General features: G+C 70.9%; 153 protein-coding genes and 1 pseudogene (1 of these 154 running past the window's edge). 77 read left to right on the top strand and 77 right to left on the bottom strand.

The genetic code is table 11. The annotated features are described in order from the left end of the window. A partial coding sequence (locus CBQ26_RS08120) for a helix-turn-helix domain-containing protein (RefSeq protein ID WP_143342019.1) occupies positions 1-408 on the top strand: 408 nt, incomplete at its 5' end. A 53-nt stretch (positions 409-461) separates the two neighbouring features. After that, on the top strand, positions 462-1,028 hold the full coding sequence (locus tag CBQ26_RS08115; RefSeq protein ID WP_143342017.1) for an IS630 family transposase: 567 nt from the start codon (positions 462-464) through the stop codon (positions 1,026-1,028). Positions 1,029-1,226: 198 nt separating this feature from the next. On the opposite strand, the gene CBQ26_RS21820 is transcribed toward CBQ26_RS08115, so the two are convergent. After that, on the bottom strand, positions 1,227-3,278 hold the full coding sequence (locus CBQ26_RS21820; RefSeq protein WP_172417987.1) for a putative bifunctional diguanylate cyclase/phosphodiesterase: 2,052 nt from the start codon (positions 3,276-3,278) through the stop codon (positions 1,227-1,229). Between the two features lie 123 nt (positions 3,279-3,401). Here CBQ26_RS21820 and CBQ26_RS21815 point away from each other — a divergent pair, with 123 nt between their 5' ends. Then, on the top strand, positions 3,402-3,626 hold the full coding sequence (locus CBQ26_RS21815) for a hypothetical protein (protein WP_172417986.1): 225 nt from the start codon (positions 3,402-3,404) through the stop codon (positions 3,624-3,626). A gap of 1,156 nt (positions 3,627-4,782) precedes the next feature. Here CBQ26_RS21815 and CBQ26_RS08105 read toward each other — a convergent pair. The 6 genes from CBQ26_RS08105 to CBQ26_RS08080 all read right to left on the bottom strand — a co-directional run bounded on the left by CBQ26_RS08105 (position 4,783) and on the right by CBQ26_RS08080 (position 13,454). Then, the gene (locus tag CBQ26_RS08105; RefSeq protein ID WP_088248133.1) at positions 4,783-5,157 is read right to left on the bottom strand and encodes a hypothetical protein; all 375 of its coding nucleotides are present in this window, start codon (positions 5,155-5,157) and stop codon (positions 4,783-4,785) included. A gap of 290 nt (positions 5,158-5,447) precedes the next feature. Next, complete coding sequence (locus CBQ26_RS08100; protein ID WP_088248132.1) at positions 5,448-8,870, bottom strand: efflux RND transporter permease subunit; 3,423 nt, start codon at positions 8,868-8,870, stop codon at positions 5,448-5,450. After that, on the bottom strand, positions 8,867-10,141 hold the full coding sequence (locus tag CBQ26_RS08095; protein WP_229844204.1) for an efflux RND transporter periplasmic adaptor subunit: 1,275 nt from the start codon (positions 10,139-10,141) through the stop codon (positions 8,867-8,869). The genes CBQ26_RS08100 and CBQ26_RS08095 overlap by 4 nt, the downstream gene beginning before the upstream one ends. A 2-nt stretch (positions 10,142-10,143) precedes the next feature. Next, a complete protein-coding gene (locus CBQ26_RS08090; RefSeq protein WP_088248131.1) occupies positions 10,144-11,187 on the bottom strand; it encodes a TolC family protein in 1,044 nt (347 codons plus the stop codon). Beyond that, positions 11,184-12,668, bottom strand: a complete 1,485-nt coding sequence (locus tag CBQ26_RS08085; RefSeq protein WP_229844206.1) for a TolC family protein — start codon at positions 12,666-12,668, stop codon at positions 11,184-11,186. Before CBQ26_RS08085 ends, CBQ26_RS08090 begins: the two co-directional genes overlap by 4 nt. 192 nt (positions 12,669-12,860) lie before the next feature. After that, complete coding sequence (locus CBQ26_RS08080) at positions 12,861-13,454, bottom strand: TetR/AcrR family transcriptional regulator (protein WP_088248130.1); 594 nt, start codon at positions 13,452-13,454, stop codon at positions 12,861-12,863. A 186-nt stretch (positions 13,455-13,640) separates the two neighbouring features. Here CBQ26_RS08080 and CBQ26_RS08075 point away from each other — a divergent pair, with 186 nt between their 5' ends. Beyond that, complete coding sequence (locus CBQ26_RS08075) at positions 13,641-13,928, top strand: PAAR domain-containing protein (protein WP_088248129.1); 288 nt, start codon at positions 13,641-13,643, stop codon at positions 13,926-13,928. A 48-nt stretch (positions 13,929-13,976) separates the two neighbouring features. On the opposite strand, the gene CBQ26_RS08070 is transcribed toward CBQ26_RS08075, so the two are convergent. From CBQ26_RS08070 to CBQ26_RS08025, 11 genes are all read right to left on the bottom strand, one after another. Beyond that, the gene (locus CBQ26_RS08070) at positions 13,977-16,055 is read right to left on the bottom strand and encodes a beta-galactosidase (protein ID WP_088248128.1); all 2,079 of its coding nucleotides are present in this window, start codon (positions 16,053-16,055) and stop codon (positions 13,977-13,979) included. A gap of 126 nt (positions 16,056-16,181) precedes the next feature. Beyond that, entirely contained in the window at positions 16,182-16,931 is a 750-nt protein-coding gene (locus CBQ26_RS08065; RefSeq protein ID WP_229844207.1) for an urease accessory protein UreD, read from the bottom strand. A 47-nt stretch (positions 16,932-16,978) separates the two neighbouring features. Next, a complete protein-coding gene (gene ureG, locus CBQ26_RS08060; RefSeq protein ID WP_088248126.1) occupies positions 16,979-17,653 on the bottom strand; it encodes an urease accessory protein UreG in 675 nt (224 codons plus the stop codon). A gap of 15 nt (positions 17,654-17,668) precedes the next feature. After that, positions 17,669-18,313 (bottom strand): urease accessory protein UreF, encoded by a 645-nt coding sequence (locus CBQ26_RS08055; protein ID WP_229844208.1) that lies wholly within the window; start codon positions 18,311-18,313, stop codon positions 17,669-17,671. Further along, complete coding sequence (gene ureE / locus CBQ26_RS08050) at positions 18,310-18,765, bottom strand: urease accessory protein UreE (RefSeq protein WP_088248125.1); 456 nt, start codon at positions 18,763-18,765, stop codon at positions 18,310-18,312. The genes CBQ26_RS08055 and ureE overlap by 4 nt, the downstream gene beginning before the upstream one ends. Then, a complete protein-coding gene (gene hypB / locus CBQ26_RS08045) occupies positions 18,762-19,424 on the bottom strand; it encodes a hydrogenase nickel incorporation protein HypB (protein ID WP_088248124.1) in 663 nt (220 codons plus the stop codon). Before hypB ends, ureE begins: the two co-directional genes overlap by 4 nt. Further along, the gene (locus CBQ26_RS08040) at positions 19,421-19,783 is read right to left on the bottom strand and encodes a hydrogenase maturation nickel metallochaperone HypA/HybF (protein WP_088248123.1); all 363 of its coding nucleotides are present in this window, start codon (positions 19,781-19,783) and stop codon (positions 19,421-19,423) included. The genes hypB and CBQ26_RS08040 overlap by 4 nt, the downstream gene beginning before the upstream one ends. 6 nt (positions 19,784-19,789) lie before the next feature. Further along, positions 19,790-19,990 (bottom strand): hypothetical protein, encoded by a 201-nt coding sequence (locus CBQ26_RS08035; protein ID WP_088248122.1) that lies wholly within the window; start codon positions 19,988-19,990, stop codon positions 19,790-19,792. A gap of 34 nt (positions 19,991-20,024) precedes the next feature. Further along, the gene (locus tag CBQ26_RS21275) at positions 20,025-20,579 is read right to left on the bottom strand and encodes a hypothetical protein (RefSeq protein WP_143342015.1); all 555 of its coding nucleotides are present in this window, start codon (positions 20,577-20,579) and stop codon (positions 20,025-20,027) included. A gap of 11 nt (positions 20,580-20,590) precedes the next feature. Further along, entirely contained in the window at positions 20,591-22,312 is a 1,722-nt protein-coding gene (ureC, locus tag CBQ26_RS08030; RefSeq protein ID WP_088248121.1) for an urease subunit alpha, read from the bottom strand. A gap of 154 nt (positions 22,313-22,466) precedes the next feature. Then, positions 22,467-23,153 carry an urease subunit beta gene (locus CBQ26_RS08025; RefSeq protein WP_088248120.1) on the bottom strand — a complete coding sequence of 229 codons (687 nt, stop codon included), beginning with the start codon at positions 23,151-23,153 and terminating at the stop codon, positions 22,467-22,469. A gap of 245 nt (positions 23,154-23,398) precedes the next feature. Here CBQ26_RS08025 and urtA point away from each other — a divergent pair, with 245 nt between their 5' ends. From urtA to CBQ26_RS07985, 8 genes are all read left to right on the top strand, one after another. Then, entirely contained in the window at positions 23,399-24,583 is a 1,185-nt protein-coding gene (gene urtA, locus CBQ26_RS08020) for an urea ABC transporter substrate-binding protein (protein ID WP_088248119.1), read from the top strand. Between the two features lie 77 nt (positions 24,584-24,660). Next, positions 24,661-25,563, top strand: a complete 903-nt coding sequence (urtB, locus tag CBQ26_RS08015; protein WP_088248118.1) for an urea ABC transporter permease subunit UrtB — start codon at positions 24,661-24,663, stop codon at positions 25,561-25,563. After that, positions 25,563-26,633 (top strand): urea ABC transporter permease subunit UrtC, encoded by a 1,071-nt coding sequence (gene urtC / locus CBQ26_RS08010; RefSeq protein WP_088248117.1) that lies wholly within the window; start codon positions 25,563-25,565, stop codon positions 26,631-26,633. Before urtB ends, urtC begins: the two co-directional genes overlap by 1 nt. After that, positions 26,623-27,393 carry an urea ABC transporter ATP-binding protein UrtD gene (gene urtD, locus CBQ26_RS08005; protein WP_088248116.1) on the top strand — a complete coding sequence of 257 codons (771 nt, stop codon included), beginning with the start codon at positions 26,623-26,625 and terminating at the stop codon, positions 27,391-27,393. The genes urtC and urtD overlap by 11 nt, the downstream gene beginning before the upstream one ends. Before the next feature lie 75 nt (positions 27,394-27,468). Next, complete coding sequence (gene urtE / locus CBQ26_RS08000; protein WP_088248115.1) at positions 27,469-28,173, top strand: urea ABC transporter ATP-binding subunit UrtE; 705 nt, start codon at positions 27,469-27,471, stop codon at positions 28,171-28,173. 16 nt (positions 28,174-28,189) lie between these two features. Further along, the gene (locus CBQ26_RS07995; RefSeq protein WP_088248114.1) at positions 28,190-29,197 is read left to right on the top strand and encodes an ABC transporter substrate-binding protein; all 1,008 of its coding nucleotides are present in this window, start codon (positions 28,190-28,192) and stop codon (positions 29,195-29,197) included. Further along, positions 29,194-30,045, top strand: a complete 852-nt coding sequence (locus CBQ26_RS07990; protein WP_244898004.1) for an ABC transporter ATP-binding protein — start codon at positions 29,194-29,196, stop codon at positions 30,043-30,045. Before CBQ26_RS07995 ends, CBQ26_RS07990 begins: the two co-directional genes overlap by 4 nt. A gap of 10 nt (positions 30,046-30,055) precedes the next feature. Beyond that, positions 30,056-30,880, top strand: a complete 825-nt coding sequence (locus CBQ26_RS07985) for an ABC transporter permease (protein WP_216360344.1) — start codon at positions 30,056-30,058, stop codon at positions 30,878-30,880. A 239-nt stretch (positions 30,881-31,119) separates the two neighbouring features. Here the strand turns inward: CBQ26_RS07985 and CBQ26_RS07980 are convergent, their stop codons facing one another. After that, complete coding sequence (locus CBQ26_RS07980; protein WP_088248113.1) at positions 31,120-31,929, bottom strand: HD-GYP domain-containing protein; 810 nt, start codon at positions 31,927-31,929, stop codon at positions 31,120-31,122. 155 nt (positions 31,930-32,084) lie between these two features. On the opposite strand from CBQ26_RS07980, the gene CBQ26_RS07975 reads away from it, so the two are divergent. Genes CBQ26_RS07975 through CBQ26_RS07965 form a run of 3 tightly spaced genes read left to right on the top strand, consistent with a single transcriptional unit; the run spans position 32,085 to position 35,875 of the window. Beyond that, the gene (locus CBQ26_RS07975) at positions 32,085-32,600 is read left to right on the top strand and encodes a putative pterin-binding protein (RefSeq protein ID WP_088248112.1); all 516 of its coding nucleotides are present in this window, start codon (positions 32,085-32,087) and stop codon (positions 32,598-32,600) included. Between the two features lie 3 nt (positions 32,601-32,603). Further along, a complete protein-coding gene (locus CBQ26_RS07970; RefSeq protein ID WP_088248111.1) occupies positions 32,604-35,507 on the top strand; it encodes a PAS domain S-box protein in 2,904 nt (967 codons plus the stop codon). Next, positions 35,504-35,875, top strand: a complete 372-nt coding sequence (locus CBQ26_RS07965) for a response regulator transcription factor (protein WP_088248110.1) — start codon at positions 35,504-35,506, stop codon at positions 35,873-35,875. The genes CBQ26_RS07970 and CBQ26_RS07965 overlap by 4 nt, the downstream gene beginning before the upstream one ends. 12 nt (positions 35,876-35,887) lie before the next feature. On the opposite strand, the gene CBQ26_RS07960 is transcribed toward CBQ26_RS07965, so the two are convergent. From CBQ26_RS07960 to CBQ26_RS07945, 4 genes are read right to left on the bottom strand one after another with little or no spacing between them, the layout of a single operon-like run. Continuing rightward, positions 35,888-37,813: an ATP-binding protein gene (locus CBQ26_RS07960; RefSeq protein WP_088248109.1), complete on the bottom strand. Its 1,926-nt coding sequence runs from the start codon at positions 37,811-37,813 to the stop codon at positions 35,888-35,890. After that, complete coding sequence (locus tag CBQ26_RS07955) at positions 37,810-38,238, bottom strand: response regulator (RefSeq protein ID WP_088248108.1); 429 nt, start codon at positions 38,236-38,238, stop codon at positions 37,810-37,812. The genes CBQ26_RS07960 and CBQ26_RS07955 overlap by 4 nt, the downstream gene beginning before the upstream one ends. Before the next feature lies 1 nt (position 38,239). Continuing rightward, the gene (locus tag CBQ26_RS07950; protein ID WP_216360343.1) at positions 38,240-40,558 is read right to left on the bottom strand and encodes an ATP-binding protein; all 2,319 of its coding nucleotides are present in this window, start codon (positions 40,556-40,558) and stop codon (positions 38,240-38,242) included. After that, positions 40,555-41,169, bottom strand: a complete 615-nt coding sequence (locus tag CBQ26_RS07945; RefSeq protein WP_088248107.1) for a biliverdin-producing heme oxygenase — start codon at positions 41,167-41,169, stop codon at positions 40,555-40,557. Before CBQ26_RS07945 ends, CBQ26_RS07950 begins: the two co-directional genes overlap by 4 nt. 110 nt (positions 41,170-41,279) lie before the next feature. Here CBQ26_RS07945 and CBQ26_RS07940 point away from each other — a divergent pair, with 110 nt between their 5' ends. After that, positions 41,280-43,841, top strand: coding sequence for an ATP-binding protein (locus CBQ26_RS07940; RefSeq protein WP_088248106.1), 2,562 nt, complete (start codon positions 41,280-41,282; stop codon positions 43,839-43,841). Between the two features lie 215 nt (positions 43,842-44,056). On the opposite strand, the gene CBQ26_RS07935 is transcribed toward CBQ26_RS07940, so the two are convergent. Then, on the bottom strand, positions 44,057-45,292 hold the full coding sequence (locus CBQ26_RS07935) for a trans-sulfuration enzyme family protein (RefSeq protein WP_088248105.1): 1,236 nt from the start codon (positions 45,290-45,292) through the stop codon (positions 44,057-44,059). 132 nt (positions 45,293-45,424) lie between these two features. Between CBQ26_RS07935 and CBQ26_RS07930 the strand changes: the two genes are divergently transcribed. Then, positions 45,425-46,819 (top strand): MATE family efflux transporter, encoded by a 1,395-nt coding sequence (locus CBQ26_RS07930; RefSeq protein WP_088248104.1) that lies wholly within the window; start codon positions 45,425-45,427, stop codon positions 46,817-46,819. Positions 46,820-46,979: 160 nt separating this feature from the next. Here the strand turns inward: CBQ26_RS07930 and CBQ26_RS07925 are convergent, their stop codons facing one another. The 4 genes from CBQ26_RS07925 to CBQ26_RS07910 all read right to left on the bottom strand — a co-directional run bounded on the left by CBQ26_RS07925 (position 46,980) and on the right by CBQ26_RS07910 (position 52,573). Beyond that, positions 46,980-48,089: a GGDEF domain-containing protein gene (locus tag CBQ26_RS07925; RefSeq protein ID WP_088248103.1), complete on the bottom strand. Its 1,110-nt coding sequence runs from the start codon at positions 48,087-48,089 to the stop codon at positions 46,980-46,982. 175 nt (positions 48,090-48,264) lie between these two features. Beyond that, positions 48,265-49,833 (bottom strand): glycerol-3-phosphate dehydrogenase/oxidase, encoded by a 1,569-nt coding sequence (locus tag CBQ26_RS07920; RefSeq protein WP_088248102.1) that lies wholly within the window; start codon positions 49,831-49,833, stop codon positions 48,265-48,267. Positions 49,834-50,174: 341 nt separating this feature from the next. After that, the gene (glpK, locus tag CBQ26_RS07915) at positions 50,175-51,674 is read right to left on the bottom strand and encodes a glycerol kinase GlpK (RefSeq protein WP_088248101.1); all 1,500 of its coding nucleotides are present in this window, start codon (positions 51,672-51,674) and stop codon (positions 50,175-50,177) included. A gap of 68 nt (positions 51,675-51,742) precedes the next feature. Further along, complete coding sequence (locus CBQ26_RS07910; RefSeq protein WP_088248100.1) at positions 51,743-52,573, bottom strand: MIP/aquaporin family protein; 831 nt, start codon at positions 52,571-52,573, stop codon at positions 51,743-51,745. Between the two features lie 412 nt (positions 52,574-52,985). Here CBQ26_RS07910 and CBQ26_RS07905 point away from each other — a divergent pair, with 412 nt between their 5' ends. Together CBQ26_RS07905 and CBQ26_RS07900 are read left to right on the top strand one after the other, a co-directional pair. Beyond that, complete coding sequence (locus CBQ26_RS07905; RefSeq protein WP_229844216.1) at positions 52,986-53,951, top strand: sugar-binding transcriptional regulator; 966 nt, start codon at positions 52,986-52,988, stop codon at positions 53,949-53,951. 107 nt (positions 53,952-54,058) lie between these two features. After that, positions 54,059-55,186 carry an HD-GYP domain-containing protein gene (locus CBQ26_RS07900; protein WP_229844217.1) on the top strand — a complete coding sequence of 376 codons (1,128 nt, stop codon included), beginning with the start codon at positions 54,059-54,061 and terminating at the stop codon, positions 55,184-55,186. Positions 55,187-55,226: 40 nt separating this feature from the next. Here the strand turns inward: CBQ26_RS07900 and CBQ26_RS07895 are convergent, their stop codons facing one another. Continuing rightward, positions 55,227-56,111 carry an N-acetylglucosamine kinase gene (locus tag CBQ26_RS07895; RefSeq protein WP_088248097.1) on the bottom strand — a complete coding sequence of 295 codons (885 nt, stop codon included), beginning with the start codon at positions 56,109-56,111 and terminating at the stop codon, positions 55,227-55,229. Between the two features lie 112 nt (positions 56,112-56,223). Between CBQ26_RS07895 and CBQ26_RS07890 the strand changes: the two genes are divergently transcribed. Next, entirely contained in the window at positions 56,224-57,474 is a 1,251-nt protein-coding gene (locus tag CBQ26_RS07890) for an MFS transporter (protein ID WP_244898003.1), read from the top strand. A gap of 145 nt (positions 57,475-57,619) precedes the next feature. Here the strand turns inward: CBQ26_RS07890 and CBQ26_RS07885 are convergent, their stop codons facing one another. The 8 genes from CBQ26_RS07885 to pelF all read right to left on the bottom strand — a co-directional run bounded on the left by CBQ26_RS07885 (position 57,620) and on the right by pelF (position 67,161). Beyond that, positions 57,620-58,540, bottom strand: a complete 921-nt coding sequence (locus tag CBQ26_RS07885; protein ID WP_244898002.1) for an MJ1477/TM1410 family putative glycoside hydrolase — start codon at positions 58,538-58,540, stop codon at positions 57,620-57,622. Continuing rightward, the gene (locus CBQ26_RS07880) at positions 58,525-59,316 is read right to left on the bottom strand and encodes an endo alpha-1,4 polygalactosaminidase (protein ID WP_244898001.1); all 792 of its coding nucleotides are present in this window, start codon (positions 59,314-59,316) and stop codon (positions 58,525-58,527) included. Before CBQ26_RS07880 ends, CBQ26_RS07885 begins: the two co-directional genes overlap by 16 nt. Before the next feature lie 2 nt (positions 59,317-59,318). After that, positions 59,319-61,460: an Agd3-related carbohydrate-binding protein gene (locus tag CBQ26_RS07875; RefSeq protein ID WP_088248096.1), complete on the bottom strand. Its 2,142-nt coding sequence runs from the start codon at positions 61,458-61,460 to the stop codon at positions 59,319-59,321. A gap of 35 nt (positions 61,461-61,495) precedes the next feature. Continuing rightward, a complete protein-coding gene (locus CBQ26_RS07870; protein WP_088248095.1) occupies positions 61,496-62,386 on the bottom strand; it encodes an NAD-dependent epimerase/dehydratase family protein in 891 nt (296 codons plus the stop codon). Continuing rightward, positions 62,386-63,120: a nucleotidyltransferase family protein gene (locus CBQ26_RS07865; RefSeq protein ID WP_172417985.1), complete on the bottom strand. Its 735-nt coding sequence runs from the start codon at positions 63,118-63,120 to the stop codon at positions 62,386-62,388. The genes CBQ26_RS07870 and CBQ26_RS07865 overlap by 1 nt, the downstream gene beginning before the upstream one ends. Positions 63,121-63,188: 68 nt before the next feature. Then, positions 63,189-64,223 (bottom strand): SDR family NAD(P)-dependent oxidoreductase, encoded by a 1,035-nt coding sequence (locus CBQ26_RS07860; RefSeq protein WP_088248093.1) that lies wholly within the window; start codon positions 64,221-64,223, stop codon positions 63,189-63,191. Further along, a complete protein-coding gene (locus tag CBQ26_RS07855) occupies positions 64,220-65,701 on the bottom strand; it encodes a hypothetical protein (RefSeq protein WP_244898000.1) in 1,482 nt (493 codons plus the stop codon). Before CBQ26_RS07855 ends, CBQ26_RS07860 begins: the two co-directional genes overlap by 4 nt. Next, a complete protein-coding gene (pelF, locus tag CBQ26_RS07850) occupies positions 65,698-67,161 on the bottom strand; it encodes a GT4 family glycosyltransferase PelF (RefSeq protein WP_088248092.1) in 1,464 nt (487 codons plus the stop codon). Before pelF ends, CBQ26_RS07855 begins: the two co-directional genes overlap by 4 nt. A 197-nt stretch (positions 67,162-67,358) precedes the next feature. Here pelF and CBQ26_RS22800 point away from each other — a divergent pair, with 197 nt between their 5' ends. Next, positions 67,359-69,824: a UvrD-helicase domain-containing protein gene (locus CBQ26_RS22800; RefSeq protein WP_088248091.1), complete on the top strand. Its 2,466-nt coding sequence runs from the start codon at positions 67,359-67,361 to the stop codon at positions 69,822-69,824. A gap of 109 nt (positions 69,825-69,933) precedes the next feature. Here the strand turns inward: CBQ26_RS22800 and CBQ26_RS07840 are convergent, their stop codons facing one another. Continuing rightward, complete coding sequence (locus CBQ26_RS07840) at positions 69,934-71,277, bottom strand: RNA-guided endonuclease InsQ/TnpB family protein (protein WP_088248090.1); 1,344 nt, start codon at positions 71,275-71,277, stop codon at positions 69,934-69,936. A gap of 1,083 nt (positions 71,278-72,360) precedes the next feature. Between CBQ26_RS07840 and CBQ26_RS07835 the strand changes: the two genes are divergently transcribed. Together CBQ26_RS07835 and CBQ26_RS07830 are read left to right on the top strand one after the other, a co-directional pair. After that, positions 72,361-72,879, top strand: a complete 519-nt coding sequence (locus tag CBQ26_RS07835; RefSeq protein WP_088248089.1) for a MarR family winged helix-turn-helix transcriptional regulator — start codon at positions 72,361-72,363, stop codon at positions 72,877-72,879. Next, positions 72,876-74,798, top strand: a complete 1,923-nt coding sequence (locus CBQ26_RS07830) for an MDR family MFS transporter (RefSeq protein WP_088248088.1) — start codon at positions 72,876-72,878, stop codon at positions 74,796-74,798. Before CBQ26_RS07835 ends, CBQ26_RS07830 begins: the two co-directional genes overlap by 4 nt. 69 nt (positions 74,799-74,867) lie before the next feature. Here the strand turns inward: CBQ26_RS07830 and CBQ26_RS07825 are convergent, their stop codons facing one another. Next, a complete protein-coding gene (locus CBQ26_RS07825; protein WP_229844390.1) occupies positions 74,868-75,773 on the bottom strand; it encodes a DMT family transporter in 906 nt (301 codons plus the stop codon). 103 nt (positions 75,774-75,876) lie between these two features. On the opposite strand from CBQ26_RS07825, the gene CBQ26_RS07820 reads away from it, so the two are divergent. The 3 genes from CBQ26_RS07820 to CBQ26_RS07810 are packed head-to-tail and all read left to right on the top strand — an operon-like array spanning position 75,877 to position 80,375. Further along, positions 75,877-77,559 (top strand): DNA repair helicase XPB, encoded by a 1,683-nt coding sequence (locus CBQ26_RS07820; protein ID WP_172417984.1) that lies wholly within the window; start codon positions 75,877-75,879, stop codon positions 77,557-77,559. 54 nt (positions 77,560-77,613) lie between these two features. Next, the gene (locus CBQ26_RS07815) at positions 77,614-77,967 is read left to right on the top strand and encodes a hypothetical protein (protein WP_143342013.1); all 354 of its coding nucleotides are present in this window, start codon (positions 77,614-77,616) and stop codon (positions 77,965-77,967) included. Continuing rightward, positions 77,964-80,375 (top strand): helicase-associated domain-containing protein, encoded by a 2,412-nt coding sequence (locus tag CBQ26_RS07810; protein ID WP_088248085.1) that lies wholly within the window; start codon positions 77,964-77,966, stop codon positions 80,373-80,375. Before CBQ26_RS07815 ends, CBQ26_RS07810 begins: the two co-directional genes overlap by 4 nt. A gap of 269 nt (positions 80,376-80,644) precedes the next feature. Here CBQ26_RS07810 and CBQ26_RS07805 read toward each other — a convergent pair whose 3' ends face one another. Continuing rightward, positions 80,645-81,907 carry a S8 family peptidase gene (locus CBQ26_RS07805; protein WP_088248084.1) on the bottom strand — a complete coding sequence of 421 codons (1,263 nt, stop codon included), beginning with the start codon at positions 81,905-81,907 and terminating at the stop codon, positions 80,645-80,647. A gap of 383 nt (positions 81,908-82,290) precedes the next feature. Then, positions 82,291-83,700 (bottom strand): phosphohexomutase domain-containing protein, encoded by a 1,410-nt coding sequence (locus tag CBQ26_RS07800; RefSeq protein WP_088248083.1) that lies wholly within the window; start codon positions 83,698-83,700, stop codon positions 82,291-82,293. Positions 83,701-83,813: 113 nt separating this feature from the next. Between CBQ26_RS07800 and CBQ26_RS07795 the strand changes: the two genes are divergently transcribed. Continuing rightward, complete coding sequence (locus CBQ26_RS07795) at positions 83,814-84,878, top strand: mannose-1-phosphate guanylyltransferase (protein WP_088248082.1); 1,065 nt, start codon at positions 83,814-83,816, stop codon at positions 84,876-84,878. A gap of 10 nt (positions 84,879-84,888) precedes the next feature. Here CBQ26_RS07795 and CBQ26_RS07790 read toward each other — a convergent pair whose 3' ends face one another. From CBQ26_RS07790 to pucL, 5 genes are all read right to left on the bottom strand, one after another. Beyond that, positions 84,889-88,002 (bottom strand): GAF domain-containing protein, encoded by a 3,114-nt coding sequence (locus CBQ26_RS07790; protein WP_088248081.1) that lies wholly within the window; start codon positions 88,000-88,002, stop codon positions 84,889-84,891. Positions 88,003-88,104: 102 nt separating this feature from the next. Continuing rightward, positions 88,105-88,497, bottom strand: coding sequence for an ArsR/SmtB family transcription factor (locus tag CBQ26_RS07785; RefSeq protein WP_088248080.1), 393 nt, complete (start codon positions 88,495-88,497; stop codon positions 88,105-88,107). Then, the gene (locus tag CBQ26_RS07780; RefSeq protein WP_088248079.1) at positions 88,494-90,680 is read right to left on the bottom strand and encodes a heavy metal translocating P-type ATPase; all 2,187 of its coding nucleotides are present in this window, start codon (positions 90,678-90,680) and stop codon (positions 88,494-88,496) included. Before CBQ26_RS07780 ends, CBQ26_RS07785 begins: the two co-directional genes overlap by 4 nt. Positions 90,681-90,936: 256 nt before the next feature. Then, positions 90,937-91,302 (bottom strand): hydroxyisourate hydrolase, encoded by a 366-nt coding sequence (gene uraH / locus CBQ26_RS07775; RefSeq protein WP_088248078.1) that lies wholly within the window; start codon positions 91,300-91,302, stop codon positions 90,937-90,939. Further along, positions 91,299-92,735, bottom strand: coding sequence for a factor-independent urate hydroxylase (gene pucL / locus CBQ26_RS07770; protein ID WP_088248077.1), 1,437 nt, complete (start codon positions 92,733-92,735; stop codon positions 91,299-91,301). Before pucL ends, uraH begins: the two co-directional genes overlap by 4 nt. A 473-nt stretch (positions 92,736-93,208) precedes the next feature. Here pucL and CBQ26_RS07765 point away from each other — a divergent pair, with 473 nt between their 5' ends. Beyond that, the gene (locus CBQ26_RS07765) at positions 93,209-94,246 is read left to right on the top strand and encodes a GGDEF domain-containing protein (RefSeq protein WP_143342011.1); all 1,038 of its coding nucleotides are present in this window, start codon (positions 93,209-93,211) and stop codon (positions 94,244-94,246) included. Positions 94,247-94,385: 139 nt separating this feature from the next. Further along, complete coding sequence (locus tag CBQ26_RS07760) at positions 94,386-94,817, top strand: response regulator (RefSeq protein WP_244897999.1); 432 nt, start codon at positions 94,386-94,388, stop codon at positions 94,815-94,817. Between the two features lie 162 nt (positions 94,818-94,979). Here the strand turns inward: CBQ26_RS07760 and CBQ26_RS07755 are convergent, their stop codons facing one another. Beyond that, positions 94,980-95,261 (bottom strand): OsmC family protein, encoded by a 282-nt coding sequence (locus CBQ26_RS07755; RefSeq protein ID WP_088248074.1) that lies wholly within the window; start codon positions 95,259-95,261, stop codon positions 94,980-94,982. Between CBQ26_RS07755 and CBQ26_RS21270 the strand changes: the two genes are divergently transcribed. Both CBQ26_RS21270 and CBQ26_RS22795 read left to right on the top strand, forming a co-directional pair. Beyond that, positions 95,260-95,487, top strand: a complete 228-nt coding sequence (locus CBQ26_RS21270; RefSeq protein ID WP_143342009.1) for a hypothetical protein — start codon at positions 95,260-95,262, stop codon at positions 95,485-95,487. The genes CBQ26_RS07755 and CBQ26_RS21270 overlap by 2 nt on opposite strands. 67 nt (positions 95,488-95,554) lie before the next feature. Further along, positions 95,555-95,677 (top strand): hypothetical protein, encoded by a 123-nt coding sequence (locus tag CBQ26_RS22795; RefSeq protein ID WP_280522577.1) that lies wholly within the window; start codon positions 95,555-95,557, stop codon positions 95,675-95,677. Positions 95,678-95,724: 47 nt separating this feature from the next. Here CBQ26_RS22795 and CBQ26_RS07750 read toward each other — a convergent pair whose 3' ends face one another. Further along, positions 95,725-96,582 carry a DNA repair protein gene (locus tag CBQ26_RS07750; protein WP_088248073.1) on the bottom strand — a complete coding sequence of 286 codons (858 nt, stop codon included), beginning with the start codon at positions 96,580-96,582 and terminating at the stop codon, positions 95,725-95,727. 326 nt (positions 96,583-96,908) lie between these two features. Beyond that, positions 96,909-99,803, bottom strand: coding sequence for an EAL domain-containing protein (locus CBQ26_RS07745; RefSeq protein ID WP_088248072.1), 2,895 nt, complete (start codon positions 99,801-99,803; stop codon positions 96,909-96,911). 89 nt (positions 99,804-99,892) lie between these two features. On the opposite strand from CBQ26_RS07745, the gene CBQ26_RS07740 reads away from it, so the two are divergent. After that, a complete protein-coding gene (locus tag CBQ26_RS07740; protein ID WP_088248071.1) occupies positions 99,893-102,850 on the top strand; it encodes an EAL domain-containing protein in 2,958 nt (985 codons plus the stop codon). 38 nt (positions 102,851-102,888) lie between these two features. On the opposite strand, the gene CBQ26_RS07735 is transcribed toward CBQ26_RS07740, so the two are convergent. Further along, entirely contained in the window at positions 102,889-103,740 is an 852-nt protein-coding gene (locus CBQ26_RS07735; RefSeq protein ID WP_088248070.1) for a MurR/RpiR family transcriptional regulator, read from the bottom strand. Between the two features lie 460 nt (positions 103,741-104,200). On the opposite strand from CBQ26_RS07735, the gene ptsG reads away from it, so the two are divergent. From ptsG to CBQ26_RS07695, 8 genes are all read left to right on the top strand, one after another. Further along, a complete protein-coding gene (gene ptsG / locus CBQ26_RS07730; RefSeq protein ID WP_088248069.1) occupies positions 104,201-106,333 on the top strand; it encodes a glucose-specific PTS transporter subunit IIBC in 2,133 nt (710 codons plus the stop codon). A gap of 76 nt (positions 106,334-106,409) precedes the next feature. Further along, complete coding sequence (locus CBQ26_RS07725) at positions 106,410-106,679, top strand: HPr family phosphocarrier protein (protein ID WP_088248068.1); 270 nt, start codon at positions 106,410-106,412, stop codon at positions 106,677-106,679. 19 nt (positions 106,680-106,698) lie between these two features. Further along, the gene (ptsP, locus tag CBQ26_RS07720) at positions 106,699-108,465 is read left to right on the top strand and encodes a phosphoenolpyruvate--protein phosphotransferase (RefSeq protein ID WP_088248067.1); all 1,767 of its coding nucleotides are present in this window, start codon (positions 106,699-106,701) and stop codon (positions 108,463-108,465) included. Continuing rightward, on the top strand, positions 108,458-109,636 hold the full coding sequence (gene nagA, locus CBQ26_RS07715) for an N-acetylglucosamine-6-phosphate deacetylase (RefSeq protein WP_088248066.1): 1,179 nt from the start codon (positions 108,458-108,460) through the stop codon (positions 109,634-109,636). The genes ptsP and nagA overlap by 8 nt, the downstream gene beginning before the upstream one ends. Next, on the top strand, positions 109,633-110,658 hold the full coding sequence (locus CBQ26_RS07710; RefSeq protein ID WP_088248065.1) for an SIS domain-containing protein: 1,026 nt from the start codon (positions 109,633-109,635) through the stop codon (positions 110,656-110,658). Before nagA ends, CBQ26_RS07710 begins: the two co-directional genes overlap by 4 nt. 884 nt (positions 110,659-111,542) lie before the next feature. Continuing rightward, a complete protein-coding gene (locus CBQ26_RS07705) occupies positions 111,543-112,274 on the top strand; it encodes a phospholipase A2 (RefSeq protein WP_088248064.1) in 732 nt (243 codons plus the stop codon). Between the two features lie 538 nt (positions 112,275-112,812). After that, positions 112,813-113,976 carry a sensor histidine kinase gene (locus CBQ26_RS07700; RefSeq protein ID WP_172417983.1) on the top strand — a complete coding sequence of 388 codons (1,164 nt, stop codon included), beginning with the start codon at positions 112,813-112,815 and terminating at the stop codon, positions 113,974-113,976. Next, positions 113,973-114,599 (top strand): response regulator transcription factor, encoded by a 627-nt coding sequence (locus CBQ26_RS07695; protein ID WP_088248062.1) that lies wholly within the window; start codon positions 113,973-113,975, stop codon positions 114,597-114,599. Before CBQ26_RS07700 ends, CBQ26_RS07695 begins: the two co-directional genes overlap by 4 nt. A gap of 43 nt (positions 114,600-114,642) precedes the next feature. Here CBQ26_RS07695 and CBQ26_RS07690 read toward each other — a convergent pair whose 3' ends face one another. The 3 genes from CBQ26_RS07690 to CBQ26_RS07680 form a co-directional block, all read right to left on the bottom strand. Further along, positions 114,643-115,101 carry a response regulator gene (locus tag CBQ26_RS07690; RefSeq protein WP_088248144.1) on the bottom strand — a complete coding sequence of 153 codons (459 nt, stop codon included), beginning with the start codon at positions 115,099-115,101 and terminating at the stop codon, positions 114,643-114,645. Between the two features lie 159 nt (positions 115,102-115,260). Next, positions 115,261-115,686 (bottom strand): response regulator, encoded by a 426-nt coding sequence (locus CBQ26_RS07685; protein WP_088248061.1) that lies wholly within the window; start codon positions 115,684-115,686, stop codon positions 115,261-115,263. A 75-nt stretch (positions 115,687-115,761) separates the two neighbouring features. Next, positions 115,762-116,205, bottom strand: coding sequence for a response regulator (locus CBQ26_RS07680; protein WP_088248060.1), 444 nt, complete (start codon positions 116,203-116,205; stop codon positions 115,762-115,764). Positions 116,206-116,465: 260 nt separating this feature from the next. Between CBQ26_RS07680 and CBQ26_RS07675 the strand changes: the two genes are divergently transcribed. Then, the gene (locus tag CBQ26_RS07675; RefSeq protein WP_088248059.1) at positions 116,466-117,578 is read left to right on the top strand and encodes a transposase; all 1,113 of its coding nucleotides are present in this window, start codon (positions 116,466-116,468) and stop codon (positions 117,576-117,578) included. 516 nt (positions 117,579-118,094) lie between these two features. On the opposite strand, the gene CBQ26_RS07670 is transcribed toward CBQ26_RS07675, so the two are convergent. After that, a complete protein-coding gene (locus CBQ26_RS07670; RefSeq protein WP_088248058.1) occupies positions 118,095-119,990 on the bottom strand; it encodes an ATP-binding protein in 1,896 nt (631 codons plus the stop codon). Positions 119,991-120,075: 85 nt separating this feature from the next. Here CBQ26_RS07670 and CBQ26_RS07665 point away from each other — a divergent pair, with 85 nt between their 5' ends. After that, a complete protein-coding gene (locus CBQ26_RS07665; RefSeq protein WP_088248057.1) occupies positions 120,076-122,913 on the top strand; it encodes a sensor domain-containing protein in 2,838 nt (945 codons plus the stop codon). Positions 122,914-122,958: 45 nt separating this feature from the next. Here the strand turns inward: CBQ26_RS07665 and CBQ26_RS07660 are convergent, their stop codons facing one another. The 3 genes from CBQ26_RS07660 to CBQ26_RS21810 all read right to left on the bottom strand — a co-directional run bounded on the left by CBQ26_RS07660 (position 122,959) and on the right by CBQ26_RS21810 (position 126,487). Next, entirely contained in the window at positions 122,959-125,910 is a 2,952-nt protein-coding gene (locus tag CBQ26_RS07660; RefSeq protein WP_088248056.1) for an AfsR/SARP family transcriptional regulator, read from the bottom strand. Between the two features lie 124 nt (positions 125,911-126,034). After that, positions 126,035-126,328: a hypothetical protein gene (locus CBQ26_RS07655; protein WP_088248055.1), complete on the bottom strand. Its 294-nt coding sequence runs from the start codon at positions 126,326-126,328 to the stop codon at positions 126,035-126,037. Positions 126,329-126,331: 3 nt separating this feature from the next. Next, a complete protein-coding gene (locus CBQ26_RS21810; protein ID WP_172417982.1) occupies positions 126,332-126,487 on the bottom strand; it encodes a hypothetical protein in 156 nt (51 codons plus the stop codon). Positions 126,488-126,683: 196 nt separating this feature from the next. Between CBQ26_RS21810 and CBQ26_RS07650 the strand changes: the two genes are divergently transcribed. From CBQ26_RS07650 to CBQ26_RS07635, 4 genes are all read left to right on the top strand, one after another. Beyond that, positions 126,684-129,677, top strand: coding sequence for an AfsR/SARP family transcriptional regulator (locus CBQ26_RS07650; RefSeq protein ID WP_088248054.1), 2,994 nt, complete (start codon positions 126,684-126,686; stop codon positions 129,675-129,677). Positions 129,678-129,785: 108 nt separating this feature from the next. Then, a complete protein-coding gene (locus CBQ26_RS07645) occupies positions 129,786-130,301 on the top strand; it encodes a (2Fe-2S)-binding protein (protein ID WP_088248143.1) in 516 nt (171 codons plus the stop codon). After that, the gene (locus tag CBQ26_RS07640) at positions 130,298-131,317 is read left to right on the top strand and encodes an FAD binding domain-containing protein (RefSeq protein ID WP_088248053.1); all 1,020 of its coding nucleotides are present in this window, start codon (positions 130,298-130,300) and stop codon (positions 131,315-131,317) included. The genes CBQ26_RS07645 and CBQ26_RS07640 overlap by 4 nt, the downstream gene beginning before the upstream one ends. Continuing rightward, positions 131,314-133,590, top strand: coding sequence for a xanthine dehydrogenase family protein molybdopterin-binding subunit (locus tag CBQ26_RS07635; RefSeq protein ID WP_088248052.1), 2,277 nt, complete (start codon positions 131,314-131,316; stop codon positions 133,588-133,590). Before CBQ26_RS07640 ends, CBQ26_RS07635 begins: the two co-directional genes overlap by 4 nt. Before the next feature lie 214 nt (positions 133,591-133,804). On the opposite strand, the gene CBQ26_RS07630 is transcribed toward CBQ26_RS07635, so the two are convergent. Beyond that, positions 133,805-135,040 (bottom strand): MFS transporter, encoded by a 1,236-nt coding sequence (locus tag CBQ26_RS07630; RefSeq protein WP_088248051.1) that lies wholly within the window; start codon positions 135,038-135,040, stop codon positions 133,805-133,807. Positions 135,041-135,505: 465 nt separating this feature from the next. On the opposite strand from CBQ26_RS07630, the gene CBQ26_RS21805 reads away from it, so the two are divergent. From CBQ26_RS21805 to CBQ26_RS07595, 12 genes are all read left to right on the top strand, one after another. Beyond that, complete coding sequence (locus CBQ26_RS21805) at positions 135,506-135,670, top strand: hypothetical protein (RefSeq protein ID WP_172417981.1); 165 nt, start codon at positions 135,506-135,508, stop codon at positions 135,668-135,670. A 55-nt stretch (positions 135,671-135,725) separates the two neighbouring features. Then, the gene (locus CBQ26_RS21800; protein ID WP_172417980.1) at positions 135,726-135,887 is read left to right on the top strand and encodes a thiopeptide-type bacteriocin; all 162 of its coding nucleotides are present in this window, start codon (positions 135,726-135,728) and stop codon (positions 135,885-135,887) included. Positions 135,888-135,933: 46 nt separating this feature from the next. After that, on the top strand, positions 135,934-136,098 hold the full coding sequence (locus CBQ26_RS21795) for a hypothetical protein (RefSeq protein WP_172417979.1): 165 nt from the start codon (positions 135,934-135,936) through the stop codon (positions 136,096-136,098). Positions 136,099-136,165: 67 nt separating this feature from the next. Next, positions 136,166-136,330, top strand: coding sequence for a thiopeptide-type bacteriocin (locus CBQ26_RS21790; RefSeq protein WP_172417978.1), 165 nt, complete (start codon positions 136,166-136,168; stop codon positions 136,328-136,330). Positions 136,331-136,385: 55 nt separating this feature from the next. Beyond that, complete coding sequence (locus CBQ26_RS21785; RefSeq protein ID WP_172417977.1) at positions 136,386-136,547, top strand: thiopeptide-type bacteriocin; 162 nt, start codon at positions 136,386-136,388, stop codon at positions 136,545-136,547. Positions 136,548-136,620: 73 nt separating this feature from the next. Further along, positions 136,621-138,135: a YcaO-like family protein gene (locus tag CBQ26_RS07625; RefSeq protein ID WP_088248050.1), complete on the top strand. Its 1,515-nt coding sequence runs from the start codon at positions 136,621-136,623 to the stop codon at positions 138,133-138,135. Positions 138,136-138,162: 27 nt separating this feature from the next. After that, the gene (locus CBQ26_RS07620; RefSeq protein ID WP_143342008.1) at positions 138,163-140,694 is read left to right on the top strand and encodes a lantibiotic dehydratase; all 2,532 of its coding nucleotides are present in this window, start codon (positions 138,163-138,165) and stop codon (positions 140,692-140,694) included. After that, positions 140,684-141,808: a lantibiotic dehydratase C-terminal domain-containing protein gene (locus tag CBQ26_RS07615; protein ID WP_088248048.1), complete on the top strand. Its 1,125-nt coding sequence runs from the start codon at positions 140,684-140,686 to the stop codon at positions 141,806-141,808. Before CBQ26_RS07620 ends, CBQ26_RS07615 begins: the two co-directional genes overlap by 11 nt. Continuing rightward, positions 141,805-143,331 (top strand): thiopeptide-type bacteriocin biosynthesis protein, encoded by a 1,527-nt coding sequence (locus CBQ26_RS07610; protein ID WP_172417976.1) that lies wholly within the window; start codon positions 141,805-141,807, stop codon positions 143,329-143,331. Before CBQ26_RS07615 ends, CBQ26_RS07610 begins: the two co-directional genes overlap by 4 nt. A 99-nt stretch (positions 143,332-143,430) precedes the next feature. Further along, a complete protein-coding gene (locus tag CBQ26_RS07605) occupies positions 143,431-144,993 on the top strand; it encodes a hypothetical protein (RefSeq protein ID WP_088248046.1) in 1,563 nt (520 codons plus the stop codon). Beyond that, the gene (locus CBQ26_RS07600; protein WP_088248045.1) at positions 144,990-146,492 is read left to right on the top strand and encodes a YcaO-like family protein; all 1,503 of its coding nucleotides are present in this window, start codon (positions 144,990-144,992) and stop codon (positions 146,490-146,492) included. Before CBQ26_RS07605 ends, CBQ26_RS07600 begins: the two co-directional genes overlap by 4 nt. Before the next feature lie 35 nt (positions 146,493-146,527). After that, positions 146,528-147,817 (top strand): nitroreductase family protein, encoded by a 1,290-nt coding sequence (locus CBQ26_RS07595; protein ID WP_088248044.1) that lies wholly within the window; start codon positions 146,528-146,530, stop codon positions 147,815-147,817. A 34-nt stretch (positions 147,818-147,851) separates the two neighbouring features. Here the strand turns inward: CBQ26_RS07595 and CBQ26_RS07590 are convergent, their stop codons facing one another. Further along, positions 147,852-148,526, bottom strand: a complete 675-nt coding sequence (locus CBQ26_RS07590) for a response regulator (protein ID WP_172417975.1) — start codon at positions 148,524-148,526, stop codon at positions 147,852-147,854. Beyond that, complete coding sequence (locus CBQ26_RS07585; RefSeq protein ID WP_088248043.1) at positions 148,519-150,045, bottom strand: sensor histidine kinase; 1,527 nt, start codon at positions 150,043-150,045, stop codon at positions 148,519-148,521. Before CBQ26_RS07585 ends, CBQ26_RS07590 begins: the two co-directional genes overlap by 8 nt. Before the next feature lie 244 nt (positions 150,046-150,289). Between CBQ26_RS07585 and kdpB the strand changes: the two genes are divergently transcribed. The 5 genes from kdpB to CBQ26_RS07560 all read left to right on the top strand — a co-directional run bounded on the left by kdpB (position 150,290) and on the right by CBQ26_RS07560 (position 155,998). Continuing rightward, the gene (gene kdpB, locus CBQ26_RS07580) at positions 150,290-152,296 is read left to right on the top strand and encodes a potassium-transporting ATPase subunit KdpB (protein ID WP_088248141.1); all 2,007 of its coding nucleotides are present in this window, start codon (positions 150,290-150,292) and stop codon (positions 152,294-152,296) included. A gap of 112 nt (positions 152,297-152,408) precedes the next feature. Beyond that, complete coding sequence (gene kdpF, locus CBQ26_RS23135; protein ID WP_425319425.1) at positions 152,409-152,489, top strand: K(+)-transporting ATPase subunit F; 81 nt, start codon at positions 152,409-152,411, stop codon at positions 152,487-152,489. Further along, entirely contained in the window at positions 152,489-154,213 is a 1,725-nt protein-coding gene (gene kdpA, locus CBQ26_RS07570; RefSeq protein ID WP_088248041.1) for a potassium-transporting ATPase subunit KdpA, read from the top strand. The genes kdpF and kdpA overlap by 1 nt, the downstream gene beginning before the upstream one ends. After that, positions 154,210-154,890, top strand: a complete 681-nt coding sequence (gene kdpC, locus CBQ26_RS07565; protein WP_088248040.1) for a potassium-transporting ATPase subunit KdpC — start codon at positions 154,210-154,212, stop codon at positions 154,888-154,890. Before kdpA ends, kdpC begins: the two co-directional genes overlap by 4 nt. Positions 154,891-154,906: 16 nt before the next feature. Beyond that, positions 154,907-155,998 carry a universal stress protein gene (locus tag CBQ26_RS07560; protein ID WP_088248039.1) on the top strand — a complete coding sequence of 364 codons (1,092 nt, stop codon included), beginning with the start codon at positions 154,907-154,909 and terminating at the stop codon, positions 155,996-155,998. 20 nt (positions 155,999-156,018) lie between these two features. Here the strand turns inward: CBQ26_RS07560 and CBQ26_RS07555 are convergent, their stop codons facing one another. After that, positions 156,019-156,498 (bottom strand): helix-turn-helix domain-containing protein, encoded by a 480-nt coding sequence (locus CBQ26_RS07555; RefSeq protein WP_088248038.1) that lies wholly within the window; start codon positions 156,496-156,498, stop codon positions 156,019-156,021. Positions 156,499-156,507: 9 nt separating this feature from the next. After that, positions 156,508-157,029: a hypothetical protein gene (locus CBQ26_RS21265; protein WP_172417973.1), complete on the bottom strand. Its 522-nt coding sequence runs from the start codon at positions 157,027-157,029 to the stop codon at positions 156,508-156,510. A gap of 348 nt (positions 157,030-157,377) precedes the next feature. Between CBQ26_RS21265 and CBQ26_RS07545 the strand changes: the two genes are divergently transcribed. After that, the gene (locus tag CBQ26_RS07545) at positions 157,378-157,596 is read left to right on the top strand and encodes a hypothetical protein (RefSeq protein WP_088248036.1); all 219 of its coding nucleotides are present in this window, start codon (positions 157,378-157,380) and stop codon (positions 157,594-157,596) included. Positions 157,597-158,734: 1,138 nt separating this feature from the next. Here CBQ26_RS07545 and CBQ26_RS22445 read toward each other — a convergent pair. Both CBQ26_RS22445 and tnpA read right to left on the bottom strand, forming a co-directional pair. After that, positions 158,735-159,130, bottom strand: a complete 396-nt coding sequence (locus tag CBQ26_RS22445; protein WP_244897996.1) for a helix-turn-helix domain-containing protein — start codon at positions 159,128-159,130, stop codon at positions 158,735-158,737. Further along, a pseudogene (gene tnpA / locus CBQ26_RS07535) lies at positions 159,131-159,517 on the bottom strand (IS200/IS605 family transposase). A gap of 566 nt (positions 159,518-160,083) precedes the next feature. Between tnpA and CBQ26_RS07530 the strand changes: the two are divergent. Next, the gene (locus CBQ26_RS07530) at positions 160,084-160,359 is read left to right on the top strand and encodes a hypothetical protein (RefSeq protein WP_088248035.1); all 276 of its coding nucleotides are present in this window, start codon (positions 160,084-160,086) and stop codon (positions 160,357-160,359) included. 11 nt (positions 160,360-160,370) lie between these two features. Here CBQ26_RS07530 and CBQ26_RS07525 read toward each other — a convergent pair whose 3' ends face one another. From CBQ26_RS07525 to CBQ26_RS07510, 4 genes are all read right to left on the bottom strand, one after another. Beyond that, positions 160,371-162,890 carry a DUF7933 domain-containing protein gene (locus CBQ26_RS07525; RefSeq protein ID WP_088248034.1) on the bottom strand — a complete coding sequence of 840 codons (2,520 nt, stop codon included), beginning with the start codon at positions 162,888-162,890 and terminating at the stop codon, positions 160,371-160,373. Then, positions 162,890-167,833: a DUF11 domain-containing protein gene (locus CBQ26_RS07520; protein ID WP_088248033.1), complete on the bottom strand. Its 4,944-nt coding sequence runs from the start codon at positions 167,831-167,833 to the stop codon at positions 162,890-162,892. Before CBQ26_RS07520 ends, CBQ26_RS07525 begins: the two co-directional genes overlap by 1 nt. Next, positions 167,830-170,580 (bottom strand): DUF11 domain-containing protein, encoded by a 2,751-nt coding sequence (locus tag CBQ26_RS07515; RefSeq protein ID WP_088248032.1) that lies wholly within the window; start codon positions 170,578-170,580, stop codon positions 167,830-167,832. The genes CBQ26_RS07520 and CBQ26_RS07515 overlap by 4 nt, the downstream gene beginning before the upstream one ends. A gap of 315 nt (positions 170,581-170,895) precedes the next feature. Then, positions 170,896-173,703, bottom strand: a complete 2,808-nt coding sequence (locus CBQ26_RS07510) for a beta strand repeat-containing protein (protein ID WP_088248031.1) — start codon at positions 173,701-173,703, stop codon at positions 170,896-170,898. Positions 173,704-174,113: 410 nt separating this feature from the next. Here CBQ26_RS07510 and CBQ26_RS07505 point away from each other — a divergent pair, with 410 nt between their 5' ends. From CBQ26_RS07505 to CBQ26_RS07495, 3 genes are read left to right on the top strand one after another with little or no spacing between them, the layout of a single operon-like run. Further along, a complete protein-coding gene (locus CBQ26_RS07505; RefSeq protein WP_088248030.1) occupies positions 174,114-174,740 on the top strand; it encodes a 2Fe-2S iron-sulfur cluster-binding protein in 627 nt (208 codons plus the stop codon). Next, complete coding sequence (locus tag CBQ26_RS07500; RefSeq protein ID WP_088248029.1) at positions 174,737-175,711, top strand: FAD binding domain-containing protein; 975 nt, start codon at positions 174,737-174,739, stop codon at positions 175,709-175,711. The genes CBQ26_RS07505 and CBQ26_RS07500 overlap by 4 nt, the downstream gene beginning before the upstream one ends. Continuing rightward, the gene (locus CBQ26_RS07495) at positions 175,708-177,915 is read left to right on the top strand and encodes a xanthine dehydrogenase family protein molybdopterin-binding subunit (RefSeq protein ID WP_088248028.1); all 2,208 of its coding nucleotides are present in this window, start codon (positions 175,708-175,710) and stop codon (positions 177,913-177,915) included. The genes CBQ26_RS07500 and CBQ26_RS07495 overlap by 4 nt, the downstream gene beginning before the upstream one ends. Before the next feature lie 236 nt (positions 177,916-178,151). On the opposite strand, the gene CBQ26_RS07490 is transcribed toward CBQ26_RS07495, so the two are convergent. Next, positions 178,152-178,625 carry a MerR family transcriptional regulator gene (locus tag CBQ26_RS07490; protein ID WP_088248027.1) on the bottom strand — a complete coding sequence of 158 codons (474 nt, stop codon included), beginning with the start codon at positions 178,623-178,625 and terminating at the stop codon, positions 178,152-178,154. Next, positions 178,622-179,596, bottom strand: a complete 975-nt coding sequence (locus tag CBQ26_RS07485; protein WP_088248026.1) for an NADPH:quinone oxidoreductase family protein — start codon at positions 179,594-179,596, stop codon at positions 178,622-178,624. The genes CBQ26_RS07490 and CBQ26_RS07485 overlap by 4 nt, the downstream gene beginning before the upstream one ends. 210 nt (positions 179,597-179,806) lie before the next feature. Between CBQ26_RS07485 and CBQ26_RS07480 the strand changes: the two genes are divergently transcribed. Both CBQ26_RS07480 and CBQ26_RS07475 read left to right on the top strand, forming a co-directional pair. Next, a complete protein-coding gene (locus tag CBQ26_RS07480; RefSeq protein WP_088248025.1) occupies positions 179,807-181,603 on the top strand; it encodes an acyl-CoA dehydrogenase in 1,797 nt (598 codons plus the stop codon). Between the two features lie 155 nt (positions 181,604-181,758). Further along, positions 181,759-181,953: a hypothetical protein gene (locus CBQ26_RS07475; protein WP_088248024.1), complete on the top strand. Its 195-nt coding sequence runs from the start codon at positions 181,759-181,761 to the stop codon at positions 181,951-181,953. Positions 181,954-182,454: 501 nt separating this feature from the next. Here the strand turns inward: CBQ26_RS07475 and CBQ26_RS07470 are convergent. From CBQ26_RS07470 to CBQ26_RS07445, 7 genes are all read right to left on the bottom strand, one after another. Then, on the bottom strand, positions 182,455-183,903 hold the full coding sequence (locus CBQ26_RS07470) for an NAD-dependent succinate-semialdehyde dehydrogenase (protein ID WP_088248023.1): 1,449 nt from the start codon (positions 183,901-183,903) through the stop codon (positions 182,455-182,457). A gap of 237 nt (positions 183,904-184,140) precedes the next feature. After that, a complete protein-coding gene (locus tag CBQ26_RS21780) occupies positions 184,141-184,647 on the bottom strand; it encodes a spore coat protein U domain-containing protein (protein ID WP_172417972.1) in 507 nt (168 codons plus the stop codon). Then, the gene (locus tag CBQ26_RS21775; protein ID WP_172417971.1) at positions 184,638-186,872 is read right to left on the bottom strand and encodes a hypothetical protein; all 2,235 of its coding nucleotides are present in this window, start codon (positions 186,870-186,872) and stop codon (positions 184,638-184,640) included. The genes CBQ26_RS21780 and CBQ26_RS21775 overlap by 10 nt, the downstream gene beginning before the upstream one ends. Further along, positions 186,869-187,594, bottom strand: a complete 726-nt coding sequence (locus tag CBQ26_RS07460; protein WP_088248021.1) for a fimbrial biogenesis chaperone — start codon at positions 187,592-187,594, stop codon at positions 186,869-186,871. The genes CBQ26_RS21775 and CBQ26_RS07460 overlap by 4 nt, the downstream gene beginning before the upstream one ends. Positions 187,595-187,599: 5 nt before the next feature. Further along, entirely contained in the window at positions 187,600-188,040 is a 441-nt protein-coding gene (locus tag CBQ26_RS07455; protein WP_172417970.1) for a spore coat protein U domain-containing protein, read from the bottom strand. Positions 188,041-188,347: 307 nt separating this feature from the next. Beyond that, positions 188,348-189,076, bottom strand: coding sequence for an ABC transporter ATP-binding protein (locus CBQ26_RS07450; RefSeq protein ID WP_088248019.1), 729 nt, complete (start codon positions 189,074-189,076; stop codon positions 188,348-188,350). A 61-nt stretch (positions 189,077-189,137) separates the two neighbouring features. Further along, complete coding sequence (locus CBQ26_RS07445) at positions 189,138-190,214, bottom strand: ABC transporter permease (protein ID WP_088248018.1); 1,077 nt, start codon at positions 190,212-190,214, stop codon at positions 189,138-189,140. 217 nt (positions 190,215-190,431) lie between these two features. Here CBQ26_RS07445 and CBQ26_RS07440 point away from each other — a divergent pair, with 217 nt between their 5' ends. The 7 genes in view from CBQ26_RS07440 to CBQ26_RS07410 are tightly spaced (at most 25 nt apart) and all read left to right on the top strand, a layout consistent with a single transcriptional unit that may run on beyond the window. Continuing rightward, positions 190,432-191,208 carry an SDR family oxidoreductase gene (locus CBQ26_RS07440; RefSeq protein ID WP_078305103.1) on the top strand — a complete coding sequence of 259 codons (777 nt, stop codon included), beginning with the start codon at positions 190,432-190,434 and terminating at the stop codon, positions 191,206-191,208. Beyond that, complete coding sequence (locus tag CBQ26_RS07435; RefSeq protein ID WP_088248017.1) at positions 191,205-191,672, top strand: MaoC family dehydratase; 468 nt, start codon at positions 191,205-191,207, stop codon at positions 191,670-191,672. The genes CBQ26_RS07440 and CBQ26_RS07435 overlap by 4 nt, the downstream gene beginning before the upstream one ends. Further along, complete coding sequence (locus CBQ26_RS07430) at positions 191,669-192,094, top strand: PaaI family thioesterase (RefSeq protein ID WP_216360342.1); 426 nt, start codon at positions 191,669-191,671, stop codon at positions 192,092-192,094. The genes CBQ26_RS07435 and CBQ26_RS07430 overlap by 4 nt, the downstream gene beginning before the upstream one ends. Then, positions 192,091-192,435, top strand: coding sequence for a hypothetical protein (locus CBQ26_RS07425; RefSeq protein WP_088248016.1), 345 nt, complete (start codon positions 192,091-192,093; stop codon positions 192,433-192,435). Before CBQ26_RS07430 ends, CBQ26_RS07425 begins: the two co-directional genes overlap by 4 nt. Continuing rightward, positions 192,432-193,664, top strand: a complete 1,233-nt coding sequence (locus CBQ26_RS07420) for an acyl-CoA dehydrogenase family protein (protein ID WP_088248015.1) — start codon at positions 192,432-192,434, stop codon at positions 193,662-193,664. The genes CBQ26_RS07425 and CBQ26_RS07420 overlap by 4 nt, the downstream gene beginning before the upstream one ends. Positions 193,665-193,689: 25 nt before the next feature. Beyond that, the gene (locus CBQ26_RS07415; RefSeq protein WP_088248014.1) at positions 193,690-193,905 is read left to right on the top strand and encodes an AbrB/MazE/SpoVT family DNA-binding domain-containing protein; all 216 of its coding nucleotides are present in this window, start codon (positions 193,690-193,692) and stop codon (positions 193,903-193,905) included. Next, on the top strand, positions 193,902-194,104 hold the 5' portion of the coding sequence (locus CBQ26_RS07410) for a type II toxin-antitoxin system death-on-curing family toxin (protein ID WP_088248013.1). It continues 196 nt past the right edge of the window; only the first 203 of its 399 coding nucleotides appear in the window; it begins with the start codon at positions 193,902-193,904; its stop codon lies beyond the right edge, outside the window. The genes CBQ26_RS07415 and CBQ26_RS07410 overlap by 4 nt, the downstream gene beginning before the upstream one ends.

Below are 194,104 nucleotides of genomic sequence, written 5' to 3'. Positions count from 1 at the left end.
CATGACGCTGACACCTTCTGGCATCTCTACCGGGCCAGCACCTGTGCCGTCGAACGCCGCAGAGCCCAACTCTTCGCCCTCCTCGCAGAAGGACGCCCCGTACCTGAGATCCTTCAGGTGACCCGGTACAACCGGGTCACCGTCTACGGACTGGTCAAGCGCTACCGCGAACAGGGGCTCGCTGGCCTCCGTGACGCGCGTCACGTCAACCAGGGCGCTCCCCGCCTCCTGACCGCCGAGCAACAACAGACCCTGGCCGCCCGACTGCACGCTGACTTCGAGCAGGGCATCGTCTGGTCCGGTAAAGACGTTCAAGACTGGCTTCAGCAGCAGTACGGAATGTCCGTCCATCTCGGGCGCACCTATGAATTCCTACGGGCGGCGGGCTTCACGCCTCAACGCCCTTGACCCCGGCACGTTGGCGGCGATGAGGCCGCAAAGGAAGCGTTCAAAACAAAGTCCTGACCGAGACGCTCCGCCTGGCGGAGCGTCTCGTACCGCGTGTTTCTCTGTGGTGCATGGACGAACATCGAATCGGGCTCAAACCGATCCGGCGTTCCATGTGGGCGCCGACGGGGCAGCCGTTGACCTGCCCAGTTGCGCCTGGATACGAGTGGTTGTATGTGTACGCGTTTGTCAATCCGGAGAGTGGGGAGAGCTTGTTCTGGTTGATCCCGGTGGTGAACAAGCAGGCGTATGCGGCCGTCATGGCGGCGTTTGCGCAGAAGGTCGGCGCGGGCGCCGACCATCGGGTGTTGGTCGTTCAGGATGGGGCTGGTTTTCATGTGCCACCGGATGACGGGCATCCTGAGGGGATTCAGACGGTGACATTGCCGCCGTACTCGCCGGAATTGCAGCCGGCGGAACGGCTCTGGGAGTTGACGGATGTGCCGATTGCGAATAGAGCGTTCAAGAGCATCAAGGAGGTGGAGGCAGCCCTCTCGGATCGCTGCGTCTGGTTGGAAGGTCAACCTGATCTGGTCACTCGGCACACGCTCTTCCACTGGTGGCCTCTGTTGGCTAATTAATCGGAGTCTGTATGATACGGACTGCCGTTTGTTTCGCCAACAATCCGGAACTTCACCGGATTGCCGGCCCTACGTCCGGAACCCGTGTCTCTCCTTCTCGCATCCGCTCGGATGGAACGGGCTTTGCAGCCCATTCAATGAGTCCGTATGATCCGGACTCGGGGCGAATGGTTTATCCCATCCATTCGCCCCGAGTCCTTAAACGTTCCGGCTGTTGCGCGCGAGCGGCCGGGCGACCGGGGCGAGGGTCAGGCCGTGCGGTCCGGCGCTGAGGCCAGTCGCCGGGACCGGTCGGCTCACCTGATACCCCTGCACGAACTGAACGCCGAGGGTATCGAGCACCTGCCGTTCGACGGCCGTCTCGACGCCCTCGACGATCACCTGCACGCCCAGTTCCTCACCCATGCGCAGCATGGCGCTCAGCAGGGAGCGGCGGCGCGGGGTCGCGTCAACGTTCTGCACGAACGACCGGTCGATCTTCACCGAGTCGACCGGCAGCTGCTCGAGCATGCTGAGGCTGGAGTGGCCGGTCCCGAAATCGTCGAGCGCAATCCGGACGCCCAGTGCCTGCAGGGCGTTCAGCTGCCGCAACACAGGTTGCACGTCCCCCACCGCTTCGGATTCGGTGAGTTCCGTGATCAGCTGCGCCGGCTCGCAGCCGGTCTCCCGCAGAATCCGCGAGACGCGCCGGGCGAAGTCCGGGTTTTTCATCTCGCCGCCGCTGACGTTCACGTGTACGCGGACCGGGTGCCCGGTGACCTGACTCCAGTCGTGCACCTGGGTGAGCGCGGCGCGCAGGACCTGTTCGCCCAGCAGGGTCATCAGGCCGGCCTCCTCGGCAACGGGAATGAATTCGGTCGGTGAGACGCAGCCCAGTTCGGCGTCCTCCCAGCGGGCGAGCGCCTCGACGTCCAGCCAGCCCGGTTGTCCCTGGCGTTCGATGGGTTGGTACTCCACGGTCAGTCCACCCGACTGAAGGGTGAGCCGCAATCGTTCCTCGATCGCCACGCGCCGCGCGTGCTGCCGCTCAAGGACGTCCGTGTACTCGCTCCAGCGGCTGCGGCCCTGCTGCTTGGCGTCGTGCAGGGCCAGGTCGGCCCCCTTGAACCACGCGTCGGCCTCCCAGTCGGGGTCGGTGGTGGCGCACAGGCCGATGGAGACCTGCGGGTGCAGGGTCACGCCGCGCAGTGAGACCGGCTGTTCGAGCAGCGGCAGCAGGTGGGAAACGAGTTCACGCGCGGCCTGCGCCGTCACGCCGGGCAGGACTACACCGAATTCGTCTCCGGCGAGGCGGCTGCACAGCCCGTCCTGAACCTGATGCTGGAGGCGGCGGGCGATGACCTGTAGCAGGGCGTCCCCGATGTGGTGGCCGTACGTGTCGTTGACCAGCTTGAAGCGGTCCAGATCCAGCAGGAGCACGGCGCCTCCCTCCCGGCGGGTGGTGAGTGCCTGCACCGCCTGATTGAACATCCGGCGGTTGGGCAGACCGGTCAGTTCGTCCTGCTGCGCCTGCAGTTCCAGTTGCTGGCGCAGCAGGTGCGGTTCGGTCACGTCCTTCACGGAGACAATCACGCCGCGCCGCCCGTCGTCGTGCTGCCAGGGCACGGCGTTCATGGACATCCATTGCACGCTGCCTGGCAGGTGCCGCCGGACCAGGACGTCCCGGACCGCCTGCCCGGTCTGCAGGGCTGTGAACGCCGGGTACTGCGAGGGTTCCAGCCGGCGGCCGTCCGGGTCGTGCAGGTGCCAGCCCGGATCGAAGATGTTGGGTAGATCCTCGACTTGCTCGAGTCCGGCGAGTTGCAGGGCCGGGCCGTTCGCCTGCCGGATGGTGCCGTCCTCGGTGCACAGGGCCAGCGCCTCATCCAGTGCGTTGATGATGTGGCGGCCCTGCTCTTCCCGCCGTTGCAGCGTCCAGGCCAGCAGCGCCCTCTGTGCACCTTGCCCCAGGGAAGGCTGAATCCACCGCAGGTGATCGCGGACCTCCGGGCACAGCGGAGCGGCCGCGCCGGCAATCAGCAGCAGCACGTGAAAGCCCGCGTCGGTGCGCAGCGGTAGCGCGAGAATGCTGCCAGGTGCCGGAAGTGCAGCCCCGTCCCTCTGTGCAAAGTGGTCCGGACAGAGGGTGCCGTCCGCCGCGATCCAGGTGGGCACGCCAGCCTCGAGCGCGTTCCACAGGGTTGCGGCGTCTCCAGGGAAGGAAGTGTCCCGCAGTTCGCCTGGGCGGTCCTGCGTCTGGTGCGCCAGCACATGAACCGTGTGATCGTGGCCTGCCAAGCGCACAACCTGCGCCGCCCGTCCCTGGCAGGCAGCGCGTGCGGCGTGCAGAACGGCATGCAGCAGTTCCTGAGGCTCCGCTGCTGATCCCAACTGTTGGAGTACCTGCTGGATGATGCTCTGACGGCGTTCCATCTGCCGGCGCGCCGTGACGTCCGCCAGGGTGCCTACCCAGGAAAGCAGGTTGCCTCGCGGCCCGTACACTGGTACCGCCTGAACCTGGCGGTACACGCGCTCGCCGTCCTCACTTGTGACTGGAAGGTCGAAGCTGAAAGGGCAGGCCTGTTGCTGCTCCGTCCCTTTCAGTTTCAGGTGCCGTGACCGCATCTCTGAGGCCAGATGACGCAGGAGTCCGGGGGCGTTCCGGTCATCCGGGAATGTTTCCATCGGGGTTTGCCTCTGAGCCAGAGGGCCGCATGATTGAAAATCGGCGTCGGCCTCCCAGACGAGTTCATGGGTGGTATTGAGCAGCAGGTGCGCACGCTCCCCGGCTGCACGCAACCGCTCAAACAGTCGTGCGCGTGTCAGGGCCACTGCGCCGGATGAGGCAAGCAGGTGCAGACCAGCCCAGCATGTCAGGTCGGTGATCAGTGCCGACGAGGTGAGGTCGAGCAGGAGGACGCCCAGCGCCTGCTTGCCGTCCCATATGGGCAGAGCGAGCAGCTCTCGTGTTGCTGGCAGCGCCTCCAGGAACGGGGGGAACTCGAGGGTCGACGGGCGCGACAGTCGCACGGCGTCTCCAGTGCGGAACGCGCCGGCCACGGGATGGTCGGCGTTCACCGCGACGGACGGGGCAGGGTTCTGCAGCGCCGCGGTGTCCACATTCATGTTCAAGGCGCCCCCCAGCGGATGGGGCAGGAACAACCGTGTGCGGGCAACACCGGCGGCGCTCAGGCCGGTCAACAGGGCGCTACTTACCTCATCCACGGTCGTGGCGGCGGCCAGGGCATGCTGCGCGGCGAGAAGTTGAGCTGGCAGGTTCACCGGTTCCGGACCGATCTCCCAGAGCCTCAGGTGTAGCGTTTCGCCCTGCGCCTCCAGGTGGCCTATGAACTGCGTTTCCGCCAGCGTGACCGGGCGGGGCGGCCGGTCGGGGAGTCGTCCGGCCGCACAATCCACGGGAATCCAGTGCCGGGCCGCCGGGAACAGCTCCGTGAAACTCTGACCGGTCACCAGGGACTGTCCTGCCAGCTGGGCTGCTGCAGGCTCGGTGCTCAGGATCACGCCGCCCGGGTCCAGCCTGAGCGTCAGGTCGGGCGACCGGGAGGCGGGAAGCGCCCAGGTGAGGGTGGTCAGGTCAGGGTGCATGGGCGTCGTGTCTCCAGAAGTTGATCCGTGAGGGGCGAGCATCTGAGGGGGTGCGGTCGACGGAGGGCGTGACGTGGGCGCGACGGGCGGCGGGTGTGAACTGTTCCGCGCGGTCCAGCCCGACCCTGAGCATGACAGGAATGGCCGGGGTAGTCGGTCGCCCGCCCCCTCAACGGTCCTCTTCAGCGGTGAGGGGTTCCGGCACAGGGCCGCCTGCCGGACCGGTCAGGAGGCGCAGGTCGTGCAGGTGGGTGACGCGCACCACCAGGGGCACTCCGCACGGCCGCATCAGTCTCGCCTTCATTCCCAGCCGATCCGGTTGACCGACGTGCTGCGCGGCCGAACGGTTCTGGTCGAGCGCCTGCCGCGCCCTGCGCTGCGCTTTGAGCCTCCGGCGCTGCCACGCCCTTCCTTCCCGTTCAGTCAAAAAAATGACCTCCGAGCCGCTCAGCAGCTGCGGCGACCCGACTAACCGGTAGTCCGCCCCGGCGCCCTCGCCGGGCGGCAGCCGGGTGGCATCTGGATTGCTGAAGGCGATGGGCATGCGTCATGCTAGGGCTCTGGGGGCCATGGGACGCTCCATCAACGCTTCATGCTCGGGGGCGGCCCTCCTGATCTGCACAGTTGCTCGTCACGTGACGAGCAGCTGTGATGGGGGCGTGGGAAGCGGCCCGGTGCCTTTGCGCCCTTCCCGCACTGCAACGACCCTGCCTCACCTGATCAGGATTGCTCGTCACGTGACGAGCAGATCCGCTTCCCCTGACGGTCGGCGCTGGCGACAGCAGAACCGGGCCACCACGTCACCTGTGGAGGCCCGGCCATGGGACAGGGTGTTCAGTCGCCAGCAGATAGTGACGGACCGGCGACCGGTGCCAGGGTCGGCTTCTGCCGGCGGCGCTCGAACTGCCAGAACACACTGGGCACCACGTAGAAGGTCAGCAGGGTCGAGGTGACCACGCCGCCCAGAATCACGATCCCGAGGCCCCGGCGGAACTCGGCGCCGTCCCCCTGGCCCAGGATCAGCGGGATGCTGATCACCAGAACGGTCAGGGTGGTCATCAGGATCGGCCGGAATCGCAGCTCGGCGGCCTCGACCAGCGCCTCGCGCAGCGGCAGGGTACGGGCACGCTCGGTCACGAACTCCAGATAGAGGATCGAGTTCTTGGTGGACAGACCCAGCAGGATCACCATGCCCAGCACCGTGATCACGTCCAGGTCCACGCCGAACAGGCTCAGGCTCCACAGTGCCCCGACGACCGCCAGCGGAATGGGCAGCAGCAGATAGATCGGGTAGCGGAACGAGTTGAACTGACTGCCCAGCACCAGATACGTCAGCAGGATCGCCACGACCATCAGCACCGGCCCGTAGAACACGAGGTCGCCCGTCAGTCCGGCGCTGCCGAAGGCACTGGCGTTCCCGAGGGTCACGCCGTCGCGCAGGATGCCGGCCTTCTCGGCGGCCTTGACGATCTCACCCTGGTACGCGAAGGCGTTCGGACCGCCCGGCACCAGGTTCAGGTCGATGGTCGCGGTGTACGCCTTGTTCAGGCGGCTGAGGGTGGCCGGGGCCTGCGCCACGCTGAACGATCCCAGTTGCGACAGAGGCACGTTGGCGTTCAGGCCCGGCGAGAACACGGTCTGCGACAGCAGGCTCTGCTCGTCCTGAATCAGGGCGGGGTCGAGACGCACGACGATATCCACGCTGCGGTCGCCGTCGCGGACGCTGCCGGCGGTGCTGCCGTCGTTGTAGGTGCGCAGCGCCTGGGCCACGTCGCTGGCGCTCAGGCCAGTGCCGGCCAGTTTGGTGGTGTCGGGCAGGAAGGTCCGCTCCTGGCGGGTGGCGTTCAGGCTGCTGTCCACGGTCCGCAGGTTCGGGTCCTGCGACAGCAGACGCACCAGTTCACGGTTGCGTTCCAGCAGCAGCGCCTGATTCGGCGCGGTGAGGGCCAGGGTGATGTCGGCGCTGCCGCCCGGTCCGTTCTGCTGCGTGGCGACACTGACGGTGCTGCCGGGCACACTGGCCGCGATGGGCTGCAACTCCTGACCGAACTCCTCGATGAGCGCGTCGATGCCCGGACGCTCCTCCTTGCTGACCAGGGTGACGGCCAGGGCGCTCTCGTTGGCGTTGTTCCCGCCCGTGGCGCGGCCGGCACCGACACTCGTCTCGACCAGACGCACCTCGGGCCGGGCGAGCAGCAGGTCCTCGACCTGCCGGGTGAGGCGGTTGGTGGTGTCCAGGTCCGTGCCGGTCGGCAGGGTCACGGACACGTTCAGGCTGCCGCTGTCGGTCTTGGGCGTGAAGGCGAACCCCACGCCGCGCAGGGCCAGCGGCGCGCTGATCAGGAACGCACCCGCGATCAGCATAACCAGCCAGGGACGGTTCAGGGTGCCGTTGAGGCTGCGGGCGTAGCGGCGGGCCACGCCCTGCACCGCGCCGTTCGTCAGGCTGTGCAGGGTGCCGGTGAGGGCCTCCAGCACCGCCAGCAGCGAGCTGATCAGGTAACGCACGGCGGCCAGCACGACCGGCGCGAGCAGCGCGGCGATTCCCACGGCGACCGGCAGGGCGAGTCCAGTACGGGACAGGGCGACGGAACCCAGCGCGCCGGCCAGGGCCAGCCACAGCAGGCCGCCGGGCGTCTTCACACCGCTCAGCGCGCCCAGCAGCAGGGCCGGGAAGCGTCCCAGCACGGCCGGCACCTGTCCCCACCCGATGGGTTCGGGGTCACGGGTGTAGGCCATGCGGACCGTCAGGAACAGCAGACTCTCCAGCCACGACAGCACGATGGCGGCCGCGATGCCCAGCCCGAACTGACTGAAGAACTGCCCCAGAATGCCCGGCATCAGGCTCAGGGGAATCAGCACCGCCAGCAGCGCGAGGCTCGCGGCGGTCACGGCCGAGAAGACCTCACTGCCGCCCAGCAGCACGCTGCGGATCGGGGAGTACCCCATGTCGCGGTAGCGCTGCACGTTCTCACCCACCACGATCGAGTCGTCCACGACGATGCCGATGGCGACGATGATCGCCAGCAGCGAGATGATGTTGAACGTGAAGCCCAGCAGTCCGAACAGCAGCGGCGCGGCGCTGATCGAGATCGGAATGGCCAGCACCACCGACAGCACGGTGTTCAGGCGGCCCAGGAACAGCAGGCAGATCACGCCCACCGCCAGGATCGCAATCAGGAACTCCTTGAAGGTGTCGCTGACCGTCGCGCGGGTCTCGCGGGTGGTGTCGCTCGCCAGACTCAGGCTGTAACCGGCGGGCAGCCGCTGGGCCTCCATCGCGGCGCGCACGCTGTCAGTCACGGCGACCGAGTTGGTGCCGCTGCCCTTACGGACGCTAAGCAGCACCGCCGGCTGACCGTTCACGCGCGCCAGGCTGGCCGCGCTGACCGCGCCGTCGCGGACGGTGGCGACGTCGGACACCTGCAGGCCGGTGCTGGCGTCCACCGTGATGCGCGCCACGTCCTGCGCGCTGCGGGGCGTGTTACGGGTCGAGAACTGCGTCTCCACGCCGCCGCGCTCGACCGTCCCGGCCGGGAGGTCCAGGGCGCTGGCGCTGATTGCCTGCGTCACGCGGGCCGGCGTGAGGTTGTACGACTGCAGCCGCGCCGGGTCGAGCAGCACCTGCACCTGCCGTTCCGGGCCGCCGCTGACCGTCACGTCCGCCACGCCCTCGACGCGTTCCAGGCGCGGAACGAGCACGTCCTCGGCGTAGGTGGTGACCTCGTCCGGGGGGTTGCTGCCGCCCAGCAGCGCGAGGCTGAGGATCGGCGTGGCGTTCGGATCGAACTTCTGCACGACCGGCGCCTCGCTGCCGTCGGGCAGGATGCCCCGGATCGCGGCGACCGCCTGCGACACCGAGTTCGCGGCCGAGTCGATGTTGGTGTCGTCACTGAAGGTGATGATGACCGCCGACTGGTTGCTGACCGAGGTGGTGTTGATGTCCACCACGCCGGCCAGGGTGCTGACGGCGTCCTCGACGCGGCGGCTGACCTCCCGGTCCACCTGATCGGGATTCGCGCCGGGGTAGGAGGTACTGACCGCCAGGATCGGCACCTCGAAGTTCGGTAGCAGTTCCACGCCCAGCCGCAGCGTGGTGACCAGTCCGGCCAGTACGATCATCACGAAGATGCCGATCGAGAACACGTAGTTCTTGACGCTGAAGCGCACCAGCGGATGTACCGGCGGTTCCGGCGTGCCGTCCGGCAGGGTCGCGCCGGGTTTCGAGAGGAAGTCTTCCGGGTCGTGCGTGCTCACTGGTCGCCGCCCTTGACGCGGATCTTCGCGCCGTCCTGCAGGCTGGCGGGGACCGGCACGATCACCTGCTGCCCGGCCGTGACGCCGTTCAGGGCGACCTGGCCGCCGCTCTCGGCGATCACCGTGACGGGCGTGCGCTCGGCCACGCCGCCGTTCGCGACGTACACCGCGTTCTGGCCGCCACCGACCTGCACGGCCGAACTGGGAATCAGGACGCCCTGCCCCAGCGTGTTGCGGTAGCGGGCCTGGGCGGTCGCGCCCACCGGGAGGTCACCGCCGCCCTGCACGCGAGCCGTGACCGGCACCAGCCGGTTGTCACCCGCGATGCCCGGCGTGCCGGTCACAGTGGCGACGTAGTTCACGCCGCCGTACGTGAGGTTCAGATCCGTACCGTCGCGCAGGGCGGCGGCGTCGGCGCTGGGCACGCTGAACTTCACGCGGATGCTGCCCGGATCGACGAGCCGCGCGACCGGACTGCCCTGCTGCACGAATTCTCCCACCTCGGCGTTCAGGCTGGCGACCGTGCCGCTGAATGGCGCGCGCACGGCGGTCCGGGCAAGATTCTCCTGCGCCTGCGCGACTCCCGCCTGGGCGCTTTCCAAGTTGGCCTGCTGGAGCGGCACGCTGCTGGCGGCGCTGCGGCCGTTCTGCGCGAGGTTGTTGCGGGCCTGTGCCAGCGCGCTCTGCGCCTGCGCCAGCTGCGCGCGGGCCGCCTGCAGGTCCGCGAGGCTCACGCCGCCCAGCCCGTACAGCGTCTCCGCACTCTGGGCGGCGCTCTGCGCCTGCGCCAGCGACGCCTGCGCGGACGTGACGGCGGCCTGCAGCGCGCCGGTGGCCTGCCCGGCCGACGTGCGGGTCTGGTCGAGGGTGATGCGGGCCTGCTGCACCTGCAACTGCGCGTTCTGAAGCGCCTGCCGCTGCGCCGTATCGTCGAGCTGCACGAGCACGTCGCCCCGCGCGACCCGGTCTCCCTCACGAACCAGGACGGTGCGGACGTTCCCGCCGCTCTGCGCGGCGACCTGACTGTCGCGCTGCGCTTCGATGGTCGCGGACGCGCTGCGCTGCACGCTGAGGGTGCCGGTGGTGGCCCGGACGGTCGCGACGTCCAGGATGGTGGTCTTGGCAGGCGCGGCGTCCAGGTTGTTCCCGGTGGCCTTCTCGCCCTCGGCGGCGCCCGGCGCGGCGCAGGCGGCCAGGGCGGCGCTGAGCAGCGCGGCGGCTCCCAGCTGCCGCAGGCGGAGGGACGGCCGGACGGTCATGGAACGGGTCACGGTCACTTCACCAGTCCCGTGACGTCCAGCCCGGCGGCGCTGCCGAGCGCGGCGAGGGCCTTCCAGACGTTGCCGCTCGCCTGCGTGACGTTCAGCGCTGCCTGCTGCGCCTGCACCTGCGCCTGCTGCACGTCCACGGCGGCGGCCGTGCCGGCCTTCAGGCGCGCCTGCGCCTGCGTCAGGCTGGTCTGGGTGTTCGCGAGGCTCTCACGGGCCAGCGCGACGCGCTCCTGGGCGTCCTGCACGGTGCGGTAGGCGTCGCGGACCTGCGTGGCGGCGCTGCGGGTGGCGTCGTCCAGGCTGCGCTGCGCGTTCTGCGCCGAGACGCGCGCGTCCTCCAGCGTGCGGGCGGGCGTGTAGTCGTTGTCCGCGAGTTTCACCTGCAACGCCGCGAAGACCGAGCCGTTCGCCGCCTGCACCAGCGCCGGGAGGCGTTTGTCCAGTCCGGCCTGCAACGCCGCGAGCGTCACGCTCAGCTTGGGCGGCGCGGGCGGGGCGCTCAGGGTCAGGTCCGTGCCGGCCGGCAGGTTCAGGCTGCGGGCCAGCTGCGCTTCCAGGACCGGCAGCTGCTCGCGGGCACTCTGGAGGTCCTGACGGTCGCCGTTCAGGGCGTTCTGGGCGCGGCTGACGTCCAGCGTCGTGGCGACCCGCGCGGCCAGGCGGGCCTGCGCGATCTTCAGCTGCCGTTCGCTCAGCGCGACCTGCGCGGCCGCCACGCTCAGGCGCTCCGCGGTATCGGAGGCGCCCAGGTACTGCGTGATCACGGTCTGCGCGGTGGCCAGCTTCGTGGCGGCCAGCGTGGCGGCCTGCCCGGCGACGTCCTGCTCGGCCTGCGTGAGGGTGGTGACGGGCGTGGTCGGGTCGGCCCGCACGGCGCGCAGGTTTGCCTGCGCCTTCTGCAGGTTCGCGCGGGCGGTCGTGACGTCCGCGCCGCTCTCGAGCGCGCGGGTCACGGCGCCCTGCAGGGTCAGGCGGCCGGTCTGGGCGGAGGCGAGGCCGGTCACGGCCAGCATCAGGGCGGTCAGGTGGATCAGGGTACGGTTCATCGGGGTCCTCCGGTGGCGAGCAGCGGGTCGAGGTCGGTGGTGGCCTGCGCGAGGGCCAGGGCGGCCAGCGCGGCGGCGTTCTGCTGCGCGGTCAGGTTCAGGGCGCTCTGCCGGACGGTCAGTTCCGCCTGTTGCAGGTCGAGGGTGGTGATCAGCCCGGCGTCCAGGCGGGCGCGGGCGCTGCCCAGCGCGGTGCGGGCCTGCTCGTCGTTCAGTCGGGCGGCGTTCAGGGCGGCCCGCTCGTCCGTCCAGGTGTCGAACCGGGAACGCACGTCGAGTTCCACGCTCTGCAGCGCGCTGTCCAGCGCCAGTTGCGCCTGCGCGGCGCCGAGTTCCGCCTGCGTGACGGCCAGCCCGCGCCCGCTGCCCAGCAGCGGCAGCGAGGCGCTCAGGGACAGCGCCACGCCGTTCGGAGCGGCCGAGGTGTCGCGCAGCGGCAGGCTGACCTGCGCGCCCAGCGTTCCAGCCTTCAGGTTCAGGCTGCCGCTCACGGTGCGCCCCGCGTTGCCCTGCGCGTCCACCAGCTGCCCGGCGCGGACACCGGCCGTCAGGTCCGGCAGGCGCGCGTCGAGCTGCGCGGCGCTCAGGCCGGCCTGGGCGTCCCCCAGGCCGGCGCGGGCGCGGGCCACCTCGGGCCGACGCTGCTGCGCGCGGGCGATCAGGATGCTCAGGTCGTCCGTGACCGTCACCTGCGGCGGCGGCGCGAACCCGGCGGCCTGCGCGGGCAGCGTGACCGGCTGGCCCAGCAGGCGGGTCAGGGCGCGGGTGGCCTGCGCGGCGGCGCGGCCCGCGCGTCCCTGCGCGGCCCGCGCATTTTCCAGCGCGGCCTGCTGGCCCAGGACCGCCTCGGCCGGCAGGAGGCCCTGGGTGCGCTGCGCCTGCGCCACTTCCAGTTGCCGGGTCGCGAGCGCCAGTTGCGCGTCGGCCAGTTCCTGGGCGGCGGCGGCGCTGCGGGCCGTCTCGTACGCCTGCGCGGCCTGGAGGGTCAGGGCGGCGCGGGTCGCGCGCAGTTCCACGGCGGCGCTGTCCAGGGCGCGCTGCGCGCCGCGCACACCCTCAAGCGCCGCCGACCAGGGCAGGACACTCAGGCCGGCCGTGACGGTCAGGGTGGTCGCGCCGGTCCAGCTGCCGCCCTCCCAGGGAAAGCGTGTCAGCGAGGCGTCCGCGCCGGCGGTCAGGTTCAGGCCCGCGCGGGTGCGGGCGCTGTCGAGCGTCAGCTGCGCAGAACGGAACTTCAGGTCGGCGGCCCGCCAGTCGGGCGAGCGGCGCAGCGCCGCCAGCAACTCCGCGAATTCCGGAGCGACCGTGACGGCGGACAGGGGAGAGGCGGCCGGCAGGGGAGAGGCAGGGGTCGCCAGTGGCGCGGGCGTGGTGGGAGTCTGCTGCGCCTGGGCCGCCGCGAGTAGGCTGAGGCCCAGCAGCAGCGTCCGGCGGCGCAGGCGACCGGCCGGCTGGGGCGGTGGAAACTTGGACTGGGGCATTGGGGGAACCTCGGGGAACTCGGGGGCGGAGGGGGACGGCGGGGAAGCCCGGCTACATGCGGGCGGGACAGGAGGGCGCATGATCACGGTAGGCGGGCGCGGTGATCGGTACGTCACCCATTCGTCGGACCCCGCACCCGGACCGGCAGATTAAAAAGTGAACACTTACTTACAAACCCGTCACCCGTCACTTCAGGGCTCCAGGCCGGGCCACATGACGTCCAGCAGGCCACGCACGAAGCGCGCCGGATCGACGACCTCCCGCCCCAGCGCGGGCAGCATCTGCTCCCGGTGGATGTAGTGAGTGACGGCGCCCATCAGGGCCAGCGAGGTCACGGCGGCGTCCATCGGACGCACCCGTCCCAGCTGCGCCTCGGCCTGGAGGTACCCGGCCAGCGTGTCCGCGTCCGAACGCACCGGGTCGTCCAGCCGCTGCAACAGCGGGTTGTGACTGGGGTCGTGCCCGCGCGAGAACATGACCATCAGCTTCGGCAGCAGCAGCGTGGCCTCCTGCAACAGGGACATCAGGGCGCGTTCCAGGTTGCGGTGAACCTCGCCCTGCCCGACGCTGGCCAGCAGCTGCGAGCGCCACTGGCCGTAGTTTCTGAGGCCGATGGCCGCGACGAACAGGTCTTCCTTGGACTGGAAACGGTTGAACAGCGTGCCTTCCGAGACCCCCGCCCGCCGCGCGACGGCAGCGGTGGTGGCCGAGAATCCCTGCTCCAGGAACACCTCGTGCGCGGCCTCGACAATCTGTTCATCGGTGATGGAACGGGGTCTGGCCATACCTGAGTGTTTACTCTAATAACGGTGGCAGACAGTGTAGGCTGTCTCACAACCCCCCCCGAACCCACCCTCGAAGGCGTGTCGAACCGTCCGTCTCAACGCTCTCCGAATCCTGCCGGGCCGGGCCACCACGCAGGTCGCCGATGTGCGCTTCCGGCATACCCCGCCCTGCCGTACAGTACGGTCATGCCGCAGGCCGCCCGTTCCGGAGACCATCACACCTGCCCGCTGTATAGCGGCTGGACCCCGCACGTCGGCGGGCCTGTCGCGGCCGGCAGTCCCAACGTCCTGATCGGCCGGCAACCCGCCGCCCGCGCCGGGGACACATGCGTGTGCCAGGGGCCGCCGGACTCCATCGTGCGCGGCAGCGCCACCGTATTCATCAACGGCCGCCCCGCCGCCCGCGTGGGCGACAGCACCGCGCACGGCGGGGTCATCAGCGCCGGGGCGCCCACCGTGAACATCGGCGGCTGACGTACGCGGCCCACTCCGGAGCGGGCCGCGTGCCGGGCAGATTCCCGGTCAGGCGCCGGGGGGCACGCGGGTCGCTGCCGCGCCGCCGACCTTCACGCCGCTCACGTCCACCGGGCCGGGGTAGTGGATCAGGGTGACGCTGAACGGCGCGAGGTCCACCTGCGTGCCGACCTCGTCACCTCCGGGCCGGGCGGGGAAGAAGTGGCCGCCGACCGGGACCTGCACCCGCTGCGTGACCTGCGGGTCGGCGCTGAGCAGGTGCAGGATCTGCGAACCGTCCGGCAGCTGCGAGACGCTCAGGTCCAGCGTGACCGGCAGGTCCGTGTGCGGCACGCCCGCACCGTCCAGCACGCCGCGCAGCACGTTCCGCAGGGTATCGGCGGGCAGTTCGGTGCCCACGTACCACGCCTGCCCCTGCCCGGTGGCGTGGCGGGTCACGGCGGCCTGACCGGCGTAGAAGCGTTCCCCGTACGTCGCGACGGCTTCGGCGCCATCCAGGTGCAGCACGTCGCACCAGTCGGTGACGGTCACGGTCTGATCGCCTATGGTGACGGTGTTCGTCTGCCCGTGCAGCAGCACGTCCCATTCCTCGACCCACAGGCCCAGTACGTCGCGCAGCGGCCCGCCGTACCCGCCCAGGTGAACGTGTTCCTGGCCGTCCACGACGCCCGTGAAGTACCCGGCGATCAGGTGCCCGCCGCGCTGCGTGAAGGCCCGCAGGTCCGCGCCGGTCGCCCCGTCCATCAGGTACAGGTTCGGCAGGACGACCACGTCGTACGCGCCGAGGTCGCCGCCCGGCGCGACGAAATCCACGTTCTGTCCAAGCGAGCGCAGCGCGGCGTACCAGCGGCCGAGCAGCGGCAGCAGCGGCAGCACGCCGGGTTTGCTGTCGATGTTCAGCGCCCACCAGTTATGCCAGTCGAACATCACCGCGACCCGCGCGGGCACGCGGGCGTCCAGCAGGGGCGTCAGCCCGCGCAGTTCCGCGCCGAAGTCCGTCACCTCCCGCCACACCCGCGACTGCTGCGGCCCGACGTGCTGCACGAGGCCGCTGTGGAACTTCTCCGCGCCCGCCTTCGACGCCCGCCACTGGAAGAACATGATCCCGCTCGCTCCCTTCGCCAGCGCGAGGTGGTTGAGCATCCGCATCTGCCCCGGCGCCTTGGGCGCGTTGCGGGTGCGCCAGTTCACGGCGCTCGTCGCCTGCTCCATCAGGATCCAGCGGTTCCCGCCGCCCAGCGAACGGGTCAGGTCGAACACCATGCCCGCCTCCAGGTGCGAGTCCGGCAGGCCGGGGTCCGGGTAGGCGTCCAGGGACACCACGTCCTCCTCCTGCGCCCAGCGGAAGTAATCCAGGCCCGGCAGGAATCCCAGGAAGTTCGTGGTGGCCGGCACGTCCGGCGTCACCTCGGTCAGGATGCCGCGCTCCAGGGTGTGCAGTTCCAGGATGTTGTCGCTGGAAAAGCGCCGCCAGTCGAGCTGCTGCGTGGGGTTGGCGTAGGTGGGCGCCCGGCGCGGCGGCTGGATCTCGGCCCAGTCCGTATATCGCTGACTCCAGAAGGCGGTGCCCCACGCTTCGTTCAGCGCCTCGACGGTCACGTACCGGGCTTCCAGCCACGCCCGGAAGCGGCGGGCGCAGTGCTCGCAGAAACACTGGTCGATGTGGCAGCCGTACTCGTTGTTGATGTGCCACAGCTTCAGCGCCGGGTGCCCGGCGTAGCGGGTCGCCACGGCGCGCGTCAGGCGGGCCACGCCCTCCCGCAGCGCCGGGTGGCTCGGGCAGTACCCCTGCCGCCCACCGACCTCCAGCCGCACGCCGTCCACCGTCACCGGGCGGGAGTCCGGGTACTTCAGCGAGAACCACGGGGGCGGCGAGGCCGTCGCGGTCGCCAGGTTCACGTCCACGCCGCCCGCGTGCAGCAGGTCCATCACCTCGTCCAGCCACCCGAAGTCGAAGTCGCCCTCGGCGCGTTCCAGCTGCGCCCACGAGAAGATGCCCAGCGACACCAGATTCACGCCAGCCTCGCTCATCAGGCGCACGTCCTCGGCCCAGACTTCACGCGGCCACTGCTCCGGGTTGTAATCCGCTCCGTAGATCACGCCGCCGAACCGACGAATATCGAACATTCCGTCCCTCCCCCTCACGGCCCTGGCGACGCTGCGCGGCAGGCCCCTGCTGTCACGCACCGGACTGTAGCGCGCCCCGTGCAGGAGAGGGCCACGTGCAGGAGAGAGCCGGACGGGGCGCGGGCTTCAGCGCCGCACCTGCACCGGCGGCGCGTTCCACAACTGCCGCCGCAGGGACTCACGCGCGCCCAGCAACGCCCGGTCCAGGTCCGGTCCCCTGGCCGCCACGCCACGCAGCCACACCGCGCCGCCCGCCGACACGCCGGAGGCCAGGACGCCCGGCGTTCCCGGCAGATCCACCGGGACCGGGCCGCCCACGAACACGCCGGACGCCTGATAGTCCTGCCCGCCCCACACGCCTGGCGCGCGGGTCAGCGGGCCCGGCACGAGGCGCTGCCGGTCGAGATACACCCGCCGCCCCGCGACACTGACCTGCACGCCACTCTCGTAAGACGCGAAGGCCAGCCGCTCGCCGGTCTGCACCCGGCCCGAGGCGAGCGTCTCGGTCAGTGCGAACTGCGCCCCGCTCTCCAACTCGGCGGTCAGGGTCTGTGCGAACGCGCTGCCGGCGAAGGGAATCGTGCGTTCCGGGTGGAATTCCAGCCGCGCGCCTGCCGCCACCTGAAACCGGATGTCCTGCGTGGCGGGCCGCCCGTCCGGCGACGGCTGAACGCGCGTGGCGGACTGCGTGAGGATCAGCACCCGCGCGCCGCCCTCCACCGTCACGCGGATCTCGGCGTGATCGCCGCCCAGCACGCCTCCGGTCGGGTTCACGATGAAGACCATCAGCGTCCCGCACGGCAGCTCGAAGGGCCGGATGACCATCAACGGCGCCTTCTGCGTGTCGCGCAGCAGCGCGGTGCGCCCGCCCCGCACGCCGAAGTGCAGGTGCAGGACACCGGTGCGGGTGCGGGCGAGCAGGCTCAGGGGGACGCTCCCTGCCAGCCCAGCCGGGGCGGCGGCACGTCCCGGAACAGCAGGTCATGCTCGATCCACGCGATCACGTCCGCCAGCCCCTCACCGCTTTTCAGGTTCGTGAACACGAAGGGCCGCACCTCGCCTCCCACCGTGCGCCCGGCCCGCGCGTCGGCGTCCATCACGCGCAGGTCCGCCCCGACCAGCGGCGCGAGGTCCGTCTTGTTGATCACCAGCAGGTCGCTCGCACGGACACCGGGCCCGCCCTTGCGCGGCACCTTCTCGCCGCCGGACACGTCCAGCACGAACATCCACGCGTCCACCAGCTCCGGCGAGAAGCTGGATGCGAGGTTGTCCCCGCCCGACTCGATGAACAGCAGCTCCAGGCCCGGGTACCCGGCGGTCAGCGCCTCGGCCGCCTCCTGATTCAGCGAGGTGTCCTCGCGGATTGCGGTGTGCGGGCAGCCGCCCGTCTGCACGCCCCGGATGCGGTCGGCGGGCAGCGCGGCCGCCGCCGTCAGGATCCGCTGGTCCTCGAAGGTGTAGATGTCGTTCGTGATGACGGCCAGCTCGTAGCGGTCCCGCAGCGCGCGGCACAGCGCCTCCAGTAGCGCCGTCTTGCCGCTGCCAACCGGGCCGCCCACGCCGATCCGCAGGGGAGAGGAAGGATTGGGATGGGTCATGGTGTCTCCTTGGATTCAGGTCTGGAACAGCCGCGCGTTCAGGCCGGGCTGCTCACTGGCGGCGACGTCCAGGTGCGGGGTAAAGGTGCAGAGGTCATCCGGCGTGGCGTGCAGGGCCGCGTGGACGCAGGCCTGCGCGGCGTGTCCGCAGTGGGCGGCGCAGCGCTGGGCGTCCAGCCCACCGAGTTTCATCAGGCGCGTGGCGGAGGTGGCGCGGCCCAGCAGCCAGCCGCTCACGAACGCCGTGACGGTGTCCGCGCGCGGGGCACCGAGCGCGTGCCCCAGCAGGGCGAAGGTGGTGGCGTGGTGCCGGGTGGCGGGCAGGTCGCCCACGACGTCCGGCCAGAGGTGCGTGGCGGCGCGGCGCAGGTTCGCCCCGACCCGCGTGCTCGCCGCGCGCGGCCCCGGCACGAGCTTCAGGTCGTCCAGTAGCTCGTCCAGTTCCGCCAGCGTGGCGGGATCGGCGCCCCATGCCAGCGCACAGGCAGGCGCGTCCTGGGCGCCCCACCCGTGCGTCAGCTGCCCCGCCAGGAACGCCGTCAGGTCGCCGGGCGTGTGGACCTCGCCGCGCGTCGTCAGCGTCTCCAGCCCGTCACTGAACGCATACGCCCCGGTGGGGAACGCCGAATCCGACAGTTGCAGCAGGCGCAGCAGTGTCACGACTCGTGCTCCCAGGACGGGCGACCATGAAACGCCCGCTCCTCGCGCGTGAACGGCACGCCCAGCCGCGTCAGCAGCAGCTCCAGCGGCGCGTCCCACAGTGCCAGGAACGCCCCCCCGTCCGGCACGAGGTCACGGTGCAGGTTGCCCACCGCGTGCCCCAGCGCCGCCGCCTCAGCCAGCGTGCGCGGCGTGACGACTGCCACGTCCTCTGGGGCGGCGGCCACGACGTAAGTCACGCCGCCCCGCACCTCCAGCGGCGTGCCCGGCGTGAGGACCGTCCCGGTCGGCAGCGCCAGCAGCAGCTCCACGCCGTCCGGGGCGCGCAGGCGGCGGCGCACCCGGCGGCGATCGGCGGCCGTCATGGGGACGCGGACCACATCGCCCGCCACCTCGCCTGCCGCCGTGACCGTGCCCAGGACCGGGCGGCGCAGCCCGGACAGACGGGTCACGCCCCTTCGCCCCGCACGAACGCGAACCACGTGTCCAGGCCCACACCGCTGCGGCTGCTCAGCTCGATGACCGGCACGCCGGGCCGCGCCCGATCAATGTTCTCCCGGCACAGGTCCCGGTCGAAGCCCACCGCGTCCGCGAGGTCCATCTTCGTGATCACCACGACGTCCGCCGTGTTGAACATCGTCGGGTACTTCAGCGGCTTGTCCTCGCCCTCGGTCGTGCTGATCAGCACCGCGCGGGCCGCCTCGCCCAGATCGTACGAACTGGGGCACACCAGATTCCCCACGTTCTCCAGGAACAGCACCTCCAGCCCCGCCAGATCGAAACGCGGCAGCACCGCCTGCACCATCGCCGCGTCCAGATGGCAGATGGTCCCCGTGACGATCTGCTCGGCCTGCGCGCCGTGCTGCCGCAGCCGCGCCGCGTCGTTCTCGGTCGCGAGGTCCCCCACCGCGACCGCCATGCTCACCTGCCCCGCCAGATCCCGCAGCGTGCGTTCCAGCAGCGCCGTCTTGCCCGCACCGGGACTGCTCGCCAGATTGATCGCCCGCACGCCCGCCGCCGCGAAGGTGGCGCGATTCTCGGCTGCCGTGTGGTCGTTCGCCTTCAGGATGTTCTGCCGCACCGTCACGATGCGCGGGTTCGTTGCCGTCATAGGTCCTCCAGATCAGGTTCAGCCAGTTCGATCTCGTCCAGCTCCAGTTCGTCACCCGCCAGCAGCGTGGGCGTCGGCGCGCCGCACTCAGGGCAGCGCAGGCCCTGTCTCACGTCCAGCGTCACCGGCCCGTGGGTCGGGCACTCGCCCACGCCCGGCACCGTCACGACGCTCAGGCGCGCGCCCTCCAAGGGCGTCCCCGCCGCGCAGGCCGGAAAAGCCGCCGTCAGCGCCTCCGGCACCACGCTCGACCACGCGCCCACCCGTACCGTCAGTGCCGACGCCCGCGCCGCGCCGTTCTCACGCAGCACCTCGGACGCCACGTCGATCAGCGACAGGGCAATGGACGCCTCATGCACTTGGGCTCACGGTCCTTTCTTCCCCTTCTCGCCCAAGCGGTGAACGCTCGTCACCTCACGTACCATGGGTGTCTGAGCCGCGCCCCACATGGCACGCAGGCGGAACACCTCCATGAAGCGCTCCTCCGGCGTGCGGGTCAGCCAGTACTCACGCTCACGGGGTTCCTCGCCCAGACGGTACTTTTGAACGGTCATCTTGCGGGTCATGTCGGCATCTCCTGAATAATTGTTTGGAAGTTCGTCAATTCTGCTCAGTAATGAGTTGGAGAAGTCGGGCGTAATCGTCTCTGGCCTCACTCAGAGCTGTATCTGGATTGACACGTCGGTACTCTTTCAGGAAGCCCAGCAGATCGCGCTGCCAGAGCCGCTCGATAAGTGGCCGGGTGGTGATCTTTGGCTGTGGAAGCTCCACGTAGATGAATTCCGGATGCCAACTGCCCCAATCCAGAGTCTTGAGAGGTCGTCCCCAGATCTCGGCATCCTCACCACACCTGAAACCATAGACACTCAGGTAGGTCAGAAAACGGCAGGTCGTGCATTTTTCCGGCACATCGACACGAGAGGTAATAAACTGATTCTCGTATCGCACTGGTTGTGTAGAGCCGTTAACCCGACATGGGCCATAGTCGAGCGACAGGAATCGGCCCAACTGCGACATGGCCCGCTGGCAACTGCCCTCGAACTCCAATTCACAGGTGCTGCACTTCTGCGGGATCGCCCCACCGATATATCCGTGAGGTACGGCGGGCAGGATCGGCCCATGAACAGGACAGGGAGGAAATGCATCGGTATGCATATCTCAGCCTCTCAGAACAGGAAGTACCGCTGGGCGAGCGGCAGTTCGTCGAGGGGTTCGCACGTCACGACCTCGCCGTTCACGCGCACCTCGTAGGTTTCGGGGTTGACGTGGATGTCGGGCGTCTCGGCATTCAGGATCATGTCCCGCTTGCCGATGTCGCGGGTGTGCTGCACGGCGCTGTAGCGGCGGCCGACGTCGGGCAGGTTGCCTTCTTCCAGGCTGGCCTGCGAGACGAAGTGCAGGCAGGTGGCGTCCGGCCCGCCCCCGTGCGCGGCGAACATGGGGCGCGGGTACACGGGTTGCGGCGTGGGGATACTGGCGTTCGCATCGCCCATCTGCGCGGCGACGACGAACCCGCCCTTGATAACAAGCGCGGTCTTCGCGCCGAAGAAGGCGGGTTTCCACAGCACCAGATCGGCGAGTTTGCCGACCTCAATGCTGCCGACCTCGTGCGCGATGCCGTGCGCGACGGCCGGGTTGATGGTGTACTTGGCGACGTACCGCCGGGCGCGCAGGTTGTCCGCGCGGTTGTCGGCGCCCAGGCCGGGAATGCCCAGCGGGCCGCGCTGGAGTTTCATCTTGTGTGCCGCCTGCCACGTGCGGGTGATGACCTCACCCACGCGGCCCATCGCCTGCGAGTCGCTGCTCATCATGCTGAACACGCCCAGGTCATGCAGGACGTCCTCGGCGGCGATCGTCTCGGGGCGGATGCGGCTCTCGGCGAAGGACACGTCCTCGGGAATGCGCGGGCTGAGGTGGTGGCAGACCATCAGCATGTCGAGGTGCTCGTGGATGGTGTTCACCGTGAACGGCATGGTCGGGTTGGTGGAGCTGGGCAGCACGTTCGGGAGGCCCGCCACCTTGATGATGTCCGGCGCGTGCCCGCCCCCGGCGCCCTCGGTGTGGAAGGTATGGATGGTGCGCCCCGCGAACGCCCGGATGGAGTCCTCGACGAATCCCGACTCGTTCAGCGTGTCGGTGTGAATTGCGACCTGGATGTCGAAGTCCTCGGCGACGCTCAGCGCGGCGTGGATGGCGGCGGGCGTGGTGCCCCAGTCCTCGTGCAGTTTCAGGCCCAGCGCCCCGGCGCGGATCTGCTCCGCCAGCGGCGACTGCGTGCTGGCGTTGCCCTTGCCGAGCAGCCCGAAGTTCAGCGGCAGGTCCGCCAGGGATTCCAGCATGCGGTGAATGTGCCACTCGCCCGGCGTGCAGGTCGTCGCCGACGTGCCGGCCGTGGGGCCGGTGCCGCCGCCGATCATGGTCGTCACGCCGGATTCCAGCGCCGTCCAGCACTGCTGCGGCGCGATGAAGTGAATGTGCGTGTCCACGCCGCCCGCCGTGAGGATGTGTCCCTCGCCCGCCACGATCTCGGTGCTCGCCCCGATGGTCAGGCCCCGCGTCACGCCGTCCTGCGTGCCGGGATTCCCGGCCTTCCCGATGGCCGTGATCCGTCCGTTCTTCACGCCCACATCTGCCTTCACGACGCCCCAGTGGTCGAGGATCAGCGCGTTCGTGATCACCAGATCCGGCACGTTCGCATCCTCGCGGGTGGCCGTGCTGCTCTGGCCCAGCCCGTCGCGGATGACCTTCCCGCCGCCGAACTTCACCTCCTCACCGTACGTCGTGAAGTCCTGTTCGACCTCGATCAACAGGCCCGTGTCGCCCAGACGCACGCGGTCCCCCACCGTCGGACCGTACAGGTCGGCGTACTGCCGGCGCGTGACTTTCATATGGCCTCCGTGATGGTGAAGGGGCTGCTCTTGCCCGCTGAAACCCTCCGCCCCTGCGGGGCACCTCCCCTCAAGGGGAGGCAAGTTCTCTTTGGCTCCCCTTGAGGGGAGGTGGCCGCGAAGCGGACTGAGGGGTTCGCACGCAGCCCCGACCTCATTCCGTCCCCCCGAATCCCTGTTCGCGCGCCCGTGTCAGCGCGGCGTCCTTCATTCCGGCGCTGTCCAGTTCGCCGCTGATCAGCGCGTTCATGCCGTGGACTTCGCGGGTGCCGCCGAGGGGCACGAGTTCCACGTCGCGTTCCTCGCCGGGTTCGAAGCGGACGGCGGTGCCGGCGGGAATGTTCAGGCGCTGGCCGTAGGCGGCCGCGCGGTCGAAGTGCAGTCCGGCGTTCACCTCGAAGAAGTGGAAGTGGCTGCCGATCTGGATGGGCCGGTCGGCGCGGTTGGCGACGGTGAGGGGCGTGACGGGTCGTCCGGCGTTCAGTTCGATGTGGCCGTCTTCCAGCAGGTACTCGCCGGGCACGACGCGGCTGGCGGCGCCGCGGATGGGGTCGTGGATGGTCACCAGTTTGGTCCCGTCGGGGAAGGTGCCCTCGATCTGGATGTCGTGGATGAGTTCGGGCACGCCGTCCATGACGTCGTCCGGGGTCAGGATGGTGGCGCCCCAGCCCATCAGGTCCTCAACGCGCCGGCCGTCGCGGATGCCTTCGAGGACGGCGGCGGTGATCAGGGCGACGGCTTCCGGGTGGTTGAGTTTCAGGCCGCGTGCGCGGCGATTCTGGGCGACCTGGGCGGCGGCGTGGATCAGGAGTTTGTCGCGTTCGCGTTCCGTGAGTTGCATCCCTGGCGGACCTCCTGGGTGGGTGTGAGCGGTGGTGACGGCCTGTCAGGGTTCAGCGTATCCGCCTCGCTGCCCCGAAACGCTCGTTTTTCTAAACAACCTGCATGCCGCGCTGCGGGTTGGCTTCTATAGTCCGCCCATCTGCGCAATCTGTTAACAAAAAATTGAACAAATCGCAGAAAAAGCTTAGGATTCACCTTAAGGCAGCGCCGGTGCGTGCAACGCGCACCCAAAAGGAGACCCTCATGAGCAAGCTCCGTTCCGTCTGCACCGCCACCCTCAGCCTCGTCCTCCTTGCCGCCAGCAGCGCCAGCGCCCAGGGCACCGTGAAAGTCGGCGTGCTGCACTCGCTGACCGGCACCATGGCCATCAGCGAGATCACGGTCGCCAACGCCGCGCAACTCGCCATCGACGAGATCAACGCGGCGGGCGGCGTCATGGGCCGCAAGATCGTGGTCGTCAAGGAGGACGGCGCCAGCGACTGGCCCACCTTTGCCACCAAGGCCGAGAAACTCCTGACCCAGGACAGGGTCGCCACTGTGTTCGGCGGATGGACGAGCGCCAGCCGTAAATCCATGCTCCCGGTATTCGAGAAAAATGGCGGGCTGCTGTTCTACCCCGTGCAGTTCGAGGGCAACGAGTGCTCCCCCAACATCATCTACACCGGCGCTCAACCCAATCAGCAGGCGCTGCCCGCCCTGGAATGGGCGCTGAGCAAGGGCTACAAGAAGATCTTCCTGCTCGGCAGCGACTACGTGTACCCCCGCACCGCTAACCTCATCCTGAAAAAGCACATCGCCGCGAAGAAAGCCACCCTGTCCGGCGAGGAGTACGTCGCGCTGGGCGGCACCGAATTCAGCTCCGTCATCAACAAGATCAAGGCCGCCAAACCCGACGTGATCATCAACACCCTGAACGGCGACTCCAACGTGTCGTTCTTCAAGCAGTACCAGGCCGCCGGGTACAAGGCCAGCACCCTGCCCGTGATCTCGTTCTCCATCGCCGAGCAGGAAGCGCAGGCCATCGGCACGGGGCTCCTGAACGGCCAGTACGCCACCTGGAATTACTTCCAGAGTCTCCCGAACCCCGCCAACAAAAAGTTCGTCGCCGCGTACCAGAAGAAATACGGCGCCGGCGCCGCCATCACCGACCCCATGGCGCACGCGTACATGGACGTGTACCTCTGGAAGGCCGCCGTCGAGAAGGCCAAGTCCTTCGAGCCCATGGCGGTACGCAAGGCCATCGTGGGCATCAGCATGGACAGCCCGCTCGGCAGGATCACCGTCGCCCCCAACGGCAGCCTCACGCAGGCCGTGTACACCGGCGTATCCGGCGCGGGCGGGCAGTTCAGGGTCGTCGCGCAGAGCAAGGGCGTGGTGAAGCCCGAACCGTACGACAAGCTCGCCTTCCCCGGCAAGACCTGCCCGTAAGCCGCCCCGGCTGAGTGGGACGCGGGAGGCAGCTTCACGCTCCTTCTGCGTCCCGCTCACCCTTTCGAGGAGGGAAGATGGACTTCACGTTTATTTCCGGGCAGCTGTTCACGGGCCTGTCGGTGGGCAGCATCCTGCTGCTGGCCGCGCTGGGCCTCGCGCTGAGCTTCGGGCTGATGCGCGTGATCAACATGGCGCACGGCGAATTCCTGATGGTCGGCGGGTACCTGACGTACCTCGCGGCGCAGTGGGCCGGGCCGACCCTGGGCGACGCGTACCTGTGGGTGGCCTTTCCGCTCGCGTTCCTGGGCGCCGCGCTGCTGGGCGCCGTCATGGAGTTCACGGTCATCCGCCGCCTGTACGGCCGGCCGCTGGACACGCTGCTCGCGACATTCGGGATCAGCCTGATCCTGCAACAGGCCGCGCGGCAACTGTTCGGCAGTACCGGCGTGCCCGTCACCGCCCCCGCTTGGCTGGGCGGCGCGCTGCAACTGGGCGACGTGACCCTGCCGTTCGTGCGGCTGTTCGTGATCGCGCTGGCGCTGATCGTGCTGGGCGGCATGTGGTGGCTGCTGAATCGCAGCCGCTTCGGCATGCACGTGCGCGCCGTGAACCAGAACCGCGAGATGGCCGCAGCACTCGGCGTGAACACCCGCTCGCTGGACCTGCTGGTGTTCGCGCTGGGCGCGGGCGTGGCGGGCGCGGCGGGCGTGGGCCTCGCCCTGATCGCCCCGGTGAACCCCACGGTGGGCGCGGCGTACATCGTGAACGCCTTCCTGGTGGTCGTGGTGGGCGGCGTGGGCAGCGTGCTGGGCGGCGCGGTCGCGGCCGTGCTGCTGGGCTTCGTGACCGCCCTGGCCGAGGGCTTCACGAGCGTCAGTCTCGCGCAGGCGATCCTGCTGGTCCTCGTCGTGGCGTTCCTGCAGTGGAAACCGCGCGGCCTGATCCCCACGAAATCGCGGGCCCTGGAGGAAGCGTGATGAAGCTGTCCACCTCCACCATGGCCGTGATCGCCGTGCTGATCGCCCTGGCGTTCGCGCCGCTGTACCTGGGCGCGTACCCGCTCACGCTGCTGGGGCGGGTGCTGGCGCTGTCCATCGCGGCGGTCGGCGTCATGGTCGTGTGGGGCCGCGCGGGCATCCTGAGCCTGGGGCAGGGACTGTTCTTCGGGCTGGGCGGGTACGCGCTCGCCATGCACCTGAAACTCGTGGCGACCCCCAGGGGCGAACTGCCGGACTTCATGCTGTACAACGGCGTGGAGGCGTTGCCGTGGTTCTGGGCGCCGTTCGCGAGCGCGCCGTTCGCGCTGGCGATGGTGCTGATCCTCCCGGCAGCGGCGGCCGGACTGGTCGCGTGGTTGATGTTCCGCCGCCGGATCACCGGTGTGTACGTGAGCATCATCACGCAGGCGCTGCTGCTGGCGTTCGTGACGTGGCTGAACGGCTCGCAGGGCCTGACGAGCGGCACGAACGGCGTCACGGACTTCCAGACGTTCCTGGGCGTGAACCTGCGCGGCCCGAACGTGGCGAACGGCCTGTACTGGGTGACACTGCTGTTCGTGGCGCTCGCGCTGTGCGGCACGGCCCTGCTGCTGCGCACGCCGTTCGGGGCGATTCTGACCGCCATCCGCGACAACGAGAACCGCACGCGCTTCCTGGGCTTCAACCCGGCGGCGTTCAAGATCGCGGCGTTCATGCTGGGCGGCCTGCTCGCGGGCGTGTCCGGCGCGCTGTACACGCTGCACCTGGGCACCATCTCTCCAGCCATGATCGGCACGGCGTTCAGCATCGAACTCGTCGTGTGGGTCGCGCTGGGCGGCCGCGCCAGTCTGATCGGCGCGGCGGCCGGGCTGGTACTGGGGCAACTCGTGAAAGACCGGATCTCCAGCGCCGCGCCGGACGCGTGGCTGTACGTCATGGGGTCGCTGTTTGTGCTGGTGGTGCTGGTGATGCCGCAGGGCGTGGCCGGGCTGCTCCAGGGCCGCCGCCGCCCTGCCCCCCTCCCCACGCCACCCAGTCCCCTGACCCGCGAGGTGAGCGATGCCGTCTGACACCCATGAAGCGCTGCTGGACGTGCGGGACATCACGGTGTCCTTCGACGGCTTCAAGGCCATCACAAACCTCAGCCTGTCCGTCCCGAAAGGCAGCCTGCGCGTCCTGATCGGGCCGAACGGCGCGGGCAAGAGCACCCTGCTCGACACGATCATCGGCAAGGTGCGGCCCGACACCGGCGAGGTGCGCTTCGACGGGCAGGTCATCTCGACGCTGCCGGAACACCGCATCGCGGGCCTGGGCATCTGCCGCAAATTCCAGGCGCCCGGCGTGCTGGAGGGCCTGAGCGTCCGCGAGAACCTGCTGCTCACCGCCCGCCGCGACAAGGGCGTGCTGGGCATCCTCAAATCCCCCACCCGCGCTGAGCAGGACCGCGCCGACGAACTGCTGCACCTGACCGGCCTGACCGGACGGGCCGACGTGCCCGCCGCCTTGCTAGCTCACGGCGAGAAGCAGTGGCTGGAGATCGGCATGGTCGTCGCCGCCGACCCGCAACTCCTGCTGCTCGACGAACCCACCGCCGGCATGACCGCGCAGGAGACCGCGCAGACCGCCGCCCTGATCCACACCCTGGCCGGGCGACACACCGTGCTCGTGATCGACCACGACATGCACTTCGTGGAACTCCTGAACGCCCCCATCACGGTGCTGCACCAGGGACAGGTGTTCCGCGAGGGCGACCTGCACACCCTGCGCGCCGACCCGGACGTCATGGAGATCTACCTGGGCCGACCCAGGGAACTGGTGGCCCATGACTGAACGCGCAGGGCTCCTCCCGCCCCTGTCGGCCCTCTGCCATCCGCCTGCTGTCATCTGCCCTTCAAAGGAGCCCCCATGCTGAAACTGGAAGGCGTCACCGCCGCGTACGGGCAGAGCCCGGTGCTGTTCGGCATCGACCTGGAAATCGCGGACGCCGAGGCCGTCACCCTGATCGGCCGCAACGGCGTGGGCAAGACCACCCTGCTGCGCGCCATCACCGGCCTGCACCCGGTCACGGGCGGCGGTGTGCGCCTGAACGGCGCGCAGGTCGAGCGGGAAGCTGCGTTCATCCGCGCCCGCAGCGGGCTGGCGTACGTGCCGCAGGGGCGCGGGCTGTTCGGGCACCTGACCGTCGAGGAGAACCTCCTGATGGGCCTCCCGGCACTGTCGGGCCGCGCCACCGCGAAACGCGAGATTCCGGACCTCGTGTACGACCTCTTTCCCATCTGCCGCGACATGGCCGGCCGCCGCGCCGGAAACCTGTCCGGTGGGCAGCAGCAGCAGGTCGCCATCGGCCGCGCCCTGGTCACGCAACCGCGCTACCTGCTGCTCGACGAACCCACCGAGGGCATCCAGCCCAGCGTCGTGCAGGAGATCGAAGTCGCCCTGACCCGCATCCGCACGGAACTGCGCGTCGCCGTGCTGCTCGTCGAGCAGTACCTGGATTTCGCGTGGTCGTTCGCCGACCGCTACTACGTCATGCAGAAGGGCCGCGTCGTCGAGACCGGCCACACCGCCGACACACCCACCCACGCCGTCCAGCGCTACCTGGGCGTCTGAACTCACAAGGAATTCCATGACCCACAAGATTCTGACCGCCACCCTGACCCTCACTCTCTCTTCTCTGGCTGCCGCGCAGGGCACGAATGTGCGCTTCACGCTCGACTGGGCGTTCGAGGGGCCGGGCTCCCCGTACCTGCTCGCGGCCGACCGTGGGTACTTCGCGAAGCAGGGCCTGAACGTCACCATCGACCGGGGCTTCGGCTCCGGGGACGCCGTCACGAAGATCGCGAGCGGCACGTACGACATGGGCTTCGGCGACATCAACGCCATGATGGAATTCAACGCCCGCAACCCCGCGCAGCGGCTGGTCGCGGTGTACATGGTGTACAACGCGCCCCCGCACTCGATCCTGGTTCTCAAAAGCAGCGGCATCAAAACCCCAAAGGATCTGGAAGGCAGGACGCTGGCTGCCCCCGTCGGGGACGCGTCGCGCCGCCTGTTCCCGGCGTTCGCGGAGGCGAACGGCATCGACGCCAGCAAGGTGAAGTGGGTCAGCGTGGATGGCGGCCTGCGCGAGCCGATGCTGGCCCGCAAGCAGGCGGACGGCATCTCGGGCTTCACGTTCACGTCCCTGCTGAGTCTGGGGCAGCTGGGCGTGAAGGCCGACGAGGTCACGGTCTTCCCGTACGCGCAGAGCATCAGCGGTCTGTACGGCAACGCGATCATCGTGCGCGCCGACTGGGCGAAGAAGAACCCGGCGGTCGTGAAAGGAATGCTGGTGGCCATCAACCAGGGCCTCAAGGACGCGATCAAGGATCCGGCGGCCGCCATCGCCTCGTTGCTGAAGAAGAATGCGCTGATCAACCCGGCGCTGGAGACCGAGCGCCTGAAACTCGCGCTGAGCGGCAGCGTCCTGACGAAGGACACGCGCGCGCTGGGTCTGGGGCTCGTTCGCCCGGACCGCCTGAAAAGCAGCATCACGGTCGTGCAGAACGCCTTCGACCTGCCGAAGGGACTCACGCCCACGAACGTGTTCGACACGTCTTACCTGCCGCCTGCCGCCGACCGGAAGGTGAAGTGAGCGCCGCGCCCACCACGGCCGCGCCCAACACGGAGCCGCTGGCCATCGACCTGCGCGGCGTACACATGCGCTACGGAGGCCCCGGCGGCACGCTGGCCGCGCAGGACGTGAACCTGACGGTCAGGACGGGCGAGTTCGTCGCCATCGTCGGCCCGTCCGGTTGCGGCAAGAGCACGCTGCTGCGCCTCGTGGCGGGGCTGATGCCGGCGGCGTCCGGCACGGCTCTGATCAGCGGCGCCCCCCCGAAAGCGACCGGGAACACCGGGATCGCCTTCCAGAATCCCAGCCTGCTGCTGTGGCGCACGGTGTTGCAGAACGTGCTGCTGCCGCTGGAAGTCTCCCCGAAACACAAGGCCGCGTACCGCCGCGACCGCGCGCCCTACGTGGCCCGCGCGCGGCGGCTGCTGTCGGCGGTGGGCCTGGGCGACTTCGTGGACAGGCACCCGTGGGAACTGTCGGGCGGGATGCAGCAGCGCGTGAACCTCGTGCGGTCGCTGATCCACGCGCCGGACTTCCTGCTGCTGGACGAGCCGTTCAGCGCGCTGGACGCCTTCACCCGCGAGGAACTGTGGCTGGCCCTGCAGGCACTGTGGATGGGCGCGCGGCCCACCGTGATCCTGGTCACGCACGACCTGCGCGAGGCGGCGCTGCTGGCCGACACCGTGTACGTCATGAGCGCCCGGCCCGGTACCTTCACCGCGCAGCATGAGGTGCCGTTCGCGCGGCCCCGCGCGCTGAACCTGACCTTCACGCCCGAGTTCACGGACGTGATCCACGACCTGCGCGCCCGCGTGGGCGGCCTGCGCTCGCCCATCCGCGCCGAGGAACTCATGGAGGCTGTCTCGTGAAGGTACTGCCGTGAGTCTGGAAACCGGAACGCCCGGCGTGGCCCCGGTGCCGCGCGCCCTGCCGCCCGCCACCCTGGCCAGACTGCGCCCGCTTGTGCCGCCCACCCTGGCGATCCTGGCGTTCTTCGCCGTTTGGGAACTGGCGTGCCAACTGTTCAGCATCCCGCCGTTCATCCTGCCCACGCCCAGCGCGTCGGTCGCGTCCATCTTCCAGTTTGCGCCGGCCGTGGCGGGGCACGCCGGGCAGACGCTGACGACCACCCTGATCGGCTTCGCGCTCAGCGTCGTGCTGGGCGTGGCGCTGGGCGCCCTGGTGGGCCTGAACCGCACGGCGTATCAGGCGCTGTACCCGCTGCTGATCGGCTTCAACGCCGTGCCCAAGGCGGCGCTGGTGCCGGTCCTGGTCATCTGGTTCGGCGTGGGACCCGTCCCGGCCGTGCTGACCGCGTTCCTGATCTCGTTCTTCCCGGTGGTCGTGAACGTCGCCACCGGCCTCGCCACGGTAGAGCCCGAACCGCGCGAACTGCTGCGGGCGCTGGGCGCTTCACCCTGGGAGGTCTTTTCCAAGGTGAGCCTGCCGCGCGCCCTGCCGTACTTCTTCGCGTCCCTGAAAGTCGCGGTCACGCTGGCGTTCGTGGGCAGCATCATCAGCGAACTGGCCGCCAGCAACAAGGGGATCGGCGTGATGATGAACCAGGCCGCCAGCTCCTTCCAGGTGCCGCTGGTGTTCGGCGGCGTGCTGCTGGTCAGCGCCATGGGCGTGCTGCTGTACGCGGTCTTTGCGCTGATCGAATCCCGCCTGACCGGCTGGGCCTACCGGGGAAACCAGGGCTGATACCGCTTCGGCCCGTTTCTCTCCTGCTCTGCGGGGTAGCTCTACGGGTCGCATCCGGTCGGACCCAGCGGGCTTTGCAGGCCCGTTCAACCGGTGTCCGTGCCATACGGGTTCCGTTTGTTTCGCCAACAATCCGGAACGTCACCGGATTGCCGGCTCCACGTCCGGAACCCGTTTCTCTCCTTCTCGCATCCGCTCGGGTTGAATGGGCTTTGCAGCCCGTTCAATCCGAGTCCGTTTCAGTCGTGGCTGGAACCGTCTGTGGTGTCGGGGCGGTACAGGTCCAGCGCGCCGGAGTCGAGGAACGCTTCGATCATGTCCGGGTCGAACTGGTGGTCGCGGCCGCGCAGCAGTTCCTGCGTGACCTGATTGACACTCAACGCCTGCCGGTAGGGACGGTCGGTCAGCATGGCGTCCACTGCGTCCACGACGGCCAGCAGGCGACCCTGCACGGGAATGTCCGTTCCGGCGAGGCGGTCGGGGTAGCCGCGTCCATCCCAGCGTTCGTGGTGGTGCAGGACGAATGGGCGGGCGATGGTCAGCGCGGGAAAACCGGCGATCATGTGCGCGCCGATGACGGGATGCTGCGTGATCGACTGGAACTCCGCGTCGGTCAGACGGCCGGGTTTGCGCAGGATGGTGTCTGACACTGAAGTCTTACCGATGTCGTGCAGCAGGGCGCCGAGGCGCACGTCTTCTAGCTTCGTGCTGTCCCAGCCGAGCGTGTGGGCCAGGGTCAGGGCGCTGGCCTGTACGCGCTGGGTGTGACGGCGCGTGTAAGGGTCGTGCGCGCCGAGCGCCACCACGAACGCGTGGACGACGGCGCGGGTTGCGGTTTCCAGTTCTGCCGTCTGCTGGCGGTACTTCAGGTACAGCGTGCCGAACTCGGCGGCGTACCGTTCAAGTTGCGCGGTGTACAGCGCGTCGTGTTCGGGCGTGACCGGTGCCGGGCTGTCCTGACCGGCCTGCGGAACCTCCGCGCTGGTACCGACCGGAGCGTCCGTCACGGCGTCCGTTCCGGTGGGTGGGGTCGGGTCGCGCGGGGTCATGCCGTCAGCGTACGCGCGGGACTCGTGCAGGAGTCTTTCAACCGGCGTCCCAGGAATCTGGCACCGGCCGGAAGCCTGCAAGAAAAGCGTAGGAGTCCGGCTGTCACGATGGCCGGAACACGCCCCGCGCGGGTGTGTGGGGAGGTTTCAGGATCATGAATGCCATCCGCATGTTCCCCCTGCTGCTGCTATGCGCCTGCCAGTCCGGGCCGGCGCCCTACGTGAAGGTCGGCCCGGATCCGGAACTGTCAGCGGCCGGGCCGGTGGTCCTGACGGTCACGCCCGCATCCGGGAAGGCCGTGACGTTCACCCGGGCGCAATTGGCGGCGCTGGGACTGGTGAGTTTCACGACGCCCGATCCGTCCCGCAAGAACGAAGTGCATGAGTACACGGGACCGCTTCTGAGCAGCGTGCTGGACGCGGCCGGTATCGCGCCGGACGCGACGCTGCACCTGACGGCGCACGACCGGTACGCCACCGACCTGAAGCTGGGGCCGCTGCGGGACGTGCCGGTGATCGTGGCACTCAAATCTGGAGGGGAACTGCTGGAACTCCGGAATTACGGGCCGGTGTACCTGACCTTCCCGTATCACGCCTTCAAGCTCGACCCGACCGTCTACAACGCCGCGTGGGTGTGGCAGATGATGGGCATCACGGAACGCACGGATTGAGCGGTGCGGGGCCTGCTGAACCGGAAGGCAGGGCGGGGCGGGTGGGCCGCGCCGCTCAGTCTGCTGCTGGCGGCGGTGGTCGTGCTGACCGCCGGGAGTTTCGCATTCACGTTCGTGCACCTCAACCGCGTGGCGCAACTGTCCGGAGCGTCCATCACCGGGTGGTCGTTCTCGGAGTTCGTGCGGCAGACGGCCGAGGTGCAGGTCCTGGTCGCGCGCGGAGCTACAGCCGCGCAACTGGAGGTGCCACTTGCCATTCTGCAGTCCAAGGGGCAGGTCGTGGCGGACGAGCGGCTCGTGGATCAGTTGTCTGCAGTGGAGCGCGACGCCCTGCAGCGCACGGTGGAAACTGTGCAGGCGTTCACGCCGGCGCGCCTGAGTAGGGCCGGCGGTGTCGAGCAGATGGAGGCCGTGATGGGTGTAGCGTTACGGACGTACACGGCGGCCCTGCAGGCACTGGATCGTCAGCGCAGCGGCATTGCCGCGAACCTTCGCGCGGCAGAACGGACCCTGACGGGCCTGGGGGCGTTGCTGGTGATCCTCAGCGTTTTCACCGTGTCGTCACTGCTGCGCAATGCCGCGCGGGCGCTGGCGACAGAGGTCAGACGGACCCGTGAAGCTGAGCGGGCGCGGGCGGAACTGGAGCGGGGCGCCGAAGCGTTACGGGCCGCTCAGGCCGAAGCGCAGCGCGAACGGGATTTCGCGGTGCAGCTCACGGAAACCATGGGGGAGGGCCTGATCGTGACCGACGCGGACGGGCAGTTCTCGTACGTGAACCCGGCCTTCGCGGCGCTGGTGGAACGGGCGCAGGCGGAACTGCTGGGTGAGCCGGTCGACCGCGTGCTGCCGGATCTGAATCCCTGGCCGGCGGACGGAACTGGCCGGCGCGTGGCGGAGGTCGTGCTGCGCCGTCCGGACGGGCAGGAGCGGCAGGTACTCGTGACAGCCGTGGCCCGCACGACCGGCGGGCAGATTGCCGTTCTGACGGACCTGACGGACCTGAAGCGTGCCCAGGCGCGCCTGCGGGCGCTGTATGACGTGGTGGCCGCGCCGGGCCCCGGTGCAGGCAGCGGCCCGGGTGACGCGGAACTGAACTGGACGCTGACGCGGCTGCTCCAGCTCGGCCGGGACGCATTCGGTGGCGTGGGTGCGTACGCCGTGCCGGACGGCACCTCATGGCGGTTGACGCTGCTGGTCGGACCGGTGGATCCGGAGGACCTGCAAGTTCGGGCAGGCCTGCTCGACTGCGCCGCACGGTCCGGGCCAGACGGACGACACTGCGGGAACGGGCAGGTATGCACGGTGCCGGTCCGGGTCGGCGGCGAAACGCGCGGCGTGCTGATCTTCCAGCGTGATTCTCTGGACTTACCGTTCAGCGCGGCCGACGAGGATTACCTACGCCTGATCGGACAGTGGGCCGAGACGCACGCCGAACGGGAGCAGGCGGGCACCCTCCTGCGCTCCAGCGAGGCCCGCCTGAAGGCGATCGTCGGCGCGTCGCTGGACGCCATCATCACCAGTGACGAGCGGGGCGTCATCACGGAATTCAACCCGGCGGCCGAGCAGATCTTCGCCCTTCCGCAGGCCAGCGCGATCGGTCAGCCCATGGCGCAGCTGATCGTGCCGCCCGGTATGCGACAGGCGCATACGCTCGGCATGGAACGCGTGAGAGGCGGCGGACCGGACCGCATGCTCGGGCAGCGGCTGGAACTGTTCGCCTGCCGCGCGGACGGGCAGGAATTCCCGGTGGAGTTGAGCGTCGTGCGCCTCCCGACCGTCCCACCCGTGTACGCCGGGTTCCTGCGGGACATCACGGAGCGCCGCGCAGCGGAGGCGCAACTGCGGGATCGGACCGTGCAGCTCGACTCGGTGTTCAAGGTCAGTCCGGACGGGTTCGTGACCTTCGGCCCGGACGGCCGGATCACCGAGTCCAATCCCGCCTTCGAGCGGCTGACCGGCCTGAGCGCCGCCGAACTGGCGGGCCTGGACGAGGCGGAACTGGAAGCGCTGCTGGTCGCGCGCAGCGAGGCCGTGCCGCTGGCGGGCCTGGGTGGGGACGCCGTGCAGGTCGCCTGCCCGGCCCGGCGCGTGCTGAAACGCGCCACGCGCGTCATGAAAGGCCGCGACGGAGAAGCGCTGGGCCGCGTCATGTACTTCCGGGACATCACGCCGGAAGCGGAGATCAGCCTCATGAAGAGCGAGTTCCTGTCCACGGCTGCCCATGAACTGCGCACGCCGATGACCAGCATCTACGGGTTCACGGAACTGCTCCTGACCCGCTCGCTGGACGCGGACACCACCCGCGACCTGCTGGACACCATCTACCGCCAGGCGGGCCGTCTGATCGTCCTGCTGGGCGAACTGCTGGACCTCGCGCGGATCGAGGCGCGCGACCGGCAGGACTTCGAGTTTCTGGAGCAGCCGCTCGCGCCGCTGGTGCGCGGCGCGGCGCGGGCCTTCACGCCCCCCGGCGACACGGAGCGCCTGCACCTGAGCGTCCCGGACGACCTGAACGTCCGGGTGGACGCCGCGAAGTTCCAGCAGGCGCTTGGGAACGTCCTCTCGAACGCTTTCAAGTACTCCCCCGGCGGCGGGGACGTCCACGTTCAGGTGGCGGCCGCGCCGGGCGCAGCGGTGACGGTCCGCGTGACCGACCGGGGCGTCGGCATGACTGCCGATCAGGCCCGCCGCGCCTTCGAACGTTTCTACCGGGCCGACACGTCCGGCCGCATTCCGGGCACCGGTCTGGGGCTCAGTCTGGTGCAGGAGATCATGCGCTGTCATGGGGGCGAGGCGACCCTGACGAGCGTTCCGGGGCAGGGGACCGCCGTTACTCTCTCGTTTCCTGCCGCGGCGCCTGCCGGGGGCGCGGCAGGTTCAGTCCCGGCACAGGCAGGCCACCCATGAACCGAACCATCTTGATTGCCGACGACCACGCGGACCTCCGCAAACTGATCCGCATGACCCTGCTGGGCGGCCCGTTCACGGTCATCGAGGCCGAGGACGGCGTGCAGGCGCTCGCCGGGGCGCGCCGTCACCGGCCGGACCTGATCATCCTGGACGTGATGATGCCTGGTGAACTCGACGGGTATCAGGTGTGCGCGGCGGTGAAGGCCGACCCGGCGCTGCGGCACGTGCCGGTGATCCTGGTCACGGCCCGCGCGCAGCGTGCCGACCTGCAGGCCGGGCAGGAGGCTGGCGCGGACGCCTACCTGATCAAGCCGTTCAGTCCGATGGAACTGCTGGAACGGGTCACGGCGACGCTGGGCACCTGATCCGTCCTGCGCTCAGGGCGCTGTGTCGCCCGACTGGAAGGGAACCGTGAAATGCACGTCCGTGCCGCCCTGTGCGTTACCGGCCAGCCAGATGGTGCCGCCACGTCCCTCGACGATCTTGCGGCACAGGGCCAGGCCGATGCCGTTGCCCTGGTAGTGGTCGCGGGTGTGCAAACGCTGGAAAATCACGAACACCCGTTCGAAGTACGCCGGGTCGATGCCGATGCCGTTGTCGCTGACCGTGAACTGCCAGCCGTCCGGGTGCGGCCGGGCACTCAGGTGGACCCGCGGGGGCGTGCCTTCGCGGCGGAATTTCAGCGCGTTGCCGATCAGATGCTGAAGTAACTGCGTAAACTGGGTGGGGTCCACCATCAGCCGTGGCAGCGGCCCCACCTGAATCTGAGCGCCGGTCTGGTGGATCAGAGGCTCCCACTGAGCGGTGACGTTCGCGGTTATGGCATTCAGGTCACTGAGGGTCGGCACGCTCGGCTGGGTGTTCAGGCGGCTGACAGCCAGAACGTCCTCAATGAGGGTGGACATCCGCTGGGCTCCCGCTACCGTAATGTCGATGTAGCGCCGGGCCCGCTCGTCGAGTTGAGGTCCGTAGCGGCTCTGCAACAGTTGCGTGAAGGAACTGATTGTCCGTAACGGTTCTTTCAGGTCGTGACTGGCGACGTACGCGAACTGCTCGAGTTCGCGGTTGCTGCGCTCCAGCGCGGCCGTGCGGGCCTGCACCCGCTCCTCCAGGTATTCACGGTGCTCACGGTCCGCTTCGACCAGCGCCGAGCGTGTCAGGGCGTCAGAGAGGAGTTGTCCCAGCGTCAGAAGCAACGTTTCCCTATCGCGGTCCAGTGGATCGCCTGGGTTGAGAATGGCCAGCACGCCCAGCAGGACCCCTGGGTAACCTGTTCCATCCGTGTCGCGCACGAGTGGAAGCGCCGTCCAATAGCCATCCCGGACGACGTCAGTCACGTCCGGCGTCACTGCCATCATCAGACGCCGCAGATCGTCGGAAGCCGGATCGGTCAGGCCACTGAACTGCCACGCACCCAATACATCACCGGGAACGGCCAGCACGATCTGATCCGTGCCGAGCAGGTCGCGGCTGATCTGCAGGGCTGCGTTCAGGACGTCCTGACGTTCCCGGACGGTGTTCAGGGTAACGGCCGCGTCGTACAACTGCTGGAGCTGCTCTGACTGCCTGTTCGCCCGTTGCTCGGCCTGGCGGCGGTCAGTGACGTCATACAGATAGGCAGTCAGGCCGGCGTCCGAGGGATACAGCCGCGCGTGCAGCCAGCGGTGGGTGCTGTCCACGGGCACTTCAGCTGTGGTGAATTCGCCACTGTCCTGCGCGCGTCGCATGGCACTTGCGAAGGCGCCGCTGCTGTCCCACGCGAACGGCGGACCGGGCATGGGTAACTGAGTTCCGAGCAGTTCAGCTGCGGCGCTGTTCAGTTCTTCCAGCTGACCATCCGGTCCGAAGCTCAGGAACCCGTCCGTGATGGATCCCAGGATCGTGGCTGTGCGCTCCTGCGACCGGCGTAACTCACGTTCCAGCAGATGGGTGTTCAGCGCCCGGTTCAGGGATTGCCTCAGTTGTTCGGCCGTCAGGCGCCCTTTGACAAGGTAATCCTGAGCGCCAAGCTGTATGGCCTGCACCGCCACCTGTTCGTCCCCGACGCCGGTCAGGACGATGACAGCGCAATCAGGCTCGGCGTCCTGCAGGAATTCCAGACCGGTCATGTCCGGCAACCGGTAGTCGAGCAGTAGTGCGTCGGGTGCCCACTCACTCAGGGCCTTCATGGCGTCTTCTCCGAGAGCTTCGACGCGGGTTCTGATCTCGAAGGCATCCCAGCCTCGCAGGTGGTGGCCGTACATGGCCGCGTCTTCCGGGCTGTCCTCGACGATCAGGAGGCGCAACGGCGCCCGGGCGGTCACATGCGCCCCGGCGGTTCAGGCAGGCGCGCCAGACCCAACCAGAAATCCAGTGTGACGCGCAACTGCTCGGTGAACTGATCGAAGTTCACGGGTTTGATCAGGTAAGCGTTCACGCCGAGATCGTAACAGGCGTTGACGTCTTCCTCATTGGCGGATGTGGACAGCACCACCACCGGGAGTGAACGCAGGTAGGGTTCGTGACGGATAAAGGACAGCACCTCACGTCCATCGGTGCCAGGGAGGTTCAGGTCCAGCAATACCAGTTGTGGCCAGGGACGCGTGCGGTCCTGCAGGCGTTCTATCGCCTGATCACCGTCCTGACAGCGTTCCAGAAGGTCGGTGCGTTCCAGGCGGCGCATGGCCCAGCCGATCGCCTCGAAATCCTCGTCGCTGTCTTCAACGATCAGGATCGGGTGCGGGTGCATATCAGGTTTCCAGCGTGAAATAGAACACGCTGCCCTGGCCGTACTCGCTGTTCACCCAGATCTGTCCGCCGTGCCGTTCGACGATCTTGCGGACGATGGTAAGGCCCGCACCGGTGCCGCCGCCGAACTGGTCGCGGGCGTGCAGGCGTTTGAAGATCCGGAAGATGTTCTCGAAGTGCTTCTCGCGGATGCCGATGCCGTTGTCACTCACGAACAGGATGGTCGCGTGGTCCGGCACGCCGGCCGGCACGGGTAGATCGGCCCGCTCTTCCGGGCGCAGCGTGCCGATCTGCACGGCCGGCTGGGGTTTATCGTTGTACTTCATGGCGTTCGTGATCAGGTTGCTGAAGATTTCGCCGGTCCGCACGCGGTCCACCGTCAGTGTGGGCAGGTCCGGCGCCACCTGCACGTTCACCCGTAACTGCTCGAGTCGGGGTGAGAGGACGTCCAGTACCTCTCGCATCAGCTCGTTGAGGTCAGTCGCCCGGAAACTCAGGTCCATGCGCCCTACACGCGAGTACAGGAGCAGCGAGTCGATCAGCGCGTCCATGCGCTGCGTGAGGCGCACCAGCGTCCGCAGTTTCGCCGCGCCGTCCTCGTCAAGCTGATGCTCGTACGCCTCCAGCAGGAACACCGAGTAGTTGTGCAGGCCACGCAGCGGCTCCTTCAGATCATGGCTGGCGATGTACGCGAAAGCGTCCAGGTCGGCGTTGCTGCGCTCCAGGTCGGCGTTACTGCGTTCCAGGTGATCGTTCAATGCGCCCAGCTCGTCCATGCGGCGCAGCACGACCGACATGATCGCCCGCCGCAGCGCCCGCGCCGCCGCGAGTTCCTCCGGCAACCAGGGACGGGAGCGGCCGCGCACGGTCTCCATCCACGCCTCGAAGGATCGGCGGGGCGTGAGCCGTTCGGAGCCGTCCGGGGCAACCTCGACCGGTTTGTTCGGGTCGCCGCCCCAGGTGACGGTCTGCAACTCCTCCGGGCGGAACCACATCACGTAGTCGTGCCGGGACTGCGAGAGCCGCACGGCCAGCAGCCCGCTCGCCTGCGCGGTGAACGCCGCGGCCGGCGGGTACTCCTGCGAGAGCGCGGCAGTGTGCAGCACGTCCCCGTCCGCGTGGACGTCCAACCACATCTGAAGCGCCTGAATCTGCTCCCGCGGCGGCGTGACGCCCAGCAACACCGTCTCGCCGTTCAGGATCACGGCCGCGCCGGGCGTGTGAATCAGCTGCAGCAGGTTCGTGTCGCTGCCGACCAGCGCCTCGAGCAGGTCGCGTTCCTCGGCCATGCGTTCGACCAGCTGCGTCTGCGCGGCCTTCAGGTTCAGACGGTACGACTGGTCCAATTGCTCCTGCCGGGCACTGACCTGCACGCTCGCCACCTGTCCCAGCAGCTCGCAGGCGGAGCGCAGGTCGTACGGCAGGTGCCGGGGCGTCTGGTGATGGCAGGCGATCAGGCCCCACAGCTCCTTCCCATGCACCAGGCTGACGCTCATGGACGCACCGACGCCCATGTTCTTCAGGTACTGGATGTGAACAGGGGAGACGCTGCGCAGCACGCAGTAACTCATGTCGAGCGGTTCGCTCCCGGTCTCCCGGCTGAACATCGGCGCTGGCTCGTACGAGACGTCCGCGATGATCCGCAGCGGGTTCTGCACGTACAACGCCCGCGCCTGGCGGGGAATGTCCGACGCGGGGTACCGCAGACCGAGGAACGGCGTGAGGTCGTCGCGGCGCTCCTCGGCGATCACGGTGCCCGTGCCGTCCTCACCGAACTGGTACACCATCACCCGGTCGAACCCCGTCAGTTGCTGCACTTCGCGCGCCAGCACCGACGTGAACTCCGCCAGACCCGAGGTGCTGTTCAGGCGGTTCAGGGCGCGCTTGACCTCGGCGTAGGCGTCAACGCGGGGGCGCCCGGTATTCACCGCCTCGAATTCCAGGATCGTCAGCCCCGCCCGGCGGTGCGCGATCAGGTCGAACAGCCCCCGCCCGCCAGCGGGAGCACTCAGCAGGAACAGGGGATTGTCGTCCAGCGGCTCGCTGCGCAGCGACGCCCGCACCCGCTCGAGAACCTCGGGTTCCAGCAGCCGCTCCAGTCCGCCGTCAAGGACCTCCGCGACCTCCAGCCCGAAGTGCTGCGCGGTGTTGCCGCTGACCTGCACCGCCTGATCGTCCCGCAGCACCAGCATCACGCCGTGCGGCTGCGCCGCACCGGGAATGTGGATGGGTTCCCGGTCGCAGTTCGTCAGGTCGACCGGCTCGCCCAGCCGGGCGGTGCGGATCTCGCCGGGCGCGCGTTCCTCGCCCCCGCCGGTCACGTCAGGCTCCGCGTGACCGGTGGCGCCTGACGAACGGCCGGGGCGGCCGGCGGCACGAACAGCCCGAACGTGCGGCGCGCCGCGTCCGTGGCGCGTTCCGTGAAGGCCGCCCGGTCCGGGTCGCGGGCCACGCGCGCTTCCAGCGCCTCCCCGAACACCCGCCAGCGCGGCCCGGTCAGCGGGCCGTACCCGCCGTGGAAGGCCGTCCCGGCGCCCTCCAGGCCCAGCCGCGCCGCGACATGACGGCGGATCAACTGCCCGCCCAGCGTGGCACCCTCCAGCACGTACGCCGCGCCCCAGGCGTGCGCCTCGTCACGCAGGAACGCCTCGACGGCCCCGGCGTCCAGATCGGCGGCGGGCGTCACGTTCAGGTCGCGCATGTCACGGTCCAGCAGCGGCACCTTCAGGCGTGCCGGCCAGTCGAGCGCCGCCCTGCCTGCCCTGCCCAGCCCGGCCCCGACGCGCGGTTCCAGCGCGCCGTACAGGCTGCGCATGTCCCGCAGGACATCCCCGTAGCGTTGCCGGTCCAACGCCGGATCCATCAGATTCAGGTGAGCTTCAGCCCGCTCGTGCTGCTCGCGGGTACTGGACTTCAGGTGCGGCAGGATCACGCCTCCAGTTGTAGCAGAAAACGCGCGCGCCGCCCCCCCCTCGCCATAAAGAAAACCCTACGGTGAACCGCTCGGCGTCGACGGCATCGCGGCGCTATGCTGAGCCAGATATGACCGCGCCCGCCTCCTCGCTGCTGCCCCGCTGGCAGGAGGTCACCAGCGCCCTCTCTGCCGCCACCACCCTCACGCAGATAAGGGACGCCCTGCGTGGCTTCGGAGCTGACGTTGACCTCACCCACCCGGATGACCCACCGGCACCATGTGCGGACACTCCGCCGGACACCACGACAGTCGACCTGCAGTTCAGCGGCGCGGCCGGTCCTCTGACAGCCTGCCTGCGCTTCCCTCCCGGCGTCGGACTCAGTTCAGTGGACCACGCTTTGCTGGACGCCGTGCCGTCCCTGATCAACGCGGCGCTCGCACGAACGGCCCTGCCTGACGGAGGCCGCATCAAGGACAGGGAGGCGGCGCTTCGGGCCTTCATGCTGCTCACCGAAGAGCTTGGGGACGCGTCGGATCCCGACGCCCTGATCCGTATCGCTGACCGCGGCGTCCGTCAGCTGCTCCCCGGCGTCTCGCTGGCATTCATGGATCGCGCCGGGAGCGGCTGGTACGTCCGGTTCATGTCAGGCAACAGTGAACTGGACCTGACTCGGTCAGCGGCCAGTCACTCCCTGTCGAACATTCCCTCCCTGGACAGCGCGGTTCGCTCGGGTCAGCCCATCTTCGTCAACCACTGGAATGCCGACGCTGAGGGCCTCCCACATACCGCCCGATACCGCGCCGCTGCCCTGCAGGCCTTCTACCGCGACGGACAGGTCAGTGGCCTGCTGGCTGTCGGCACGACTGACCATGACACCTGGACAGAACTGGAAAAGGGCGTATTCGCTGCCGCCTGCCGCAGCCTGAACCTCGCGTTGAGCCGCGCATGGCACGTGCAGCAACTCGCAGAAGAACGCGCCGCTCTGGCCGCGTTCGTCAGTTTCGAAGAGCAGGTCCTGCACACCACCGACCTGCTGGACCTGTCGACCCGCGCCGCTGAGGTGCTGCGCGCCACTCTGGGCGATGTTGACGTCACGTACCTCGAAGCGCGAGCCGGAATCTGGACACCGGTCATGTCCGGCCACGAACTGACGCCAGACGTGACGGACCTGCTCCTGCCGCTGACCGCTCCTGAGAGCGTGGTGCCGCCGCAGGCTGGGCGCACACTGTTCTGCCCCTTCGATCACGCCACCCACGCGGTTGCTGTTCATGTCACTCCGCGCGGCGAGCAGACCGCCGGCCTGCTGGTCATGACCAACCATGCCAGCCGTGACTGGACCGAACGGGAACGCAGCGTGTTCCGCTCGGTCGGCCGCTCCCTGGGGATGGCGCTGGACCGCGCCGCGAAAGACGAACTGCTGCGCACACAAAACGCCTCCTTGCAGGCCCAGACCCGCTCGCTGGAAGCCTTCGCGCAGCTCAGCGCCGATCTGGGCGCCCAGGAAGACCGTTACGCCCTGATCCGCCGCGCCCAGGAAGTCGCGTTGTCGCTGCTACCCACAGGCTTCGCCGTGTACTACGAACCCGAAACCACTCCTGACGGCGCTCGACTGTGGCGCCTGAAATCCCAGGTGGGCGACATGGGCAACCCGGAACTCCAGCGAATCGTGGACGCCGGACTGGACTTCGGCCGCACCCTGAACCTGATCACGCCCTGGCAGACCGGTGAGCCGCTGTACCAGGACTCCTACGCACAGGACACCGACGGCCTGACGCAGGCCAAAGGGGTCGGCGCGACCGCCTGCCTGCCGCTGCTCGAGAATGGCGCGCCGGCCGGCGTGTTCTGCATCGTGCAGAGCGACGCCCGCACCTGGACACCCGCCGACCGGTCCCTGCTCAGCAGCGTCACGCGCAGCCTCGCCCTGGCGCTGGACCGCGCGCGGAGCGTCACGGAACTGCGGCGTTACTCGGCGGAACTCGAACGCAGCAACGCCGCCATGCACGGCGCCAACGAGGAACTCGAGGCGTTCGCCTACTCAGTCAGCCACGACCTGCGCGCCCCCGTGCGCCACATCGCGGGCTTCGCGGACCTGCTGCGCAAGGCGCTCAGCAGCGAATTGGACGCCAACCCCAAGGCGACCCGCGCCCTGAACATCATCACGGACTCCACCGCCCACATGAACGAACTGATCGACGCGATGCTGAACCTCTCGCGCACCGCGCGGCAGGAACTGCACGTCGGTCCCGTCGACCTGAATGACCTCGTGCGCGGCGTGCAGACCGACCTGGGACCCGACCTCCGGGGCCGCTCCGTGCAGTGGCGCGTGTCGGACCTGCCGGCCGTGCAGGGCGACGCAGCGCTGCTGCGGCAGGTCCTGTCGAACCTGATGGGCAACGCCGTGAAGTACACCGCCCGCCGCCCCGAGGCCCTGATCGAGATCTGGGCTGAGGCGCACCCGCACCAATGGACCGTGCACGTCCGCGACAACGGCGTCGGATTCGACAGCCGCTACGCGCACAAGCTGTTCGGCGTGTTCCAGCGGTTGCACCGCCCCGAGGACTTCGGCGGGACTGGCGTGGGACTCGCGAACGTGCGCCGCATCCTGGCCCGGCACGGGGGCAGCTGGGCCGCGCAGGGCGCGCTGGACCAGGGCGCGACCTTCTCGTTCTCCCTGCCGCGCGCCGACTGATACGGACTGCCGTCTGTTTCGCCAACAATCCGGAACGTCACCGTTCCTGCCGGCTCCACGTCCGGCAGCCCGCTGTTGCTCCAACTCGCTGCGCTCGGACCCAGCGGGCTTTGCAGCTTATTCAATCGGAGTCCGTATGAGGCGGTGCCTGACCGTCGCTGACTCCGCCCATTCCGCGTTTCCCGACTCCCGCTGCGTCCTGCCGTCCCGCGCGTTCAGGCCGGGCGCAGGTCCGGGCCGGTTCTCTCCGGATCGGGCGCAGCGACGTGCTTCAGGGCGCCCAGCACGTCGTCGATCAGGTCGGCGGGGTCCTCGATGCCCACGCTCAGGCGCACCAGGCCCGGTGTCACGCCCTGGCGGCGCAGGGCCTCGTCGCCAAGCAGGTGGTGGGTGGTGCTGCCGGGATGGCACGACAGGCTTTCCACGTCGCCCAGGCTGACCGCCTGCGTGAACAGCGTGAGGCTGTTCAGGAACGCGAACGCGGCGGCCTGACTGCCCAGGTCGAGGCTCAGCAGGCCCCCGAAGGCCCGCATCTGGCGGCGGGCGACCTCGTGGCCCGCGTGGCGGCTCAGGCCGGGGTAGTGCAGGGCGTGCAGGGCCGGGTGGCCGTCCAGGGCGGTGGCCAGCTCGGCGGCCCCGGCGCAGTGGGCGTCCATGCGCAGCGGCAGCGTCTTGAGGCCGCGCAGGAACAGGTACGCCTCGAAAGGTCCCAGGGACGCGCCCACGTGGCGCAGGCCCACGCCGCGCACCTCGGCCAGCAGGTCCGCCGGGCCGGCCAGGACGCCGCCGATGGCGTCGCCGTGCCCGCCGAGGTACTTGGTGGCGCTGTGCATCACGAGGTCGATGCCGTGCTCGGCCGGGCGGGTCAGGTAGGGACTGCTGAAGGTGTTGTCCGCGACGCTCAGGGCGCCGCAGGCGCGGGCCATGCGGGAGACCCGCGCCAGGTCCACGATGTTCAGGGCGGGATTGGTGGGCGTCTCGACCCAGATCAGGCGGGTCCTGGTGCCGCACAGGGCCTCGGCGGCGGTCTCGTCGGCGGCCTCATGGACGGTCACGCCGAATTTCGCGGCAACCTCGGTCAGGAAGCCAGTGGTGCCGCCGTACAGCGGCGCGATGAACACGATCTCGTCGCCGGGTTTCAGCAGCGTCAGGCACGCGGCGGACACGGCGCCCATGCCACTGGCGAAGGCCACGGCGTCCGGCAGGTCCTCCAGGCTGGCGATCTTCTCCTCGAAGGCGCGGACGGTGGGGTTGGTCAGGCGCGAGTAGAAGTACCCCTGTTCCTCGCCCGCGAACAGGCGCGCGCCGCGTTCGGCGCTGCCGTATCCGAAGGTGCTGGTGGCGTAGATGGGCGTGGCGTGCGCCCCGGTGGCCGGGTCGAGGCCGTGTCCGGCGTGGACGGCGCGGGTGCGGAAGCCCCGCGGGCGGGACGGGTCTGGATTGTGGGTCATGCCCCACTGTACCGGACAGCCCTAACGAACGTTCGTTGAAATCCGGGCACAAGGAACGGGTGTCCGGCAGGACGGATCGCCTGCCCGCACCACCCGCCGGTCCCGAGCGGACGCGGCCCGTACACTGGCCGGATGCCGACCGATCTCCCTGCCTCCCCCCCCGCGCCGGCACCTGACCGTCCCCCCGGCGAGGGCGGCACGCTGCTGCGTCTCGCCGTGCCGGTCATCGTCTCGCAGTTCAGCGTGAACGCCCTGGCCCTGATCAGCACCGCCGTGATCGGCCGCCTCGGGCCGGCCGAACTGGCCGCCGTCGCCTACGGGAACGCCGCGTACTACCTGGGGTTCATCGTGCTGCTGGGCGTCATGCTGTCGGTCGCGCCGCGCGTGGCCGCCGCGCACGGCGCGGGCGACCCGGCCGGCGTGGCCCGCGCCGTGCGCGCCGGCCTGCTGCTGGCCGCGCTGCTGTCCGCCGCGTTCCTGCCCCTGGCCTTCCTGGCCGCGCACCTGATGCAGACCCACGCGCCCGACGGCCTGCGCGGCGACCTCGCCGGCCTGTACCTGCGCCTGTACGCGCTCGGCATGCCCGCCACGCTGGCCTTCAGCGCCCTGCGCGGCGCCCTGGAAGGCACCGGTCAGCCGCGCCCCGTCACCCTGACCGCGCTCGGCGGCGCCCTGAGTGCCGCCGCCCTGAGTCCCGCCCTGACCTTCGGCTGGGGCCCGCTGCCCGCCCTGGGCGTGGCGGGCGCCGCCCTGACCACCGTGATCGTGTACTGGGCCAGCGCGCTGATCCTGGCGTTCCTGGCCCGCTCGCGCCTCGCCGTCCCGAAGGCCGCGCCTGCGCCGGCCGGCACGGTCCGCGCGGAACTGCGCGTCCTGGCCCGCCTGGGCTGGCCCATCGGCCTGACCCTGGGCGCCGAGGGCGGCCTGTTCACCGTCACCTCCCTGCTGATGGCCCGCTTCGGCCCGGACGCCCTGGCCGCGCACAACGTGGCCCTGCAGGTCATCACGGCCGTGTTCATGATCCCGCTCGGACTGGCGACCGCCACCGGCATCCGCGTCGCGCACCACCACGGCGCCGGGAACCTGCGCGCCGCGCGCCGCGTGGGCCTGCTCGGCGCGGGCGCCGCCGTCCTGATCATGCTGCTCGTCAGCGTGTCGTACGTCCTGACGCCCGGCGCGGTCACGGGCGTGTTCGTGAACGTCCGCGACCCCGCCAACGCCGCCCTGGTCGCGCAGGCCGCCTCATTCCTGCTGATCGCCACGCTGTTCCAGGCCGCCGACGGCCTGCAGGTCACCGCGAACGCCGCGCTGCGCGGCCTGCAGGACACCCGCGTCCCCATGCTGATCTCGCTGGTCACGTACTGGATCGTGGGTCTGGGCAGCGGCGCCCTGCTGGCCTTCGGGCTGGGCCTGGGACCACGCGGCCTGTGGTTCGGGCTGTGCGCCGGCCTGATGTGCACGGCCGCGCTGCTGCTGGCCCGCTTCCTGCGCCGCACCGATACCCGCCGACCCCGGCAGCCCGCCTGACAGCGCCGGTCCTCCCGGCGGGGTTATACGGACTCCGATTGAATGGGCTGCAAAGCCCGTTCAATCCGAGCGGATGCGAGAAGGAGAGAAACGGGTTCCGGACGTGGAGCCAGCAATCCGGTGACATTCCGGATTGTTGGCGAAACAAACGGAATCCGTATTACACGCGCTCCGCCTGTTCCGTCCGTGACGCCGGACCCGGCGGGAGCGGTGCGGGCGCCGGGCTGTGCCCGGCCGGGCCGAGCTGCACGCGGTCCCGTCCGGCACCCTTGGCATCGTACAGGCGGCGGTCCGCGATGCGCAGCACGTCCCCCACCGAGACGCCCTCGTCGGAGGTCGCCACGCCCACGCTGGTCGTGACCGGAGGCAGGCCCGCCACGGCCGCCGTGCGGACCGCGTGCCAGACCTGCCCGGCCACGGCGCGCACCACCGGCGGGTCGCTGGTGTGCAGCAGGATCAGGAATTCCTCGCCGCCCCAGCGGGCCACGCTGCCCTGGTCGCCCAGCTGGCGTTGCAGGACGGCCGCCACGCGCCGCAGCACCTGATCGCCCACGTCGTGCCCGAAAGTGTCGTTCACGCGCTTGAAATGATCAATGTCGGCCAGCAGGACCGTGAACCCCCCGTTCCCGCCGCCATCCTCGTCCAGACTGCGCGTAAATGCCCGCTGGATGCGTTCGTACATGCCGCGCCGGTTGTCCAGGCCGGTCAGGACGTCGGTGCGCGACAGCCGGAACTGCTCGTCCGAGCGGGCGCGTTCCGCACTCACCTGCCGCCCGAAGTACGACAGGTGCGCGATCAGCAGGGCCGCCAGCGCCAGCTGACCCAGCAGCACCACGTCGCTGCCCGTGACGACCGACAGGCCCGCGAAGATGGCCAGCAGCGTCACGGTGTACGCCAGGGCCGGACGGACCGGCAGTACGCTGAACGCCGCGATCACCAGGAACACGCCGGGAAAGTAACTGCGGACCGGAATGGCCTGCTGAAGGCGCAGCAGCTCCAGCAACTGCGTCACCACGATGCCGGACGCGCCCAGCAGCACGGTGTAGTCCACCAGCAGCCACGGCACGCGCGAGAAGCGCAGCAGCGCCGCCACACCCAGACACAGCGCCAGTCCAGCCACGACACTGGTCTCCATCTGACCGCGCCGCAGGTCGGCCAGCAGGACCACCAGCAGCGCCCCGGCCGCGAGCAGGCACACGGCCACGTACACCCGCCGCCGGAGCGGTTCCTGCGCGCGGGACGGGGGCTGATGCGGGGTATGCGGAAGCATGAATACCGCAGCATAACCAAATGCCGGGCCAGGGGCTGCCTCGTCTGCGCGGCGGGTCAGCTGCCCACGCCGGGGTCACGGCCGCCACGAAGCAGCGGCGGACTCTGCCGGAATCCGCCGCTGTGCTGCCGTGTGCTACCCAGGCGCAACCATGAATTCGCTGTGAGGCTGGCGGTCAGTTCAGGACATACCCGCCGGCCAGTTCCGTGTACGTCTGCACCTGCGCGGCCTCCCAGGCGGCGTCCCGTCCGAGTTCCTCGGCCAGGATGGCGACCACGCGCGGCGCGGCCTCGATGCTGGCCCGCGCGTTCAACAGCAGCGCACGCAGGCGGCGCGACAGCACGTCCTCAGCGGTGCGGGCCTGCTCGGCGCGGGCGGCCCAGCGGACTTCGGCCTCGGTGTACGGCAACTCCGGGTGCAGCGGCGTGTCCGCGCCGGGCAGCGCCCGGATGTGCGCGGCGTCCGTGCCGTACACCTGCCAGTGATCCGCGAGATGCGTGTCGGGCGCGGCCGCCCCGTGCAGTTTCAGGCCCGCCGTGAGGCTCAGGCGCTGCGGCAGTCCGGCCTGTGCGGCGGCGCGGTTCACGGTGTCCTCGCCCATCCGGCGGTACGTGGTCCACTTGCCGCCGGTCAGGGTGATCAGGCCGCCGTCGCTGATGCGGATCACGTGATCACGCGACAGGCTCTTGGTGTCGGTGCCCTCGGCGGCCTTCACCAGCGGACGCAGCCCGGCGTACACGCTGCGCACGTCCGCGCGGGTGGGGGCCGGGTCCAGGTACTGCGCGGCCGTCTTCAGGATGAACTCGACCTCCTCGGGCAGCGCGCGGGGTTCCACGTTCGTCTCGGGCAGGGGCGTGTCGGTCGTGCCGATCACCACGTGGTCGTGCCAGGGAACGGCGAACAGCACGCGGCCGTCGTCGGTGCGGGGCACCATGACGGCGCTGTCGCCCGGCAGGAAGCGGCGGTCCACGACCACATGCACGCCCTGACTGGGCGAGAGCATGGGCTTGACGGCCGGGTTCTCCATGCGGCGCACGTCGTCCACGAACACGCCCGTGGCGTTCACGACGGCCCGCGCGCGCACCGCGTGCTCCTGCCCGGTCTCCAGGTCACGGAAGCGGGCGCCCGTGACCCTGCCGCCGTCCTTGATCAGGCCCACGACCGGCGCGTGGTTCAGGGCCACGCCGCCGTGATCCTCCAGCGTGCGCAGCAGCGTGATGGCCAGCCGCGCGTCGTCGAACTGCCCGTCGAAGTACAGGATGCCGCCCTTGAGGGCCGCCTTCTTCAGCGTGGGCGTGCGTTCCAGCGCCTGCGCCCGGTTCACGTAGCGGCTGGCTTTCAGGTTCAGTTTCCCGGCCAGCAGGTCGTACATCTTCAGGCCGATGCCGTAGAAGGGCGCCGCCCACCACTTGTAGGCAGCGATCAGGAACCCCAGGTCGTGCACCAGATGGGGCGCGTTCTGCTTGAGCAGGCCGCGCTCGTGCAGCGCCTCGCGCACCAGGGACACGTTCCCCTGCGCGAGGTACCGCACGCCGCCGTGCACCAGTTTGGTCGAGCGGCTGCTGGTGCCCTTGGCGTAATCGTGCGATTCGAGCAGCAGCACGCTATAGCCGCGTGTGGCCGCCTCGACGGCCGTTCCCAGGCCCGACGCGCCGCCCCCGATGACCAGCAGGTCCCAGGTCTGATCGGCGGTGGCGGCGTGCAGGGCGGCAGTACGGGGATCGGTGATGCGGTGTGTGGTCATGGTCGAACCTTCTTTCTGGAGTGGGAAGCTGTGGCGCTGCGAGCCGGAGAATGCAGTGGAGGGCGTAGGCCACTCCAGGGGACCCTCCTGCCCTCTTTTGAACGCATGTTCTCACACTCGGAACGTTTGTTCAGTGGGGCTGCCTACATCATTTCTTCGGACGTTCCCTCTGCCTTCGTGCGGCCTCTGCGGCCTTCGGCAGGCAGTGGGCAGACCCGGTGGTGTGCTTAGCGACGGACCGGGGAGCCTGCGGTCATGACCCGCTCCCGGAACGACGATCCCGGACCGCTGGTGGGTGGCGATCCGGGATCGGGGTCAGGGCGACGTAGCGCGGAACCGGCTCAGCTGTCGGCTTCGGCCCACTCGCGGCTGCGCTCGACCGCCTTGCGCCAGCGGCGCATCAGGCGCGCACGCTCGTCCGCCTGCATCTGCGGCTCGAAGGTGCGGTCCACCTGCCACTGGCGGGTGATGTCGTCCGTGCCATTCCAATACCCGACCGCCAGACCCGCCAGGTAGGCGGCGCCCAGCGCGGTCGTCTCCGTGACCTTCGGACGGACCACCGGCACGCCCAGGATGTCCGCCTGGAACTGCATCATCAGGTTGTTGTTGCTGGCCCCGCCGTCCACGCGCAGTTCCTTGAGGGGCGCGCCGCTGTCCTGCTGCATGGCGTCCAGCAGCTCCGCCGATTGGAAGGCGATGCTCTCCAGGGCCGCGCGGGCAATGTGCGCGGCGGTCGTGCCGCGCGTCAGGCCCACCATGGTGCCGCGCGCGTAGCTGTCCCAGTACGGTGCGCCCAGCCCGACGAAGGCCGGTACCAGGAACACGCCGTCACTGTCCGGCACGCTGGTCGCCAGCGCCTCGACCTCGGTGCTGGAGCGGATGATGCCCAGCCCGTCGCGCAGCCACTGAACCACGGCGCCCGCCACGAACACCGAACCTTCCAGCGCGTAGGTGCGCTGGCCTTCCAACTGCCACGCGACGGTGGTCAGCAGCTTGTTCTGGCTGGGAACGGCTTCCTGCGCGGTGTTCATCAGCATGAAGCAGCCGGTGCCGTAGGTGTTCTTCGCCATACCGCGCTCCAGGCAGGCCTGCCCGAAGGTCGCGGCCTGCTGGTCGCCGGCGATCCCGGCGATCTTCACGCGTGCGCCCAGCAGGCCCTCGGCCGTCTCGCCGTACACTTCCGAGGAGTTACGGACCTCGGGCAGCAGGGCGCGCGGCACGTTCAGCAGGGCCAGCAGTTCGTCGTCCCAGTCGCCGGTATGAATGTTGTACAGCAGCGTGCGGCTGGCGTTGGTGGCGTCCGTGATGTGCAGCTCGCCGCCGGTCAGGTTGAAGATCAGCCAGGAATCCACCGTCCCGAAGGCCAGTTCGCCGCGCTCGGCGCGTTCACGGGCGCCGTCCACGTGGTCCAGAATCCACTTGACCTTGGTGCCGCTGAAGTACGCGTCGATCAGCAGGCCGGTCTTCTGCTGGATCATCTCGGCGCGGCCGGCGGCGCGCAGGGCGTCGCACTCGCTGGCGGTGCGGCGGTCCTGCCACACGATGGCGTTGTGGATGGGCTTGCCGGTCGCGCGGTCCCACACGACCACCGTCTCGCGCTGGTTGGTGATGCCGATGGCGGCGATGTCGCTGGCCTTCAGGCCCGCCCCGCTGATGGCTTCCTGCGCCACGCCGATCTGGGTGCTCCAGATCTCGCTGGCGTCGTGCTCGACCCAGCCGGGGCGGGGGAAGATCTGCCGGAATTCCTTCTGCGCGGTGCGGACGATGTTGGCGTCCTGATCGAACACGATGGCGCGGCTGCTGGTGGTGCCCTGGTCGAGGGCGAGGATGAATTTGCTCATGCTGGACTCCTGTGAGGTTCGGCTGAGAGCCTGAGAGGGGCGAGGGCCGCGTGCGGGACGGCGGGTGTCTAGCGGCGGGTGTCCGCGTTGTAGGCGGGGTCGGCGCCCTGGATGCCCTGGTGGGCTTCGCCGGCCCGCAGCAGGGGTTTGCCGATGAACGTATCGTAGATCAGCGCGCCGATGACCGCGCCGACGACCGGGCCGATCACGGGCACCAGCCACACGCCGTTCTCGAAGCCGGTGTTGCGGAACCCGGCGACCAGGGCGAACAGGCGCGGCCCCAGGTCGCGGGCCGGGTTGATGGCGTAGCCGTGCATGCCGCCGAAGCTCATGCCGACCGCCATGACCACGAACGCCACGGCCAGCGCGCCCCAGGCCGCCCCGGCCGGGTTGTTCAGCTTGTCGCCGATGGCGAGGATCAGGGCCATGAGCAGCGCGGTGCCCACCACCTGGTCGATGAAGCCGGGCCAGAAGCCGGGCACCGCCGGGAAGGTGCTGAAGATGCCGGTCGTGTTGTCGAGTTGCGGGTCGAAGCCCAGCCACTTGGCGTGGTAGACGGCGAAGACGATGGCGGCGCCCAGGAACGCGCCGAGGAACTGCCCGGCGAAGTAGTGCGGCGCCTTGGCCCAGGGGAAGCGGCCAGTGACGGCCAGGGCGATGGTGACGGCCGGGTTCAGGTGCGCGCCGCTGATGGTCCCGGAGATGAAGATGCCCATCAGGACCGCGAAGCCCCAGCCGAGCGTGATGTTCGTGTACCCGCCGTTCACGATCTGGCCGGGAATGGCCGGGTCGGTGGACTGGAACAGCACCACCATGGCGACGACCCCGCATCCGAACAGGATGAGGACCAGTGTGCCGAGCAGCTCGGCCATGAATTCCTGAGAAGCCTTGAATGTCATACGTGTTCCTCCGGGTGCGGTCAGGGCGGCCCGCCTTCCCGGAGCGCGTCCTGTGACGACATGGGGTCGCCACGTGCAGAACACGCTCTGGGACGCGGACTGTCACCGCGGGTGGGTTGTTGATGCAGCCATCTTCCCCGGACATTGAACAGATGTCAAGCCGTTATGAACAGACGTTCAAGGGACGGGTGACGGATCATACGGACTGCCGTTTGTTTCGCCGACAACCCGGAACATCGCCGGTTTGTCAGCTCCACGTCCGGAGGGGCGCTTCTCTCCCACTCTACGGAGCAGCTCTACGAGTCGCATCCGTTCGGACCCGACGGGCTTTGCAGCCCATTCAATCGGAGTCCGTATCAGATCCGGAAGGGCATCCGGCTCAACGCGCCTCAGGACGCGTATGCTGCCGGGCGTGAACGACGTCACCACGGACACCCAGGCCGCGCAGGTCGCCCGCCTGTACTACGTCCAGGGCCTGACCACCGACGCCATCGCGCGGGAACTCGGTCTGTCCCGCCCGAAAGTCTCCCGCCTGCTCTCGCACGCCCGCCGGACCGGACTGGTCGAGATCCGCATCCACGACCCGCAGGCACAGCCGCAGAGCCTGGAGGCGCAGCTGCGCGCCACCTACCCGTTCCTGACACCGCACGTGATCCGCGTGCCGCCGGGCAGCAGCGAGTCGGTGTGGCTCGAGCGCGTCTCGGTCGCGGCGGCCACGCTGCTGGGGCAGACGTTGCGGGCCGGGCAGACGGTCGGGCTGGCGTGGGGGACCACGCTGGACGCCGTGTCCCGCCACCTCACGCCCCGCCACGTTCCGGACCTGGAGTTCGTGCAGCTGAACGGCAGCGCCAGCGCCCGCGACTTCATGAGCGGTTTCGTGACCGACACCGTCACCCGCTTCGCCGGGAATTACGGCGCCCGCGCGCATCTGTTCCCGGTGCCGACCTTCTTCGACGATCCGCTGACCAAGCAGGCCATGTGGCGGGAACGCAGCGTCCGGCACGTCCTGGAACTGCAGGAACGGGCGGACGTGCTGGTGTACTCGGTCGGCGCGGCCGACGCGAAGCTGCCCAGTCACGTGTACGTCGCCGGGTACCTCGACCCGGCGGACCAGCAGACCCTGGCGGAGCAGGGCGTGGCGGGCGACATCGCCACCGTCTTCTACCGCGCCGACGGCACCTTCGGCGGGATCCCCATGAACGCCCGCAGCAGCGGCCCGGACCTGAGCCTGATCGCCCGCGCCTCGCAGTCCATCTGCGTGGTCAGCGGTCTGGGCAAGGTGGGGGCGCTGCGCGGCGCGCTGGCCGGCGGCCTGATGCGGACCCTGGTCGTGGACGAACCCACCGCGCACGCTCTGCTGCACGGCCTGCCCGGCTGAACCCTCCCGGCCTGACCGAAAGAGCCGCGCAAGCCCCTCCCCTTAGGGGATGGGGCATGTCACGGATTGTTCTCAGGCGACGGCAGAGCCAGCCAGTAAGCTGAAGTGTGGACACTTCTCTGAGCATCCTGGACAACGCACCAGCGAGCACCATGAACCGCGACGCGGCGGCGCGGGATCTGCTGGGCCTCACGGCAGCGGCGCTGGCCTCACCGGACCTGGCCGGGGGCGTCACTCCCACCCTGGAAAAACTCGTGAACGACACGGCCGCAGTGGGATCGGCCTACTTCCAGACCGATACGCGCGCCCTGACGTACAGCGTGCGCGCCGCCACGGGTGCCATGCCGCAGACAGCTGGAATGCAGGCCGTCGCCGCTCACGGCCTGCCGGCCGACACGCCCCTGATGCGCGCCCTGGAACGCGCGCAGGCCCCGCTGTTCTTCGACGATACGCGCCGCAGCCCGGAAACGCAGGGCTTCCCGGAACTGGGCGTCGCCAGTGTCGCCGCCGCCCCCGTCCGGAGCGCGGACGGCCGGCTGCTGGGTGCGTTCCTGATGCACACCTTCGAACCGCACGTCTGGCAGACGCAGGAGGCCACGCTGTTCAGCGTGGTGTGCGGCACCGTCGCGGCGCTGGCAGGCCGACTGGCCGCTGAGGAGGAAGCCCGCGCCGCCCGTGAGGCCGCCCTGCGCGCCCTGGGGCTGGCGCTCGAGGCGCGGGACCGGGAAACACAGGGGCACACGGACCGTGTCACCGAACTCGCCATGCGTTTCGCCCGTCGCCTCGGCTGGACCGCCGCCGCCTGCGAGCCGCTGCGCTGGGGCGCTTACCTGCATGACATCGGCAAGATCGCCATTCCGGACGCGGTTCTGCTGAAACCCGGCCGTCTGAGCCCCGAGGAATGGACCGTCATGCGATCGCATGTGGATGCTGGGGTCAGGTTCGCGCAGGCCCTGAACTTCCTGCCCGCCGGGGCCATGGCCCTCATTCAGGATCATCATGAACGCTGGGACGGTGGCGGTTACCCCCGCGGTCTCGCCGGGGAGCAGATCAGTTCCGAAGGTCGCCTGTTTGCCCTGTGTGACGTCTATGACGCCCTGACCAGTGACCGGCCGTACCGGTCAGCCTGGACGCACGCACAGACGGCAGAGGAACTTCGCCGCCTGTCCGGCGTTCAGTTCGATCCAGAACTGGTTGAGACCTTTATCGCGCTGACCGAGACGGTGGCCGACTGAGGCCCGCTCTCCCGGCAGGCCTGACCAGGACTGCCGGCACTCAGCCGCCGAACTGCGCGCCGGCGTACCGCGCGGCTGCCTCGGCGTGATCCCGCTGCTGCACGTTGACGCCCGGCAACGCCCGGCCGAGCGCGGCGGCCAGCAGCGGCGAGCGCAGCGCCCCTCCAGTCGCCGTGACCGGCAGCGGCCCAGCCTGCTCCTGCACGCGCCGCGCCAATTCCGCCAGGGACTGCGCGGCCTCCTCGATCAGGTGGGAGGCTTCGGCGTCGCCCGCCTCGGCCGCGCGGGATACGGCCGGCGCGAGCCGCGCCACCGCCGACGCACCCGGATCCCCATACGTGAAGCTTCGCAGGGTGTCCCAGTCGGTGCCGCCCGTGACGGCCCTCACCTCGCGCGCCAGTGGTGAGTCGGGTTCCTGACCCCGGTCGATCGCGGCGGTCAGGACCCGCAGCGCCGCGCGGCCCAGACTGAAGCCCGCCCCGTCATCCCCGATCCGGTACCCGCGCCCGCCGGCCCGCACGACCTCGCCGGCGCGGCCCACGTGGTACGCCACGCTGCCGGTCCCGGCATACAGGAGCACGCCCGCGCCGGGCGACAGGTGCGAGCGGTACGCGAGGTCCAGGTCACCCTCCAGGCTCAGGTGCGCGGCGTCCACCCGCAGGGTGCCGGCCAGGGCCGCCGCGACCTGCGCCGCGCGGTCACTGCCGGCACTCAGGCCCGGCACGCCCGCGTGCGCCGCGTCAGGCCGGCCGGGCAGCGCCGCGCCCAGTTCCGCCAGGGCCGCGTCACCGGCTGGCGTGCCCAGCAGAGCCGCCGTGAACGGCGCGGTCCGCCCGGACGCGACCGACTGCCCGGCGCGCACCAGCGTCCACTTGGTGCCGCTGCCACCGGCATCCAGACCCAGCAGCAGGGGAGAGCGCGTCAAGGAATCACCATGAAACAACGTTGCATCGCAGGCATTGTGACATCCCGGCCCGCCTCCCGGCGCCGCCGGAGCGCTGGACCGGGTGCATTCCCCCCGTGCTACGGTCGGGAACGTGCCCTCAGACCGCGCCCGTCACGATGTCCGCGCCCCCGGCCCGGCGCAGCCCGCCGACCGGCGCTGGGCGGCGCTGACGCTGCTGGCCACGTCGGTCGTGCTGAGCATGTCCCCGTGGTTCTCGGCCGCCGCCGTGATCGGACAGCTGCGCGCCGAGTGGACGGTCAGCGAGGGCGCCTCGGCATGGCTGACGCTGGCCGTGCAGCTGGGCTTCGTGGCCGGCGCGGTCCTGAGCGCCGCCCTGAACCTCCCGGACCGCGCGCCCCCCCGCACCCTGATCGCGCTGGGGTCCCTGGTGGCCGCCGCCGCGAACGCCGCGCTGCTGATCGCCCCCGGCGCCCTGGCCGGTACCGGCCTGCGCGCCCTGACCGGCGCGGCCCTGGCGCTGGTGTACCCGGTCACGCTGAAACTCATGAGCGTCCACTTCACGCGCGGGCGCGGACTGGCGCTGGGCATCATGGTGGGCGCCCTGACGCTCGGCGGGTCGCTCCCGCACCTCGTCAACGGCCTGGGCGGCGCGGACTGGCGCAGCGTGATCGCCGTGACCAGCCTGCTGGCCGCGCTGGGCGGCGCGCTCGCCCTGACCGTCCCGCCCGGCCCGCGCGCCGCGCCGCCCGCCGCGTTCCGGCCCGCGCAGGCCTGGCAGTCCGTCACGCGCGGCGGCGTGGGCCTCGCCACCCTCGGGTACCTGGGGCACATGTGGGAACTGTACGCCCTGTGGACCTGGTTCGGCGTGTACTTCGCGGGCGTCCTGAGCGGCCCCGGCGCCGCCACGCAGGCCCCGCTCGCCACGGCGCTCGTCGTCGGGGTCGGTGCGCTCGGCTGCGTGCTGGGCGGCGTCCTCGGGGACCGCTGGGGCCGGGTGCGCCTCACGGTCCTGGCGATGCTCCTGTCGGGCGGCGCGGCGCTGCTGCTCGCCGCGCTCAGCTGGGCCGGCGCCGGCCCGGCGCTGCTGCTGACCGTCAGCGTGTTCTGGGGCTTCTGGATCATCGCGGACAGCGCGCAGTTCAGCACGGTCGTCAGCGAGATCGCCGACCCCGCCTACACCGGCACGGCCCTCACCGCGCAGCTCGCGCTCGGCTTCACGCTGACCGCCCTGAGCATCGCGCTGGTCCCGGTCCTGGCAGGCGCCGCCGGCTGGCCCGCCGTGTTCGCTGTGCTGGCCGCCGGGCCGCTGCTGGGCGCCTGGGCCATGACCCGCCTGGGCCGCCATCCGGACGCTGCCCGCATCGGCGGCGGACGCGGGTAGGGTGACTCATACGGACTCCGATTGAATGGGCTGTAAAGCCCGCTGAGTGCGAGCGAGGCGGGTGGGAGCAACGCGCCCCTCCGGGCGTGGAGCCGGCAGGGGCGGTGAAGTGCCGGATTGCCGGCGAAACAAACAGCAGTCCGTATCAGCGGCCGGGTGTCAGGACGTCCGCTGCCCGCACGGTCACGTAGGGGATCAGTCCGGCGGCGCGGGCGCGGGCGTACAGCGGCCCGATCAGCGCCTTCCGGTCTGCGTAATCGACGGTGAACACTGGTTTGCCCTGGGTCTTCCAGCGGGCGAATTCGGCCAGCAGCTGCGACTGCCGGCCGGGTTCGGTGGGTGTGTTCATGGCGTACATGAACGTCTCCTCGTGCCCCAGGGCGTCCACGCACGGCCCGTAACGCGCCTCGCGGATCAGGTCCGGGGCGTTCTGCGGCACGATCAGGAACTGTGGGTCGCGGGCGCGGGCGTGCGCGGCGACGCGGCACACCCAGGCGACCATCTGGTCGCGCGCCCCCGCCCGGTCTGGGTGACGTTCGAAGGCGTCCACGAGATCGAGGTAGACCCCATCGAACCCGGAGTCCATCAGGCGGTCCAGGCTGCCCAGCGCGGTCGTCTGCCACTGGGGATGCCAGTACGCCACGTCGTAATTTCCGGGCCAGTCCGGGGCCTCGCCGAGCAGCCATTCGGGTGGGCGCTGGGTCCACCCGGCCTGCCAGTACGGGCGGTAGTTCTCGGCCGCGCCGATGCTCAGGTATCCGAGGAGCAAGCGGTCCGGCTGACCGGTCCGGTGGCGCGCGGCGCGCAGCTCGGCCGGTGGCCACGGCGCGCCGCTGTCGTCTGCGGCGTCCACGACCACCAGATCGAACCCGGACGCCGCGACCGGTCCCAGCCGCGCCGGGCCGTACCCGGTGAGCTGGTACCCCCAGGTCCGTGCCCCGAGCAGGCGGGAGTGCCGGGTGGCGTCGGTGCCGGGCACGGTGCGGTCGGCCGCGCTGCCGGACCCTGCCGCGCAGCCGCTCAGCAGCACACCCGTCAGCAGCGGGCCGATCAGGTGCGGGCGCACGGCTGGCCTCCGGGAAGCGGGACCGCTCCGCCCGGTGTGGGCGCGGACAGGTCGGTGGGGCGGGAGAGGGCGCGGTCGGTGACGAAGGTGGTCAGGCCGCAGGCGGCGGCGCGGGCATGCGCGGCGGCCGCGAGCGCCGGCGTGTCCGCGTAGTCCAGCGCCGTCACCGGCAGGCCGTGGCGGCGCAGTTCGCCCAGCCAGTGGGCGGTGTACGCCAGTCCGTCCGGCGGGTGCAGCGCCGGAACGGGCGTATGGGTGGTGCTGAACGCCTCGATCAGCACGCCGTCCACCAGCGAGGCCAGTTCCGGCAGCAGCGTGAACCCCCGGTTGGCGATCAGGGTCACGTGCGGCCAGCGGGCGCGCAGCGCGCCCAGCAGCGCCCGCGTGCCGGGCGGGTCGCTGCCGTCGAGGGTGTCGAGCAGCAGTCCGTCCGTGTGCGCCAGCGCCCGCGCGGCCCGGTCCAGCAGCGCCCGCCGCCACTGCGGATGCCGGACGTCCACGGCCACGCTGCCCCACGCGGGGTTCACCTGCCGGTGGTACGGGGCGCTGCCGGGCGTGCAGGGCCAGGTACCCAGCGGGTGGTCCTCTCCCACGCTGAGGTACCCCAGCACGCGCGTGCCGCGCCGCAGCGACTGCAGCTGCGCGCCGCTGTACAGGCCCGCCTGCACGGCCACGCAGGCGTGCCGGCCCAGCGCCTGCAGCGCGGCCGGACCGGGAGGGCCGTAGTACACCGCCAGGGCGGCGCGGCCCTCCAGGGTCGGGACGGGAACGCCCACGTTCAGCGGGGCGTGACCGGCACGTCGAGACTGCCGCTCAGGTCGTAGCGGGCGGTCCGGACCCCGCCGTAGAGCGCGCCGCTGCTCGCCCCGGTCAGTGTGACGGGCACCGTGCCGGCGCTGCTGGTCAGGCGGACGGTCCCGGCGGCGCGGTTCCACGTGCCGCTCAGGGTGCCGGCGGCGCGGGCCTTCAGTTCGGCCGTGTGCCGCCGGACGTGAGCGCCCAGATCGTCCCAGCGCAGGGTGTTCAGCGGCAGGGTGCTGTAGGTGCTGTACTTGGCGAGCGTGGCCTGCACCCAGTCGGTCGAGAGGCTCTTGCCGCCCGCGTACTGCCGCAGGTTCGGCTGGTGCATGAAATGCGGGAACGCCGCGCCGCTCAGGACGTGCGAGAGCCCCTGGTCGCTCTCGCGGTCCAGGAATTCCGCGTACGTCAGGTTGCGGTCCCAGTACGGGAAGCGGCCGCCCGGCCCGTACAGGCTGTTGTAGAAGGCGGTCGCCTCGTCGGGCGTGGTCACGTGGTACGCCACGCCGTTCGGCCAGCGCGGCACCAGGAACAGCTCCGGGCGGAGCGGGTGGGGCACGCCGCAACTGGGGCACTGCGCGTCCCGGTGGCTGGCGACACTGTGGTCCGACGCCAGGAACGTCACGCCGTTCCCGAGTGCGGCCGACAGCAGGTTCGGGTTGCTGCGGGTCAGCCCCAGGTCCTGTTTGGGGCCGGCGTCCTCCTCGTTGCGGGTGCCGTCGTCGTTCGGGTCCATGAACCCCAGGCCGCTGTGCTCGCCGGTCACGAGGGACGCGCGGCTCATCCTCAGGCCCAGTTTCGTGCCGACCGTCAGGTTGTCGCGGATCTGCGCGTCGGCGGTGGAGAGCGGCATGACGTCCATGCGCGGGTGGTCCAGGGTGTGGTTGACCCAGTCGAACTGGGTGTTCAGGCAGCGGGCGACGCTGCTGAGCAGGTCGCGGGTCAGCCACGGCAGGTTGCTGCACAGCGTGGGAACGCCGGTGTTCGCGCCGCCCCCGTTGAACATCAGCGCGTACCGGAAGTTCGGCGCGGCCGGGTAACTGCCGCGCAGGCGGTCCTGCTGCGCGCGGACGTTCAGCAGGTCCGTGCCCGACAGCCGGAACGGCGTGGTCAGGGTCAGGTTGCTGGTCAGGTGATCCCCGGCGATGAACACGTCGTCGATGTCCACCTGCAGGAACCGGCGGTGCTCGCCGAGGTGCACGCCGCGCGTCAGCCACTGCGCCAGCCCGCGCCCCAGCAGCTGCGAGTGCAGCAGCGCGGCGTTCTGGGCGCTGGTCAGGATCAGGCGTTCGCGCCCGTCGGCGCTGGTGCTCGTGGCGGCCAGCACCCGCCCGGCCGGGTCGGTGGCGAGCACCTGGGTGGTCACGCCCGGCACGCCCTGCAACGCGGACGGGTAGGTGTACGCGTACAGGATGGGAATCGCGGCGGTTTTCAGGTCGCCGAACACGCCCTGCCCGTCGGCGTTCAGGCGCAGCGAGGTCGTGGACGTCTCGGCGCCCGGCACGTACCGCAGGCCGTAATCTTCCGGGACGGTGCCGGGCGCGCCGTACAGCGTCAGTTGCCGCACCCGGAAGGTCCGTTCGTACTCGAACAGCGCGGCCCACTCGGCGCTGTCGAGCGCGCTCGGGTACGTGCCGTCGCCGGGATTCATGATCAGCGCCCCGTCGGTCAGGACGACGCCCTGGTAGCGCCCGCTGCCGTCCGGGGCGATCAGGGTGTCCATGGTCAGGGGCGCGCGGCTCGCGTCCAGCACGTCGTGGGGAATGCCGGACTGGTCGAGCAGCGCGCGGGCCGCGCCGACGCCGTAATCGCCGGGCCCGCTGCTGAGGACCAGGACCTTCAGGGCCACCCGGTCGGGCTGCACGTTCGCCGGGAGCGCCTGCACCCGCAGGCCGGGCGTGACGGTCGCCGGACCCAGGGCCGCGCCGCCGGGCAGGCGGGACCGGTCCGGTCCAGGCGCGGCCAGCGAGTGCTCGCCGTGACTGACGGTGTCCGTGACGTTCCCGGAGGCGGGGTCTTCGGTGGGGGCGGGCGTGGCTGGCGCGGCAGGGCGGCCGCAGGCGGCGAGGGTCAGGGTCAGGAGGGTCAGGGCCAGCGTGGGAGCCGCAGTGCGTCGGTTCATGGGAAACTCCTGGGGGAAAGGGGCGGGCCGGGCGGTCAGGTCAGGACGGGCCGGTCCGTCAGGCGGCGCAGGCTGTCGCCGAAGGAGTGACGGGCGCGGAAGCCGGTCGCGTGCAGGCGGGTCAGGTCGGCGCGCTGGTACGGCACGTCGCTGCTGCGGGGACTGCCCGGCGCGTCCTCGAGGATCGCGCCTCCGTACCCGAGGCGCGCGGCCAGTTCCGTGATCAGGTCACGCACCGGGCGGGCCTCGCCGCTGCCGACGTTGATCACGTCCGGCAGTTCCTGCGTGGCGCTCGCCTGCAACCGGTCCAGCAGGTGCAGCGCGGCGCGGGCGGCGTCGCGGGCGTCAATGAAGTCCCGCCGCGCACCCAGCGGCCCGAACCGCACCGAATCCAGCCGGAGCTGCGCGGCCTGCCGCAGTTCACGGGCGGCCCGGCCGGGCAGGGTGTGCTCCCCGACGCCCTCCCCGAGCGGGTTGGTCAGGCGCAGGGCGGCGGCGCGGACCCGTCCCTGCTGCACGGCCCGTTGCAGGGCCTGCGTGGCGCGCAGTTTGCTCTGTCCGTACGCCGAGAGCGGGCGGGGTTCGTCGGTTTCCTGCGAGGCGTGCCCTTCCGGCGTGCGGCCGTACTCGGCGGCCGAGGCGAAGGTCACGAGCGGCACGTGCAGGCGCGCGGCTCCGTCCAGCGCAGCGTTCAGCAGTTGCACGTTGGCTGCCTCCAGCGTCTCTTCGGGGCCGGCGGTGCGGCCGGCGGCGTTGATGACGCCGCCGCAGCCGCGCAGCAGGTCGTCCCAGTCGGCAGGGGTCAGGAGCAGCAGGTCGTCCGCGCGGCCCGGACAGCGGACCGGCCGGGCGCGCTCCCTCAGCGCCGCCGTGACGTGACGCCCCAGGAAGCCGCCCGCGCCCAGCACCACGATCGGCCCGTTCATCAGTCGGCCGCGCTGGGACTGACAGGCAGCAGCACGTGCTGCATGGTGCTCCACTGCTCGTTGGCCGTGTCGTAATCCTCGGGCCGGCCGATGTCCAGCCAGTACCCGCTGAACGGGTCGCTGCCCGGCCGCTCGCCCGCGGCAAGCAGGTCCAGGATCAGGGTGTCGAACCCCAGCACCTGCCCCGGCTGGTAGCGGTTCAGGGTGGCGCGGGTCATGGCGTACACGCCCATGCTGACCTGAAACGGCACGCTGGGCTTCTCCCGGAACGCCACGATGTGCTTTCCGCTGTCGTCCACGCCCAGCACGCCGAACTCGCTGCGGATCTCGCGGCGGTACGTGGCGACCGTCACCGGGGCGGGCGCCTGCATGTGCCGGCGCAGGAACGCTCCGTAATCCAGGTCGGTCAGCACGTCGCCGTTCATGATCAGGAAGTGTTCCGGCAGGGCGGGCAGCAGGTTCAGCACCGGGCCGATGGTGCCCAGGGGCGTGGGCTCGTCGGTGTAGTCCACGTTCAGGCCGTAGCGGCTGCCGTCACCCACGAACGCGCGGATCAGGTGCCCCATGTGGCCGATGGCCAGCGTGACGCGCGTGAACCCATGTGCCCGCAGCTGATAAAGCACGATTTCCAGGATCGAGTGGGTGTCGCCGATCGGCACGAGCGGTTTCGGAACGCAGGTCGTGTAGGGTCGCAGGCGGGTGCCTTTTCCTCCGGCCAGAATGACTGCGTGCATGACGGCACTCCTTTTCCCACGGGCGACGGTGGGCGCGGCGAGCAGGGCGGACTGGGCTGCGGGCGGCTTCAGATGGTGTACTCGCCGACGCGGTAACGGGCGAGGTTGGCGTTGTCCGTGAACCACCCGGCGGTCCGGCGCAGGCCCTCTTCCAGCGGCACGCGCGGCTCCCAGCCGGTCAGGGCGGTCAGTTCACGGTGATCGGCGAGCAGGCGCATGACCTCGCTGCCTTCCGGGCGCAGGCGGGCGTCCTCCTGCGACACCTGCAACTCGGCGCCCATGACCTGCGCGATCAGGCGGACGGTGTCCCCGACGCTGATCTCGCGGCCCGAACCGGCGTTCAGGGTGCGGCCCAGCACCTCGGGACCCGCCTCGCCCACGGCGCGGAAGGCGCGGGCGGTGTCGGTCACGAAATTGAAGTCACGGGTGGGGCGCAGGTCGCCCAGGCGGATGTCACGCTGCCCGGCGGCCACCTGACTGATGATGGTCGGAATGACTGCGCGGGCCGACTGGCGCGGGCCGTACGTGTTGAAGGGGCGCAGCGTCACGACTGGCAGGCCGAAACTCAGGTGGTAGCTCTCGGCGAGTTTGTCCGCGCCAATCTTGGTGGCCGAGTACGGCGACTGCCCCTGCAGCGGGTGCGTCTCGTGGATGGGGACCGTGCGGGCGGTGCCGTACACCTCGCTGGTGCTGGTGTGGACCACGCGGGCCGTGCCGAGTTCGCGGGCGGCTTCCAGGACGTTCAGGGTGCCGGTCACGTTCGTCTCCACGTACGAGCGGGGCGCGACGTACGAGTACGGAATGGCGATCAGCGCCGCGAGGTGGTACGTGGTCTGCGCGCCGCGCATCAGGGCACGCACGCTGCCGGCGTCCCGCACGTCACCGAGTTGCACCTCGACATGCTGCATGACCTCCGGGCCGACCTGATCGAGCCAGCCGTACGACCCCTGCGAGTTGTAGATCGCCATGGCGCGCACGCGGTACCCGGCGCGCACGAGTTCCTCGGTGAGGTGCGAGCCGATGAAACCGTCCGCGCCGGTCACGGCCACCAGCGGGCGGGAGGAGGCGGACGTGCGGGGGGCGGCCGGAAGCAGCTGGGTCATCGGTAACTCCGGGGATCGAGGAGGGCGCGCAGCGACAGGACCGTCAGGACCGCGCAGAAGCCGAGCAGTGTCACGGTCAGGGGCGGCGTGGCGGGCGGCGCCAGCGGGGAGGCCAGCAGCGCCGCGAGCAGCAGCCACAGCCCGGTCAGCAGGGCGGCCTGCCCGTGGTTGGCCAGCCACGCGCTGAGCAGCGCGGCCGCGCCGTAGGCCGGCACCAGCGCCCAGGCGTCCGGATGAGGCCGCATCCACGCGGGAACGGGCAACTCGCCCGCCAGGAACACCCAGCCGGCCAGCGCCAGCGCGTAGGTCGCGGCGCCCAGCGGCAGGACCGGCAGCCCGGCGCGGCGCAGCGAACGCAGGTCCTGACTCTGCCGGGCCGCGTGCTGCAGTTGCCGCTGGGCGTGCCGCACGCCGGCTTCCAGCAGGCCGGTGCCGACCACCAGCGGCAGCAGCGTCCACGCGCCCAGCCGTCCGGTCAGCAGCACGAACGTCAGCGCCAGTGCCCAGCCGTACGCGGCGTGCCGCAGGTGCGGGCGCAGCGTGTCCCAGCCGGCCGGCAGGGCGCCGGACGCGCGGGTCACGCTCAGCGCGGTCAGCAGCGGCACGAGTGCGAGCAGCAGCAGCGCCAGCAGCGCGCCCGTCCGTGACGGCGCCGCCCAGACGATCCCGGCGGCCAGCAGCGGACTGGCGAACGCCCCGGCGAACAGTCCGGCGCGTCCCAGCGCCAGCAGGACGCCGGCGGCGGCCGTGGAGAGCGCCACGGCCCCCCCGACCGCCGCGCCGGACGCGACGACCCCTGCGGTCACGGTGTCCGGCGCGGCGTTCAGGGCCGCCGCGAGCCCCCCGCCGAGCACGCCGGTCAGGCCGCCCAGCAGCGTCGCCAGCCGCAGCGCCCGCCCCGGCACGCCGCGTGGCTCGGCGTGCCGGACGCCGGCGATCAGCATCGTCCAGCCCCAACCGAAGGCCGCCGCGAAGGCGAACGCGGCGGCCGCGCCGGCGCCCATCTCGCGGGCCACGAGCAGCCCCGACAGGCCCGGCAGCAGGTACAGCGGGCCGCGCAGGAGCGTCCGCCAAGGGAACGGCGGAGCGGCCGTCCGGACGGGGCGGTGCAGGGCGCGTCCGGTGCCACGCTGCCGGTACAGGCGCCCGGCCGCGTCGAACAGGCCGGCAGTGCCGTAACGGTCTCGCAGCACCTCGTCGCCCAGCCCGTCGGATTCCAGGTACGCGGCGATCTCCTCGATGTCGATTACCCGTTCCCGTTCCGGGGCGAGGGTCAGGTCGATCTCGCGCAGGCGTTCCGGCAGGTCCCCCGCTGCCCGGTCGGCCCGCAGGTCCGACCCGGCCCGGCGGGAAGCGCCCGTCTCGGACCAGCCGGCCTGAGGGAGGCCCGACAGCGCTTCCTCGCCGGGCGTCCCGCCGATCCGGACCCGTTGCAGGCCGGGGTACCCGCCGGGCGGCGGCAGGGCCTGACCGCTCACCGGGCGCTCCCGGTCAGGGCCGCCGGGTAGGCGCGGCGGTAGGCGACCAGACAGCCGTCGAGCGTGAACAGTTCCATGACCCGCTCGCGGGCCGCCGCGCCCAGCCGCTGCCGCAGAGCCGCGTCGTCCAGCAGGCGACCCAGGGCGCTGGCGACGCCCATCACGTCGCGGGGGCGGACGATCAACCCGGCGTTCCCCACCGCCTCGGGCACGCCGCCCACGCGGGTGGCGACCGGGGGGCGACCCATCGCCATCGCCTCAATCACGGTGTACGGGAAGCCCTCGCTGACGCTGGTGAGCGCCACGACCTGCCCGGCGCGGTAGGCGTCCGTGATGTCCTCCACGCGGCCCTCGAAGGTCACGCTGCCCTGGAGGCGCAGTCCGTGCGTCAGGTCCACGCAGGTCTGCGCGTAGCTCTCGTTGCCGGCGGGCGTCCCGCCGAACAGCCGCAGTTTCGCGTCGGGCCGCTGCCGGTGCACCAGATTGAACGCCCGGATCAGCGTCTCGATGTCCTTGAGCGGATCGATGCGTCCGACCCAGCTGATGACCGGTTCGGCCGGTTCCAGTTCGGCGGGCGGAAACACGTCCGGGTCAATGCCGTTGTACACGCAGCGGATCCGGCCAGGGTCGGCGCCCAGCCGCTCCTCCCAGCGGCGGTTGTACTGCGAGCCCGGCATCACCAGCGCCGCCCGGCGGTACGTCAGGCTGCACAGCAGGCGGTAGAAGCGCAGCAGCAGGCCCTTGAACCCGGCCGAGTACCCGGCGCGGCGGAATTCCAGGTAACGTTCACGCAGGTACACGCCATGCTCGGTCAGGATGAACGGCGTGCCGTGCGTCCACAGGCCGTGCAGGGCCAGCAGACCGGCGAACCCGTTGCTGACCGCGTGCCCGACCTGGGCCAGCGGCGCCGGGCTGCTCAGGGGCCGCAGGGCGTGCTCCAGCCACACCTGCACGTCCAGCGCGTCCGCCACGCTGGGTGTGGGCAGGTGCGGGTCGTCCGGCGCGCGGTCACGGCGTTGCCGGGCCGCGTGCTCACTCCAGAGCGTCAGGGTCAGGGTGGTGACCCGCCGGCCCTCGAGGGTGGCGGTGAAACCGCCGCGGCGGCCCAGGGCGCTCAGGGTCCGCAGCGCCGTCTCGAAAGCGTCGAGGTCCAGGGTGCACAGCGCGCCGATCAGGGTGCCGTAGGCGTCGGTCAGCTGACGCTGCCACGCGGGGTCGCGCGGTCCGGCGGGCGGCGGGTCGCTCCACAGCGGCACCTGCTCGGCGTGGACGTTGGCGGGCAGTTCCATCGCCGGCTGACCGTACCGCAGGCCGGAAACGGCCCGGACCTCGAAGGTGTGGTCTTCCAGTCCGCGCACCAGCTGGTCCACCCAGACGCTCACGCCTCCCTGGGCCTGTGGGTACGTGCCTTCGCTGTACAGGGCGATCCTCAGTGCGGGGGAAGCGTGGTGGCTGGTCATGGCGGACTCTCCGACCCAGGTTCAGGAACGCAGCAGTCCACACGGCGTGAGGAACTCCACAGACATCCGGCTCTGGTGAGAGAAATCATACATCATGATGTGGAATTTGTGAAGAAAATTACGCCTGCTGTCCGTCCCGGCCTGCCCCCGTGTCCCTATCGCCTGGCGGCGCGGCGCGGCATGATGGGCAGCGGCGCATGATCGACCCACGGCCTCTCCCTGTCCGTCCCGTTCCGGCTCATTTCACGGCCGAGCAGGCGGCGGTGGTGAGCGCGGTGCGGGATTCCGGGCGGCACCTGCTGATCCGCGCGACGGCCGGCAGTGGCAAGACGACCACCCTGACCGAGGCGGCGTGGCACGCCGGGCCGCGCAGCGTGTACTTCGTGTACAACCGCCACGCGACGGCCGGCGTGGCGGGCCGCCTGCCGCCGGACCTGCCGGCCCGGACCCTGCACGCGCACGGGCTGGGGCTGCTGGTCCGCGAACTGCAGGGAGGGCGCCGGGGGGCCGGACCGCAGGCGGGACCGGACCTGCAACCCGGTAAGACGGCCCGCCTGATTGAGGAGGCCGGGCTGCTGCCGCCCGCGCGGGCGCCGGGCGACGCGGCGGCGCGGCGGGCGCTGCTGGGCGCGCTGGGCCGCGCGTGGGACACCTGCCGGGAACTCACGCTGGACGCCGGGGACCCGGACGACCGCGCCCTGCTGCTCAGCCTGAGCGGCTGGCCCGCCCCGGACGCCCACCCGGCCCTGAGCGGCGCCCTGCGTGACCTGCTGGGCGACGGTGCGGACGGCGCGCTGCTGGACGCGCTGCGGCGACTGCCGGACCTGAGTGCCGCCGCGTTCCGGCAGTCGGGCGTGATCGATCATGCGGACATGCTGTGGTTGCCGCTGCACCTGGGGCTGGGGCGCGGCGCGGTCCGCACGGCGCTGGTCGACGAGGCGCAGGACCTGACGCCGCTGCGCCGGGCGTTCGTGGAGCACGTCGCAGGCGTGCGCGCCCGGCAGCCGGGCCGGGTGATCCTGTGCGGCGACCCGGAGCAGGCGATCTACGCGTACGCGGGCGCGGACCCGGCGGGCCTGCTGGACCTGGCGCGGGAGCTGGGCGCGCAGGAGCTGCCGCTGAGCGTGTCGTTCCGTTGCGCACGGGCGGTGGTGGCGGCGGCCCGGACGGTCAGTACGTTCATCACGGCCGCGCCCGGAGCGCCCCCTGGCGCGGTCGAGCACGTCAGCGCCGCCGGGCTGGACGTCCGGCCCGGCGAGGCGGTCCTGTGCCGCCTGAACGCGCCGCTGCTGCGGCTGGCGCTGGACCTGCTGTCGCGCGGCGTGCGGGTCCACCTGACCGGCGGTGATCTGGCCGGGCGGCTGCTGGACGTGGCGGGGACCGCGCTGCCCCCCACCTTCACCCGCCAGCAGGCGGACGAGGGCCTGAGCGCGTACCTGACCGGCCACCTGGAGAGCCTGGAGCGTGCCGGGGCGGCCGGGGACCGCCGCGCCCGCCGGGCCGCGCAGGACCTGCGGGACCTGTGCCGCTGCGCGCTGCTGCTGGCCCGCCGCGTCGCCCGGCGCGGCCCGGCCCGCCAGGAGGACCTGCGGACCCTGCTGGCGCAGCTGCACGCGCCGCCCGCTGCGGGCACGGACGGCGCGGCGGTCACCCTGAGCACCGTCCACCGCGCCAAGGGGCTGGAGTGGCCGCGCGTGACGCTGCTGCACCCGGAACTGATGCCCCTGGGCGGCGGCGACCCGCAGGAGGAACGCTGCGTGCAGTTCGTGGCGTTCACCCGCGCCCGCACCACCCTGCGCCTCGCGTACGGCGCGGACGCCTGGGCGCAGGGCCTGCGCGTCCCGACCGGTCCCGACCCCGCACCGGACGCGGCGGAGCCGGCAGATGAAGTGCCGCGCGTTCGGGCGGCGCCGGCGGACGTTCCGGTCGGTCTGACGGGCCGCCGCGCCCGCACTCCGCGCCCGCCCGCGCCGCCCGGCTGGCAGCCGCCGGCCCTGACCGCCCGCACGGACGGCACGCCCACCTGGGTCGCGCCGAACCTGCCAGGGGCGGCGGCCCTGCCTGGCGAACCGGTGGCGGGTGTGTCCGCTGAACACGAGGCGCTGTTGCGGGCGGCCCTGCGCGCCGCGCAGCGCGCCCCGGCCCTGCCGGAGCCCGCGCCGCCGCTGAGCCTACCGGACGACCGGGACTGGCCGCTGTTCGGCGGGCCGGACCTGCTGGACGCCGCCGAGCTGCGGGCCCGTCTGGGTGCGCTGGCCGGGGACGCCCGAGTGACCCTGCGCGAGTGGGCGGCCCTGAGCCTGACGCGGCTGGACCGCGCGCTGCCCCCGCCGGCGCCGCCCGGCGGGGGCAGCGTGCGCGTGTGCGTGCAGGTCGCCACGTTGCGCGCGCTGGAGGGCGCGGCGGGGCGGGCGCGGCGGGCCATTCCGGCCTTCGGCGCGCCGGACGGGGAGGGCGTGCGGGTGCTGGTCATGGAGGGCGGCGTGGCCCGCGAGGTGTTCGGGACGCTGCTGCGGGCGGGGCCGCGTGTCGTCTCGGTGCGGGTGGCGGGGGAGACGTGGCGGTTTCACGCGCGGACCGGTGAGCCGCTGGACACGCCGTTCGAGCCGCTGGGCACGCACCTGCCGGGGCCGACGCTGGCGGCGCTGCGTCCGTCCGGGTGAGCCGGGGGAGCGGCAGGGTGAGGAACCCCCCTTGCCTTATTGATAAAGATGTATCAATATCATCGGGTGAGCGATCGACGTATTCCCGTGACCTTGACACTCCCCAGGCCTAAAGGCCGGGGATTCTTGCCGTCTTGTAGACGGCTCCACGCCTGGACTGCGCGTGTGACACCTGGGGACGAAAGCGCTGTCCCCAGGTGGTCGGTGCCATACCGACCAGTACGGGAGTCCAGGGCAGCGAGGGGGTTCGCCCGTAGGCTGTTCCCCCGCCCGCCTGGATCTCCAGATACTTCGCTCTGATATTCACCGCGCCGACCCCATCCCGATCCATGCGGTGCTGCCCACAGGGCGACACGAAGTGCCGCCCGCGTGGTTTGCGCCGCTGTCCCGTCCATGGGCATGTCTGCGAGGTGAACGCTTCATCGATGACGATGATCTTCAGTCCGAACTTCCGCCCCTGTGCTTTCAGTTCGGTCAGGAACTGACCGAACATCCAGGCGTGAAGTTGCTGGTTCGCCCTGGGCCCATAATCGATGCGGTTTCGGATATCGCCGAGGTCGCCCACGGCGATCGTCTGCACCCGGCTCTCGTGGAGGGTGGAGACAACCTGTCTGGCCTGCTTGCGGAGTTGATCCCGGTTCTGACGTTTGATGCGGTCCCGGAGGGTGCGCCGGGCCCGCTGGAGGCGACGGAGCCGCTTTGAGGATCGCTGCCCCGGTGGACGGCCGTTCTTCTTACGGGCGATGCGGGCATCAAGCTTCGCTTGATGCTTGTTCGCGTAGTGGTTCCGCGCGCGGATGAGGCGGCCGGAGTGCAGGTGCACGCCCTGCCCGTCGTACACGGCTGCGATCCGCGCCTCCCCGATGTCGATGCCGGCCACACCATCCCCCAGTGGGGTCTGCACCGGGCGGGTATCGACGTACATGGCCCGCAGTTCGTACCCGCCACACGCTCTCCAGCCAATCTCCACGTTCACGGGGAGATCAAAAGCCCACGGGATGACCAGCGGATGTGCACGGTCTCCGGTGGAGAGGATCAACTGTCCGTCCCGCACGCGGATGGCGCTGCTTTTGAAGGTGACTTTGAAGAACCGTTTGCGTCGTCTGGGGAAGCGAGCTTTCGGGTCGGTCTTCTTGCGGGTCCGGGCGGAGTCCATGCTGGCGATGAAGGCGTCCACGACCGCGTCGCAGGAGTGGGAGTGCAATAGGCCAGCTGGGTCTTTGGGAAAGAGTTTCTGCAAGGTGCCGCTGGAGAGGAACACCGCCTTACGGCGGTGATCCTTGCGCTTCCCGGCGGAGCGGCGCAGGGTACGCCAGAAGGTGGTAAGTACCTGGGAGTAGAGGGCGCCGCTGGCGGCGCTCAGTTCGTCCAGGCGGGGTTTCAGGATGGCAGGGAGCGTGAGCTTGCGGACGAAGTAGGTCCGCACTGCCCGTCCCCGTTTTCCTATCGCCATGGACGTATTCTACTGCATGCATTCCGCCATGAACAGCATGGCGGCCCCTGTGGGGCCGCCGCCTGACTGACCCCGTAACGATAGGTAGGGCCTCGCGGCCTTTCCCCCGTTCCAAACCGGACGTGCGACTTTCATCGCATCCGGCTTTCCAGACTCCGGTACTTGTACCAGCTCCTCATCTTCTTTGCCTTGCGGCATTCGCGGTCTGTTCAGGGACAGGCCCTGTCTAACGTCTCCACGAATAAGGAAGTGGGGGTCACTTTCCATTCCCTTTGTCCTGGTGGACCTTCACCATGTCCCGTCCATTACAGACAGGCATTGGGCTACTACGCCACCTCCGTCCTCCTTCTCACACGCTGACATTTTCGCGTCCCTTGCGGGTGAAGTGATGTAGGAGTTCCCAAATTCCAACGCGATTGACGTATCTAGAGTTCCTTAGCAGCTTGCTGTGCGCCGGGTGGTCGAAGTTCGTCCATCAGGGAACCATAGCCCCTTTGGTCTCCACCGTGCCTTTTGGCTCAGGTGTAATAGCCTTATTTCACCTGTTCGGATTAACGGCGCTTTAAACGCAAGTTTCTTTCGTCTGCGTAGAACTCAGGGCTGGTCTGTCCACCGCCGTAGGCTAGCAGTATAAGAACTTTTGTCAGTGAGCTTCATACCTCTACAATTGTCAATTATAGACGCATGTCACCTAGCCCTCGAACCACGAACCAAGTTCGACCTCCTGAAGAGGTAATCAAATCGCGCCGTTAGATGGCGCACATGGATGAATCCAGGGGCTTGCGTCAGGCCTGTGGTCAACGAATTCGGCGCGCCCGGCCCGCCCGCCCAAGTCCTGATCGAACCCAGCGGCGTCTCCGACCCCCTCCCGGTCCGCCAGATGCTGCTCGACCCGGGCGTGCGCGCCGTCCGTTGGTCGTTTCGAGGAATGAATTCTTTCAAACCTCAGACAGGTGTGATGATAAATACTATTTGATAACAAAAATAGTTTCAGGATTGAGAGCAATTCAGCCGGTCGTCTGCCAGAAGGCGGCCCATCCGGCCCGCAGGGGCAGGACAGGCGAACAGGAGCGCACCCACACGATGAACCAGAACTCCCCACCCGCCGATCCGGCCGCCGCTGCCCAGCGCCTGGGCGAACAGATGAAAGCCCTGCACCGCTACGTGTCCGGGCAACTCATGCGCGCCATGCAGGACCAGTTGCAGGGCGACGACATGAGCTTCTCGCAGATGACGGCCCTGCACCAGCTGCGCGCCCACGCCGCCCTGAGCATCGGCGGACTGGCCGACCTGACCGGCCTGAGCCTCCCGGCTGCCAGTCACCTGACCGACCGCCTCGTGCAGCGCGGGTTCGCGGAACGCCGCGAGAACCCCGACGACCGCCGCGCCAAACTGCTGGCCCTCACCGCTGACGGCCACGCCTTCCTGGACAGCATGGACCGCCGCTTCAACGAGACCTACCAGCAGGTGTTCGGGCGGGTCGGCGTGGACCTGCTCGGCGCGGCCGCCGACACCATCGAGGCCGTCATGACCGAACTGCGCGCCCAGGACGCCCGGCAGCCGGACCGCGCCCGCCCACCCATCCCGGAGGACCCCGAATGACCCACGCCCAGCAGGCCCCGGAGGGCCGCATCGACTACGCCGAGACGCTGGACTTCCCGACCAAGCGCCTGATTCTGATCGGGACGCTGCTCGGACTGTTCCTGAGCGCCCTGGACCAGACCATCGTCTCGACCGCACTGCCGCGCATCACGCAGGAACTCGACGGTCTGTCGCTGTACTCCTGGGTGACGACCGCGTACCTGCTCGCCAGCACCGCCATGGTGCCCATCTACGGGAAACTCTCGGACATCTACGGCCGCAAGCCGGTGCTGATGTTCGGGATCGTGGTGTTCCTGATCGGCAGCGCCCTGTGCGGCATGGCCGGTGAGCCCTTCCTGAACAACGTGTTCGGCAGCGGCATGATGCAGCTCGTGGTCTTCCGCGCCCTGCAGGGACTCGGCGCGGCCGCCCTGACCAGCGTGGCCTTCGCGATCATCGCGGACATCTTCGCGCCCGCCGAGCGCGGCAAGTACCAGGGTCTGTTCGGCGCGGTGTTCGGCCTGAGCAGCGTGATCGGGCCGCTGCTGGGCGGCTTCCTGACCGACAACATCTCGTGGCGGTGGGTGTTCTACGTGAACCTGCCCATCGGGCTGGTGGCGCTGGCGTTCATCTTCACGAAGATGCCCCGCCTCGCCAGCGGCCTGAAACCCAAGATCGACTACCTGGGCGCTCTGCTGATCATCGTGTTCAGCGTGCCGCTGCTGCTGGCCCTGACCTTCGGCGCGGACGGCACGTACGCCTGGACCAGCCCGGTCGTGCTGGGCATGTTCGCCCTGAGCGCCGCCGCGCTGGGCCTGTTCCTGTTCGTCGAGTCCCGCCACGAGAGCCCTATCCTGCCCCTGAGCCTGTTCAGGAACCCGACCTTCGCGTGGGGCGTCCTGGCGCGCTTCTTCATCGGCGCGGCGTTCCTGGGCGCCATCCTGTTCCTGAGCCTGTACCTCGTGAACGTGCAGGGCGTGTCCGCCACGGCCGCCGGGACCGCCACGATCCCCCTGACCATGGGCCTGATCGCCGGCGCGATCGGCAGCGGACAGCTGGCCTCGCGCCTCGGGTACTACAAGACCATGATCCTGATCGGGCTGCTGCTCATGATGGGCGGTTTCGGGCTGCTCAGCACCCTGAACGCCGACACGCCGTACCTGCAGGTGGTGCTGTACATGGTCGTGCTGGGCCTGGGCCTGGGGCCGGCGCTGCCGCTGTACAACCTCGCCATCCAGAACGCCGTGAAACCCTGGGAGATCGGCGTGGCTACCAGTAGTGGGCAGTTCTTCCAGCAGTTCGGGAGTGTCATCGGGACCGCCGTGTTCGGCGCGATCCTGACCGCCACGCTGCCCGGCCAGATCGACCGTCAACTGGCGCCCGTCCGGGCCGACGCGCCCCCCGCCCTGCGCGCCCAGCTCGAATCGATGAGTAGCAGCGCCCCCCAGGGCGGCGGTGAGGGCAGCCCCAGCGTGGCCTTCGACGCGGCGGCCGCCAAGCAGAGCGCCGGTCGCGCCATCGAGGAAGGCTTCAGCGGCCTGCGCGTGGCCGTGACGGACGCCGTGAACACCGGGAACGTCGCGGCGGTCCAGGCGGTCGCGGCCAGCCCGCAGGTTCCGGCGGCACTGGGCGAGCAGCTGCGCGCCATCACCGCGCCGGCCATCGCCACGCCGCAGGGTCGCGAGGCGGTCATCGCGGGCGTCACGCAGGGCCTGGACACCGCGCAGGCCGAGGCCGTGAAGCAGTCGGACACCACCCTGGACCGGGTGGCCCGCGCGTTCAAGGTGGCGTTCGCCACGACCGTCAGCCGCATCTATCTCGTGAGCATCCTCGTGGCGTTCCTGGCGCTGCTGGCCTCGCTGCCCATGCCGAACCTGCGCCTGCCCCGCAAGGGTGAAGGCAAGGGCGAACCCGGCGGGCTCGCCTCCCTGGAAGGCTGAGCGACCACACCACAGGCAGGAGAGGAGGCCCGGACATCGCGTCCGGGCCTCCCTCGCTGTCCGCCTCGCCTATTTCCTGCTGCCCGCTTCCTCCTTCCCGCGCCCTCCGAAGGCGGCCACGCTCACGCCCGCCGCGAGCAGGATGCCCATGCCGGTCAGGGCCAGCGGGTCGGGCACGTGACCGAAGATCAGCAGGCCCAGCAGCGCCGCCCACACGAGTTGCAGGTACGAGATGGGCGCCAGGAACGAGGCGGGCGCCTCGCGGAACGCCAGCGTGAACAGCAGGTGCCCCCCGCCGCCCGTGACGCCCAGACTCAGGAACAGCGCGGCGCGCAGGGGCGTCAGCGGCGGGCCGTCCAGGAACCACGGCAGCATCAACCCGAAACACAGCGTGCCGATCAGGGCGCTGGAGTACAGCAGGTTCACCGGACGTTCCGTGCCGCTCAGCAACCGCGAGAGCAGCTGGTACGCGGCGTTCGACCCGGCCGCCAGCAGCGCCAGGGTCACGCCCAGCGGGTCGAGGTTCCCGCCGGGCCGGGCGATCAGCAGCACGCCCGCGAAGCCCGCCAGGACGCCCGCGCCGCGCAGCCACCCGACCCGCTCGCGCAGCAGCGGCTGGGCCAGCAGTACCACCAGCAGCGGCGCCGCGAACGACAGGGCGGTCGCCTCGGCCAGCGGCAGGCGTTGCAGCGCCGAGTTCATCAGGAGGGTCAGCAGCACCAGCGTCAGCGAGCGCGCCGCGACCAGCCAGGGCCGCTGCGTGACGAGCAGTTCCCGCCCGCGTGACGGCGCGAGCAGGGCCGTCATCAGCAGCAGCTGCACCGCGTAGCGGACACTGGCGACCAGTGGGACCGGGTACTCGGCCGTCAGGTGCTTGACGGTGGCGTCCAGGCAGGCGAACAGCAGCAGCGCGCCCGCCAGCAGCGCCGCGCCGCGCAGGGGCCGGGAGACGCGCGTGACGGCCGGCGCGGTCACGCGGACCGGCCGCGCCGGCGGGACAGGACAGGCAGGGAAGGGCGGGGCATCGCGGCCCACCATACGCGCATTGCGCCCTGGGCGCCGCTATGCTGCCGGGCGTATGCCGACCGACCCCATGAACCCGCTGATCGTGCAGGCGGACCGCAGCGTCTTCCTGGAGGCGTTCAACCCGCGCGCCGACGAGGCCCGCGCGGCCATCGCGCCGTTCGCGGAACTCGTCAGCAGCCCCGAACACCTGCACACGTACCGCGTGACCCCGCTGTCACTGTGGAACGCCGCGAGCACCGGCATGACCGCCGACGCCATGCTGGGCGCGCTGGAAGGACACGCGAAATTCCCGCTGCCTGGGAACGTCGTGACCGACATCCGCGAACTGGTGGGCCGCTGGGGTCGCCTGACCCTGGACCGTTTCGACGAGGCGCTGATCCTGTCCGCCGCGCCGGGCGACGGACCGCTGCTGACCGAACTGGCCCGCCACCGGGCCGTGGGGCCGCTGCTGCGCGAACGCATGAGCGACGTGGTGTACACCGTGGACGCCGGAGCGCGCGGGGAACTCAAACGCGCCCTGATGGACGCCGGGTGGCCCGTCGACGACCACGCCGGGTACGCGCCCGGTGCGCCGTTCCCCGTGACGCTCGCACCGGACCTGACCGTGCGCGACTACCAGCGCGAGGCGGCGCAGGCGTTCTACCAGGGCGGCAGCGACACCGGCGGGTCCGGCGTGGTCGTCCTCGCGCCCGGCGCCGGCAAGACCGTGGTCGGCATGGTCGCCATGAGCCTCGTGGGGCAGCGGACGCTGGTGCTGACCACCAACCGCACCAGCGTGAACCAGTGGCAACGCGAACTTCTGGCCAAGACGGACCTGACCCCGGACGACGTGCAGGAGTACGCGCCGGGCCGCCCCGCCGGGCGGGAACTGGCGCCCGTGACGCTGTGCACGTACCAGATGCTCACGCACCGCCGCCCCGGAGCGCCCGCCGGGGAGGAATACGCGCACATGAGCCTGATCGGCGCGGCCGAGTGGGGCCTGATCATCTACGACGAGGTCCACCTGCTGCCCGCCCCGGTGTTCCGCCTGACGGCCGGCGTGCAGGCCCGCCGCCGCCTGGGCCTGACCGCCACCCTGGTCCGCGAGGACGGCCGCGAGGGCGACGTGTTCGCCCTGATCGGCCCGAAACGCTACGACCAGCCCTGGAAGACCCTCGAAGCGCAGGGCTGGATCGCGGCCGCCACCTGCGCCGAGGTGCGCTTGCGTCTCCCGGCCGACGAGCGGCCCGCGTACGCCGCCGCGCCCGACCGGCAGAAGCCCACGCTGGCCGCCGTGAATCCCGCCAAACGCGGCGCGCTGCGCGCCGTCCTGGCCCGCCACCCGGACGCCCCGACCCTGGTGATCGGTTCGTACCTGGACCAGCTGGACCTGATGGCCGCCGACCTGGAGGCGCCGCTGATCAGCGGGAAGACCCCGCAGCGCGAGCGCGAACGGCTGTTCCAGGCGTTCCGCGAGGGGCGGCTGCGGGTGCTGCTGCTCTCCAAGGTCGGGAATTTCGCGCTGGACCTCCCGGACGCCGAGGTGCTCGTGCAGGTGTCCGGCGCGTTTGGGTCCCGGCAGGAGGAAGCGCAGCGGCTCGGGCGGCTGCTGCGGCCCAAGGCCGACGGGCGCGGCGCGCACTTCTACTCGCTGGTCACCCGCGAGACCGTCGAGGAGGATTACGCGCACCACCGGCAGCTGTTCCTCGCGGAGCAGGGCTACACGTACGACATCATCGACGAGAGCGAACTGTAGGCGCCGGGCGTGCATTGACACGGCGCCGCTCCATGCGCAGGATGCACGTACCTCATGACCGACCAGACTCCCAAACGACGCGGACGGCCCCCCAAGGTGCGGCCTGACGAGACGATCACGCCCGCCGCGCCCGCACCGGCCAGAGCTTCCCGCTCCAAGGCCGCCCCGGCATTGCCGGAACCCACCTTCATTCCCGAGCGCCTGACCGTCCACGCGGGCCTGACCCTGCTCGAAGTGCAGGACCCGGCGGACCTGGACGCCCTGCTGAGCGACGCGCGGCTGAGTCCGCACGTCGCCGAGCGGCTCGCGCCGACGTTCGCGCTGCTGCGCCCCGGCACGGACGCCGCCGCGCTGGACGCCCTGCGCCGCGCCGGGCACACGCCCCGCGTGAACGGAGGCCAGCCGTGAGTGGCTCCAGCGACCCGTTCACGAAAGCCGACGCGAAGGTCGCGCTGGACGCCGTGGCGGCCCTGGAGGAACGCAAGGCCCAGGACTTCGACGATTCCATCAGCCGCCTGCCTCGCCCGTACCAGCAGCGGATCGCGGCCCGCTACGTCGGCGAGAAGGTCAGCAGTGGCGCCCGCGCGGCCGAGGTGATCGGTGAGGTACGCAGCAGCCCGGAACGGCTGCGGACACTGGTGGCGAGCCTGAACGTCATGGAACGCGCCGCACTGGGCGAGGTGGCCCGGCAGGGCGGATTCATGGACGGCTGGGACCTGCACGTCTTCCTGTTCCTGCGGGACCTGCGCGGCGACCCGCGCGTGGCCAGCGGTCCGAGGGGCAGGGTCGGGGACTTCTCGGTGTCGGAATTCACCGGGGCCGCCGCCCTGTGGGAACTGCTGACCGGCGGTCTGCTGCTGCCCGAGGCGCTGCCGAACGTCTGGATGCAGTCGTACTACAGCCAGTTCGAACCGCTGGGACGGCTGCCCAGCCGGGTCCTGCTCGACCCGCGCCTGAGGCCCCTGCTGCCGCCGGAACCCGCCCCGCCCATCACGGCCCCCCCGACCGAGGTGCCGGCCGCGCCCGGCCAGACGGACCTGACGCCCCTGCGGCTGCTGGAAGTGCTGCGCGGCGTGCGCCTGCACCCGCTGGCCGTCACGAAGACCGGCACGCTCAGCCGCGCGTCCCTGAAGAACCTCGCCCGGAGCGTCACGGCCGTGGACGACCTGGAAGGCTGGGTGATCGCGGCCCTGAACCTGGGCCTGATGATCCGCGAGGGCGACCGCGTGACGGTCACCGCGCAGGCCGAGCGGCACCTGACGACCCTCGACCCGGCGCGGCTGCGCGCCGTCCTGAGCGGCCCGAGCGGGCACGTCCATCCGGAGGACGCCCGCGTGTCCTTCAACTCGGTCACGGTCGTGCGGCGACTGCTGGGCGCCGTGCTGCGCGCCCTGCCGCACGCGACCACCCAGGCCGAGGTGATCCGCCTGACCCGGCTGGTCACGCCGCCGGAACTGCTGGGGTCCCGGCCCGGCCAGTCAGCCCGGCCCGACGCGCTGGACCGCTGGGTGGCCGTGGCACTGCGCGGGCAGCTGAGCGCAGCCGGACTCGTGCACGTCAGCGGCGAGGGACCGGACTCGGCCGTCACGCCCGCGCACCTCATGACCCCGCCCGCCCCGTCCGGTCCGGCCTGGATCCTGCAACCGAACTTCGACCTGCTGGTGTACCCCGCCAACCTCACGCCGCAGCAGTGGCCCCTGCTGGCCGCCGCCGAGGCCGCGCGCTTCGACGGCCAGACCGCGTCGTACCGCCTGACCCGCCAGAGCGTGTACGCCGCGCTGGAAGGCGGCCTGAACCTCCCGGATCTGCTGGCCGGATTGCAGGCCGGGTCCGCCACGCCCCTGGCGCCCGGCGTGCAGCGCAGCCTGGAAGACTGGGCGGCGCGCCGCGACCGCCTGACCCTGCACCGCGCGGCCAGCCTGCTGGAATACCCCACGCCCGCCGAACGCGCCGCCGCCCTGAAGAAACTCGGCGGCACGCCGGTCGGCGAGCGGTTCCTGCTGCCCGCCGGCACCGACTTCAAACTGCCGTCCGGCACGCCGGTCCTGCTGGCCGACGGATCGCCCGCCCCGACCTTCTCGTTCAACCCCGACGGTTCCTTCCGCGCCGAGGGCAGCGTGGACCTGCATGCCCGCGGACTGCTGCGCGGCCGCGTGACCACCCGCCCGGACGGCCGCCTGGAACTGCGGCCCACGTCGCCCGGCGGCCTGCCCGCGTCGTTCCTGCCGGACCTGGAGGCGCGCGTCAAGGGCCGCCTGCCCGGCGCGTTGCGGCTGCAACTGGGCGTCTGGAGTGGTCAGACGCCCCCGCCGTCCCTGGCGAACGTGGCGCTGCTGTCGCACCCGCAGGCCGCCACGCTGGCCACGCACCCGCGCCTCAGGGGCCTGATCGGCCCGGTGATCGGCCCGAACCTGTTCACGGTGGACGCCGCGAACGTGGACGCCGTGCGCCGCGCCCTGGACGCCCTGGGTCTGAGCCCCACCACCGAACTGACCGTTCCGGAGAACCGCTCGGCGGAACTGACCATCATGAACGACACCCGCCAGAAACGCGCCTTCCTGGAAAGCGCCATCGAGGCCGGGCAGCGGGTGCTGGTGCAGTACAACGTCGAGAAGTACGTCGGCTGGTCCGGCAATCCCACCGCCGGGCGCAGCGTGCTGGAGGAACTCGAACCCCTCAGCATCGAGCGCGGCAGCGGAAACACACCGTACCTGAACGCCCGGCTGATCGGAGAGCCCGGCAAGGGACGGGGCGCGCAGGCCTCCAGGGAACGCCACATCCGCATTCAGTACGTAACCGGCATGGCGCTGCGCTGAGAGGGACTCCGATTGAAGGGACAGTAAAGCCCGCTGGGTCCGAGCGGAGCGAGTAGGAGAGCCCCTCCGCAGAGTGGGAGAGAAATGCCCCTCCGGACGTGGAGCCGGCAGGGGCGGTGAAGTGCCGGATTGTCGGCGAAACAAACGGCAGTCCGTATGAGCGCCTACGTGAAGCGGGGCCGCAGCTCCAGGGATGGTTCCCTGCGCAGGTGCGGCCCCGCTCCGGCCTGACGAGAGGCGCTCTGCGAGCCCCGTTCAGGCCGGGTGGTTCAGAAGCTGCCGGTGAACAGCAGGCGGTTGGGGCTGCCGGTGCCGGCGCCCGTGACCTTGCTGGCGGTGGTGGCGTTCAGCAGCAGGCTGCGGACGGTGCTGCTGCTGGCCGTGGGGTTGGCCTGGAGGATCAGGGCGGCGGCGCCCGCGACGTGCGGGGAGGCCATGGAGGTGCCGTCGATGGTGTTCGTGGCGGTCGTCGAGCCGATCCAGGTGCTGGTGATGGCGCTGCCCGGCGCGAAGATGTCCACGCAGGTGCCGAAGTTGCTGAACGAGCTGCGGGCGTCGGTCCGGGTGGTGCTGCCGACGGCGATGGCGCCGCTGGCGCGGGCGGGGCTGTAGAAGCAGGAGTCGTCGTTGCTGTTGCCGGCGGCCACGATGACCACGACGTTGCTGCTGTTGGCGCGGTTCACGGCGGCGTCCAGGGCGTCGCTGACCGAACGGGTTCTCGGCCCGAGGCTCATGTTGACGACCTTGCGGCCCGTGACGCTGTGTGCCACGACGGCGTCCAGCGCGGAGATGATGCCGCTGTTCGCGCCGTTGCCGCTGCAGTCGAGGACCTTCACGGCCCACAGCTGCGTGCTCTTGGCGACGCCCCAGGTGCTGCTGCCGACCGTGCCGGCGACGTGCGTGCCGTGGCCGTCGCAGTCGCTGTTCACGCCGTCGCCCGTGAAGTTCCCGCCCCAGACGGCGCGGCCGCCGAAGTTGGTGTGCGCGGTGTTGATGCCGGTATCCAGGATGTAGGAGTTCACGCCGCTGCCGGTGCGGTTGTACACGTAGGAGCCGCTCAGGGGCAGGTTGCGCTGGTCGATGCGGTCCAGGCCCCAGGTGGCGCCGCTCTGGGTGGCGGTGCTGACCATCATCTGGTCCTGCTCGATGTAGTCCACGCGGGGGTCGGACTGCAGGCGGGCGAGGTTCTGCGCGCTGAGGTTGCCGGAGAAGCCGTTCAGGGCGCTGGCGTACACGTGACGGATGTCCGCGCCCTGCGGGTCGAGGTTCAGGGTGTTGATCAGGCTGGTAACGGCCTGGGCGTTCAGGCGGTCGTTGAGGGGGCCGCCGACGCTCTGCACGGTGATGGGCAGGGGCACGCTGCCGTCCTTGAGGACCACGATGTACTGTCCGGCGATGGCGTTCTCGTTCTGGCTGCCGCGGACGCCGCTCGGGGCGCTGCCGCTGTCCGGCGTGGCGGCGGTGGGGGCCGCGCCGCAGGCGGCGAGGGCGAGGGTCAGGGCAAGGGCGGCGGGCATCGGTCGTGCGTTCATGGCAGTCCTCCTGGAATTCCCGTGGACAATGGGGCAGGGCCGGACAGGACACCGGAATGCCGTGTGGGTGGGCGCGGTGGTCTGTTCAGTTGCGGTGTTGTCTGGAACTGCGGGTGAGGATAGTGACTGCCCCGCACCTTGACCAGAGGGTGGGCTAGGTGGGTGCGGGAACGGGAACGGCAAGCGGTATTGATTTTTCCCGGAAACACAATCCAGGACACACTTTTAAACGTCCCTTATATCAGGACGCTGCGCTGAAACCCGACAACCCATCCCGGTCATCTGTGCTTCACGCGGATTCCAGTCGTGGCGTCGGCCACCCGCTGCCCGTCCGGACGGAAGGCGAAAGGGCCGGAATCCGCACAGACGCGGAGCGACGGACCTCAGCGCGGCAGGTGCCGCAGCGTCCGTTCACGCAGTTCCGTCAGGATGCCCTGCACCTCCGCGTCGCTCGGGGCTTCCACGTACAGGCGCACGACCGGCTCGGTCCCGGACGCCCGGACCATGCCGTACCCGCCTGCGAACACCAGTTTCACGCCGTCCATCGTGACGACCTCCTGCACGGCGTGGCCGCCCAGCGACCCCAGGCCCGCCACGTCGTCCATCAGGGCCGCCCGGTCGATGGGGCGCGGCAGGTGCAGGTCCACCCGGTCGTAATGGTGCCGGAAGTCCACGAGCGCCTCGATCTGCGCGAACTGCTCGTCCAGCCCCAGGCCGGTCACCGCGACCGCCTCCTGCAGCAGCAGACCGTTGAGCAGCCCGTCGCGCTCGGGCACGTGCCCCTGCACGCCGATCCCGCCGGACTCCTCACCGCCGATCAGCACGGCGTCCTCCGGGTGCGTCTCGCCGTGCAGGAACGCCTCGGTGATGTACTTGAAGCCCACCGGCGTCTGCACCACCCGCAGCCCGTGATGCTGCGCGAGCCGCTCGATAATCCCGCTCGTGGACACCGTCCGCACCACGATCCCCCGCTTCCCCTGCGACGCGAGGTGATGCAGCAGCACCGCGAAGATCTGGTGACTGTTGAAGAACCGCCCGCCCGACAGCACCGCCCCGATGCGGTCGGCGTCGCCGTCCGTGACCATCGCGAACGCCGGGCCGCTCACGTCCCGCATGGCTTGCATGGTGGAATGCAGGTTCTGCGTGATCGGCTCCGGGTTCACGCCCCCGAACAGCGGGTCCGGCGCGGCCCGCATCCCCTGGAACGGCACGCCCAGGTACTCGCGCGTGAACGCCTCGATCCAGCCTCCGGCCGCGCCGTGCATCGCGTCGTGGTACACCGGCAGGCCCGCCCGGCGGATCGCGCCGGTATCCACCAGCTGCGCCAGTGCGCTCAGGTACTCGGCCCGGACGTCCGCCTCGTTCAGCCCTCCGGCCGCTCGGGGCGTGGGCGGGCCGTCCAGTCGCGCCTCGACCTCGGCGACCAGCGCGGGCGTGGCGCTTCCACCGTAGGACCCCTTGAGTTTGTACCCCTGGTACTGCCCCGGATTGTGGCTAGCCGTGATCATCACGCCGCCCGCGTGTCCACCGGCCCGCACCGCGTATGACAGCGCGGGCGTGGGCGTGGCGCCCGTCAGGACCGTCACGTCCAGACCGGCCGCTTGCAACGTCTCGCCGGCCGCGCGGGCGAACGCGCCGCCCAGGAAGCGGGTGTCGTGCGCCACGACCGCCGAACGGCCCCCGGCGTCCAGCAGCGCCTGCGCGTGCGCGCGGGCCACGCGCCCCACGTTGGCGAACGTGAACTCGTCGGCGATCACGCCGCGCCAGCCGTCAGTGCCGAAAGTGAGCTTCATGAGGCACAGCCTACCCTGACCGGCCGCCGCGGCGCGCCGGTTTCCTGCCCAGCCACCCACTTCCCTGTGCAGACCGACGCGTCCACCGCGACATCGGAGCTTAAGATACCGGCATGACCTTCTACCCGGTGATCCTGGCAGGTGGGAGCGGCGAGCGCTTCTGGCCGCTGTCGCGCAAGAGCAAACCCAAGCAGTTCCTGACGCTGGAATCCAGCGGCCGCAGCCTGCTCCAGACGACCGCCGAACGTCTCACGGCCGGGCTGCCCGGCGGCCTGGAACGCCTGATGGTCGTCACGGCGAACGAGCACCGCTCGCACGTGCTGGAGCACCTGCCCGAGTTGCCGCTGGAGAACCTGCTGGTCGAACCCGTGCCGCGCGACACGGCCGCCGCGATCCTGTACGGCGCGCTCACCGTGCACCGCGACGACCCGGACGCCGTGATGGGCGTGTTCCCCGCCGATCACCGCGTGGACGACCCGGCTGCCTTCGCCGCGACCCTGGAACGCGCCGTGGCGTACGCGCAGGCGAACGACGTGCTCGTCACGCTGGGCATGCAGCCGCAGTACCCGGCGACCGGTTACGGGTACATCGAGAAGGGAGAGCAGGACGCGCAGACCGGCGTGTACCGCGTGCAGCGATTCGCGGAGAAACCCGACGCGGACACCGCGCAGGGGTTCCTGGACACCGGCAACTACCTGTGGAACTCCGGGATGTTCATCTGGAAGGTCAGCACCATTCTCGCGGCGTTCGAGACGCTCGTCCCGGACCTGTACGGCCCGATGGCCGAGGCGGCCCGCGTGCGCGGCGGCCTGCGGCAGGTGTACCCGGACCTGCCGAAGATCAGCGTGGACTACGCCATCCTGGAACGCGCCCGGAACGTCGCCGTGATTCCCGCCAGTTTCGGGTGGGACGACCTGGGCGACTGGAACGCCCTGGAACGTCTGCTCAAGGGGGACGGCTCGAACGTCGCGGTGGGCCGCCACGTCAGCCTCGACACGGGCGGCGCGATCATGTACACCACGGGCGGCGACGACCTGATCGCCACCATCGGCCTGGAGGACGTGGTCGTGGTGCGCGCCGGGGACGTGACCCTGGTCGTCCGCAAGGACCGCACGCAGGACATCAAGAAGGTCGTGCAGCAGCTCAAGGCCAACCCGGACCTCGCGCGTTTCGCCTGAACGGGCGCGCTCAGGCGGGCAGGGCGGGCAGCGTGAACGTGAACGCGCTGCCCTGTCCGGGCGTGGACTCGGCCCAGATGCGCCCCCCGTGGTGCTCGGTGATCTTGCGGACGATGGCGAGACCCATGCCGGTCCCGTCGTACTGGTCGCGCAGGTGCAGGCGCTGGAACAGCTGGAACACCCGCTCGGCGTACTGCGCCTCGAAGCCGATGCCGTTGTCCTGCACGCGCACCTCCCACCACTCGCCGCGCCGCGTGGCGCTGAGGTGAACGCGCGGCGCGGCGTCCGGACGGCGGAACTTCACGGCGTTCCCGATCAGGTTCTGCAGCAGCTGCGTCAACTCACCGCCGATGCCCATCACGTCCGGCAGGGCGTCCCAGGTGACCTGCGCCCCGGCGCCGTCCACGGCGGCCTGCAACTGCGCGAGGGCGTCCTGTAACGGCCCGCTCAGGTTCAGGGGTTGCAGCGGTTCGCGCACGGCGTTCAGGCGGGAGAAGACCAGCAGGTCGTCGATCAGGCCCTTCATGCGCCGCGCGCCCTGGGTGACGATCCCCAGGTACCGCTGGCCCTGCGGGTCGAGCTGCGGGCCGTAGCGGCGGTCGATCAGTTCCGTGAAACTGGTGATGGTCCGCAGGGGCTCCTGCAGGTCGTGGCTGGCGGCGAACGCGAACCGTTCGAGTTCCGCGTTGCTGCGTTCGAGTTCCTGCGTGCGTTCCTGCAGCGTGCGGGCCTTCTGCGCGCCCTCCAGCGCGAGGCTGAGGCTGCGGGTGACGGTGTCGAGCAGCGCGCGGTCCGTGTCGTTCCAGCGCCGCTGCCCGAACAGGCCCACCACGATCACGCCCTGCACGGTGCCGTCCACCTGCACCGGCAGCGAGGCGGTCGTGCTGATGTGCTCGACGCTGCCCTGCAGGCCGTCGTGCCCGCGGTCGTACTCGTCCTGGTACAGCGGCTGCCCGGACTCGAAGGGCCGCCGGACCGTCAGGGTCGTCGGGTACGGCAGCCCGGCGTCCAGCTGGCGTTGCAGGGCGTCGTTGCCGACCTGCCCGACCTGCGTGCGGACAAGCAGGCGGTCCCCCTCGCGCTCCCAGTACAGGGCGTAGCCGTCGGGCAGCAGCGACAGGATGATCTCCTGCGCGCGTCGGATCAGGGCGTGCGGGTCGGCCTCCAGCGTCAGGTCCCGCGTGAGTTCCGCGAAGGCCTCCAGCGCCTGCGTGCGGGCGTGCAGGGCGTCGCGCTGCGTCTGAAGCTGCGAGGCGACCTCCGCGCGTTCCAGCGACAGGTTCATGCTGCGCCCGGCCGCGCGGACCACCGCCCGGTCCTGCTCGGTCCACTCGCGCGTGTCGAGCAGGCCCACGGCCAGCAGGCCGACGACCTCGCCGGCGACCAGCATGGGGTACAGCGCCACCGTGCCGTAATCGTCGGTGGCCGCCACGCGCTGCTCGCCCGCCTCCCAGCCGTCCACGAACACCGGGGCGTGCGTGCGGGCCGCCTCCAGGAAGGCGGGCGCGTCAGCCGGTACGCCGGCGGTGATGCTCTGCACGACGTGCGGCGCGATGTCCTCGGTCCAGACCTGCGCGTACCAGTGGTCGCCGCTGCGCTCGTAGTACGCCGCGCTGCACTGCGCGAAGAAACTGCGGAACACCGTCAGCGCCTGCCGCGCCAGCGTGCGGACGTCGGTGCTCGTGCCGGCCGCCTCGGTGAAGCGCGCGAAGGCTTCCAGGGCGACCGTCTGCTCGGCCAGTTCGCGCGTGCGGGCCTCCACGCGCGTCTCGAGCAGCGCGTGGCTGTCCTGCAACTGCTGGTACAGCCGGGCATTGTCCAGCGCCGACGCCGTCTGCGCGGCCAGCCCGGCGGCCAGCTGCTCGGAACGGTCCGTGAACACGTCCGGGTCGGGATGCCCGAACAGCAGCGCGCCCAGCACGTCGCCGGAACGGGACGTGACCGGCACCGCGAGGTAACTGCGGACCGGCAGGTGACCGGGGGGCATGCCGCCCAGCTGCCCGTACCGGCCGTCGCGCGTGATGTCCCCGGCCCGCACGACCCCCCGGCCCGCGAAGGTCGGGCCGAACACGCCGGTCATGCGCGGCATGGGAAAATTCGCGAAGGCCTCGCGGGGCGCGCCGGACAGCACGTGCAGGCGGTACCCGTCCGGGTCGCGGTCGGTCAGGTTGTAGAAGAACGCCCCGAACTGCGCGCCGGTGAGGGTCACGCCGGCGTCCGTGACGCCCTGCACCAGCTTGCGCAGGTCCAGTTCGGCCGCCAGGGTCTGCCCGACGCGGTTGAGCGTGGCGAGGTTCTCGGCCTGCTCCTGCAGGTGACGGCGGGCCTCCAGCTGCGTCAGCGCCTGCGCGCACTGCTGTGAGAGGGTCAGCAGGAACTGACGTTCAGCCGGCAGGAACGGCCGGGCCGCGCCGAAGGTCAGCAGCAGCGCCCCCCACGGGCGTCCGTCCACGCTGAGCGGCAGGGCCGCCACGCGCCCGTGCGGCCCACCGGGCGCGAAGACCGCCTGCCCGCTGCGGACCGCCTCGGCGGCCGGGTGGTCCCCGCCGAGCGGTATTGGCTCCGGCAGGTCCCCAGCGGGCACACGGACCGGGCCGTCCGGGCGGTTCAGATCCACGTGGGTCAGGGCGTCGCCGCCCGGCGTGAGCTGCAACGCCGCCCCGCCGGTCGCGGCGGTGACGGGCGCCGCGCCGGTCAGCGTGGCGCTCAGGACCGCCGGCACGCTGTCGGCCGTGACGAGATCCGCCGTGATCTGTTGCAGGGTTTCCTTGCGTTTGATGGAGGACACGTCCCGCAGGTGCGCGGCGAGCGAGTCTCCGTGCGGGGTCAGGCTGACCCGCACCCAGCCGCCCACCGCCGGACTGAACGCGTCGTACGCGCCGGGCCGGCCCGTGGCGCGCACGTGGCGGCTCTCGGTGTACCAGTGGCCGCTGAGCAGGTGCGGGAACTCGCGTTCCAGCGGCCGCCCGAGCGCCTCGTGGACCTCGAGGTGCAGCAGGGCGGCGGCCGCGCCGTTCAGGTACTCGAACTCGCCGTCGGCGTTCAGGACGAACGTTACGTCCTCGCTGGCCAGAAGCAGGGACGCCAGCGCCGGGGGAAGAGGCAGGGGGTCGGGGCGCGTCATGCGGGCGGGGTCGTCACAGGAGGGTAGCCTCGGGCAGGAGGGCGGAAAGGGGAGGAGACGGCTGAACCCGATCGTAGCGCACCTGGCGCCCACGCGGACCGGCTACCCTGGTTCGGAGGCGTGTTCCAGGGCGCTGCCGATCAGGACGGTCAGGTGCGCGTCGAGCAGCCGGTAGTACACCACGCGGCCCGCGCGGCGCGCCTGCACGGCCCGCACCTGCCGCAGCAGCCGCAACTGGTGACTGACGGCGCTCTCGCTCAGGCCGATCACGGCCGCCAGGTCGCACACGCACAGCTCGCCGCCCGGCCCGGCGGCGTTCAGGGCGCTCAGCAGCCGCAGCCGGGTGGGGTCCGCCACGACCTTGAGCAGCGCGGCGGCCCGCTCCACCTGCTCCGGGGTCGGCTGGGCCGCCAGGGCCCGCGCGACGGCCTGCGGGTGAAGTTCGTGGGTGGCGCACGCTTCCGGCGCCGTGGGGGCGCGGCGGGCGGGCGTCACGGGCGCTCCGGGGTCCAGCGCAGCAGCCGCAGGGCGTTCGCGGTGACCAGCGCGGTCGCGCCGGTATCGGCCAGGACCGCCATCCACAGGGTGGTCGCGCCGGTCAGGGTGGTGATCAGGAACAGGCCCTTGAGGCCCAGCGCCAGCGCGATGTTCCAGTGGACGTTGCGCATGGTGGCCCGCGCCAGCTGCACGAGGTCCGGCACGCCCCGCAGCGACGAGCCCAGCAGCGCGGCGTCGGCGGTGTCGAGCGCGACGGCCGTGCCGCCCCCCATGGCGATCCCGACGTCCGCGCGGGCCAGGGCGGGCGCGTCGTTGATGCCGTCCCCGACCATCACGACCGGGCCGGGCAGCGCCTCCAGGTGCCGGAGTTTCTCCTCGGGCCGCAGCGAGGCGCGCACCTCGATGGGCAGGTCACGGGCGGCCGCCTGCGCGGCGCGTTCGTGATCCCCGGTGAGCATCACGCGGTCCACGCCCAGGCGGCGCAGGTCCGTCAGGGCGGCGGCGGCGTCCGGGCGCAGGTCGTCCTGGAAGGCCAGCAGCGCCAGCGGGACGTGATCGTCGTGCAGCACGCTGACCGACAGGCCGCGCGCCTCCAGCGCCCCCAGCTTCCCGAATTCGGCGTCCAGGGCGCTGCCCAGCCGGGCGGCGGCGCTCGCGGCGGAACTCAGGTGCAGGGCGCGGCCGTCCAGGGTGGCGCTGGCGCCCTCGCCGGGCCGGGCGTGGGCGTCCGTGACGGCCGGGACGCTCAGTCCGCGCGCGCGCGCCGCGTCGGTCACGGCGCGCGACAGCGGGTGGCTGCTGGCACCGGCCACGGCGGCCGCCAGCCGCAGCGTCCCGCCGTCCGGGTCGGCGCGGCCACGGTCCGGCCCGGCCGGCAGACACTCGCTCAGGCGGGGCTGCCCGGCGGTCAGGGTGCCGGTCTTGTCGAAGGCGACGGTCCGGACGCGGGCCAGCGTCTCCAGGGCCGCGCCGCCCTTGATGAGCAGGCCGCGGCGCGCGCCGGCGCTCAGGCCGCTGGTGACGGCTGCCGGGACACTCAGGACCAGCGCGCAGGGGCAGCCGATCAGCAGCAGGCTCAGGCCCTTGTACAGCCACGGCGAGAGCGGTTCGCCCAGCAGCGGCGGCCCGAACGCCACGAGCGCCGATACGAGCATCACGCCCGGCGTGTACACCCGGCTGAACCGGTCGATGAACCGCGCGGTGGGCGCGCGGCTCTCCTCGGCCTGCTCGATCAGGTGCAGGATGCGCGCCAGGGTCGTGTCGTTCGCCTCGCGGGTCACGCGGACCGTCAGGGTGCCGTCGGTGCTGACGCTGCCGCCAAACACCTCGTCACCAGCGGCGCGGCGCACCGGGACGCTCTCGCCGGTCACGGCGCTGTCGTCCAGGCCCGAGACGCCCTCCTCGATCACGCCGTCCGCCGGGACGCGCGTGCCGGGCGTGACCAGCACCCGCTGACCTGGCCGAAGCGACGCCGCCGGCACCTCGCGCGGTCCCTGCGGCGTCAGCAGTTGCGCGGTGGACGGCGTGAGGGCCGCGAGCGCCTGCACGCCCGACCGGGCGCGGCCGGCCGCGACGCCCTCGAGCAGTTCACCGACCGCGAACAGGAACACCACGGCCGCGCCCTCGGCGGCCTCGCCGATCAGCAGGGCGCCCAGCGCGGCCAGCGTGACGAGCAGGTTGATCGAGAACACCTCGCCCAGCCGGGCGCTGATCACGGCCCGGCGGGCCAGCGGAGCGCCTGCCAGCAGCGTGACGGCCACGAAGCCCAGGTCGGCGGCCTGCGGCGCTGCGAGCGACAGCAGCCACGCGGCGGCCAGCAGCGCCCCGGACACCAGCACGAGCCGCCCCTGCCCGCTGCGGTACCACGCGCCTCCCCCCTGGGGTCCGTGGAGCGGCGTGTCCAGCGGGGTCGCCGGCAGCTCCGCTGCGTGCGGGTCGGGTTGCAGCGCCGGAACGTACCCTAGGGCGCGCAGGTGCCCTTCGAGGGTCTGGCGGGGCGTGCGGCTCTCGTCCAGTTCCAGCCGCAGCGTCTGCCGCGTGAAGCTGGTGCTGACGGCGGCCGTGCCGGGCAGGGTGCCCACCAGCCGCTCGACCTTCTGCACGCAGTGGGCGCAGTCCATGCCCTCGACGCGGTAGGTCAGGACCGGCGCGGGGGGAGCGGAAAAGGGCCGGGTGGTCATGCTCCAGTATACCTGAGCAACTGCTCAGATGTTCAGGTGAGTGTCATAACGACTCCGATTGAATGGTTTACAAACCCGTTCAATTCGGCGAAGCGACCCATAGAGCCGCTCCGCAGAGTGCGAGCAGCGCGCCCCTCCGGACGTGGAGCGGGTAGGGGCGGTGAACTTTCGGGTTGTCAGCGAGATAGACGGCGGTCCGTACCAACCGTCCGGCAGCCGGGGGGGCGCCCGGACTCCCCTGGTCGGTGCCGTCGGTTCAGCTGCCCCGGTACGTGCTGTACGACCACGGACTGACCAGCAGCGGCACGTGATAGTGCGCGCTGGCGTCCGCCACCGTGAACCGCAGCGTGATCTCGTCCAGGAACGGCGCCGCTCCCTCCACGCCGGCCATGTCCGCGAAGTACGGCGCGACGTGGAAGGTCAGCTCGAAGGTGCCGGGCCGCAACCCGCCCCGCGCGATCAGCGGCGCGTCGGTCCGGCCGTCCGCGTTCGTGACCGCCCCGGTCAGCAGCGTGCGCGTCTGCCCCTGCACGGCGCGCAACTCGACGCGGATGCCGGCCGCCGGGCGACCCCGCGCCGTATCCAGCACGTGCGTGCTCAGGCCCGCTCCCTGAACGCTCATTCGCGTTCCACCCAGCCCTCGATCACGCCGTACGGTTCGGCGTCCGCGTGGAAGATCACGCCCGGATTCTCCAGGCCGAACCGGCCAAGGTCGTACGGAATGTGATGCCGGTTCGGGAACGAGAAGTGAATCCGCTCGATCTCCGGGCAGCGGGTCAGCACCGCCTCGCCCAGCCGGTACAGCGTGTGCTGCATGGAATGAGAGTAGTGGTCCGGGAAGACCTCCAGCAGCGTGCCGTACACCCGCGCCCACACGGCGTCGTAGTCGGGCGCGTCCTCGCGGTACGTCCAGCGGGCCGTGACAGTCGTCGCCAGGATGCGGTCGGTCGTCTCGGGCAGCGTGGTGAACGCGTCGCGGTGAAAGCCGGCCCAGCCGCTCTGCGTGGTCTTCAGGATGAACAGTTCGTCGATGCCGCTCTCGACCGTGAAGTTCTGCCCGTCGCCCTCCACGCGGGCGGTGTGTTTGGGCATCTGCCGCGCGAAGGCGTGGTCGTGACCGCCGTCCTGACCGGGCGCCGGCAGGCGGTCCCACAGGTGCTGCGTGAAGGTCGCGTACGCCCCGTCCACGCGCGGCCCGGCCTGCACGAAATGCCGCACGAGGGTCTTCCCGAACTCCTCGACGCTGCCGGTCAGGTGATCGCGGGCCAGCGCGTAGATGGTGTTGCGCACCGTGTCGGTCGCCACGAGGTCCGTGTTGTCCCCGACCTCGTGCGCCGCGCCGAAATCGCCGCGCATGCCCACGCGCACCCACACGTCCTTGATCTCGTGACGGGGCGAGTCGCGGAACACCTTGAACAGCCGCACGTCGGCCTTGCCGTAATTGTTGTCGCCCAGCCGCACCCGGACGAGCGCCGCGCTAGGTGCGGGGACGTGGGCGGACGGATCGGGAATAGTCATGGTGGCTCCGGGGGGGGAAGAGGGTTCGATCAGGTCCAGCACCCGCAGGCGCGCGATGCGGCCGATCTCGTGCAGCGCCGCCCGGCGCTCCTGCTCGGGCGTGTGCGACAGGCGCTCGCGGGCCGCCGCGAAGATGCTGGCCTTGTCATGCTCGCGTACGCACACCACGAACGGCAGACCGAACCGGTCGTGGTAGGCGGCGTTCAACCGGTGAAACTCCTCGTACTCGGCGGGGCTCAGGCGGTCCAGGCCGGCGCTGGCCTGCTCGCGCGCACTCTCGGGTGTCAGGTCGCCGGCCAGCGCGGCCTTGCCGGCCAGGTCCGGGTGCGCGCGGATCAGCGCGACCTGCTCGGCCTCGCTGCCCGACAGGGCCGCCTGCGCGAACGCCTGCGCCAGCGCCCCGGCGTCCCGGTAGGGCCGGCCGGCCGCGACCTGCGCGGCGTACTGCGGCGAGTGCTCCAGCACGCCCGCGAAGTACGCCGTGAACGTGCCCTCACTCAGGTCGTTCAGGTCCTCCAGGCGCAGGCGGGCCGTCACGCGGTCACCGCCGCGCCGGGCGGCCGCGCGGAGGAGAGGACGGCGCGGGGCGCCGGGCGGATAGGGACCGGGAAACGGAACAAGGGAAACCTCCGGATCAGGAAATGAGGGCGATCAGGACCACCGGGGCGAATATCACACCGGGCGGACACCACGGGGTAGAAACGGCGCCGAGCGGTCCCGGACCGCTGCTCACGTCCGGCCTGCTCACACCCGGCGGGGGGAAGAAAAGACTGCCGGCATCCTAGGGGCGCGGCCCGGCCGAGTCAAACCACCCGTACAGACCGCCGCGCCGCCCCTGAACCCCCCCCGGGCAGAGGCGGGCAGGCACCTGATACACTGGGTCCGCCTACAGTCGCGCCTGCCCTTCCCCCGGAAGCGCTGGCATTGGTTCCGCTCACGCCCGACCGCCGCTGTCCTGTCCCAGGACCGGACGTTCGCCGCGATCCCACCAGGGCCACCGGGAGGTGTCCGTGCCTGAATCCGTGCCCACCCTCATGCCCGAGCCAGACAGCCTGCGATCCCATGACGCCGCACAGGCCCGCCTGGCGGCCCTTCATGCCCTGGGCATCCTGGACACCGGGCCAGAACCGCAGTTCGACCGGATCATGGCGCTCGTCGCGCGGTACTTCCGGACGCCGTTCGGGTCGGTCACGTTCGTGGACGACCACCGGCAGTGGTTCAAGGCCAGCGTGGGCTTCACGCACCGCAGCGACCCGCGCCGGCAGTCGGTCTGCGCGCTCACCGTGGACGCCGGTTGCCCGCTCGTCATTCCGGACCTGCTGGCCGACCCCCGCACGACCGGGCTGGACGCCGTGCAGGGCGGGCACCGGCTGCGCTTCTACGCGGGTGTGCCGCTGCACGCGGGCGGTCACGCCGTGGGCACCCTGTGCGTGCTCGATACCCGCCCGCGCGACTTCAGCGACGAGGACCGCGAGGTGCTCGAGCAGTTCGCGGAACTCGCGCAGTCTGAGTTGCGGCTCCGGCTGGCGCTGCGGGACCTGGAGGCGCTCGCGCTGACCGACCCCCTCACCGAACTGCCCAACCGCCGCGCCTTCCAGCAGGAACTGGCGTCGGCGTGCTGCGCGGCCGGCACCGGGCAGCCGCTGGTGGTGGGGCTGCTGGACCTGGACCGTTTCAAGCCCATCAACGACACGCTGGGGCACGCGGTCGGCGACGCGGTGCTGCGCTTCGTCGCTCAGCGTGTCCGCGCCCTGCTGCGCCCCGGCGAGACGCTCGCCCGGTACGGTGGTGACGAGTTCACGCTGCTGCTGACCGGCCCGGACGCCGAAACCCGAGCCCGCCAGATCGCCCTGGAACTCCCGCACCGGCTGCACATGCCCTCAGGCCTGCGGGTCGGCGTGAGCCTCGGGCTGGTCCTGGCCTCCGGTCCCGCCGATCCTCGGGCGCTGCTGGAACTGGCCGACCACACCATGTACCGCGCCAAGGCCGCCGGGACGCCCGTGGTCCACGTCCGCTACCCGAACGACGCGGCCCCGCCGGGCGACTGATCCGGACTTCGATTGAATGGGGCGCAAGGGTCCGCCGGGGGCCGGGCGGTCCTGGCCGGCGGGTTATCCGCTAGGATGGGGGCATGTCACGTTCCCTGCTCGTTTCCTGCCGTCATGGCGCCGGTTTCAGGGGAGTGCGTTGACGCGCCCCTTCCAGGTTCTGCTGGTGGACGACAACCCGGCCGATCTGCTACTCGCTCAGGAGGTCTTCAGTGAATACGAAGGCGCCCTGACCGTCACCACCTGTTCCAGTGGGCGGGACGCCCTGGACCGGCTGCGGTCGCCCGGCACCCGCCCGGACGTCGTGATCCTCGACGTGAACATGCCGGTTATGGGTGGGTTCGAGGTGTTGCAGGCCATCAAGGACGACCCGGCGCTCGTGTGCATTCCGGTCGTGATGCTCTCCACATCCTCGCATCCCGGCGACGTGGCCCGCGCGTACACCCTGCACGCCAGTTCGTACATGGTCAAGAGCAGTTCCTTCCAGGCGTTCATGGATCAGGTGGACGCCTTCGTGACCTTCTGGCGCGAGAGCCGCACGCCCAGCTGGCCGGAACGCGCCGCGACCTGAACGGCGACCCCGCCCAGAGCAGGGGGTCGCGGTGCAGTTCCAGTTCTACCGGCACGTTCCCGGCGATGGCGCGGCTGTACGGGCAGGTGGCGTGCGCGGCGTGCACCAGCCACTTGGCTGTGCCGTCGTCGGTGCCGGGCAGGTGAATCTGCAGCAGGACGCTCAGGTGGTAGTGGTCGTCTCGGCGTGCAGGCCGACGTGCGCGCGCGCCTGCGGCGTGCCGACCGTGACGCCGTCCCGCCGGGCGACGCTCTGCAAGGCGCTCAGGAAGCACGAGGCGTACCCGGCGGCGAACAGTTCCTCGGGGTCGGCGCCCTCGGAGCGGGACTGCGGGGGGCGCAGCGGGACGTTCAGCCGGTCGCGGCCGACGAACGCCTGACCGCTGCGGCCGCCGCTGGTGGTGTAGATGGGCCTGGAATCGCTGGTCGTGACGGGTTCGGTCATGACTCGCATTCCCCTGCTGGCCGCGCTGCCCGCCACGCACGCCCTGGCCGGCCGCGCGCACCTGAACCTGCGGGAACTGGCGGACGAGGAGTGGCTGACCTGCACGCCGCACCTCAGCACGCCCCCACCCGGACAGGTTCAGGCCCTCAGGTTCAGGCCCTCTGTCAGACTTTTGGGCTGCGGCCCCGCATCCCGGCAGTGGCCGGCACCGAGAGTGCCGTCGTAGGCCGCGCGGCCGCCGGGCAGGGCGTCACGCTGGTGCCCCGGACACTCGTGAACCCCAGCAGGAGGGCGTGGCCTTCATTCCGCTCGAAGACGGAATCACGCTCGACGTGGGCCTCGTGACCTGCCGCGACGCCGACAACCCCGCGCTGGAAGCGCTGCTGGACAGTCTCGCCACGCTCGACCGGGCGTAGACATCCGAGTTGAACGGTCGCCGCCTGCCGCTCAACCCGAGTCCGGATCAGTTGTTCTTCAGGCCGTGACGCAGCACCTCGGCCAGTTGCCGGGTGGTGTGCGACTGCAGTTCGTCGAGTTCGGCGCTCGCGGCGCGCAGCAGGGCGCGGTGCGTGTCGGCGTTGCGGGCGTCGGGACCGCTGGCGGTGTGCACGGCGGCCTGCACGGTGAAGTGCGCGTCGGGCAGCAGAGACAGGTTGCTGCGCGCGCCGGCGTGACGGGCGCCGAGCAGCGCGCCGAGCATGCCGACTTCCTCGCTGCGGCGCATCAGTTCACGCTGGAACACGCGGTCCCGGATGCTGGTGATGACGTCCCAGGCGGCGTCGGACAGGGCGGCCTCGGCGCTGGCGGGGCGGGCGACCTCGACGTGCAGGGTCTCGCCGCTGCGCCAGGTGCGCCAGTACTGCTCGCCGCGTCCGGAGGCCCAGTGGGTTTCGAAGTCGCGGGCGTCCTCGATCAGGACCTTCAGGCGGGCGGTGGGCGCGTCGCCGGGCACGCGGTGGCCCTCGCCGAGGGCGCCCCAGAGGCTCAGGCCGCGTTCGTCGCTGGCGCGCATGTCCTCGTAGGCGCGGGCGAGCGCCTCGACACCCTGCGAGAGGGTAGCGGCGGGGCGGTCGTCGGTCAGGAAGACGATGTCGTCACCGTCGGTGCGGGCGGCGTGCTTCAGGTGGTGCAGGCCCAGGCCCCAGCGGCGCTGCGCGGCCTGGGTGGCCTCGGTCAGGGTGGCGTCCAGGGTGGGCGTGTCGGCGCCGCTGTCCGCGAGGGCCTGGATCTGACTGTCCACGGCGGCGGTGGCCATCAGCGCGTCGAAGGCGGTGAAGGGGGAGGCGGTGGTGGATTCCGTTTTCGTTTTAGCTCGTGCCATAGTTCCTTTATTCTGCCCTGAACAGAGCGGAAGATGTGTTCGTCCGACACGTTACCACGCCTGGGCACGTTCCGGCGCGGTAGCCGGGCGCCGGCGCGGACCGCGCGGCCGCCTCAGAATTCGCGCAGCGCGTAATACGGACTCCGATTGAATGGGCTGCAAAGCCCATTGGGTCCGAGCGGATGCGACTCGTAGAGCTGCTCCGCAGAGCAGAAGAGAAACGCCCCTCCGGACGTGCCGCCGGCAGGGGCGGTGACGTTCCGGATTGTCGGCGAAACAAACGGCAGTCCGTATAACGTGGCGGTGGTGCCGGCCGGCCCGGCCGTTCAGGTGCGGGCGCCCAGGAACTGCGCGCGGAAAGTCGCGGCGTCCACTCCCGGCGCGATCAGGTACCCCTGCATGACCGGGCAGCCCAGCTCGGCCAGCAACTCCGCCTGTTCGGGGGTTTCCACGCCCTCGGCGACCACCTGCAGGCCCAGCGCCTGCGCCAGCCCCAGGGTGGCCTGCACGATCGCGCAGTTCTGCCGTCCCTCACGGCCCGGCGTGCACAGGTCACGCACGAAGGTCCGGTCGATCTTCAGTTCGTGCGCGAGCAGGTCCCGCAGCGTCATCAGGGTGGAGTACCCGGTGCCGAAATCGTCCACTGCGACCTTCACCTGCAGGGAGCGCAGTTGCCGCACGGCGCCCGTCACGGCGCTCAGGTCGTTGATGAACGCCGTTTCCGTCACCTCCAGCGTCAGCCGCGCCGGGTCGAAGCCGACCTCTTCGAGCAGCGCCGCGAGCCGCGCCGTGAACTGCGGGTGCCGCAGCTGTACCGGCGACACGTTCACGCTCAGGCAGAGCGGCGCGGGCCACGTGACCGCCTCGCGCAGCGCCTCGCGCAGCACGAACGCACCGATGCCGTGAATCAGCCCAGTCGCCTCGGCCAGCGGAATGAACTCGGCCGGTGAGACCACACCCAGGTCCGGGTGGGTCCAGCGGATCAGGACCTCCGCGCCGACCACCTGACGGGTCCGCACCTGCACCTGCGGCTGGAACACCAGCGAGAACTGCCCAGCCCGCAGCGCCTCGTACATGGCCGATTCCAGCGTCAGGTGCGCGATGCGAGGCTGAGCAGCCGGCCTGAACACCTGGAACCCCAGCCCGGCGCGCTTGGCGAGGTACATGGCCGTGTCTGCCTGCCGCAGCAGCGCCGCCGTGTCCGGCGCGGTGTCCGGGTAGACGCTCCAGCCGACCGCGATCCCGACCCGCAGGGGCCGGCCCGCCACTTCGAACGGCTGCGCCATGGCCACACGGATCGTCTCGCTGACCGGCTCGATCAGCCCCGGATCGTCCAGCAGCAGCGCGAACTCATCGCCGCCCATGCGCGCCAGCGTGGAGACCGGCCACGCGCGCAGCACCTCCTCCAACCGGGCGCTGATGGCGCGCAGCAACTCGTCGCCCACGTCATGCCCGAGGGTGTCGTTGACGATCTTGAAGCGGTTGAGGTCCATCAGCGCCAGCGCCAGCGGCGCGCCGCCCGACAACTGCTGCGCCGCGCGGCGCGCGAAACCGCCCCGGTTGGTCAGGCCGGTCAGCGCGTCCGTGAACGCCAGCCGCTCCAGCTGCTCCAGGGTCCGCTGCCGGTCGATGAACAGCGCGATGTGCCCGGCCATGTTCTCCGCGAGCCGGAGCAGGTCCGGACCCACCTCCAGCCGCTTCGGGTGGGTCAGGGCCAGCACGCCCAGCAACTCCCGGTTGCGGTCGTACATGGGGACCTCCACGCTAGTCCGCACGGCCGGCACCCACTCGCCCCGCACGGCCTGCCCGACCGGATGCCGCTCCCACTGCTCGTGGATCACGACGGCCCGGCTGAGCTTATGCGGGTCGCGGCGGCCCCACAGGGCGCGGCCGTGCTCGCTGGGATAGCGCGAGAGTGCCTGCCGCAGCGGAGCGGATACCTGACCCAGCAGCTGGATCAGCTCATGGTCCAGGGTGGCCACGCCGGCACTCCAGCCGCCCAGCACCTCGCGCAGCCCACCGAACAGGGCGCCCAGCACCTGTTCTAACGGAGCGTCCATCAAGGAGGCCACGTTCGCGTCCGCCAGACTCCGCAGGAACAGGTCCGCGCGGCGTTGCTCACCCACGTCCCGCAGGAACAGCGCCCAGTGCGTGCCGCAACCGCTTCTGTCCTGCCCGACGCGGGTGGCGGTCACCTCCCACCACTCGTTCCGGGCGGGCAGGTTCACGTCCCGCGTGAACGACGCGGCCCCGGTCGCGTTTAGTTCGGTCAGCAGCGCCCGGATGACCTGCCGGTCCGCTGGAGCCCACGGCCACTCCAGCGGATGCGTGCCCAGCGCCACCGGCAGCGGCGCCAGCAGCGTCTGGAACGCCGCGTTCGTGTACGCCACCCGCCCGTGCTGGTGGTTGCGGCGGGCGTCCAGGACGCACATGGGCACCACGGCCGCCTGCATGCTGCCTTCCAGCAGCGTGAGCCGCTCGGATTGCCGCAGCCGCTCCGGCAGATCCGTGGCGTAGGTCAGCATCAGGTTCAGGCTGCCCCGTTCGTTCAGGATCGGTACCAGCGTCCGCTCCTGCAACTGCCCCGCCCGCGACTCGGTCCAGTACAGCCGCGCCGGGTCACGCTGCGCGCGCGCGACCGCCGCTTCCCGTTCCGGCAGGTACGCGGCCGGCAGGTTCAGCAGGGCAGCGGCCTCACGCACGTTCAGGCCGGTCAGGGCCGTGCGGACCTCCGGGTCGGGCGCCGCCGCCGGGTTCACGTACAGAAAGCGACCGTCCGGGTCGAGTACTGAGAGTTCCAGCGGCAGTTCCTCCAGGATCTGCCGGTAAAACAGCGCGGCGGGCAGCAATTCTGTCGCGGGGCGGATGGCCAGCAGGCCCACGCGCCGCCCCCCGGCCAGCGTGAACCGCAGCCCGCGCACCTGCGCCGGCAGCGGCTGCCCGCCAGCCCCCTGAAACATGAAATCCCGCCGCGCGGACGGCATGTCTCCGTCCAGGAACACCTGCAGGCTCAGGCGGAACTCCTCGCGGTCCTGCGACGCCAGCAGGGTCACCGTCTCGGTCCCCGGCAACTGCTCACGGGGGTACCCACTCCACCGTGCGAACGCTTCCGACACCATCAACACCTGCTCTGATACGCCGTCCACGACCAGCAGTGGGTCAGCCGTGTCGGTCAATGCCGACAGGACCGCCAGGTCAGTGGGAGTCAGGTCGGGTTCCATCCCTCATATTATGACCCGGCAGTCCGTCACGCCGGTCTTAACCGGGCTGGTGTGACCCATCCGTCAGGCTCGGTCGTGGATACTGAGTCATGCAGGATGGAGGTCAGTCAGGACAACCGGGCGCAGCCCCGACCATCGACGGTCCGCCGGGCCAGCCCACGCTGGCGCGACTGACGTCCATCCTGGGCCGCAGTGCCGCTGCGCTGCTGGTCGTCGGCACCGACCACGGCGAGATCCTGGGCGTCACGCCCGCCCTGCTGACCCTGCTGGGCCGTTCCGGGGCAGAGGTGACCGCGCAGCGGGCGGCTGCGCTTGTCGCGCCGGCCCACCACGCCCAGCTGTCCGCGTTGCTCGGCGGTCCGCTCCTGCCGGCCCCGGCGCCGCTGGACCTGCTGCGCGGGGACGGTCATCCCCTGAGCGTGCAGGTGCGCGCCCTGCCGCTGCCCGCCCCGCACCGGGCGACGGCGGTCATCGTGACGTCCGCGCCCACGCTGACCCGCGAGTCCCTGCACCGGGAACTGCTGGAGCACCTGCCGATCGACGTGGCGCTGTTCGACCCGCAGGGCCGTTACCTGTACTGCAATCCGGCCGCGATCCGCGACCCGGGGATCCGGGCGGCCGTGGTGGGCCTGACCAACGCGGAGTACGGCCTGTGGCGCGCTCACCCGCCGGAACTGGCGCAGCGCCGCGCTGAGCACTTCGCCGAGGCGGTCGCCGGTCGCCGGGCCGTGCAGTGGCAGGAAACCATGCGGGGCGGCGGCGAGCAGCGCGTGTACACGCGGGCGTACTGGCCGGTGTTCGGAGCGGACGGGGCGCTGCACCTGATGATCGGGCACGGCCTGGACGTGACGACCAGCGTCGAACAGGATCAGCGCATGACGCTGCTGGAAACCATGGTCGCCACGTCCGTGGACCCGCTGCTGCTGCTCGACGCGCGGCCCGGTCCGACGTACCTGACTGTCGTGTATGGGAATCCTGCCCTGCGTGAACTGCTGCGCCAGCAGGGTCTGGAGGACGTTCCGGACAGCCCACTGCCCGAATGGCCGCTGGGAAGCGGGAACCGCGTGACGATCACCGCCATGATCGGGCAGCTGCATCCCAGCGAACCCCGGCGGGAGGTGCTGTACCTGCCGGACGCGCACCAGTGGCTGGAACTGCACGCCAGTCCGATCCTCGCGCCGGACGGGCAGTGCACGCACTGGGCAGTGAACCTACGGGACGTGACCGACGCGCAGCGCGCCACGCAGGTGCAGACGCACGTCGCAGCCGCCAACCGGCTCGCACTGGGCGGAGCGCCGCTCCAGGACAGCCTGGACGCCCTGCTAGGCGGGATCGAGACGCTGAACCCCGGCTGGAAAGTCGCGCTCGTCGTGGCGGAACCGGACGGGGCGCTGCAGGTGGTCGGGGAGATCAACCGCACCTTCCGGCAGGCCGTGAACGGCACCGCCTCCCAGCACTTGGAGGACGTGTGGGCCCAGATGGACCCGGACCGCACCGGCCTGAGCATGGACATCCCGGACCTGCTGGACTTCGATTCGCCGCTGCCAGCCGCGCGGGACGTCGCCCCGAGGATGGGCGTGCGGACCCTCACGCAACTGCCGCTGTACGGCCGCGACGGGCAGCTGCTGGGCGTGCTGGTCGCCGCGCACAGTCAGGCGCACCAGTGGGCGGCCCCCCTGACCGACGCGCTGCGGCGGCGCGTGCCGGCCGCGTCCATGCTGGTCGAGCAGCACCTGCAGCAGCGGCGGCTGTCCACCCTGGCCTTCACGGACGCCCTGACCGGCCTGATGAACCGCGTGACGCTCGGTGAGCGGCTCGACCGGCTGCTGGGCGACGCCGAGCAAAGCGGCGAGCGGCTCGCGTTTGGCCTGATGGACCTGGACCGCTTCAAGTTCCTGAACGACGGGTACGGGCACGTCGCCGGGGACCGCCTGCTACGGCAGCTGGCAGGCCGTCTGGAACAGGTGTGCGCGGCGTACGCCGTACCTGCCCTGGCCCGCATGGGCGGCGACGAGTTCGCGGTGATCGTTCCCGCCGCACGCCTGCCGGAAGTGACGGCCGCGCTGAACGCCGCGTTCGATCAGCCGTTCGAGACCGGCAGCGGCGCGGTCCTGATGCAGGCGTCCCTGGGCTGGAGCGTCTACCCGGACACCGCGCGCGACGCCAGCGAACTGCACCAGCAGGCCGACGCCGCCATGTACTCCGCCAAACGCCGCCAGCTGTTCTCGCAGGTGTTCGAGGCGTCTCCCCGCACGGGCCGCCAGACGCTGACCCTGGAAACCGCGCTGCGCGAGAGCCTGCGCGACGGGGATTTCCACCTGGTGTTCCAGCCGCAGATCGGCGTGCGCCGGGGCAGTCTCGTCGGCGCCGAGGCGCTGCTGCGCTGGACGCACCCGGTCCTGGGGGCCGTGCCGCCGGACCAGTTCATTCCGGTCGCCGAGATGGGCGGCCTGATGGGCCAGCTGGGGGACTGGGTGCTGCGTGTCGCGTGTCAGGAAGCCACCCGCTGGACCGGCGTGTGCCTGAGCGTGAACGTCTCCAGCGTTCAGCTGAACGCCCCGGACTTCGCCGATCAGGTCCGCGCGGCCCTGGCCGGCAGCGGCCTGAGCGCCCGCCGGCTGGTGCTGGAAGTCACGGAAACCGGCCTGCTCGACAATCCGGCCCGTACCCGCCAGACCCTCCAGGCGCTGCGGGACGACGGCGTGCGCATCAGCATCGACGATTTCGGCACCGGGTACTCGTCGCTGGTCAGCGTGCGGACCCTGCCGGTCGACGAGTTGAAGATCGACCGTTCCTTCGTGAACGACCTCGGTCAGGATTCCCAGGAGGGCCGCGAGAGCCGCGCGATCATCGGGGCCAGCGTCCTGATGGCGCACGCCATGGGCATCGACGTGGTCGCCGAGGGCGTCGAGACGCCCGAACAGGCCGCGCAACTCGCGGAACTCGGCTGCGACCTGATGCAGGGCTGGCTGTACGCGCCTGGCCTGAGCGCCGAACAGTTCCTGGACTGGCAGGCGCGCTGGCGGCAGAAGACCGCCGCGCCCTGACGGCAGCGTTCACGTGCCGGGGCGTGGCGGGGTGCCGGTCAGGCTTTCTTCTCGCCGACGCTGTTGGCGGTGACGCGCAGCATGGCGTCCGCCTCGGGGCGGCGGGTCAGCAGGGCGGCGTACAGGGCTTCGAGCAGCAGCAGCTGGCTGGTCAGGGTGTCGAGCACGCCGTCGGTCAGCGGGTCTTCCTGGCTGGCGGTGAACAGCACGGCGCTGGCGTGCCGGGTGATGGGACTGGCGGCGCGGTGCGTGACGGCGACCGTGTACAGCCCGCACTCCTGCGCGAGTTTCAGGTGCCCGATGGTGTCGAGGGTGCTGCCGGTGCCGCTCAGGCCGATGACGACGCTGCCGCGCGGCAGGGTCGAGATGCTGACGGCCGCGAGGTGCGGGTCGGGGTACGTGGCGGCGGGCACGCCGATGCGCAGCAGGCGGTGCGCGAAGAACTGCGCGGTGAGGCTGCTGTTGCCCTGCCCGGTCAGGTCCACGCGGGGCGCGCGGGCGAGGCGGTCGGCGACGTCCTCGGTGACCTGCGGGTCGAGCATGCGGGCGGTGCCCTCGAGGCTGCGCACGGCCTGCTGCGTCAGGCGCTGCATCTGGCTGGGGGCGTCCCCGGCGTCGTCCGGGTGGGGACGGCGGCCGCCGAGATCGCTGGCGAGCGCGATCTTGAAGGCGTGGAAGCCGGCGTAGTTCAGTTTGTGGCACAGCCGCGTGATGGTGGCCTCGCTGACGCCGACGCTGGCCGCGACCTCGGTGATGGTCTGGTGGACGGTGGTGTCGGCGTGCGCGACAACGTGGTCCGCGACGCGGCGCAGGCTGGGGGATAGCGAGTCGGCGTGCAGGCGGATGCGCCCGATGGCGCCGCCCGCGCCGGGTGTGACGGCGGTGGTCATGCGGCGGTCCTCCTGCGGAACCTGACTGGGGCGGGTGTGGGCGCGTGAACTGATGAGGGTACGGTAGCGCCTGAAAAGAATTCTTGTCAACGCGCCGCCACCCTGACAGCCGGGTTTCATGGGCGCCTCTGCGGATTGTGGGAGAGGGAAGCGCCGCGCTGTGCGGCGGGCAAGCCGATTTCCGATTCAACGCGTGGCGTGGCTCGCGCCGGGGTTAGCTGAAAATTAATTTTCACCTGCCCAAATTGACAAGAATAATTTTCACTTCTAGAGTGAGGCGAGCCGCGTTCCGACTTCCCCCGCCTGCCAGACCGTGGAGGCCCCAACGCACCGCCCCGTCCGCACCCGTGACTGCCTTTCGCGCAGCCCACGCGCCCCGCGGACGTTGTGCGTGTCCCGGTCGCAGGCCCCCTCCTGCCTGAACGCGAACATCCATCCTCTCCCAGGAGTTCACTGTCTGATGACCACACCCACGTCCACCGCCCCGGGCCCCCTGCCGGGCAAGCCGCCCCGCAAGACCGTTTTCGCCGCCCTTCAGGAGATCGGCAAGGCCCTGATGCTCCCGGTCGCGGTCCTGCCTGCCGCCGGACTGCTGCTGGGCTTCGGCTCGGCCTTCAACGACCCCAGCTACTCCTGGCACGCCAGCATCCCCGAGTGGCTGCAGTTCACCGGCCGCATGATGGTCGGCGCGTCCGACGTGATCTTCGGGAACCTCCCGGTCATCTTCGCGCTGGGCGTCGCCATCGGCCTCGCGTCCGGCGCGGGCGTCGCGGCGCTCGCCGCCCTCGTCGGCTTCCTGGTCATGCACGCCACCATCAGCGCGTACCTCGGCCTGGGCGACGCCGCGAAATTCGACGCGCTCAGCGCCGCCAGCAAGGGCGCCTACGCCAAGGTACTCGGCATCAACTCGCTGCAAACCGGCGTGTTCGGCGGGATCCTGATGGGCCTGCTCGCCGCGTTCCTGTACAACCGCTACAAGGACATCCGCCTGCCGGCCTTCCTGGGCTTCTTCGCGGGCCGGCGCTTCGTGCCGATCGTCACGGCCGCCTCGGCCATCGTGGTCGGCATCCTGCTCACCTACCTGTGGCCGCCGGTGCAGCACGCACTGAACGCCTTCTCGAACGTCGCCACCGAGGGCGCGCCCGTCGCGGCCAGCGGCATCTTCGGCTTCGTGAACCGCCTGCTGATCCCCTTCGGGCTGCACCACATCTGGTACCAGCCGTTCTGGTTCATCGCCGGGGAGTACACCACGCCCGCCGGTGAGGTCGTGCGCGGCGACCTGACCCGCTACATCGCCGGGGACCGCAGCGCCGGGATCTTCATGACCGGCTTCTTCCCGATCATGCTGTTCGCCCTGCCCGCCGCCGCGCTCGCCATTGTCCACGAGGCCCGCCCGGAGCGGCGCAAGGTCATCGCCGGGATCATGGGCAGCGCCGCGCTGACCTCCTTCCTGACCGGCATCACCGAACCCATCGAGTTCGCGTTCATGTTCGTCGCGCCGCTGCTGTACGTTTTCCACGCCGCCATGACCGGCCTGAGCTTCATGGTCATGAACGTCCTGGGTTCCCGCAGCGGCTTCACCTTCAGCGGCGGCGCCATCGACTACTTCCTGCTGATGCCAAAGAGCACCCGCGCGTGGCTGGTGCCGGTCGTCGGCCTGATCTTCGCCGCCGTGTACTACGTGGTGTTCCGGGCCGTCATCCGCCGTTTCAATATCATGACCCCCGGCCGCGAGGAGGTCAGCAGCGAGGACACCGCCCCCGCCACCGTCCGCTCTGCCGGTGGGGACCGCGAACTGGCCGTGGACATCCTGCGCGCCCTGGGCGGCCCCAGCAACATCAGCAACCTCGACGCCTGCATCACCCGCCTGCGCGTCAGCGTGAACGACAAGAGCCGCGTCAGCAAGAGCCAGCTCCAGCTGCTCGGCGCCGCCGGCGTGCTGGAAGTCGGCAACAGCGTGCAGGCCGTGTACGGCACCCGCAGCGACCAGCTGAAAGAGGAGATGCGCCGCGTGATCGAGGAAGGCGCGTACACCGAGGCCAACCCCGCCGCGACCCGCCCCGCCGACGCCGCGCCCGCCCAGGTTCACGTCGGCCCGGCCGCGCCCGCCATCACCACCCAGCCCAACCCCATCCCGCAGACGGCCGGCGGCAACCCCGCCCTGCCCGCCGACTTCACGCTGCCCATGCCGGGGCGCGTCCTGCCCATCACGGACGTGCCCGACCCCGTCTTCAGCGGCCGGGTCATGGGCGACGGCTTCGCCATCGAACCCACCGGCGGCCGCGTCGTCGCGCCCGTCAGCGGCGAGGTCGTCACGCTGTTCCCCACCGGGCACGCCATCGGCCTGCGCGCCGACAACGGCCTGGAAGTCCTCGTGCACGTCGGCATCGATACCGTCAGCCTGAACGGCGAGGGCTTCACCGCCCGCGTCGCGCAGGGCGACCGCGTGACCGCCGGGCAGACCCTGGTGGACGTGGACCTCGACGCCGTGCGCCCCCGTGTGCCCAGCCTGATCACGCCTGTCATCTTCACCAACCTCGCCCCGGACCAGAGCGTGCAGATCGACGGTCAGACCGTCACCCTCAACTCCTGACGCCTGGCGCCTGACCCCCCACGCCCGCGCGGGCGGCCATGAGCGCCCGCGCTTCACCCTTCAAGGAGACACCACCATGGAACAGAACTTCATCGTCACCGCCGAACACGGCCTGCACGCCCGCCCCGCCGCCCAGCTCGTGCAGGTGGCCGCGCCGTTCGCCAGCGCTATCGAACTCGTCACCGCCGACAAGGCCGTGAACCTCAAGAGCATGATGTCCGTCATGGGTGTCGGTCTCGCCAGCGGCGCCAGCTTCAGCGTCCGCGCGACCGGGGACGACGCGCAGGCCGCCGTGGACGCCATCGCCGCCCGCCTGGAAGAACAGGGCCTCGCCCGCCGTGCCTGATCCGACCACTGTCCCCGCCGTGCCTGACCCGACCCTCACGTCCGCTGCCGCTCCGGTCACGCTGAGCGGCGTGGCCGCCTCGCCCGGCACCGGCATCGGCCCGGCCTTCCTTCTGAGCGCCCCGGACCTAAGCTTCGACACCCTGACCGGCCAGGACCCGGCCGCCGAACGCGCCCGCCTGGACAACGCGCTGGCTGCCAGTCGCACTGACCTGAACGGGGTCCGCGAGGGCGCCCGCGCCCGCCTCGGTGACGACGCCGCCGCGATCTTCGACGCGCACCTGCTGCTGCTCGACGACCCGGAACTCGGCGCGGCCATCCAGGAAACCCTGACCGGCGGCGCGAACGCCGAGGCGGCCGTCCACGGCGCGTTCGAGGCGTTCATCGGGATGTTCGAGAGCCTGGACGACCCGTACCTGCGCGAGCGGGCCGCCGACCTGCGCGACCTGCGCGCCCGCGTGCTCTCGCACCTGCTGGGCCGCCCCCTGGCCAGCCTGGGTGAGCTGCGCGAACCGGCCATCGTGGTCGCGCACGACCTGACGCCCAGCGACACCGCCGGACTGGACCCCGCCCTGGTGCGGGGCGTCGTCACGGCCGTCGGTGGGCGCACCAGCCACAGCGCGATCATGGCGCGCGGCCTGGGCCTGCCCGCCGTGGTCGGCGTGGGCGAGGCCGCCCTGGCGGGCCTGACGCGCGGCACGCCGCTGATCGTCAGCGGCGACGCGGGCACCGTGACCGTCCACCCGGACGCCGCCGCCCTGAGCGCCGCGCAGGCCGCGCAGGTCGCCGCGCAGGCCGAACGCGACCGCCTGGACGCCCTGAAGGACCGCGAAGGCCGCACCGCCGACGGCCTGCGCGTGGAACTCGCCGCGAACATCGGCGCGCCCGCCGAGGTGACCGGCGCCCTGAACGCCGGGGCCGAGGGCGTGGGCCTGTACCGTACCGAGTTCCTGTTCCTGGGCCGCGACGACCTGCCCGGCGAGGACGAACAGTACCGCGCCTACCGCGCCGTCCTTGAGGGCATGGCGGGCCGCCCCGTGATCATCCGCACGCTGGACATCGGCGGCGACAAGGCCCTGCCCGCCCTGGGCCTCCCGCACGAGGAGAACCCGTTCCTGGGCTTCCGCGCCATCCGCCTGTGCCTCGCGCGGCCGGACCTGTTCCGCGTGCAGCTGCGCGCCCTGCTGCGCGCCAGCGTGCACGGCCAGCTGCGCGTGATGTTCCCCATGATCGCCACCGTGCAGGAATTCCTGGACGCCCGCGCCCATCTGGACGCCGCGCGGGCCGAACTGACCGCCGAGGGCGTGCCGGTCGCCGCGGGTATCCCGGTCGGGATGATGGTCGAGATTCCGGCCGCCGCCGCCCTGAGTGAGCAGTTCGCGCGGCACGCGGACTTCTTCAGCGTGGGCAGCAACGACCTGATCGGGTACGCCATGGCCGCCGACCGCATGAACGAACGCGTGGCGAACCTGTACCAGCCGCTGAACCCGGCGGTGCTGACCCTGATCGCGCTGACCTGCCAGGGCGCCGCCCGCCACGGGAAATGGGTGGGTGTGTGCGGCGAGATGGCCGGCGACCCGCTGGCGCTGCCGCTGCTGGTCGGGCTGGGCGTCACGGAACTCTCCATGAGCGCCCCAGCGCTGCTGCCGCGCCGAGAGCAGGTGCTGAACCTGAACGCCGCGCAGGCCCGTGAACTGGCCGCGCATGCCCTGACCCTCAGCCACGCCGCCGAGGTCGAGGCCGCCGTGCGCGCCGCCTACCCCGACCTGACCCCCGCCGATGCCTGACGGAGCGGGTGTGACGGTCCTGCGGGGCCTGCTGCTGACGCCCGGCCCGCAGGGCACCCTCGCGCCGGGCCGCCTGACCCTCCAGGGTGGCCTGATCCGCGCCGTGGAACCCGACCCGCTGGCCCCGCGTGACCGGGTGATCCTGCCCGGCTTCGTGGACACCCACGTCCACGGTGGCGGCGGTGGGGACACCATGGACGGCCCGGACGGCGTGCGCACCCTGGCCCGCCTGCACGCCCGCCACGGCACGACCACGCTGCTGCCCACCACCATCACCAGCCCCTGGGAGGCGGTGCTGGACGCCCTGCGTGGCGTGGCGGAGGTCATGCGCGCGGGCGTGCCCGGCGGCGCGGACGTGGCGGGCGCCCATCTGGAAGGGCCGTTCATCAGCCCGCACCGGCTGGGCGCGCAACCCCCCTGCGCGCTGGACCCCGCCGAGCCGCTGGTGGCGCAGGTCATCGCGACGGGCGCCCTGCGGGCCGTGACCCTCGCCCCGGAACTGCCGGGCGCGCGGGAAGCGGCTCTGGCCTTTGCGCGCGCGGGCGTGCGCGTCGGCATCGGGCACACCCGCGCCGACGCCGACACCGTCACCGGCCTGCTCGCCCTGCTGAGCGCGGCGGGCGCGCAGACCTGCGCCACGCACCTGTTCAACGCCATGGGCGGCGTCGAGGGCCGCAGCCCCGGCGTGCCCGGCGCGCTGATGGCCGACCCGCACGCCACGCTGGAAGTCATTCTGGACGGCATCCACCTGCACGACACGGCCGTGCGCCTCGCGCGGGCCGCCGCGCCGGAACGCTTGATCCTGATCACGGACGCCATGCGCGCCGCCGGACTCGGCGACGGTCCCAGCGAACTCGGCGGGCAGCCCGTCACGGTGCGCGGCGGGAGGGCCACCCTGCCGGACGGCACCCTCGCCGGCAGCGTCCTGACCATGGACGCCGCCCTGCGCCGCGCCGTCGCCGCCGGCATTCCGCTACCGGAAGCGAGCCGCATGGCCAGCCTGACCCCGGCCCGCTCGGTCGGCCTGCACGACCGGGGCGAACTGAGGCCCGGCCTGCGCGCCGACCTCGTCACCCTCGACCCGGACCTGACCGTGCAGGCCGTGCATGTCGCCGGCAGCCCCATCACCGGAAGGCCCATCGCCGGAACCCCCACCCTGGAGAACCCATGACCGATCCCCTGATGTTGCAGGAAGCCCGGCAGTCCCCGGACGTCACCCGCCGCCAGCTCGCCGAAAACGCCGATGTCAGCCGCGCCCTGGCCGCCGCCATCCGCGCCCTGAAACCCGCGTACGCCGTCACCATCGCGCGCGGCAGCAGCGACCACGCCTGCACGGTCCTCAAGTACGCCCTCGAAACTCAGCTGGGCCTGCCGGTCGCCAGCCTTGGGCCCAGCGTTCACACGCTGTACGGCGCGCGGCTTGACCTGCGCGGCGCGCTGGTGATCGCCGTGTCCCAGAGCGGCGCCAGCCCCGACGTCGTCGAGAACGTCCGCGCGGCCCGCGAGAGCGGCGCGCTGACCGTCGCGCTCGTGAACGTGGAAGGCAGCGATCTGGCGCGCGCCGCCGAGTTCGTCCTGCCGCTGCGCGGCGGTGAGGAACGCGCCGTGGCCGCCACCAAGAGCTACCTCGCCAGCCTGACCGCGCTGCTGTCCGTCATCGCGGACCTCAGCGGCGACGACGCCCTGCTGCGCGGCCTGGACGCCCTGCCCGCCGCGCTGGAAGCCACCCTGGCCCTCGAAGGGCAGGCCCGCGATCTGGCTGACCGTTACCGTTTCGCGGAGAACCTGATCGTCCTCACGCGCGGCCTGCACTACGGCGTGGCGCAGGAAGCCGCCCTGAAACTCAAGGAAACCAGCGGCATCCACGCCGAGGCGTACTCCGCTGCCGAGTTCAGCCACGGCCCCAAACGCCTGCTCGCCGAGGGCCTGCCGGTCCTGGCGTTCACGCCCGCCGATCAGGCCGCCGCCGCCACCCGCGCTGCCCTTGACGCCCTGCAGGGCGACGGCGCGGACCTGCGCACCATCGGGCCGGCCAGCGGCAGCACCCTCACCACGCCCGGCACCGGCCACGGCCTGACCGACACCGTGCCCAGCGCCCTGGCGTTCTACCTGTTCGCCGCGCACCTGTCGCTGGCCCGCGGCCTGAACCCCGACCAGCCGCCGCTGCTCAGCAAGGTCACGAAGACCCGCTGATTCCGGGTGGACCCGCAGAGCCCCGCCGAAGGGCGATTGGGAACAGTACAGGCTGCCGGATGAGAAACGACCCGGCGCTGCATGAAGACTCCGGCAGCCTCTCCCGCCCATGAATGATACGGATTCCGTTTATTTCGCCGACAATCCGGAACTTCACCGGATTGCCAGCTCCACGTCCGGAACCCGTTTCTCTCCTTCTCGCATCCGCTCGGATTGAACGGGCTTTGCAGCCCATTCAATCGGAGTCCGTATGAGAAGCGGATGTGACCCGCTGAAGTGGTGTTGCCCCTGCGCTTCACCCGAAGGCCCCCGGTGTCAGTCTGGGGGTCGGTCTGTTGGCGGTCGTGCTCGTCGCCCAGAACCTGACCATGACCAGCGCCGGTCTGCTGCGCGCCACCTGCCTGATCATGGTCCTGAACGCGGCCCTGTGCGCGCCACGCCCGCGCGCCTCGGCGTACCGCTGGCGGCCGCATGTACCTCGCCAAGCGGAACGGGTCGGGCCTGTTCCGCGACTGGCCCGCCACCGACGATCCTCCCGGCCGCTGATGCGGACTGCCGTTTGTTTCGCCAACAATCCGGGACTTCACCGCCCCTGTCGGCTCCACGTCCGGAACACGCCCTGCTCCCACTCTGCGGGGCAGCTCTACGAGTCGCATCCGCTCGGATTGAATGGGCTGCAAAGACCATTCAATCGGAGTCGCTATGAACAGCGGGGCGAACTGATGAGCAGCGGCTAAAGCCCACTTCATGATGAGTCCTAACTTCCGGCAGTGGGCGACCGTTGACCGCTTCCCCATACTCGTCTCAGAACGTTCAGGGCCGCCCACCGCGTCTCCCGGCGTTCCCCGCCCGCGCTTTCCCTTCTTTCCTGCCGGAGGTCCGTCATGAACCGCACCCTGAACCACCGCCCGCTCTCCCTTCGCCTCGGCCTGCTGATCGGCACCCTGACCCTCGCCTCCTGCGGCCAGCAGGTGACGCCCGCCACGGAACAACCGGACGCGGCTCTGCCCGTCGCCGCGCCGGTCCTGAGCGGCAGCGTCCGTGAGCAACTCGCGCAACTCGCGCAACGCCCGGAACTGCAGGACGCCGACAGTCAGGCCATCCTGAGCGCGAACCCGGACGACCCGGCGCTGCTCGAGAACCTCAAACGCGCCTATGGCCTCCTGCCTGCACAGGGCGACGCGGCGGCACTGACCGCCGAACAGCTCGGGGCCTCCGAGCCGCTGACCGCGCAGGCGACCGGCAAGGCCGGCTACGCCCAGACGGTCGCCTGGGGCTCCGTCCGGAATTACCGCTCCCAGAAGTCCAGCCCCCGCTACTCGGGTCTGGACTGGCGCAGCAACGGATGCAGCGCACCGTCCGGGTTCGGGCTGGGCTACTCGGAAACGTTCCGGCCCGCGTGCGACGTCCACGACTTCGGCTACCGCAACCTGCCGGACCTGACGAACAAGGTCACCTGGCCGTACAACAAGACCCGCACCGACAACGCCTTCCTGGACAACATGCAGGCCATCTGCGCCGCCAAGAGCCTCGTCAAGCGCCCGCCCTGCTACGCCGCCGCGACGGCCTACCACCGGGTCGTACTCGTGGCCGGCTGGGCCAACTGGCACCGCTGACCCCTCCCCCCAGCTGATTCCGGCCCGGCCGGACACTGCTGTCATACGGACTCCGTTTGTTTCGCCGACAATCCGAAACTTCACCGCCCCTGCCGGCTCCACGTCCGGAACCCGCTCCTCTCCCACTCGCTTCGCTCGGACCCAGCGGGCTTTACAGCCCATTCAATCGGAGTCTGTATCAGGCCCGCTGCGCCCGTGCGTGGCGGGTGTTCATGCGTTTCACGCCCCTCCCATGTTCCGGCGTGGCCGGTGCTGGAGGATGAAGGTCATCGTCACGGTCCCTTCCAGCCGTTCAGGTCGGCTGTCGCTGCCGCCGGATGGGCCGACACGGCCCGGCACGGACCGCTCCCGCCTTCCTCTGCGTCCTCCCCAGGAGTCGTCCATGCCTGCACCTGCCGCCTCTGTACGCCCGGTCCACCCGGATACGGATTCCGTCGGTTCCGCTGACACCAGCTCCACGCCCGCCCCCCGTTTCTCTCCTTCCCTGCGGGGCAGCCCTACGAGTCGCTTCGCTCGGATTGAACGGCTCTATAAGTCATTGGGTCGGAGTGCGAATGACCTGCCGCCCGATCCCCTGCGGGAGGTCAGGCGGGGCCTGCTGCTGACCGGCCTGGGCACGTGGCTGGCCCTGACCGTCCACTCGCTGCTGGCCGTGCCGAGCCGCGAGGGGCTCGCGCCGGCCGAGGAGGGACTGTGGCTGGCCGTCATGGCGGCCTTCGCGCTCACCCTGTTCGTGGCCGTGAAGTTCGTGGAGCGCCGGTCGACGCGGCTGTGGCTCGCGGCCCTGCAACTCGTGCTGGCGCTGGTCGGGAACGCCCTGCTGGACGGCAACAGCGTCCTCGCCGGCCTGACGCTGCTGGTCGCCGCTCAGGTCGGGCTGTGCCTTCCGGTCGGCTTGAGCGTCCTGTGGGTGCTGGCGCAGACGGCCGGTCTGCTCAGCGTGTTCCTGCCGTACTGGTCCGTGACGGACGCCTGGGCGTACGCGAGCGGCTACCTGTGCTTCCAGCTGTTCGCCGTGACGACCACGCGGGTCGCGTTGCGGGAAGCCGAGGCGCGCGGCCGGCTGAGTGTCCTGCTGGAAGAACTGCGGATCACGCGCGCCCTCCTGAGCGAGGCGAGCCGTCAGGCGGAGCGGCTGGATATCGCCCGCGACCTGCACGACGTGGCCGGTCATCACCTGAGTGCGCTCAGCATGAACCTGCAGGTGGCGCTGCACCTGACACCCGACGGTCCGGCCCGCGCGCCGGTCGAGCGGGCCGACCACGTGGCCCGCTGCCTGCTGGCCGACGTGCGGCAGACCGTGCAGGGGCTCAGGGGCGCGCCGGACGTGGAATTCACGCGCGACTTGAAAGCGCTGATCGGGGCGGTGCCGGTCCCCGTGCACCTGAACCTGCCGCCGGACTTGCGGATCACCTGCGGCGTGCGCGCCCAGGTGCTGCTGCGCACGGCGCAGGAGGCGCTGACGAACGTGGCGCGGCACGCCCGCGCCTCGCAGGTGTGGCTGACGGTGGGACAGGCGGACGGGCTGCTGAGCATGGACATCCGTGACGACGGGCGCGGCGCCGCCGAGCTGCGCTTCGGGTGCGGGCTGAGCGGGATGCAGGAACGGCTTGAGAGCCTCGGGGGCACGCTGCACGTTCACACGGAACGCGGCGCCGGACTGACACTGCAGGCCCGGCTGCCCCTGCGGGGGCCCGCGTGATCCGGGTGGTCATCGCCGAGGACCAGACGCTGGTGCGTGAAGGACTGCGCCGCATGCTGGAGGTGGCCGGCGACCTGACCGTCGTGGCCGAAGCGGAAGACGGAGCCGCGGCCGTCCGCACGGTCCCCGCGACGCGGCCGGACGTCCTGCTGCTCGACTACCGCATGCCCCGCCTGGACGGCCTGCAGGTGCTGCGGACGCTGCGGGAACGCAACGAACTGCCGCCCACGCTGCTTCTGACGACCTTCGAGGACCCCGAACTGCTGTTCCAGTCCGTGCAGGCGGGAGCGCGCGGATTCCTGCTGAAGGACGTCTCGTTGCCCGTCCTGCTGGAGGCGGTGCGTGAGGTGGCCGCCGGTGGCCGCTGGTTGCAGCCGGTGCCCACCGAACCGCTTCAGGACCGGGCGTACGCCGCGCCTGACGAGCCGCCGGTGGCCCTCACCGGCCGAGAGGTGGAGGTCCTGCGCCTGATGGCCGGTGGGTACAGTAACCGAGAGATCGGCGCTCTGATCGCCACGACCGAGGGGACCGTCAAGGGGTACGTGTCCAGCATCCTCTCCAAACTGGGCGCGCGTGACCGCACGCGGGCAGTCCTGAAAGCCATAGCGGCGAGGCTGTTGTAGCCTCGCCCCGTTCTCTGTGTACTCAACCAGACGGCCACCAGTGTTAGGAGGGCAGCGCGGCGTTGTTTGGGAAGACGCAGGTTGTCCAGAAACTCACGAAGCCGCGCACCTGCTCCTCAAAGGCGGCGAAGTCACGCTGCTTGACCATATAGGAACTGGCCAGCAGGTCATAGGCGCGGGTGACGTCGCGCGCCTCGCCGGACGTACTGAGGATCACGACTGGCAGATGCCGCAGCCCTTCATCCCGCCGGATGGTGTCAAGAACCTCAAAGCCGTTCATCTGTGGCATGTTCAGGTCCAGCACAACCACATGTGGCAGAGCAGGAGCGGCACGCAGATGCGCGAGCGCTTCAACGCCTCCAGCACAGGTATGAACGTTGAGTGAATGCTCACCGAAGACAATAGCCGCCAGTTCGAGATCCGTCGAATCATCATCCACCAGCAGGACAGACAGAGGGACGTCCGGCCGGGCAGTCGGATGAACGGATTCAGCAGCGCGCATGTCCATCACCATAGCCGAGGTGGGCACGGAGGACTGTGGCTTCCATCCGTGACCACTTCCCGCGCTGAAGGGCGAGGCTTCTCAGGCGACGGCATGCGATACCCCGCTATCGTTGAAACCATCCCTGAACGGAGGAGCTTGCGCTTCTCTTTCGGTCATTCAGGCACGTTGAGGCCGTTTGAACTGACAGCCGGTCCAGAATTTCACGAACTGATCAATCTGCTCGACGAACTCAGTGAAGCTCGCATTTTTGAGCATGTACGAGCTGGCGATGAGATCATACGCCTGTCCGATGTCTGCCTCGCTGCCGGACGTACTCAGCATCACGACAGGCAGATGTCGCAGTTCCTCATCGTCACGGATGATCCTCAGGACATCGAAGCCGCTCATGACCGGCATGTTCACGTCCAGGACGATCACATCTGGCAGTGCATGGCGGCTGTCCTTGAGAAGACTGATGGCTTTGGAGCCTTCATTACAGGTGATCAAGGTGACGTGATCGCTGTGATCGTCGAATGCCTCTTTTGCCAGCGTCAGATCTGCCGGGTTGTCGTCGATGAGCAGAACGGTGATGGCTTGCGGCATACGGCTCTTAATTTACCTTCATTGTCGCGGTAAATCGAGAAGAAATACCGATTTCCAGACAGACATGAGGATGATTTAAGATTTCGTGAACTCCAACGCACAACTCGCCTCTTCGCTGTCACGAGCTCGCCAGGACCTCAGCTCGCCGATCATCCGGTCTACCGATGCCATCAGGCCATCCAGGGACGACTGCTTGATCAGGCAAGCAGCCGTGCCGGGCACCTCAATCGGAAACCCGGAAAGGACCATCACCGGTAACGACTGAAGACGTGGTTCTGCACGCAATGAATCCAGCACCTCCTGCCCGTTCATTGCCGGCATGAGCCAATCAAGCAGCAGCACGTCAGGTAACACTGACGCAGGATCCTGCAGGTAATTCAGTACATCAGGACCGCTACGAAAAGTGACTAGATCCGCCACGTCAGCGTGATCCTCGAACACTTCTTCCAGCAGCAGGATGTCCGCCAGATTGTCATCTACCACCAGAACAGTCAAACGGTCGGACATCAGCAGACGCATGATGTCAGATCATCTCGATTCAAGCAATGCACCCGATCATCACCGAAACTTCATCAGGTTCGCCCTGGCTTCTGCAGCCAGGACAGCCATCACTGACCAGGGGCCTGGTGAAAGCCGCTGGATTCACCCATGGGGTCGGTCAGGCGGCGGCCCACAGGGGCCGCCATCTGTTCATGGCGGAATGTATGCAGTAGAATACGTCCATAGCAATAGGAAAACGGGGACGGGCAGCAAGGACCTCCTCCGTCCGCAAGCTCACGTTGCCCAGCATCCTGAAACCTCGCCTGGACGAACTGAGCGCCGCCAGCGGCGCCCTCTACTCCCAGGTGTTCACTACCTTCTGGCGCACCCTGCGCCGCTCCGCCGGGAAACGCAAGGATCACCGCCGTCAGGCGGTGTTCCTCTCCAGCGGCACCTTGCAGAAACTCTTTCCCAAAGACCCGGCTGGTCTACTGCACTCCAACTCCTGCGACGCGGTCGTGGACGCCTTCATCGCCAGCATGGACTCCGCCCGGACCCGCAAGAAGACCGACCCGAAAGCTCGCTTCCCCAGACGACGCAAACGGTTCTTCAAAGTCACCTTCAAAAGCAGCGCCATCCGCGTGCGGGACGGACAGTTGATCCTCTCCACCGGAGACCGTGCACATCCGCTGGTCATCCCGTGGGCTTTTGATCTCCCCGTGAACGTGGAGATTGGCTGGAGAGCGTGTGGCGGGTACGAACTGCGGGCCATGTACGTCGATACCCGCCCGGTGCAGACCCCACTGGGGGATGGTGTGGCCGGCATCGACATCGGGGAGGCGCGGATCGCGGCCGTGTACGACGGACAGGGCGTGCACCTGCACTCCGGGCGCCTCATCCGCGCACGGAACCACTCCGCGAACAAGCATCAAGCGAAGCTTGATGCCCGCATCGCCCGCAAGAAGAACGGCCGTCCACCGGGGCAGCGATCCTCGAAGCGGCTCCGTCGCCTCCAGCGGGCCCAGCGCACCCTCCGGGACCGCATCAAACGTCAGAACCGGGATCAACTCCGCAAGCAGGCCAGACAGGTTGTCTCCACCCTCCACGAGAGCCGGGTGCAGACGATCGCCGTGGGCGACCTCGGCGATACTCGAAACCGCATCGATTATGTGCCCAGGCCAGATGTCCGGTCAGTTCCTGACCGAACTGAAAGCACAGGGGGGGGAAGTTCGGACTGCAGGTCGTCGTCATCGATGCAGCGTTCACCTCGCAGACATGCACATGGACGGGACAGCGGCGCAAACCACGCGGGCGACACTTCGTGTCGCCCTGTGGGCAGCACCGCATGGATCGGGACGGGGGGTCGGCGCGGTGAATATCAGAGCGAAGTATCTGGAGATCCAGGCAGGTAGGGGAACAGCCTACGGGCGAACCCCCTCGCTGCCCTGGACTCCCGTACTGGTCGGTATGGCACCGACCACCTGGGGACAGCGCTTTCGTCCCCAGGTGTCACACGCGCAGTCCAGGCGTGGAGCCGTCTACCAAGAGTTTCCAGGTGGCACGAGATGCCCTCCAGAACGCTGCCAATCACGGCCATACACGGATTTTCATCGATCAGAACAGCATTCTGCGTGTTTCTGTTCCCTGCACACCACATGACACCCGGCGTCTCTCGTCTTCTCGTTGTTTGACCGGTTGATGCCTGTCTCCAGGCTGTTCAGGCTGAGAAGGGCTTGTCACGGCTAAAAATTCTCTCCAGGGCGCAACGGAGGAAATGACGTGCTGACTGACATTTCTCCTTCTCCGCGCCCTCATGACGTCGTGTGGCACACGACTCCGACAGGTGTGGAAACTCTTGCTACAAGACGGCAAGAATCCCAGGCCTGCAGGCCTGGGAAGTGTCAATGGGGGCAGTACCGGCCGCCTTTTCAATCCGTGGCGGCTGGCAGCGTTAGGTGGAACGTACTGCCGTTTGACCCGTCCGACGAAACCCACAGCTGACCGCCGTGACGCTCCACAATCCGCCGCGCGATCGTCAGTCCCACTCCGGTCCCGCCGTACTGATCGCGTGCGTGCAACCGCTGAAAAACCGTGAAGATCCGCTCGTGATACTCGCTGGGAATGCCGATCCCGTTGTCCTGCACGTCGATGTGTACCCATGAACCTCGCTGTTCGCCAGTTACCATCACCACTGGCGGGCGATCCGGGTGACGGTACTTCACGGCGTTCCCAATCAGGTTCTGCAGGAGCTGGCGTAACTGTGTGCCGTCCGCCATGACCGGCGGCAGGTCAAACACCGTCACTGCCGCGCCCGTCGCGTCCAGCGACGCCCTCAGGTCCTGCAGGGCCGTGGCTGCCACGGCGTTCGTGTCCTGCCGCGCGGGCGGGCGCGGCTCGGCTGTCACGCGGGCGTAGGTGAGCAGATCCTGAATCAGGTTCTGCATCCGCTGCGTGCCCTCCTGAATGTGCCGCAGGTACTGCGCCGCTTTCGGATCACCCTCCAGCCCCCCGAACCGCTTCACGAGCAGCTGCGCGAAACTGGTCACGCTCCGCAGCGGCTCCTGCAGGTCGTGACTCGCCACGAACGCGAAGCGCTCCAGTTCAGCGTTGCTGCGCTCCAGTGCCAGTGCCCGCCGCTGCAACTCACCGGACTGCTCAGCCCGCTCCAGCGCCAGTTGCAGGTTAAACACCACCGTCTCCAGCAGCGTCTTCTCGGCCGGCGTCCAGGCCCGCTGGTCATGCCGGCCCACGACCAGCACTCCGCGCGGCCGCGCGCCGGTCCGCACCGGGAACGACGCGGTCGTCCGGATCACCGAGATGCTGCCTCCTGCACTCCTCACGGTCGCCGGGTCGAACGTGTCCTGGTAGTACGGCGTGAGCGTCTCGAACGGCCGGTCCACGTTCAGCGCTTCCCCGCGCGTCAGCCCCGACCGCAGGCGCGCGAGCAGCTCCGGCTGCCGGAACTCTCCCCGGTGCGACCGTAGCGACCACAGCCCTCCCTGCGGCTCGTAGTACGTGCATACGCTGCCCGGCATGAGTGACACCGCGATCTCCTGCGCCCGCCCCACCAGCACCAGCGGATCCCGTTCCAGCGCCAGATCCCGCGACAGTTCCGCGAAGCGCTCCAGCGCCTCCGTGCGCGCCGCCAGCTCCGCGTTCAGCCGCTCCAGCTCCTCGCCGCGCGCCTGCAACTCCAGCGCGTGCCCCAGCGCCGCCGCCCGCTCCGGCCGCAGGTCCCGCACGTACGCCACGCCCACCGCCTCCGGCCCCTCCCACTGCGGCAGCAACGTCACCTCCTGCGCGATCCGCTCACCCGACCGGTGCCGCATCTCCTTCGCGTACCGCACTGCCCGCCCGTCCCCGATGGCGCGGCGCAGCGCGTCCCAGTCCACCTCCGTGAACTCCGGCGGCGTCAGCTCTACCCAGTTCACAGCTCCCGCCTGAAATTCCTCCCGCGTAAACCCCAGCAGGTCCAGGTAAGCGTCGTTCGCGCGGACCAGCGTGCCGTCCCGCCGGCCCGCCGCGATCCCCACCGGCGCCGCGTTGAACAGTGCATCGAACCTTGCCTGAAGCGCCGCGCCCTCCGCCTGCCGGGCTGCCAGCTCGCGCCGGGCCACCCGCGCCTCCCGCTGCGCCTCGACCCGCGCCAGCGCCGCCTCCACCAGCGCCGCCGCCACCTCCAGCGCTTCCCGCTCCTCCGGACCGGCGGCGGGGCGTGACAGGCCTCCAGGCAGGGAGGAGGCGAGAGCCGCCTGAACCTGCGTGGCACTCGCTGCCTCCGCCAGCGCCACCGCCAGCGTGGACAGGGAAGAGGAAACGCTCACGGCTCACAGAATAGCGTGGCATGCGCCCCCGCTGCCCGGCAGATCTGCGGCACCTAGCTTGCCGTGTGGCTGCTACGCTGTGCGCATGCTTCAGCCTGGGCTCACGTTCGTGGGTGCGTTTGCGCAGTTCGGTGATGGTGTGGCCCTGCTTGACCTGGACCTGCGGTTCGGGGAGGCGAATGGCCCGCTGCGCCGCTGGCTGTCGCACCTGAGCGTTCCGGAGACGGGAACCTTGCCGGAGCTGCTGCACCCGGAAGACCTGGCGGGGCAGCTGAGGGCTGTGTCGGACGTGGTGGGCGGCGCGCGGCGGGAGGTGACGTTCGGGGCGCGCCTGCATCCGGCGCAGGGGGACACGTGGGTGTCGGTGACAGTGTGCGCCGTGCAGGGCATGCCGGGCGCAGCATTGATCATGGTGCGTGAGGACACGCAGCGGCGGGCACTGCTGGACGTGCAGGCGGAACTCGCGGCAATGACGGCCGAGGCCGAGCGCTTGCGGCTGGCGCTGAACGGCAGTCATGACGGCGTGTGGGACTGGTACCCGCAGCGGGAGACGATCTACGTGTCGTCCGGCTGGAAACGCATCCTGGGACACCACCGTAGTTCGCTGGACGTGACCGTGGACGTGTGGTTGAACCTGATCCACCCGGACGACCGACCGGGCCTGCTGCCCCGCTATCAGCAGCACGTGGCGCTGGAGTCGGCGTCGTACGAGTTCGAGCACCGCATGCGTCACCGTAACGGGCAGTGGGTGTGGGTGCTGCTGCGCGGACAGGTGAGCGTCTGGAACGCCGACGGCACGCCGGAACGCGTGACCGGCACGCTGCGGGACGTGACCGAGGAGGTCCGCGCCCGTCAGGAACTGCAGCGCACGCAGGCGCACCTGCAGGCCATCACGAACGCCGTGCCGGGACTGATCGGGTACAAGGACCGGGCCTTGCGGCACCAGTACGGGAACGTCGCGTACCAGGAGTGGTACGGGCGGCCGCACGAGGAACTGCGCGGCCTGCACGTCCGTGAGGTGATCGGGGAGGAGATGTACCGCCTGAACGAACCGTTCATGCGCGCCGCCCTGGCCGGCAGCGAGCAGCACTTCGAGCGGTCCCTGACCGACGCGCAGGGCCAGGAACGCCACGTGATGGTGTCGTACGTGCCGGACCTGCGTGACGGCGAGGTCCACGGCCTGTTCGTGCTGGCCGTGGACATCACCAGCCGCTACCGCGCCGAGCAGGCTCTTCTGGAGGAACGCGAGTGGGCCAGAACGACCCTGCAGTCCATTGGGGACGGCGTGATCACCACCGACCCCCAGGGGCACGTGACGTTCATGAACCCGGTCGCGGAGAACCTGACCGGCTGGAGCGCCGCCGAGGGAAGCGGCCAGCCCATCGAGGACGTCATGCACCTGAGCGCCGAACGCGACGAGCAGCGGGTCCCTAATCCGCTGCTTGTCGCGTTGCAGGAGCAGCGGGTGGTGGGCATGGCGTTCGACACGACCCTGCGCAGCCGCGCGGGCACGTTGCGGACCATCGCGGACTCGGCCGCGCCGATCCGCCGGCCCGACGGCACGACGCTGGGCGCCGTGATCGTCTTCCATGACGTCAGCGAGACGCGGGCCATGGCCGTCCGTATGAGCCACCTCGCGCAGCACGACGCCCTGACGGACCTCCCGAACCGCGTGCTGCTCCAGGACCGCGTCCAGCAGGCGCTGGCCCGTCACCGCCGGGGCGGCCGGCCCTTCGCGCTGGTGTTCATGGATCTCGACCACTTCAAGTACGTGAACGACTCGCTCGGTCATCAGGTGGGCGACGAACTGCTGCGCGCCGTGTCGCGCCGCCTGTGCGAACTGGTCCGCGAGACGGACACCGTGAGCCGGCAGGGCGGGGACGAGTTCGTGCTGCTGCTCACGGAACTGCGGACCGTGATGGACGTCCGGGCCTTTGCAGACCGACTCGAGGAGTACCTGCGCCAGCCGTACAAGGTGGGCGAGCACGTCCTGAACATCTCGTTCAGCCTGGGCATCGCCCTGTGCCCCACCGACGGCGAGGACGTCGGCACCCTCCTGCGGCACGCGGACGTCGCCATGTACCAGGCCAAGGCCGCCGGGCGGGGCCGGACGCAGTTCTTCTCGCGGGAACTGCTGGCGTCCGTCGAGCAACGCCACCGCCTCGTCACGCAGCTGCGCGGCGCTGTCGCCGACGGCGCGTTCACCCTGCACTACCAGCCGAAGGTGGCCGCGACCGGCGCTGTGACCGGCGTGGAAGCCCTGCTGCGCTGGACCCTGCCGGACGGCACGCCCGTCTCCCCGGCCGAGTTCATTCCTGCCGCTGAGGAGAGCGGCCTGATCCTCCCGCTCGGCCGCTGGGTGCTGGAGCAGGCGTGCGCGCAGGCCCGCGAGTGGGAACGGACGCTGCCCGAACCGCTGCCTGTCGCCGTGAACATCTCCGCGCTGCAGTTCTCGCAACCCGACTTCGTCGAGCAGGTGCGCGGCACCCTGACAGCCAGCGGCCTGACGCCGGGCCTGCTGGAACTGGAAATCACCGAGAGCCTCCTCGCGCCGGAACCTGAGGCGGCCCGCGAACGGCTGGTGGTGCTGCGGGACCTGGGCGTGCGGCTATCTATCGACGATTTCGGTACCGGGTTCTCCAGTCTCAGCTACCTGAAACTGTTCCCGGTTCACACCCTGAAGATCGACCGGGCGTTCGTGCGGGACGTCGCGACCGACCGCAACGACGTGGCCATCGTGGAAGCCGTCATCGGCATCGGGCAGGCCATGAACCTCGACGTGCTGGCCGAGGGAGTCGAAACGTCCCGTCAGGTCGAGGTCCTCACCCGCCTGGGCTGCGCGGCCATGCAGGGCTACCATTTCGCGCGTCCCATGCCCGCCGCCGAGATGACCGCCTGGATCGCTACGCGCCGCATGGACTGAACCGGACGTCGATGGAACGGTTGGTACGTTCCGTCCGGGTTCAGGTCAGGCGCTGAGCTGGTGGTCGAGGCGGCGCTGGCAGACGCGTTCGAGGTGCCGGGCGGCCTCGTGCCCGCCGGCGCTGCGGGTGAGGCTCACGAGCAGGCGCGTCGCTTCCTGCTGGAACGGATCGATGCTCAGGGCGTGCCGGCAGGCGCGCGCGGCCAGTTCAGGATCGGTCCCGTGAACGAGTTCCGCGAGGCGCAGGGCGCAGCCGATGGCGTCCTCCTCGAGTTCCAGGCGCAGGTCCCCGGCCCAGCTGCTCTCGACCTGCGGCAGGAGCGGGCCGGTGTAGGCGTCCAGGGCCTGGAGGAGCGTGACTGGGTCGTGGGACTGGCGGGCCGTCTGGACGGCGTGTGCGTCCACGCGCAGCGTGAACTGCGGTGACAGCCGGTACTGGCCGGCGTGGAATTCGACCGGGTTGAAGGAGACGCCCGGCGTCTCGCTGAGCGTCGCGCGCAGCCGGCGCACCGAGATCTTCACGTAATCCACGTGCCGCTGCTCGGTTCCGCCGTCGGTCAGGGCGTCCACGAGTTGCTCGCGGGTGCTGGGGCCGTGCAGGGCCAGCCAGGCGAGCAGTTCGGCGGGTTTGCTGTGTGCCAGCCGCAGGGGCGCGCCGTTCACGTCGGCCTGAACGCCGCCGCCCAGCAGCCGCACGTCCAGCGTGACGCCCGCAGCTGTCGGTGACGGGTGTGGCGCTCGGCGTGGCGCCGGACTGTCTGGCTCGTGGCTGCCTGCCGTGGCCGGCTGGGAAAGGTGCGGCTGGTCGGCCCGGAGGACGCAGGCGCTGCCCAGGAGGGCCAGCAGGACCGTGAGTTCACGGCGGTAGTGCGTGTGCGCGGGGTCGGTGTCCGGGGTCAGCTGCGCCAGCCAGGCGTGGGCGCGCACCTGTTCCTCGAGGTCCAGACGGCTGTGCAGCGCGTCTTGCAGGTGCGCGAGGGCGGCGGCGGTCTGGCCGGTCTGCGCGGCCAGGATGCCCTCGTGCAGGTGGGCGGCCCTGGTGTTCCAGCTGTTCGGGTGTTCCACTCTCCACGAGCGCGCCTGCGCGAGCCAGGTGCGGGCGGCGGCCGGCTGACCGGCCTGCCTCGCCAGTTCCGCGAGCTTGTAGGCGAGGGACGCCTGCACGTACGTGACGCCGTGCAGTTCGGCGTGCTGCATGGCCTGCGCGTAGGCGGCGCGGGCTTCCCCGTCCTGCCCCTGGCAGCGGCGCAGGTCGCCAAGTTCCTCATGGATCAGGCAACTGTCGGGACCGGGACTGATCTGCTCGAGTTTCTGGGCGCTGAGCAACTCGTCGTGCGCCTCCTGAAGCTGGCCCTGCAGGCGGTGCAGGTGCGCGAGCGAGGCGTGCAGTCGCGCGCGGCCCGCGTGCAGTCCGGCGCGTTCGTAGGCGCGCAGGCCTGCCCGGACGACTGCCTCGCGTTCCGGCAGGGGCGTGCGGGTGAACGCGTTGAGTCCGCTGAGCAGCGCGAGCAGGTGCGCCTGCTCTCCGTGCTGCGCGGTGTCCGTGGCGAGGGTCAGGGCGGCGTGCGTGACCTCGCGCGCCTGCTCCTGCTGACCGAGGACGTTCAGGGCGCTGGCCTGGACGCGCAGCAGCCGGGTGCGCAGACGGTCGTCGGGACCGGCGTCCAGGCCCTGCCCGGCCAGCCGCAGCTGGCGGGCGCTGTCGCCGCGCCGCGAGGCGATCACGCTCAGCAGGAACAGCGCTCCGGGGCGGGTGTCCGGCCGGTCCTGCAGGTCGCGCAGGGCAGTCTCGGCGCGCGTGACGTCCCCCGCGTGCAGCAGGCACAGGCCGAGCCTGAGTCTCAGGGGCGCGTCCAGACACTCGGGTGGGAGGGTGTCCAGCAGGCGGCGCAGCACGTCGAACGCCCCCTGCTCCTCCAGCGACGGCGCGTGCCGGTGGGCGAGTTCGGCGGCCGACGCGGCGTCCCCGGCTTGCACGTACAGGCGCGCGGCGTCCAGGGGCCGTCGCTGCTGCTCGGCGCGCTGCGCGGCCCGCCGGGTCAGGGCGGCGCTGGCGTCCGGCCGGCCGTCCAGCCGCGCCCGCAGGGCCGCCACGAGCACCTCGTGCGGGCGGACGGTGCCGTCGCCGTGCAGGCGGAGCATCAGGCCCGCGCCCAGCAGTCGCTGCGCCCAGTCGGCCGGGGGGGTCACGCCCAGCGCGTGGAACTCGGCGGTACTCCAGCTGGGCAGGGTGGCGGCCGCGTCCAGCAGGTCGTCCAGTTGCGCGGGGAGGGCCGCGAGCAGTTCCGACTGGTACGCCTGCGGCGTGAGGGTGCTGCCGGACTCGCTGGCCGCGGCGTGCAGCGCCAGCCCGAGCGGCCAGCGTTCCGGGCTGGGCGGCGCGTCCGGGTACCGCGACAGGAACTGCTCGGCCTCCCCGTCCGTGAAGGCGAGGTGCCCGGCGCCCAGCAGGTGAACGCCGCCGCGCGCCAGGACGCGGCCCAGACGCAGGTGGGTCAGGTCGAAGCCGGCCACGGCGCTGCGGTGCCCTTCCCCCAGGCTGGCCAGGAACGTCCCCAGGCACGCGCCGGCGGTTCCGCCAAGCATCTCGGTCTGGTCCACGATCAGCAGCAGGTGGTGCGGCAGGTCGTTCAGGTCGCGGGCCAGGGCGGTGAAGGCCGCCTCCTGGGACAGCCCGGCGCTGGCCCGGTACCGTTCGCCCCGGAAGTCCGGGAGGGACCCGCAGGTCCGCGCGAGTTCCTGCGCGAGCCGCGCGGGGTCCGCCTCGTCGTGCGTGAGGGTCAGCCACGCGACGGCCTGCCCGGCGGCGTGCGCGGCGCGGGCCAGCTGGCCCAGCAGCGTGGTCTTGCCGTACCCGGCGGGCGCGATCAGCGCGGCGATCCGGCGGTCGTGCCGGGTCAGGTCGGCGAGCAGGTGCGTGCGGGTGATCTCATGGGGCAGGGGCGTGGGGCCCTGCTGGCTGCGGTCTGGTCGGTGAGGGAACAGCGGAATGGTCATGACGCACCTCTGCAGGTGAGGACGGAGGGTGCAGCGCCGGGCGGACGCGCGCCCCGGCCGGCCACGGTGGGTCGGCCGGGGCGCGCTTGCTGGCCTGTCGGCGGGTTGAAGTGGGAAGGGGAGATCAGTGCGTCAGGCGCGGTGCGGGCGGTTCGGCGGCCTCGCGGTGCCACTGCGAGATGTTCTGAAGGCTGACGCGGGCGGCCAGGGCCAGATCGTCGGACAGGTCGCGCAGCGCGTCGTGCAGGGTGAGCAGCGAGGATTCCAGTGCGGTCTGGCTGCCCCAGGTGCGCTGCACGTCACGCAGGGTGCCGTGCAGGCGTTCGCGTTCCTGGGTGGGCAGGGGGGCGTCGTGCAGGCAACGTTCGATGGTGTCGCAGGCCAGGGCCACGGCCAGCGCGTAACGTTCGGCCGGCACCGCTCAGCTTCCCGGCCACCAGATGGGCGGCCACACCTGATCGACCGGTTCGGTGCTGATGGGCGCAGCGGTAGGGGTTGATGCGGAGCCGGCGGTCGCGTGAGGCTGCGCGGCGATGAGGAGGGCCAGGATGGTCAGCAGGCTGCGGATCTTGTTCATGGTGTCTCCCTTGTGACGCTGTTTGGTGTGTCCATACCGTAGTTCCGGGCCTGGGAAGAGGGTGGGAATAACCGCGCCGCGCTCCGATGCGCCTGCGCCTGTTCCCACCCTCCTGCCCGGCGTGCCGGGTGGGAACAGGCGATGGAGGAATGGGGGTCTCCGGGAGGCCGCGCCTTTCCCATATAGTGTGGATTCCATGAGCCTTCCCGGTCTGTCCCATCCGTCGGTGCTGGTGCCCCGGCCCCTGCGGACGGAACTGGGCCGGTACCCGCTGCTGTCCCGGCTGTCCACGCCGGGCATCGGCCGGCTGGCGCTGCTGGCCCCGTCCGGGTACGGGAAGACCACGCTGCTCGCCCAGCACGCGCGGGCCCTGGAACGGCCGCTGCTGTGGCTGAGCCTCACGGTCAGCGACTCGGAAGTCGAGTTCTTCCTGTCGTCGCTCCGGCGGGCCGTGTCGCTGCTGCTGGGGGGGAGCGCGCCGGAGCGCGAGGCGACGCCGGAGCGGACGGTGGACGCGCTGGCCACGGCAGTGCTGGAGCGGCACGCGGACCTGCCCGTGTACATCGACCGGACGGAACTGCTGAGCCGCCCGACCGGGCAGCTGCTCACCCTGTTCCTCGAGCCGCTGTGGGCCAGCCGCGTGATCTTCAGCGGCGTCGCCATGGACGCCCTCCCGCTGGCCCGCTGGACGGCCGCCGGCGAGGTGACGGTGCTGGGCAGCGCGGACCTGGCGTTCAGCGGACCGGAAACCGACGCGTTCCTGCAGGCGCGGGACGCTCCGGCGGAACTGCGCGCCACCGTCACGCCCCTGGAGGGCTGGCCAGCCGGCGTGTCCCTCGCAGCGAGCGGCGCGCAGACGACCTTCGAACCGGCCGACCTGATGCGCGAGGCGCTGAACGTCCTGCCAGCCTCGCTGCGGGACCTTCTGCCCGACCTGAGCGTCCTGAGCGAATGGCACGACGACGTGGTGCAGGCCCTGGGCCTGCAGCTCCCAGCCGGGTGGCTGGACTCGCTGCGCCGGGCGGGCCTGCCGCTCACGCCGCTGGGCCGCGGGTGGTTCAGGCCGCACGGGCTGCTGCTGAGCACCCTGGACGCGGAACTGCGCCGGCACGCGGCCCGTTTCCGGGACCTGCACGCCCGTCAGGCCCGGCGGCTCGCGGACTCCGATCCGCTGCGGGCGCTGCATCACGCGGGGCAGGCCCGCGAGCTTCCCCTGATCCTCGAACTGGCCGCGACGGTCCTGCCGCGCCTGAAAGACGGCCGTGAGTTCGCGTTGATGCACGCCACGCTGCAGACCCTGGACGTCCCGGACCCGCCCCCGTGGTGGCGGGAATACCGCGCGGTCGCGCGGCTCGAGGTGGGGGAAGTCGCGGCCGGCGAGCAGGAACTGCGGGACCTGCACGCGCAGGGCCTGACGACCGCGCTGGGCTTCACGGCCCTGACGCTGCTCGCCACGCGCCGCGGGGACGCACGCGAGCAGCTGCGCCTCGCGGAACTGGGGCTGGCGCTGTTCCCGCCCGACGAGACGCGGTCGCTGGCGTTGCAGCGGGCCGTGGCGCTCATCTCGCTCGGGCAGGTGCACGAAGGCCTGGACGTCTGCGAGGCGGCCGCCGCGCAGGCCCGGCAGCGGAACGCGCCGCTGGAGGAAGCGGCGGCCCTGACCATGGGACAGTACGCGTACCAGATGCTCGGACGGTGGGACGAGCGGCGCCGGGCCGTCGAGCGGGCCGACGCGCTGCTCGAAGAGCAGCGGCAGCAGGTGCGGCGCGTGCCGCTGCTGAACATCCTGGCCGACGAGGCGCTGTACGCCGGGGACACCGCCGGAGCGGCCCGCTCGGTCGCGCAGGCGCTGCGGATCGCCGAAAGCCAGAACCCGGTCATGGTGGCGCAGGTGCTGCTCAGCCGCGCGCAGATCGAGGTGGCGGACCGCGACCTGAACGGCGCGGCCGGATCGGTCCAGCAGGCGCTGGACTGCATCCGCCGGATGGACCTGACGGTGCTCGAACCGTTCGCGCTGCTCGCCCGCTTCGAACTGTGCACGTACCTGGGGCAGGCGGACGCGGCCGAGGAAGCCTTCGGGCAGGCGGCCGCGAGACTGGCCGCGCAGGGCAGTCAGTCGCTCCTGCCGTTCTACGCCGCGCTGCGTGCCTGGGCGCAGCAGGACTGGGAGGCCGCCCGGCAGGGGTTCCTGGAGGCGACCCACCGCATCAGCCGCTCGCACCCGGCGCGCGCCGAGCTGTACCTGATGGAACTGCGCCGCCGGGAGGGGCCGCTCGGCCCGGCCGACGCCGACCGGGCGCGCGAACTGTGCCGGACCGTGGCCGTGACCACCCTGACCCTCGACGAGCACGCCCTGGTACCGCTGGCGCGGGCGCTGACCGACCTTCAGCCGGACCATCCGCTGTCGGCGCTACTGGGGCGGGCCGCCCCGCCACCTCTGCCGGCCAGCGGGCCGCCGGCCCCTGAACGGCACGCCGCTGAACGGCCGGCGGCCGTCACGGCCGCCCTGCACGTCCGGGTGCTGGGCGCCCTGGGTGCCGCCGCGGGCGACCGGCCGGTGCGGCTGACCCTGGCGAAATCGGCGGAGGTGCTGGTGTGGCTCGCTTGGCACGGCGCCGGCAGTTCCGCCGAGATCATGAACGACCTGTGGAGCGGCTCCCGCGAACGCCGGCACCACGAGTACTTCCGGGTGGCGGTGCGCAAACTGCGCGCCTCGCTGGTGCAGGCGGCCGGCTGGTCATTCGATCCCGTGCCGTACGACGGCCAGCGCTACCGGCTGCACCCGGACGTGCAGGTGCGCCTCGACGCGCGGACCTTCGTCACCCTGATCGGGGAGGGCCGGGTCGAAGAGGCCCTCGCGCTGTACCTGGGCGAGCCGCTACCCGGCCTGGAGGGCGACTGGGCGCAGGACCTGCGCGAGCAGCTGCGCTCGGCCATGCTGGCAGCCGTGCTGGACGCCGCGAACACGCCCGGCGAGGCGGCGCTGGCCGGACTGCGCCGCGCGGCGCAGCTGGAACCCACCGACGAGGCGGTGAACCTCGCCCTGATTGAGGCGCTGCTGCCGGACCGGCCCAGGGACGCGCTCGGGGCGTTCCGGACGTACGCGCGGCACCTGCGCGCACAGCTGGACGAGGACGTGCCCGGCGCCGTGGTCCGCCGCCTGAAGGCGCGGGGCCTGCCCCTGACCTGAGGGGCAAGCGCATGAATTTCAACTGCAGGGAGGTTAACACCGCCTGAACAACAACCGACTGTCAGCCATTCCACATGACGGGTAGCGTGGAGGGTGGAGGAACCCGACATGTCCCATAGCGCTACCCTGCCCGACCCGGACCTTGCCCTGACCTTATCGGTGAACGGCAAGCAGGAGGAAGTTCACGTGCCTGTGCAGGCGACCCTGCTGGACGTCCTGCGCGAGCGGTTGCACCTGACCGGCACTAAGAAGGGCTGCGATCACGGGCAGTGCGGGGCCTGCACCGTGCATGTGGACGGCCAGACGCACCTGAGCTGTCTGACCCTGGCCCTGAGCTGCGAGGGCCGCGCGGTCACGACCATCGAGGGCCTCGCCCCGGAGGGCGGGCTGCACCCGATGCAGGCGGCGTTCATCGAGCACGACGCCTTCCAGTGCGGGTACTGTACGCCGGGTCAGATCATGAGCGCCGTGGCGTGCGTGGAGCAGGCCCAGGCCGGGAACGCGGACGCCATCCGCGAGTTCATGAGCGGGAACCTGTGCCGCTGCGCGGCGTACCCGCAGATCGTGGCGGCCATTCAGGACGTGGCCGGAACGTCGGGTCAGGGCGCCGGAGCGGGGCAGTGAGGCCCTTCACATACGTCCGCGCGCAGGAGGTCGGCGAGGCGGCCGGGCAGCCGGGCCGGTTCCTGGCGGGCGGCACGACCCTGATCGACCTGATGAAACTGGACGTGGAACGCCCGGCGCAGGTGACGGACATCACGGCGCTGCCGCTGGTGGACATCGCCGAGCACGGCGGTGGCGTGCGGATCGGGGCGCTGGCCAGCATGGCACAGGTGGCCGATCATCCACTCATCGCCGCGCGGTACCCGGCGCTGCGGAACGCGCTGCTGGCGGGCGCGTCGCAGCAGATCCGCAACATGGCGAGCATGGGCGGGAACGTCATGCAGCGCACCCGCTGCCCGTACTTCCGGGATACGTCGTTCACGGCCTGCAACAAGCGCGAGCCGGGGTCCGGGTGCGGCGCCATCGCCGGTCACCACCGCAAGCAGGCGGTCCTGGGCACGTCCGACGCCTGCGTGGCCCTGCACCCGTCGGATGCCAGCGTGGCCCTCGTCGCGTACGGCGCCATCCTGACGCTGCGCGGCCCGGACGGCGAGCGCGAGGTGAGCCTCGAGGACTTCAACCTGCTGCCCGGCCAGACGCCCCACTTGGAACACGACCTGCGGGAGGGAGAGCTGATCACCGCGATCACCCTGCCCGCCCCGCCCGCCGGGAGCGGCGTGTACCTGAAGGTCCGCGACCGCGAGAGTTACGAGTTCGCGCTGAGTTCCTGCGCGGCCCTGCTGGACGTTCAGGATGGTGTGATCCGCGCGGCGCGCGTGGTGCTGGGCGGTGTGGGCACGAAACCCTGGCGGTCCCCGGAAGCCGAGGCGGCCCTGACCGGCCAGCCCGCCACCCGCGAGACCTTCGAGAACGCCGCGCGCCGCGCGCTGGCCGGCGCGACCCCGCTGGAACAGAACGCCTTCAAGGTGCCTTTGACGGCCCGCGTGATCGTCCGGGCGCTGCTGGCCGCGCAGGCCGGCGAAGCCGCCGACGGACACGGGGACGGCCAGACTGCCGATCAGGGGGGAAGGGCATGACCGCTGGAGATCAGAAGAAGTACGTGGGCGCCCGCGTCAGTCGCGTGGACGGACCCGCCAAGGTGCGCGGCGAGGCCACCTTCGCCGCCGAACACGACCTGCCGGGCGTGCTGCACGCCGTCCTGATCAGCGCCGCCTGCGCGCACGGGCGCGTCAGCCGCCTGGACACGGCAGCGGCGCGGCAGGTGCCGGGCGTGCTGGACGTGTTCAGTCACCAGTCGGACGGCTGGAACATGGGCAAGGTCGGGGGATACCCGCGCGGCCCGGCCGGCACCAGCCTCCTGCCGTTCCAGGGGCCGGAGATCTCGTACCGGGGCGAGCCGGTCGCGCTGGTCGTCGCGCAGACGCTGGAAGCCGCCCGGCACGCCGCGCTGCTCGTCGAGATCGAGTACGACCGCCGGCCGCACCACGCCACGTTGCAGGCCGCGCTGGACGGTCCCCTGCTGGCCCGCAAGCCCCTGCCGCCGCTGGGTCACTCGCGCGGGAAGCCCGGCAGAATCCTGAAACACGCGCCCCACGTGATCGAGCGCACGTACGACACGCCCGTCCAGCACCACAACCCCATGGAAATGCACGCCGTGATCGCCGACTGGGACGGCGACGAACGCGTCACGATCTACGAACCCACCCAGTGGATGCAGTCCGCGCAGGGCACCCTGGCCGCCGCCCTCGGCCTGGAACCGGAGGACGTGCACGTCGTCAGTCCCTTCGTGGGCGGGGGGTTCGGCAGCAAGGCCACCAGCTGGCCGCACCTGCTGGTCACGGCGCTCGCCGCGCGGGTCCTGCGCCGCCCCGTGAAACTGGTCCTGACCCGCGCGCAGATGTTCGCCGCCGTCGGGTACCGCGCCGCCACCCGCAGCGAGTACCGCGCCGCGCTGGACGGCCCGCAGATCAGCGCGCTGGAACTGCACGCCCACACCCAGACCGGCCCCGCCGACCTGTTCCCCGAACAGGTGGGCATGATTCCCAAGATGCTGTACGCCACCGAGCACATGGAGTTCAAGCAGACACTCGTGCAGACGCACGCCGGGCCGAACATCATGATGCGCGCCCCCGGCGAGGCCAGCGGCAGCTTCGGCCTGGAAGTCCTGATGGACGAACTGGCCGCCGAGGCCGGACTGGACCCCCTGGAATTCCGCCGCCGCCACCACGCCGACACCGACCCGGAAAGCGGCAAACCGTTCTCCAGCAAGCACCTGCTCGAATGCTACGACCGCGCCGCCGGGGCGTTCGGCTGGGAGCGCCGCACGCCCGAACCCGGCAGCATGAAAGACGGCGACACCCTGATCGGCTGGGGCATGGCGACCGCCGCGTACCCCGTGTACGCCAGCGCCGCGACCGCCCGCGCCCGCCTGCACGCCGACGGCCGCGTGGACGTCGAGGCCGGCTCGCACGACATCGGGACCGGCACGTACTCTATCCTCGCGCAGATCGCCGCCGACGCACTCGGCACCGACCTGGAACGCGTCACCGTGAAACTCGGCGACAGCCGCCTGCCCAAGAACGGCTACAGTGGCGGCAGCCGCACCGCCGGCAGCGTCGGCAGCGCCGTCCTGGCCGCCGCGCAGGGCCTCCGGCAGGAACTCACGGACCTCGCCGTGAACGACCCGCTCAGCCCTCTGCACGGCCTCGCGCCCATCGACATCGAGGTGCGCGGCGGCGCGCTGCACGCCGGCACGCTCCGCGACCCCCTGACCGACATCCTGACCCGCGCGGGCCGCGACCAGCACGAAACGTACCGCGAGATCATCCCCAGCGGCGGCGGCCAGAAGGAACTCGACGCCCTGAAACAGGGACAGGACGGCATGATTGAGGCGGTCACGGACACCCACGCCCGCTACTCGTTCGGGGCGGTGTTCGTCGAGGTGCGCGTCGACCCGGACTTCATGACGCCCCGCGTGTCCCGCATCGTCGGCGCGTTCGACATCGGGCAGGTCCTGAACGCCAAGACCGCCGAGAGCCAGCTGATCGGCGGCCTGATCTGGGGCGTGTCCGCCGCGCTGCACGAACAGGGCGAGACCGACCCCGCCACCGGACTCGTCCTGAACGCCAACCTCGCCGACTACCACATTCCCGTCAACGCCGACATCGGCGAGGTCCGCGCCATCGCCCTGAACGGCCACCCGGACTTCCACACCAGCGCCCTCGGCGCGCGCGGCGCCGGGGAACTCGGCATCGTCGGCACGGCCGCCGCCATCGCCAACGCCATTCACCACGCCACCGGTAAACGCATCCGCAGTACGCCCATCACCGTGGACAAGCTGCTGGGCTGAGCCGCGTCGCGTCCGGTTCGTTCATACCCCGGAACTGCAGCTCTCCGGGGCTGCACGGATCCCGCAGTACGCAGAGGCAGGGCCGGTCATCTGACCGGCCCTGCCTCTGCTCTGGAATCCACCTGCCTCCCGTTCCTCCGACCGGCCCGCCACCCGCTTTCCCTCGTCCTGCCCGGCCCTGGCGGCGCTGCAGGCCTCTCTATCGGAGTCCGGATCAGTCGTTCGCGCCGGCCAGAAGGTCAGGGCTGGCCGGCGCGGCCGGTTGCCGCTGCAGGACCATCCAGGCGGCCACCGTGCACAGGATCACGGCCGCCGCGCCGGCGAAGACGGCCGCACTCTGCACCCGGTCGGCGATGGGCGCCAGCAGGAACAGCGTCAGCGGCAGGGCCAGCATCATGCTGGACATGACCACCGCGAAGACCCTCCCGAGGTACTGCGGGGGCGTGAGCGTCTGGATCAGGTACATGGTGCCCGCCTGGTTGGCGCTCATGCCCAGCCCCAGCAGGAACGTCAGGGCCATCAGGCCGGGGATGCTCTGCGCGAAGGTCAGCAGCGCGTAGAACACAGCGCAGATCAACAGGCCCAGCGTGACGGCGGGCCGCGCCCGGAAACGGTTGCCCATCCAGGCGATCACGGCGCTGCCGACGATCATGCCGACCGTCAGGGCCATCATGCTCGAACTGTAGCCCTGCGCGCTCAGGCCCAGGTCGACCGAGAGTTTGGGCAGCAGCATGTTCAGCGGGGCCATGGCAGCCATCACCACGAACCCGACGCCGACCAGCGCCCCCAGGACCGGGATGCTGCGCAGCGCCGCGAAGCCCCCCCGCAGGTCCTGAAGGAACGTCTGCTGGCGCGGGTCGCTGGCGACGGGCGGCATGGCGATCAGCAGGAACAGGCTGCCCATCACGAAGAAGCTGAGGGCGTCGACCAGCAGGGCCGGTTTCACGCCGATGGCCGTGACCAGCCAGCCGGACACGCCGTACCCGAGCAGCGTGACGGTCTGCGTGCCGCCGTGCAGGATGGTGTTCGCGCGGACCAGTTCGGTCCTGGGGACCAGGGTCGGGAGCAGCGCCTCGGAGGCGGGCCGGTAGAATACGGTGATGACGCCGCTGAGCAGCGCCGAGGCGTAGATGAACCCGACCGGCAGGACCCCGTTCACGGCCAGCACCCACGTCACGAGGGCCAGGACGCCCTGGGCGATGTCCCCGGCGATCAGGGGGATCCGCAGGGACATGCGGTCGACCAGCGTGCCGGCCAGCGGACCGAACACGTGCGGCAGGGTGGCCAGGGCGATGGTCAGGCCGGTGGCGGCCGCGGACCCGGTCAGTTCGAGGACCAGGAACGCCATCGCCACGGCGGTGAGGGTACTGCCGAAGACGGACTGCGTGGTGCCGAGGAGAAACAGCGTGAAGTGGCGGTTCCAGAGTCGGGTGGGCGGGTTCGCTCGCATAGGGACTACCTCCGGCGTCCACTCTCCTCCCGGCGTGGGGACAGGGCGGGGACACCGGCGCAGGCCTGAAGGCAGGGTTTTCGTGCCTGGGACGGTGTCGAAAGGCAGCCGGGCCGCCTGGGGGGCGACGGCCAGGGCGCGTGTTCATGGAGTGCTCACGGCTGCAGGTGGGCCGGCCAGTCGGGCGCAGGTCTGTCTCCGGGCCTGTCCCTGCCGCGTCCCCGGTGGGTTCGTAGCTTGAATGCAGAGCGAGGGCAAGACACCACGTTCTACAGCACAGGGCGGCACTTCACAGCGAGTGGCACGCTGACGTTTCGAGGAACTGACCTGCAGTCCGGCCTCCACATTGACAGTGCAAGGGAACGCTCGCCAGCGAGCATCCACCGCAACCGATCAACAGGGCCAGCGTGGCGAGGAACCAGAAATCAACAGCCGTTCGCCAGGAAGGCGCCCCAGGGAGTCCACATGAACGAACCGACCACGACCGCCATCCCCGAAGCCCTCGAGCTGAACGACCTGCACCTGGAAGACGTGAGCGTCGCCGTCGAGGAGGACGCCTACGACCTGCCCGAAGCGGGTGCGTCGCTCAGCCCGCGCTTCTCCTGCAGCATCATCATCGCCCGAGAGTAAGTTTCCGCGCCGACCGTCTCCGTTCCCGCCTTCCCACGACACCACAGGAGTCCACATGAACGAGCCGACCACGACCGCCATCCCCGAAGTCATCGAACTGAACGACCTGCACCTGGAGGACGTGAGCGTCGCTGTCGAGGAGGACGCCTACGACCTGCCCGAGGCCGGCGCCTCGGCCAGCCCGCGCTTCTCCTGCAGCATCATCATCGAGCTGTAAAAACCCGCTGTTCTTCCTGCCTTCCCACGACACCACAGGAGTCCACATGAACGAGCCGACCACGACCGCCATCCCCGAAGCCCTCGAACTGAACGACCTGCACCTGGAGGACGTGAGTGTCGCCGTAGAGGAGGACGCCTACGACCTGCCCGAGGCTGGCGCGTCGCTCAGCCCGCGCTTCTCCTGCAGCATCGTCATCGACCTGAGCTGATCCAAGGGCCGGGTCCCGGTCAGTGCCAGTCAACCCCACTCTTTTTCCTCACCCAACAGGAGTCGACATGAACGAGCAGAACACGACCGCTACCTCCGAAGTCATCGAACTGAACGACCTGCACCTGGAGGACGTGAGCGTCGCCGTCGAGGAAGACGCGTACGCGCTTCCCGAAGCGGGCGCCTCGGCCAGCCCCAAGTACTCCTGCACCGTCGTCATCAAACCGAACTGATCCCGCGTCCGCGCAGTTCAGGCCCCCGCCCTCTCGCCAGCCCTCAGGAGTCCACATGAACGAGCAGACCACGACCGCCACCGCCGAAGTCATCGAACTGAACGACCTGCACCTGGAGGACGTGAGCGTCGCCGTGGAGGAGGACGCCTACGCCCTGCCCGAAGCGGGCGCGTCGGTCAGCCCGAAGTACTCCTGCACCGTCGTCATCGAGCGCTAAGACCGGAGCGCGTCTCGCTGCGGGAACTGGAAACACTGTTTTCAGTTCCCGCTTCTCTCAAAGGAGCAGCCCCATGCCGGCCCCCGTCACGTACCGGAACGCCACCCACGCCTTTATTTTGGACGGCCATAACACAGACGAATATTTCAAGGTGCTGCTGGAGCAGTTCACGCACTCCACGCTGCAGTCTGCTCCGCTGCCGGCCCTGCCGCCGGTTTCCTACCTGAACGCATTTCCGCGTCGGGCGTGCGGCGCGTGGCGGGTCGATCTGCTGACCCTGACGGCGGAGTTCATTTCGTTCGGTCCGGGCGGCGCGCGGCCCCTGACGGCGCAGCTGCGCGCCCGTCCGGAGGGAACGCCGGGCAGCGCGCGGGTCAGCCTGCCGGACCTGGGGGCCCTGCCGCGCGACTGGCGGCCGGTGCGGTGGCCGGCGCTGCGCCTCCCGACCGAGACGGTCCCGGTGTCGCTGCTGGGACAGCCGGACAGCGGTGTAGGCCGGCAGCGTGACGTGCGCCGGGCGCGGGTGTCCGCGCAGCTGGAAGCGCTGGAGCGGCGCAGCAGCGTGTACGCCGGTCAGCCGCTGGTGCGGGGCGCCTGCCGGCCACTGGCGGCCGACCGGCGGGTGCTGGACCCCGGCTCGCTGGTGCAGCTCGACGTGCCGGGAGCCGTGGCGTACAGCCCGGACCTGGAGATCGACTGGGTGAGCGGCGTGTCCCTGCGCTCGGGCGAGGAGATCCTGGTGCCGGCGCGGCACGTGTTCATGGGGTACGGCGCCGATCCCGCGTACCTGAACGAATCGTCGAGCGGATGCGCGCTGGGCAGCGTGCCGGAGGAGGCGATGCTGTACGCGGCGCTGGAGGTGATCGAGCGCGACGCGTTCCTGATGGCCTGGTATACCCGCGCCGGCGCGGTCCGGCTGGATCTGACGCTGCTCACGGACCCGGACACCCTGATCCTCCTGGACGACCTGCGCTTCCAGGGCTTCGAGGTGCAGGCCTTCGACATCACGCCGCCGGAGGAGGGCGTGCCGGTCGTGTGGGTGCTCGGGCGGGGCCGCAGGGCCGGGCAGCCGTCCACGCTGACGGCGCTGGCCGCGCATCTCGATCCGGTGCGGGCGCTGCGCGGCGCGCTGGAGGAACTGCATGTCGGACTGGGTTCCTCGCGGGTGAACGCCGGACTGGGCGGGGCGCTGCACCGTGGCGAGCGGGCGGTGGTCACGCACCTCGATCACTTCGAGTTCTACGCGCACCCGGCCGGGGAGGCGTTCCTGCGGTTTCTCCCGGACGTGCCGGACTGCCGGGCGACGCGGGCGTTCCTGCGGCGCGGCGCGGCGTGGCGTGATCCGGACATCACGGTGAACCTGCGCCGCCTGACGGACCGGCTGCTGCGGTCGCGGCCGGACGTGGTGTTCGTCGATATCGGTGCGCCGGTGGTGTCGGCGCTGGGCCTGTCGTGCGTGCGGGCCGTGGTGCCGGACAGCCTGCCGCTCACCTTCGGTCAGGCGGGCCGCCGCGTGCGGGGCTGCCGGCGGTTGCGGCGGCGTCTGGCCGGTCGCCCGTTCAACGACGCGCCGCACCCGTTTCCCTGATACGCCCCGAACTCAAAGGAGCATTCCATGTCGAATCCTGTTTCTGTTCAGAGTACCTGGACGCTCTCGCCGTACACGACGTGGCGGGTGGCGGGACTGAGTGCGGACCTGCTGGACGCGCTGTTGTTTCCCCGCACCCTGGCGGCGGCGCGGCGGGCCGAGCGGCTGGAGCGCCAGGCGCGTGAGGACCTGCGCCGCGTGGCGGAGCTGCTGGAGGCCGAGGTGCCGCTCGCGCAGGACGATCAGGTGCGCCGCGCGCTGATCAACGCCCGGCGGCAGGTGCGGGCGGGCGGGCCGGTGAAGACGCGGGACGCGCAGGTCCTGGCCTCCTGCTGGAACGCGTCGCGCTGGGCCGAGGTGCAGGGTGCCGGCGAGCGGCTGGAGGCCGCGGGGGCCGCCCGGATGGCCGCCGAGCAGGAGCTGGAGGAGGAGTACGCCGGGCGGCAGCGGGCGCTGCGGGCGCTGCTGGACCGGTCGCCGGACCTGCTGGGGGCGCTGGAGTGCGTCGCGCCGGACCTGCACGCGACGGTGCAGGCGTACCGCCGCGCCGGTCCGGGGTCCGTCACGCAGTGGCGCAAGCTGGAACTGTCGCTGTTCACGTACCTGACGCGCGCAGCGTTCCGGACGAGCCCCATGAGCCGCCTGACGTTCACGGCCTTCACGGCGCAGCACGCGGCGGGGCCGCTGGCCGCTGCGTTCACCGGGCCGCGCAGCGAGGTTCAGCTTCAGGCGGGCGTGCTGATCCGTCTGTTCGGGGCGGTGATGGAGCACCCGCACCTGCGCGGCGCCCAGCGTTTCGTGCTGAACCCGGACCTGCACCGCGCCGGCGGGCAGTGGCGGCTCTTTCAACGCCGGCAGGGTCCGGGGGGCCGCCAGGACCGCTGGGTGACGCTGCGCGAGCAGCCGGCGCTGGAGCGGCTGGTCGCGGGCCTGACGGGAGCGGCGCCGCAGCCGCTGCCGGTGATCGCCTCGGCGCTGGGCGTGCCGCTGGAATCGGCGCGCGGGTGGGTGGACGCCTGCCTGCTGCGGCCGGAGGTGACGTTCACGGACGACCTGGACGACCCGCTGGGGGCCCTGTGCGGCGCGCTGGACCGCAGCGCCGCGCCGCTGGCGCGTGAGGTGCAGCGGTCGCTGCGGCAACTGGCCGGGCAGGTGGACCGCTACGCGGGAGACGTGACCGTCCGCCCGGACGCGCGGCGCGAGATCCGGCAGGCGCTGTCGGCCCTGTTCGCGCGGCTGGACGTGCCGGTGACGTTACCGCCTGACTCCCGCCTGCTGCTGGAGAACGCCACCCTGACCCCGGTCGGCGCCGCGCTGCCGTTCACGTCCGCCGACGGGGAACTGGAGGAACTGGGGCGGCTGCTGGCGCTGTTCAACCTGCAACAGGGACGGCAGCTGCGGCAGGTGGCGCAGTTCGCGGCGCAGTTCGGTGTGGGCGGCGCGTGCGGGCAGGCGGCGGCGTTCCTGCGCCACGCGTCCCAGGAGTGGCCGGACCGCGCGGACCCCTACACGGCCCGGCTGTGGGAGGACCTGCACCGCGTGTGGGACGCGCGGGACGCGCTGCTCGCGGACCTGTACGCCCGTTACCGCCGCTCGCCGGCCGGGCCGCTGACGATCGACGGGTCGGCCCTGCCCCGACCGCTGTTCCCGCAGGCGCTGGACCTGCTGTTCCAGCCGAGCGGGGAGGGCGACGGCCTGGTGCTGAACGGCGCGATGGCCGGTCAGTTCAATGCCCTGTGCCGCGTGTGGCGACTGCTGCGCGGCACGGCGGCGTTCGGCAGCTGGGTCCGGGAGCGGCGCGGCGCGCAGGTCGTGGTGTCCAGCGAGAGCAGCATCAACATGTTCCCCACCCTGTACGGCTCGGCGGTGTTCACGCCGGGAACGCCCGCCGGGACATTCGCGGGTCAGGCGCTGCGGCTGCACGAGGTGACGCTGGTGCATGACCCGGAACGGCACCGCCTGCTGCTGCGCGCGCCGTCCGGAGAGCTGCTCGAAGCGCAGTACGTCAGCACGTACCACACGGGGTTCCTCGCGCCGCTCGATCAGGCGGCGGTGGGACTGAGCGCGTCGGGCGCGGCGGCGCTGCCGCTGGCGTCCCTGCTGTACGCGCAGCTGCGCAGTGAGGGACCGGTGGAGCCCGTGACGTTCGTGCCGCGCGTGCTGTGCGGCCGGACGGTCGTGTCACGCGCGTCGTGGTTCCTGTCGGACGGCGCGCCGTGGCGGCGCGACCCTCAGGAGACGGACCTCGCGTACTGGGAGCGGCTGGCGGCGGGCTGGGAGGCGGCGGGGCTGCCGCGCTGGTTCTACGCGCTGCCGGCAGAGCGGCAGAACCCGTTCGCGGCGCAGGTGACCGGGCCGGTCAAGCCGCAGCTGTTCCTGATGGACAGCCTCTTCAGCGTGCGGAGTTTCGCGCGCTGGCTGGAATCGGTGGAGGGAACGGTCCTCGTGCAGGAGTCCCTGCCGGGACCGGGGCAGGGGACCGTGCAGGTGGACGGTGACGCCCGCACCTGCGAATTCAGTGTGCATCTCGACGTGCAGGAGGGACCCTATGAACAGTGACCTGAACTGGTGGACGATCCGTTTCTTTCATCACGGCGCCGGGAAGGACCGCCTGATGCGCGACGCGCTCATGCCGGCCCTGGCGGGGCTGCGCGCGGGCGGGCAGGTGCGCGCGGCGTTCCTGCAACGCCACTGGCTGCGGGGACCGCACGTGCAGGTGAACGTGCAGACCACGCCCGACGCGCTGCCCGGCGTCACGGAGGCCCTGCGGACGGCGGGACTGGACTGGTGGGCCGCGCACGGTCCGCCGGTGGACCTGACGGCCGACGCGTACCTGCGGCGCTTCACGTCGGTCGCGCAGGCGGAACTGGTCACGGAGCCGCTGCTGCCGCTCGTGCCGGGCGGAACCGTGACGACCGGACCGCTGCGGATGCGTGAGGAGATGTTCGGCGGGCCGCGCGGCGCCGCTGCCGCGCGGGCCTTCTGGAACGACACGCAGGACGTGCTGCGCGCGGCCCTCGACCCGCGCGCCCAGCAGGAAGGCCGGCTGCCGACGTTCCTGCGCTGGGCGTTCACGTTCGCGCATGCCTTCGAGGGCCTGGGCGAGGAGTCGTTCTGCAGCGTCCCGAGCGTCGGCCTGACCTTCAAATCGCACGCGGAAGCGTACTTCTTCAACGGGAACGAGTCGCTGCGCGCCCCCTTCGAGCACAAGCGCCTGCAGGCGGCCGGGCTGATCGGGCGGCTGTACCTGGAAGCGCGCGAACCCGACCAGGACCTGCTGCCGCTGCGCGCCGCCTTCCGGGACGCGTACGGGCGGATCATGGAGGACCTCGCCGCGCAGACGCTGCGACTGCCCACGACCCTCGACTACCACGCGATGGAAGGCGAGGACGCCCGCCCGCTCACGGAGACCCTCAGTGCCTGGCACGCCGGACTGGCCGACCCGGACAGCGACCTGTCCCGCCTGAGCCGCGAGCCGGAGATCGTGGCCCGGCGCCTGCTCGTGAACCTGATGTACCAGCAGATGATCACGGCGGGCGGACGCGCCCTGGACCGCCTGTTCGTGTGCTACGTGGCGTCCCGGACCATCGAGGACGCGTTCCGGGACCGGCCCTGGACGGCGCCCCGACCCCGCCCGGTCACGCCGCGCGCGGCGCTGGTGGGGACGCTGTGACGCTGCTGCCCGCGTCGGCGGCGTTCCACGCGCAGTCCAGCTACTCGCCGCTGCGCCCGCCCAGCATTCCGCCGGTCGCTCCGCCCGTCACGTCGGAACCCGCCGGCTGGCGCCTGCCGCCCGGCCACCTGCCGGCGCAGTCCCTGGCCGGCGCGCTGACCGGACGCCGGTCCAGCCGGGCCTTCACGGGCGCGCCGCTCACGCCGGAGTTGCTGGGCGAGGTGCTGCGCCTGTCGCTCGGCGCGAGCGCCCCCGGCCGCCGCACCTACCCCAGCGCCGGCGGCTTCCACGCCAACCGGGCGTACGTCGTGCCGCTGCGCGTGACGGACCTGCCCGGCGGCGCGTTCCGTTACCAGGCGCAGCATCACGCGCTGCTGGAGGTGGCGCCCGACGGGTCGGGCGTCGCCGGCGCCCTGCACTTCGCGCACGAGCGGGACCTGGCCCGCGCGGCCGCCGTGGTGTTCATCACGACCGACCTGGGCGTCATGGGTCACAAGTACGGCGAACGCGCCTACCGGTTCGCGTTGCAGGAGAGCGGCCACATGGCGCAGAACCTGCTGCTGTGCGCCGCCGCGGCCGGTCTGCCTGCCGTGCCGCTCGGGAACTTCCTGGACGACGTGAGCGCGCAGGTGCTGCGGTTGCCGGACACCGAGCACGTCCTGTACGCCGTCGCGCTCGGCGGGCCCGGGACGGACGACCTGGGGCAGCTCTCGCAGGTGGACGCGCCGCTCGGAACGTGGCTGCAGTGGCGGCTGTACGCACCGGACCCCGCCGCCGCGCTGCGCGACGTGTTCGCGTCCACCCTGCCGGACCTGCTGAACGCGGACCTGATCCGCGACCCGTGGATCATGTTCAAGGGGGACGGCGGCCTGCACGCCCGGCTGCGGCTGCGCCTGCCGGACCCGCAACGGACCGCCGAGGTGACCGCCCGGCTGGAAGCGGCGCTGGACACCGCCCGGCAGCGCGGAACACTCACGCAGGCCGTCAGGACGCCGTACGAACCCGAAGCCGGACTGCTGGGCGGCGCGGCCGCCACCGCGCTGGCGCACGGACTGTTCGCGCTGGACTCGCGGGTGGCGCTGGCGCTCGGGGAACGGGGGGCCGGCGCCCGGCAGGGCGCGTCGCACGTCTGGACGGAACTGCTGCTGCGGGACCTGGGCCTGGACGCCTTCGAACGCTGGGACGTGTGGCGCCGCGTGCGGGCCCTGCGGGGCGGCGCGCATCCCAGCTGGGAGGCGGCGTTCGCCCGCACCCGTCCCCTGCTGGAGGCGCTGCTGTCACGGTCCGACGCGGCGCTCGAAGCGCAGTTCCTGGCCGGTCTGCCCGGCGCGCACGGCGACCTGTCCGGCGCCCGGCAGGCCGCGCGGGCCATCGCGGACCTGAACCGCACCGGCGACCTGACGCGCGGCCCGCGTGAACTGGCCGCCATCCTGATCATCTTCCACTGGAACCGCCTGATGTTCGGCCCGGCCGAGCAGGCCTTCCTCGCCTACGCCCGCCACGAACTCAGCCAGCCGCAATGACGCGCTGACCGCCGTGACGTGCTCACCACAGTGACACGCTGAACGCTGAGTTCCCCGCCCGGCCGATCCCGGCATCCCGACCCCGAAGGAGAGTGCGACGTGTACCCCAAACTCCGTAACGACGTGTACCTGACCCCGCTCGGCACGAACGGCCTGACCGTGGCGATCGACGGCGCCGCGCACCGCATCCAGGGCCGGCACCTGTTCACGCTGCTCGAACGCCTCACGCCGCTCCTGAACGGACAGCATCCGCTGAGCGGCATCACCGCCCGCCTGGACCGGACGTCCGCGCAGGTCGTGCAGGGCCTGATTGATCAGCTGCACCGCATCGGCGCCGTGCGCGACGACACCGAGAACCGGGCGGTGCCGGTCGATCCGCTGGCCCTGCAGCACTACCCGGCGAGCCTGGGGTACCTGGAGCGCTTCACGCCGCACGCCCGGCAGGCGCTGAACCACGTCCTGACCCGCCCGGTCCGGATCGTCGGGGGCGGGTCCGTCGTGCGGACGCTCGCGCCGGCGCTGTGGGAGAGCGGCGTCCGGCACGGGCAGGTGATCCTGCCGGCCGGCGACCCGCTGCGGGCCGAGCTGCTGGCGCAACTGCGCGGCGCGGCCGACCCCGCCCTGAACTGGCAGGTCACCGATCAGGCGCAGGGAACGCCCCCGGCGCTGACCATCGTGACCGGCACGCCGCAGGAGGTCCGCGCCGCCCTGCGCTCGCCCGACCTGACGGGAGGCCGGACGCTGCCGGTGGTGGTCAGCGCGGACTTCTGCACGGTCGGCCCCGTGACGGACGGCGACCTGCGGACGCTCGAGGGGCTACCGTTCACGCCGCCCGGCCCGGACACCTGGAGCGCGTACAGCGTGACCGGCGCGCGCACCGCCATCGAGGTGTTCCGCCTGCTGGCGGACCTGCCGTCGGTCGTGTCGGAACAGCTGCTGCGGATCGACAACCACACCCTGGCCGACACCACCCACGACGTTCACGGCGCCCGAGCCGCCTCGCTGGTCGATCCCTTCAGCGGCGCGCTCGCCTCACTGGACGAGGAGGACCTGCCGCAGCTGCCGCTGTACCTGGTCCGCGCCCGCCGGCGGTCCTCCCCGGACGTCGGCGTGGGCGTGGGCGCGGCGCCCGGCGACGCCCGCGCGGCCGCGCTGCTCGGCACGCTGGCCGGCACCCTGCCCGACCGTCCGGACCGTCCGGGCCGCTGGGTGCGCGCGTGGGGCCGGACGGAAACGGAATTCAGGCGCATGGCGGCCCTGCTGAACGCCGAACAGCGACTCGCCGGGGACGGCGCGGCGTTCACGCCGGTGGACGCGCCGGATCTGCTCGGCCCGGAAGGCGCGCACTGGTGGAAGACGCTGACCGACCGGTACCGGCAGCCGCTTGACGCGCAGGTCGGCGCGGCCGGGCCGCTGGTCGTCGCCCGCCTCGGCAGTCCCTCCGGTCACGTCACGGCCGCCGGTTTCACCGCGCAGGACGCCCTCGGACGCGCGCTGACGCTGCGGCTCGGTCAGACGCAGGGCCAGCTGGACACCGCGCCCTACCCGCCACTGCCCGGCGACACCGGCCGGGACGGACTGCCCGGCCCGCTGCACCTGGCCCCGGCGTACGCGCACCTGACGGCCGAGCAGGTCTGGGTCGGCTGGGTCGGCCTGTCATGACGGCCCTGCCCACCACTGATCTGGGGGCGGCCGTCCGGGGCGGCGGGTTCACGCTCCTGCCCCCGCCGGCCGGGGCAGACCGGGACGCGTGGCGTGAACAGGCCCGGAACGCCGGGCACCCGCTGCGACACCCGGCGCAGGTCGCGCCGCTCCCGGCCGCCGCGCGTCTCGTGCAGGCCTGCGCGGCCCTGCCCGGCGACCCGGCCTGGGCCTGGCTGATCGAGGACGACCGCGGACAGGTCACGCGCGTTCCCGCCCAGGCCGCCGCGCGGCCCGCCACCGGCAGCGCCCCCCGCACCTGGATCCCCGACCCGCAGCGGCCCACCGCCCGGCAGGCCCTGCCGGCCCTCGACCCGGCCCGGCTGGTCAGCCCGCTCGGCCCGGTCCTGAACGTGCACGTCAACCGCGCCGACGCCCTGGTCAGCGCGCAACTCGCCAGTCAGGCCGCCGGGCAGCGCGTGTACGGCGTCGGCCGCACCGGCGATCACCGCAGCGCCGCCACTGTCGCCCTGCTCGAGGCGCTGGAACGGCAGGCGGGCCTCTTCGACCTGAGCGGCGCGCCCCGCCGCGAGGCGGCCTTCGCGGACCTGAGCGGCGCGCTGGACCCCCGGCAGACGGGACTGCCGGCCCCCACGCCGGAGTGCGCGCCGTTCGATCCGGCCGAGCCGCGCCTGTGGCTTCAGGGACACGACCACCACACGGGCGCGCCCGTCTGGGTCGAGGAGCACCTCGTGTACTACCACCGCGGGACCCGCCGGCCCTGGATCGCGAACAACTCCAGCGGCTGCGCGGTCGGCCGCACGCCGGAGGAAGCGGTGGCCGCCGCGTTCCTGGAGGTGGTCGAGCGGCACGCGGCGCTGCGCTGGTGGTACGGCCTGACCCGCCCGCGCCGCGCCCCGGCCCTCCGGGCGGACACCGTCACGGCCGCGAGCCTCGGGGCGCTGGGGTACCGCGTGGACCTGTACGACATCGCCCCGGACCTCCCGGTGCCCGTGGTGCTGGGGGTCGCCCGGCAGGACGGCTGGGACGGCCGTTACCCGGCGACCGTCTGCGTCACCGCCGCCGGCCGCGACTGGCCGGACGCCCTGAATGCCTGCCTTCAGGAACTGCGCGGCGCGGCCATGCCGCTCACGCCGGACGAACAGCGCCGCGCGGAGTGGCTGACCGCCCGGCCGCAGGAGGTGCTGAGCCTGGACGACCACCGCCTCGCGTACGTTCACCCGGAACGCCGCGCCGTGATCGACCGGCGGCTGCAGGGCGCGGTCACGGCGGACCTCGCCCCGCCCCCGGCGCTGCGGACCCTGGCGGACCTGCACGAACTCACCCGCGGCCGCTGCGGCCTGATCAGCGTGGATCAGACCACGCCGGTCCTGAGCGGACTGCAGCTGACCTGCGTGCGGGTCCTGTGTCCGGGACTGCTGCCCATGCACTACGGGCACCGCTACGCGCGGCACCTGCCGGGACTGCCGGTCAGTGCCGACCCGCACCCGTTCGCCTGAACCGCCCCGACCCCCGCGCACCACAGGAGACGCCCATGACGGCCGCCACGCAGTTCTACACCACCACCTACCAGAAACGCACCGCGCCGCGCGGCCTGTTCACGCCGGCCGCCGCTCCGTTCACCGCCGCCCGTGACGCCGAGGTGATCCTGCCCGCCCCGGCGCCCCTGCCGGAACGCGACTGGGCGCAGCTGCACGCCCCCAAGGCCCGCCCGGCGGGCGCGCTGACCCTGGAGCAGATCGCCTCGGTGGCGTTCCACACGCTGGGCCTGACCCGCTACGAACCCACCGAGCACTACGCCTTCCACCGGCTGGCGCCGTCCCCCCGCTGCCGCTACCCGACCGAACTGCACTACGTGGCGCTGCGGCACCCGCACCTGCCGGCCGGCCTGTACCGGTACCATCCGGTCCGGCACACGCTGCAACCGGCCGCGTCGCCCGCCTGGTGGGCGTCGCTGCTCGCCACGGCACCGGCCGGCTGCGCGGACGGCTGGCTCCTGAGCAGCGTGCCGGGCCGCGTCCGCAACACGTACGGGGACTTCTCGACCCGCCTGATGTTCCTGGAGGCCGGGCACGTCACCGAGCAGCTCCGGCTGGCGCTGGACACGCACGGCCTCGAGGCGGCCGACTCGCCCCTCACCGCCGACCTGCGCTGGGACGCCCCGGACGCCGAGGTACCGCTCAGCGCCGTCTGGCACGCCCCGTTCCCTCATGCGGGGCCGGTGGCGGACCTGCCGGTCCCGCTGAACCGCAGCCTGCTGCAGCGGCATTCCGGGCACGGGTTCAACGGAATGTTCCCCAGCCCGGTGCGGCTCCCCGTCCGCAGCGTGGAACGCATGGCCCGCTACGCCCTGGCCCGCACGGGCCACGCGGGGAGCCTGCACGCCCTGATCCGCCACGTGGACGGCCTGCCGGCCGGCGCCTACGCCTTCGACCCGTCCGGCCGGCCCACCCTGCGGCGGCCCCTGGAGGACCCCGGCGAGAGCGACCGCGCCGCGTTCATCGCGCCCGGTTTCGACGTGCGTCCCTGCCCGCTCGTATGGTTCGTGGCCGTGCAGACCGGCGACCTGTACGCCAGCGACCGCTGGGAACCCTACCAGCAGGCACACGGGTTCGCGGGCGGACTGGCGCAGCGGCTGGGTGTCGCGGCGGCCGCGCACAACCTGTTCGCCCGGCCGGCCGTCAGCCACGACGAACAATACTTCGACTGGCTGTTCGGCTTCACACAGACCGGGCAGACGACCCTGTACGAGGTTCTGGTCGGCCGCGACCGCGATCAGGGCTTCCCGCAGCGGCTGGGCCGGCCCGTCACCGCCCCCGCGTGAGCTGCGCGGCCGCCCCGGCTGCCAGTCCGCGCGGTCACAGCAGGCCGGCGCGCAGGGCCTTGACGGCAGCCTGCGTGCGGTCGGACGCCTGGAGCTTGCGCAGGATCTCCTGGACGTGCAGTTTCACGGTGCTGACCGAGAGGGTCAGCGCGGCGGCGATTTCGCGGTTGCCGTTGCCGTCGGCCATCAGGCGCAGCACCTCGGTTTCGCGGGGCGTGAGGGGAGAGTGCGTGCCGGGCGCGCGGACCGCGCCGAGCACGTGCCGCGCGACCTGCGGGTCAAGGTAGGCGCTGCCGGCGGCGGCGGCGCGGATGGCGAGCAGCAGCAGTTCCGGCTGGGCGCTTTTCAGGCAGTAGGCGTCGGCGCCGCTGGCGAGCGCCGCGAAAACCTCGGCCTGCAGGTCGTGCGCGGTGAGCATCACGATCCGCACGGGCGGCCAGCGGCGGCGGATCTCGGCGGCGGTCTGGATGCCGTCCATGCCAGGCAGGCCGATGTCGATCACGGCGACGTCCACCGGCAGGTCCGGCCCGGCGGCGTGCAGGCGTTCCAGGGCCTCCTCGCCGCTGCGGGCCTCGGTGGTGACGCGCAGGTCCGGTTCCAGGTTCAGGGTGGCGCGCAGGCCGTCACGGGTGAAGGCGTGGTCCTCGACCAGCAGCAGGCGGCGCGGCGCGGCGGGCGCGGGGTCAGGCGTGGGGGCCGGGTCAGGCACGGGGTCCCTCGGGCGCGGCGGGCAGGGTCAGCGTGAACACGCTGCGGCCCGCGCCGGTGCGGGCGTACGTGACGTTCCCGCCGTGCGCCTGCGCCACGCGCCGCGTCAGGTACAGGCCCAGCCCGGTGCCGCCGCCTGCCCCGCCGCCCCGGAAGCGCTGGAACAGCCGCGCGGCCCGCGCGGGGGGCACGCCCGGCCCCTCGTCCTGCACGGTCAGGCGGACCTCGCCGTCGGCGGCGCTGAGGGTGACGCGCACCTCGCCGCCGGGCGGGCTGAACTTCACGGCGTTCTCCAGCAGGTTCTGCGCGGCGCGGCGCAGGTCGTGCCGCTGCCCGAGCACCCGCGCGCCCTCCAGCTGCGGTTCGAGCGTGACGCGGCGTTCGGCGGCGCGGCCCCTCAGGTCCCGCAGGACGCCCAGCAGCACCTCGCGCAGCGCGACGACCTGCGGTTCGGCGTCCGGTTCGTCCGCCTCGTACTTGGCGAGCAGCAGCAGCTGGTCGGCGAGGTCCAGCAGCGCCTCGTTCGCCTGCAGGCCGTTTTCCAGGGTGGCGAGGTACTCGGCGGGCAGCGGGCCGAACCCGCCGCGCAGCGCGGCGCGCAGGTTCATGGCGTTCGCCAGCAGCGGCGTGCGCAGGTCGTGCGAGAAGGCGTACACGAGGTCGCGCAGCACCTCGCCCCGTTCGGCCAGCTGCGCGCCCTGCACGCGCAGGTCGTCGAGCAGCGCCGTGCGGTCCAGGATGGGTTGCAGGGCGCGGACCGCCTCGGCCGTCAGGTTGGGGGGCGTCTGGGGGCCGCCGATCACGATCAGCAGGTCCGCCTCCTCGGTGCCGGTGCCGGTGCCGACCCGGCGCAGCCGCGCGAGTTGCACGCGGCCGCCGTCCACGGCCCACACGTCGGGCGCGCCGGCCGGGTGGGCGAGCAGGTCCAGCGGCAGGCGGGTGTTCAGCCGGCCGGGACCGCTGCCCGCCAGGGCGTGCGGGGCGCGCAGGAAGGCCCGCTCGACCGCGCCGATCTCGACGTGGTCCGCGCCGGTCAGGGTGCGCAGGGCGTGCGCGGCGCGGTCCACGAATTCCGCCTGCCCGAGGGGCCCGCCCATCGCCTCGGCCAGGGCGCGCAGCGCGCGTTCCCGTTCGAGTTGCCGGGCGTCCTCCTCGATGCGGGCGGCGCGGGCCCTGGCCTCGCGGGCGCGCAGGCTCAGGAACCCGACGAGCAGGACCGCCAGGATGCTCACGGCGCGGTTGGCGAGGGTGGTGGCGTCCAGGCCGTCCCGGTCGGCGTTCAGCGCGCCGGCCAGCACGTTCGCGCCGACGCACAGGCCGGTCAGGGTCAGGGTCAGCTGCCGGGACGCGCCGAGCGCCGCGAAGGCCACGGACGCGCACAGCAGCGTCCCCACGGCCAGCGAGGCGGGCGTCAGCAGGTCCAGCAGCAGCACGCCCAGCAGCAGCGGCAGCGACAGGCTCCACAGCAGGCTGTCACGGACGGGCGCGGCGGAAGGAGCGGAAGGGGGCAGGGTCGTCATGATCGCTGCCCCGACACTAGCGTCCGCCCGTGCGGGCCGCCCACTGGCCACCTGACCAGGGGGGCGCGTCAGGCGGCCAGTGGGCGCGGCGCGGCCGGCGGCGCAGCATGCCCGGCATGAGAACCAGACCCCATGTGACCGGTCCGGCCGGGAGTGCCCCGTGAGTGCCGGTGTCCGCGCCGCGCCCCTTCCGCCCGCCTCGCGGCCGCCCGAACCGCCCGCCAGCGGCGACCGGAAGCCCGGCATCTTCGCCCCGCCGCTGCTGCGCGCCGCGCTGGTCGCCAGCGTCCGCAAGCTCTCGCCGCGTGCCCAGGCGCGCAATCCCGTGATGTTCGTCGTGTACGTCGGGACGTTCGTGACGCTGCTGCTGACCGCGCAGGCCGCCGCGCAGGGCCGCCCGTGGGCGTACGAGCTGACGGTCACGGCCCTGCTGGCGCTGACGGTGCTGCTCGCCAACTTCGCCGAGGGGCTGGCCGAGGCGCGCGGGAAGGCGCAGGCGGCGTCGCTGCGCTCGGCGCGGGAGGACGTCACCGCCCGCCGCCTCACGGACGGACGCGAGGAGACCGTGCCCGGCGCGCTGCTGCGGCGCGGCGACCTGATCGTCGCCGAGAGCGGCGACCTGATTCCCGCCGACGGCGAGATCGTCGAGGGACTGGCCAGCGTGGACGAGAGCGCCATCACCGGCGAGAGCGCCCCCGTCATCCGCGAGGCCGGCACCGATCACAGCGGCGTGACCGGCGGCACCCGCGTCCTGAGTGACCGGATCGTGGTGCGCGTCACCAGCGGCGCGGGCGAGAGTTTCCTGGACCGCATGATCGCCCTGGTCGAGGGCGCCAGCCGCCAGAAGACCCCGAACGAGATTGCGCTCGGCATCCTGCTCAGCGGGTTGACGCTGGTGTTCCTGCTGGCCACCGTGACGCTCTACCCGTTCACGGCATACGCCGGGGCGCCCGCCGCGCCGGTCACGCTCGTCGCGCTGCTCGTGTGTCTGATTCCCACGACCATCGGGGGCCTGCTGCCGGCCATCGGGATCGCGGGCATGGACCGCGCCCTGCAGGCGAACGTGATCGCGGGCAGCGGCAAGGCCGTCGAGGTGGCCGGGGACGTGGACGTGCTGCTGCTCGACAAGACCGGCACGATCACGGTCGGCAACCGCCTCGCGACCGACTTCCGCCCACTGCCCGGCGTGGACCCGGCCGACCTGATGCGCGCCGCGCTGCTGAGCAGCCTGCAGGACCCCACGCCGGAGGGCCGCAGCATCGTCGCCCTGGCCCGCGAACGGGGCGTGAACGCGCCAGAACCGGCCGGGGCCGAATTCGTGGAGTTCAGCGCGCAGACCCGCATGAGCGGCGTGGATTTCGTCACGCCCGCCGGGCCGGTCAGCATCCGTAAGGGCGCGGGCAGCCGCGTGGCGGACCTCGCGCGGGAACGCGGCGCGGCCGTCCCGCCGGAACTCACCGGCATCACCGACGCGATGGCGCGCGGCGGCGCGACCCCGCTGGTCGTGATCGAGAACAGCCGCCTGCTCGGCGCGGTGGCCCTGTCCGACGTCATCAAACCCGGCATCCGCGACCGTTTCGAGCAGCTGCGCCGCATGGGCCTGCGGACCGTCATGATCACCGGCGACAACCCCCTGACCGCCGCCGCCATCGCCCGCGAGGCCGGCGTGGACTCCTTCCTGGCGGAGGCGACCCCCGAGGACAAGCTCGCCATGATCCGCGAGGAGCAGCGCGGCGGACGGCTCGTCGCGATGATGGGCGACGGCACGAACGACGCCCCGGCACTCGCGCAGGCGGACGTGGGACTCGCCATGAACTCCGGCACGCAGGCCGCGCGGGAGGCGGGGAACATGGTCGACCTGGACAGCGACCCCACCAAGCTGCTGGAGATCATCGAGATCGGCAAGGGCCTGCTGATCACGCGCGGCGCCCTGACGACCTTCTCGGTCGCGAACGACGTCGCCAAGTACTTCGCGATCCTGCCCGCGCTGTTCGTCACGGCGTACCCGGACCTGGGCGCCCTGAACGTCATGCGGCTGCACAGCCCCGCGAGCGCCGTCCTGAGCGCCGTGATCTTCAACGCGCTGATCATCCCGGCGCTCGTGCCGCTCGCGCTGCGCGGCGTGCCGTACCGCCCGATGAGCGCCTCGTCGCTGCTGGGCCGCAACCTGCTCGTGTACGGCCTGGGCGGCCTGCTGCTGCCGTTCGTGGCGATCAAGGTCACGGACCTGCTCATCACGCCGCTGTTCTGATCCCCTCCCTCTCTGTGCTCTCAAGGAGTCATCCCGTGGACCTGCTGCTCATTCTCCTGACCCTGGCCTGCTTCGGCCTGATCGCCCTCGCCCTGCGCGGCCTGGAGCGCCTGTGATCCTCTTCCTGGCGGTCGTGGCTCTCCTCGTCGCCGCGTACCTCGTGTACGCCCTGCTGCGCCCGGAGGACTTCTGATGCTTCCCGCGGTCCTCCCCGGCGTGGGCGCGGTGACGCAACTGCTCGCCGTGCTGGCCGTCAGCGCGCTGCTGGTCGTGCCGGTCGGGCGCCTGCTGCACGGCGTCTTCACCGGGGCGCGGCACACCGCCCCCGAACGCCTCACGTACCGCCTGCTGCGCGTGAACCCCGCCGAGCCGATGGACTGGCGCCGCTACGCCCTGACGCTGGTGCTGTGCAACCTCGTCATGCTGCTCGTGTCGTACGCGCTGATCCGCCTGCAACCCTGGCTGCCGTGGAACCCGGCGGGCCTCGCGGCGCAGACGCCGGAACTCGCGTGGAACACGGCCGTGTCGTTCATGACGAACACCAACTGGCAGGCGTACAGCGGCGAGCAGAGCCTGTCGTACTTCTCGCAGATGGCGGTCCTGACGACCTTCATGTTCACGTCCGCCGCGACCGGTTTCGCCGCCGCCGCCGCGTTCATGCGCGGCCTCGCCGGCACGAACGGGGCGCAGCTGGGCAACTTCTGGGTGGACCTGACCCGCATCGTGTACCGGGTGTTCCTGCCCCTGAGCTTCGCCGTCGCCCTGATCCTGATCTGGCAGGGCGTCCCGCAGACCCTGAACGCCACCGTCACCGCGCAGACCCTCCAGGGTGAGACGCAACGCATCGCGCTGGGACCCGTGGCGAGCCTGGAAAGCATCAAGCACCTCGGCACGAACGGCGGTGGGTTCTTCGGCATGAACGCCGCGCATCCCTTCGAGAACCCCACGCCCCTTACGAACGCCCTGCACGTGCTGTGCATGCTGCTGCTCCCGACCTCGCTGACGTACGCGTTCGGGCGACTGCTCGCCAACCGGCGGCAGGGCTGGGTGATCTTCGGCGCGATGTTCACGCTGTTCGCCGTGTCGCTGGGCGCGCTGCTGCTGGCCGAGCAGGGCGGCAATCCGGTCCTGGGGGCCGCCGGCGCCGATCAGAGCGTCACGGCTACGCAGGCAGGCGGGAACATGGAAGGCAAGGAAGTCCGCTTCGGTGTCGCCCAGACGGCCCTGTTCGCCGCGACGACCACCGCCGCCACGACCGGCAGCGTGAACGCCATGCACGACTCCCTGACGCCGCTGGGCGGTCTGGTCACGCTCGTGCAGATGATGCTGAACAGCGTGTTCGGCGGCAAGGGCGTCGGCCTGATCAACTTCACGCAGTACCTGATTCTCAGCGTGTTCCTGGCGGGCCTGATGGTGGGCCGCACGCCGGAATTCCTGGGCAAGAAGATCGAGGCGCGCGAGGTGAAACTCGTCATGCTGGCTGTCCTGGCCCACCCGCTGAGCATCCTGGGCTTCACGGCGCTGGCCGTGACGCTGCCCGCCGCGCTGGGTAGCCTGAACAACCCCGGCGCGCACGGCTTCACCGAGGTGCTGTACGCGTACACGTCCGCCACCGCGAACAACGGCTCGGCCTTCGCGGGTCTGAACGCCAACACGCCGTTCTACAACCTGACGACCGGACTGGCCATGCTGACCGGCCGGTACCTGACGCTGCTGCCCATGCTGGCCGTCGCGGGCCTGCTGGCCGCCAAGACGCGCGTCCCGGCCGGCAGCGGCACGCTGCGGACCGACACCGCCCTGTTCGGCGGTCTGACCGTCGCCGTCCTGCTGATCGTCGGCGCACTGACCTTCCTGCCGGCCCTGACCCTCGGGCCGGTCACCGATCACCTGCAGATGCTGAAAGGAGCCGTGCAATGACCCTCCCGACCAATCCTGAACCTGCCGTCCCCGGACCTGCCACGCCTGAACCAGTCATACCCGCCGCGTCCCTGACCCAGCTGCTGCGCTCGGCCGCACTTGCCGCGCTGCTGTTCACCGCCGTGTGCGGGCTCGCCTACCCGCTCCTGACGACCCTCGCCGGGAACGTCCTGTTCCCCGCCCAGGCGACCGGCAGCCTGCTCCTGCGGGGCGGGCAGGTCGTCGGGTCCGCGCTGATCGGGCAGGACTTCACCACTCCGGGGTACCTGCGCGGCCGCCCCAGCCAGACCAACCGCACCGACGGCAGCGGCCCGCAACCCTACAACGCCGAGAACAGCGGCGCCAGCAACTGGGGCCCCACCAACGCCAGACTCCGGGACGCCGCGCAGGAACGCGCCGTGAGCTTCCGCGCCGACAACGGCCTGGGCGCCTCGGCACCCGTGCCGGTGGACATGGTCACCGCGTCCGGCAGCGGCCTCGACCCGGACGTCAGCGTGGCCGCCGCCCTCGCCCAGACCGGCCGGATCGCCCGCGAACGCGCCGTTGCGCCCGCGCAGGTGGAGGCCCTCATCCGCGCGAACGTCACCCGGCGCAGCCTCGGCGTGCTCGGCGAGGAACGCGTGAACGTCCTGCGCGTCAACCTCGCCCTGGACGCCCTGAGCGCCGGCCGGCGCTGACCCCGTGCCAGACCCCATGCCGGACCCTGTGCGCCTGACCCGCCCCGCTCCGGACCCCTCGCCCCGGCGCGGCCGGCACCGGGTGTTCCTGGGCATGGCCGCCGGGGTCGGCAAGACCGTGCGCGCCCTGAACGACCTGCGCGACCGGCACGCCCTCGGCGAGAACGTCCTGATCGGCGTGCTCGAGACGCACGGCCGCGCCGGCACCGAGGCGGCCGCCGGGAACCTGCCGCGCTTCCCGCTGCTGGAACTGCCGCGCGGCGCGGCCCTGCTGAAGGAACCGGACATCACTGGCCTGATCGCCCGCCGGCCGGACGCCGTGCTGATCGACGAACTCGCCCATACGAACGCGCCGGGCAGCGCCCGCACCCGCCGCTGGGAGGACGCGGAGGCCCTGCTCGCGGCAGGCATCGACGTGTACAGCACCCTGAACGTGCAGCACCTGGAATCCCTGAACGACGTGGTCGCCCGCCTGACCGGCGTCCGCGTCCGCGAACGCGTCCCGGACCACGTCCTGGCCGACGCCGACGAGGTCGTCCTGATCGACCTGCCGCCCGAGGACCTGCGCCGCCGCCTGCGGGGCGGGCAGGTGTACGCCCCGCAGAAGGTCGAGCAGGCCCTGACGCACTTCTTCACGGCGGCGAACCTGACGGCCCTGCGGGAACTCGCGCTGCGGCACGTGACCCAGACCGTCGAGGCCGACGCGCCCCCCGGCCCGCCGGGCGCGCACGAGGTCGTGGTGGTCGCCGTCGCCGCCGAGAGCACCGCCCTGCGCCTGATCCGCCGGGGCGGCCAGATCGCGGGGCGCCTGCACGCGCCGCTGCACGTGATCACCGTCAGCGGCCCGCGCCTGAGCGCCCAGCAGGCCCGGCTGCTCGAAACGGCCCGCGAGATCACGCACGCCCTGGGCGGCACCTTCGACGTGCTGCCCGCGCAGGGCGGCGTGGCCGACACGCTCGTCCGTCACGCCACGCGTGTGAACGCCACGCAGATCGTGCTGGGCGAGACGAGCCGCTCCCGCTGGCTGGAATTCCTGCGCGGCGACATCATCCGCCACGTCCTGCGCGCCACCCGCGACGTGGACGTCCACGTGATCAGCCGCGACTGACGGCCCGCCCCGGCAGCCGGTCAGTCGGTGTCGGCTGGAGGGGCGACCCCGGCGGCGTCCGGCCGGACGCGGGCGCCACGCGGCGCGAAACCGGCGGCGCGCAGGAACTCGTACGTGCGTCCGAGATGCACCGTCAGGCCGTACTCCTCTCGGAGCCACGTCTGCACGTCCCGGCCCGACCAGCTGACGTTGCGGGCGGCGTCGGCCTCCAGGCGGTCCTTCAGCGCCTGCCGCTGCCCGTCGGTCAGGAGGCGGGGGGCGCCCGCGTTGTTCTGCCGTCCGTCGCGCAGCGCGTCCAGGCCGCGCTCCCGGTACCGCCGGACCAGCGCGTACGCGCTGACGCGGCTATACCCGGTGACCTGCAGGATCTCGCTCACAGGACGACCCTCGGCCAGCAGCGCCAGAAACTGCGCGCGGCGGCGTTCCACCGGGTCCGCCGTGGTACGGAACCGCTGCCAGAAAATCTCGGCGCCATGCTCCAGCGGGGCAGTCAGGGTCATGGACCGATGCTACCCCCTGCAGACCTCAACCGGAACCGCCGCCTGCCCGTAGACTCCCTGAAAGACGTCCAGCAGCGTCAGGGCGCGCGCGCAGACCTGCGCGTGAGGGTCCAGAGCGCGCAGGGCCGCCGCGACGTCCACCTGCGGGTCGGCGGTGACGTGCAGCGTCCGGCCGGCCGGGCAGACGGACCGCACGCCCGGAACGGCCAGCACCTGCGCGCCGCGCAGCGTGGTGCCGCGCGCCGTGACGCGCTGCGCGTCCAGCCGCGCCAGCAGTTCCGCGCGACTGGCGCGTGCCAGGACCCGGCCACCACGGATCACGAGGGTCCGCTGCGCCTCAGCGGTCGCCGGGGCGACGGTCCGCGCGACCACGACCACCGGCCGCCCCGCCTGGGCGTCGGCCGTCACGTCCGCCCAGAACGCGCTCCGCAACCCCGGACTCGACCCGGCCAGCGGTTCGTGACGGACCACGCCCGGCCAGCCCACCCTGCCCTGCGGCGCGCGCGGGCATGGCGCTCCCGGACCGGTCACGACCGCGCCTCCCATGGTTATTCCTCCCACACCTGCGCCGTCCATTGCCGCAGCGCCGTCCAGGTCCACCAGCGTCAGGATGGTACCCGCCCGGACAGTCCACACCAGGGCCGACCGCCGGCCCGGTTCCCGCCGCAGCCGCAGGGCGCGGCCGGGAGGGCCAGGGTTCAGCGGCGTGATTGGAAGGTCGGGCGTCACTGGATTCTCCTGTCAGGGCGGATCCACGGACCGCTCCCGTGACCGGCAGTGTTCCCCCCGAGTGGAGACACGGCAGGGACGCGACCGGGGCGCAGGGCCGGGGCGCCGCGTGTCTCCCGCGTGTCCCTGCCGGCCATGCAGACTACAGCCATGACCCTCACCCTGCGCCGCCTCTTCCTCACCCTGTTCACCGCCACCGCTCTGACCGGACTGGCCGCCGCTCACAACACGGTCCCAGCCGGCGACCCGAGCGTGGGGCCGGTACAGCTGGGCGACCCGAGCGTGGGGCCGGTACAGCTGGGCGACCCGAGCGTGGGGCCGGTGCAACTGGGCGACCCGAGCGTGGGGCCAGTGATGCTGCAAGGTTGACCAAGAGCTTCCACGCCTGCTGGAGTCGTGTGCCACACGACGTCATGACGGCACAGGGAGGGGAAACGTCGGTCAGTACGTCATTTTCCCCGTCATGGTCTGGAGGGTATTTTTAGCTGCGACAGGCTCCTCTCCGCCTGAACAGCCCGGAAACGAGCGTCTAGCGCTCTAAGGGCGAGAAGGCGGGAGCAGCTGGATGTCGTGTACTGCAGGGCGCAGGGAACAGAAAGTCGAGGTCATACGGACTGCCGTTTGTTTCGCCAACAATCCAGAACTTCACCGCCCCTGCCGGCTCCACAGCCGGAGGGGCGTTTCTCTCCTTCTCTCATCCGCCCGGATTGAATGGGCTGCAAAGCCCGTTCAATCCGGGCGGATGAGAGGTTCTTCAGAACCCTTTGATTGCGGGGCGGCCCGGACCCCGAGCCACCGAAGCTCAGAAAACGCGGCCAGCCGTCCTCGGTGGAAGCACTCGAGAACGGCTGGCACGTCAGTTTTTACTTCATCTCATAACATCTGTCAGGCGGTCAGGGCCAACGCCAGAGTCTAACTAAGTACGTCGAAGCTAACATTGCGAGATTCCGGGAAGGCACCGGAATCTCTCCATTCCCGCTTCAACGTACTTCCTCTGCTACGCGCTCCGCGCGGTTTATCTACAAGATAAACGCAGTGTACTTAGTTTGAAACGAGAGAATACCTGAATCGTCCCAGATGTTCTTGAATGAATTGCAGTTCGATGGTTCGAGATTTCAAGATGGCTATTTGATGCTCTATTTCCCTGAGTGATCTCTGAAGTGCTGGAGCTTCGACTGGCATCTGGTCGATAAATCTGCGCATGGCGTCGTAGTCGGCCAAGTCGGCCAGGAGTGCCGTGCATTCTTCTGGTTCCCATAATCCTGTCTGCCTTGCATGCGGTTCGAGTGGGTGATTCAGAAGACTGCTGTACGCATGTTCGAAGGTGTTCCGTGCTTCTCGCCATATTTCCAGTGTAGTTATCGCGTTCCCGTTGCATCCGAGTCTGATGAGTCCCGCAGTGGATTTCATGCTTTTACCTCGTAGATGACCTTGACTTCAGTCTTGGTTGAAATGAGGCGCAGTTTGCAGGGGTGATTCGAAGCTGAAGCGCCGCGATCTGATTTGTTCATGGGCATATCCCTCTCCTGTGGAGGTGGCTCACCAACGGATAAATCCGTCGGCTTTTCATACGGACCCCGATTGAATGGGCTGCAAAGCCCGCCAGGTTCGAGTGGATGCGAGGAGGAGAGAAACAGATTCCGGACGTGGAGTCTGCAGGGGCGGTGAAGTTCCGGATTGTCGGCGGAACAAACGGCATCCGTATCAGGCAACGCCTTGCGTTGACTTCGGTCAGGTACTTCATCTGGCCGTACTCGGTCACGGTCTTCCCGGCCTTGCGACAGGCATCCCGGCGTTCCTGCAACGCGCTGTTGTAGGGATTGCGGCAGAGGCGCAACTGTTCGTTCAGCGCGGCTTCCTGAGCCTTCGTGGGGCAGAGACGATAGCGAAATGCCTTCAGCATTCAGTTCCTCGTCTTCTGTTCCGCGATGTGCCGCTGAATGACTTCCGCGCTGACCCAGTAGGAACGTGTCCACAGCGAGGGCATGGTCCGCAATTTCGGGAGCTCCTGACGCAGCACGCGGGAGGTGTACCCCTTGAGGGCGTGCATCACCTGAGTGGGTGACACGTCCGGGTCGGTGCCGAGGACCAGGTGAACGTGGTCGTGCATGATTTCCAGCGCCACGATTTCCCAGCCCAGTTCGGCGGTCTTCTCTTCCAGCAGTTCTTTGAGCCTCAGCGCCACGTTCCCAATCAGCACCTTCCGACGCCGCTCGGGTCACCAGACAAGGTGGTATCGCAGTAGCAACAGCGGGACAGCAATGTCTCTGTGAAGGTAGGGTGTCGGCACTCCCACGGCTTACCGCGGCGGGACGGCGTGTGGACAGCGCTTCGGCATCAACGCTCCGCATCAGCACGGCCTCCCTGTCGGGAGAGCCCACACCCTTTTCTGCAAGAGCAGCGCCAAGCTGAAGCTGCGCCGCTCGCCGGAACGAGAGGCAACGCGGCTTGCCGTCCCTGAGCCGACGCGTGACCTGAGGTTCGGTCAGGCTCTTCGCTGGCGGTTGAAGAAGCAGTACTGCCTGGGCGTGGCCCTGAAGATTGAGATGCCTGGCCTGCAGTCCGGCGATCACTGGGTTCCTGGACACGCCGTGCTCACCCGCTAGGCCGGAGCAGGGCGAACAGGAGCAGGACGTTCACGCATAGCAGCACGTTCGACAGTTGCACTACCCAGCGGTCGTCATTGTGGCGCCGGTTCTTGCGGCGTTTTTTGCTTCTGCGGGCCATCGGTGCGCGAAGGTAGCATCCGCTGGGCCGCGCCCACTGCGAAAAAAGCCCCACTTCAGTCCACCCGGCGGGGAGGGTGACCGCCCAGGTCCGTCGCCGCGGTCTGGCGTGGCGTCCTATGCTGGTGGGGTGGAACTGCTGCTGCTGTCTGCTCTGACTGGCATCGCCCTGCTGGCTGTCCTGATGTTCTGGCGGGCGAGGCGCGCTCCCTCTCCCGATGCGGACCTGCGCGCCGGCCCGCGTGAGGCGCCTTCGGCGTTGGAGCGGCAACTGCTGGCGCGTCTGGGTGGGGACGGTGCCCGCTTGGAGCGGCTGCTGGACCTCGTGCGGCGTCAGCATCCGGGACTGCCGCGCGAGGAACTGCTGATCCGCCTTCAGGCGCAGATGGACGACAGCGCCGGCTGATCTGAGCGTCATCAGCGGATCTGCACGCGGTAGCAGGCTGCGCCCTGCTCACCGCCGCCGAGCGTGCCGACCGTCACGCTCAGGCGGTTGCTGCCGAGCGTGCCGGCGTCGCTGTCGGGGGCGCTGCTCAGGTTGCTGGCGGCCGTGCCGGGTGTGGCGGTCTGTCCGGACTGCACGGCCGCGCCGCGCACTAGTCGCACGCCCTGTCCGGTTGCGTACCCGTCGCCGAGTGGCTGCGTGAAGAACGGAATGGGGTCGGTGATCACGACCTCGCTCAGGGTGCCGGTTCCCTGGTTCAGGTAGTTGATGCAGTACTCCAGCTGCTCGCCCACGCCGCCCGTGCTGGCGTTCAGGCTGAACGGACTGCCGGCCGTGACGTTGCGCACGAACTTGACCAGGGTCAGGCTGCCGCCCTCGCCGCCGCTCTGCCCGATGACGGTCGTGTCGGTCAGCGAGGCCGTGCGGGTCGCGCCGCCGGTCGTCTGCTGCGCGGCCAGCGTGACCGTCTCGGTCAGCCCCTGCGCCAGTCCCGGTGGGACGAGCACCTGCACGATCAGGTTCACGTCGGCGGGCGTGCCGTCCGGGCGTTTCGGGAAGGTGTCCGTGACGTTCAGGGTGCCGGTCGTCTGCCCGGCCGGGATGATCGCCGTATCGCCGGGGTCCACCTGCCCGTCGCCGTTCACGTCGCGCCACAGCAGGTACTGGAAACGCGCGCCGGACGGGCGGGTCAGCGTGAACGTGACGGGGCCGGGCACGCCGGGCGTCAGGCGGTGCGGGTTCGTGACGGTGGACGGGCTCTGCGTGGTCCGCAGGGCGCTGCTGACCAGTGCGAACGGCGTGACGGTCACGCTGGCCGTCGCGGCCTGCGCGCCGTATACCGTGGAGGTCCGCACGCCGTCGTTGAAGGTGGCGCTCACCTGCGTGGGCAGGATGGTGTTCGTGTACGTTCCGCCGGGCAGCCCGGCCGGGAGTGTTACGGGCAGCCGGACGCTGCAACTCGCGCCGGCGCGCAGGGTGGTGCCGCCGACGCTCAGGACGCCTCCGGCCGTACCTACCGTGCCGCCGCAGGAGTTGCTCTGCACGGTGCCCAGCGTCAGGCCGCTCACGCCGGTCGTCTCGGCCACGCGGTCCTCGAAGTTCAGGCTGGTGGTGTCGGCACCGTTCGGGTTGGTCAGCGTGACGGTCAGGGTGGTCGTCTGTCCCGGCAGGCGCAGCGGCGGGTCGAAGGTCTTGGTCACGCCGAGCGCGGTGTACAGCGTGGCGGTCGCGGATTCCTGCACGACGTCCGCGCTGGTGATGACGGTGCTGCCCACGATGGTGTTGCGGTATGTGCCGGGCTGCGGGACCGTCACGTTCACCTGCAGGGTGCAGCCGCCCACCGGGATGTACGACCCGGCCAGGAAACGCAGTTCAGGCGGCGTGGTGTTGAGAACGATGCGGCTGTTGTCGCAGGTGCCGCTGATGTTCGGCGTGGCCGCGAAGGTCATCTGGGCCGGCGTGCTGGGCAGGCGGTCCACGAGATCGGTGTACAGCGCGATCGGGCCGCGGTTGTTGTTCCCGACCGTGATGGTCAGCCGGCTGGTCCCGCCGGCCGCGCTGACGAACGGCGGCTCGAAGACCTTGCTGAGCGTGGGCCGGTCCGGGATGACGTTGCACGACGCGAGGTCCACGATGCCCTGGTTGCCGTTCTCGATGTTCGTGGCCTGCCCGTCCGGGGTCATGGCGTACACGGCGCTGCCCGTCGACAGGTAGAAGGTCTCGCCGACGATGGTGGTGCCGTCCGGCAGGGTCCGGAAGGGCTCGATCGCCAGGCCGTTCACGGCGGTCAGGGGCGTGCTCCCCACGCGGATGGGAACGATCCGGGCCGGGTCCGCGACCAGCTGGTCGCTGATGGCGACGAGGTGACTGCCGACCGCGCCGCCGCTCAGGCTGCCTTCCACGATGATGTACAGCTGGTTGCCGGCGCCCAGCACGATGTCCCCGTTGGTGGTGGTGCTCTTCACGAACGAGGGCGGGAACGTGATGGGTGACGGGCGGGTGATGACGGTGCCGTTCGACGTGCGGAACACCGAGACCAGTCCGTAACTGTGGTACACGTACATGCGCCCGGTTTCCTCGATGGCGCTGCCCACCAGGGACCCGAAGGTATTGTTGTTGTTGACCAGGTCAGGGCTCTGGCCGACCCGCGTGGTCTGCCGCGTGACCGGGTTGTACTTCAGCAGCGTGCCGGTGGTGCGTTCCACGTAGTACAGCAGGCCGTCGACCGGGTTGATGGAACTCGCGTTGTACTGGTAGGCGGTGCCGGTCCCCACCGGCGTGTCGTTGATCAGGTCGTACGCGGCGGTCGTGCCGCTCACGGTGTTCAGGAACAGGTGCCGGGACTTCCCGCCGGAACCCGCGTTCGGGCTGGCGGTGGCGTAGATGGCCGTGCAGTAGCTCGGGGCGGCGGCGGCGGTCCCGGCCAGAGCGGCGAGCGCCGGGACGATCACGCGCAGGGCGCGGCGGGACAGCAGACGGAGGGAAGCGCGCATCAGGGAGTGTCCTCGGTGGGGGGGGCGGGAGAGGGTTCGCCGGTCTGCGGTGCAGGGGTCGGTGCGGGGGGCTTCGTGAGGCCGCTCAGCAGGTCGCTGAGGCGCTCGTCGGCGCTCAGGTCCAGGCGCAGGTACGCGCCGCGCCGGGTGGGTTGCGTGCTGATCGAGTCGAAACCGGTCAGGTTGTAGCCCAGCGTCAGCCACGTGCCGGGCAGGGCGCGGTAACTGCCCTCCACGCCGGTGGCGGTGCGGACCACGCCGCTCAGGGGCTGCACCTGGGTGTGCAGCGCCGCGCCGAGCGCGAAGCGGTCACTCAGGTAGTACGAGCCGCTCAGGCTGGGCTGCACGGTCAGGCTGCCGGGGTCGCCGGGCGTGGCGCGGGCCGCCAGTCCGCCGCGCACGGCCCAGGTGGCGGCGTGGTACGCGAGTTCGGCGCTGCCGCTGAGGGTGCCGTTCCCGGTGCTGCTGAGACTGCCGCGTTCGAACCCGGCGGTCAGCAGGCCCTGCCACTGGTTCTTGCGGAGCGCGCCGCCCAGCGTCAGGCGGTCCCCGCGGGACGGGCCGAACTCGTGCAGGGTGCTGGCGCTGAGCGTGACCTGATCGTTGAGGCTCAGGGCGGCGCCGCCGCGCAGCACGGTGCGCAACTGTCCGTTCTTGACGGCGAAGTCGCTGCCGGCCGAGGCGCTCAGGCGGGTGTCCTGGTAGCGCAGCGCGGCGTTCAGGTTGAATTCGCGCGCCGGGTCCGGCCGGGCCGCGCCGGGCAGTTCCTGCAGCACGCCGCCGCCCAGCGAGGCGCTGAGGTTCGGGCCGAGCGGCAGGGTGGTGTCCGCGCCGAAGCGGGCGCGGTTGCCGCCGCCACCGGCGGTGGGCAGTTCGTAGGCGACTTTCAGGTTCGTGCCGCCCAGCCGCGATTCCAGACCCAGGCTGAGCGCCTGACCCGGCGTGGCGCTCCCGCCGGGCCAGGTGACGGCGCCGCCCAGCGTCGCGGCGACCTGCGGCGTCAGGGCGTAGCGGGCGCTCAGGGTCGTCTGCGGGCTGGCGTTCCCGCCGACCGGCTGGGCGTGCGTGACGTCCACGTCCAGCGGCGCGGCGTGGTACCCGGCGCTGGCGGTGAGGCTGGTGCCGCTGGCCGCGCCGAACTGCTGGCGCACGCCCAGCCCCAGCGTGACGGGTTGCAGGTTCACGTTCAGCGCGGCGCTGACCTGACCCTGCGTGGAGCGGCTGCCGTCGCCGGCCGGGGCGGGCGCGTCGTGGTACTCGCCGGCCAGCGAGGCGCTCAGCGAGCGGCCCAGCGGGACGGTGGCGTTCGCGGTGGCGTGCGTGCCGGGTTGCGTGGCGTTCAGGCCCGCGTAGCCGTCATCCTGGCGGGAGGCGCTCAGGGACGCGCGCGCGCCGCCCGGCAGTCGGCCCTGCGCGGCGGCGCTGAGCAGCACGTCCTGACCGCTGACGGCCGCGAGGGTCGTGACCTTCAGGTCCGGCGTGTCGTACACGGCGCGCGCGGCGACCGTCAGGCCCGCGCCCGCGCCGCTGCCGGGCAGGCTGACGGCGGCGGCGCTGGCACTCAGCGCGCCCCGCTCGATCCGGACCTCCGTCCCGAAGGCCAGGGGGCGCTCGCCGCTGCCCTCCAGCCGGTAGCTGACGCGCAGGGACTGCGTGACCAGCAGGCCGCCCTCGACCGTCACGGCGCTCAGGGGCCGCGCCAGGGTCAGCAGGCCCGCCGGGCCGTCCAGGGTGTAGTCCAGGCCGCGTTCCAGGCGGCGTTCGGTGTCGCCGTCCGGGCCGCTGACGAGCAGGTCCACCGTCTCGCTGCCCGGCACGGCCGCGCCGCCCAGACGCAGCAGGCGGGTGCCGTCCGGCGTGACCGTCTCGGTGCGGGTGTTCACCGGCAGGGCCGCCACGAACCCGCTGACGGTGGGAGTACCGGGCGCGCCGTGCGTGACGACGCTCAGCGCGGTCGGCGTGCCCGGCACGCTCAGGGTGCGGATCGGCGCGGGCGCCTGCATGTACGCCACCGTGAAGTCCGGATGGTCGTAGCGGAACGCGACCGGGTCGAGGCCGCTCAGCGGCACGCTCGCGGCGCTGCGGTCCCCGTGCGCCGCGTACAGCCCGGCGTACGCCTCGGCGGCGTGCAGGCCGTCGCTGTTCGCGGCGGCGATCAGGTGCCCGTCGCCCAGCGGGGCTTCCAGCGTGCCGCGCGCCGTGACGGTCAGGCCCGCGCCGCTCAGGGTGGCGCTCAGCAGGCCCGTGGCGACCGCGCCGCGCCCGACTTCCAGCCGCTGCCCGGCCCGGATGGGCTGCCCGTCCCCCAGGTCCGCCTCGAGTTCCACCCGCACCGGCGCGGCCTGCGGCGCGAAGGTCAGTTCGCCCTCGCCGTCTTTCAGGCGCACCTGATACCCGGCTTCCAGCGGGTTGGCGTCCGGCGTGGTGGGCTCCAGCGACGTGCGGACCGTCAGGAACGGCAGCGCGGTCGTGACCCCGCGCTCGTCCACGGCCTGCACGCGCAGCACGACGGGCGTCACGCCGTCCGCGATGACCTGCTCGCCCAGCACGCGCAGGTTGGTGGTCCGGCCCGCCAGCGTGACGGTCGTCCGCTCGCCCAGCGCCTCGATCACGTTCCGGCCGGGCGTCAGGCGCACGCCGACGTACTCCAGGCGCTGCGTGTTCGTGGCGGGATCGAAGCTGCGGGTGCCGATCAGGCTGCCCGGCAGGTCCACGCCGTTCAGGGTGACGTCCAGCGGCACGTCCGCCGGTCCCTGCACGACCACCGTCACCTGATCGCGGTCACGGTACACCTGCCCGTCCGGCGGGGACTGGATGGCCTGATCGCTGCGGGGCGCCGGGGCGTCCAGCGGGCGCGCGGCGGCCAGGTCGCCGGGGTCGAGGCGGCCGCGCAGCGTCTCGCGCTGCCCCTGGCCGTACGTGGCGACCAGCGTGGGCTCGGGCAGTTCCGGCAGCGGCGCGTCGTGCCGGGCCGAGTACCGCAGTTCGCCCGGATGGGCGGGCAGCGTCCAGTACAGCGTGCCGCCCGGTCCCTGCAGCGGGTCCGGGATGGGCCGCGCGTCGTAACGGGCGCTGCCCGGCAGGTACTCCGCGCCGTCCGGGAGGCGCTGGGCGTAGATCAGGCCCTGCCCGGCGCCGGTGCTCGTGACGCTGGCGTGAATGTCGCTGACCCGCGTGACGGGCGGCAGCGCGGCCGGGGCCGCCTCGGGCGCCGGTTCGGCCGGCGTGGGAGCGGCGCCGGGAGTGGGGGCCGGGCTGGCGGGCGCGGGCGGCGCGGCCACGACCAGCGGTTCCACGGTCAGGGTGCCCTGCGCCGTCTGCGTCTCGGCGCAGTCCGTCACGAGTTCCGCCCCGAGGGACACGGCGCCGCCGCCCGCCTCGACCCGCGCGCGGTAGGTCAGGGTGCGGGCCTCGCCGGGCCGCAGCGTGCCCTCGAACTCCGGGCGGTCCAGCGCGGTCAGGCCCTCGCCGGGCGTGTCGCTCAGCAGGTACGGGACCGGGTCCTCGCCCGTGTTCGTCAGGTGCAGCGCGACGGTCACGGTGTCGCCGGGCCGCGCGGCCGGCAGCGCGCCGCGCCGCAGTTGCAGCGCCGCGCGGTGCGGGCTGACCTGCACGGCCGCGCTGGCCTGCGTGCCCGGCAGGGTCGCCGTGACGCGCGCCTCGCCGGGCCGCTCGGCCTGCGCGACGACTTCCAGCGTGGCGGGCTGTCCGGCCTGCGCCGCGCCCTGCAACCGGGTCGGGGTCAGGGCGCGCAGGCCGTCGGGCAGGACCACCTCGACCGGCGTCCTGACCACACCGCCGTACTCGGTGCTGGCGACCGCGTGGAAGGTGACCACGTCGCCCACGCACACGGCCGGGCGGTCCTGCGTCAGCGTCAGCTGCACCTGCGGGCGCACCTGCACCGCCACGTCCGCCAGACCGTCCTCGGGCACCGTGACCTGCCGGGGGGCGTCCACGACCGCGCCGGGCGGGGCGCTGACCTGCAGGTCCAGGGTGCCGGCGGGCCGCTCGGCGGTCCACTCGCCGTCCACCGGGACCGTTTCGCCGTCCAGGGTGACGGTCAGGCTGGTGGGGCTGATCTCGCCGCCCGGCTGCACCAGTTGCGCCTGCACGCGCACCTGCCCGACCCGTTCGGTCTGCGCGAGCGTGATGCGCTGGTCCGCGCCGCCCCGGTTGAAGGCCAGCCCGACCGTGTTCGAGTACTGCTGCGCGCCCTCCGGCTGGCGCAGCTCCACGCGGTACGTCCCGGCGGCCGGCAGCGGCAGGTCCACCCACTGCAGCGGCCCGCTGATCGGCAGCGGCGTGACCACGCCGCTCGCGTCGATGACGCGCACGTCCATCTCGGCAGGGCCGTCGCCGTCGTACAGGCGCAGGCGGTCCCCGGCGCGGGCGTTCAGGGTCAGCGCGGGCGTCCAGGCGGCGCCGCGCACCGTGACGTTCACGCGCGTGGCGCTCAGGCTGGCGGCGTCCGCCTCGATGCGCGCCGCGAAGGTGTTCTTCCCGCGTCCCTGACTGCTCACCCGCAGGGTGTACGTGCCGGGGTCCAGCACGCCATCAAAGGCCGTCACCCAGTCGCTGGGACCGTCCGGGACGCGCAGCGTGCCCATCGCCTGACCGTCCGGGCCGAGCAGCGTGAAGGTCGTGACGACCGGCGCCCCGCCGTACTGCTCGTCGCCCACAGAGTCCGGCTGGCGGTAGTCGCGCGGATCGAACGCCGCCGAGTACAGGTCCAGCCGCACCGGGCCGCGCTGATGCACCTGCAGGTTGAAGGTGTCATCCCCGACCGCCCACTGCAGGTCCTGCCCGACGCTGGTGACGGGCCGGCTGGTGCGTTCCGGGTGCGGCCCGCTCCCGCTGAGGCGGGTCAGGTCGGCGTCCTGCGCGAGCGCGGCGCCGCCCACACCCAGGCTCAGCAGCGCCAGCACGCGGGGCCGGCGGCTCACGGGAGCCTCCAGCGCAGGAACGGATCGGTGCCCGCCTGCTCGGGCGTACCGCTGAAGGTGAAGGTGTACGAGGTCGTCATGGAGCCGCCTGCGAAGTCTACGGCGAAACCGGCCTGCCCGGACGTCAGGATCGCCCCGGCCGGCAGCGGATCGGCGACTTCCAGGCCCGGCACGGCGCGCGGCGCGCTGAGGGTCAGCTGCGCGGCATACCGGTCGTCACCCAGCCAGGTCAGCTGTTTGCGCAGCACCACGTCGCCGCGCGCGACGGTCGTGCTGCGCACCGAGTGGGCGTCCCCGCCGGCCGGCGCGAGCGGGAAATCCACGCTCGTGAGGTTCAGGACCATCACCGAGCGGCTGCCCGGCAGCCCGCCATCCTGCGGGACGCTCAGCGGCGCGTTCCGGACGCTCTGCGGGTCGAGCCGCAGGGCCTGCTGGCCGCGCGGCACCGCCGCGAAGTGGTACCGGCCGGCCGCGTCGGTCAGGGCGCTGCGCCCCCCGGCGAGCAGCACGCGCGCCCCGGCGACCGGCGTGTCGAGGTCCGGCGTGAACGTCCCGTCGCGGTTGCGGTCCACGAACACCTGACCGTTCAGTTCCGCCTGCGCGGCGAACACGCCGGGCCGAACCTGCACGCTGGCCCGCGCCTCGCTGCTGCGCGTGACCGCGCCGTTCGGGGCTTCCATGCGCGCCGCCGCCACGTTCACCAGGGTCGGCGCGGCGTGCGGCGTGACCCGCATGGCGTACGTCAGGGTGCGGGTGCCGCCGGCCGGCAGGGCCTCCACGGGCCACAGCAGCGCCCCGCCGGGTTGCGGCTGCGGGTCCGGGCCGGGGCGGCCGTCCACGGTGGCGGTGCCCGGCAGGTACGTCAGGCCGGTGGGGGGCGTGTCCAGCAGCGTGCCGCCCTGCAGCGCCGCGACTCGGCTGGCGTTGCGCAGCGTGACGGTGAAGGTCACGCGGTCCCCGACGACCACCGCCTGCGGGGTCGCGGCCTTGCTCAGCAGCAGCGCGCTGGAGTACACGTTCGACGGGACCGGCGCACTCGGGACCGGGCTGGGCAGCTCGTCCGAACCCAGCGAGAAGGTGTTCTCCAGGCGGGTGTCGTCGGGCACGTCGCCGTTCACGCGGGCCTGCACCGTCACGCTCAGGCGGCCGCCGGGGCTCAGGGCCGGGAAGCGCCACGTGACGGTCCGGGTGAACGCGTCGAAGGTCCCGCCGTCAGAGGCGCCCACGAAGGTCAGCCCGGCCGGCAGCGTGTCGCGCAGCATCACGTTCGTCAGCGCGGCGTCGTAGGGGTTCACGGCGCGCAGGGTGTACGTGAGCAGCTCGCCGACCGGGACCGTCCCGGCGGGCGTCACGGTCTTTAGCAGTTCCGGCGCGCGCGGGTCCACCAGCGTCAGCAGGTCCTCGGTGTGGTTCGGGGCGGCGCCCAGTTCGCTGCTGGCACTCAGCCGCGCCCGCGCCGCGCCGCCCTCGCGGGCCGTGACGGTCAGGCAGGCCTGCACCGACTGCTCCTCCCCGGCGTCCAGCGCGAGCGGCTGGGGCAGCTCGGCGCCCTGCGCGTCCCGCCACACGATCAGGCCGCTGCCCAGCGTGAACTGCCCGCCCAGCGTGAACCGGTCGGCGACATTCCCGGTGTTGCGGACCGCGTGCGTGAAACACGTCGCCTGCCCCTGCACGCCGAAGGTGCGGGTCTGCCGGTCGTCGGCGCTTCCCTCGCCGCCCGGTTCGGCGGCGGCGTTCCCGGCCGGGCCGATCAGGACGCCCAGGCGCGGGCGGATCAGCACGGACGCCTCGGTCTTCAGCGGGGGGACGCCCGGCGTCAGACTCAGGTACGCGGTGTTCACGCGCGCGCCCGGCTGGGCGTCCGGGGCGGCCTGCATGCGGAACGTCAGGTCCGTCACCTGACCGGGCCGCAGCGGCGGCAGGCGCCACGACAGGGCGCCCGAGGCTCCGGCCGCCGCGACCGACAGGCGGCCCAGCGGGTTCACGGCGCTGCCCGGCACCAGGGTCATCCCCCGGAGTTCCGGGATGTCGAGCAGGTCGCTGACCTCCGCCTCGCCGCTCGGCTGCGATCCCAGGTTCCGCACGCGCAGGGTGACCAGGGTGCTGTCGCCAGGGCTCAGGACGGCCGGCGCGAAGTGCTTCTCGATCTGCAGTTCCGCCCCGCCGCTGACCCGCACGGCCGCCACGTTATCCGTGTCGCTCGCCCCGCCGTCCGCGCAGCCCGCCGTCAGGCCCATGAAGGCCGACCCCTGCGCCCCGGCGGGTGCCTGCACGACCAGCAGCAGGTCCGCGGCGCCGTCCACCGGCACGCTCAGGTCATGCACGACCGGTTCGCCCAGGTCCAGCAGGCCGTTGCCGTTTACGTCCCGCACGACCCGCGCGCCGCCCGGCATGAAGGCGCTGCCCGGCGCGACCTGCCACGACAGCGCGAACCGGGCCGCCACGTTCCCGCTGTTCACCAGCCGGTACGGCAGGACGCTCTCGCCGCCCGGCGCGATGCCCACCCGGTAGGCGGGCGTGGCGGCGCTGCCGTCCGGCGTGACGTTCAGCGCGCAGCGCGCCCGCACCAGCGTCTCGACCGGGGCGCTCAGGTACAGTTCGCCGGCCGCCGTGGCGCTCGCCTGGTTGCTGATGACCGTACCGGCCGGGGTGCCGGCCGCGCCCGCCAGCTGGCCCAGCAGGGTCAGCAGCGTCGCGAGCAGCGCCGCGCAGCGGCGGGAGGGAAGAAGGGCAGAGTCAGAGGGCACGGGCGGAACTCCTGGGGTGGAAGGAGGAACCGCGCTGGTCGGGGGAAAGCGAAAAAGGAGAAAGGGCGACCAGGCGGGGCAGGGAAGACACAGGTGCGGCGGGGGGGGCTGAAACGTGGGGGTGGGGCGCCGCAGGCTGGAACGGTCAAAGGGGGCACAGCCGGAACAGAGGAGAAGCGGGAAATGGGTGGAACCGTCAAATCGCAGGCGTTGTCTGGTGTTGAGGGTCGGGGAGTGCGGGCGGCGCGCAGAGGGCCGCCCGGCCCCCGGAAGGGCCCGCTCCCTGAAAATAGGGTGGGAGCGGGCCGCCGGGCTTCAGTTCACGCGGACCGTCATGGTGAAGGTCACGTCCGCGCCGCTGCTCAGGCTGGTCTCGTTGACATCGATCACGCCGTTGCTGTTCGTGTCCACCGCGAACTCCACCAGCGTGCCGGCCGTCTGGGCGACGGGCGCGGTCGCCACGGCCGTCCAGCTGCCGCCGGCGACGCGGTAGAAGCCGTTCGTGGGTCCAGTCACGCCAGCCAGGACGGTGTTGGCGGGCACGGTGTCGCGCAGCACCACTTCCGTCAGGGTCTCGGTGGACAGGTTACGGGCGTTCAGGGTGTAACGCAGGTACTCGCCGGGGAAGGCGTCCGCGCCGCTGGTGACGGTGTTGCAGCTGAGCAGCACGCCGCAGTTGTCCACGCTCTTGTTGATTGCCAGTTTGCCGCCGACCACGCGGGTGGTGTCGGTCACGCGGGCGGGGTTGCCGGTCGGGTCGCGCAGCACGGCGCCAGTGGCAGGCGAAGCGGGCGTGGTCGCGGCCGTCAGGCTCAGCTGGTTGACGCTCTCGGTGGGCGCGCCGGCCGGCACGTTGACCTTGACCGACAGCGTGACCTGCTCGCCCGGATCGAGGGTGGCGGGACTGACGCTGCCCAGCAGGTTGCGGGCGGCCGCGTCGCTGAACGCCGCGCCGATGGACGCGAAGAAGGTCGTGCCGTCGAAGGAGTACAGGTACGTCCAGCCGCTCGTGGCGCCGGCCGGGGTGCCCGTGAACGACAGGTCCGCCGGGCCGAAGGAGGTGTTGCCCTCGTTGCGCAGCTGGTGCTCGTACAGGGCCGTGCCGGGGCTGGTGGTCGTGCCGCTGCGGTCGGGCGTGAGGGCCACGTCGTACTCCTGGAGCACGGTGACGGTGTTGTTGGTGTCGGTGCCGCTGGTGTTCGTGACCGGGCTCTGCGCCGTCTGGGTGACGGTCACCGGGCCGGGCAGGGCGCTGTCGGGGGTGTTCACGACGGCCAGCAGCTTGATTTCCTGTCCGGGCTGGATGGTGCCGGTGTTCGTGATGGGGCCGGCGGCCAGTTCGTTCGGGTCGAGCACGCCGTCGCCGTCGAGGTCCTTGTAGTACACGACCGTCACCGGCACGTTGCCGCTGCTGGTGGGGAAGGTCACGGTGCCGCTCAGGTTGTAGTTGTCGGGCTGCGCGCCGTTGTTGCCGACTTCCATGGGGAACACGGCCTGCGCGCCGGGCAGCACGGACTGGTTGGCGGGCGTGGCGGGCGTGCCGCCGTTGTTGCCGCTGGTGTCGCCGATGCTGACGCTGGGCGCCGTGACCGTCCCGATGCGGTTGGTGGTGGTGTCCTTCTTGCTGGTGTCCACCGAACTGGTGGCCGTCACGACGACGCTGCCGCCGTTGGCGTCCGCGCCGCCCTGGGCGGGCGGGCGCACCCGCACCTGAATCACGGCCGTCTGACCGGGCGCCAGGGGACCGCTGTCCGGCACGCCGTCGCCGTCCGAGTCGGGCAGCGGCACGCCGTCACGCAGCAGGTCGACGGTCGTGCCGGCCGGCAGGTCCGACAGGGCCACCGTGAAGTCGAACACGTCGGTGCTGTTGCCGGTGTTGCGCACCGACTGCGCGAAGGTCACGCTGCTGCCGGCCGCCAGGGACGCCACGGTCTGCGTGTCGGCGTTGTCGGGCGTGACGGTCAGGCCCTCGGCGGTCGTGTACGCGGCGCCGACGGTGGTGTCGGCCGCGCCGAGCGGGTCGCCGTTCGGGCCGATGGCGACGGCGGCCGTGGCGGCCTTGGTCACGTCGGCGGTGTTCGAGGAGGTCGTGGTGGTCGTGCCGGTCGAGCCGGTGTACGTGACGGTCGCGACGTTCGAGTACGGGTTCTGGCCGCTGGTGGGCGCCGCCGACGCCGGGATGGTGACCGTGAAGGTCAGCTGCACCGACTGGCCGGGCGCGACGCTGCCGAACACGGCCTGAACCTGATCGCTGGCGTTGCTGTCGCCGTCGGTGTTGGGGTACGTAACCGTGCCGGTGGTGGGGGAGATGGCGGCGCTGCCGGCCACGACGACCGAGCCGGTGGGCAGGGTGCTGGCGGCGCTGATGATGTCGTCGGCCAGGATGACGTTGCTGGCGGCCTGCGTGCCGGTGTTCGTGGACTGCACGCGGTACACGACGGTCAGGTCACCGTTGGATTCGGTGGTGGTGGACACGACGCTCTTGCTGACGCTCAGGACGGCGTCCTGCACGACGTTGACCTGGGCGTAGTTGGTGCTGCCGCTCACGCCGTCGGTCTTGCTGGCGTCGAAGGTGCTGGCAGCGGTGGGCTGCGTGATGACCTTGTTGACGCTCGTGGCGTTCGCAGGGACCTGCAGCACCACGAAGAACTTCACGGGGCTGTCGGCGGGCACGTTCTGGAACACGGACTTGCCGCCGCTCTGCGGCAGGGCGACGCGTTCACCGGGTTGCAGGATGCCGTCGCCGTTGGCGTCGATGTACACGACGCGCGTGGCGGGCGCGACGGTGTTGGTCACGCTGGAGTCCACCATGGTGTCCACCAGGAAGGAGTCCGTGCCGTTACCGGTGTTCGTCAGCGTGTACGGGAAGACCACCTCGGCGCCGGGAACGGCCTGCTGCTGCTGACCGGGGGCGCTGGGAGTGCCGTCGGGCGAGATGGTGACCCCACCGACCTGCTTGACCAGCGTGCTGACCTGGTTGCTGTTCGCGTCCAGCCTGGTGCCGGTGGAGTCGCGGTAGGCGGCGCTCGCCTGGTTGGTGATCTGCGTGCCGGCTCTCGTGCCGGCCGCAGAGGCGACCCCCAGCGAGAGGAAAGCAGCCAACAGTAATACGTGGTGTTTCATGGATCTCCTTGAAATGAGGTGGCTTCGGAACTTGCGTGGTCGTTTCGGGGCGGTCCCTGTTGCGGTTCCACACGGCACCTGTTACACGGCTTCACCTTAATGACAGCTTTCTTACACGCTTCTCACATGAAGCCGGATACCCCCGGAGCGAGAAAAATCCCACATTCAGACGAGCATGAAGTGAAAAACCACTCATAATGTGGCTCACCTATCTAATATTCAACTTCTAATTCATGTGAAAAGCCTGCCGGCCCATCTCCTGACAGCCTCCTGGTTCCTGGACCACACGCCCCGACGGGCGCGACCATGAACAGCACTTCACGAAACTCCCGCGTGCCCGGCGCGTCCACCGCTCATGCTGCTGCCAGCCGCGCCGCCCACCGGCGCGCCCTTTCACGGAGGAACCACCGATGACCCCACCCACCGCTCCCCAGGGAGCCGCCCCCTCGGAAGGGCCCCAGCCGGTCCCGGCGACCCTGCCCGTCACCCTCACCGTCAACGGCCAGGAACGCACCCTTGAACTGGACCCGCGCGTCTCGCTGCTCGACACGCTGCGCGAGCACCTGCACCTGACCGGCACCAAGAAAGGCTGCGACCACGGCCAGTGCGGGGCCTGCACGGTCCTGCTGGACGGCCAGCGCGTCCTGAGCTGCCTGACGCTGGCCGTCATGCACGACGGTCAGGCCGTCACGACCATTGAGGGACTGGGCACGCCCGACGACCTTCACCCGCTTCAGGACGCCTTCATCCGTCACGACGGCTACCAGTGCGGGTACTGCACGCCGGGGCAGCTGTGCTCCTCGGTGGGCACGCTCGACGAGATCGCGCGCGGCGTGCCCAGCCACGTCACTGCCGACCTGGACGACGTGCGCTTCAGCGCCGACGAACTGCGCGAACGCCTGAGCGGCAACCTCTGCCGCTGCGCCGCGTACCCGAACATCATCGCGGCCGTCAGCGAGGTCCACGCCTCCCAGAACGGAGCCTCCCAGAACGGCACCGCGCAGCCTGGAGCCGCGCAGAACGGAGTTGGCCAGTGAGGGCCTTCACGTACGAACGGGCGGCCACGCCGCAGGCCGCCGCCGGGGCGACCCTGGCCGAGGGCGCCAAGTTCATCGCGGGCGGCACCAACCTGCTCGACCTGATGAAACTGGACATTGAGCGGCCCGCGCACCTCGTGGACATCAACCGGCTGGAACTGAACGCGGTCACGGACACCGCGGACGGGGGCCTGCACGTGGGCGCACTCGTCACGAACACCGACCTCGCCAGCCACCCGCGCGTGCGGGCCGACTACGCGGTGCTCTCGCGCGCCATCGTGGCCGGTGCGTCCGGGCAGATCCGCAACAAGGCCACGACCGGCGGGAACCTGCTGCAACGGGCGCGCTGCCCGTACTTCTACGACACCAACCTGCCCTGCAACAAACGCGAGCCCGGCAGCGGCTGCGCGGCCCTGACCGGCCTGAGCCGCCCGCTGGCCGTGATCGGCACGTCCGACGCCTGCATCGCGCAGCACCCGTCTGATATGGCAGTCGCGCTGCGCGTGCTCGACGCGACCGTGAACACCCTGAAGGCCGACGGCACCGAGCGCACCCTGGCGCTGGACGACTTCTACCGCCTGCCGGGCGACACGCCCCACCTCGAAACTACGCTGGAAGCCGGGGAACTCATCACGGGCGTCACGCTGCCGCCCCCACCCGGCGGCACGCACGTGTACCGCAAGGTCCGCGACCGCGCGTCGTACGCCTTTGCACTGGTGTCGGTCGCGGCGATCCTGAACGGCCGGGAGTCCCGCTTCGCGTTCGGTGGGGTCGCGCCCCGCCCGTGGCGTGATCCGGCCGCCGAGAAGGCCGCCGCCGACGCCGGACCGGTCGCCCGCGCGCGCGCCGTGATCGACGCCGCCTTCGCGGACGCCCGACCCACCGAACAGAACGCCTTTAAGGTCCCGCTGCTGCGCCGCACCCTGAGCGCCGTGCTGGAGGAGCACAGCACCACCGGAGGGCAGAAATGAAGTTCGACCAGCCCGCCACGACCAACCCCATCGATCAGGAACGCGTCGTCACCCGCCCCCACACCCGCATCGAGGGGCCGCTGAAGGTCACGGGACAGGCCCCCTACGCCTACGAGTACAGGCTGCCCGAGGCGCCCACGTACGGCTTCGTGCTCGGTGCGGGCGTCGCCCGGGGGCGGATCACGGCCATCGACACCGCCGCCGCCGAGGCCGCGCCGGGCGTGCTGCTGGTCCTCACGCACGAGAACATGCCCGCCCAGGGCGCGTCCGACACGCCCGTCCCGCAGCAGGAGGACGCCTCGCCGCAACTGGCCGGTCCCGAGATCCGCCACTACCACCAGGCGGTCGCGTTCGTGGTCGCAGAAACCTTCGAGCAGGCGCGTGCCGCCGCGCACCTGATCCGGGTCACGTACGACGTCACGCCCGGCCAGTTCACCCTGGCTGACACCCTGGAGGAAGGCAAGGAACCGGACGATGCCGCCGACAGCGTGGTCGGCGACTTCGAGGAAGCCTTCGGCGCGGCCGCCGTGACGGTCGACCTGACCTACACCACGCCGGACCAGTCGCAGGCGCCGATGGAACCGCACGCCACCATCGCCCACTGGGAAGGCGAGGAGCTGACCGTGCACACCGCGCATCAGGTCGTCCACTGGGTCAAGCGCGGGCTGGCCATGACGCTGAAGGTGCCGCAGAAGAACGTCCGCGTGATCAGCGCGTACGTGGGCGGGGGCTTCGGGACGAAACTGCTGTTCTTCTCGGACGCCGTGCTGTCGGCCGCCGCCGCGAGGGTGCTGGGCCGCCCGGTCAAGACAGCGCTGCAACGCCCGCTGATCTTCAACAACACCTCGCACCGCGCCGCGACCATCCAGCGCGTCCGGCTCGGCGCGGACCACGCCGGAAACCTCTCGGCCGTCGGGCACGACACCTGGACCGGCAACCTGCCCGGCGGGGACAGCGAACCCGCCTGCGAACAGACGAAATACCTGTACGCCGGCCCGAACCGCCAGATCCGCACCCGTCAGTCCGAACTGGACCTGCCGCCCGGCGCGTCCATGCGCGCCCCCGGCGAGGCCGTCGGGATGCTCGCCATCGAGGGCGCGATGGACGAACTTGCCGAGAAACTGGGCGTGGATCCGGTCGAACTGCGCCTGATGAACGACGTGCAGTTCGACCCGGAGAAAGGCCCGAAACGGCCGTTCTCGTCCCGCAAGCTCGCGCAGGCGCTGCGGACCGGCGCCAGGGCCTTCGGCTGGGACGGCCGCCCCCGCACGCCCCGCGAACGACAGGAAGGCGAGTGGCTGATCGGGTACGGCGTGGCCTCCGCGTTCCGCACGAACCTCGTCAAACCGTCCGGCGCGACCGTCCGCCTCGAACCCGGCGGCACCCTGACCGTCGAGACGCAGATGACCGACATCGGCACCGGCAGTTACACCATCCTCGGGCAGGTCGCCGCCGAGATGCTGGGCCTGACTCTGGAACAGGTGCAGGTCCGCCTGGGCGACAGCGAGTACCCGGCGTCCAGCGGCTCCGGCGGCTCCTGGGGCGCGAACAGCGCGTCCGCCGGCGTTTACGCCGCCTGCGACGCCCTGCGCCGCGACCTCGCGAAACAGGCCGGCTACCCGTACGCGGACGCTGTGTTCCGGAGCGGCAAGGTCTGGCAGGGCGCCGAATGCACCGAACTGAGCGAACTGGCCGGCAAAGAGGGCGTCAGTGCCACCGGCAGCATGACGTACGGCGATCTCGACGAGCAGTTCGCTCAGGCAGGCTTCGGCGCGCATTTCGTGGAGGTCCGCGTGAACGCCCACACCGCCGAGATCCGCGTGAACCGCGCCCTGAGCGTCGTCGGGGCCGGCCGCATCCTGAACCCCGTCACGGCCCGCAGCCAGTGCCTGGGCGGCATGACCATGGGCATCGGGTCGGCCCTCATGGAGGAACTGCACGTGGACCACGACCTGGGCCTGTTCGTGAACCACGACCTCGGTGAGTACCACGTGCCGGTCCACGCGGACATTCCCGACATGGACGTCATCTTCCTCGACGAACTCGACGACGCCTCCAGCCCCCTGCGCGCCAAGGGCCTCGGGGAACTGGGCATCAGCGGCGTCGGCGCGGCCGTCGCGAACGCCGTGTACAACGCCACGGGCGTGCGCGTGCGGGACTTCCCCATCACGCTCGATAAGATCCTGGCCGGCTGGGACGACTGATACGGACTCCGATTGAATGGGCTGCAAAGCCCGCTGGGTCCGAGCGAAGCGAGTTGGAGAGAAACGCCCCTCCGGACGTGGAGCCGGCAATCCGGTGCGATTCCGGATTGCCGGCGAAACAAACGGCAGTCCGTATGACGGCCAAGTTCAGGGCCGCCGGGTGGGCGCTTCAGGGCCTCTGAACAGACCAGGGCGGCGTCCGGGTGTTTCGCACCCGGACGCCGCCCTCCTGCTGCTTATCCGTTCGCGTCGGGGGTCGGGTCGGGCAGGTCGCCCCCGGTGAAACGTTTGGTGAGCCAGCGGTCGAAGCGGGCCATGTTGTTCGCCTGCCGCTCGAAGGCGGCGTTGATGGCGCGCAGGCGGGTGTGCAGGGCTTTCAGGCGGGTGTCGTCGAGGGGGATGTCGGCGCGGGTCCAGTCCCGGCGGTAGTGACCGTGAATGTCGTGGGTGGCGCGGCGCAGGATAACCATGTCCCGCGCTTCCTCCAGGGTCATGCCCAGGGCGCGCAGGTCGATCAGGTCGCGCAGCAGCCGCAGTGAGTACGGGCCGTACAGCGCCCGGCCGGACGCGGTCACCTGATCGGGCGTCAGGAGGTTCAGCTCCGCGTAGTGCATGACGGTGCGGCGGGTGACGCCGGCCTCGCGGGCCAGTTCGGCGGTCGTGTAGAAGGTCGGGGTCGGGTCGGGCTGGGGTGGGGTCGGGTCGGTCACGGCGTGATGATCACTTTACCGGTCACGCGGCGTTCCAGCAGGTCCCGCATGGCGCGCGGGCCGTCCTCCAGGGTGTAGCGTTCGCTGACCAGTGGCCGCACCGTGCCGTCCATGACCCAGCCGGCCAGCCGGGCGAGGTTGCGGGCGTTCCCGGCAGGGTCGCGGCGCGCGAACTCGCCCCAGAACACACCCACGACCGACGCGCCCTTCAGGAGCGGCAGGTTCAGCGGCAGGCGCGGGATCTCGCCGCCGGCGAAGCCGATCACGAGGTACCGGCCGCCCCACGCGACGCTGCGGAAGGCACTCTCGGCCCAGCGGTCACCGACGGGGTCGAGGATCACGTCCACGCCCTGTTTGCCGCTCAATGCTTTCAGGGCGTCCTTCAGGTCGGTCTGTTCGTAGTTGATGACCTCGTCCGCGCCGTGCTGGCGGGCCAGTTCGAGTTTCTCGTCGGTGCTGGCAGCGGCGATCACGCGCGCGCCGAGCGCCTTGCCGATCATGATGGCGGCCAGTCCCACGCCCCCGGCGGCCCCCAGGACCAACAGGGTCTCGCCGGCCCTGACCTGCCCACGGTCGATCAGGGCGTGCATGACCGTGCCGTACGCCAGCGGCAGCGTGGCGGCCACGCCGAGGTCCATGCCGTCCGGCAGGGGCATGACCGCGGCGGCCGGAGCGTTCAGGTGCGTGGCGAACGCGCCGGTCCCGGTGAACGCCGCGACCCGCTGGCCGACGCTCAGGCCGCGCACGCCCTCGCCGACGGCGGTGATGATCCCGGCGGCCTCCGCGCCCGGCGTGAACGGCAGCGGGGGGCGCACCTGATACTGGCCCATGACCATCAGCGCGTCGGGGTAATTCACGCCGGCGGCGTGGACCTCGATGGTCACCTCGCCGGGCGCGGGGGCGGGGGTGGGCGTGTCGAGGACGGTCAGGGTTTCGGGCTGGTCGAAGGCAGTGCAGGTGAGTGCGCGCATGGGGATTCCTCCAGGGGAAGGGGTCGGGGCGTGGATGGATTGGGGCCGTGCGCCCATCTTAACCCAGCTGTCTTGACGCACACGTTCAAAGTTGACGCGTACGTTCACTGTCGCTAGGCTCTGGGTATCCACAGACGCGCGGGACAGCCCCGACCGGCGGAGCCCGCCCGCCCCACCTTCCCCCTTCCCAGCACCCGAGGAGCGACCCACATGGCCCCCTTCCTGAACCGACGCGACCTGCAATTCCAGCTGTTCGAGGCCCTCGACACCGAGGCCCTGACCGCCCGCCCCCGCTTCGCGGAACACAGCCGCGAGGTGTACGAGGACATCCTGAACGTCGCTTACACCATCGCCGACCGCTACTTCGCCAACCACACCCGCGAGGGCGACCTGAACGAACCGCACGTCGTGGACGGCCGCGTGCAACTCCCGGCCGCCGTCGGGGACGCCATGCGCGCCTTCCGCGAGGCCGGGTTCTTCAGCGCCCACCACGACGAGGAACTCGGCGGCCTGCAACTGCCGTGGGTGGTCATGCAGGCCGTGCAGGCGCACTTCCAGGCGGCGAACGTGGGCAGCAGCGGCTACCCCTTCCTGACCATCGGGAACGCCAACCTGCAACGCATCTTCGCGTCGCCCCAACAGCAGCAGAAGTACATGCTGCCGCTGCTGGAGGGCCGCTGGTTCGGCACCATGGCCCTCAGCGAACCGCAGGCCGGCTCCGGACTGGCCGACATCACCACCACCGCCACGCCCCTCGCTGACGGCACGTACGCCATCAGCGGCACCAAGATGTGGATCTCGGGCGGCGAGCACGAACTGAGCGAGAACATCGTGCATCTCGTCCTGGCCCGCATCGCGGGCGGCCCGGCCGGCGTGAAGGGCATCAGCCTGTTCCTCGTGCCGCGCTACCGCGTGCAGGAGGACGGCAGCGTCGGCGAGAGCAACCACGTCGTCCTGGCGGGCCTGAACCACAAGATGGGTTACCGCGGCACCACCAACACCCTCCTGAACTTCGGCGAGGGCGGCCAGACGGTCGGCGAGATCGTGGGCGAACCGGGGCGCGGACTGGCGCAGATGTTCCACATGATGAACGAGGCCCGCATCGGCGTGGGCATGGGCGCCGTCATGCTCGGCACCGCCGGGTACCTCGCCAGCCTGGAGTACGCCCGCGACCGCCGCCAGGGCCGCCACGCCAGCAACAAGGACCCTCACGCGCCGCCCGTCCCGATCATCGAGCACGCCGACGTCCGGCGCCTGCTGCTGCGCCAGAAGGCCTTCGTAGAGGGCGGACTGGCACTCGGCCTGTACGCCAGCCTGCTCGTGGACGACCTGCAGACCGGCCCCGAAGCAGAGCGCACAGACACCGGACTGCTGCTGGACCTGCTGACCCCCATCGTGAAAAGCTGGCCCAGCCGGTACAGCCAGGAAGCCCTCAGCGACGCCATTCAGGTCATGGGCGGCGCCGGGTACACCCGCGACTTCCCGGTCGAGATGTACTACCGCGACAACCGCCTCAACCCCATCCACGAGGGCACGGAAGGCATCCAGGGCAACGACCTGTTGGGCCGCAAACTCACCCAGGCGGGCGGACGCGGCCTGGAAATCCTGCTGGCGCGCATCCAGGCCGACCTGAACGCCAGCGACGACCTGAGCGGCCTGGACGACATCCGCGCCGCGCTGCGCACCGCCGTCACGCAGTGCTCGTCTGCCCTGAGCGCCCTGCTGCCCCGCGCCGCCGAACTCGGCCCGGACCTGCTGCTGGCGAACGCGAACAGCGCCCTGGAAATGCTGGGCCACACCGTCGTCGGCTGGATGTGGCTGCGGCAGGCCACCGCCGCCGCCCGCGCCCTGCCAGGTGCGCGCCCCAGCGACCAGCCCTTCTACCAGGGCAAACTGCACGCCGCGCGCTTCTACGCCACGCACGAACTCCCGAAAGTCCGCGCGCACGCCGACCTGCTCGCCAGCGCCGACCGCACCACCACCGACATGCACACCGACTGGTTCTGATTCCGAGCGAAGCGACTCGTAAGGCCCCTCCGCAGAGCGAGAGTGAGAGCAACTGGCAATCCAGCGATGCTCCGGATTCTCAGTGCGGCAGAAGGGCTCCGCAGCACCGAGAAGTTTGTCACAAAACTGTCATGCCCGCCCGGTCAGCATGAGGCATGCTTCTGGAACTGCTGATGTGGGGAATCATCCTTCAGGTGCTGCTGGGCGTCGGATTCGGCCTGGTCTGCGCCTACCTGAGCTGGCGCGGCCCACGCGACCCGGACGCCGCTGACCTGATCCCCGCGCTCGAACCGGCCCGCAGCGCCCCGCCAGTGCCGCAGCGGGTCCGGCACGACACGCACTTCAGCTGAACGCCCGGCGCATGAGTGTTTTCTCTGGCTGACCCTAAGGGCACCTTGGCACCCGTTCAAGTTCCGCTCCACGGCAACTCAAGACCGCTGTCATCAGCGCCGCGCGGCCGGGCGGCACACTGGAAGACATGGAACTCCTCTTCGCCGCGCTGGCCATCGCCGTCCCCCTCCTCGCCGTTCCGGTCCTGTACCCCGCCCGCACCGAACAGGCCTCCGCACACGAATGAAGCCGACCCGAACGCACAACATAGACACCACAGACCGGACGCCCTGATACAGGCGTCCGGTTCTCATGGTCTGCGCGGCGGCTCGTCACACCGGGGCATCATACGGATTCCGTTTATTTCGCTGACAATCCGGAACTTCACCGGATTGCCAGCTCCACGTCCGGAACCCGTCTCTCTCCTTCTCGCATCCGCTCGGATTGAACGGGCTTTGCAGCCCATTCAATCCGAGTCCGTATCAGTCAGAAAGTTGTCAGAGGTACCCCCCCTCGGTCGGTTACAGGCCCAGGCTGATGTACTTCGTTTCCAGGTATTCCTCCAGACCCCAGTGGCCACCCTCGCGGCCCACGCCGCTGTTCTTCATGCCTCCGAACGGCATCTGCGGCGCGGCGGCGCTAGGACCGCCGTCGTTGATGCCGACGATGCCGTACTCGAGCGCCTCGGCCACCCGGAACGCGCGGGACAGGTCGCGGGTGTACGCGTACGCGGCCAGTCCGTACTCGCTGTCGTTCGCCAGCGCCAGGGCTTCCTGCTCGGTGTCGAAGGCCACGACGGGCGCGACCGGCCCGAACGTCTCCTCCCGCAGGATCAGCGAGTCCGGGTGGACGTCCGTCAGGACCGTCGGTTGGAAGTACAGTCCGCCCTGGTGTGCGCCGCCCACCGCCGCCCGCGCGCCGCGGGCCAGGGCGTCCTCAACCTGCGCGCGGACCTTGTCCAGTCCCGCCTGCTCGACGACCGGCCCCACGTTCGTCCGGTCCTGCAAGGGGTCGCCCAGCACCAATTCCCCGGTCAGGCGGGACAGGACAGCCGTGAACTCGGCGGCCACGTCGCGCTGCACGTACACGCGGTTGGTGCTGATGCAGGTCTGCCCGGCGTTCCGGAACTTGCTGCCGATCACCTCGCGCGCCGCGCGTTCCAGGTCCGCGTCCGCGAAGATCAGGAACGGGGCGTGCCCGCCGAGTTCCAGGCTGACGCGCTTGAGGGTCTGCGCCGCCTGCCCGTACAGCAGGCGGCCCACGGCGGTACTGCCCGTGAAGGTCAGTTTCCGGACGCGGCTGTCCGCCATGAACGGCGCGCTGAACGACGGGGCGTCGCTGGTGGGCAGCACCTGCAACGTGTTCGCCGGGCCGCCGGCCTCCAGCCACAACTCCGCGAGGTACAGCGCCGTCATGGGGCTCTGCTCGGCGGGTTTGAGGATCATGACGCAACCGGCGGCCAGGGCGGGCGCGGCCTTGCGGGTGATCATCCCGGCCGGGAAGTTCCACGGCGTCACGGCGTACACCACGCCGACCGGTTCGCTGGCAGTGAAGCCGCGCTTGTGGTCAAAGCGGCTGGGTACGCGCTCCCCGCCGATGCGGCTGGCCTCCTCGGCGCACCACTCGATGAAACTGGCGGCATAGAGCACCTCGCCGCGCGTCTCGGTGATGGGTTTGCCCATCTCCAGCGTCATCAGGCGGGCCAGCGGCTCCCGGTGCTCCAGCATCAGGTCATGCCATGTCCGCAGGATCTGCCCGCGTCGGTACGGGTTGACCCGCCGCCACTCTTTCAGGGCCTCCCCGGCCGCGTCGATGGCGCGCCGGGCGTCGTCGGCCGTGCAGTCCGCCACCGACCCGATGGGTTCCAGCGTGCCTGGATGAATGACCTCGAAGGTGTTCGGCGTGGCGTGCCACGCACCGCCGAAGTAAGCCTCGGAGCGGGTGACGGGATCGTTCAGCAGGGTGGTCATGGGAACCTCCGGAAAAGGGCCGGGCGCGCCGGTGCGGGAGAGTGGCGGGAAGTCAGGAGGACAGCAGAAGTCGGGGGACAGCAGGGAGCCGCGCTGGCAGGGACGGCGCAGCGGAGGCCAGGCCGGGAGACGGGTGGGTCGGCCCGATGATAGTGGCTGCGACCTGCCAGCCTCGACCGGCTGCGTCGGGCTGTCCGGATGGACGGATCCCCCTGTCGGAACCGCGCTGGCGGCGGATCAGAATTCGACGGTGATGGTCACGGCGTCGCTGTACGTTCCGGCGAACGGCCGCTGTCCGGCGGGGATCACGCCGTTCACGGTAAGCAGGGACGCGCCCAGCGAGCCGAGCAGGGCAGGCAGCAGGACCACGCCGCCCGCCGTGGACGTGCCGTCGCTGCCGTTGCCCCAGCGGGCACCGAGGGGCGTGAACAGCCCGTAGTTCAGGCGTCCTGACGGATTGCCCAGCATCGCCTGCGCCGCGTAACTGCCGCCCTGCCCGGCCCCGAGCGCCACCTGGAACGGCACGGTCAGCGGGTCCAGCAGGGAGGTGGCCCGGCAGGACACGCTGATGGGCGCGCTGGCCGCCGTGGGAGTCAGGCGGGTCGCGTCGTACGTGCCGAACGACAGGGGAGAGGCGCTGAGCAGGCAGGTGACGGCCGCCTGCGCCCCGCCGCACAGGGTGGAGACGACCAGGGTCAGGCTGCGCCTCCAGCGCAGGCAGCGCCGGGCGGAGGTCAACGGCACGGGAGCTCCTCTACTGGTCCCCACACGCAGGTTCGCTGCTCCCCGCCGGGCAGGGTCACGAGCAGCGGGTCGCCGTCGCGGGCGTCCGGGACGTGCACGAAACCGCCGCCGAGCAGCGGGACCGGCTGCCCGCGCAGCGTGACCGCCGCGTCCGGCGGGACGGGCAGGCGGCGCAGCGGTTCGCGCCGCAGCTCGCCGCTCAGGTCCACGACCTGCACGGTCGCGCGGCCCAGCCGCACGCGCACGCTTTCCCGACGGGCCGTGACGCCCAGCGGCAGCCGGTCGATGTCGACGCCAACCGTCAGGAACTCCTGACCGGACAGGAACGGCAGGTGCGCCACGCCCCGCGCGTCGCTCGTGACGCTGGCGCCGTTGGCGCTGAGCGGCACGCCCGGCTGACCCACCTGCACCCGGAGCAGCCCGCTGAACCCGCTGGGCAGCAGGGCGGGCGTCGGGGTCAGGGTCAGGGTGGTGCCCAGCGCGGCGGCCAGCGTGCCGGGCGGGCCGAGCGTGCCGCTCAGGCGCAGCGAGACCGGTCCGCTGGCGCTGACGGTCACGGCCGGGTCCGGGAGGATGTCGGCGCGGTACGAGGCGTTCCAGCCCGGAAGGTACAGCGGTCCCTGCGCGCTCAGCACCGGGACGCTGCCGTTCCCGTCGTGGCGGGCGCCACTCTCAACGGTCAGGTCCGGCTGCGCGCGGCTGAGGGTCAGCAGCAGCTGGCCGGTGACCTGATCGCCCATGCGGGCCGCCGTGACGCCCAGGCGGGCGCTCCAGCCGGCCGGGAGCCACTCGCGCGGCAGGGCGGTGCGGGCCGAGGCGCTCAGCTCCGCGCCGGCGCTACCGTGACCGCCGGCGATCTGCGCCTGCGCCGCGCCCCACGGTCCCTGCCAGTCGGCGCTAGCCTGCACCTGCCAGCGCTCCAGCCCGCCGGGCGTCCAGCTGCCCTGGGCGCGCGCCCCGAACTGCACGTTGCCACGCCCGCCCTGCACGCCCGCCTCGGTCGTCAGGGTCGGGCCGGACCTGTCGCGGACGGCCGTCACGCGGCCGTTCAGAGTCACGGGCTGCCCGGCGGCCGTGACGGCTCCCTGGGCGCTCAGGCCCAGGCGGTCCTGCGCGCCCAGGCTGGCGTCCAGGATGTACTCGACCTCGCGGGCCGTCCAGCGCAGCTGCGTGTCCCACTCGTGCCGGGTGGTGCGGCGGTACTCGACGCGGCCCTCGATCTCGCCCGGCGTGCGCCGCCCGGCCCGCGCGTCGAAGGAGAGGCGCTGCTCGCGGGTGCCGGCGGCGTCCGTGACGCTCAGCGTGGCCGTCCCCGCCACCGCCGGGAAGGGCAGGTCACGCAGTTGCGTGCGTCCCGCCGGGACCGTCCCGGCCGTCAGGACCGCCTCACCGATCCGCAGGACGTACGTGGCGGGCGTGGCCGACTCGATCCACACGTCCGGCAGGGGCGGCTGCGGCGCGCGGCGCTGCACGCTGAAGCCCGGCGCGCCGCCGTCCAGGCCCGGCAGCAGCCCGCCCCGGACTTCCCAGGTGCCGCCCGCCGCGTCCGGGCGGCGCAGGAACACGTACCCGGCTCCGACCTGACCGGCCGCGATCTGACCCTCTGCGGCCTGACCTGTTCCGGCCGGACTGCCCGCGTCGGCGACCGGGTCCGGGCTGGCGGCCGGGTCCGGACTGGACAAGGGCAGCGCGCCGCTGACCGCCGCCACCACGCCCGCCCCGCCGGGCAGTTGCGCCTCCAGGTTCAGGGCGGCGCTGACACTCAGGTCGCCCGGCTGGGTCGTCTGCACCGTCACGCTGGAGTGCAGGACCGCGCCGCCGGCGGGCTGCGCGGGAATGGCCGACTCGCCGCTCTGCTGGTCGCCGTAGAAGGCCGCGCCGGGCTGCACGGTCAGGGTCAGGGTTTCCGGGTCCAGCTGGGCGGGGACGTTCAGGGGCGTGAACAGTTCAGGGGCGCAGTCGCTGGTCAGGCCGATCAGCGGCGCGTCGGCCGCGAGGATCAACAGTTGCCCGTCTATCTGGGCGGCCAGCGTCTCACCCAGCACGGCGCGGCCGTCCGTCAGTTCCACCGGCAGCTGCGCGGCCGCTGGGACGCTCACGCACCCGGAGGTGGTGCCGGACGGGGGGGCCGGTGGCGGGGTTGCCGGCGCGGCCCCCGCGCCGGGCACGCCCGCGAGCAGCAGCGGGAACAGCAGGTGGGCCAGCAGGCCGGCCCGGCGGGTCACGGGCGGTCCGGGTCCAGTGGCAGCCCGGTCACGCGGCCGTCGTCGGCGAGATACCGCAGGCCAGTCACGGTCCCCTCGGCCGGGAGGGTCAGGGTGCGCTGCGCGCCCGGCAGCACGTACGTCAGGCCCAGCGGGACCCAGTTGCCGGCCAGCTGCGCTTCCAGCGCCCCGAGTTTCGCGTGGCCGCTGCCGGTGTTGTGCAGGGTCAGGACGCGGCCCTGCTGCCGGGCCTGCACCTGCGGCTCGCCGCGCGGCCCGTCGAACAGCGGCACGCTCAGGCGCAGCAGGGTCTGCACGCCGGTCCCGCCACTCGCGGGTTGCTGGGTCAGCAGCAGTCGGTAGGCCTGCTGACCGGTGGGGGGGGCACCCAGTCTCGCCAGCCTCAGCACCTGCCGTCCACCGGCGGGCAGGGTGACCTGCGCGGGCGCCACGATCATGTCCGGCGTGGTGTTCAGGGCGTCAGTGCCGGACTGCGTCCAGCGCAGCAGCTGCGCGCTGAACACGACGGGCTGCGTGCCGGAGTTCGAGACGGTCACGCTGACTGTCCGCGCGCCCGGCGCGAGGGTCAGCGTGGTCGGGCTGACTGTCAGGGCAAAACTGCCCGGCGCGCCCTGCGCCGCCACGGGCGCGCCCAGGGTCAGCAGGCCCAGCAGGGCGCCATGCAGGAAGCGCCGCCCGGTCCGGGACCGGAGGGCGCTGCGTTCTGGGCGGGACCGGAGCATGCGCCTCAGTATTCCAGAGTCAGGGTCACCACGTCGGAGTAGTTGCCGGCGCTGGCGACCTGCGCGCCGGTGGCCGTCACGAGGACCGCGACGTTCGTGGAGAAGTCGCCGCCCAGGGGCACGGCGCCGGTGGAGAACCCGACGGGCGTGGTGACCATGGTGTAGTTCAGGTACTGGTCGAGGCTGGTGTGTTTCATGCGCAGGCCGCCGCTGTAGTTCTTGCCCTGGTCGGCGGAGACCGTGAATAGGGTGGGCACGTTGCAGGTGACTGCCAGGTTGGCAGTGCCGGCGCTGCCGGAAACGAAGTTGTAGTTGCCCAGGTTCAGGGTGCTGCTGGCCAGGGTGCAGGAGGCGTTCACCGTGGCGTTGATCGTGAGGGTGCCGGTGCTGGTGGCAGCGAGGGCGGAACCGGAGAGCAGCAGCGCAGTGGTCAGGAACTGTTTCATGAGGCCTCCCGATGCACTGGCCGTCCGACCGTTCCGGTCAGGGAGTGCAACTTGAGACTCAGTGTGCCGGGGGGCCGGTCTCGCGCCTGTCACAGCGTTCCAGATGAAGACCGGGTCAGCCGGGTTCTGGTGTGACATTCCAGTTTTCTGACGTGCCAAACACGAAAAGATGTGCCTCCGGAGGTCCTGCGGCGGACGGTTGACGGCTTCTGCTCTGGCGGGTCGGTCTGGTTGCCGGAACGGGTTTGTGTGTGCTGCGCAGCTTCACGGGCGGTCAGGTGAGGATTGTGTCATACGGATTCCGGCCTCAGTTCAGGCGGCCGTCCACGATGTGTAACACGCGGTCGCACAGGTCCAGCACGCGGTCGTCGTGCGTGACCATCACGGCGGCCCGGCCGCGCTCCCGGACCTGCTGGGCGAGCATCTGCACGACTTCACGGCCGCGCGGGCCGTCCAGGCTGGCGGTAGGTTCGTCGGCCAGGATCAGCTGCGGGTCGTTCATCAGGGCGCGCGCGACGGCCACCCGCTGCCGCTGACCGCCGCTCAGGGCCGCCGGGTAGTGCCCGGCCCGGTCGCCCAGGCCCAGGGTGCGCAGCAGGGCGTCCGCGCGGGTCCGACCGGCGTGTGCGTCCTGACCGGTGAGGTGGGTGACCAGCGTCAGCTGTTCGCGCACGGTCAGGTACGGGATCAGGTTGCTGCTCTGAAGCACGAACCCCAGTTGCTTCAGGCGGAAGGCAGGCAGCGCGGCGGCCGGGAGCGCCGTGACGTCCTGCCCGGCGATCAGGACCTGACCGGTGCTGGGCTGCAGAAGCGCGCCGGCCAGGGCCAGGAAGGTGCTCTTGCCGCTACCGCTGGGGCCGCTGACCGCGACGAGTTCGCCGGGCCGCACATCGAGCGTGGTCGGGTGCAGGGCCGTGACGGTGCCGTCGCCGTCCCCGTAGGTTCTGCTGACCGCGCGCAGCGACAGCGTGGGCGGGTTGGACGGCGAAGGGTGCGGCTGGGCGGGCGTGGGCTGGGTGTGCAGGGAGGCGGTCATGCGGTTCTCCTGGGCTGACGGGTGGGGGAGAGGCGGCTGGCGGGGCGGGTCACGTGGGCGGTCACGTGGAGGCGCCGATGGCGATCAGCGGGTCGACGCGGGCGATGCTGCCGAGGCTGAGCAGGCTGCTGAGTGCCGCGACCGCGACCAGCAGGGCCGACGCGCCCAGCACGGTGGGGGCCGTCAGGGTGAACGGCAGCCCGGCCGGGAGCAGGGCGGCGGCGCCCAGCGTGACCAGCGCGGCCACCGTGACCGCCAGAACGCTCAGGACCATCATCTGCGCCACGAGACTGCCGGCCAGGGTGCGGGTGCTGGCACCGATGGCCTTGAGCAGCCCGAACTGCGGCGTTTTCTGGAGGGTCAGGACGTAGAAGAACACGGCCAGCACGAAGGCGGCCACGACGATCAGGAACACCTGGATCATGATCAGGCTGCCCTGTTCCTCGCGGTAGCCGGGCAGTTCTTGGAGGGCGGCGGCGCGCGTGTGGACGGTCACGCCGGGAAGCTGCGCGGCGAGGGCGGCCGCTTCGCCCTGCGCGTTCAGGGCGACGGTGTTCACGGTGCCCTGCAGGCGGGGGTTCAGGGTCTGCCAGTGCTGCAGGGTGACGAACACGACCGGCTGGTGGTTGAGGCGGGCGGCGCGCGTGAAGCCGATCACCTGCAGGGTCTCGCCGCCGGGTTTGAGGGTGAGGGTGTCCCCGAGGGTCACGCCGTCTTCGCGCAGGGATTCGTCGACGACCGCTCCGGTGCTGCCGGCGCTCAGGGGTTGGCCCTGCTGAGCGGCGGGGTTCATGAAGCTGCCGGGTTGTACGCCCATCAGGACGCCGCTGAGTTGCTGGTCGCCGTGGCTGAGGGTGGCGAAGCTCTGCGCGAGGGGCGTGGCTTGCGCGCCGGCGACGGCCTGAAGGCGCGTGACGGTGTCGGGCGTCAGGAAGGAGCGTGTGAAGACGCCCCCGGAGTCGCGGGTGGTCACGAAGTGCGTGGCGGGCGTTTCGATGAGGAGCGCGGCGTTGTCGTGGGCGAGGCCGCGGGTGAGGCCGGTGAGCATGAGCACCATGAAGGCGATCAGGGTGACGATGCCGCCGATCAGCAGCGAGCGGAGGCGGTGGTGGCGGAGTTCGCGCAGGGCCAGGTACATAGCATCTCCCTTGACTTGAGGCTTGACTTACCGGTCGGTAAGCAGCCTCCTTACCGTACGGTAGGTAAGGAGCAAAGTCAATCTATCCAGCCCGCTGCGTCGTTCTGCTGTCCTGCCAAGCTGCAGCAAATATCCCCCCGCGTTCAAAATTGACGCGCACGTAAACTTTCGCTTATGCTGGCCGGGCAACCCCATTCATTTCCACCCGGAGGACCCCATGGCCCTGAAAGACCTGTTCAACCTGACCGGCAAGACCGCCCTGATCACCGGAGGCAGCCGCGGCCTCGGCCTGCAGATCGCCGAGGCCCTCGGCGAGTACGGCGCCACCGTCGTCCTGACCGCCCGCAAACAGCACGAACTCGACGAGGCCAAAGCCCACCTCGCGGGCCTGGGCATCACCGCGCACGTGTACGCCAATGACCTTGGCGCCTTCGACACCATTGACCCCCTCGTGGAACGCATCCACGCCGAGGTCGGCCCCATCGACATCCTCGTGAACAACGCCGGGGCCACCTGGGGCTCACCCACCGTCGACCACCCGCTCGACGCATGGATGAAAGTCATGAACGTCAACGTGAACGGCCTGTTCCTGATCACCCAGAGCGTCCTGAAACGCTGCATGCTGCCCGCCGGGAAGGGCCGCATCGTGAACGTCGCCTCGGTCGCCGGCCTCCAGGGCAACGACCCCCGCATGGCGCCCACCGTCGCGTACAACACCAGCAAGGGCGCCGTCGTGAACTTCACCCGCGCCCTGGCCGCCGAGATGGCTGACAAGGGCGTCACCGTGAACAGCATCTGCCCCGGCTACTTCCCCACCAAGATGACCAAGGGCACCCTGGCGTACGGTGAGCAGTCCATTCTGGAATCCACGCCCATGCACCGCCTCGGCACCGATCAGGACCTCAAGGGCCTCGCGCTGCTGCTCTCCAGCGACGCGAGCGCCTACATGACCGGCCAGAACATCGCCGTGGACGGCGGCGCCGGCGTCGTATGACCGCGCCCGCCGGAATCCGGCCGGATGAACTGGCCGCGCATGTCGGCACGCAGGTCGCGCTGTCCGACTGGATCACCGTCGGCCAGACCCGCATCGACGCCTTCGCACACGCCACCGGCGACCACCAGTTCATTCACGTGGACCAGGACAAGGCCGCGCAGGGACCGTTTGGCGGCACCATCGCGCACGGGTTCCTGACCCTCTCCCTGCTGGCCGGTGAGTTCATGACCCACGGCGGCGCCCCCCACATCGACGGCGCGCGCCTGACCGTCAACTACGGCCTGAACCGCGTGCGCTTCATCGCGCCCGTCCGGGCCGGTGCCCGCCTGCGCAACCGCGCCGTCCTCCAGTCCGCCGAACCCGGCCAGGGCTTCGTGCAGATCACGGTCGCCAACACCATCGAGATTGAAGGTGCCGACAAGCCCGCCTGCACCGCCGAGAGCGTCTTCCGGGTCTACCTATGACCAGTGCCCCGACCGACATGCTCGCCATGGCGCAGGGTGTGCTGGACGCCCAGCCGTTCAGCACCCTCGTCGGCGCTCGCGCGATCCGCTTCACGCCCGAAGGGGTCGAGGTGAGCCTCGCGCTGCGCCCCGACCTGACCCAGCACCACGGCTTCGCGCACGGCGGCCTGCAGGCGACCCTGGCGGACATCACCCTGACGTTCATGGGAGCCGCCGCGCTGGGACCCAGCGTCCTGACGAGTGAATTCAAGATCAACTTCCTGCGGCCCGCGCAGGGCGACACCCTGATCGGGCGTGGCACGGTGCTCAGCGCCGGGAAGCGGCAGGCCGTGACCCGCTGCGACCTCTACGCCGCGCAGGGCGGTCAGGAGAAACTCGTCGCCACGGCGCTGGGCACCATCGCCCGCGCGGACGTGCCGTGAACCCCGGCGCTGTCTACACCCTGGAGCGGGGCGCAGAGGTCCTGGGCACCCTGACCGTCACCGGTGCCGGACCGTTCGCCATTGACGCCAGCTTCGAGCCCACGCCCGCCTTCGACCCGTACCGGGTGCTGTTCGACGAGGATGCCCGCTACGCGCACCTGATCGCGCAGGACGACGCCCCCGCGCTGCTGGAGCAGGCCGGGGCGATTCAGGAGAGCCTGCTGGCCCTGAATCTGGTGTTGCGGCGCGAGGGGAACGTCGGTTTCCGCACCTTTCTGCTGAGCATCGAGGGTGCGGGCGCCAGCTTCCGGCCCCTGACCCCCGAGGAGGAACCCCTATGACCGTATTCGACGTGACCCCCCGCGCCCGCGACCTGCGTGAACGCCTGACCGCGTTCATGGAGGAACACATCTACCCGAACGACGCCGAGGTTCACCGGCAGATCGACACCGGGAACCGCTGGGAACACCTGCCGCTGATCGACCAACTCAAGCCCAGGGCGCAGGAGGCGGGCCTGTGGAACCTGTTCCTGCCGCCCGCCAGCAGCCGTGACGGGAAGTACGGCGCGGGCCTGAACAACCTGGAATACGCCGGACTGTGCGAGATCATGGGCCGCGTCTGGTGGGCACCCGAGGTCTTCAACTGCTCGGCTCCCGACACCGGCAACATGGAAGTCCTGGCCCGTTACGGCACACCCGAACAGCAGGAGCAGTGGCTGATCCCCCTGCTGAACGGCGAGATCCGCAGCGCGTTCTCCATGACCGAACCGGACGTCGCCAGCAGCGACGCCACGAACATCCAGTCCAGCATCGTCCGTGACGGCGACGAATACGTCATCAACGGTGACAAGTGGTGGACGAGCGGCGCAGGCGACCCGCGATGCAAGATCAGTATCTTCATGGGCAAAACCGACCCCACGGCCGCCAAGCACCTCCAGCAGAGCATGATCCTCGTGCCGCTGGACGCGCCGGGCGTCACCAAGGAGCGCATGCTGACCGTCTTCGGCTACGACGACGCCCCGCACGGCCACGCGCAGATGACCTTCCGGGACGTGCGCGTGCCCGCCGCGAACATGCTGCTCGGCGAGGGCCGCGGCTTCGAGATCGCGCAGGGCCGCCTCGGGCCGGGCCGCATCCACCACTGCATGCGCCTGATCGGTCAGGCCGAACGCGCCCTGGAACTCATGATCGAACGCGCCGGGCAGCGCACCGCCTTCGGCAAACCCCTCAGCGGGCACCAGCACGTCCGCGAGGCCATCGCGCACTCCCGCATGGAGATCGACCAGGCGAGGCTACTCACCATGAACGCCGCGCACATGATGGACACCGTCGGCAACAAGGAGGCGCGCGGGCAGATCGCGGCCATCAAGGTCGTCGCACCGAACGTCGCGCTGCGCGTCATCGACCGCGCCATCCAGGTGTACGGCGGCGCGGGCGTCAGCCAGGACACGCCGCTGGCCATGATGTACGCCCAGGCCCGCACCCTGCGCCTCGCGGACGGCCCGGACATCGTGCACACCGAAACCGTCGCGAAAGTCGAGATGAAACGCCACGCCGCCCGCCAGGGCTGAAGTTATAACCCGGTTATAATCAGCCATGCAGAAGAAGCTGACAACTATCGGAAAGTCCCGCGCGCTGATCATTCCCAAAGAGCTTCTGGAACTGTACGGATTTCAGGAAGAGGTCGTGATCGAGCCGACTGATGGAGGCCTCATCCTGCGTCCCGCACAACCTGGACTGAGTTTCGCGCAGGCGAAGGAGAAACTGTTCGCTGACAAGTCTGACCTGCTGGCCCGGCTCAGTGACGCATGACAGTTCACCTCACTGCCGAGAACGTGACCGATTTGCATGACGAGGCCATTGCAGCGCACGGGGGTCTTCCGGGACTTCGTGACGCAGGAGCACTTGCCTCAGCAGTTGCTCAGCCGGCCATGCAGGCTTTCGGTGTGGAGCTCTATCCCACTCCAGTAGAAAAGGCGGCGGCGTATCTCTACTTCCTTTCCAGGAATCA

Origin of the sequence: Deinococcus indicus, assembly GCF_002198095.1 — a bacterium.
Classification (GTDB): domain Bacteria; phylum Deinococcota; class Deinococci; order Deinococcales; family Deinococcaceae; genus Deinococcus; species Deinococcus caeni.
Note: the sequence above shows the minus strand (reverse complement) of the source record. Positions and strands in the feature narration are given on the sequence as shown.

Coding starts and splice junctions, on each gene's coding strand:
- urtD (WP_088248116.1), top strand. CDS start 26,623: ATGCCGTCTGACACCCATGAAGCGCTGCTGGACGTGCGGGACATCACG.
- CBQ26_RS21790 (WP_172417978.1), top strand. CDS start 136,166: ATGAACGAGCAGAACACGACCGCTACCTCCGAAGTCATCGAACTGAAC.
- CBQ26_RS21275 (WP_143342015.1), bottom strand. CDS start 20,579: ATGCATACCGATGCATTTCCTCCCTGTCCTGTTCATGGGCCGATCCTG.
- nagA (WP_088248066.1), top strand. CDS start 108,458: ATGCCTGACGGAGCGGGTGTGACGGTCCTGCGGGGCCTGCTGCTGACG.
- CBQ26_RS07830 (WP_088248088.1), top strand. CDS start 72,876: ATGACCCACGCCCAGCAGGCCCCGGAGGGCCGCATCGACTACGCCGAG.
- CBQ26_RS07690 (WP_088248144.1), bottom strand. CDS start 115,101: ATGCGCGCTGCTGAATCCGTTCATCCGACTGCCCGGCCGGACGTCCCT.
- urtE (WP_088248115.1), top strand. CDS start 27,469: ATGCTGAAACTGGAAGGCGTCACCGCCGCGTACGGGCAGAGCCCGGTG.
- CBQ26_RS07450 (WP_088248019.1), bottom strand. CDS start 189,076: ATGACCGCCTCCCTGCACACCCAGCCCACGCCCGCCCAGCCGCACCCT.
- glpK (WP_088248101.1), bottom strand. CDS start 51,674: ATGAGCAAATTCATCCTCGCCCTCGACCAGGGCACCACCAGCAGCCGC.
- CBQ26_RS07510 (WP_088248031.1), bottom strand. CDS start 173,703: ATGAAACACCACGTATTACTGTTGGCTGCTTTCCTCTCGCTGGGGGTC.
- CBQ26_RS21800 (WP_172417980.1), top strand. CDS start 135,726: ATGAACGAGCCGACCACGACCGCCATCCCCGAAGTCATCGAACTGAAC.
- CBQ26_RS07685 (WP_088248061.1), bottom strand. CDS start 115,686: ATGCCGCAAGCCATCACCGTTCTGCTCATCGACGACAACCCGGCAGAT.
- CBQ26_RS07495 (WP_088248028.1), top strand. CDS start 175,708: ATGAAGTTCGACCAGCCCGCCACGACCAACCCCATCGATCAGGAACGC.
- CBQ26_RS22445 (WP_244897996.1), bottom strand. CDS start 159,130: ATGCTGAAGGCATTTCGCTATCGTCTCTGCCCCACGAAGGCTCAGGAA.
- CBQ26_RS21805 (WP_172417981.1), top strand. CDS start 135,506: ATGAACGAACCGACCACGACCGCCATCCCCGAAGCCCTCGAGCTGAAC.
- CBQ26_RS07920 (WP_088248102.1), bottom strand. CDS start 49,833: ATGACCACACACCGCATCACCGATCCCCGTACTGCCGCCCTGCACGCC.
- CBQ26_RS07875 (WP_088248096.1), bottom strand. CDS start 61,460: ATGAACCGACGCACTGCGGCTCCCACGCTGGCCCTGACCCTCCTGACC.
- CBQ26_RS07745 (WP_088248072.1), bottom strand. CDS start 99,803: ATGGAACCCGACCTGACTCCCACTGACCTGGCGGTCCTGTCGGCATTG.
- CBQ26_RS08090 (WP_088248131.1), bottom strand. CDS start 11,187: ATGAACCGTACCCTGATCCACCTGACCGCCCTGATGCTGGCCGTGACC.
- CBQ26_RS07435 (WP_088248017.1), top strand. CDS start 191,205: ATGACCGCGCCCGCCGGAATCCGGCCGGATGAACTGGCCGCGCATGTC.
- CBQ26_RS07635 (WP_088248052.1), top strand. CDS start 131,314: ATGACCGCTGGAGATCAGAAGAAGTACGTGGGCGCCCGCGTCAGTCGC.
- CBQ26_RS07415 (WP_088248014.1), top strand. CDS start 193,690: ATGCAGAAGAAGCTGACAACTATCGGAAAGTCCCGCGCGCTGATCATT.
- CBQ26_RS07595 (WP_088248044.1), top strand. CDS start 146,528: ATGACGGCCGCCACGCAGTTCTACACCACCACCTACCAGAAACGCACC.
- urtC (WP_088248117.1), top strand. CDS start 25,563: ATGAAGCTGTCCACCTCCACCATGGCCGTGATCGCCGTGCTGATCGCC.
- CBQ26_RS07525 (WP_088248034.1), bottom strand. CDS start 162,890: ATGCGCGCTTCCCTCCGTCTGCTGTCCCGCCGCGCCCTGCGCGTGATC.
- CBQ26_RS07795 (WP_088248082.1), top strand. CDS start 83,814: ATGACCTTCTACCCGGTGATCCTGGCAGGTGGGAGCGGCGAGCGCTTC.
- CBQ26_RS07725 (WP_088248068.1), top strand. CDS start 106,410: ATGGAACAGAACTTCATCGTCACCGCCGAACACGGCCTGCACGCCCGC.
- CBQ26_RS07940 (WP_088248106.1), top strand. CDS start 41,280: ATGACCGCGCCCGCCTCCTCGCTGCTGCCCCGCTGGCAGGAGGTCACC.
- CBQ26_RS08080 (WP_088248130.1), bottom strand. CDS start 13,454: ATGGCCAGACCCCGTTCCATCACCGATGAACAGATTGTCGAGGCCGCG.
- CBQ26_RS07710 (WP_088248065.1), top strand. CDS start 109,633: ATGACCGATCCCCTGATGTTGCAGGAAGCCCGGCAGTCCCCGGACGTC.
- CBQ26_RS07625 (WP_088248050.1), top strand. CDS start 136,621: ATGCCGGCCCCCGTCACGTACCGGAACGCCACCCACGCCTTTATTTTG.
- CBQ26_RS07870 (WP_088248095.1), bottom strand. CDS start 62,386: ATGAACGGGCCGATCGTGGTGCTGGGCGCGGGCGGCTTCCTGGGGCGT.
- CBQ26_RS07430 (WP_216360342.1), top strand. CDS start 191,669: ATGACCAGTGCCCCGACCGACATGCTCGCCATGGCGCAGGGTGTGCTG.
- CBQ26_RS07600 (WP_088248045.1), top strand. CDS start 144,990: ATGACGGCCCTGCCCACCACTGATCTGGGGGCGGCCGTCCGGGGCGGC.
- CBQ26_RS07420 (WP_088248015.1), top strand. CDS start 192,432: ATGACCGTATTCGACGTGACCCCCCGCGCCCGCGACCTGCGTGAACGC.
- CBQ26_RS07925 (WP_088248103.1), bottom strand. CDS start 48,089: ATGCTTCCGCATACCCCGCATCAGCCCCCGTCCCGCGCGCAGGAACCG.
- CBQ26_RS07560 (WP_088248039.1), top strand. CDS start 154,907: ATGCCGGACCCTGTGCGCCTGACCCGCCCCGCTCCGGACCCCTCGCCC.
- kdpA (WP_088248041.1), top strand. CDS start 152,489: ATGCTTCCCGCGGTCCTCCCCGGCGTGGGCGCGGTGACGCAACTGCTC.
- CBQ26_RS07555 (WP_088248038.1), bottom strand. CDS start 156,498: ATGACCCTGACTGCCCCGCTGGAGCATGGCGCCGAGATTTTCTGGCAG.
- CBQ26_RS21810 (WP_172417982.1), bottom strand. CDS start 126,487: ATGAACAAGATCCGCAGCCTGCTGACCATCCTGGCCCTCCTCATCGCC.
- CBQ26_RS08070 (WP_088248128.1), bottom strand. CDS start 16,055: ATGTTCGATATTCGTCGGTTCGGCGGCGTGATCTACGGAGCGGATTAC.
- CBQ26_RS08035 (WP_088248122.1), bottom strand. CDS start 19,990: ATGACCCGCAAGATGACCGTTCAAAAGTACCGTCTGGGCGAGGAACCC.
- CBQ26_RS07480 (WP_088248025.1), top strand. CDS start 179,807: ATGGCCCCCTTCCTGAACCGACGCGACCTGCAATTCCAGCTGTTCGAG.
- ptsG (WP_088248069.1), top strand. CDS start 104,201: ATGACCACACCCACGTCCACCGCCCCGGGCCCCCTGCCGGGCAAGCCG.
- CBQ26_RS07620 (WP_143342008.1), top strand. CDS start 138,163: ATGTCGAATCCTGTTTCTGTTCAGAGTACCTGGACGCTCTCGCCGTAC.
- urtB (WP_088248118.1), top strand. CDS start 24,661: ATGGACTTCACGTTTATTTCCGGGCAGCTGTTCACGGGCCTGTCGGTG.
- CBQ26_RS08085 (WP_229844206.1), bottom strand. CDS start 12,668: ATGCCCCAGTCCAAGTTTCCACCGCCCCAGCCGGCCGGTCGCCTGCGC.
- CBQ26_RS07955 (WP_088248108.1), bottom strand. CDS start 38,238: ATGCACCCGCACCCGATCCTGATCGTTGAAGACAGCGACGAGGATTTC.
- CBQ26_RS07780 (WP_088248079.1), bottom strand. CDS start 90,680: ATGACCACCCGGCCCTTTTCCGCTCCCCCCGCGCCGGTCCTGACCTAC.
- CBQ26_RS07585 (WP_088248043.1), bottom strand. CDS start 150,045: ATGACGACCCTGCCCCCTTCCGCTCCTTCCGCCGCGCCCGTCCGTGAC.
- CBQ26_RS07860 (WP_088248093.1), bottom strand. CDS start 64,223: ATGACCCAGCTGCTTCCGGCCGCCCCCCGCACGTCCGCCTCCTCCCGC.
- CBQ26_RS07470 (WP_088248023.1), bottom strand. CDS start 183,903: ATGACCACCCTGCTGAACGATCCCGTCACCCGCTCCGAGGCTTACTTC.
- pelF (WP_088248092.1), bottom strand. CDS start 67,161: ATGACCAGCCACCACGCTTCCCCCGCACTGAGGATCGCCCTGTACAGC.
- kdpC (WP_088248040.1), top strand. CDS start 154,210: ATGACCCTCCCGACCAATCCTGAACCTGCCGTCCCCGGACCTGCCACG.
- CBQ26_RS07800 (WP_088248083.1), bottom strand. CDS start 83,700: ATGAAGCTCACTTTCGGCACTGACGGCTGGCGCGGCGTGATCGCCGAC.
- CBQ26_RS07475 (WP_088248024.1), top strand. CDS start 181,759: ATGCTTCTGGAACTGCTGATGTGGGGAATCATCCTTCAGGTGCTGCTG.
- CBQ26_RS07680 (WP_088248060.1), bottom strand. CDS start 116,205: ATGCGTCTGCTGATGTCCGACCGTTTGACTGTTCTGGTGGTAGATGAC.
- CBQ26_RS07975 (WP_088248112.1), top strand. CDS start 32,085: ATGAATGCCATCCGCATGTTCCCCCTGCTGCTGCTATGCGCCTGCCAG.
- CBQ26_RS07805 (WP_088248084.1), bottom strand. CDS start 81,907: ATGAACGCACGACCGATGCCCGCCGCCCTTGCCCTGACCCTCGCCCTC.
- CBQ26_RS21270 (WP_143342009.1), top strand. CDS start 95,260: ATGACTCGCATTCCCCTGCTGGCCGCGCTGCCCGCCACGCACGCCCTG.
- CBQ26_RS07630 (WP_088248051.1), bottom strand. CDS start 135,040: ATGCGAGCGAACCCGCCCACCCGACTCTGGAACCGCCACTTCACGCTG.
- CBQ26_RS07820 (WP_172417984.1), top strand. CDS start 75,877: ATGCCGACCGACCCCATGAACCCGCTGATCGTGCAGGCGGACCGCAGC.
- CBQ26_RS21795 (WP_172417979.1), top strand. CDS start 135,934: ATGAACGAGCCGACCACGACCGCCATCCCCGAAGCCCTCGAACTGAAC.
- CBQ26_RS07750 (WP_088248073.1), bottom strand. CDS start 96,582: ATGGCACGAGCTAAAACGAAAACGGAATCCACCACCGCCTCCCCCTTC.
- CBQ26_RS07995 (WP_088248114.1), top strand. CDS start 28,190: ATGACCCACAAGATTCTGACCGCCACCCTGACCCTCACTCTCTCTTCT.
- urtA (WP_088248119.1), top strand. CDS start 23,399: ATGAGCAAGCTCCGTTCCGTCTGCACCGCCACCCTCAGCCTCGTCCTC.
- CBQ26_RS07740 (WP_088248071.1), top strand. CDS start 99,893: ATGCAGGATGGAGGTCAGTCAGGACAACCGGGCGCAGCCCCGACCATC.
- CBQ26_RS07930 (WP_088248104.1), top strand. CDS start 45,425: ATGCCGACCGATCTCCCTGCCTCCCCCCCCGCGCCGGCACCTGACCGT.
- CBQ26_RS07815 (WP_143342013.1), top strand. CDS start 77,614: ATGACCGACCAGACTCCCAAACGACGCGGACGGCCCCCCAAGGTGCGG.
- CBQ26_RS07835 (WP_088248089.1), top strand. CDS start 72,361: ATGAACCAGAACTCCCCACCCGCCGATCCGGCCGCCGCTGCCCAGCGC.
- CBQ26_RS07485 (WP_088248026.1), bottom strand. CDS start 179,596: ATGCGCGCACTCACCTGCACTGCCTTCGACCAGCCCGAAACCCTGACC.
- CBQ26_RS07935 (WP_088248105.1), bottom strand. CDS start 45,292: ATGACCCACAATCCAGACCCGTCCCGCCCGCGGGGCTTCCGCACCCGC.
- CBQ26_RS21785 (WP_172417977.1), top strand. CDS start 136,386: ATGAACGAGCAGACCACGACCGCCACCGCCGAAGTCATCGAACTGAAC.
- CBQ26_RS07705 (WP_088248064.1), top strand. CDS start 111,543: ATGAACCGCACCCTGAACCACCGCCCGCTCTCCCTTCGCCTCGGCCTG.
- CBQ26_RS07965 (WP_088248110.1), top strand. CDS start 35,504: ATGAACCGAACCATCTTGATTGCCGACGACCACGCGGACCTCCGCAAA.
- ureC (WP_088248121.1), bottom strand. CDS start 22,312: ATGAAAGTCACGCGCCGGCAGTACGCCGACCTGTACGGTCCGACGGTG.
- CBQ26_RS07910 (WP_088248100.1), bottom strand. CDS start 52,573: ATGACATTCAAGGCTTCTCAGGAATTCATGGCCGAGCTGCTCGGCACA.
- CBQ26_RS08025 (WP_088248120.1), bottom strand. CDS start 23,153: ATGCAACTCACGGAACGCGAACGCGACAAACTCCTGATCCACGCCGCC.
- CBQ26_RS07660 (WP_088248056.1), bottom strand. CDS start 125,910: ATGACCATTCCGCTGTTCCCTCACCGACCAGACCGCAGCCAGCAGGGC.
- CBQ26_RS07755 (WP_088248074.1), bottom strand. CDS start 95,261: ATGACCGAACCCGTCACGACCAGCGATTCCAGGCCCATCTACACCACC.
- CBQ26_RS08105 (WP_088248133.1), bottom strand. CDS start 5,157: ATGCCCATCGCCTTCAGCAATCCAGATGCCACCCGGCTGCCGCCCGGC.
- hypB (WP_088248124.1), bottom strand. CDS start 19,424: ATGACGGCAACGAACCCGCGCATCGTGACGGTGCGGCAGAACATCCTG.
- ureG (WP_088248126.1), bottom strand. CDS start 17,653: ATGACCCATCCCAATCCTTCCTCTCCCCTGCGGATCGGCGTGGGCGGC.
- CBQ26_RS07665 (WP_088248057.1), top strand. CDS start 120,076: ATGCTTCAGCCTGGGCTCACGTTCGTGGGTGCGTTTGCGCAGTTCGGT.
- CBQ26_RS07865 (WP_172417985.1), bottom strand. CDS start 63,120: ATGCACGCAGTCATTCTGGCCGGAGGAAAAGGCACCCGCCTGCGACCC.
- CBQ26_RS07840 (WP_088248090.1), bottom strand. CDS start 71,277: ATGGCGATAGGAAAACGGGGACGGGCAGTGCGGACCTACTTCGTCCGC.
- CBQ26_RS07980 (WP_088248113.1), bottom strand. CDS start 31,929: ATGACCCCGCGCGACCCGACCCCACCCACCGGAACGGACGCCGTGACG.
- uraH (WP_088248078.1), bottom strand. CDS start 91,302: ATGAGCGTTCAGGGAGCGGGCCTGAGCACGCACGTGCTGGATACGGCG.
- CBQ26_RS07505 (WP_088248030.1), top strand. CDS start 174,114: ATGACCCCACCCACCGCTCCCCAGGGAGCCGCCCCCTCGGAAGGGCCC.
- CBQ26_RS07460 (WP_088248021.1), bottom strand. CDS start 187,594: ATGCTCCGGTCCCGCCCAGAACGCAGCGCCCTCCGGTCCCGGACCGGG.
- CBQ26_RS07790 (WP_088248081.1), bottom strand. CDS start 88,002: ATGACGCGCCCCGACCCCCTGCCTCTTCCCCCGGCGCTGGCGTCCCTG.
- CBQ26_RS07650 (WP_088248054.1), top strand. CDS start 126,684: ATGAGCCTTCCCGGTCTGTCCCATCCGTCGGTGCTGGTGCCCCGGCCC.
- CBQ26_RS07735 (WP_088248070.1), bottom strand. CDS start 103,740: ATGACCACCGCCGTCACACCCGGCGCGGGCGGCGCCATCGGGCGCATC.
- CBQ26_RS07545 (WP_088248036.1), top strand. CDS start 157,378: ATGACCCTCACCCTGCGCCGCCTCTTCCTCACCCTGTTCACCGCCACC.
- CBQ26_RS07445 (WP_088248018.1), bottom strand. CDS start 190,214: ATGTACCTGGCCCTGCGCGAACTCCGCCACCACCGCCTCCGCTCGCTG.
- CBQ26_RS08075 (WP_088248129.1), top strand. CDS start 13,641: ATGCCGCAGGCCGCCCGTTCCGGAGACCATCACACCTGCCCGCTGTAT.
- CBQ26_RS07615 (WP_088248048.1), top strand. CDS start 140,684: ATGAACAGTGACCTGAACTGGTGGACGATCCGTTTCTTTCATCACGGC.
- CBQ26_RS07440 (WP_078305103.1), top strand. CDS start 190,432: ATGGCCCTGAAAGACCTGTTCAACCTGACCGGCAAGACCGCCCTGATC.
- CBQ26_RS07455 (WP_172417970.1), bottom strand. CDS start 188,040: ATGAAACAGTTCCTGACCACTGCGCTGCTGCTCTCCGGTTCCGCCCTC.
- CBQ26_RS07645 (WP_088248143.1), top strand. CDS start 129,786: ATGTCCCATAGCGCTACCCTGCCCGACCCGGACCTTGCCCTGACCTTA.
- CBQ26_RS22800 (WP_088248091.1), top strand. CDS start 67,359: ATGATCGACCCACGGCCTCTCCCTGTCCGTCCCGTTCCGGCTCATTTC.